This is a genomic window from Corynebacterium freneyi (assembly GCF_030408835.1).
GTDB classification, from domain to species: domain Bacteria; phylum Actinomycetota; class Actinomycetes; order Mycobacteriales; family Mycobacteriaceae; genus Corynebacterium; species Corynebacterium freneyi.
The window spans coordinates 1,430,694-1,661,379 of the sequence record NZ_CP047357.1; the positions used below are offsets into that span (position 1 = coordinate 1,430,694).

Annotated in this window: 190 protein-coding genes, 1 tRNA gene, 3 pseudogenes and 1 riboswitch (2 of these 195 only partly in view); of the genes and pseudogenes, 138 read left to right on the forward strand and 56 right to left on the reverse strand. The window is 69.5% G+C overall.

Features of this window, described 5'->3' with window-relative positions:
* The 9 genes from pgsA to CFREN_RS06545 all read left to right on the forward strand — a co-directional run.
* Positions 1-87, forward strand: partial view of a phosphatidylinositol phosphate synthase gene (pgsA, locus tag CFREN_RS06505; RefSeq protein WP_070522050.1) — the final stretch only. It extends 570 nt beyond the left edge of the window; only the last 87 of its 657 coding nucleotides appear in the window; the start codon falls outside the window, past its left edge; the stop codon is at positions 85-87.
* A complete protein-coding gene (locus tag CFREN_RS06510) occupies positions 84-1,043 on the forward strand; it encodes a phosphatidylinositol mannoside acyltransferase (protein WP_209653033.1) in 960 nt (319 codons plus the stop codon). Before pgsA ends, CFREN_RS06510 begins: the two co-directional genes overlap by 4 nt.
* A 3-nt stretch (positions 1,044-1,046) precedes the next feature.
* Positions 1,047-2,186: a glycosyltransferase family 4 protein gene (locus CFREN_RS06515; protein ID WP_209653031.1), complete on the forward strand. Its 1,140-nt coding sequence runs from the start codon at positions 1,047-1,049 to the stop codon at positions 2,184-2,186.
* The gene (locus CFREN_RS06520) at positions 2,183-2,686 is read left to right on the forward strand and encodes an NUDIX hydrolase (RefSeq protein WP_070522040.1); all 504 of its coding nucleotides are present in this window, start codon (positions 2,183-2,185) and stop codon (positions 2,684-2,686) included. Before CFREN_RS06515 ends, CFREN_RS06520 begins: the two co-directional genes overlap by 4 nt.
* 114 nt (positions 2,687-2,800) lie before the next feature.
* A complete protein-coding gene (gene pdxS, locus CFREN_RS06525) occupies positions 2,801-3,703 on the forward strand; it encodes a pyridoxal 5'-phosphate synthase lyase subunit PdxS (RefSeq protein WP_209653029.1) in 903 nt (300 codons plus the stop codon).
* Positions 3,704-3,729: 26 nt separating this feature from the next.
* The gene (locus tag CFREN_RS06530; RefSeq protein WP_209653027.1) at positions 3,730-5,778 is read left to right on the forward strand and encodes an acyltransferase family protein; all 2,049 of its coding nucleotides are present in this window, start codon (positions 3,730-3,732) and stop codon (positions 5,776-5,778) included.
* 27 nt (positions 5,779-5,805) lie between these two features.
* Positions 5,806-6,687, forward strand: a complete 882-nt coding sequence (locus CFREN_RS06535; protein WP_070522034.1) for an acyl-CoA thioesterase — start codon at positions 5,806-5,808, stop codon at positions 6,685-6,687.
* Positions 6,680-7,297, forward strand: coding sequence for a pyridoxal 5'-phosphate synthase glutaminase subunit PdxT (pdxT, locus tag CFREN_RS06540; protein ID WP_244979529.1), 618 nt, complete (start codon positions 6,680-6,682; stop codon positions 7,295-7,297). Before CFREN_RS06535 ends, pdxT begins: the two co-directional genes overlap by 8 nt.
* 134 nt (positions 7,298-7,431) lie before the next feature.
* Positions 7,432-8,193 (forward strand): YebC/PmpR family DNA-binding transcriptional regulator, encoded by a 762-nt coding sequence (locus CFREN_RS06545; protein WP_070522085.1) that lies wholly within the window; start codon positions 7,432-7,434, stop codon positions 8,191-8,193.
* A 7-nt stretch (positions 8,194-8,200) separates the two neighbouring features.
* Here the strand turns inward: CFREN_RS06545 and CFREN_RS06550 are convergent, their stop codons facing one another.
* Both CFREN_RS06550 and CFREN_RS06555 read right to left on the reverse strand, forming a co-directional pair.
* Entirely contained in the window at positions 8,201-9,118 is a 918-nt protein-coding gene (locus tag CFREN_RS06550; RefSeq protein ID WP_209653024.1) for a phosphotransferase family protein, read from the reverse strand.
* Between the two features lie 5 nt (positions 9,119-9,123).
* The gene (locus CFREN_RS06555) at positions 9,124-9,585 is read right to left on the reverse strand and encodes a DUF3817 domain-containing protein (protein ID WP_209653022.1); all 462 of its coding nucleotides are present in this window, start codon (positions 9,583-9,585) and stop codon (positions 9,124-9,126) included.
* A gap of 160 nt (positions 9,586-9,745) precedes the next feature.
* Here CFREN_RS06555 and ruvC point away from each other — a divergent pair, with 160 nt between their 5' ends.
* The 8 genes from ruvC (at position 9,746) to CFREN_RS06595 (ending at position 18,686) form a co-directional block, all read left to right on the forward strand.
* Entirely contained in the window at positions 9,746-10,306 is a 561-nt protein-coding gene (gene ruvC, locus CFREN_RS06560; RefSeq protein WP_209654667.1) for a crossover junction endodeoxyribonuclease RuvC, read from the forward strand.
* A 47-nt stretch (positions 10,307-10,353) separates the two neighbouring features.
* Positions 10,354-10,989 carry a Holliday junction branch migration protein RuvA gene (gene ruvA, locus CFREN_RS06565; protein WP_209653019.1) on the forward strand — a complete coding sequence of 212 codons (636 nt, stop codon included), beginning with the start codon at positions 10,354-10,356 and terminating at the stop codon, positions 10,987-10,989.
* Positions 10,990-11,025: 36 nt separating this feature from the next.
* Positions 11,026-12,075, forward strand: coding sequence for a Holliday junction branch migration DNA helicase RuvB (gene ruvB / locus CFREN_RS06570; protein ID WP_035123945.1), 1,050 nt, complete (start codon positions 11,026-11,028; stop codon positions 12,073-12,075).
* Between the two features lie 91 nt (positions 12,076-12,166).
* Positions 12,167-12,508 carry a preprotein translocase subunit YajC gene (gene yajC, locus CFREN_RS06575; RefSeq protein ID WP_209653017.1) on the forward strand — a complete coding sequence of 114 codons (342 nt, stop codon included), beginning with the start codon at positions 12,167-12,169 and terminating at the stop codon, positions 12,506-12,508.
* A 50-nt stretch (positions 12,509-12,558) separates the two neighbouring features.
* On the forward strand, positions 12,559-14,439 hold the full coding sequence (gene secD / locus CFREN_RS06580) for a protein translocase subunit SecD (protein ID WP_244979528.1): 1,881 nt from the start codon (positions 12,559-12,561) through the stop codon (positions 14,437-14,439).
* Between the two features lie 2 nt (positions 14,440-14,441).
* Positions 14,442-15,686 (forward strand): protein translocase subunit SecF, encoded by a 1,245-nt coding sequence (gene secF / locus CFREN_RS06585; RefSeq protein WP_209653015.1) that lies wholly within the window; start codon positions 14,442-14,444, stop codon positions 15,684-15,686.
* Between the two features lie 167 nt (positions 15,687-15,853).
* Positions 15,854-16,432, forward strand: coding sequence for an adenine phosphoribosyltransferase (locus CFREN_RS06590; protein ID WP_209653013.1), 579 nt, complete (start codon positions 15,854-15,856; stop codon positions 16,430-16,432).
* Positions 16,425-18,686: a RelA/SpoT family protein gene (locus CFREN_RS06595; protein WP_070522016.1), complete on the forward strand. Its 2,262-nt coding sequence runs from the start codon at positions 16,425-16,427 to the stop codon at positions 18,684-18,686. Before CFREN_RS06590 ends, CFREN_RS06595 begins: the two co-directional genes overlap by 8 nt.
* A 112-nt stretch (positions 18,687-18,798) precedes the next feature.
* Here CFREN_RS06595 and CFREN_RS06600 read toward each other — a convergent pair whose 3' ends face one another.
* Positions 18,799-19,638 (reverse strand): peptidylprolyl isomerase, encoded by an 840-nt coding sequence (locus tag CFREN_RS06600; protein WP_209653011.1) that lies wholly within the window; start codon positions 19,636-19,638, stop codon positions 18,799-18,801.
* A gap of 292 nt (positions 19,639-19,930) precedes the next feature.
* Here CFREN_RS06600 and CFREN_RS06605 point away from each other — a divergent pair, with 292 nt between their 5' ends.
* Together CFREN_RS06605 and hisS are read left to right on the forward strand one after the other, a co-directional pair.
* The gene (locus tag CFREN_RS06605) at positions 19,931-20,614 is read left to right on the forward strand and encodes an MBL fold metallo-hydrolase (RefSeq protein WP_209653009.1); all 684 of its coding nucleotides are present in this window, start codon (positions 19,931-19,933) and stop codon (positions 20,612-20,614) included.
* 10 nt (positions 20,615-20,624) lie between these two features.
* A complete protein-coding gene (gene hisS / locus CFREN_RS06610) occupies positions 20,625-21,914 on the forward strand; it encodes a histidine--tRNA ligase (RefSeq protein ID WP_209653007.1) in 1,290 nt (429 codons plus the stop codon).
* 42 nt (positions 21,915-21,956) lie between these two features.
* Here the strand turns inward: hisS and CFREN_RS06615 are convergent, their stop codons facing one another.
* The 5 genes from CFREN_RS06615 to CFREN_RS06635 form a co-directional block, all read right to left on the reverse strand.
* Positions 21,957-22,316 carry a hypothetical protein gene (locus CFREN_RS06615; RefSeq protein ID WP_209653005.1) on the reverse strand — a complete coding sequence of 120 codons (360 nt, stop codon included), beginning with the start codon at positions 22,314-22,316 and terminating at the stop codon, positions 21,957-21,959.
* A gap of 4 nt (positions 22,317-22,320) precedes the next feature.
* Positions 22,321-23,820: an L-serine ammonia-lyase gene (locus tag CFREN_RS06620; protein WP_209653002.1), complete on the reverse strand. Its 1,500-nt coding sequence runs from the start codon at positions 23,818-23,820 to the stop codon at positions 22,321-22,323.
* Between the two features lie 80 nt (positions 23,821-23,900).
* Entirely contained in the window at positions 23,901-24,476 is a 576-nt protein-coding gene (locus CFREN_RS06625) for a VOC family protein (protein WP_244979527.1), read from the reverse strand.
* A gap of 231 nt (positions 24,477-24,707) precedes the next feature.
* Entirely contained in the window at positions 24,708-25,274 is a 567-nt protein-coding gene (locus CFREN_RS06630) for a CE1759 family FMN reductase (protein WP_246580194.1), read from the reverse strand.
* Positions 25,275-25,285: 11 nt separating this feature from the next.
* Positions 25,286-26,404 carry a CE1758 family FMN-dependent luciferase-like monooxygenase gene (locus CFREN_RS06635; RefSeq protein WP_209652998.1) on the reverse strand — a complete coding sequence of 373 codons (1,119 nt, stop codon included), beginning with the start codon at positions 26,402-26,404 and terminating at the stop codon, positions 25,286-25,288.
* Positions 26,405-26,854: 450 nt separating this feature from the next.
* On the opposite strand from CFREN_RS06635, the gene CFREN_RS06640 reads away from it, so the two are divergent.
* A complete protein-coding gene (locus CFREN_RS06640; RefSeq protein WP_209652996.1) occupies positions 26,855-28,366 on the forward strand; it encodes an HNH endonuclease signature motif containing protein in 1,512 nt (503 codons plus the stop codon).
* A 144-nt stretch (positions 28,367-28,510) separates the two neighbouring features.
* On the opposite strand, the gene CFREN_RS06645 is transcribed toward CFREN_RS06640, so the two are convergent.
* Complete coding sequence (locus CFREN_RS06645) at positions 28,511-29,263, reverse strand: CBS domain-containing protein (protein WP_209652994.1); 753 nt, start codon at positions 29,261-29,263, stop codon at positions 28,511-28,513.
* An 86-nt stretch (positions 29,264-29,349) separates the two neighbouring features.
* Between CFREN_RS06645 and CFREN_RS06650 the strand changes: the two genes are divergently transcribed.
* Positions 29,350-29,862: a DUF4112 domain-containing protein gene (locus CFREN_RS06650; RefSeq protein WP_209654663.1), complete on the forward strand. Its 513-nt coding sequence runs from the start codon at positions 29,350-29,352 to the stop codon at positions 29,860-29,862.
* 30 nt (positions 29,863-29,892) lie between these two features.
* On the opposite strand, the gene ypfJ is transcribed toward CFREN_RS06650, so the two are convergent.
* Positions 29,893-30,771 carry a KPN_02809 family neutral zinc metallopeptidase gene (ypfJ, locus tag CFREN_RS06655; RefSeq protein WP_209652992.1) on the reverse strand — a complete coding sequence of 293 codons (879 nt, stop codon included), beginning with the start codon at positions 30,769-30,771 and terminating at the stop codon, positions 29,893-29,895.
* Positions 30,772-30,974: 203 nt separating this feature from the next.
* On the opposite strand from ypfJ, the gene aspS reads away from it, so the two are divergent.
* The 47 genes and pseudogenes from aspS (at position 30,975) to secG (ending at position 83,038) form a co-directional block, all read left to right on the forward strand.
* Positions 30,975-32,816: an aspartate--tRNA ligase gene (gene aspS / locus CFREN_RS06660; RefSeq protein WP_209652990.1), complete on the forward strand. Its 1,842-nt coding sequence runs from the start codon at positions 30,975-30,977 to the stop codon at positions 32,814-32,816.
* An 82-nt stretch (positions 32,817-32,898) separates the two neighbouring features.
* Positions 32,899-34,104, forward strand: a complete 1,206-nt coding sequence (locus CFREN_RS06665) for a phosphotransferase family protein (RefSeq protein WP_209652988.1) — start codon at positions 32,899-32,901, stop codon at positions 34,102-34,104.
* Positions 34,105-34,122: 18 nt separating this feature from the next.
* Positions 34,123-35,532 carry a replication-associated recombination protein A gene (locus CFREN_RS06670; RefSeq protein ID WP_209652986.1) on the forward strand — a complete coding sequence of 470 codons (1,410 nt, stop codon included), beginning with the start codon at positions 34,123-34,125 and terminating at the stop codon, positions 35,530-35,532.
* 84 nt (positions 35,533-35,616) lie between these two features.
* Positions 35,617-38,277, forward strand: coding sequence for an alanine--tRNA ligase (gene alaS / locus CFREN_RS06675; protein ID WP_209652984.1), 2,661 nt, complete (start codon positions 35,617-35,619; stop codon positions 38,275-38,277).
* A gap of 3 nt (positions 38,278-38,280) precedes the next feature.
* Complete coding sequence (ruvX, locus tag CFREN_RS06680) at positions 38,281-38,784, forward strand: Holliday junction resolvase RuvX (RefSeq protein ID WP_209652983.1); 504 nt, start codon at positions 38,281-38,283, stop codon at positions 38,782-38,784.
* 92 nt (positions 38,785-38,876) lie between these two features.
* On the forward strand, positions 38,877-40,082 hold the full coding sequence (gene mltG, locus CFREN_RS06685; protein ID WP_209652981.1) for an endolytic transglycosylase MltG: 1,206 nt from the start codon (positions 38,877-38,879) through the stop codon (positions 40,080-40,082).
* A complete protein-coding gene (locus CFREN_RS06690; protein WP_209652979.1) occupies positions 40,079-40,894 on the forward strand; it encodes a shikimate dehydrogenase in 816 nt (271 codons plus the stop codon). Before mltG ends, CFREN_RS06690 begins: the two co-directional genes overlap by 4 nt.
* A gap of 9 nt (positions 40,895-40,903) precedes the next feature.
* Positions 40,904-41,353, forward strand: coding sequence for a prepilin peptidase (locus CFREN_RS06695; RefSeq protein WP_239251274.1), 450 nt, complete (start codon positions 40,904-40,906; stop codon positions 41,351-41,353).
* 30 nt (positions 41,354-41,383) lie between these two features.
* Complete coding sequence (aroC, locus tag CFREN_RS06700; protein ID WP_209652976.1) at positions 41,384-42,577, forward strand: chorismate synthase; 1,194 nt, start codon at positions 41,384-41,386, stop codon at positions 42,575-42,577.
* Positions 42,578-42,589: 12 nt separating this feature from the next.
* Positions 42,590-43,117, forward strand: a complete 528-nt coding sequence (locus tag CFREN_RS06705) for a shikimate kinase (protein WP_035123978.1) — start codon at positions 42,590-42,592, stop codon at positions 43,115-43,117.
* A 28-nt stretch (positions 43,118-43,145) separates the two neighbouring features.
* Entirely contained in the window at positions 43,146-44,243 is a 1,098-nt protein-coding gene (gene aroB, locus CFREN_RS06710) for a 3-dehydroquinate synthase (RefSeq protein ID WP_246580195.1), read from the forward strand.
* The gene (gene aroQ, locus CFREN_RS06715) at positions 44,240-44,692 is read left to right on the forward strand and encodes a type II 3-dehydroquinate dehydratase (protein ID WP_070521963.1); all 453 of its coding nucleotides are present in this window, start codon (positions 44,240-44,242) and stop codon (positions 44,690-44,692) included. The genes aroB and aroQ overlap by 4 nt, the downstream gene beginning before the upstream one ends.
* Before the next feature lie 45 nt (positions 44,693-44,737).
* Positions 44,738-45,838 (forward strand): M24 family metallopeptidase, encoded by a 1,101-nt coding sequence (locus CFREN_RS06720; protein WP_209652972.1) that lies wholly within the window; start codon positions 44,738-44,740, stop codon positions 45,836-45,838.
* 92 nt (positions 45,839-45,930) lie between these two features.
* Positions 45,931-46,494 carry an elongation factor P gene (gene efp / locus CFREN_RS06725; protein ID WP_035123986.1) on the forward strand — a complete coding sequence of 188 codons (564 nt, stop codon included), beginning with the start codon at positions 45,931-45,933 and terminating at the stop codon, positions 46,492-46,494.
* 11 nt (positions 46,495-46,505) lie between these two features.
* Positions 46,506-47,066 (forward strand): annotated as a pseudogene (nusB, locus tag CFREN_RS06730) (transcription antitermination factor NusB); the annotation flags it as partial.
* A 108-nt stretch (positions 47,067-47,174) separates the two neighbouring features.
* Complete coding sequence (locus CFREN_RS06735) at positions 47,175-48,056, forward strand: PPK2 family polyphosphate kinase (RefSeq protein WP_209652970.1); 882 nt, start codon at positions 47,175-47,177, stop codon at positions 48,054-48,056.
* Positions 48,057-48,309: 253 nt separating this feature from the next.
* A complete protein-coding gene (locus CFREN_RS06740) occupies positions 48,310-48,519 on the forward strand; it encodes a hypothetical protein (protein ID WP_209652968.1) in 210 nt (69 codons plus the stop codon).
* Positions 48,520-48,640: 121 nt separating this feature from the next.
* Positions 48,641-49,240 carry a bifunctional pyr operon transcriptional regulator/uracil phosphoribosyltransferase PyrR gene (gene pyrR / locus CFREN_RS06745; RefSeq protein WP_070521952.1) on the forward strand — a complete coding sequence of 200 codons (600 nt, stop codon included), beginning with the start codon at positions 48,641-48,643 and terminating at the stop codon, positions 49,238-49,240.
* Positions 49,237-50,193 (forward strand): aspartate carbamoyltransferase catalytic subunit, encoded by a 957-nt coding sequence (locus tag CFREN_RS06750; protein WP_035123990.1) that lies wholly within the window; start codon positions 49,237-49,239, stop codon positions 50,191-50,193. Before pyrR ends, CFREN_RS06750 begins: the two co-directional genes overlap by 4 nt.
* Positions 50,190-51,572 (forward strand): dihydroorotase, encoded by a 1,383-nt coding sequence (locus tag CFREN_RS06755; protein WP_425321487.1) that lies wholly within the window; start codon positions 50,190-50,192, stop codon positions 51,570-51,572. Before CFREN_RS06750 ends, CFREN_RS06755 begins: the two co-directional genes overlap by 4 nt.
* 59 nt (positions 51,573-51,631) lie before the next feature.
* Positions 51,632-52,804, forward strand: coding sequence for a glutamine-hydrolyzing carbamoyl-phosphate synthase small subunit (gene carA / locus CFREN_RS06760; RefSeq protein WP_246580196.1), 1,173 nt, complete (start codon positions 51,632-51,634; stop codon positions 52,802-52,804).
* Positions 52,805-52,807: 3 nt separating this feature from the next.
* Positions 52,808-56,149: a carbamoyl-phosphate synthase large subunit gene (gene carB / locus CFREN_RS06765; RefSeq protein WP_209652966.1), complete on the forward strand. Its 3,342-nt coding sequence runs from the start codon at positions 52,808-52,810 to the stop codon at positions 56,147-56,149.
* Positions 56,150-56,156: 7 nt separating this feature from the next.
* Positions 56,157-57,038: an orotidine-5'-phosphate decarboxylase gene (gene pyrF / locus CFREN_RS06770; protein ID WP_209652964.1), complete on the forward strand. Its 882-nt coding sequence runs from the start codon at positions 56,157-56,159 to the stop codon at positions 57,036-57,038.
* Between the two features lie 354 nt (positions 57,039-57,392).
* Entirely contained in the window at positions 57,393-57,716 is a 324-nt protein-coding gene (gene mihF, locus CFREN_RS06775) for an integration host factor, actinobacterial type (protein ID WP_035123998.1), read from the forward strand.
* A 5-nt stretch (positions 57,717-57,721) separates the two neighbouring features.
* A complete protein-coding gene (gmk, locus tag CFREN_RS06780) occupies positions 57,722-58,291 on the forward strand; it encodes a guanylate kinase (protein ID WP_209652962.1) in 570 nt (189 codons plus the stop codon).
* 154 nt (positions 58,292-58,445) lie between these two features.
* The gene (gene rpoZ, locus CFREN_RS06785) at positions 58,446-58,727 is read left to right on the forward strand and encodes a DNA-directed RNA polymerase subunit omega (RefSeq protein ID WP_209652960.1); all 282 of its coding nucleotides are present in this window, start codon (positions 58,446-58,448) and stop codon (positions 58,725-58,727) included.
* A 12-nt stretch (positions 58,728-58,739) separates the two neighbouring features.
* Positions 58,740-59,993, forward strand: a complete 1,254-nt coding sequence (coaBC, locus tag CFREN_RS06790; RefSeq protein ID WP_209652958.1) for a bifunctional phosphopantothenoylcysteine decarboxylase/phosphopantothenate--cysteine ligase CoaBC — start codon at positions 58,740-58,742, stop codon at positions 59,991-59,993.
* 114 nt (positions 59,994-60,107) lie between these two features.
* The gene (gene metK / locus CFREN_RS06795; protein ID WP_209652955.1) at positions 60,108-61,346 is read left to right on the forward strand and encodes a methionine adenosyltransferase; all 1,239 of its coding nucleotides are present in this window, start codon (positions 60,108-60,110) and stop codon (positions 61,344-61,346) included.
* Between the two features lie 51 nt (positions 61,347-61,397).
* Complete coding sequence (locus CFREN_RS06800; protein ID WP_209652953.1) at positions 61,398-63,431, forward strand: primosomal protein N'; 2,034 nt, start codon at positions 61,398-61,400, stop codon at positions 63,429-63,431.
* A 100-nt stretch (positions 63,432-63,531) separates the two neighbouring features.
* On the forward strand, positions 63,532-64,035 hold the full coding sequence (gene def / locus CFREN_RS06805; protein ID WP_070522404.1) for a peptide deformylase: 504 nt from the start codon (positions 63,532-63,534) through the stop codon (positions 64,033-64,035).
* 5 nt (positions 64,036-64,040) lie between these two features.
* On the forward strand, positions 64,041-64,970 hold the full coding sequence (gene fmt, locus CFREN_RS06810; protein WP_209652951.1) for a methionyl-tRNA formyltransferase: 930 nt from the start codon (positions 64,041-64,043) through the stop codon (positions 64,968-64,970).
* Complete coding sequence (locus CFREN_RS06815) at positions 64,971-66,443, forward strand: RsmB/NOP family class I SAM-dependent RNA methyltransferase (protein WP_209652949.1); 1,473 nt, start codon at positions 64,971-64,973, stop codon at positions 66,441-66,443.
* Between the two features lie 32 nt (positions 66,444-66,475).
* Positions 66,476-67,156 carry a ribulose-phosphate 3-epimerase gene (rpe, locus tag CFREN_RS06820; RefSeq protein WP_070522395.1) on the forward strand — a complete coding sequence of 227 codons (681 nt, stop codon included), beginning with the start codon at positions 66,476-66,478 and terminating at the stop codon, positions 67,154-67,156.
* A 46-nt stretch (positions 67,157-67,202) separates the two neighbouring features.
* A complete protein-coding gene (gene ribD, locus CFREN_RS06825; RefSeq protein ID WP_070522392.1) occupies positions 67,203-68,288 on the forward strand; it encodes a bifunctional diaminohydroxyphosphoribosylaminopyrimidine deaminase/5-amino-6-(5-phosphoribosylamino)uracil reductase RibD in 1,086 nt (361 codons plus the stop codon).
* 150 nt (positions 68,289-68,438) lie between these two features.
* Positions 68,439-69,038, forward strand: coding sequence for a riboflavin synthase (locus CFREN_RS06830; RefSeq protein ID WP_070522388.1), 600 nt, complete (start codon positions 68,439-68,441; stop codon positions 69,036-69,038).
* Between the two features lie 10 nt (positions 69,039-69,048).
* Positions 69,049-70,308 carry a bifunctional 3,4-dihydroxy-2-butanone-4-phosphate synthase/GTP cyclohydrolase II gene (locus CFREN_RS06835; protein ID WP_396022093.1) on the forward strand — a complete coding sequence of 420 codons (1,260 nt, stop codon included), beginning with the start codon at positions 69,049-69,051 and terminating at the stop codon, positions 70,306-70,308.
* Complete coding sequence (gene ribH / locus CFREN_RS06840) at positions 70,305-70,778, forward strand: 6,7-dimethyl-8-ribityllumazine synthase (RefSeq protein WP_070522382.1); 474 nt, start codon at positions 70,305-70,307, stop codon at positions 70,776-70,778. The genes CFREN_RS06835 and ribH overlap by 4 nt, the downstream gene beginning before the upstream one ends.
* A gap of 5 nt (positions 70,779-70,783) precedes the next feature.
* Positions 70,784-71,269 carry a PH domain-containing protein gene (locus tag CFREN_RS06845; RefSeq protein ID WP_246580197.1) on the forward strand — a complete coding sequence of 162 codons (486 nt, stop codon included), beginning with the start codon at positions 70,784-70,786 and terminating at the stop codon, positions 71,267-71,269.
* On the forward strand, positions 71,269-73,302 hold the full coding sequence (gene uvrC / locus CFREN_RS06850) for an excinuclease ABC subunit UvrC (protein WP_070522379.1): 2,034 nt from the start codon (positions 71,269-71,271) through the stop codon (positions 73,300-73,302). Before CFREN_RS06845 ends, uvrC begins: the two co-directional genes overlap by 1 nt.
* A gap of 9 nt (positions 73,303-73,311) precedes the next feature.
* On the forward strand, positions 73,312-74,205 hold the full coding sequence (rapZ, locus tag CFREN_RS06855) for an RNase adapter RapZ (protein WP_070522376.1): 894 nt from the start codon (positions 73,312-73,314) through the stop codon (positions 74,203-74,205).
* A gap of 62 nt (positions 74,206-74,267) precedes the next feature.
* Positions 74,268-75,221, forward strand: a complete 954-nt coding sequence (locus tag CFREN_RS06860) for a gluconeogenesis factor YvcK family protein (RefSeq protein ID WP_070522373.1) — start codon at positions 74,268-74,270, stop codon at positions 75,219-75,221.
* Positions 75,222-75,281: 60 nt separating this feature from the next.
* Entirely contained in the window at positions 75,282-76,265 is a 984-nt protein-coding gene (gene whiA, locus CFREN_RS06865) for a DNA-binding protein WhiA (RefSeq protein ID WP_209652944.1), read from the forward strand.
* A 276-nt stretch (positions 76,266-76,541) separates the two neighbouring features.
* Positions 76,542-77,549 carry a type I glyceraldehyde-3-phosphate dehydrogenase gene (gap, locus tag CFREN_RS06870; RefSeq protein WP_209652941.1) on the forward strand — a complete coding sequence of 336 codons (1,008 nt, stop codon included), beginning with the start codon at positions 76,542-76,544 and terminating at the stop codon, positions 77,547-77,549.
* Between the two features lie 91 nt (positions 77,550-77,640).
* The gene (locus CFREN_RS06875) at positions 77,641-78,852 is read left to right on the forward strand and encodes a phosphoglycerate kinase (RefSeq protein ID WP_035124035.1); all 1,212 of its coding nucleotides are present in this window, start codon (positions 77,641-77,643) and stop codon (positions 78,850-78,852) included.
* Between the two features lie 94 nt (positions 78,853-78,946).
* Complete coding sequence (gene tpiA / locus CFREN_RS06880; protein WP_070522367.1) at positions 78,947-79,729, forward strand: triose-phosphate isomerase; 783 nt, start codon at positions 78,947-78,949, stop codon at positions 79,727-79,729.
* Between the two features lie 135 nt (positions 79,730-79,864).
* Entirely contained in the window at positions 79,865-82,642 is a 2,778-nt protein-coding gene (ppc, locus tag CFREN_RS06885; RefSeq protein ID WP_209652939.1) for a phosphoenolpyruvate carboxylase, read from the forward strand.
* A gap of 159 nt (positions 82,643-82,801) precedes the next feature.
* Positions 82,802-83,038, forward strand: coding sequence for a preprotein translocase subunit SecG (gene secG / locus CFREN_RS06890; RefSeq protein ID WP_035124041.1), 237 nt, complete (start codon positions 82,802-82,804; stop codon positions 83,036-83,038).
* Between the two features lie 132 nt (positions 83,039-83,170).
* On the opposite strand, the gene pgl is transcribed toward secG, so the two are convergent.
* From pgl to tkt, 5 genes are all read right to left on the reverse strand, one after another.
* Positions 83,171-83,908, reverse strand: a complete 738-nt coding sequence (gene pgl, locus CFREN_RS06895; protein ID WP_209652937.1) for a 6-phosphogluconolactonase — start codon at positions 83,906-83,908, stop codon at positions 83,171-83,173.
* Positions 83,905-84,981: a glucose-6-phosphate dehydrogenase assembly protein OpcA gene (locus CFREN_RS06900; protein WP_209652935.1), complete on the reverse strand. Its 1,077-nt coding sequence runs from the start codon at positions 84,979-84,981 to the stop codon at positions 83,905-83,907. Before CFREN_RS06900 ends, pgl begins: the two co-directional genes overlap by 4 nt.
* Positions 84,982-85,028: 47 nt before the next feature.
* A complete protein-coding gene (gene zwf, locus CFREN_RS06905) occupies positions 85,029-86,582 on the reverse strand; it encodes a glucose-6-phosphate dehydrogenase (RefSeq protein ID WP_052054502.1) in 1,554 nt (517 codons plus the stop codon).
* Between the two features lie 33 nt (positions 86,583-86,615).
* Positions 86,616-87,734, reverse strand: coding sequence for a transaldolase (gene tal, locus CFREN_RS06910; RefSeq protein ID WP_209652933.1), 1,119 nt, complete (start codon positions 87,732-87,734; stop codon positions 86,616-86,618).
* Between the two features lie 212 nt (positions 87,735-87,946).
* Positions 87,947-90,046 (reverse strand): transketolase, encoded by a 2,100-nt coding sequence (tkt, locus tag CFREN_RS06915; protein ID WP_070522347.1) that lies wholly within the window; start codon positions 90,044-90,046, stop codon positions 87,947-87,949.
* Between the two features lie 296 nt (positions 90,047-90,342).
* On the opposite strand from tkt, the gene CFREN_RS06920 reads away from it, so the two are divergent.
* Positions 90,343-91,281, forward strand: coding sequence for a heme o synthase (locus CFREN_RS06920; protein ID WP_256388241.1), 939 nt, complete (start codon positions 90,343-90,345; stop codon positions 91,279-91,281).
* Positions 91,282-91,364: 83 nt separating this feature from the next.
* On the opposite strand, the gene CFREN_RS06925 is transcribed toward CFREN_RS06920, so the two are convergent.
* The 5 genes from CFREN_RS06925 to mptB form a co-directional block, all read right to left on the reverse strand.
* Positions 91,365-92,351 (reverse strand): quinone oxidoreductase family protein, encoded by a 987-nt coding sequence (locus CFREN_RS06925; RefSeq protein ID WP_070522344.1) that lies wholly within the window; start codon positions 92,349-92,351, stop codon positions 91,365-91,367.
* 26 nt (positions 92,352-92,377) lie between these two features.
* Complete coding sequence (locus tag CFREN_RS06930; RefSeq protein ID WP_209652931.1) at positions 92,378-93,379, reverse strand: COX15/CtaA family protein; 1,002 nt, start codon at positions 93,377-93,379, stop codon at positions 92,378-92,380.
* A 28-nt stretch (positions 93,380-93,407) separates the two neighbouring features.
* On the reverse strand, positions 93,408-94,196 hold the full coding sequence (locus tag CFREN_RS06935) for an ABC transporter permease (RefSeq protein WP_209652929.1): 789 nt from the start codon (positions 94,194-94,196) through the stop codon (positions 93,408-93,410).
* Between the two features lies 1 nt (position 94,197).
* Complete coding sequence (locus tag CFREN_RS06940) at positions 94,198-95,154, reverse strand: ABC transporter ATP-binding protein (RefSeq protein ID WP_209652927.1); 957 nt, start codon at positions 95,152-95,154, stop codon at positions 94,198-94,200.
* Between the two features lie 101 nt (positions 95,155-95,255).
* Positions 95,256-96,938, reverse strand: coding sequence for a polyprenol phosphomannose-dependent alpha 1,6 mannosyltransferase MptB (mptB, locus tag CFREN_RS06945; protein WP_246580198.1), 1,683 nt, complete (start codon positions 96,936-96,938; stop codon positions 95,256-95,258).
* A 276-nt stretch (positions 96,939-97,214) separates the two neighbouring features.
* On the opposite strand from mptB, the gene CFREN_RS06950 reads away from it, so the two are divergent.
* The 7 genes from CFREN_RS06950 (at position 97,215) to CFREN_RS06980 (ending at position 103,622) form a co-directional block, all read left to right on the forward strand.
* Positions 97,215-97,907 (forward strand): helix-turn-helix transcriptional regulator, encoded by a 693-nt coding sequence (locus CFREN_RS06950; RefSeq protein ID WP_209652923.1) that lies wholly within the window; start codon positions 97,215-97,217, stop codon positions 97,905-97,907.
* On the forward strand, positions 97,904-99,352 hold the full coding sequence (sufB, locus tag CFREN_RS06955) for a Fe-S cluster assembly protein SufB (protein ID WP_209652921.1): 1,449 nt from the start codon (positions 97,904-97,906) through the stop codon (positions 99,350-99,352). The genes CFREN_RS06950 and sufB overlap by 4 nt, the downstream gene beginning before the upstream one ends.
* A 4-nt stretch (positions 99,353-99,356) precedes the next feature.
* Positions 99,357-100,547 (forward strand): Fe-S cluster assembly protein SufD, encoded by a 1,191-nt coding sequence (gene sufD / locus CFREN_RS06960; RefSeq protein ID WP_209652918.1) that lies wholly within the window; start codon positions 99,357-99,359, stop codon positions 100,545-100,547.
* A gap of 78 nt (positions 100,548-100,625) precedes the next feature.
* Complete coding sequence (gene sufC, locus CFREN_RS06965) at positions 100,626-101,387, forward strand: Fe-S cluster assembly ATPase SufC (protein WP_209652916.1); 762 nt, start codon at positions 100,626-100,628, stop codon at positions 101,385-101,387.
* The gene (locus CFREN_RS06970) at positions 101,380-102,612 is read left to right on the forward strand and encodes a cysteine desulfurase (protein ID WP_209652914.1); all 1,233 of its coding nucleotides are present in this window, start codon (positions 101,380-101,382) and stop codon (positions 102,610-102,612) included. Before sufC ends, CFREN_RS06970 begins: the two co-directional genes overlap by 8 nt.
* 72 nt (positions 102,613-102,684) lie before the next feature.
* A complete protein-coding gene (gene sufU / locus CFREN_RS06975) occupies positions 102,685-103,182 on the forward strand; it encodes a Fe-S cluster assembly sulfur transfer protein SufU (RefSeq protein ID WP_209652912.1) in 498 nt (165 codons plus the stop codon).
* Entirely contained in the window at positions 103,179-103,622 is a 444-nt protein-coding gene (locus CFREN_RS06980; protein WP_070522316.1) for a metal-sulfur cluster assembly factor, read from the forward strand. The genes sufU and CFREN_RS06980 overlap by 4 nt, the downstream gene beginning before the upstream one ends.
* A 113-nt stretch (positions 103,623-103,735) precedes the next feature.
* Here the strand turns inward: CFREN_RS06980 and CFREN_RS06985 are convergent, their stop codons facing one another.
* Both CFREN_RS06985 and CFREN_RS06990 read right to left on the reverse strand, forming a co-directional pair.
* The gene (locus CFREN_RS06985) at positions 103,736-105,202 is read right to left on the reverse strand and encodes an amino acid permease (RefSeq protein WP_070522313.1); all 1,467 of its coding nucleotides are present in this window, start codon (positions 105,200-105,202) and stop codon (positions 103,736-103,738) included.
* Between the two features lie 88 nt (positions 105,203-105,290).
* Entirely contained in the window at positions 105,291-106,811 is a 1,521-nt protein-coding gene (locus CFREN_RS06990; RefSeq protein ID WP_209652910.1) for a lycopene cyclase family protein, read from the reverse strand.
* A 79-nt stretch (positions 106,812-106,890) separates the two neighbouring features.
* Between CFREN_RS06990 and CFREN_RS06995 the strand changes: the two genes are divergently transcribed.
* The gene (locus CFREN_RS06995) at positions 106,891-108,522 is read left to right on the forward strand and encodes an ABC-F family ATP-binding cassette domain-containing protein (RefSeq protein ID WP_070522307.1); all 1,632 of its coding nucleotides are present in this window, start codon (positions 106,891-106,893) and stop codon (positions 108,520-108,522) included.
* 16 nt (positions 108,523-108,538) lie between these two features.
* On the opposite strand, the gene CFREN_RS07000 is transcribed toward CFREN_RS06995, so the two are convergent.
* Complete coding sequence (locus tag CFREN_RS07000; protein ID WP_244979525.1) at positions 108,539-112,177, reverse strand: indolepyruvate ferredoxin oxidoreductase family protein; 3,639 nt, start codon at positions 112,175-112,177, stop codon at positions 108,539-108,541.
* A 270-nt stretch (positions 112,178-112,447) separates the two neighbouring features.
* Here CFREN_RS07000 and CFREN_RS07005 point away from each other — a divergent pair, with 270 nt between their 5' ends.
* Entirely contained in the window at positions 112,448-112,933 is a 486-nt protein-coding gene (locus CFREN_RS07005) for an Lrp/AsnC family transcriptional regulator (protein ID WP_209652908.1), read from the forward strand.
* 9 nt (positions 112,934-112,942) lie between these two features.
* Here CFREN_RS07005 and CFREN_RS07010 read toward each other — a convergent pair whose 3' ends face one another.
* From CFREN_RS07010 to acnA, 4 genes are all read right to left on the reverse strand, one after another.
* On the reverse strand, positions 112,943-113,695 hold the full coding sequence (locus CFREN_RS07010) for a glutamine amidotransferase (RefSeq protein WP_209652906.1): 753 nt from the start codon (positions 113,693-113,695) through the stop codon (positions 112,943-112,945).
* A 9-nt stretch (positions 113,696-113,704) separates the two neighbouring features.
* The gene (locus tag CFREN_RS07015; RefSeq protein WP_209652904.1) at positions 113,705-114,448 is read right to left on the reverse strand and encodes a glutamine amidotransferase; all 744 of its coding nucleotides are present in this window, start codon (positions 114,446-114,448) and stop codon (positions 113,705-113,707) included.
* A gap of 175 nt (positions 114,449-114,623) precedes the next feature.
* The gene (locus CFREN_RS07020) at positions 114,624-115,190 is read right to left on the reverse strand and encodes a TetR/AcrR family transcriptional regulator (RefSeq protein WP_209652902.1); all 567 of its coding nucleotides are present in this window, start codon (positions 115,188-115,190) and stop codon (positions 114,624-114,626) included.
* Between the two features lie 119 nt (positions 115,191-115,309).
* Complete coding sequence (acnA, locus tag CFREN_RS07025) at positions 115,310-118,102, reverse strand: aconitate hydratase AcnA (protein WP_209652899.1); 2,793 nt, start codon at positions 118,100-118,102, stop codon at positions 115,310-115,312.
* Between the two features lie 290 nt (positions 118,103-118,392).
* Here acnA and CFREN_RS07030 point away from each other — a divergent pair, with 290 nt between their 5' ends.
* The 6 genes from CFREN_RS07030 (at position 118,393) to CFREN_RS07055 (ending at position 125,064) form a co-directional block, all read left to right on the forward strand.
* Complete coding sequence (locus CFREN_RS07030) at positions 118,393-118,896, forward strand: Rv1476 family membrane protein (protein ID WP_141743044.1); 504 nt, start codon at positions 118,393-118,395, stop codon at positions 118,894-118,896.
* Positions 118,897-119,427: 531 nt separating this feature from the next.
* A complete protein-coding gene (locus CFREN_RS07035) occupies positions 119,428-121,020 on the forward strand; it encodes an NlpC/P60 family protein (RefSeq protein ID WP_246580199.1) in 1,593 nt (530 codons plus the stop codon).
* Between the two features lie 96 nt (positions 121,021-121,116).
* Positions 121,117-122,046, forward strand: a complete 930-nt coding sequence (locus CFREN_RS07040) for an AAA family ATPase (protein WP_052054018.1) — start codon at positions 121,117-121,119, stop codon at positions 122,044-122,046.
* Entirely contained in the window at positions 122,043-122,915 is an 873-nt protein-coding gene (locus tag CFREN_RS07045) for a DUF58 domain-containing protein (RefSeq protein ID WP_209652897.1), read from the forward strand. Before CFREN_RS07040 ends, CFREN_RS07045 begins: the two co-directional genes overlap by 4 nt.
* Positions 122,912-123,889, forward strand: a complete 978-nt coding sequence (locus CFREN_RS07050) for a VWA domain-containing protein (RefSeq protein ID WP_209652894.1) — start codon at positions 122,912-122,914, stop codon at positions 123,887-123,889. The genes CFREN_RS07045 and CFREN_RS07050 overlap by 4 nt, the downstream gene beginning before the upstream one ends.
* Positions 123,890-123,966: 77 nt before the next feature.
* A complete protein-coding gene (locus tag CFREN_RS07055; protein WP_209652892.1) occupies positions 123,967-125,064 on the forward strand; it encodes a ferrochelatase in 1,098 nt (365 codons plus the stop codon).
* An 18-nt stretch (positions 125,065-125,082) separates the two neighbouring features.
* Here the strand turns inward: CFREN_RS07055 and CFREN_RS07060 are convergent, their stop codons facing one another.
* Positions 125,083-125,943: an Rv1486c family protein gene (locus CFREN_RS07060; protein ID WP_244979524.1), complete on the reverse strand. Its 861-nt coding sequence runs from the start codon at positions 125,941-125,943 to the stop codon at positions 125,083-125,085.
* A 106-nt stretch (positions 125,944-126,049) separates the two neighbouring features.
* Between CFREN_RS07060 and CFREN_RS07065 the strand changes: the two genes are divergently transcribed.
* From CFREN_RS07065 to CFREN_RS07085, 5 genes and pseudogenes are all read left to right on the forward strand, one after another.
* Positions 126,050-126,898: a DUF3097 domain-containing protein gene (locus CFREN_RS07065; protein ID WP_209652890.1), complete on the forward strand. Its 849-nt coding sequence runs from the start codon at positions 126,050-126,052 to the stop codon at positions 126,896-126,898.
* Positions 126,899-127,012: 114 nt separating this feature from the next.
* Positions 127,013-127,450: an NfeD family protein gene (locus CFREN_RS07070; protein ID WP_035120731.1), complete on the forward strand. Its 438-nt coding sequence runs from the start codon at positions 127,013-127,015 to the stop codon at positions 127,448-127,450.
* A gap of 4 nt (positions 127,451-127,454) precedes the next feature.
* Positions 127,455-128,612, forward strand: a pseudogene (locus CFREN_RS07075) (SPFH domain-containing protein); the annotation flags it as partial.
* Between the two features lie 885 nt (positions 128,613-129,497).
* Positions 129,498-130,493 carry a hypothetical protein gene (locus CFREN_RS07080; protein ID WP_217124656.1) on the forward strand — a complete coding sequence of 332 codons (996 nt, stop codon included), beginning with the start codon at positions 129,498-129,500 and terminating at the stop codon, positions 130,491-130,493.
* Positions 130,494-130,880: 387 nt separating this feature from the next.
* Positions 130,881-131,819 (forward strand): glutathione S-transferase family protein, encoded by a 939-nt coding sequence (locus tag CFREN_RS07085; protein WP_244979731.1) that lies wholly within the window; start codon positions 130,881-130,883, stop codon positions 131,817-131,819.
* A 27-nt stretch (positions 131,820-131,846) separates the two neighbouring features.
* Here the strand turns inward: CFREN_RS07085 and CFREN_RS07090 are convergent, their stop codons facing one another.
* Both CFREN_RS07090 and CFREN_RS07095 read right to left on the reverse strand, forming a co-directional pair.
* Entirely contained in the window at positions 131,847-132,419 is a 573-nt protein-coding gene (locus CFREN_RS07090; protein ID WP_070522271.1) for a DNA-binding protein, read from the reverse strand.
* A 9-nt stretch (positions 132,420-132,428) separates the two neighbouring features.
* Positions 132,429-133,112: a TVP38/TMEM64 family protein gene (locus CFREN_RS07095; RefSeq protein ID WP_209652883.1), complete on the reverse strand. Its 684-nt coding sequence runs from the start codon at positions 133,110-133,112 to the stop codon at positions 132,429-132,431.
* A gap of 374 nt (positions 133,113-133,486) precedes the next feature.
* Between CFREN_RS07095 and CFREN_RS07100 the strand changes: the two genes are divergently transcribed.
* The 4 genes from CFREN_RS07100 to CFREN_RS07115 all read left to right on the forward strand — a co-directional run bounded on the left by CFREN_RS07100 (position 133,487) and on the right by CFREN_RS07115 (position 141,348).
* Complete coding sequence (locus tag CFREN_RS07100; protein ID WP_209652881.1) at positions 133,487-135,370, forward strand: methylmalonyl-CoA mutase family protein; 1,884 nt, start codon at positions 133,487-133,489, stop codon at positions 135,368-135,370.
* An 8-nt stretch (positions 135,371-135,378) separates the two neighbouring features.
* Entirely contained in the window at positions 135,379-137,637 is a 2,259-nt protein-coding gene (scpA, locus tag CFREN_RS07105) for a methylmalonyl-CoA mutase (RefSeq protein WP_035119750.1), read from the forward strand.
* Between the two features lie 155 nt (positions 137,638-137,792).
* Positions 137,793-138,914, forward strand: coding sequence for a methylmalonyl Co-A mutase-associated GTPase MeaB (gene meaB, locus CFREN_RS07110; protein ID WP_209652878.1), 1,122 nt, complete (start codon positions 137,793-137,795; stop codon positions 138,912-138,914).
* Between the two features lie 4 nt (positions 138,915-138,918).
* A complete protein-coding gene (locus tag CFREN_RS07115; RefSeq protein WP_209652876.1) occupies positions 138,919-141,348 on the forward strand; it encodes an RCC1 domain-containing protein in 2,430 nt (809 codons plus the stop codon).
* Between the two features lie 74 nt (positions 141,349-141,422).
* On the opposite strand, the gene CFREN_RS07120 is transcribed toward CFREN_RS07115, so the two are convergent.
* Positions 141,423-143,105: an SDR family NAD(P)-dependent oxidoreductase gene (locus tag CFREN_RS07120; RefSeq protein WP_209652874.1), complete on the reverse strand. Its 1,683-nt coding sequence runs from the start codon at positions 143,103-143,105 to the stop codon at positions 141,423-141,425.
* Between the two features lie 102 nt (positions 143,106-143,207).
* On the opposite strand from CFREN_RS07120, the gene cls reads away from it, so the two are divergent.
* Positions 143,208-144,689, forward strand: a complete 1,482-nt coding sequence (cls, locus tag CFREN_RS07125; protein WP_224369604.1) for a cardiolipin synthase — start codon at positions 143,208-143,210, stop codon at positions 144,687-144,689.
* A 93-nt stretch (positions 144,690-144,782) separates the two neighbouring features.
* On the opposite strand, the gene CFREN_RS07130 is transcribed toward cls, so the two are convergent.
* Positions 144,783-144,871: transfer RNA gene (locus CFREN_RS07130), tRNA-Leu, on the reverse strand.
* Between the two features lie 270 nt (positions 144,872-145,141).
* Here CFREN_RS07130 and CFREN_RS07135 point away from each other — a divergent pair.
* Positions 145,142-145,681, forward strand: a complete 540-nt coding sequence (locus tag CFREN_RS07135) for a YbhB/YbcL family Raf kinase inhibitor-like protein (protein WP_209652872.1) — start codon at positions 145,142-145,144, stop codon at positions 145,679-145,681.
* 15 nt (positions 145,682-145,696) lie between these two features.
* Here CFREN_RS07135 and CFREN_RS07140 read toward each other — a convergent pair whose 3' ends face one another.
* The 3 genes from CFREN_RS07140 to CFREN_RS07150 all read right to left on the reverse strand — a co-directional run bounded on the left by CFREN_RS07140 (position 145,697) and on the right by CFREN_RS07150 (position 149,137).
* Complete coding sequence (locus tag CFREN_RS07140; protein WP_224369605.1) at positions 145,697-146,809, reverse strand: quinone-dependent dihydroorotate dehydrogenase; 1,113 nt, start codon at positions 146,807-146,809, stop codon at positions 145,697-145,699.
* A 129-nt stretch (positions 146,810-146,938) separates the two neighbouring features.
* Positions 146,939-148,063: a PQQ-binding-like beta-propeller repeat protein gene (locus tag CFREN_RS07145; protein WP_209652870.1), complete on the reverse strand. Its 1,125-nt coding sequence runs from the start codon at positions 148,061-148,063 to the stop codon at positions 146,939-146,941.
* Positions 148,064-148,201: 138 nt separating this feature from the next.
* A complete protein-coding gene (locus CFREN_RS07150; RefSeq protein ID WP_209652868.1) occupies positions 148,202-149,137 on the reverse strand; it encodes an aldo/keto reductase in 936 nt (311 codons plus the stop codon).
* Positions 149,138-149,347: 210 nt separating this feature from the next.
* Here CFREN_RS07150 and CFREN_RS07155 point away from each other — a divergent pair, with 210 nt between their 5' ends.
* The 4 genes from CFREN_RS07155 to CFREN_RS07170 all read left to right on the forward strand — a co-directional run bounded on the left by CFREN_RS07155 (position 149,348) and on the right by CFREN_RS07170 (position 157,431).
* Positions 149,348-150,175, forward strand: coding sequence for an undecaprenyl-diphosphate phosphatase (locus CFREN_RS07155; protein ID WP_209654648.1), 828 nt, complete (start codon positions 149,348-149,350; stop codon positions 150,173-150,175).
* Positions 150,176-150,185: 10 nt separating this feature from the next.
* On the forward strand, positions 150,186-151,475 hold the full coding sequence (gene mshC / locus CFREN_RS07160) for a cysteine--1-D-myo-inosityl 2-amino-2-deoxy-alpha-D-glucopyranoside ligase (RefSeq protein ID WP_209652866.1): 1,290 nt from the start codon (positions 150,186-150,188) through the stop codon (positions 151,473-151,475).
* A 153-nt stretch (positions 151,476-151,628) separates the two neighbouring features.
* Complete coding sequence (metH, locus tag CFREN_RS07165) at positions 151,629-155,273, forward strand: methionine synthase (protein ID WP_209652864.1); 3,645 nt, start codon at positions 151,629-151,631, stop codon at positions 155,271-155,273.
* Between the two features lie 154 nt (positions 155,274-155,427).
* The gene (locus tag CFREN_RS07170; protein ID WP_425321486.1) at positions 155,428-157,431 is read left to right on the forward strand and encodes a heavy metal translocating P-type ATPase; all 2,004 of its coding nucleotides are present in this window, start codon (positions 155,428-155,430) and stop codon (positions 157,429-157,431) included.
* A gap of 821 nt (positions 157,432-158,252) precedes the next feature.
* On the opposite strand, the gene CFREN_RS07175 is transcribed toward CFREN_RS07170, so the two are convergent.
* On the reverse strand, positions 158,253-159,296 hold the full coding sequence (locus CFREN_RS07175) for an App1 family protein phosphatidate phosphatase (RefSeq protein WP_070522239.1): 1,044 nt from the start codon (positions 159,294-159,296) through the stop codon (positions 158,253-158,255).
* Between the two features lie 21 nt (positions 159,297-159,317).
* Positions 159,318-160,334 carry a thioesterase family protein gene (locus tag CFREN_RS07180; protein WP_244979523.1) on the reverse strand — a complete coding sequence of 339 codons (1,017 nt, stop codon included), beginning with the start codon at positions 160,332-160,334 and terminating at the stop codon, positions 159,318-159,320.
* Between the two features lie 235 nt (positions 160,335-160,569).
* Between CFREN_RS07180 and CFREN_RS07185 the strand changes: the two genes are divergently transcribed.
* The 4 genes from CFREN_RS07185 to aspA all read left to right on the forward strand — a co-directional run bounded on the left by CFREN_RS07185 (position 160,570) and on the right by aspA (position 164,124).
* Positions 160,570-161,259, forward strand: a complete 690-nt coding sequence (locus CFREN_RS07185) for an HAD family hydrolase (RefSeq protein ID WP_209652859.1) — start codon at positions 160,570-160,572, stop codon at positions 161,257-161,259.
* Between the two features lie 89 nt (positions 161,260-161,348).
* Positions 161,349-161,612 carry a phosphoribosyl-ATP diphosphatase gene (locus CFREN_RS07190; RefSeq protein WP_035120671.1) on the forward strand — a complete coding sequence of 88 codons (264 nt, stop codon included), beginning with the start codon at positions 161,349-161,351 and terminating at the stop codon, positions 161,610-161,612.
* A gap of 91 nt (positions 161,613-161,703) precedes the next feature.
* Positions 161,704-162,546, forward strand: a complete 843-nt coding sequence (gene hisG / locus CFREN_RS07195) for an ATP phosphoribosyltransferase (protein WP_070522432.1) — start codon at positions 161,704-161,706, stop codon at positions 162,544-162,546.
* 54 nt (positions 162,547-162,600) lie between these two features.
* Positions 162,601-164,124 carry an aspartate ammonia-lyase gene (aspA, locus tag CFREN_RS07200; RefSeq protein ID WP_070522232.1) on the forward strand — a complete coding sequence of 508 codons (1,524 nt, stop codon included), beginning with the start codon at positions 162,601-162,603 and terminating at the stop codon, positions 164,122-164,124.
* A 19-nt stretch (positions 164,125-164,143) separates the two neighbouring features.
* Here the strand turns inward: aspA and CFREN_RS07205 are convergent, their stop codons facing one another.
* The 3 genes from CFREN_RS07205 to CFREN_RS07215 form a co-directional block, all read right to left on the reverse strand.
* Complete coding sequence (locus tag CFREN_RS07205) at positions 164,144-164,734, reverse strand: TetR/AcrR family transcriptional regulator (protein WP_209652857.1); 591 nt, start codon at positions 164,732-164,734, stop codon at positions 164,144-164,146.
* Positions 164,735-164,810: 76 nt separating this feature from the next.
* Entirely contained in the window at positions 164,811-167,198 is a 2,388-nt protein-coding gene (locus CFREN_RS07210; RefSeq protein ID WP_209652855.1) for an MMPL family transporter, read from the reverse strand.
* A 221-nt stretch (positions 167,199-167,419) separates the two neighbouring features.
* Positions 167,420-168,370 carry a RecB family exonuclease gene (locus tag CFREN_RS07215; RefSeq protein ID WP_209652852.1) on the reverse strand — a complete coding sequence of 317 codons (951 nt, stop codon included), beginning with the start codon at positions 168,368-168,370 and terminating at the stop codon, positions 167,420-167,422.
* 81 nt (positions 168,371-168,451) lie between these two features.
* Between CFREN_RS07215 and CFREN_RS07220 the strand changes: the two genes are divergently transcribed.
* From CFREN_RS07220 to CFREN_RS07270, 11 genes are all read left to right on the forward strand, one after another.
* Positions 168,452-169,288, forward strand: coding sequence for a tRNA (adenine-N1)-methyltransferase (locus CFREN_RS07220; RefSeq protein WP_035120661.1), 837 nt, complete (start codon positions 168,452-168,454; stop codon positions 169,286-169,288).
* Positions 169,289-169,326: 38 nt separating this feature from the next.
* The gene (gene arc, locus CFREN_RS07225) at positions 169,327-171,057 is read left to right on the forward strand and encodes a proteasome ATPase (RefSeq protein WP_083291520.1); all 1,731 of its coding nucleotides are present in this window, start codon (positions 169,327-169,329) and stop codon (positions 171,055-171,057) included.
* Positions 171,058-171,066: 9 nt separating this feature from the next.
* Positions 171,067-172,662 carry a depupylase/deamidase Dop gene (dop, locus tag CFREN_RS07230; protein WP_209652850.1) on the forward strand — a complete coding sequence of 532 codons (1,596 nt, stop codon included), beginning with the start codon at positions 171,067-171,069 and terminating at the stop codon, positions 172,660-172,662.
* Between the two features lie 89 nt (positions 172,663-172,751).
* A complete protein-coding gene (locus tag CFREN_RS07235) occupies positions 172,752-172,949 on the forward strand; it encodes a ubiquitin-like protein Pup (protein ID WP_070522218.1) in 198 nt (65 codons plus the stop codon).
* A 21-nt stretch (positions 172,950-172,970) separates the two neighbouring features.
* Positions 172,971-174,470, forward strand: a complete 1,500-nt coding sequence (pafA, locus tag CFREN_RS07240) for a Pup--protein ligase (RefSeq protein ID WP_209654644.1) — start codon at positions 172,971-172,973, stop codon at positions 174,468-174,470.
* Positions 174,467-175,564 (forward strand): helix-turn-helix transcriptional regulator, encoded by a 1,098-nt coding sequence (locus tag CFREN_RS07245; protein ID WP_209652848.1) that lies wholly within the window; start codon positions 174,467-174,469, stop codon positions 175,562-175,564. The genes pafA and CFREN_RS07245 overlap by 4 nt, the downstream gene beginning before the upstream one ends.
* Positions 175,561-176,613: a WYL domain-containing protein gene (locus CFREN_RS07250; RefSeq protein ID WP_209652845.1), complete on the forward strand. Its 1,053-nt coding sequence runs from the start codon at positions 175,561-175,563 to the stop codon at positions 176,611-176,613. Before CFREN_RS07245 ends, CFREN_RS07250 begins: the two co-directional genes overlap by 4 nt.
* 74 nt (positions 176,614-176,687) lie before the next feature.
* Positions 176,688-177,002, forward strand: a complete 315-nt coding sequence (gene tatA, locus CFREN_RS07255) for a Sec-independent protein translocase subunit TatA (protein WP_209652843.1) — start codon at positions 176,688-176,690, stop codon at positions 177,000-177,002.
* 69 nt (positions 177,003-177,071) lie between these two features.
* On the forward strand, positions 177,072-178,235 hold the full coding sequence (gene tatC, locus CFREN_RS07260) for a twin-arginine translocase subunit TatC (protein ID WP_209654641.1): 1,164 nt from the start codon (positions 177,072-177,074) through the stop codon (positions 178,233-178,235).
* A gap of 1,462 nt (positions 178,236-179,697) precedes the next feature.
* A complete protein-coding gene (locus CFREN_RS07265; protein WP_209652841.1) occupies positions 179,698-182,754 on the forward strand; it encodes a DEAD/DEAH box helicase in 3,057 nt (1,018 codons plus the stop codon).
* Positions 182,755-183,020: 266 nt separating this feature from the next.
* Positions 183,021-183,665, forward strand: a complete 645-nt coding sequence (locus CFREN_RS07270) for a carboxymuconolactone decarboxylase family protein (protein WP_209652839.1) — start codon at positions 183,021-183,023, stop codon at positions 183,663-183,665.
* Between the two features lie 162 nt (positions 183,666-183,827).
* Here the strand turns inward: CFREN_RS07270 and CFREN_RS07275 are convergent, their stop codons facing one another.
* Both CFREN_RS07275 and CFREN_RS07280 read right to left on the reverse strand, forming a co-directional pair.
* Positions 183,828-184,739 carry an SDR family oxidoreductase gene (locus CFREN_RS07275; protein WP_224369647.1) on the reverse strand — a complete coding sequence of 304 codons (912 nt, stop codon included), beginning with the start codon at positions 184,737-184,739 and terminating at the stop codon, positions 183,828-183,830.
* Positions 184,740-184,878: 139 nt separating this feature from the next.
* Positions 184,879-186,012 carry an alpha/beta hydrolase gene (locus CFREN_RS07280; RefSeq protein ID WP_209652837.1) on the reverse strand — a complete coding sequence of 378 codons (1,134 nt, stop codon included), beginning with the start codon at positions 186,010-186,012 and terminating at the stop codon, positions 184,879-184,881.
* Positions 186,013-186,051: 39 nt separating this feature from the next.
* Between CFREN_RS07280 and CFREN_RS07285 the strand changes: the two genes are divergently transcribed.
* Genes CFREN_RS07285 through CFREN_RS07305 form a run of 5 tightly spaced genes read left to right on the forward strand, consistent with a single transcriptional unit; the run spans position 186,052 to position 190,877 of the window.
* Positions 186,052-187,245, forward strand: a complete 1,194-nt coding sequence (locus tag CFREN_RS07285; RefSeq protein ID WP_070522196.1) for a M24 family metallopeptidase — start codon at positions 186,052-186,054, stop codon at positions 187,243-187,245.
* Positions 187,246-187,247: 2 nt separating this feature from the next.
* Entirely contained in the window at positions 187,248-188,012 is a 765-nt protein-coding gene (locus tag CFREN_RS07290) for an SDR family NAD(P)-dependent oxidoreductase (protein ID WP_209652835.1), read from the forward strand.
* Entirely contained in the window at positions 188,009-189,376 is a 1,368-nt protein-coding gene (gene cbiT / locus CFREN_RS07295; protein ID WP_209652833.1) for a precorrin-6Y C5,15-methyltransferase (decarboxylating) subunit CbiT, read from the forward strand. Before CFREN_RS07290 ends, cbiT begins: the two co-directional genes overlap by 4 nt.
* The gene (gene cobM / locus CFREN_RS07300; protein WP_209652832.1) at positions 189,373-190,146 is read left to right on the forward strand and encodes a precorrin-4 C(11)-methyltransferase; all 774 of its coding nucleotides are present in this window, start codon (positions 189,373-189,375) and stop codon (positions 190,144-190,146) included. Before cbiT ends, cobM begins: the two co-directional genes overlap by 4 nt.
* On the forward strand, positions 190,134-190,877 hold the full coding sequence (locus CFREN_RS07305) for a cobalt-precorrin-6A reductase (RefSeq protein ID WP_209652829.1): 744 nt from the start codon (positions 190,134-190,136) through the stop codon (positions 190,875-190,877). Before cobM ends, CFREN_RS07305 begins: the two co-directional genes overlap by 13 nt.
* Before the next feature lie 235 nt (positions 190,878-191,112).
* Here the strand turns inward: CFREN_RS07305 and cobJ are convergent, their stop codons facing one another.
* The 3 genes from cobJ to cobG form a co-directional block, all read right to left on the reverse strand.
* A complete protein-coding gene (gene cobJ, locus CFREN_RS07310) occupies positions 191,113-192,726 on the reverse strand; it encodes a precorrin-3B C(17)-methyltransferase (RefSeq protein ID WP_209652827.1) in 1,614 nt (537 codons plus the stop codon).
* Positions 192,723-193,376 carry a precorrin-8X methylmutase gene (locus CFREN_RS07315; protein WP_209652825.1) on the reverse strand — a complete coding sequence of 218 codons (654 nt, stop codon included), beginning with the start codon at positions 193,374-193,376 and terminating at the stop codon, positions 192,723-192,725. Before CFREN_RS07315 ends, cobJ begins: the two co-directional genes overlap by 4 nt.
* A 142-nt stretch (positions 193,377-193,518) precedes the next feature.
* Positions 193,519-194,706 (reverse strand): precorrin-3B synthase, encoded by a 1,188-nt coding sequence (gene cobG / locus CFREN_RS07320; RefSeq protein ID WP_244979521.1) that lies wholly within the window; start codon positions 194,704-194,706, stop codon positions 193,519-193,521.
* A gap of 155 nt (positions 194,707-194,861) precedes the next feature.
* A riboswitch (adenosylcobalamin-variant (AdoCbl-variant) riboswitch) is annotated at positions 194,862-194,934 on the forward strand.
* A 47-nt stretch (positions 194,935-194,981) separates the two neighbouring features.
* Here cobG and cobN point away from each other — a divergent pair.
* From cobN to CFREN_RS07340, 4 genes are all read left to right on the forward strand, one after another.
* Complete coding sequence (gene cobN, locus CFREN_RS07325) at positions 194,982-198,737, forward strand: cobaltochelatase subunit CobN (RefSeq protein ID WP_209652823.1); 3,756 nt, start codon at positions 194,982-194,984, stop codon at positions 198,735-198,737.
* A 574-nt stretch (positions 198,738-199,311) separates the two neighbouring features.
* On the forward strand, positions 199,312-200,151 hold the full coding sequence (locus CFREN_RS07330) for an FxsA family protein (protein WP_209652821.1): 840 nt from the start codon (positions 199,312-199,314) through the stop codon (positions 200,149-200,151).
* Positions 200,148-201,701 carry an apolipoprotein N-acyltransferase gene (gene lnt / locus CFREN_RS07335; RefSeq protein ID WP_209652819.1) on the forward strand — a complete coding sequence of 518 codons (1,554 nt, stop codon included), beginning with the start codon at positions 200,148-200,150 and terminating at the stop codon, positions 201,699-201,701. The genes CFREN_RS07330 and lnt overlap by 4 nt, the downstream gene beginning before the upstream one ends.
* Positions 201,701-202,492: a polyprenol monophosphomannose synthase gene (locus CFREN_RS07340; protein WP_209652817.1), complete on the forward strand. Its 792-nt coding sequence runs from the start codon at positions 201,701-201,703 to the stop codon at positions 202,490-202,492. The genes lnt and CFREN_RS07340 overlap by 1 nt, the downstream gene beginning before the upstream one ends.
* Positions 202,493-202,642: 150 nt before the next feature.
* Here the strand turns inward: CFREN_RS07340 and CFREN_RS07345 are convergent, their stop codons facing one another.
* Entirely contained in the window at positions 202,643-203,032 is a 390-nt protein-coding gene (locus CFREN_RS07345) for an RNA polymerase-binding protein RbpA (RefSeq protein WP_070522162.1), read from the reverse strand.
* A 90-nt stretch (positions 203,033-203,122) separates the two neighbouring features.
* Between CFREN_RS07345 and CFREN_RS07350 the strand changes: the two genes are divergently transcribed.
* From CFREN_RS07350 to CFREN_RS07375, 6 genes are all read left to right on the forward strand, one after another.
* Positions 203,123-203,473 (forward strand): hypothetical protein, encoded by a 351-nt coding sequence (locus tag CFREN_RS07350; protein WP_209652814.1) that lies wholly within the window; start codon positions 203,123-203,125, stop codon positions 203,471-203,473.
* A 137-nt stretch (positions 203,474-203,610) separates the two neighbouring features.
* Positions 203,611-204,315, forward strand: a complete 705-nt coding sequence (locus tag CFREN_RS07355) for a YceI family protein (RefSeq protein WP_035123710.1) — start codon at positions 203,611-203,613, stop codon at positions 204,313-204,315.
* A 179-nt stretch (positions 204,316-204,494) separates the two neighbouring features.
* Positions 204,495-204,743: a hypothetical protein gene (locus CFREN_RS07360; protein WP_209652813.1), complete on the forward strand. Its 249-nt coding sequence runs from the start codon at positions 204,495-204,497 to the stop codon at positions 204,741-204,743.
* A 314-nt stretch (positions 204,744-205,057) separates the two neighbouring features.
* On the forward strand, positions 205,058-206,038 hold the full coding sequence (locus CFREN_RS07365) for a PhzF family phenazine biosynthesis protein (RefSeq protein WP_244979520.1): 981 nt from the start codon (positions 205,058-205,060) through the stop codon (positions 206,036-206,038).
* Between the two features lie 311 nt (positions 206,039-206,349).
* A complete protein-coding gene (locus tag CFREN_RS07370; RefSeq protein WP_209652810.1) occupies positions 206,350-207,708 on the forward strand; it encodes a hemolysin family protein in 1,359 nt (452 codons plus the stop codon).
* Positions 207,709-208,860: a hemolysin family protein gene (locus CFREN_RS07375; protein ID WP_083291513.1), complete on the forward strand. Its 1,152-nt coding sequence runs from the start codon at positions 207,709-207,711 to the stop codon at positions 208,858-208,860.
* Between the two features lie 86 nt (positions 208,861-208,946).
* Here the strand turns inward: CFREN_RS07375 and CFREN_RS07380 are convergent, their stop codons facing one another.
* The 4 genes from CFREN_RS07380 to CFREN_RS07395 all read right to left on the reverse strand — a co-directional run bounded on the left by CFREN_RS07380 (position 208,947) and on the right by CFREN_RS07395 (position 212,328).
* On the reverse strand, positions 208,947-210,428 hold the full coding sequence (locus CFREN_RS07380) for a sodium/glutamate symporter (protein ID WP_070522147.1): 1,482 nt from the start codon (positions 210,426-210,428) through the stop codon (positions 208,947-208,949).
* Positions 210,429-210,665: 237 nt separating this feature from the next.
* Positions 210,666-211,163, reverse strand: coding sequence for a thiol peroxidase (tpx, locus tag CFREN_RS07385; RefSeq protein ID WP_070522144.1), 498 nt, complete (start codon positions 211,161-211,163; stop codon positions 210,666-210,668).
* A gap of 38 nt (positions 211,164-211,201) precedes the next feature.
* Entirely contained in the window at positions 211,202-211,513 is a 312-nt protein-coding gene (locus CFREN_RS07390) for an AzlD domain-containing protein (RefSeq protein WP_209652808.1), read from the reverse strand.
* The gene (locus CFREN_RS07395) at positions 211,510-212,328 is read right to left on the reverse strand and encodes an AzlC family ABC transporter permease (protein WP_209652806.1); all 819 of its coding nucleotides are present in this window, start codon (positions 212,326-212,328) and stop codon (positions 211,510-211,512) included. Before CFREN_RS07395 ends, CFREN_RS07390 begins: the two co-directional genes overlap by 4 nt.
* A gap of 89 nt (positions 212,329-212,417) precedes the next feature.
* On the opposite strand from CFREN_RS07395, the gene CFREN_RS07400 reads away from it, so the two are divergent.
* Positions 212,418-212,702, forward strand: a complete 285-nt coding sequence (locus CFREN_RS07400) for an Lrp/AsnC family transcriptional regulator (protein ID WP_035123702.1) — start codon at positions 212,418-212,420, stop codon at positions 212,700-212,702.
* A 61-nt stretch (positions 212,703-212,763) separates the two neighbouring features.
* Here CFREN_RS07400 and CFREN_RS07405 read toward each other — a convergent pair whose 3' ends face one another.
* Together CFREN_RS07405 and CFREN_RS07410 are read right to left on the reverse strand one after the other, a co-directional pair.
* On the reverse strand, positions 212,764-214,656 hold the full coding sequence (locus CFREN_RS07405; protein WP_209652804.1) for an FAD-binding dehydrogenase: 1,893 nt from the start codon (positions 214,654-214,656) through the stop codon (positions 212,764-212,766).
* A 204-nt stretch (positions 214,657-214,860) separates the two neighbouring features.
* Positions 214,861-216,222 (reverse strand): class I SAM-dependent methyltransferase, encoded by a 1,362-nt coding sequence (locus CFREN_RS07410; protein ID WP_244979519.1) that lies wholly within the window; start codon positions 216,220-216,222, stop codon positions 214,861-214,863.
* 107 nt (positions 216,223-216,329) lie between these two features.
* On the opposite strand from CFREN_RS07410, the gene CFREN_RS07415 reads away from it, so the two are divergent.
* Entirely contained in the window at positions 216,330-217,745 is a 1,416-nt protein-coding gene (locus tag CFREN_RS07415) for an NAD(P)/FAD-dependent oxidoreductase (protein ID WP_070522135.1), read from the forward strand.
* Between the two features lie 72 nt (positions 217,746-217,817).
* Positions 217,818-219,656, forward strand: coding sequence for an ABC transporter ATP-binding protein (locus CFREN_RS07420; RefSeq protein WP_070522131.1), 1,839 nt, complete (start codon positions 217,818-217,820; stop codon positions 219,654-219,656).
* Positions 219,657-219,699: 43 nt separating this feature from the next.
* Here the strand turns inward: CFREN_RS07420 and CFREN_RS07425 are convergent, their stop codons facing one another.
* Positions 219,700-220,212 carry a PaaI family thioesterase gene (locus CFREN_RS07425; protein ID WP_070522128.1) on the reverse strand — a complete coding sequence of 171 codons (513 nt, stop codon included), beginning with the start codon at positions 220,210-220,212 and terminating at the stop codon, positions 219,700-219,702.
* 156 nt (positions 220,213-220,368) lie between these two features.
* Here CFREN_RS07425 and gnd point away from each other — a divergent pair, with 156 nt between their 5' ends.
* The 6 genes and pseudogenes from gnd (at position 220,369) to CFREN_RS07455 (ending at position 228,519) form a co-directional block, all read left to right on the forward strand.
* Complete coding sequence (gnd, locus tag CFREN_RS07430) at positions 220,369-221,811, forward strand: NADP-dependent phosphogluconate dehydrogenase (RefSeq protein ID WP_209652802.1); 1,443 nt, start codon at positions 220,369-220,371, stop codon at positions 221,809-221,811.
* A 65-nt stretch (positions 221,812-221,876) separates the two neighbouring features.
* Positions 221,877-223,130, forward strand: coding sequence for a DEAD/DEAH box helicase (locus CFREN_RS07435; RefSeq protein ID WP_209652800.1), 1,254 nt, complete (start codon positions 221,877-221,879; stop codon positions 223,128-223,130).
* Between the two features lie 90 nt (positions 223,131-223,220).
* Entirely contained in the window at positions 223,221-224,606 is a 1,386-nt protein-coding gene (locus CFREN_RS07440; protein WP_209652798.1) for a hemolysin family protein, read from the forward strand.
* Positions 224,603-225,649, forward strand: a pseudogene (locus tag CFREN_RS07445) (hemolysin family protein); the annotation flags it as partial. The gene CFREN_RS07440 and the pseudogene CFREN_RS07445, both read left to right, overlap by 4 nt.
* 176 nt (positions 225,650-225,825) lie before the next feature.
* Complete coding sequence (locus tag CFREN_RS07450) at positions 225,826-226,740, forward strand: 3-methyladenine DNA glycosylase (RefSeq protein ID WP_141743041.1); 915 nt, start codon at positions 225,826-225,828, stop codon at positions 226,738-226,740.
* Positions 226,741-226,833: 93 nt separating this feature from the next.
* Entirely contained in the window at positions 226,834-228,519 is a 1,686-nt protein-coding gene (locus CFREN_RS07455; protein WP_209652796.1) for a hypothetical protein, read from the forward strand.
* A gap of 174 nt (positions 228,520-228,693) precedes the next feature.
* Here CFREN_RS07455 and CFREN_RS07460 read toward each other — a convergent pair whose 3' ends face one another.
* The 3 genes from CFREN_RS07460 to ftsR all read right to left on the reverse strand — a co-directional run.
* Positions 228,694-229,191, reverse strand: coding sequence for a MerR family transcriptional regulator (locus tag CFREN_RS07460; RefSeq protein WP_224372129.1), 498 nt, complete (start codon positions 229,189-229,191; stop codon positions 228,694-228,696).
* Between the two features lie 490 nt (positions 229,192-229,681).
* Complete coding sequence (locus tag CFREN_RS07465) at positions 229,682-230,221, reverse strand: bifunctional nuclease family protein (RefSeq protein WP_209652793.1); 540 nt, start codon at positions 230,219-230,221, stop codon at positions 229,682-229,684.
* A 17-nt stretch (positions 230,222-230,238) separates the two neighbouring features.
* Positions 230,239-230,686, reverse strand: the 3' portion of a protein-coding gene (gene ftsR / locus CFREN_RS07470; protein WP_035123683.1) for a transcriptional regulator FtsR. The gene runs 302 nt beyond the window's last position; only the last 448 of its 750 coding nucleotides appear in the window; the start codon falls outside the window, past its right edge — the gene reads right to left on this strand; it ends in the stop codon at positions 230,239-230,241.

Genomic DNA, 230,686 nt, shown 5'->3' on the forward strand with positions numbered 1-230,686 from the left:
CGCCTGGTCATGGTCGCCCGCGGCCCCGGGGCCGGGGAGCCCATCGCCCCGCCGGTTGGGACGTCCGATGCGGGGGAGCGGCGATGAGGTTTCCCCGAAACCGGGAGGACCTGGCGGCGCTGGGGTACCTCGCCGGCTGGAAGATCGTGGGCAAGCTGCCCGAGCGTCCCGTCATGTGGGCGGCGATGAAGGCCGCCGACCGTTTTTCCGACGACGGCCGCGGCCCCGAGCAGCTGCGCCGGAATCTCGCGCGCGTCACGGGTCTGCCCGCCGACGACGTTCCCGACGCGCTGGTCAAGGCGTCGATGCGCAGCTACCTGCGGTACTGGGTGGAGGCGTTCCGGCTGCCGACGATGGCCGGCGCGGAATTGTACGAGCGCATCGCCGGCATGATCCGCGGCCGCGAGATACTCGAGGCCACCGCGGCCCAGGACCGGGGCATCATCCTGCTGGTCACCCATTCCGGCAACTGGGACATGGCCGGCATGTGGGCGGCCCGGCGGTTCGGCGGCTTCACCTCGGTGGCCGAACGCCTGCGCCCCGAGGAGCTGTACGACGCCTTCCTGGAGTACCGGGAAAGCCTGGGCTTCACCATTTTGCCGCTCACCGGCGGTGAGCCGCCGATGGTGGGTCTGCGGCAGCGGCTGGAGGACGGCGGCGTGATCGCGCTCGTCGGCGAACGGGACTTCGGCGGCAGGGGAGCGGAAGTCGAATTCTTCGGCGAGAAGACCATCATGCCCGTCGGCGCGGCGCAGCTGGCCCGGGAAACCGGCGCGGCGCTCCACGTCGCTGGACTGTGGTTCGACGGCGACGATTGGGGTTTCCGGGTCCATCCCGAAGTGCCCGCCGCCGGCCGCGAGCTCGACGACATCGTCCAGGACTGCGCGTGGCTCATGGAATCCGACATCGCGGCCCACCCCGCCGACTGGCACATGCTTCAGCCGTTGTGGACGGCGGACCGGCGAGCACGTCGCCGTCGTAAAGCCGAAAACGGCGAGGCGGGTGCCGACGCGCCCGATGCAGCCGACCGGGCGGGGAGCTGAACCATGCGCATCGGAATGGTCTGCCCGTACTCCTTCGACGTGCCCGGCGGCGTCCAGGCGCACGCGATCGACTTGTGCCGGGAGTTCCGGGCGCGCGGCCACGAGGTCAGCCTCATCGGACCCGCCGGACCGACAGCGGAGGTGCCGGACTTCGTCGAACGCGGCGGACGCGCGATCCCGATCCCGTACAACGGGTCCGTGGCGCGGCTATCGTTCGGACCGGTGACGCAGCGGAAGGTGCGCCGGTGGATCGACGCCGGCGACTTCGACGTCCTGCACATCCACGAACCGAACTCGCCCAGCTACTCGATGCTGGCCACCCGCGCCGCCATTGGCCCCATCGTGGCCACGTACCACTCCGCCGCCACGCAATCGCTGGCGCTGAAGCTGGCCACGCCGTTCCTGCGGCCGATGCTCGAACGCATCCGCGGCGGCATAGCCGTCTCCGAGGTCGCCCGGCGCTGGCAGGTCGAGCAGCTCGGCGGAGACCCGGTGCTCATCCCCAACGGCGTCCGCGTGGGCGAATACGACGCCGCCCCCGACGCCGCCGACGTGCCCGAGATCGGTGCGCCGCCGCCGGGAACGAAACGCCTGGTGTTCCTCGGCCGCTTCGACGAACCCCGCAAGGGTCTGCCCGTCCTCCTCGACGCCGTGCCCGCCATCCGGCGGGTGTTCCCGGAATTGGAGATCCTCGTCATCGGCGACGGCGACCGGGCCCAGGCGGTGCGGCGGGCCGGTGAACACGCCGACGTGCTGCGCTTCACCGGCCGCGTCTCCGTGGAAGCCAAGGCCGCGGCGCTGAAGTCGGCCGACGCCTACATCGCCCCGCAGCTGGGCGGGGAAAGCTTCGGCATCGTGCTGGTCGAGGCGATGGCCGCAGGCGCCGCCGTGATCTCGTCGGACCTCGACGCCTTCCGGCTCGTCCTCGACGACGGCCGCTACGGCGATCATTTCCGCAACGGCGACTCCGCCGACCTCGCCCGCACCACCATCGCATTGCTTTCCGACGACGCCCGACGTGCCGGACTCGTGGCCGCGGGGCATGATCGTGCGTGGGAATTCGACTGGTCGACGATCGCCGACAAGGTCCTGCAGGTCTACGACACCGTCCGCATGGACGGGGAGAAGGTGGTGGTCTCGTGATCCTCGTGCCGTGGTGGGCCGTCGTGCTCGCCGTCGTGGCCGTGATCGCGCTGGTCGCGGCGCTGCTCGCGTCGGCGACCGCCACTCGGCTCAACCGGATGCACGTGCGCACCGATCTCGCCCGGGCATCGCTGGAGGCCGCGCTGGGCAGGCGCGGAGCCGTCGCACGGGCGGCGTACCCGGAGCTCGGCGCGGACGTCGCCCGCGCCGAGTCTCGTCGCCTCACCGCCGCCGACGCCCACGCCCGCGCCGACGCGGAGAATACCCTCAACGCCAAACTCGCCGAGGCGATGCAGGCCAACCCGCCGGAGCCGGCGCTGGCCATCGAGCTCCACGACGCCACAACCCGCGTCGAGCTCGCCCGCCGGTTCTACAACGACGCCGTCACCGACACCCGGATGTTGCGCACCCGACCGCTGGTCCGCGGACTGCGCCTGGCCGGCACCGCGCCGATCCCCGAGTACTTCGACGTGTCCGTCGGCACCCCGCAGAGCCCTTGAACCCACCGCGGGGCCTATAGACGGCACTGTCTACCGGCGGGTCTATAGTTGGCAGACGCCGGGCCCCGCCGCCCGGATAGAACACCGGAAAGAACCTCCAGAAAGCAGGTTTCGTTGACCACCTCCGACAACAACACCAGCCACGGCACCGCTCGCGTCAAGCGCGGCCTGGCCGAGATGCTGAAGGGCGGCGTCATCATGGACGTCGTCACCCCGGAGCAGGCGAAGATCGCCGAGGACGCCGGCGCCACCGCCGTCATGGCGCTCGAGCGCGTTCCCGCCGACATCCGCGCCGAGGGCGGCGTGTCCCGCATGTCGGATCCGGACATGATCGAGGGCATCATCGAGGCCGTGTCCATCCCCGTCATGGCGAAGGCCCGCATCGGCCACTTCGTCGAGGCGCAGGTGCTCCAGTCCCTGGGCGTCGACTTCATCGACGAGTCGGAGGTTCTCACCCCCGCCGATTACACCAACCACATCGACAAGTTCGACTTCACCGTGCCGTTCGTCTGCGGCGCCACGAACCTGGGCGAGGCCCTGCGCCGCATCAACGAGGGCGCGGCCATGATCCGCTCCAAGGGCGAGGCCGGCACCGGCGACGTGTCCAACGCGGTGACCCACATGCGCACCATCCGCGCCGAGATCAACCGCCTGAAGTCGATGGCCCCCGACGAGCTGTACGTCGCGGCCAAGGAGCTGCAGGCCCCGTACGAGCTCGTCCGCGAGGTCGCCGAGACCGGCAAGCTGCCGGTCGTCCTGTTCACCGCCGGCGGCATCGCCACCCCGGCCGACGCCGCGATGATGATGCAGCTCGGCGCCGAGGGCGTGTTCGTCGGTTCCGGCATCTTCAAGTCCGGCAACCCGGCCGACCGCGCCAAGGCGATCGTCCAGGCCACCCAGCACTACGACGACCCGAAGGTCATCGCCGACGTCTCGCGTGGACTCGGCGAGGCCATGGTGGGCATCAACGTCGACGAGATCCCCCAGCCGCACCGCCTCGCCGAGCGCGGCTGGTAACACCGACCACGGGCACGGAGGGCGAGATGGTGAACGGGGGAGCGCCGGCCGCGCGCCGCAGTGACCTGGATGGTGTGCGCGGTCTCGCCATCGCGCTCGTGGTCGTCTTCCACGTCTTCGTCGGCCGGGTGTCCGGCGGCGTGGACGTGTTCCTCATGCTGGCCGGGTATTTCTTCCTCGGCTCGCAGATCCGCTACGCGGGCCGCCCGGGGGCGTTGGCCAACCCGCTGTGGCCCCTGTTGCGGACCATCCGCCGCCTCGTGCCGTCGCTGGTGACGGCGATGGCCGGTTCGGCGCTGATCCTGGTCATGTTCGCCCCCGAGTGGATGTCGGAGCTGTTGACCCGGCAGGTGCGGGCGGCGCTGACCTACGTGCTCAACTGGGAGCTCATCGACCAGGAGGCGCCGTACGCCGCGGCGTCGACGGCGCCTAGTCCGTTGCAGCACCTGTGGTCGATGTCGGTGCAGGGCCAGTTCTACCTCATGGCCATCCTGGTCGGGTCGCTGTGCGTCGCGTGGCCCTTCTTCCGCCGCCGGCTCGTCGGACCGTTGCTCGTCGTCGTCACGATCGCCTCTTTTGCGTGGGCGTCGCGCGGCGGACTGTACGGCGGGATGGACGACTACTACTCGACGTGGACGCGGTTGTGGCAGATGACCCTCGGCGGCGTACTCGCCGTCTACGGCCACAAGCTGCGCGTGCCGGCGTCACTGTGCGGGGCCGCCTCCTTCGTCGGCGTCGCCATGATGGTGGCCACCGGATTCGTCATCCGCGACACCACCGCGTTTCCCGGGCCGCTGTCGCTGCTGCCCATCGGCGGTGCCGCGCTGATCATCCTGTCCGACGGATCGGGCCGCACCGGCGACGTCCTGCGGTCTGCGCCCATGCAGTGGCTGGGCCGCGTCGCCTATCCGCTCTACCTGTGGCACTGGCCGTTGCTGATCCTCATCGCCCATGCAACCGGCAATTGGGACGTGCCGGTCTGGTTGGGCCTCGTGGTCATCGGCCTGTCGCTCCTGCTGGCCGATGCGACCCACAACTACGTCGAAAAGCCCCTCCAGGAGCAGGGGCCGCGCCGCACCGCCGACACCCCCGAAATCCCGGAACCGACGCCGCGCCGCGGACCGAAAGTCGCCGCAACGGCCGTCATCGGCGCACTCGTCGTGGCGGGACTGTTCGCCAACACGGCGTGGATCGCCCACCTCGACCGCATCGACTCCCGCGAGTTGGATCCGGCCGTCTACCCCGGGGCAATGGCCGCCGACGGCAGCATCGAAGTGCCCGCGGCGGAGCCGTACCCGGAACTGCCCGAGCACATCGGCACCCGCTCCTGGCGGGACGGGTGCCTGGTGAAGATGGACGCGCCGACCGACGAGTACCCCGACTGCGTTTACGGCGACGTCGACGCGGAGATGACGGTGGCCATCGTCGGCCATTCCCACGCCGACACCTACGTCGAACCGCTGCACATGCTCGGCCTGGAACGGGGCTTCCGCGTGGTGACGATGCTGCGCGAGGCGTGCCCGCTGACCCTGCGGACGTCCTGGTTCGTCAAGCGCGACTGCGTGACGTGGTCGCGCGGCGCGATCGACCGACTCATCGAGCTCGATCCGGACCTCGTCGTCTCCGTGAGCACCACCTCGTCACGCGGGCGACGCGACGAAGTCGAACAGGTCGTCGTCGGCGCCGACGACTTCTGGGCCGAGTTGGCCGACCACGGCATCCCGTTCCTCGGGCTGCGCGACAACCCCCGCCTCGTCGACGAGAACGGCAAGCCGTTCTACCCCAACCGGTGCATGCGCAAGCAGGACGACTGGGCCAACTGCGCCGTGCCCCGGTCGCGGATGTACGAGCCGGAAAACCCCGCCGACCGGGTTCTTTCGCAATGGCCGACGGCCTGGTCCGCGGACACCGCCGACTGGTTCTGCCCGTTCGAATGGTGTTCGCCGGTCATCGGCAACATCGTCGTCTACCGCGACCGAGACCACATGACCAACGCCTACGCCCGATCGCTCGCCCCGCTGCTGGGCGAGGAAATCGACGCCGCGCTGGCCCAGGCGGGGGCCGCTGCGCGCTGACGGGGCCGATCGGGGATACTGGACACCATGCCTGACATCCGCGAAGTACTCGACCTCGAGCGCATCGACCGCGATATCTTCCGCGGTCCCGTCATCGAATCGGTTCTCCAGCGCACCTTCGGCGGCCAGGTCGCCGGGCAGGCGCTGGCCGCGGCGACGCGGACGGTGGACTCCGAGTTCGCCGTCCATTCGCTGCACGCCTACTTCGTGGGCCCCGGCCGCCCGCACATTCCGACGACGTACCTCGTCGACCGCATCCGCGACGGCCGTTCCTTCGTCCACCGCCACGTGCGCGCGGTCCAGGACGGGCGGACGATCTTCATGATGCAGGCCAGCTTCCACCGTCGCGGCGACACGGGCATCGAGCACTCCGACACCATGCGCGACGTGCCGGCGCCCGAGGACGTCGTGGTGGACACGTCGAATATGTCGCGGGCCCGGCGCCTGCTGTTCGCCGAGTGGTCGGACTGGGACATCCGCGTCATCCCGCAGGACCAGTACACGTGCAACCCGTACACGCCGTCGCAGCAGGTGGTGTGGTTCCGGTCGAAGGAGCGCCTGCCCGATGACGAGACGTTCCACGTGTCCACGCTGGCGTACATGTCGGACATGACGTTGCTGTCTTCGGCGAAGGTGCCGCACCCGGACGTGAAGCTGCAGGAGGCCAGTCTGGACCACGCGATGTGGTTCCTGCGTCCGTTCCGGGCCGACGAGTGGTTGCTCTACGACCAGATTTCCCCGTCGGCGCACGCCGGCCGCGCGTTGACGCATGGGCGGATCTTCAACCGCGCCGGGGATCTCGTCGCGGTGGTCACGCAGGAGGGCCTGACGCGCCACCTGCCTCCGGGTGTGGAGCCGGTGCCGTTCACGCCGGCGTCTCAGACGAAGCTGGGCGAAAACATTGACTGAGGCGGGACGGCCCGTCGTCGGCGTGCTCGCGTTGCAGGGCGGCGTCGTCGAGCATGAGCGGGTACTGGACGATCTTGGCGTCGCCCACCGCAAGGTGCGCCTTCCCGAGCATCTCGACGGGCTGTCGGCGATCATCCTGCCGGGCGGCGAGTCGACGACGATGTCGAAGCTCATGCGGTTCAACGGCCTGCTCGAGCCGCTTTCCGACGCCTTGTGCGGGGGCCTTCCGGCGTTCGGCACCTGCGCCGGCATGATCCTGCTGGCGTCGACGGTGCTGGACACGCGCGACGATGCGGTGCGCCTCGGCGCCCTCGACGTGACCGTGCGCCGCAACGCCTTCGGCCGCCAGGTCGATTCCTTCGAGACGGATCTGGCGTTCGCGGGCATCGACGGGCCGGTTCCGGCGACGTTCATCCGCGCCCCCTGGGTGGAGTCCGTCGGCGCGGGCGTCGAGGTGCTGGCGACGGTGCCGGAGGGCCCGGCGGTCGGCGCGATCGTCGCGGTGCGCGATGGTGCCGTGATGGCCACGAGTTTCCATCCGGAGGTCGACGGCGACGTGCGGGTGCACCGTCTTTTCCTGAGGGAGTGCGCGGGCCTGGACGTGGCGTAGCCCGGCACGTCACCGCCCGGGGCCGTCGTTGCCGTATAATCGCCACGACCGCCGGAATGGGTCCGGCGGACCGGTCGTTCCCGGTCGAGGGGCGATCGGCATCCTCGAGACAAAAAGGGAGTTTGGACCAGCAGATGGCGGGCCATTCCAAGTGGGCGACCACCAAGCACAAGAAGGCGGCCAACGATGCCAAGCGAGGCAAGGAATTTGCCAAGCTGGTCAAGAACATCGAGGTCGCGGCGCGCACCGGCGGTGGTGACCCCTCGGCGAACCCGACGCTGGACGACATGATCCGCAAGGCCAAGAAGGCCTCGGTTCCCAACGACAACATCGAGCGTGCCCGCAAGCGCGGCTCCGGCGAGGAAGCCGGCGGCGCGGACTGGGAGACCATCGTCTACGAGGGCTACGCCCCGGGTGGCGTGGCCGTCATCGTCGAGTGCCTGACGGACAACCGCAACCGTGCGGCGTCGGACGTCCGCTCGACGTTCAACAAGCAGAACGGCAACATGGGCGACTCGGGTTCGGTGTCGTACCTGTTCGAGCGCAAGGGCGTCATCGTCGTGCCCAAGGGCGAAGGGGATGAGCTGACCGAGGATGACCTGCTCCTGGCGGTTCTCGACGCGGGCGCTGAGGAGGTCAACGACCTCGGCGAGAACTTCGAGGTGGTCAGCGCCTTCACCGACCTGATGTCGGTGCGCACCGCTTTGGTCGATGCCGGCATCGAGTACGACACGGCGGAGCAGGATTACCGCGCGGCCACCGAGGTCGCCCTGGACGTCGAGGGTGCGCGGAAGTTCCTGCGCCTCGTCGACGCCCTGGAGGATTCCGACGACGTGCAGAACGTCTACTCCAACGCGGACATCTCCGACGAGGTTCTGGCTCAGCTCGACGACTGATCCCGGCTCACCTGCCCCGCATCGACTCCAGCGCGCGTCCGAACAAGGCGCGCGCCGTCGTTTCCGGGGTGCGTCCGGTGGTGAGGTGGTCGATGAGGAGGAACACCGCGTCCCAGCGGGAGTAGGCGGCGGCGCGGCGTTCCAGGTCGCGGTCGGCGGCTGCCAGGTCGGAGAGGACCCGTGCGTGGAAATCGGGGGAGATGCCCGCCAGGTGGGCGACGTCGATGGCGGGGTCGGCGAGCGTCATGTCGGAGAAATCGATGACGCCCAGGCGGCCGTCGGCCCACCGCAGGTGGGTTTCGTGCAGGTCGCCGTGAATGAGCCGCGGGGCGACGGGATCGTCGATGAACGTCGTCTCCGCCTCGGCGAGGATGGCGCGCGTCGTGTCCGCGTCGGGGCGGTCGAGGATCGGCAGCAGATGCTTGACGACGGCCCGCGTCAACTTGGAGTGCTTGACCGGAAACCAGGAAGCCCTGACGTCGGAGAGCTCGGGATCATTGACGTCACGGCCGTGGAGCGCGTCGAGCGTGCCCGCGAGGTGGGCCGCTGCAACCGTGCGGGCGGCGTCGTCAAGCTCCGCCCAGACCGTATCGGTCAGCGGCTCGCCGGGAACGTGCCTCGCCAGGGTCAGGCTGTCGCCGTCGGTTGCCAGTGAACGCGGCACTGCAGCCGGGGCGCGTCGGTCGACGTCGGCGAGCACCCGGGCCTCGACGTCGGCGCGGCCAACGACGCCCGGGGCGATGGCCAGGCGGGCGACGACCGCGGGAAGGGGCGAATCCTCGCCCGGAACGCCGGAAACCCCGGACAAGACCGCGACGTGATGGTCGAGGCCCTGTTCGGGGAAATCGGCGTGCTGCCACGACAACTCGGGGAATGCGGTGCGGGCCGCGTCGAGGACGTCCGGCCCAGAGGCGGGGAGATTCACGTGGGTCAGTTGAACCATTCGGTCGGCGGGCCCGCGTTGAGCAGGAGGGCGAAGACGACGGCCACGGCGACGATGATCGCCACGGCGGCCGCGGCCGGGTGACGCACGACGGGGGCGAGGACCTTCTCGGGCAGGGTGGCCGGGGTCTCGTCGGTGTCGCGGAATCGCCACGGGCCGTCGAGCTTGCCGGCGCGCTCGGTGGAGGTTTCGAACGGCACGGTCATGTAGGGGATAATCGCCGAGGCCAGGCCGAGCACGCCGCGACCGAAGGACCAGCGCTGGTTGGCCCACACCAGAATTGTCACCGCCGCGTAGGACAGGAACACGAAGCCGTGGATCGAGCCGCCGATGGTGGTGGCCAGCGGCATGTCGGCGAAGTTCTTCAGGAGGATGCCGACGATGAGGATGGTCCAGGTGACCATCTCCGCCAACGCGAGCTTGCGGTACAGGGATTTGGGCGTGTTCATGGTGGAAAAAGTTACGTGCTCGCCCCCGGTCGTGACCAATGACGTTGCGCCGCTCCCACTTTCGATTGCCCCCTGCGCGCGTCGGCGCATGCTTGACGACGATTGCCGCAAGGCGAACGCACACTTGTTCGGATGGTGTGGTATGAATGGGGCGAATCAAATGGTCGGTGCGTGCGGTGTCGGGGCACTGGCGGATATCGAGGAGGGTGCGGTGACCATTCGCGTGATGGGAGTCGATCCGGGGTTGACCCGGTGCGGTTTGTCGGTCGCCGACGGTGGGCGTGGTCGCGCGGTGACGCCCATCGCCGTGGGCGTGGCCCGCACGCCGTCGGACATCGAGCTGCCGGATCGCCTGCTGCGGCTGTCGAACGCCGCGGAAGAGTGGATGGACCGCTACGAACCCGACGTCGTGGCCATCGAGCGGATCTTCGAGCGCGGCAACGTGTCGACGGTCATGCAGACCGCGCATGCGGTGGGCGTGCTCATGCTCGCCGCCGCCCGTCGCGGGCTGCCGGTGCACATGTACACGCCGTCGGAGGTCAAGAAGGCGCTGACCGGCAACGGTCGCGCCGACAAGGCGCAGATGACCACCATGGTCACCAGGATTCTCGGGCTGTCCGAACCTCCGAAGCCGGCCGATGCCGCCGACGCCCTGGCGTTGGCCATCTGCCATTGTTGGCGTGCGCCGCTGCTGGCGCGGGCGAAGGAGGCTGTGCGGTAGTGGAGACGATGCAGTGACGGAGACAAGACAGTGATGGAGGCAATGCAGTGATCGCATCGGTGCGCGGCACCGTCATCGACATGGGCGCGGCCCACGTCGTCATCGAGTGCGGGGGAGTCGGCCATCTGGTCACGGTCACGGCCCGGACCGGGGCGACGTTGACGCGCGGCGAGGAGGGTTTCCTGCTCACCACGCTGGTGGTGCGCGAGGACGCGATGACGCTGTACGGTTTCGCCTCGTCGCAGGAACGCGAGATGTTCGAGCTGCTGCAGACGGTGTCGGGCCTTGGGCCCCGCCTTGCAATGGCGGTGCTGCAGGTGCTCGACCCCACCGACGTTGCGGCGGCCGTGGCCGCCGGAGACTCCAAGCGCCTCCAGGCGGCCAACGGAGTGGGCAAGCGGATGGCCGAGCGCATGCTCGTCGAATTGAAGGACAAGGTCGCGCCGTTCGCCGCTCCCGCCGGGACCGGTGCGCCGACCGAGGATGCAGCTGCGGCGGGCACCCGGCCCGGCGCCAACGCGAAGGCACCGGCCGCGGACGCCGACCAGGTCGTCGGCGCGCTCACCGGTCTGGGCTTCCGGGAGCAGGAAGCGTCCGCTGCGGTGGCGGACGTGCTCGCCGCGGATCCGACGTTGGACACGTCGGCCGCACTGCGGGCGGCGCTGAAGGAATTGGGCGGCTGAGCCGGGGACCATCGCCGGGGAATAGGATGACTGAACATGTCTGATGTGGAGCGCACCGAGTTCAACCTCACGGGACCGCGCGACGTCGACGCGCGCGCCCAATCGGCGGAAGTCGACGCCGAGGTCAGCCTGCGCCCCAAGTCGCTCGACGAGTTCATCGGCCAGCCGAAGGTCCGCAGCCAGCTCGAGCTCGTCCTCGGCGGCGCCCGGGGCCGCGGAGTGACGCCCGACCACATCCTCCTGTCGGGTCCGCCCGGCTTGGGCAAGACGACGATGGCGATGATCATCGCCCAGGAGCTCGGCACCTCGCTGCGCATGACCTCGGGCCCGGCGCTCGAGCGCGCCGGCGACCTGGCGGCGATGCTGTCGAACCTCATGGAGGGCGACGTCTTGTTCATCGACGAGATCCACCGCATCGCGCGGCCCGCCGAGGAAATGCTCTACATGGCGATGGAGGACTTCCGCATCGACGTCATCGTCGGCAAGGGCCCCGGCGCCACGTCCATTCCGCTGGAGATCCCGCCGTTCACGCTCGTCGCTGCGACGACCCGGTCGGGGATGCTCACCGGTCCGCTGCGCGACCGCTTCGGCTTCACGGCGCAGATGGAGTTCTACGACGTCCCGGATCTGACGCAGGTGGTCACCCGAGCCGCGGGCATCCTCGGCGTGGAGATCAGCCCGGAGGCCGCCGTCGAGATCGCCTCCCGGTCGCGCGGGACGCCGCGCATCGCCAACCGGCTGCTGCGCCGGGTCCGCGACTTCGCCGACGTCCACGCCGGGGGAGTCATCGACATCGGGGCCGCGCGCGCCGCCCTGCTCGTCTTCGATGTCGATGAACTCGGCCTCGACCGGCTCGACCGGGCGGTGCTCGATGCGTTGGTGCGGGGACATGGCGGCGGCCCGGTCGGCGTCAACTCCCTGGCCCTGGCCGTCGGCGAAGAACCCGGCACCGTGGAAGAAGTCTGCGAACCCTACCTGGTCCGCGCCGGCATGATCGCCCGCACCTCCCGTGGTCGGGTGGCCACCACGACGGCGTGGCGCCACCTCGGCCTGGAGCCGCCGGAGAGCGCGATCGGCCTGCGCTGAGGACTCGGACGGCCGTATCGGAACGTGAGCCGCGTCTCACCGGGCCCGGGGTTCGCTGCGGTGCAGGGGCCAACCGTTAGACTCTCCGCTCATGGACCCGATTCTTCTCATCATTCTCATGGTCATCCTGCTGGCTCTGCCGGTGTGGTCGACCTTCCGCCAGAACAAGCAGCTCCGCCAGATCCGCGAAATGCAGGCGCGTCTCGCCCCGGGTGCGGAGGTGCTCACCGGTTCCGGCCAGCACGGCATCGTCGTCGCCGTGGATGAGACGACCGTCGACCTCGAAATCGCCAACGGCGTCGTGACCCGCTGGGAGCGCGCCGCCATCGTCCGCAACGTCAACGAGGAAGAGGCCAAGCAGGCCGCCGACGCCACGTCCGCCGATTCCGCCGATTCGGGCAAGCCCGCCGACGTCGACGGCGACGACGCCTAAGGCGCACCGCGCCCGCGCCCCAAGACACCGCATCAACCCAGGAGTTCCCCTTGGCAAGCTCATCCCGCGGCGCCAACCGCAGCTTCCGCGCGAAATGGCCGCAGTGGTCGCTGCTGCTGTTCGTCGCCTTGCTCGTGCTGACCTACGTCCTGGTGTTCTTCACCGGAAACCGTGAGGCAACGCCGAAGCTCGGCATCGACCTGCAGGGCGGCACCCGCGTCACCCTGGTCCCGCAGGGCGAAAAGCCCACGCAGGACCAGCTCGCCCAGGCCCGCCGCATCCTCGAAAACCGCGTCAACGGCATGGGCGTCACCGGCGCCCAGGTCGTCACCGACGGCGACACGCTCGTCATCACCGTGCCCGGCGAGGACTCGCAGGAGGCCCGCGCACTCGGCCAGACGTCCCAGCTGTTCTTCCGGCCGGTCGCCCAGATGCAGGCGCCCGACCCGGCCGCGCTGACCGACACCACCCTCGAGATGGCCAACGACTGGGTCTCCGTCGGCCTGCTCACCCCCGAGGAAGCCAACGACGCGCTGGCCGAGCTGCACGAATCGCTCAGCGCCGACCTCGAGCGAACCAAGGAGATGTTCGAGGAGCAGAACCCCGACGAGCCGCTGCCCGAAGAGCTGCAGTTCGAAGTCGGCGAGCCCGGAAAGGTCACCGCCCCGGCCGCCGAGGAACCGGCCAACTCCATCGAGGCCGCCGAGCGCCGCGAGCAGGTCCGGGACGTGCTGCTGGCCTCGCGCCAGTCGTCCGACCCGACGGAGCTTTTCGCCGCCCAGGGCCTCATGCGTTGCGACGATCCCGACGCCGCCGACCCCCTGTCCGGCGCGGACGATCCCGCCAAGCCGCTGCTGACGTGCGACCCGGACAACCCGGGAGCCGTGATCTACCTCGACCAGGTGCCGCTGCTGATCGGCGAAACCGACGAGGAGAACGGCAAGCGCCTGTCCGGCGACGACATCGACACCGACGCCCCGATCAACGGCGGCTACGACCAGCAGTCCGGCGAGGTCCAGGTGTCCTTCAGCTTCAAGTCCGGTCGCGACGACGCCGGCGCCCGCACCTGGACCCAGTTGACCACGGACTACCTGCAGCAGCGGGTGGCCATCGTGCTCGACTCCGAGGTCATCTCCGCCCCCGTGATCCGCGACGCCACGCCGGTCGGCCAGGCCACCCGCATCACCGGCGACTTCACCATCGACGAAGCCCAGACGCTGGCCAACAACCTGCGCTACGGCGCCCTGCCGCTGAGCTTCGCCGGCGAGGACGGTGAACCGGGCGGCACCGCCACCACCATCCCGGCGACGATGGGTTCGGCGTCGCTGACCGCCGGCGTCATCGCCGGCCTGGTCGGCATCGGCCTCATCGTGGTCTACGCCCTGGCGCTGTACCGGGGCCTCGGCGTGATCTCGCTGGTGTCGATGGCCGCTTCCGGCGCGATGATCTACGGCGTCCTCGTGCTGCTGGGCCGGTGGATCGGCTACTCGCTGGATCTGGCCGGCATCGCGGGCATCATCATCTCCATCGGCACCACGGCCGACTCGTTCATCGTTTTCTTCGAGCGCATCAAGGACGAGCTGCGCACCGGCCGGACGTTCCGCTCCTCGGTGCCGCATGCGTGGCGCAGCGCCAGGGGAACGATCCTGGCGGGCAACTTCGTCTCGGTCATCGCGGCGGTCGTGCTCTACATCCTCGCCGTCGGCGACGTCCGCGGCTTCGCGTTCACGCTGGGCCTGTCCACGATCTTCGACATCATCACCGCCTTCCTGGTCACCGCGCCGCTGGTGATTCTGGCGACGCGGAAGTTCCCGTCGCTGGCGAAGCCGTCGATGAACGGGTTCGGCTCCGTGATGAAGCTGGCCTCGGACCGTGGCGTCAATCGTCGTAACGCGGGCACCGCCCGCACCGAGCCGCAGGAGGCGAAGTGATCATGTCGGACAACCGCGACACCGCACGCACCGATTCCACCGTCGCCGTCGACGAGCTCGACCGGGCCGTCGCCGAGCGCGGGTTCTTCACGCGCCTGTACACGGGTTCGGGCGGCATCGACATCGTCGGCAAGCGCCGCACCTGGTACGGCATCACCGCCGTGGTCCTTCTGGTGTGCATTGCCGCGATGGCCATCCGCGGGTTCGCCCTCGGCATCGATTTCGAGGGCGGCACCCGCATGACCATGCCGCCGGCCAACGTCACCGAGGAACAGGCGACGGAGGTCTTCGAGGACGCCACCGGCGTCGAGCCGAAGCTGGTGCAGATCATCGGCGCCGGCGACGCCCGCGTGTTGGAGATCACCTCCGAGCGTCTCGGCGAGGACGCCATCAACGACGCCCGCTTGGCGCTGTACGAGGAGTTCCATCCGGTCGACGCCAACGGCGAGGCCACGCCCGACGCCATCGGCGATTCGACCGTCTCGGAATCCTGGGGCGGTTCCGTCACCGAGCGCATGATCCTGGCGATGGCGGTCTTCCTGGCCCTGGTGTTCGCCTACATCGCCATCCGCTTCGAACGGGACATGGCCATCGCCGCGATCGGCGCCCTCGTCGTCGACGGCATCGTCATCTCCGGCATTTACGCGCTGGTCGGTTTCGAGGTCACCCCGGCCACCGTCATCGGCCTGCTGACGGTGCTGTCGTTCTCGCTGTACGACACCGTCGTCGTGTTCGACAAGGTCCGCGAGAACACCGCCGGTTTCCGGCAGAGCACCCGCCGCACGTACGCGGAGCAGGTGAACCTGGCGGTGAACCAGACGATCATGCGCTCGATCAACACCACGGTGTCGTCGCTGCTGCCGCTGCTCGCGCTCATGGTCATCGCGGTGGGGTTGCTGGGCGTGGGCACGCTGAAGGACCTGGCGGTGGTGCAGGTCATCGGCATCGTCCAGGGCACGTTCTCGTCGATCTTCCTGGCCGCGCCGTTCCTGGTGTCGCTCAAGCGCCGGCAGAAGAAGTTCGCCGAGCATGACGCCAAGGTCGCCGAGGCGCGCGCCGCGGGCACGGCTCCGGCGGTGCGTGACGACGAGTCGTCGGACGCCGCTCCGGCGCGCAGGTCGGTGGCCACCCCGACGGTGACGAAGTCGGCGACGGCGCCGCGTTCTTCCGAGATCTCCGAGATCGACGGGGGAGACGATGACGGGGGAGACGCCCCCCGCCCGGCGACGTGGCGCCCGGGGCGCTGACATCCCCGGCAGCATGAGGCCCGTCCGGTGAGCGATCGCTCACCGGACGGGCCAATGCGTTGGAGCCGCACATCGCGTGGAAAGATGGGGGTAACGTTGTCGCGACAACGCCCCAAGGTTTCCCGTGGTCGCGTCACGCGTCCGTTCACCCGAAAGCGAGGATCCCCGTGGCCTATGAAAACGCGCGGGCCGCACTGGCCGACCTGATTCGTCTGGTGCCCGATTTCCCTTCCGACGGCGTCCTTTTCGAGGACCTGAGTCCGGTGCTCGCGGATCCCGAGGGGTTCCGCCTCATCGTCGATGAGGTGGCGGAGGCGTGCAGGGGATTCGGCGCCGACGTGATCGGCGGTCTCGACGCCCGCGGTTTCCTCATCGGCTCGGCGGTGGCGTACAGCATGGACCTCGGCGTGTTGGCGGTGCGCAAGAAGGGCAAGCTGCCGCCGCCGGTGCACACCGAGTCCTATGACCTGGAGTACGGGTCGGCGGCGCTGGAGGTCCCGGCCTCGGGTCTGGACCTCGAAGGCAAGCGCGTCGTACTCGTCGACGATGTGCTGGCCACCGGCGGCACCATGGCCGCGGCGCGGTCGCTGCTGGAGAAGTGCGGCGCCGAAGTGACGGGTCTGTGCGCCGTCCTCGAGGTCCAGGGTCTCGGCGGTCGCGACAGGCTGTCCGACCTGCCCCTGTACGTGGTGAACAACCCGCCGGCCGGTGGCGTCGAGGCGCGGAGCGGGGCGGAGGATGGCTGATCGTTCGCCGCGCCGCTACGGCGCACGTCTCGCCCGGAGCCTGACGGGCGCGCGCACGAAGGTCAATCCCGTCCTCGACCCGCTCGTGGCCATCCACCGGGAGGTCCATCCCCGCGCGGACCTGTCGCAGCTGCAGAAGGCCTACGACACGGCTGAACGGCTGCACGCGGGCGTCAAACGCAAGTCGGGGGAGCCGTACATCACGCACCCGCTGGCGGTGGCCACCATCGCGGCGGAGATCGGCATGGACACCACCACGCTGGTCGCGGCGCTGCTCCACGACACGGTGGAGGACACCGACTATTCCCTCGAAGAGCTCACCGACGATTTCGGCCCCGAGGTCGCGCGCCTGGTCGACGGCGTCACGAAGCTGGACAAGGTCGCGTTGGGTTCGGCCGCCGAGGGCGAGACCGTGCGCAAGATGGTCGTGGCCATGAGCCAGGATCCGCGGGTGCTGGTGATCAAGGTCTGCGACCGGCTGCACAACATGCGCACCATGCGTTTCCTGCCGCCGGAGAAACAGGAGAAGAAGGCCCGCGAGACTCTCGAGGTCATCGCCCCGCTGGCGCACCGCCTGGGCATGGCGAGCGTGAAGTGGGAGCTGGAGGACCTGTCCTTCGCCATCTTGTACCCGAAGAAGTACGACGAGATCGTGCGCCTGGTCGCCGACCGCGCGCCGCAGCGCGACCAGTATCTGAAGCAGGTCTCCGACGAGATCACCGCGGACCTGCGCGCCGCCCACATCGACGCCACGGTGATGGGCCGCCCGAAGCACTACTGGTCGATCTATCAGAAGATGATCGTCCGGGGCCACGACTTCGACGAGATCTTCGACTTGGTGGGCATCCGCGTGCTCGTGGATACGACCAAGGACTGCTATGCCGCGATGGGCGCGGTCCACTCGCTGTACCAGCCGATGCCGGGCCGCTTCAAGGACTACATCTCGGCCCCCCGCTTCGGCGTGTACCAGTCGTTGCACACGACGGTGATCGGCCCGGGCGGCAACGCCCTGGAGGTGCAGATCCGCACCCACGAGATGCACTACAACGCCGAGTACGGCATCGCCGCCCACTGGCGGTACAAGGAGACGAAGGGGTCGCACAAGGGCGACGCCGCCGAGGTCGACCAGATGGCGTGGATGCGCCAGCTGCTCGACTGGCAGCGCGAGGCCGCCGACCCCAACGAGTTCCTCGATTCGCTGCGCTACGACCTGGCCTCCAACGAGATCTTCGTGTTCACGCCCAAGGGCGACGTCATGACGCTGCCGATGGACGCCACACCCGTGGACTTCGCCTACGCGGTGCACACGGAGATCGGACACCGCTGCATCGGCGCGAAGGTCAACGGCAAGCTGGTGGCGCTGGAGTCGACGCTGAAGACGGGCGACCGCGTCGAGGTCTTCACGTCGAAGGACCAGCATTCGGGCCCGTCGAAGGATTGGGCGTCGTTCGTGAAGTCGCCGCGGGCCAAGGCGAAGATCCGCCAGTGGTTCGCGAAGGAACGCCGCGAGGAGGCGCTGGAGGCCGGCCGCGACGCGTTGGCCGCCGAGGTCCAGCGCGGCGGTCTGCCGATGCACCGCCTGTTCACGCCGCAGTCGATGAAGCAGATCGCCACGGAGCTCAACTACGCCGACGTCGACGCGCTCTACACGGCCATCGGCGAGGGCGCGATCGGCGCCAAGCACGTCACCAACCGCCTCATGGCGCAGTTTTCCAGCAAGGACGACGCCGAGGACCAGTTGGCGGCGCGTACCCCGCTGTCGAAGCTGCAGGCCCCGCAGAAGCGTCGCCGCGCCGACGGTGCGGGCGTCCTCGTGGCGGGGTCGGCGGACATGATGGCGAAGCTGGCCAAGTGCTGCACCCCGGTGCCGGGCGACGAGATCTTCGGTTTCGTCACCCGCGGCGGCGGCGTCAGCGTCCACCGCACGGACTGCACGAACGCCGCGAAGCTGAAGGAGGAGCCGGAGCGCCTCATCGACGTCGAGTGGGCGAGCGATTCCACGGGCGCGGTGTTCACGGTCACGGTGCAGATCGAGGCGCTCGACCGTCATGGCCTGCTCACCGAGATCACGCGGTCCATCAGCGACCAGAAGGTGCCCATCATCGCGACGTCGTCGCATACGGCGGAGGACCGCGTCGCCGTCATGCGCTTCACGTTCGAGGTGTCTGACATCAAGCAGCTCGGCTACATCATCTCGCTGCTGCGCGGGGTGGAGGGCGTGTTCGACGTCTTCCGCGTCACCAGCGGCGGCTAGTTGCTTGACCGGCTAGTGCTTGACGACGAAAACCGGCCCCGCACAGTGGTGTGCGGGGCCGGTGGCCGTCGTCAAGCCGAAGCGGCGGGGGCCTGCGGGGTCCTGCGAGATCCTAGGAGACCGTCGCGGACTCGATGCGGACTTCCTCGGCCGGCTTACCGTCGAGCTGGCCGCCCTCGATGCCCTTCTCCGAGATGCCCTTGACCACGTCGAGGCCCTCGGGGGTCATGGCGCCCAGAACCGAGTAAGACGGCTGGAGCTGACCGTCGGCGTAGTTGAGGAAGAACTGCGAACCGTTGGTGTCCGGGCCGGAGTTGGCCATCGCGATGGAGCCCTCCGGGTAGATGACGCCGTCGGACGCGGCGCCGGCCTCGTCGACCGGGTACTCGTCGGCGAAGGTGAAGCCCGGGCCGCCGGCGCCGGAGCCCGACGGGTCGCCGCACTGCAGGACGTTGAGTCCGCCGGAGGTCATGCGGTGGCAGACCGTGTCGTCGTAGTAGCCCTCCTTGGCCAGGTGCTCGATGGCGTTGACGGCGCAGGGGGACAGGGAACGGTCGAGCTGCATGGGAATGTCGCCGTGATTCGTCTTCAGCGTCACGGTGACGGTGCCGGTGGCGGGAACGTCATCGGTCTTCGGCGTGGAGACCTCCTTCGCCGCCTCGCCGCCCCCGGCCGGGTACTCGCAGGTGACGGTGTCGGGCAGCGCCTCGGCGCGGGCCATCGCCAACGGCTCCAGCTCCGGGGTCGACGTCTCCGTCTCTTCGGCCGTGACGTCGGTATCGTCGCCGTCCATCGTCGTGAGGAACCAAATGCCGCCGACCAGGACGAGCAGGATGGCCAGGGTGGCGACCACGACGCCCAGCGGCTTGGCCTTCTCCGCGCGGTCGCGGCGGCCGAGCTCTCGCTCGAGGTGCTTCATCGCCTCGCGGCGTCGTTGTTCATTGCCCTGCACGGTTACCTCTTTCGATCGTGGACGGGTCTGGCGTGGCATCCCGCATATCCGGCGCGACGTCCAGCACAACATTATGCCCTGCGGCGGATTCGCGGCGTCGGAGCCGGGGCGGCGATTCGGGGGCGGGGCGTGGAACGGGAGTGGTACGGACGTGGAACGGGCGCGGCGATGAAGCCGCGTCCGGGCAAAGTAGTATGTTCGACGAAACACCCCGCGACTCCGCGCGACACCGTGCGACACCGTGCGCGGTCGGCGCATGCCCCGCCGCCGATTCCCCTCAGATTGGAGCCCCATGGAGATCATCGGTTTCCCCTCCGGACCGCTCGAGACCAACTGCTACGTCGCCACCGGCCACTCGATGGACGGCGACGCCGCCGACGGCCCGACCCCCGTGGTCATCATCGACCCGGGCATGGACGCACTGGGTCGGCTGAAGAAGGAGTGCGAGGAGCGCAACCTCAAGCCGGAGGCGGTGCTGCTGACCCACGGCCACATCGACCACACCCGCGATGTCGGCGACGTGGCCCGAGAGTGGGGGATCCCGGTGTACATCAACCGGCACGACCGCTTCATGCTGGACAACCCGCTCATCGGCGCGGGCCTGAGCCTGGGCAAGATGTTCAACGTCGCCGAGATGGTCCCGCCGACCGACATCCACGACCTCGACGACGGCGACGAGGTCAAGTTCGCCGGCCTGGCCTTCGAGGTCATCCACGCCCCCGGCCACTCGCCGGGATGCGTCATGCTGCGCGCCTTCGACGGCGGCGACGAGATCGTGTTCTCCGGCGACGTGCTGTTCGCCGGGTCGATCGGCCGCACGGACCTGCCGGGCGCCGACCCGCAGGACATGATGGATTCCCTGAAGAACCGCGTCCTGCCGCTCGACGACCACCTGACCATCCTGCCGGGCCACGGACCGACGTCGACGATCGGCCAGGAGAAGGCCCACAATCCGTTCCTCGCGCAGGTGAAGTAAGGTTGCCCGGGTGACCGAGCAGCAGAAGAAGACCAAGTTCCGTCCCTTCACCGCGCCGAAGGGCGTGCCGGACTACGTTCCGCCGCAGTCCCGTGCGTTCGAGGCCGTGCGGGGATACCTTCAGCACCGTGCCCGCCTGGCCGGGTACGAGCACATCGAGCTGCCCGTCTTCGAGGACACCGGCCTGTTCGCCCGCGGCGTGGGCGAGTCCACCGACGTGGTGTCGAAGGAGATGTACACCTTCGCCGACCGCGGCGAGCGTTCGGTGACCCTGCGCCCGGAGGGCACCGCCGGCGTCATGCGCGCCGTCATCGAACACAACCTGGATCGCGGCCAGCTTCCGGTGAAGCTGTCGTACGCCGGGCCGTTCTTCCGCTACGAGCGCCCCCAGGCCGGCCGTTACCGTCAGCTGCAGCAGGTCGGCGTCGAGGCCATCGGCGTCGACGATCCGGCCCTGGACGCCGAGGTCGTGGCGCTGGCCGACGCTTCCTTCCGGGGCATTGGCCTGACCGGCCACCGTCTTGAGCTGACCTCGCTGGGCGATTCGTCCTGCCGCCCGGAGTACCGCCGCAAGCTCCAGGACTTCCTGTTCGGCCTGCCGCTGGACGAGGAGACCCGTCGCCGCGCCGAGATCAACCCGCTGCGCGTGCTGGACGACAAGCGCCCGGAGGTCAAGGAGATGACCGCCGACGCGCCGCTGATGCTCGACCACCTGTCGGCGGAGTGCCGCACCCACTTCGAGACGGTCACCGGCCTGCTCGACGACATGGGCGTCGAGTACGTGATCAACCCGCGCATGGTCCGCGGCCTGGACTACTACACCAAGACCTGCTTCGAGTTCGTCCACGATGGCCTCGGCGCACAGTCGGGCATCGGCGGCGGCGGCCGCTACGACGGCTTGATGGCCCAGCTCGGAGGCCAGGAGCTGTCCGGCATCGGTTTCGGCCTCGGCGTCGACCGCGCGTTGCTGGCCCTGGAGACCGAGGGCAAGATCTTCGGCGACGAACGCCGCGTCGACGTCTACGGCGTGCCCCTCGGCGAGGAGGCGTCTCGTGCGATGGCGGTGCTCGTCGGCAAGCTTCGTGCCGCGGAGATCAGCGCCGACATGTCCTACGGCGGCCGCGGTTTGAAGGGTGCGATGAAGGGCGCCGACCGGGCCGGCGCGCGTTTCGCCCTGGTGCTCGGCGAGTCCGAGCTCGCGGCGGGCGAAGTCCAGCTCAAGGACTTGTCCGCGCACGAACAGCATGCGGTTGCGCTTGACGACGTCGTCGCCCAGCTGCAGGCGCGCCTGAATCAGTAGGAACGCGGGCCAAGCCGCGCGCTCACCTTCGCGCTCACCGGTCTAGTCGGTGTGCCGCAGTTCCATCGCCGAGGCGACGGCAATTGCCGCGCACACCGGCGCCCAGAGCCGTTCCTTCGGGGACGGCGAGGCAAGGTTCGGGATCACGGCGACGCCCATGATGCCGGCGATGGCGCCGAGCAAGGCCCGCGGCGCCGCTCCCTTTCCGACGACTCCGGCTGCGGTGAGATAGACGGGCGCGGCGACGGCGCTGGTCGCCCGCAACCGGTCCGGAAGCGTGCCGCGATGGGCGCCGCCGTACGAGGCTTCGCCCCACGGAATGCCCGCCGCGAGGCCCGTCTGGAACAAGCCGAGGGCGGCCAGACCGGAAGCGGCGATGATTCGGGGGATCGGGACCGGCATCTGATCAGCACTCCGTCCTGTTCACGGGCATCTGCAGTGCCACGGCGAGGCCGCCCGTGGACGTCTCCTTGTACTTGGTCATCATATCACGGCCGGTGGCCGCCATCGTCTCCACCACTTCATCGAGGGTGACGGCATGGTCGCCGTCGCCCAGCCTGGCCAACCTCGCGGCGTTGATCGCCTGCACGGCCGCCACGGCGTTGCGCTCGATGCAGGGAATCTGGACGAGACCGCCCACGGGATCGCACGTCAGGCCCAGGTTGTGTTCGAGGGCGATCTCCGCGGCGTTTTCCACCTGGCGGGGATCGCCGCCCAAAACCTCGCACAATCCGGCGGCGGCCATCGCGGCCGCCGAGCCGACTTCGCCCTGGCACCCGACTTCGGCGCCGGAGATCGACGCGTTCTCCTTCACCACGATCCCGATCGCGCCGGCCGCGAGGAGGAAGCGGTGAGCCGCCTGGGGAGTGAACCCGGTGACGTACTCGTGCGCGTAGCGCATGACCGCCGGCACGATGCCCGCGGCACCATTCGTCGGGGCGGTCACGACGCGCCCGCCGGCGGCGTTCTCCTCGTTGACCGCAACCGCCCACAGGTTCACCCATTCCATGGCGGCCAGCGGATCCGGCTTTTCATCGGACCGCGGGCCCATGAGCTGCCGGTGCAGTTCGGGAGCCCGTCGCCGCACGCCGAGTCCGCCAGGAAGGATGCCGCCATTGGCGTCCTGGACGTCGACGCCGGCGCCCGCGTCGATGCACGAGCGCATGGTCGACCACACCGCGTCCAAGTGCTTTTCGACGATTTCGTAGTCGCCGTGAAGCGCGGCTTCATTGGCGGCCATGACGTCCGAGACATCGAGGCCCCCGCGTTCGCAGTGTTCGAGCAGCTCGTCGCCCGTGGTGAAGGGGTGGGGGATCGTTCCGCTCCGCCCGGTCGTCGACGCGCCCGCGCCCAACCCGGCCGGGCCATTGCCGCGGGCCGCGATTTCCTCGCCGGACAAGACGAAACCGCCGCCCACCGAGAACCATTCTTGGGTGAACTCCTCATCGCCGCGGCGGGCGGTGAAGACCATGCCGTTGGGGTGGCCCTCGATTTCCTCCGCGTCGAATGTCACCCGGTAGGAAAAGTGTCGGCCACCGTCCGCCGTCTTCTCGACCGTGCCTTCCTCCGGCACCCTCGCACCGGGCGGGGGTTCCGCGTCCGGCGGGATCGTCTCCGGGTCGTGTCCGGCCAGTCCCAGCAGCACGGCGCGATCCGTGCCGTGGCCCCTGCCCGTCGCGGCGAGCGATCCGCGCAACTCGACGTCGACGGTGAACCGCGGGGATCCGGTGGTGAAGGTGGGCGCCGGGCCGTCGTCACGCGAACCGGCCGGGGAGTCATGCGGCTCGCCGAGGAATGCCGGCGGCAGCCCGGAGATGAACTTCGACGCCGCCCGCATCGGGCCTACGGTGTGCGACGACGATGGCCCGATGCCGATGCTGAATAGGTCCACGACGCTGATGGTCATGTGGCCCACACTACAAATGAAGCGTTTCCGGGATGTTCCGCCGGCGTGACGGCACCGGTGCCGATCGACGATGACGCGGGTCAGTACCCGTCGGGATCGATTTTCTTCATCGACATCATCTTCTCGTAGGCGCCCGGACGCGTCATCAGCTCGTCCATCGTGTCGGGCACGACCTGCCAGGACAGGCCGTAGCGGTCCTTGCACCAGCCGCACTGCTCGGCGGCGGGATCCGACGACAGCGCGTCCCACACGCGGTCGAGCTGCTCGCCGGGCCGGCACTCGACGAGGAGCGAGATCCCCTCGTTAAATGCGGTGTCCTGCGGGACCGCGGAGTCCATCGCCGCAAACCACTCTCCGGCCAGACGGAAGTCGGTGAACATGACGGCGCCGTGGTCGTACTCGACGAGGGCGCCCCGGGCGGTGTCCTCCGCGCCCGCGTCCGACAAGACGCCGACCCAGAAGTCGGTCGCCTCACGCGCCTTGTCCTGGTTCTCGCCGCCGAACATGAACGACGGCGCGAGGAACGGCCGCGGCTCGCCCTCCGGATCGGTCAGCATCAGCTGCCAGGTCACGCCGTAGCGGTCGCGAATCCACGCGTAGCGGGGGCTGTGCGGATACTCGCCGAGCTCCATCATCGACTCGCCGCCGTCGATCAACGCGTCGTGGACCTCGTCCAGGTACTCCCGGGCCAGGTCCGTTCGCTTGGCGACGTCGTCTCCGTCATCGCCGAACGCCGCCGGGTCGAAGTTGAGCAGGAAGCTGATCGAATGATTCGGCCGCCTCGAGGGCCGTGCCGTCGCACCAGATGTTGGGGATGATCCGCATGCCCCGAGGGTAGAGGAGCATGCGGATCACGGGGGCGCGTCAGCCGGCCGGACGGACGGGCCTCAGCCCAAGTGGCCCTTGAGCAGGTCGCCGAAGGAGGGGCCGGACGGCGCCTTGATGCCCGAGCCCGAGCGGCGGGTGGCACCGGTGGCCAGACCGCCGACGCCCTGCGCCAGGACCAGATCGGCGAGCTCGCCGGCCGCGCGGGACACGCGCGAGGTCAGGGGAGCGGTGCCCTGATCGTCCCCGTCCTTGCCGTTGCCGCCACCGGTGAACGTCGCCGCCCCGAAGTCGTCCGTCGCCGCGAAGACGCCGGTCGGCGCGACCATGGCCCCCATGTAGGAAAACAGCGGACGCATGGCGTGGTCGACTGCCAGCGAATGTCGGGCGGTGCCGGCGGTCGCGCCGAGGACGGTGGGCACCGACCGCAGTGCGTCGTCGTCAAGCGAATCGATGAACATCTTGAACAGGCCCGAGTACGAGGCCTTGAACACCGGCGACACCGCGATCACGGCATCGGCTGCGGCGACCGTGCGGCGCGCCTCGTCCAGGGACTTGGACGACAGGCCGCCGACCGTGAATGCGTCGGCGAGATCGCGGGCGAGATCCCGGACCTCGATGACAGTCACGTCCGCCGGATTCACATGTCCTCGACGCGGCCCGGCTGCACCTTGTGGTGCGGGTGCTCGCGGTCGAGCTTGAGGGTGGCGTGGGTCGGCGGGTCCGAGGGCACGTGCTCGGGGCGGCGGGCCTCCATGCGACGGCGCAACTCCGGAACGACCTGCGTGCCCAGGATCTCGATCTGCTTCAGGACCACCTCCAGCGGCAGGCCGGCATGGTCGATGAGGAACAGCTGACGCTGATAGTCGCCCACCCAATCCGCGAACTCCATGGTGCGCTCGATGACCTGCTCGACGGTACCGACCGTCAGCGGCGTCATCTCCGTGAACTCCTCCAACGACGGCCCGTGGCCGTAGACCGGGGCGTCGTCGAAGTAGGGGCGGAAGAACTTCTTCGCCGCTTCTTCCGTGTCGCCGATGAAGACCTGCCCGCCCAGGCCGACGATGGCCTGATCCGCCCGGCCGTGGCCGTACTTTTCGTAGCGGCGGCGGTAGATGTCGACCATCTTCGCCGTGTGCTCCCTGTTCCAGAAGATGTTGTTGTGGAAGAAGCCGTCGCCGTAGAACGCCGCCTGCTCCGCGATCTGCACCGACCGGATGGACCCGTGCCACACGAATGGCGGCGTGTCGTCCAGCGGCCACGGCGTGGAGACGTAGCCCTGCAGCGGAGTGCGGAACTCGCCCGACCAGTTGACCGGACGTTCGCGCCACAGGCGGCGCAGCAGGTGGTAGTTCTCCACCGCCAGCGGGATGCCCTGCCGAATGTCCTTGCCGAACCACGGGTAGACCGGCGCGGTGTTGCCGCGGCCCATCATCAGGTCGACGCGGCCGCCGGAGAGATGCTGCAGGAAGGCGTAGTCCTCGCCGATCTTGACCGGGTCGTTGGTGGTGATCAGCGTCGTGGCCGTCGACAGCAGCAGCTTTTCGGTCTTCGCCGCGATGTAGCCGAGGTGCGTCGTCGGGGAGGAGGGCACGAACGGCGGATTATGGTGCTCTCCGGTCGCGAACACGTCGAGCCCGACTTCCTCCGCCTTCAGCGCGATCCGCGTCATCGCGTTGATGCGCTCATGCTCGGTGGGGGTCGTGCCGTCGGTCGGGTCGGTGGTGACGTCGCCGATGGTGAAGATGCCAAACTGCATCGCGTGCTCCTGTGGTCCGATTTTGTGCGGGGTGGGTGTGCGGGTGGGGGAGGAAGAAGGGGGCGGGTGCCGTCGGACGACCCTTCGGCGTCATCGCCCCGAAGTGCAGCCGGCTTCGAGCGTCGTCGACTCCGGGATGCTCTCGCTCTTCTCGCACCATCCTCGGTATATGACACGTCAACAATAGGTCGAAATGGTGTCGCCTGCAAGGGGTTTGAAAATACTGACCCCTTCGGGTCGCACGCGTGTGCGATTGAGGGTAATGTTGGAGGTGACGGCGGGGGAAGTTGGTTGCCGTCACCTCCCGCAATGTGGGGAATTGGGGGAGTTCGTCGACAAGCCCATTGGTTCACGTATGCGATTGCGGTGCTGATTCGCGTCGGCGCCTACGCCGATCAGCACACCCTGACACGTAAACCGCGATATGCCCACGACGATCTGGAACATGACATGGCGGACACCGCGCACACCGACCCGGCCCACCACGACGACGAGCATCGACCCGGCGACCAGCAGCACGCCAAACAAGAGGACGGCAAACAGCAGGACGGCACGCATCATGGCGACAAACATGACGAAGACGCGCCGTTCGAGTTTCCCGAGCTCCGCTACGCCCACGAGAACGCCGACGATCCGTTGTGCGCCGCCGGCCTCGACCGCAACGCACGTGATCTGATCATCGCCGCGGCCGCCTGCCCCGAGTCGTTGGCTGACGTCGAGCACCACCTGGCCACCCTCCATCCGCGATTGGGCGTCACCCGAACCGAGGGTTTCGCCTACTGCGACCTCGGCATCGCCCTGGAACGGCTCCCGCGGCTGGCGGAGTTGCTCGAGGAAAGGCCGTTTTTGCCGATGTCGCACATGAAGGCCATCGCCACGGCCGTGTATTGCCTCTCCGACGAGCATCTCGACGCGTTTTGCGACCGCCTACTGCGGTATCTCGCGCCGAAGCGGCCCAACCAGGCGTTGGTGGGCTGGCGCTCGCTGTCGAAACAGTTGTGCCACATCGTCGAGGTGCTCGAACCCGCTGTCCGGCCACCCGACCCGCCGGATGACTCCAAGCCTCCGGACCCGGCGGAGGACCCGGCGTTCAGCGTCGACGAGCGGTCGCCCACCCACACCAGTTTCAAGGTCACGTTGCGTGCCGACGAAGGCCGGGAAGTCCTCGACAGCCTCGACGCCGTCGCCCGGGCGCACCGATGTTCGCGCACCGACGCGCTGCTGCACCTGATCCGGTCGAAAACCCGGGTCGACGTGGTGTTCAACGTCTTCCGTGCGTTCGACGGCGATCGGGCATGGATGTCCGGCGTCGGGTGGCTGTCGGCGGTCGCCACCGAAGAATGGACGAAGCGGGCGACCCACCTGCGCCTGTCGTCCAACGGCTCGACCGACGGGTACGCGCCCACCGACGCCATGGACGCGTTCATCGAAGGCAGGGACGGCATCTGCCGGTTCCCGGGGTGCAGTTGCCCCGCGCACAAGGCCGACGACGACCACGTCATGCCCTACGACGCGGAGGATCCTGCGTCGGGAGGGCCGACGAACACCGCCAACCTGCACAAGCTTTGCCGACGCCACCACAACCTGAAGACCGCGAAACTGTGGGACGTCGACGCCCACCCGGACGGGACCGAGGTGTGGACCAGCCGCGACGGCAAGCACACGTTCACCACGATGCCGGAAGGACCGCTGGCCGGATTCGGCCGGCAGACCTTCGACGCCCGATTGACGCGCAAGACCGCCGTGCTGCGGGAATTCAACGAGCGCCGCATCGCTGCCGAAGAGGAGGCCCGACGGATCACCGAGGAAGCGTTGCGCGTGAGCGACGAGCGCCTGCGTGCCGACGAAGAGAAGTACCAGGAGCTCTACGGCCCCAACGCCACCCACCCCGACGCGCACCTGTCTCGCGAAGAAAAGCTGAGGAAGTACCCCGACGTCCCGCCCTTCGGATTTCTGGGATGATTCGGTTCGCTGGGATGATTCGGTTCGCGGGGGGTGAAGGGCAGAGGGGGTGAAGGGCAGAGGGCGATGGGGTGAAAATGGAGTCGTGGGGGGGGCCGGGGTGATCGATCTGCCGGCCAACACGACTCGGATAATGCGTCCCGCCTAATACGACCCGATCTGCACTTCGGCCCACAGGATCGGCAGGTCGGCGCCGCCCACGACGCGCAACGGCTTCTGGTCGGGTTTGCCGTGCTCGGTGATGATGAGCGCACGCGGAACGAGGCCGTCGTCGCCGGGGATGGTCAATGCGGTCACCGCGTCCTGGACGGTGGAGTTGCGGGGCATGAAGTACGGCATGTCCCGCGAACCGGCCCAACCGAGGACGTCGGCGACGGTCTTGGCCTCCAGTCGGCCGTCGTCGCCGTAATCGTGGGCGACCCAGATGGCGATGGCATCCGTCGTCAGCAACGACGTGCACGTGCCGCGGTCGACGCCGCCGTCGTACACGGGAAACTGCGAGTACGTCGACTCGGCCAAAACCTCGAACACCTTCTCCACCGAGTCCTCCGGCGTGACTGTCACGGGCCGGCGCTGGGGCAACACGTCGAGAACCAGCGGGGGATCGATGAGGTTGCGCGCCAGACGTTCCGCATCCGCCACCGTCTCCGGCAGCGGATCCGCGATGGGGCGGCCATCCCGGTACTCGCCGTGGCTGATCGCGTTGCGAAGGTCGGAAAAAGCCATGAGGGCGGAACGCTGTGCGTCGGAAAGCCGATGCTTCCGGTGGCTGAGGTTGACCATCCACTTGAACCCGTCCGACGGCTTTGCCCGCAGATCACGGCGCAGATGAGCCTCGATGTCGTTGAACGCGGCGAGAAACGCCGTGGCATTGCCACCCGGAGATGCATCGGTCATGGCGCCCAGGCTACCGACGCTCAGGTGGGGCGGGCATGGGACTCAGGCGGGAGGGCATGAACCTACGCTGACCTACGCTGGTGGGCATGAACGCGAATGAACCGGATCGGAACCGACGCGGCGGGGCGGAGCAGCCTCGGTCGCTCAATCGAACGTCGCGGTTGATCGCGCACGTCATGGACGACCTGTTCACGATCCCCGGAACCAATCGCCGCGTGGGGCTGGATCCGCTCGTGGGACTCGTCCCGGGGCTTGGCGACGCCGCCGGAGCCGTCGCGGCCACGGGGCTGGTCATCGACGGCATCCGCTATCGGGTGCCGTTCGTCGTCCTGCTGCGAATGGCGTTGAACCTGCTGCTCGACATGGTCATCGGTGCCATTCCCGTTGCAGGCGACGCGTTCGATTTCTTTTTCCGGGCCAACATCCGCAACGAGCGGCTGATGCTCAAAGCAATCGACGACCCCGCCGGGACGGCGAAGTCGTCGAAACGCTATCTGATCGGCGCGGCGATCCTGCTGGTCGTGCTCGTGGTGCTCATCGTCGCGCTCGCGATCGGCGCGGTCTGGGGCCTCATCGCGCTCATACAGGCGGGGTACTGATCCGGACTCGCAGCGCCATATGGCCGGCGACTACCTGTACACGCCCCGCTCGAGGGTGTCGCAGCGGGCCATCTTGCCGGTCTGGTAGCCGGTCATGAAAGCGTCGGCGCGCTGCTCGGAGGAACCGTGGGTCCACAAGTCGGGGCGGATCTCGCCGCCCTGGTGGCCCTGGATGGTGTCGTCGCCGATGGCGCGGGCGGTCTTCAGGGCGTCGGCGACCTGCTGCTCGGTGAGCGGCTCGAGGATCGCGTCGGGGCCCTTGTCGGCGTAGTGCGCCCAGATGCCGGCGTAGCAGTCGGCCTGCAGCTCGATCTTCACGGCGTCGGAATCCGGGCCGGGCTCGTTGTAGTTGGAGCGGCCGAGGGTGCCCTCGAGCTTCTGGATGTGGTGGGCGAACTCGTGCGCCACGACGTACTGCTGGGCCAGCGGCCCACCGCCGCCGCCCATGCGTTCGAGCTGGTCGAAGAAGGAGACGTCGTAGTAGGAGTATTCGTCGGCGGGGCAGTAGAACGGGCCGGTCGACGCCGACGCGTAGCCGCAGCCGGACCGGGTGGAGCCGGAGAAGATCTCGATGCCGGGCGCCTGGTACTCGATGCCGGCCTGGGCGGGCAGCTGTTCGGCCCACACGCGGTCGACGGAGATGCCGGTGAACTCGATGCGGCAGTCCAGGTGTTCGTTGGCGTCCGCGCCGGTCTGGCAGTGCTCGAATCCGCCCTGCGCGTTCTGCGATTGGCCGCCGCTCGGCTGGGAGGGCTGCTGCAGCTGCGAGGGGTCGCCGCCGAGGAGGAGGAAAAGGCCGACGAGGAGCAGGCCGCCGAGGCCGCCGCCGATGGCGATGCCGCCGCGGCCGCCGCCACCGCCGCGGCGAGCTCGGTCGCCGCTCTTCTGGAAATCGGAACGGAACGTCATGAACCGAGTATGCCAGCCGCGACGCCGACGCGAGCGACGAAGGTGCGGCATCTGTTCGGGACTCTTCGGGGTTCTTCGGGCTTTACGACGGCCCGGCCCCCGGACTCATCCGGTGCGGCGGGTAGACTGCCATCGACGCGCGCCCGGACGGGCGCACGATCTCGGTTAACTCTTACAGGCAAAGCTTTGGAAGGACCCCAATAGTGCTGCGTACGCATCTCGCCGGCGAGCTCCGCGCCGACCAGGCCGGACAGACCGTCACCCTCACGGGTTGGGTGGCCCGCCGCCGCGACCACGGTGGCGTCATCTTCATCGACCTGCGCGACCGTTCGGGTCTGGCCCAGGTCGTTTTCCGCGAAAGCGAGGTCGCCGAACGCGCCCATCACCTGCGCAGCGAGTACTGCGTGCGGGTGACGGGCGTCGTCGAGAAGCGGCCGGAGGGGTCGGAGAACCCGAACCTGGCGTCGGGTGACGTCGAGCTCAACGTCACCGAGCTGGAGATCCTCAACGAGTCGGCGGCCCTGCCGTTCCAGCTCGACGACGCGTCGAGCGCCAACGAGGTCGGCGAGGAAACCCGACTGAAGTACCGCTACCTGGACCTGCGTCGCGAGGGCCCGGCGAAGATCATGCGCCTGCGTGCCGCGATGAACCGCGCGGCCCGCAAGGTGCTGGACTCGCACGACTTCACCGAGATCGAAACTCCGACGCTGACGCGCTCCACCCCGGAGGGCGCCCGCGACTTCCTGGTTCCGGCCCGTCTGAAGCCGGGTTCGTTCTACGCCCTGCCGCAGTCGCCCCAGCTGTTCAAGCAGCTGCTGATGGTCGGCGGCATGGAGCGCTACTACCAGATCGCCCGCTGCTACCGCGACGAGGACTTCCGCGCCGACCGTCAGCCGGAGTTCACCCAGCTCGACGTCGAGATGAGCTTCGTCGAGCAGGACGACGTCATCGCCCTGGCCGAGGAGATCCTCACCGCCGTGTGGCGCGAGGGCGGCTACGAGATCACCACCCCGATCCCGCGGATGACCTACCGCGAGGCGATGGAGAAGTACGGCTCCGACAAGCCGGACCTGCGCTTCGACATCCAGCTGACCGACTGCACCGAGTTCTTCAAGGACACGACCTTCCGCGTGTTCAAGAACGAGTACGTCGGTGCCGTCGTGATGGACGGCGGGGCCTCCCAGCCGCGTCGTCAGCTCGACGCGTGGCAGGAGTGGGCCAAGCAGCGCGGCGCCAAGGGCCTGGCGTACATCCTCGTCGGCGAGGACGGGGAGCTGGCCGGCCCGGTGGCCAAGAACATCACCGACGCCGAGCGCGAGGGCATCGCCGCCCACGTCGGCGCGAAGCCGGGCGACTGCATCTTCTTCGCCGCCGGCGACACCAAGTCGGCGCGTGCGCTGTTGGGCGCGGCCCGCGGCGCCATCGCCGAGAAGCTGGGCCTGATCAAGGAAGGCGACTGGGCCTTCACCTGGGTCGTCGACGCCCCGATGTTCGAGCCCGCCGCCGACGCCGCCGCCTCCGGTGACGTCGCCCTGGGCCACTCCGCCTGGACCGCCGTGCACCACGCGTTCACGTCGCCGAAGCCGGAGCACCTGGCCACCTTCGACAAGAAGCCGGGCGAGGCGCTGGCCTACGCGTACGACATCGTGTGCAACGGCAACGAGATCGGCGGCGGCTCCATCCGCATCCACCGCCAGGACGTGCAGAAGCGCGTGTTCGAGGTCATGGGCATCTCCGACGAGGAGGCCCACGAGAAGTTCGGCTTCCTGCTCGACGCCTTCGCCTTCGGCGCCCCGCCGCACGGCGGCATCGCGTTCGGATGGGACCGCATCGTCTCGCTGCTGGCGGGCGTGGAGTCGATCCGCGAGACCATCGCCTTCCCGAAGTCCGGCGGCGGCGTCGACCCGCTGACCGACGCCCCGGCGCCGGTGACCGCCCAGCAGCGCAAGGAGTCCGGCATCGACTTCAAGCCGAAGGCGGACAAGAAGCAGGAGCAGGGCCAGAACCAGCAGGGCAAGAAGCAGCCGCAGGACACCAAGCAGTAGGCCCTCGGCGGAACCCGGCCACACGCGGGCCGGGGAACGCCGGAGCACATACGACGACGGCGGGCGCGAGCCCGAGGAGATCATGGAAGCCCACGACAATCAGAGCAACGAGCACGACGTCGCGGACATCATCGCGACGGCCGGTGAGCTGCTGGCGTCCCGTTTCGGCGGACGGCCGGAGCTGACCGACCCGGAAGACCTCGGCGGTTCGAGCCGGGCGATGGTCGTGCGGCTCCGCGTGTCTCCGAACCCGTTCCTGCCGGTGCGGTCGCTCGTCGTCAAGCGCATGCCGGAATCCTCCGCCGCCGGCGCCGACCCGGCGCTGCTGCGGGAGATCGTGGCGTACCAGTTCGCCACGTCGCTGCCCGAGGACGTCCGCCCCGGCCCCGAGTTGCTGGCGCATGACGTGGCGGAGCGGATCATCGTGCTGTCCGACGCCGGTGACGCGCCGACGTTGGCCGAAGTCCTCGAAACCGGCGACGCCGACACGCGTCCGCGGGCGCTGCGGTCGTTGGGTGCCGCGCTGGGGCGGATGCACGCGGGCACGGCGGAGCGCGAGGACGGCTTCAACACCCTGATGTCGCGCATGTGGTCGCGGCACCGGGGCGACGAGGACGTGTCCGGCGAGCGCGACCGCGGTATCGTCCGGGCCATCGGGGTCGGCATGGAGCGCCTCGAAAACGCGGGTCTGCCCGTCACCGACGGGGTACGTCGCCTGGCCGGAGACGCCGCCCGTCGGATCTCCTCGGGCCACCACCGCGCGTTCACGCCGTTCGACCTGGCGCCCGACAACATCCTCATGGCCAGTCGCGTGTCCTTCCTCGACTACGAGTGGGCGGGCTTCCGCGACGCCACCTTCGACGTCGCCAGCGTCATCGCAGGCTTCCCGCTGCACGTGTTCACCGAACCGCCGACGCCGGAGGAAACCGACGTCTTCGTCCGCTCCTGGGTCGAAGAAGTCCGCCTGCCGTGGCCGGAGGTGGTCGGCGAACAGCACCTGCGCACGCGCCTGATGACGGCGCTGCTCGGCTGGACGCTCATCACCGTCACCATCCTCCACTTCGGTTCGCCGCAGGCGGCGCTGACCGCCGGTGCGGAAACTCCGGAGGGCGAACGCGACGAGCCGTTGGCGGGACGGGGCGAGGCGTTGGGCGGCGGAGCGTTGGAACGCCGTGATCTGCTGGCCACGGCCCGCGCCCTGGAATCGTTCTCCGCCGGCTGCGAAGACCCGCGGGCCGGCGAGGTCGGCGACTTCGCGCGCGCGATCATCGAGTTCGTCGCGGAGTAAACGGGAAGGGAGGCCGGCATGGCGGGCGAGCCGGGGCTTTTCGACGACCCGGGGGCAGGCGGTTCAGCCGGTGCAGCTGGTTCAGCCGATGGAGTCAATGCCGACGATTACTTCCATCCCGGGGCGCATGCGCCGCTGGCGGTGCGGATGCGGCCGCGCACCCTCGATGAGGTGGTGGGGCAGAAGCACCTGCTCGGCGACGGGGCGCCGCTGCGCCGACTGGTCGAGGGCGGGGGAGACACCTCGGTCATCCTCTTCGGGCCGCCCGGCACCGGCAAGACGACGCTGGCGAGCCTCATCTCCGCGTCGACGGGCCGACGTTTCGAGGCGCTGTCGGCGCTCAATGCCGGCGTGAAGGAAGTTCGCGCCGTCATCGAACGGGCCCGCAAGCACCTCGTCCGCGAGGGCGTGCAGACGGTGCTGTTCATCGATGAGGTGCACCGATTCTCCAAGACCCAACAAGACGCTCTGCTGGGGGCGGTGGAAAACCGCACGGTGCTCCTCGTCGCCGCGACGACCGAAAACCCGAGCTTCTCCGTCGTGTCGCCGCTGCTCAGCCGGTCGCTGCTGCTGCAGTTGGAGCCCCTGACCGACGACGACGTCGCCGAAGTCATCCGCCGCGCCGCCGTCGACGAACGGGGCCTGGGCGGGCGCATCACCATCACCGACGACGCCCTGCACCAGCTGGTGGCGCTCGCCGGCGGCGACGCCCGCCGCTCCCTGACCTACCTCGAGGCCGCCGCCGAGGCCGTGCCCGACGGCGGTGAACTCGACGAGGAAACCGTGCGGGCCTCCGTCAACCGGGCGGTGGTGCGCTACGACCGCGACGGCGACCAGCACTACGACGTCACCAGCGCCTTCATCAAGTCCGTCCGCGGCTCCGACGTCGACGCCGCGCTGCACTACCTGGCCCGCATGATCGAAGGCGGGGAAGACCCCCGGTTCATCGCCCGGCGCATCATCATCCTGGCCAGCGAAGACATCGGCATGGCCGACCCGTCCTCCCTCCAAGTCGCCGTCGCCGCCGCCGAGGCCGTCCAGCTCATCGGCCTGCCCGAAGGCCGCCTGCCGCTGGCCCAGGCCGTCATCCACCTGGCCACCGCACCGAAGTCGAACTCGGTCATCTCCGCCATCGACGCCGCCCTCAAGGACGTCCGCGCCGGAAAATACGGCGCCGTTCCCCCGCACCTGCGCGACGGCCACTACAGCGGCGCCCGGGCATTGGGCAACGCCGTGGACTACCAATACCCGCACGACGACCCGAAAGGCGTCGTCAAGCAGCAATACCCGCCGGACCCGCTCGTCGACGCCGAATACTACCGGCCCGGCACCCACGGCCGGGAACGTGCGATGGGTGACCACCTCGCCACGCTGCGCGGCATCGTGCGAGGCAACAACCGGGGCACGACCCGGGGGAAGACGGAGTAACTCCGGGCGAGGGGGTATGCTGGCACGGCTATCGCCGCCACCCGGCGGCACCCACCATCGTCGTCACAGAGGAACCCGACTGCCGTGCAGACCCATGAGATCCGGAAGCGCTTCATCGACCACTTCGTGAACGCGGGGCACGCCGAGGTCCCCAGCGCCTCGCTGATCCTCGAGGACCCGGACCTTCTCTTCGTCAACGCCGGCATGGTGCCGTTCAAGCCCTACTTCCTCGGCGAACAGAACCCGCCGTTCCCCAACGGCACCGCGACGTCGATCCAGAAGTGCGTGCGCACCCTCGACATCGAGGAAGTGGGCATCACCACCCGCCACAACACCTTCTTCCAGATGGCCGGCAACTTCTCCTTCGGCCAGTACTTCAAGGAAGGCGCCATCAGCCATGCCTGGGCGCTGCTGACCAACCCGGTCGCCGACGGCGGCTACGGCCTCGACCCCGAGCGCCTGTGGGTCACCGTCTACCTCGACGACGACGAGGCCGCGGAAATCTGGGAGAAGAAGATCGGCGTGCCCGCCGAACGGATCCAGCGCCTCGGCATGGCCGACAACTACTGGTCCATGGGCGTGCCCGGCCCGTGCGGCCCCTGCTCCGAGATCTACTACGACCGCGGCCCCGAGCACGGCGCCGAGGGCGGACCCGCCGCCGACGACACCCGTTACCTGGAGATCTGGAACCTGGTCTTCATGGAGAAGGAGCGCGGCCAGGGCACCGGCAAGGACTCCTTCGAAATCCTCGGCGACCTGCCGAAGAAGAACATCGACACGGGCATGGGCGTCGAGCGCGTCGCCTGCCTGCTGCAGGGCGTCGACAACGTCTACGAAACCGACTTGCTGCGCCCCGTCATCGACGCCGCCGAGGAGATCACCGGCGCGAAGTACGAGGGCGGCGGCCAGGACGCCATCCGCTTCCGCGTCATCGCCGACCACTCCCGCACCGGCATGATGCTCATCCTCGACGGCGTCACCCCCTCCAACGAGGGCCGCGGCTACATCCTGCGCCGCCTGCTGCGCCGCATCATCCGTTCCGCCCGCCTGCTCGGCGCGACCGGCGAGACGATGGAGCGGTTCATGAACGTCATCATGGACACCATGACGCCGTCGTACCCGGAGATCGCCGAGGCCCGCGAGCGCATCATCCGCACCGCCGTCGCCGAGGAGCGCGCGTTCCTGAAGACCCTCGAGTCCGGCACCCACCGCTTCGACGAGGCCGCCGCCGCCCTCAAGCAGGAGGGGACGACGACGTTCTCCGGCCAGGAGGCGTTCACCCTCCACGACACCTACGGTTTCCCCATCGACCTGACGCTGGAGATGGCCGCCGAAGCCGGCCTGGAGGTCGACGTCGACGGGTTCGAAGCCGCCATGAGCGAGCAGCGCGCCCGCGCCAAGGCCGACAACCTGGCCAAGAAGCACGGCCACGCCGACGTGTCGGTCTACCGCGACTGGGTGGACAACAACCCCACCGAGTTCGTCGGCTTCACCGAGCTGACCGCCGACGCGACGATCCTCGGCCTGGTCATCGACGGCCAGTCGGTCACGCAGGCCCACGAGGGCGACGACGTCGAGGTCATCCTGGACGTGTCGCCGCTCTACGCGGAGGCCGGCGGCCAGACCGCCGACCGCGGTCGCCTGGTCGCCGGCGGCACGATCCTCGAGGTCGAGGACGTGCAGAAGATCGGCAAGAAGCTGTGGGTGCACAAGTCGAAGGTCACCGCCGGCGGCGTGGAGCTGGGCCAGACCATCCGCGCCGAGGTCGACGAGGCGTGGCGCCACGGTGCCCGCCAGGCGCACACGGCGACGCACCTCATCCACGCGGCCCTGCGCGAGGTGCTGGGTCCCACGGCCGTGCAGGCCGGTTCGCTCAACCGCCCGGGCTACCTGCGCTTCGACTTCAACTACACCGAGCAGCTGACGCCGGAGCAGCTGGCGGAGATCTCCACGATCACCAACGAGGCCGTCGACTCCGACTTCGCGGTCAACACCATCGAGACCACGCTCGACGAGGCCAAGAAGATGGGCGCGATGGCGCTGTTCGGCGAGAACTACGGCAACGAGGTCCGCGTCGTCGAGATCGGCGGCCCGTTCTCCATCGAGCTGTGCGGTGGCACGCACACCGAACACACATCGCAGATCGGCCCGGTGGCGGTGCTGGGCGAGTCGTCGGTCGGTTCGGGCGCGCGCCGCATCGAGGCCTACTCGGGCATGGATTCCTTCCGGTACCTGTCCACCGAGCGGATGCTGGCGGAGCGCCTGGCCGCGGAGTTCAAGGTTCCGTCGGCGGAGTTGCCGGATCGCATCGCCTCGCTGGTCGATCGTCTGAAGGCGGCGGAGAAGCAGGTCGCGGATCTGCAGGCGGCCCGTTTGCTTGCCGACGCGCAGTCGCATCTGGACAAGGCGCGGGTCATCGGCGACGTGACGTTCCTCGGTCTGCAGCTGCCGGCCGGAACGCAGGCCAAGGACATTCGCGTGCTGGCCAACGATCTGCGCGGCCGTCTCAACGACCGTGCGGCGATCATCGCCCTGGCCGCGGAGTGCGACGGCAAGGCGCCGTTCGCCGTCGCCGTCACCGATTCGGCCGTCCAGGACGGTCACAAGGCCGGTGATCTGGTGAAGCTGCTCGGCGAGCGAATCGGCGGCCGGGGCGGCGGCAAGCCGCAGCTGGCGCAGGGCTCCGGTTCCGAGCCCGCCGGCATCGAGTCCGGTCTGGCCGCCATCGCGGACTCGCTGGGCTAGATCGTGGCGAAGCTCGAGATCGACCGTCCGGGGGCCGATGACCCGGGCCGCGGACGGCGGCTCGGCATCGACGTCGGGGACGTGCGCGTTGGCGTGGCGATGTCCGATCCGGACGGTCTTCTGGCCACGCCCGTGGAGACCATCGCACGGGAGACCGGCCGGCGGGGCCCCGACGGGGCGGACATCGACCGCCTGGTGGAACTGGCCGAGGAGCTCGACGTGGTGGAGATCGTCATCGGCCTGCCCCTCATGCTCGACGGCACGCCCGGCACGTCCGCCCGCAAAGCGGGGGATGTCGCGTTCCGGCTGCGCCGCCGTTTGGGGGAGGGGGTCTGCATCCGGTTGGCTGATGAACGCATGACCACCGTGATGGCGCAATCCCGGCTTCACCAGGCCGGACGCGACGTCAAGGCCGGTCGTGGCGTCATCGACCAAGCGGCGGCGGTGGAGATTCTGCAGTCGTGGCTGGATCAGCGGCGTGATTTTTTGCGCGACACTCGTGACTGAAATGTGACAATCGTCGCCGATATGGGGGAGAATCAACAAGATTGCGCCGACCACCGCCTGCGGTCGGATCCCCGTCCCCCGAGGAGACCGAGATGAGCACTGGCCCGAAGTCGGCCACCCGGAACACGAAGGCACCGAAGCCCGCGCGGGGTCGGCGCCCCCGAGTTCGCCGTCGGCAGACGGCGGTGGCCATCAACGTCGTCTCGGTGTTGTTGAGCGTGATCATCCTCGCCGGCGTCGGCTTCCTGTGGATGCGCGGTGGGGTAGCGGGGGACTTCACCGGCGAGGGCAACGGCGAGACCGTGGTCGTCGAGGTCGCGCAGGGGTCGTCGCTGTCCGATTTGTCGTCGGAGCTGACCGAGATGGGCGTCGTCGCCACCGAGGGCGCGTTCATTTCCGCGGCGAACAACCACGACCGTTCGGGTGAGCTGCAGCCCGGGTTCTACCGCCTGGAGAAGAAGATGTCGGCGGCCGCCGCGGTCGACGCGTTGCTCGATCCGACCAACCAGGCCGGCACGGTGGACATCCCCACCGGCACGCGCCTGGCCGACACCCACATCGTCGCCTCGGATGACGTGCGCAAGGGCATCTTCACCCTCATTTCGGAGGCGTCGTGCATGGGCGACGACGAGTGCATCACGGTCGACGAGCTGAAGCAGGCGGCCGGCACGATGGACCTGGCGAAGCTGAGCGTTCCCGAGTGGGCCACGGCGGAGGTCGGCGCCCGTGGTGACGACCCGCGCCGCATCGAGGGCCTGATCACGCCGGGCGTGCACCAGTTCAACCCGCAGGCCTCCGCCGGCGAGGTGCTGTCGACGCTGGTGAAGGAGTCGGCGGCCCGTTACGAGCAGACCGGCCTGGAGGCGTCGGCGGCGCGGGTGGGCCTGTCGCCGTACGAGCTCATCACCGCCGCGTCGCTGATCCAGATGGAGGCGCCGGACGGCGACTTCGAGAAGGTCGCCCGGGTGATCCTCAACCGCCTGGACGAGCCGATGCGCATGCAGTTCGACTCGACGGTCAACTACGACCTGCCGGACCAGGAGGTCGCCACCACCGACGAGGACCGCGCCCGCGAGACGGCGTGGAACACCTACGCCAAGGATGGTCTGCCGGAGACGCCGATCGCGTCGCCGTCCATCGAGGCGATCACTGCGATGGAGAACCCGGCCGATGGCCCGTGGCTGTACTTCGTCACGGTGGACAAGGACGGCCGCACGGTGTTCACGACGACGTTCGAGGAGCACCAGGCGGCGATCCGGGAGTCCATCGACAACGGCGTCCTGGACTCGAACCGATGATCGCCCATCGCGCCGCCGTCCTGGGTGATCCGGTGGAGCATTCCCGGTCGCCGCTGATCCACAACGCCGGGTATGCGGCGCTGGGGCTGGACGACTGGGAATACGGCCGGTTCCGGTGCACGGCGGAGGACCTGCCGCGCGTCGTGGGGGAGGCCGACGAGTCCTACGCCGGTTTTTCTGTGACGATGCCGGGCAAGTTCGCGGCGCTGGAGTTCGCTAACGTGGCCACCGACCGCGCCCGCGCCATCGGTTCGGCCAACACGTTGGTGCGCACCGCCGACGGGTGGCGGGCGGACAACACCGACTGCGACGGCGTCACGGGCGCCCTGCGCGAGTTGGGGGCGACGGGTTTGTCGGACGGACGCGCGGTGCTCGTCGGCGCGGGCGGTACGGCCCGCCCGGCGTTGTGGGCTCTGGCGCAGGCCGGGGTCACGCACGTGTCGGCGGTGGCCCGCTCGGAGCGGGTTTACGCGCTCGAGCCGTTGGCCGCCCAACTCGGCGTCGGCTTCACGTGGGTGCCGTTCACGGCGCCGAATCTCGCCGACGTCGCCGGCGCGGCCGATGTGCTGGTCTCCACCGTCCCATCCGAGGCGTTGGAAAGCTACGCCGGACCCTTGGCGCGCGCGCCGCGCATTCTCGACGTCATCTACGATCCGTGGCCGACGCCGCTGGTGGAGGCCGCGGACCGCGCCGGTCACGTCGCCCTGGGCGGCCTGACCATGCTGCTGCATCAGGCGTTGGGCCAGTTCGAGCAGTTCACCGGCCGTCCGGCTCCGGAGGCCGCCATGCGCGAGGCCGCGTTTTCCGGTTAACTTCCCCGCATGGGGTGCATGGGGTGGGGGAACGTCGCGTGGCTGGCGTGCGCGTGCGCGTACGTGGTCTGGGCCGCGTGGTTGTCGTGGCATGACCTGTCGTCGCGTCGGCTGCCGGATCGGCTGACGCTTCCGGCGGTGCCCGTGGCGGCGCTTGCCTCGCTTTACGACGACTCATTCGCCTCATTCGCCGCGGGCGCCCTGATCTGGTCGGGCGGGTACGCGGCGGTGGGCGTCGTCAAGCCGGGGGTGATGGGCGGCGGCGACGTGAAACTGGCGCTCACGCTGGGCGGCCTCACCGGCTGGCTGGCCGGGATGCCGGGGACGCTGCTGGCCATGGTCGCCGCCGGTACGCTCACCGCGGCGGCGGGCGTCGCCACCCGGAGAACAGCCCTGCCACACGGCCCGTCGATGCTGATCGCCTGCGCGGGGGCCGCGCTCGGGGGACCAATGACGTGACGTCCGTTACGGACATGAGATGATGTGCGCATGCTTCGATGGACCACCGCAGGAGAATCGCACGGGCAGGCGCTCGTCGCCATGGTCGAGGGCGCCCCCGCCGACATCCCCGTCACCCGGGAGGAGATCTCCCGGCAGCTCGCGCGGCGACGCCTCGGCTACGGCCGCGGCGCCCGCATGAAGTTCGAGGCCGACGAGGTCACCCTGCTCGGCGGCGTCCGCCACGGCCGCACGCTCGGCTCGCCGGTGGCCATCATGATCGGCAACACCGAATGGCCCAAGTGGACCACCGTCATGAGCGCCGACCCGGTCGACCCCGCCGAGCTCGACACCGCCCGCGGCGCCACCCTGACCCGCCCGCGACCGGGCCACGCCGACTTCAACGGCATGCTCAAGTACGACCACACCGACGCCCGCAACATCCTCGAGCGGTCCTCGGCGCGTGAAACCGCCGCCCGCGTCGCCGCCGGCACCGTCGCCCGGTCGATCCTGCGCGAGGCGCTGGGCGTCGAGGTCGTCAGCCACGTCATCTCCATCGGCGCCTCCGAGCCGTACGAGGGCGAGCTGCCGACGATCGCCGACCGCGACGCCATCGACGCCTCTCCCGTGCGCGCCTTCTCGAAGGAGGCCGAGGAGTCGATGGTCGCCGAGATCGAGGCCGCGAAGAAGCAGGGCGACACTCTCGGCGGCATCGTCGAGGTCGTCGTCCACGGCCTGCCCATCGGGCTCGGCTCGCACGTGTCCGGTGACGCGCGCCTGGACGCGCAGCTGGCGTCGGCGCTGATGGGCATTCAGTCCGTCAAGGGCGTCGAAATCGGCGACGGCTTCGAGGAGGCGCGCCGCCGTGGCACGCAGGCCCACGACGAGTTGGTCCGCGTCGAGGGCGGCGCCGGCGTCGACCGCGTGACCAACCGCGCCGGCGGCCTGGAGGGTGGCATGACCAACGGCCAGCCGCTGGTGGTGCGCGCCGCCCTGAAGCCGATCTCCACCGTCCCGCGCGCCCTGAAGACCGTGGACATGGCCTCCGGCAAGGCCGCCACGGCGATCCACCAGCGCTCCGACGTGTGCGCGGTGCCCGCCGGCGGCGTCGTCGCCGAATCCATGGTCGCCCTGACCCTGGCGCGCGCGGTCACCGAGAAGTTCGGCGGCGACTCGCTGGTCGAGCTGCGCCGCAACGTCGACGGTTACCTCGCCCAGGTCGCGGACCGTCTGGACTGGGAGTAGGTTTCGGCAACGATGGCAACTCCCCGCTTAGTCCTCGTCGGCCCGCCCGGCGCCGGAAAATCGACGATCGGCCGCCGCCTGTCCCGGGCTCTGCACGAGCCGCTGACCGACACCGACCACCTCATCGAGGAACGGGAGGGCGACACCTGCGGCAACGTATTCACCAAGCTCGGCGAGCCGCGCTTCCGCGAGATCGAGGAGGAGGTCGTCGCCGAGGCGCTGCAGCGCCCGGGGATCGTCTCGCTCGGCGGCGGTGCGGTGTTGTCGGAGGCCACGCGCGACCGCCTGGCCGACCACGACGTCATCTACCTCGAGGTCAGCGTGGAGGAGGGCGTGCGCCGCACCTCCGGCGAAACCGGCCGCCCGGTGCTCGACGCCGACGATCCGGCGGAGCACTACCGCGCCCTGTACGAGTTCCGGCGCCCGCTGTACGAGGAGGTCGCCAGCTTCAAGGCGCGCTCCGATTCCAGTTCGCCGCAGCGCGTGGTCGCCGAGATCCTCGGCTACCTGGATGCCGCCGACGGCGACGAACGAGACTGACGCTTTCCCCGAAAGGACCCCGCGAACCGTGACCATCATCCCCGTCAACGGACCCGCCCCCTACGAAGTTCTGGTCGGCTCCGGCCTCACGGCGCAGATCGCCGACGCCGCGGGCCAGGCCGCCAACGTCTGCGTCATCCACCAGGGCAGCGTCGCCCCGGCCGCAAACCGCATCGTCGAGGCTCTGGCCGCCAAGGGGGTCTCCGCTTTCGCGTTGGAGATCGCCGACGCCGAAGCCGGCAAGACGCTGGAGTCCGCGGGCCGATGCTGGGACGTGCTCGGCGAGCGGGGACTCGGCCGGGCCGACGCCATCGTCGCCGTCGGTGGCGGTGCCGCCACGGATCTCGGCGGGTACGTCGCGGCGGCGTGGATGCGCGGCATCAAGGTCTACCAGGTGCCCACGACGCTGCTGGCCATGGTCGATGCGGCCGTGGGCGGCAAGACCGGCATCAACACCGCGGCGGGCAAGAACCTCGTCGGCGCGTTCCACGAACCGTCGGGCGTGTTCGTCGACCTCGATTTCCTGCGCACCCTGCCGAAGGCGGAGCTGGTGGCCGGCTCGGCGGAGATCATCAAGGCCGGCTTCATCTCGGACACCGCGATCCTCGACCTGTACGAGGCCGACCCGGCGGCGTGCCTGGACGTCGACGGCGCACTGCCGGAGCTCATCGAGCGGGCGATCCGCGTTAAAGCACATGTCGTGGGGGAGGACCTGAAGGAGTCCGGCCTGCGCGAGACGCTCAACTACGGCCACACCTTCGGCCACGCCATCGAGCGCTACGAGGACTACCGCTGGCGCCACGGCCACGCCGTCGCCGTGGGCATGGTCTACGTCGCCGAGCTCGCCCGCATCGCCGGCTTCATCGACGCCGAGCTGGTCGAGCGTCACCGCACGATCCTGGAGTCCATCGGCCTGCCGACCACGTACGAGGGCGACCGTTTCGTCGAGTTGTTCGCCGGCATGACCCGCGACAAGAAGAACCGCCGCGGCACGATCCGGTTCGTGGTGCTCACGGCGCCGGGACAGACCACGCGTTTGGAGGGGCCGTCGGAGGAGCAGCTGCGCGAGGCGTACGCGGCGTTGGTTGCGGCCGGCAAGCCCGCGGACGAGGAGTCGGCGCGATGACGTCCGCCCCGACCGTCCTGGTGCTCAACGGCCCGAACCTCAACCGCCTGGGCAAGCGTCAGCCTGAGGTGTACGGGTCGACGACTCTCGCCGACGTCGTCGCCGGCCTGGAGTCCCTGGCCGCCGAGCTCGGAGTCTCCGTCGATTGTCGCCAGTCCAATCACGAAGGCGAGCTCATCGACTGGGTGCACGAGGCCGCGGACAACGGCTGGCCGGTGATCATCAACCCGGGCGGCTTGACCCACACGTCGGTGGTGCTGCGCGACGCGCTCGCCGAGGTCGCCGACGGCGCGGGCTTCCACGAGGTCCACATCTCCAACGTCCACGCGCGCGAAGAATTCCGGCACACGTCGCTGCTGTCGCCCCTGGCCGCCGGAATCATCGTGGGCTGCGGCACGGACGGGTACGGTTTGGCTTTACGACGAATCGCGGCAACCGCCACCCCGTAGCCGCCATCACGTACCTGGCAGCAACCAACCATCAGGAGCCGTCCGATGACCGCCACCATCGATTACGCCGACCGCCGGGCCCGCCTGGCCGAGCAACTCGAGCACGTCGGCTGCGACGCCATCGTCGTCGACCATCCGCCGCACGTGCGCTGGCTGACGGGTTTCACCGGCTCCAACGGTGCGGTCCTGGTCCACGCCGACGGCTCGGCGATGGTGTCGACCGACGGCCGGTACACCACGCAGATCGGCATCGAGGCGCCGGATCTGGAGCTGCACCTGTCGCGCAATTGCGCCGTCGAGTTGGCCGGTCGGGCCGGTGCCGCGGGCGTCACCCGGCTCGGCTTCGAGGCGGCGCACGTGTCCGTCGCGTCGATGCACCGCATTGCCGCGGCACTCGATCCGGCCGCGGGAGCGGAGTTGACGGAGACCGTCGACCTCGTCGAAAAGCTCCGCGCCGTCAAGGACGACGCGGAGCTGGAGGCGCTGCGCGACGTCGCCGACATCGCCGTGCGGGCCTTCGAGGGGCTGGTGGAATCCGGCATCATCGCCGCCGGCACCACGGAGCGCGCCATCGCCGCCGACCTGGAGCACCGCATGCGCGTCGGCGGGGCGGACGGCATCGCGTTCGAGACCATCGTCGCGTCGGGACCGAACTCCGCGAAGCCGCACGCCGGAGCCGAGGACCGGGAGCTGTGCGACGGCGACCTGCTCACCATCGACTTCGGGGCGGCCAAGAACGGCTACCACTCGGACATGACGCGCACCCTCGTCGTGGGCGGCTCGGAGGCAGCGGAGGACTTCGCCATGGAGATCTACTCCACCGTGCTGCGCGCCCAACTCGCCGGCGTGGCCGCCGCGCGCCCGGGCACCCCGCTGGCCGACGTCGACCGGGCCTGCCGCGAGGTCATCGCCGCAGCCGGGCACGGCGAGTACTTCGTGCACTCCACCGGCCACGGCATCGGCCTCGACGTCCACGAAGCCCCGTTCGCGTCGACCCGGTCGAAGGAAACCCTGGCCGCCGGCATGACGCTCACCATCGAACCCGGCATCTACGTCCCCGGGTACGGCGGCGTGCGCATCGAGGACACGGTCATCGTCACCGACGGTGAACCGGAGATCATCACCCCGCTGCCCAAGACCGTGTGACCGAGTCGACCGGCGCGCCCCTTTAGCGTCCCGGCGGCGGCGGGGGTATCGTATATCGGTCAGACCCGTCGTCTACCCAACAGGAGCTATTCGTGGCAAACACCTCCGACTTCAAGAACGGCCTCGTGCTGAAGATCGACAACAAGCTGCAGCAGATCGTCGAGTTCCAGCACGTCAAGCCGGGCAAGGGCCCCGCGTTCGTGCGCACGAAGCTCAAGGACGTCGTGACCGGCAAGGTCACCGACAAGACCTTCAACGCCGGCGTCAAGGTCGACACCGCCACCGTCGACCGCCGCGACATGACCTTCCTGTACCGCGACGGCGAAGACTACGTCCTCATGGACGAGAAGACCTACGACCAGATCAACCTCGCCCCGCACCTGTTGGGCGACCCGGCCCGCTTCCTGCTGGAGAACACCACCGTGCAGGTCTCCTTCCACGAGGGCGAGCCGCTGTTCGCCGAGCTGCCGGTGTCCGTCGACCTCACCGTCGCCCAGACCGACCCGGGCCTGCAGGGCGACCGTTCCACCGGCGGCACCAAGCCCGCCACCCTGGAGACCGGCGCCGAGGTCCAGGTCCCGCTGTTCATCGAGACCGGCGACGTGCTGAAGATCGACACCCGCGACGGTTCCTACCTGTCGCGCGTGAACAACTGATCGCGGGATCGATGACCGACAACAATTCCGGAAAGACCCCCGCCAAGGATTCCGGCAAGGAAGTCAACTACAAGCGCCGCGGCGCGCGGTACCGTGCCCGCCGCCGCGCCGTGGATCTGCTGTTCGAGGCCGAGCAGCGGGGCGTCGACCCCGCCGCGCTCATCGACGAGCGTCTGGAGCTGGCCCGCGACGACGAGTCCGGCGTCGCCCCCATCGCCGAGTACGCCGAGGAGATCGTCCGCGGCGTGGCCCTGGAGATGGTCGGAATCGACTCCACCATCGCGTCGTACCTGGCGCCGGAGTGGCCCCTGCGCCGTCTGCCCGCCGTCGACCGCGCGATCCTGCGCGTGGGCACGTGGGAGCTGTTCCACAACCCCGAGGTGCCGCCGCGCGTGGCCGTCGTCGAGGGCGTGGAGTTGGCCAGCGAGTACTCCACCGACGTCGCGCCGCCGTACATCAACGCGGTGCTCGACGCCGAGGCCGACATCGCCGACCAGGCCCGCATGGCGGCCGCGGCGGTGCGGGTGACCTCCGCCCCCGCGGACGCCGCTCCGATCGTGCCGGGCACCCCGACCATGCCGGACCCCGGGGTCGAGGTCGTCGAGGCCGGCTCGTCGTCAAGCAAGCCCGCGGACACCGGGGACGACACCGCGGAGACGCAACCGAACTAGCATTGCCCCATGGGCAAAAAACGAAAGCACCGCCACTTCACCCTGGACGACGCGCACGCGCTGAAGGTCGGGGAGGGGTGGCGGCTTTCGCATGTCGACGCCGACTCCACCCCGGGTCTGCCGAACAACGGGAAGGGAAAGGAGATCGCCGCCGACCAGTTCGACGACCACGACGAGGAAATCGCCGACCTGCAGGAGCGGATGTACGCCGCGTCGCGGAGCGGGAACGGGACGGCGCCGACGATCATCATCGTGCTGCAGGGCATGGACACCTCCGGCAAGGGCGGCGTCGTCCGCCACGTGCTCAAGGGCGTCGATCCGCAGGGGGTCGAGGTGTTCTCGTTCGGGAGGCCGACCGAGGAGGAAAAGCGGCGCGACTTCCTCTACCGCTCGCGCATCCGCATGCCCAAGCCCGGGCGCATCGGCGTGTGGGATCGCTCGCACTACGAGGCCGTGCTGGTGGAAAAGGTCAAGGAACTCACCCCCGCCGACGACATCGAGGGGCGCTACGACCGGATCGTCGAGTTCGAAAACGAGCTCGCGGCGCAGGGCGTCCACTTGATCAAGGTCATGCTGCACATCGACCCCGACGAGCAGTACGAGCGCCTGATGGAGCGGCTCGAGCGCCCCGACAAGCACTGGAAGTTCGATGTCGGCGACATCGCCGACCGTGCCCTGTGGGACGACTACCAGGCCGCCTACGACGAGGCCCTGCGCCGCACGTCGACGGAGACCAACCCCTGGTACTGCGTGCCCGCCAACCGCAAGTGGTACTCCCGCCTGGTGGTCAAGGGCCTGTTGCTCGACACCCTGCGCGGGCTGGAGCTCGAGTGGCCGACCGCCGATTTCGACGTCGAGGACGCCAAGAAGAAGCTCGAGGCGACGAAGTAGTGCGCTCCTGACCGGGTGCAAAAGCGCCGAGACCACCCTTTGGCAGCTGAAGTCGATCGGGCCCGATATGCCCCAGGTGTGGGATGGTCGGGCAAAGTCGCCGCTGAGGCTATCTTGTTCTGGGCCACTCATAAGAGTTGTCAGTTAAGAGTTGCCAGTGGCACTGAATTGCAAAGCTGACGAGTCAGAAATGATGACTACTAAGTTCAAACCATCCGGAGATATACCAGTTTGGCTCGTAGTTTGCGTAGCCTTGTTGCTCGTCGCCTCCATCGTGGTGCAGACGGTCGGGAACATGGCCGACATGTTCGCCAACCCGTGGGCGTGGGCGCTCAACATCGCCGGCCTGGCCGGTGCGCTTTGGCTGCGCAAGACGTGGCTGATCGTGCTGGCCGCCGTGGCCATCCTGTGGCCCATCATCGTCATGGTGCCGCTCATGGCGTTTTCCTTCGGCGCGCCCTGACTCAGGGGCCGGGGGCTGGACGGTTTGGCCCGGGGCGGCTGGTAGGATCGCAGCCGTAACCGTGGGCAATCACGGGACATCCTTTAACGGACCGCACGGAGAGGCGGGGAAGGAGGTCACGATGAGCGACAACACGAACCCGGCGACCCCGGTGGACGGCACTTCCGCAGATACGACGGAACTGCTGAACGCCGACGAGGTCGGTCGGACCGTCGCGCGCATCGCGCACCAGATCATCGAAAAGACCGCGTTGGACGGATCGAGCGCGCCGAGGGTGGTGCTGCTGGGCATCCCGTCGGGCGGCGTGCCCCTGGCCGAACGGCTGGCCGAGCGCATCGAAGAGTACTCCGGGGTGAAGCCGGAGACCGGCTCCCTGGACATCACGCTGTTCCGCGACGATCTGCGGAACCGCCCGCACCGCGCGCTGCAGCCGACGCGGATCCCCGACGCCGGCATCGACGGCACCATCGTGGTGCTGGTCGACGACGTGCTTTTTTCAGGACGCACCATCCGGGCCGCACTCGACGCGCTCAACGACATCGGGCGCCCGGACATCATCCAGCTGGCCGTGCTGGTCGACCGCGGCCACCGCCAGCTGCCGATCCGCGCCGACTACGTGGGCAAGAACCTGCCGACCGCCCGCCACGAGGACGTCCGGGTCCTCGTCGAGGACATCGACGGCCGCGACGCGGTGATCCTGAGCAGGACGCGGGCGTCGTGAAGCATCTGCTGAGCATCGCCGATCTGTCCAAGGACGAGATCGTGGGTCTCATGGACGAGGCCGACCGTTTCCGGGAGGCCCTGGCGGGCCGCGAGATCAAGAAGCTGCCGACGCTGCGCGGCCGCACCATCTTCACCTGCTTCTACGAGAACTCGACCCGCACCCGCGCGTCGTTCGAAACCGCGGGCAAGTGGATGAGCGCCGACGTGATCAACATTTCGGCGTCGTCGTCGTCGGTGAAGAAGGGCGAAAGCCTCAAGGACACCGCGCTGACCCTCGACGCCATCGGCGCCGACGCCATCGTCGTGCGCCACCCGGCGTCGGGCGCGGCCAAGCTCATCGCCGACTGGACCGGCAAGCACGGTCAGCAGCCGGCGATCATCAACGCCGGCGACGGCAAGCACCAGCACCCGACGCAGGCGCTGCTCGACGCCGTGACGCTGCGCCAGCGACTCGGCGGCATCGAGGGCCGCAAGGTCGTCATCGTCGGCGACATCCTGCACTCGCGCGTCGCCCGGTCCAACGCGGACCTGCTGTCGGCGCTGGGTGCTGAGGTCGTCTTCGTCGCGCCGCCGACGTTGCTGCCCTTCGGCGTGGAGAACTGGCCGGTGCGCGTGGCCCACCGCATGGAGCCGGAACTGCCCGACGCCGACGCGGTGATGATGCTGCGCGTCCAGGCCGAGCGGATGGACGGCGGATTCTTCCCGTCGCACCGCGAGTACGCCACCCGGTACGGCCTGTCCCGCGACCGGGAGAAGCTGCTTCGCGACGACTGCGTCGTCATGCACCCGGGCCCCATGCTCCGAGGAATGGAAATCAACGACCACGTCGCCGACCTGCCGCGCACCGCGGTGCTGCAGCAGGTGTCCAACGGCGTACACGTCCGCATGGCGGTGCTGTTCACGCTGCTGACGGCCGAAACCTCGTTCTCCCCGGAAGGAGCGGCACAGTGACCGGAACGACGACCGGAACCACCACCGGGAACCACCACGACGATTCCGCGTTCCCGCCCGTCGGCCCCCTGGCCGCCGCCGCGCCCGGCGAGCTCCTGCTGACCGGCGTGCGCCCCTACGGCGAAGGCGAGGACGTCAAGGTCCTCATCCGCGACGGCGTCATCGCCGCCATCGGCGCCGACGTCGAGGCCGGCGAGGGCGCACGGGTGCTCGACTTCGATTCGCTGATCCTGCTGCCCGGGCTCGTGGACATCCACGTCCACCTGCGCGAGCCGGGCCGCGAGGACACCGAAACCCTGGCGACCGGTTCGGCCGCGGCCGCGCGCGGCGGCTTCACCGCCGTGTTCACCATGGCCAACACCGCGCCGGTCACCGACGACCCCGCCATCGCCGAGTCGGTGTGGCTCAAGGCCCAGGCCATCGGCCTGTGCGACGTCCACCCGGTCGGGTCCATCACCAAGGGACTCAAGGGCCAGGGCCTGACGGAGTTCGGCATGATGGCCGACTCGCAGGCCAAGGTCCGCATGTTCTCCGACGACGGCAAGTGCGTCGACGACCCGCAGATCATGCGCCGCGCCATCGAGTACGCCCGCGGCGAGGACGTCCTGCTGGCCCAGCACTGCGAGGATCCCCGCCTGACCAAGGGCGCCGTCGCCCACGAGGGGCCGACCGCCGCCCGCCTGGGGCTGGGCGGCTGGCCGCGTGTGGCCGAGGAGTCCATCGTCGCCCGCGACGCGATCATGGCCCGCGACTACGGCGGACGCATGCACATCTGCCACGCGTCGACCGAAGGCACCGTGGAACTGGTCAAGTGGGCGAAGGAACGCGACATCCCGCTGACGGCGGAAGTCACCCCGCATCACCTGATCCTCACCGACGCCCGCCTCGAGACCTTCGACGGCGTCAACCGCGTCAACCCGCCCCTGCGCGAGGACCGCGACGCGGCGGCGCTGCGCGAGGCGCTCATCGAGGGCGTCATCGACTGCGTGGCCACCGACCACGCGCCGCACGGCTCGGAAGAGAAGTGCTGCGAATTCGAGCACGCCAAGCCCGGCATGCTCGGCCTGGAGACCTCGCTGCCGATCATCGCGAAGGAGTTCGTCCTCGACGGGCCCTGCGACTGGCGCTGGCTGGCGAAGGTCATGAGCGAACGGCCGGCGGAGATCGTCCGCCTGCCCGGCCACGGACGCCCCATCGCCGTCGGCGAGCCCGCGAACCTCACGGTCGTCGACCCCGGCCGCCCCTGGACGGTCCGCGGCGCCGACCTGGCGTCGAAGGCCGAAAACACCCCCTACGAAGACATGGAGATGGCCGTCTCCGTCGCCGCCACCGTGTTGCGCGGCCGCGTCACGGCCCTCGACGGAAAGGCCGACGCCTGATGGGCAAGCACCACAAAGACGACATGCTCCATGCGGAGAACATCGAGAAAGGCAGCCACGTGAGCAACGCCCCCGCGGACAAGAACACCCCCGCGGTCCTGGTCCTCGCCGACGGCAAGGTCTTCCGCGGCCGAGGCTTCGGCGCCACCGGAACGACCCTCGGCGAGGCGGTCTTCACCACCGCCATGACCGGCTACCAGGAAACCCTGACCGACCCGTCGTACCACCGGCAGATCATCGTCGCCACGCCGCCGCAGAGCGGCAACACCGGCTGGAACGACGAGGACTCCGAGTCCCGCGACGGCCGCATCTGGGCCGCAGGCTACGTCATCCGCGACCTGTCCCGCGCGCCGTCGAACTGGCGCACCAAGCGGACGCTGGTCGACGAAATGGTCGCGCAGGGCCTCATCGGCATCCGCCAGATCGACACCCGCGCCCTCGTGCGCCACATCCGCGACCACGGCTCCATCGCAGCGGGCATCTTCTCCGGCGACGACGCCGCCAAGCCCGTCGACGAACTCGTCGAGATCGTCCGCGCGCAGCCGTCGATGGCCGGCGCGAACCTGTCCGAAGAGGTCACGGCGGGGGAGACCTACGTCATCGAACCCGAGGGCGAGCCGACGGCGACCGTCGTGGCCTACGACCTCGGCATCAAGGCCAACACCCCGCGGGAGCTGGCCAAGCGCGGCGCCAAGGTCGTCGTCGTGCCGGCGAACACCCCGTACCCGCAGATCAAGAAGGACCACGACCCGGACGGCGTGTTCATCTCCAACGGCCCAGGCGACCCGGCCACCGCCGACGCGATGGTCCAGGTGGCCAAGAACGCCCTGGACGACGGCATGCCGCTGTTCGGCATCTGCTTCGGCAACCAGATCCTCGGCCGCGCCCTGGGCCTGAACACCTACAAGATGCGCTTCGGCCACCGCGGCATCAACGTGCCGGTCAAGGACCACGTCACCGGCACCATCTACATCACCGCCCAGAACCACGGCTTCGCCCTCGAGGGCACCGCGGGCGAGAGCTTCGACACCCCGTGGGGCCCGGCCCGCGTCACCCACACCTGCCTCAACGACGACACCGTCGAGGGCGTCGCGCTCGAGTCGGGCATGGCCTTCTCCGTGCAGTACCACCCGGAGTCGGCGGCCGGCCCGCATGACGCCCACAACCTCTTCGACGACTTCATGGCGCTGATGGACCGCGCCGGCTCGAACAACCAGGAAGGCCAGAACTAGAACATGCCTCGCCGCAACGACATCAATCACGTCCTGGTCATCGGTTCCGGTCCGATCGTCATCGGCCAGGCCTGCGAGTTCGACTACTCCGGCACCCAGGCGTGCCGCGTCCTCCGCGAGGAGGGGCTGCGCGTCACGCTGATCAACTCCAACCCGGCGACGATCATGACGGACCCCGAGTTCGCCGACGCCACCTACATCGAGCCGATCCAGACGTCCTACATCGAGAAGATCTTCGCCAAGGAAGCCGCGGAAGGTCACCCGATCGACGCCGTGCTGGCCACCCTCGGCGGCCAGACCGCGCTCAACGCCGCCATCGCGCTGGACCGCGAGGGCATTCTGGAGAAGTACGGCGCCGAGCTGATCGGCGCGGACATCCCCGCCATCCAGCGTGGCGAGGACCGCCAGATGTTCAAGGACATCGTCGCCAAGATCGGCGGCGAGTCGGCCCGCTCCCGCGTGTGCCACAACATGGACGAGGTCCACGAGACCGTCAAGGAACTGGGCTTGCCCGTCGTCGTCCGTCCCTCCTTCACGATGGGCGGCCTGGGCTCCGGCCTGGCGTACACCGAGGAGGACCTGGAGCGCATCGCCGGCGGCGGCCTCGCCGCCTCGCCGGAGGCCAACGTCCTCATCGAGGAGTCGATCCTCGGCTGGAAGGAATTCGAGCTCGAGCTCATGCGCGACGGCGACGACAACGTCGTGGTCATCTGCTGCATCGAAAACGTCGACGCCCTGGGCGTCCACACCGGCGACTCGGTCACCGTGGCCCCGGGCCTGACGCTGACCGACCGCGAGTACCAGGTCATGCGCGACCAGGGCATCGCCATCCTCCGCGAGGTCGGCGTGGCCACCGGCGGCTGCAACATCCAGTTCGCCCTCAATCCGCGCGACGGCCGCCTCATCACCATCGAGATGAACCCGCGCGTGTCGCGTTCCTCGGCGTTGGCGTCGAAGGCCACCGGCTTCCCGATCGCCAAGATCGCCGCGAAGCTGGCCATCGGCTACACGCTCGACGAGATCACCAACGACATCACCGGCGAGACCCCGGCGGCCTTCGAGCCGGTGCAGGACTACGTCATCGTCAAGGCCCCGCGCTTCGCCTTCGAGAAGTTCCCGGGCGCCGACGACACCCTGACCACGACCATGAAGTCCGTGGGCGAGGCCATGGCCATCGGCCGCAACTACATCGGCGCCCTCGGCAAGGCCATGCGTTCGCTGGAGTCCAAGCCCGCCGGCTTCTGGACCCAGCCCGACGAGTACTTCGCCGGCGACCGCGCCACCGACGTCGACGCCGTGCTGGCGGACCTCAAGCGCCCGACCGAGGGCCGCATCTACGACGTGGAGCTGGCCCAGCGCCTCGGCGCCACCGTCGGCCAGATCCACGTGGCCTCCGGCCTGGATCCGTGGTTCATCACCGAGATGGAAAACCTGCAGGACATTCGCACCGCCCTGCTCGAGGCCTCCGTCGTCGACGAGGATCTGCTGCGCGAGGCGAAGTACTGGGGCCTGTCCGACGTCCAGATCGCCGCGCTGCGCCCGGAGCTCGCCGGCGAAGAGGGCGTGCGCCTGCTGCGCTGGCGCCTGGGCGTCCACCCGGTCTACAAGACCGTTGACACCTGCGCCGCCGAGTTCGAGGCAAAGACCCCGTACCACTACTCGGCCTACGAACTCGACCCGGCCGCCGAGTCCGAGGTCACGCCGCAGACCGAGAAGGAGAAGGTCATCATCCTCGGCTCCGGCCCGAACCGCATCGGCCAGGGCATCGAGTTCGACTACTCCTGCGTCCACGCCGCGCTCGAGCTGTCCCGCGTCGGCTACGAGACCGTCATGGTCAACTGCAACCCGGAGACCGTGTCCACGGACTACGACACCGCCGACCGCCTCTACTTCGAGCCGCTGACGTTCGAGGACGTCATGGAGGTCTACCACGCGGAGTCGCAGTCGGGCACCGTCGCCGGCGTCATCGTCCAGCTGGGCGGCCAGACGCCGCTGGGCCTGGCGCAGCGCCTCGAGGCGGCGGGCGTGCCCATCGTCGGCACCACCCCGGCCGCCATCGACCTGGCCGAGGACCGCGGCGAGTTCGGCAAGGTCCTCGCCGCCGCCGATCTGCCGGCCCCGAAGTTCGGCACCGCCACCTCCTTCGCGGAGGCGCGCGACATCGCCGACTCCGTCGGCTACCCGGTGCTGGTGCGCCCGTCCTACGTCCTGGGCGGCCGCGGCATGGAGATCGTCTACGACGAGGCCACGCTGGAGGACTACATCAACCGCGCCACGGAGCTTTCCGACGAGCACCCGGTGCTGGTCGACCGGTTCCTGGACAACGCCATCGAGATCGACGTCGACGCCCTGTGCGACGGCGACGAGGTCTACCTGGGCGGAGTCATGGAGCACATCGAGGAGGCCGGCATCCACTCGGGCGACTCCGCCTGTGCGCTGCCGCCGATGACGCTGGGCCAGGGCATCATCGACCTGGTCCGCGAGTCCACCCGCAAGCTGGCGCACGGCATCGGCGTCAAGGGCCTGATGAACGTCCAGTACGCCCTGCGCGACGACACCCTTTACGTCATCGAGGCGAACCCGCGCGCATCCCGCACGGTGCCGTTCGTGTCGAAGGCCACCTCGGTGCCGTTGGCGAAGGCCGCGTCCCGCGTCATGATGGGCGCCACCATCGCCGAGCTGCGCGAGGAGGGCATGCTGCCGCGCGACGTCGACGGCGGTTCGCTGCCGCCGGAGGCACCCATCGCGGTGAAGGAGGCCGTGCTTCCGTTCAACCGCTTCCGCAGCCCGGACGGCCGTGAGCTCGACAGCCTGCTCAGCCCCGAGATGAAGTCCACCGGCGAGGTCATGGGCCTGGCGGGCGACTTCGGTGCGGCGTACGCGAAGTCGCAGGCCGGAGCCTACTGCGAGCTGCCCACCGAAGGCACGGTGTTCGTCTCGCTGGCCAACCGCGACAAGCGCATGCTGGTCTTCCCGATCCAGCGCCTGGCCGGCCTCGGCTTCCGAATCCTGGCCACCCACGGCACGGCGGGCATGCTGCGCCGCAACGGCATCGAGTGCGAGGTCGTCAACAAGCTCACCGAGGATGGCCCGGAGGTCGCCGGCGAGAAGACGATCGTCGACGTCATCCGCGGCGGCGAGGTCGACCTGGTCATCAACACCCCGGTCGGTTCCGCCGACGTCCGCTCGGACGGCTACGAGATCCGCGCGGCGGCGGTGGCCATGAACATCCCGTGCGTCACCACGGTCCAGGGCGCCGTCGCGGCGGTCCAGGGCATTTCCGCGGTGCGCAACAACGAGATGGAGGTGCGGGCCCTCCAGGACCTGCACGTCCTCGGTCAGTAGGTGCGCGGTGCCGGATAACGCCACCTCCGCTTCTTCGGCCGACGCCGGGCGCGCGAGCTTCGGTTCGCGTCTCGTCGCCGCGACAAAGCAGCGTGGACGCCTGTGCGCGGGCATCGACCCGCACCCGTCGCTGCTGCGCGACTGGGGGTTGACGGTCGACGCCGCGGGCGTGGAGACCTTCACCCGCATCTGCGTCGAAGCCTTCGCGGGCACGGTCGCGCTGGTCAAGCCGCAGGTCGCCTTCTACGAGGCGTACGGATCGAAGGGTTTCGCGATCCTCGAGCGGGCGCTGGCGGACTTGGCCGACGGCGGCGCCCTGACGCTGGCCGACGCCAAACGCGGCGACATCGGATCGACCATGGCGGCCTACGCCGACGCATGGCTTTCCGACGGTTCCCCCTTGGCCGTCGACGCGGTGACGGTGTCGCCGTACCTGGGCTTCGGTTCCCTCGAACCGGCGCTGTCGCTGGCGGAGGACACCGGCCGCGGGGTGTTCGTGCTGGCGGCGACCTCCAATCCGGAGGGCCGGTCGGTGCAGGACGCGGTGATCGACCGTGACGGCGCGTCCGTGGCGTTGTCGCAGGACATCGTCGATCGCGCGGCCGGGCGCAACGCGCCGCACATCTCGGCGGGCGACGAGTGCGGCCCCGTCGGCGTCGTCGTCGGCGCCACCCTCGACCGTGCGCCGCGCCTCGACGAGTTGAACGGCCCCATCCTCATGCCGGGCGTCGGCGCCCAGGGCGCGGGCCCGGAGGACGTGGACAGGCTCGCCGGCGATTGCGCCCGGTTGGCGCTGCCGAACATCTCGCGGGGCATCCTGCGCCACGGGCCGAACCCCGAGGCGCTCGCACGCGCCGTCGCCGACGCGGCGGGGGAGTACCCCGCATAGCGCAGACGCCTCGACCCGTACGCCGCGAACCGCCGTTCCAGCCCAGCCACCAGCCGTTAGACGGAGGTTGAGCCGGGACGGCGGTTCTTGCGCTGCGGCAACCGGTGCTATGATTGCCGGAGTTGATCGGCCATCGCGCCGGTCGGCGGCCCACACGGCCGCGGAGGTTCCTCACCGGAGATTCCGCAGGTCGTCGCAAAGCAGCCGCCGGTCGCACGAAGGGCCGCGTGATGTCTCCCACCCGGACGACACGCGCGGCACATTGACACGAATTCGTGTTGGTGAGGTACGGTCACCTCCGGTCCAAATGACCGGACCATTCCGAAACGTCTAATTTTTTTAACGGAGGAACCCGTGGCCCTTCCGCAGTTGACCCCCGAGCAGCGTGCAGCCGCCCTCGAGAAGGCCGCCCAGGCCCGCAAGGTCCGCGCCGAGCTGAAGGACAAGCTCAAGCGCGGTGCGACCGATCTGCCCGAGGTCCTGAAGCTGGCCGACGAGGACGAGATCATCGGCAAGATGAAGGTCTCCGCTCTTCTCGAGGCTCTGCCGAAGGTCGGCAAGGTCAAGGCCCAGGAGATCATGACCGACCTGGAGATCGCCCAGACCCGCCGTCTGCGCGGCCTCGGCGACCGCCAGCGTCGCGCCCTGCTGGAGCGCTTCGGCTTCTCCGCCGAGTAATCGCCATGTCCGGGGACTCCGCTTCTCGCCTCGTGGTTCTTTCCGGACCCGCCGGCGTGGGCAAGTCGACCGTCGTCGACCGGCTCCGCGCCGAGGTCCCGGACCTCTACTTCAGCGTTTCCATGACCACGCGGGCCCCGCGCCCGGGCGAGGTCGACGGCCGGGACTACTTCTTCGTCGACCGCGAGGAATTCGACCGGCGCATCGGGGCCGGCGAGATGCTGGAATGGGCCGACATCCATGGCGGCCTGCAGCGTTCGGGAACCCCCCGACGCCCCGTGGAGGAGGCACTCGCCGCCGGCCGTCCGGTGCTCGTCGAGGTCGACCTCGCCGGAGCCCGGTCGATCCGGCAGTCCTCTCCGGACGCGCACCTGCTTTTCCTCGCCCCTCCCAGCTGGGAGGTTCTCGTGGAGCGGCTCACCGGCCGCGGCACGGAATCCGAGGAGCACATCAAGCGCAGGCTGGAAACGGCGCGCACCGAGATGGACGCGATGGGCGAGTTCGACCAGAGGGTCGTCAACGAGGACGTCGACCGGGCGGTCGCTGAAATCAGCGCGGCACTGCTCGGGAAATGACCCGCCGGCGGTCGGAGCCGGAATGGTTCGCCATTCCGACGCCGCCGCCGGTTTTTCACACGCCGGGGAACCGTCGCCGGGACCCGGCTCGCATGCCTTCGCCGCATGCGGTTCACATACAGGCTTTCACTACCAGGACAGGGAGATCGTCACAGTGACCCAGGACAGCACCGCCGCCCCCGAAGCCGTCTTCGACCCGCCGGTCGGCATCACCAACCCGCCGATCGACGAGCTGCTCAAGACCGCCTCGTCGAAGTACGCGCTGGCGATCTTCGCGGCCAAGCGCGCCCGGCAGATCAACGACTACTACCAGCAGATCGACGAGGGCATGCTCGAGTACGTCGGCCCGCTGGTGACCCCGGGCGTGGCCGAGAAGCCGCTGTCCATCGCGCTGCGCGAGATCAACGCCGGCCTGCTCGAGCACACCGAGGGCTAGGCGGGCTGGGACATGGCGGGTGATGGTCGGCTCAACGTCGTCGTCGGGGTGTCCGGGGGGATCGCCGCCTACAAGGCGTGCCACCTCGTGCGGGCCTTCACCGAACGCGGGCATTCCGTTCGCGTGGTGCCCACGCCTTCGGCCCTCAACTTCGTCGGCGCCGCCACCTTCGAGGCGCTGTCGGGCAACCCGGTGTCGACCCAGGTGTTCGACGCCGTCGACGAGGTCCGCCACGTGCGCGTCGGCCAGGAGGCCGATCTCGTCGTCGTGGCTCCGGCCACCGCCGACCTGATGTCGCGGGCGGCCCACGGCCGCGCCGACGACCTGCTCACCGCGACGTTGCTGGTGGCCACGTGCCCGGTCGTCTACGCGCCGGCCATGCACACCGAGATGTGGAACCATCCCGCCACCCGCGACAACGTCGCCACCCTGCGCCGCCACGGCGCCATCGTCCTCGATCCCGCGCACGGCCGGCTCACCGGCGTCGACACGGGCCCGGGGCGTCTGCCGGAGCCGGAGCAGATCGCCAAGTTCGCGCTGCTGGCCGTGGAGGAGCCCGCGGCGTTCACCCGCGATCTCGAGGGCAAGCGGGTCGTCATCACCGCCGGCGGCACCCGGGAGGCCATCGACCCGGTGCGCTTCATCGGCAACCATTCCTCCGGCCGCCAGGGATTCGCCCTGGCCGACGTCGCCGCCCAGCGCGGCGCCGACGTCACCCTCATCGCCGGCGCCGTCGACGCGCTGGACACCCCGCCCGGCGTGACGCTGCGGTCGATCACCTCGGCCCGCGATCTCGACGCCGCCGTGGCGCAGGAGGCGCAGGGGGCCGACGTGGTCATCATGGCCGCCGCGGTCGCCGATTTCCGTTCCGCCTCCGAGTCCGACGCCAAACTGAAGAAGGGCGCGTCCGACGACGCCCTGTCGCGCATCGACCTGGTGGAGAACCCCGACATCCTCGCCGCCACCGTCCGCCGTCGCGCCGACGGCGAGCTCGACGCCGACACGATCATCGTCGGCTTCGCGGCGGAGACCGGCGACGCGACCGCCACGCCGCTGGAGCATGCCACCGCGAAGCTCGCCCGCAAGGGCTGCGATCTGCTCATGTGCAACGACGTCTCCGGCGGCGCCACCTTCGGCGCCGAAGACAACGTCGGATGGATCCTCTCCGCCGACGGCTCGGTCGACGAGGTGCCGCGCGGTTCCAAGCACGCCGTGGCGTCGCGCATCCTCGACGCCGTGTCCCGCACTGCGGCCGCTCGGGCTTGACGACGGGCGTCGTCACGCGACACGCCCCGTCACCGGCACCCCCTGCGGTACCGAATGAACCGCTTGGTCTATGATTCGGCGGGTACCCAGACAACGAACCCGGCGCGGCGGGAAATGACCGCGCGGTTAGGAAGGCTTTCCGTGGCTCACGACCTTCGCCTGTTCTCCAGCGAATCCGTCACCGAGGGGCATCCGGACAAGATCTGCGACTCGATCTCCGATGCGATCCTCGACGCCCTGCTCGAGGTCGACCCGGACAGCCGCGTCGCCGTCGAAACCGTCGTGACCACCGGCCTGGTCCACGTCGTCGGCGAGGTGTCCACCACCGGTTACGTCGAGATCCCGCGCATCGTCCGCCGTCGCCTCATGGAGATCGGCTTCGACTCGTCGGAGAAGGGCTTCGACGGCACCACCTGCGGCGTGTCGGTGTCCATCGGCGAGCAGTCCCCGGAGATCGCCGACGGCGTCACCGAGTCGCTGGAGTCCCGCAGCTCCGGCGGCGAGATCGAGGCCGACGACCGCGCCGGCGCCGGCGACCAGGGCCTCATGTTCGGCTACGCCGTGCGCGAGACTCCCGAGCTGATGCCCCTGCCGATTGCGCTGGCGCACCGTCTGGCCCGCCGCCTGACGGAGGTGCGCAAGGACGGCACCCTCGACTACCTGCGGCCGGACGGCAAGACCCAGGTCACCGTCGGCTACGACGACAACGACGTGCCGGTCGCGCTGGATACCGTGGTCATTTCCACCCAGCACAACCCGGGCGTCACCCATGCCCGGCTGGAGGAGGACCTGCGCCGCGAGGTCATCGACCCGGTGCTCGGCGCCGAGGGCCTGCCGGACCTCGACGTGTCGGAACTGACGCTGCTGATCAACCCGTCGGGTTCGTTCGTCGTCGGCGGCCCGATGGGCGACGCCGGCCTGACCGGCCGCAAGATCATCGTCGACACCTACGGCGGCATGGCCCGCCACGGCGGCGGCGCGTTCTCGGGCAAGGACCCGTCGAAGGTCGACCGTTCCGCCGCGTACGCCATGCGCTGGGTGGCCAAGAACGTCGTCGCCGCCGGCCTCGCCGACCGCGTGGAGGTGCAGGTGGCCTACGCCATCGGCCGCGCGAATCCGGTGGGCCTGTACGTGGAAACCTTCGGCACGGGCACCGTGGACCGCCGCACCATCGAGGACGCGATCCGCAAGGTGTTCGACCTGCGTCCGGCGGCGATCATCCGGGAGCTGGAGCTCAAGCGCCCGATTTACGCGCAGACCGCGGCCTACGGTCACTTCGGCCGGTCCGACGTGGACCTGCCGTGGGAGCGGGTCAACCGTGTGACGGAGCTGCGTGCGGCGGCGGGCGTGTAGCGCCTCCGTCGATGGGGCATTCGCGGCGGCCCGTCTCTAAGATGGGTTGCCATGACGACGACCCGGGACACCATGGCCGACCGGCCGGTGGCCCGGGTTTTGCCGTTGCTGGGGTTGCCGCAGCTGGACCGGCTTTTCGACTATTCGGTGCCGGAGACGTTGTCGGCGCAGGCGCTGCCGGGCACGCGGGTGCGCATCCGGTTCGCGGGGCAGCTGGTCAACGGCATCGTGTTGGAGCGGGCGGCGTCGGCGGAGCATGAGGGGGCGCTGACGCCGATCAAGGACGTCGTGTCGCCGGAGGTGGTGTATCCGCCGCAGTTGGCGGCGCTGGTCGATTCGCTGGCGGAGCTGTACGCGGGCGTGCGGTCGGACATCATCCGTTCGGCGGTTCCGTCGCGGCATGCGCGGGCGGAGAAGGCGCGTGGCGCGGGTCCGGGGCCGTCGTGGGAGGAGTTGGGGCGGCTGGAGCTTGACGACGTCGACCTGTCGGCATGGAACGCCTACGCCTTCGGAGGGTCTTTTGTGCGGGCGGTGCGCTCCGGGGCCCACGCCAGGGCGGCGTGGCATCCGGCACCGGGGGAGGACGTGGCCGCGCGGTTGGCCGAGTTGGCCGTGACGGTCGCCCGCGACGGCGGTGGGGTGCTCGTCGTCGTGCCGGATCAGCGGGCGCTAGACGCGGTCGAGGCGGCTCTGCGGGAGTTGGTCAGCCCCCGGCAGATCACGACGCTCGCCGCCGGCCTCGGCCCCGAATCGCGGTATCGGCGTTACCTGGACATCCTGCACGGGCAGGGGCGCCTGGTGGTGGGCACTCGGTCGGCGGCGTATGCGCCGGTGCGTAATCTGCGGTTGGCGGTCATCCTCGACGACGGCGACGACAATCTCGTCGATCCCCGCGCCCCGTACATCCACGCCCGCGACGTGCTGGTCACCCGCTCGGCGTTGGAGGGGTGCGCGCTGATCCTCGCGTCGGCGACGCGCACGGCCGAGGTGGAGTTGCTCGTCGAGTCCGGGTGGGCCCACGGACTGGTGCCCACGGTGGAGACGTTGACCGCCCGCATGCCCGACATCGTCGCCACCGCCGACACCGGGGCCGATCCCGAGGACGTCTCCCGCGGCAGGTTGCCCGCCGCGGCATTCCGCATCGCCGCCGCGGCGCTGCGCGACGATCTGCCGGTGCTGGTCCAGGTGCCCCGCAAGGGATACGTGCCCACGTTGGCGTGCGCGCGGTGCGGGACGCCCGCACGGTGCCGGCACTGCAATGGGCCGTTGGAGATTCCGCATGGCCCGTCGCCCGACATGGCCGGCGACGCCGCACCGCCGACGTGCCGTTGGTGCGGCCGAGTCGACGTGCGGCACCGATGCCACTCCTGCGGCGGCACGAGGATCCGCCCGGTGATCATCGGCTCCGACCGCACCGCCGAGGAACTGGGGCGCACGTTCCGGCCGCATCCGGTGATCTCGTCGTCGGGGGAGCGGATCCTCGACGAAGTCAAGGGCGGGGCGCGGATCGTCGTGGCCACTCCCGGCGCCGAGCCGAAGGTGCCCGGCGGTTACGGTGCGGCGCTGATCCTGGACACGTGGGCGACGATGAACCGCCAGGACCTGCGGGCACAGGAGGAGGCGATGGCCACGTGGGCGCGGGCGGTGCATCTGGTGCGGCCGGCGGCTGCGGGCGGACACGTGGTCATCGACGCCGACGCCGCCGTGCCGGTGGTGGGCGACCTGCTCACGTGGGACGTCACCGGCGCCGCCGCCCGGGAACTCGCCGACCGCGACGCCGCCGGACTGCCTCCGGCGACGAGGATGGCGGCGATCGACGGCACCGCCGAGGGCGTGGAGCGCTTCATGGCAGATTTCGAGCCGCCGGAGGGCGCGGAAATCCTCGGCCCGGTCGACATGCCGCCCGGGGGACGGCCGCCGGCGGGCATCGAACCCGGCACGCCGGTGCGTCGGCTGCTCGTGCGAGTGGAGCGCTCGCGGGCCCGGGAGCTCGGCCGGGCGCTGCGGGCCGCCCGGGGCGTGCGCGCCGCCCGCAGGGATCCGGCGCCGGTGCGCGTCATCGTCGACCCGGCGCGCTTCGGGTAGCGGGCGAAACCCGCCGGTGGGGTAGCATCGTGCTTCGATTCCGGGCGCAATCGCCGACCGCCCGGCCCACACCGATCATCCGCAGGAGCTGATGCGAAGCATGTCCGTCCGAGAAATCCGCTTGTTCGGGGACCCCGTCCTGGTGTCCCGCGCCGACGAGGTCACGGCCTTCGACGCGAAGCTGGCCCACCTCGCCGACGACATGCTCGAGACGATGGATTCCGCCGGCGGCGTCGGCCTGGCCGCCAATCAGGTCGGCGTGCTGCAGCGCATTTTCGTCTACGACTGCGACGATCGCCGCGGCGAGCTGGTCAACCCGGTGTGGGAGCCGATCGGAGAGGAGACCGAGGTCTCCGACGAGGGGTGCCTGTCCATCCCGGGCATCGACGCCCCGACCGAGCGGTACCTGCGCGTCCGAGCCACCGGCCAGGATCGCACGGGCACCCCGGTGACCATCGAGGCGGAGGGCCTGCTGGCGCGGTGCATCCAGCACGAGACCGATCACCTCGACGGCGTGCTCTTCCTCAAGCGCCTGACCCCCGACGTACGCAAGGCGGCGATGCGGGAGCTGCGCTCCACCGACTGGTTCCTGGCCGGGAAGTAGGGGACATGCGCCTGATTTTCGCCGGTACCCCGGAGCCCGCCGTTGCCGCGCTGCGTGCGCTCATCGAGCATCCCGGCCACGAGGTCGTCGCCGTGCTCACCCGTCCCGACGCCCGCGTCGGGCGGGGCCGTTCCCTCAAGCCGTCGCCGGTCAAGGCCGTTGCGGTGGAGCACGGCATCGAGGTCATCGAGCCGACGTCGCTTGCCGACGACGACGCGCGGGCCCGTTTGGCCGAACTCGCCCCGGACTGCATTCCCGTGGTGGCGTACGGAAACCTCGTGCCGAAGGATCTGCTGGACCTGCCCCGCCACGGCTGGGTGAACCTGCACTTCTCGGTGTTGCCCGCGTGGCGTGGCGCCGCGCCGGTGCAGGCGGCCATCGCCGCCGGCGACGAGATCACGGGGGCCTCGACGTTCCTGATCGAGGAGGGCCTGGACACCGGGCCGGTGTTCGGCACGGTCACGGAGACGATCAAGCCCACCGACACCGCCGATGATCTGCTCACCCGTCTCGCCGATTCCGGCGCGACGCTGTTGGCGGCCACGATGGACGGCCTGGAGGCCGGTCGCCTGCGCCCCGAGCCGCAGTCCGACGACGGGGTCAGCCACGCGTCGAAGATCACGCCGGACGATGCCCGCATCGACTGGTCGAGGCCGGCGCACCTCATCGATCGCCGCATCCGCGCCCACACCCCGGCGCCGGGTGCGTGGACGATGCTCGGCGACGACCGCATCAAGGTCGGGCCGGTCACCCCGCTCGACGCCGACGCTGAACTCGGCGAAGGCCGCATCCGCGTGGAGAAGAAGCGCGTCCTCGTCGGCGCGGGCGGCGGCACCGCCGTGGCGTTGGGCCAGGTGCAGCCCCCGGGCAAGCGGATGATGAACGCGGTGGACTGGGCGCGCGGCGCCCGACCGGACGAGGGGACGATGGTCTAAATGCCCGAACGGCGCTCGAAGAACACCCGCCGCCGCAACGCCGCCGGACAGCGACGCGGACAGCGCGGACGGGACCAACGGGGCAACCAGAGCAACCATGGGAATCAGGGCGGCCAGCGTCGCAAGGCCAGCGCCATCGACGCCCCGCGCCAGGTCGCGCTCGACGTCCTCGGAGCCGTCCGAACCGACGGCGCCTACGCCAACCTCACGCTGCCGAAGGAACTGCGCGCCCGGAACATCACCGGCCGGGACGCGGCCTTCGCCACGGAACTGACCTACGGCACCCTGCGCGCGCAGGGCCTGCTCGACGCCGTGCTGGCGGAGGCGTCGACGCGTCCGCTCGACCAGATCGACCCCGAGGTCCTCGACGTGCTGCGCCTCGGCGCTTACCAGCTGCTACGCACCCGCGTCGGCGCCCACGCCGCCGTCGACACGTCGGTGCGCGCGGTCATCGGCGCGGGCAAGGTCGGGGCGAAGGGCTTCGTCAACGCCATCCTGCGCACGGTCTCCCGCAAGACCGAGGAGGAATGGGCGGCCGAGGTCGCCCCCGACGCCGGCCGCGATCCGGTGGGGCACCTGGCGCTCAAGCACGGACATCCCCGCTGGATCGCCGACGCCTTCGCCCAGGCGCTGGGATCCCGCGCCGGAGAACTCGCAGACGCCTTGGCGGCCGATGATGCACGACCGATCGTCCATCTCGTCGCAAAGCCCGGAGAGATCTCCGCGGAAGAGCTGGCCCTCATCACCGGCGGCGAAGAAGGCCCGTGGTCCCCGTACTGCGTGCGCCTGGAATCCGGCGACCCCGGCGACCTGGCGCCCGTCAAGGAGCGGCTGGCCGCCGTGCAGGACGAGGGCTCGCAGCTCATCGCCCGTGCCGTCACCATGGCCCCCCTGGACGGCGACGACGGCGGCCGCTGGCTCGACCTGTGCGCGGGCCCCGGCGGCAAGGCGGCCTTCCTCGGCGGCATCGCCGCAATCGAAGGCGCGACCGTCGACGCCGTCGAACCGGTGAAGAAGCGCGCCGGCCTCGTCGAAAACTCCGTGCGGGGACTGCCCGTCACCGTGCACGTCACCGACGGGCGCGACCCCGGACTCGAACCCGGATACGACCGCATCCTCGTCGACGCGCCGTGCTCCGGCCTCGGATCGCTGCGCCGACGCCCCGAGGCGCGCTGGCGCAAATCCACCGACGATCTGCCCGCCCTGACGAAACTTCAGGGCGAGCTGCTGGAATCGGCGGCGAAACTCGCCCGCCCGGGCGGCATCATCGTCTACTCGACGTGCTCGCCGCACCTGCGCGAAACCCGCGGCGCCATCGACCGGGCCGTCCGCCGACTGGGACTGGAGGAACTCGACGGCCGCGCGCTCGTCGAACCGATGGGCGACGTCGGCGACGGCCCGTCGGTGCAGATGTGGCCGCACCGCCACGGCACCGACGCGATGTTCTTCGCCGTGCTGCGCAAGCCCGCGTAGCCCGGTTCGGGGGCGCGGTAGGCTGTGGGGGTATGAGCACCCCGATCATCGCGCCCTCGATCCTCGCCGCCGACTTCGCCCGACTCGACCGGGAAATCGACGCGGTCTCCGACGCCGACTGGATCCACATCGACGTCATGGACGGCCACTTCGTGCCCAACCTCTCCTTCGGCGTGCCCGTCATGGCCGCCGTGGCGAAGGTGACCGACAAGCCCCTCGACGTGCATCTCATGATCGAGGAGCCCGAAAAGTGGGTCGACGGCTACGTCGACGCCGGCGCCGCCGGGGTGACCTTCCACGTCGAAGCCTCGCCCGACCCCGTCGCCCTGGCCCGCAAATTGCGCGAGGCCGGCGTCCGCGCGGGCATTTCCGTCCGCCCCGGCACGCCGATCGAGCCGTGGCTGGAGCACCTCAACGAATTCGACCTGGTGCTGGTCATGAGCGTCGAGCCCGGCTTCGGCGGGCAATCGTTCATGCCGGAGCAGCTCGAGAAGGTCCGCATCCTGCGCAACCAGATCGACCTTCGCGGGCTGGGCACCATCATCGAAATCGACGGCGGCATCGGCGCCGGGACCATCGCCGACGCGGCCGAGGCCGGTTGCGACGCCTTCGTCGCGGGCTCCGCCGTCTACGGCGCGGAGGTGCCCAACGACGCCGTCAACGAACTTCGCGCGCTGGCCGTCGAGGGCCGCCAGCGCGACGGCGACAACTAGCCGGGATCGCCGCCCGGAAACGTCAACCAGGAAAGTCGAGGCCGCCATGCCCCTGTTCACCGACCTCGTCGCCGCGTCGGCGCTGTCGCCGGACCAGGCGATGCGCACCGCCATCGCCGCAGCCGAGCGCGTGCGCGGCACCACGTCGCCGAACCCGCCCGTCGGTTGCGTCATCCTCGACGCCTCCGGCATTCCGGTCGCCGTCGCCGGCACCGATCCGGTCGGCGGACCCCACGCCGAGGCCCAGGCCCTGGAAGCGGCCGGGGAGCGGGCCCGGGGAGGCACGGCCGTCGTCACGCTCGAGCCCTGCCACCACCACGGGCGCACCGGCCCGTGCACCGGGGAACTGCTCGACGCCGGAGTGGCGAAGGTCATCTACGGCGTCGCGGATCCCAACCCCGTCGCCGCCGGCGGGGCGGACTGGCTCGACGCCAGGGGAGTCACCGTCATCGGCGGGACCCTGCGCGGCGAGATCGCCGACGGCGTCCTGCGCCCGTGGCTGCACTGGCAGGCCACCCGCCGCCCGCACATCACCTTGAAGACCGCCGGCACCGTCGACGGACTCGCCGCCGCCACGGACGGCTCCTCGCAGTGGATCACCGGTGAAGCGGCCCGGGCGCGAGTCCACGTCGACCGTTCGCGCCGCGACGCCATCATCGTCGGCACCGGCACCGTCCTCGCCGACGACCCGCGACTGACCGCCCGCGACCCGCAGGGAGTTCCGTACCCCAACCAGCCGCTGCGCGTGGCAGTGGGCCGCAAGGAAATCCCGGAGGACGCCGCCATCCGCGGGGGGTTCCTGCCGGGCGAGCGCGTCGATCCGGCGATCGCGTCGACCGACATGTTCCGGCACATCCAAACCCGCGACATGTCCCAGGTCGTCGACGTCCTCGCCGACCTCGGCATGATCGACGTCCTCGTCGAGGGCGGCCCCCGACTGGCCGGCGCGTTCCTGGAGGCCGGCCTGGTCGACGCCGTCGAGTCCTACATCGCGCCGGGGCTGCTCGGGGCGGGCACCGCGGTGGTGGACACCGGAGCGGCGACGACCGTCGACGACATCGTCCGGTTCCGCACCGTCGGCGTCGAACTGCTCGGCGACGACGTGCTCGTCAGGTCCGTGCGCCGCAATTGATCGTCGAGGCTCGGCCGATCGCCGCATGACCCCGCGTGCCGGACGGGCCCGAGCCGAACCGATCAATACCGTTCACAACCGAACACACACCAATCGAAGAAACCCACGCCGGAGACGCCGGCACCGAACACCAGAGAGGAACGACCACCCGTGTTCACCGGAATCGTCGAGGAGCTCGGCCGCGTGGCCGCGATCGAGGACCAGGGCGACGCCATTCGCCTCACCATCGGCTGCACGACCGCGGTCTCCGACGCCAAGCTCGGCGACTCCATCGCAGTCAACGGAGTGTGCTTGACCGTCGCCGAGTTCGACGAGACCGGCTTCACCGCCGACGTCATGCAGGAATCCCTGGACCGCACCAGCCTGGGCGGTCTCGCCGTGGGCTCGCCCGTCAACCTCGAACGCGCCGTCGCCGCCGGCGCACGCCTCGGCGGCCACATCGTCCAGGGCCACGTCGACGGCACCGGCGCGATCGTGTCGCGCACGCCCGGCGAGCACTGGGAGGTCGTTCGCATCTCGCTTCCCGACGACCTCGACCGCTACGTCGTCGAAAAGGGATCGATCGCCGTGGACGGCACGTCGCTGACCGTCTCGGCCCTCGGCGGCGACGCCGGTGCGCGGTGGTTCGAGGTCAGCCTCATCCCGACGACGCTGGCCGACACCGTCCTGGGCACGCTCGACGCCGGCGCGACGGTGAATCTGGAGGTCGACGCGGTGGCCAAGTACATCGAGAAATTGCTGCCCCGATAAGCTCATGGCCGTGATTGAACTGGACAGCGTGGAACGGGCCATCGCCGACATCGCCGCCGGCAAGGCCGTGGTGGTCGTCGACGACGAGCACCGCGAAAACGAAGGCGACATCATCTTCGCCGCCGAGAAGGCGACGCCGGAGCTGGTCGCCTTCACGGTGCGGTACTCCTCGGGATACATTTGCGCGCCCCTGACCGGCGCGGATTGCGACCGGTTGGGGCTGCCGCCCATGGTGGCCCGCAACGAGGACGTCCGCGGCACCGCGTACACGGTCACCGTCGACGCGGCGACCGGGTCGACCGGCATTTCGGCCGCCGACCGCGCGTACACCATCCAACGGCTCGCCGCCGCAAACTCGACGGCGACGGAGTTCACGCGCCCCGGCCACGTCGTGCCGCTGCGCGCGAAGGAGGGCGGCGTGCTCACCCGGGCCGGCCACACCGAAGCCGCGGTGGACCTGGCTCGCCTCGCGGGTCTGCGCCCGGCCGGCGTGCTGTGCGAGGTCGTGTCCGAAGAGAATCCGACCGGCATGGCCCGCACTCCGGAGCTGCGCAGGTTCTGCGACGAGCATGGTCTGGCGTTGATCTCCATCGAGCAGCTCATCGAGTACCGCCGCCGCCACGAGCACTTGGTGGAGCGGGTCGTGGAGACCCGGATGCCCACCGAGTTCGGGGAGTTCCGGGCGGTGGGCTACCGCAGTCTCGTCGACGGCGTGGAGCACGTCGCCCTGGTCGTCGGCGATCCCGCCTCCGACGAGGGCTCGGATGTCCTGGTGCGCGTGCATTCCGAGTGCCTGACCGGCGACGTCTTCGGTTCGCGGCGCTGCGACTGCGGCCAGCAGCTGCACAAGTCGATGGAGATCGTCCAGGCCGCGGGCCGGGGCGTCATCCTGTACATGCGGGGCCACGAGGGCCGGGGCATCGGTCTCATGCACAAACTCGAGGCGTACCACCTGCAGGACGAGGGCGCCGACACCGTCGACGCCAACCTGAAGCTGGGCCTGCCCGCCGACGCCCGCGAGTACGGCACGGGCGCGCAGATCCTCCGGGATCTCGGCGTGCGGTCGATGGCGCTGCTGACCAACAACCCGACCAAGCGGGCGGGCCTGGGCGGCTACGGCCTGGAGATGAGCCGCCGCGTGCCGGTGCCCGTGGAGGTCAACGCGGACAACGTGCGGTACCTGACCACCAAGCAGCAGCGGATGGGGCATGACCTGCCGTGGCTGTCCGACTACATTGGTGGCGAAGGCGATCAGGAGGAGAAGAAGTGAGCGGAGCCGGACTGCCCGACATCGAGATTCCCGACGCGGAGGGGATGAGCGTCGCCATCGTCACCGCCCACTGGAACGCCGACATCACGGGCCAGCTTCGGGCCAACGCGATCGAGGCGGCATCCGGGGCCGGCGCGCTGGTCCACGACTACACGGTCGTCGGCGCCCTGGAGCTTCCGGTGGTCGTTCAGGCGCTTGCCGACGATCACGACGCGGTGGTCGCGCTGGGATGCGTCATCCGCGGTGGCACGCCCCACTTCGATTACGTCTGCGATTCGGTGACCGAGGGCTTGACGCGGGTTTCGCTCGACCATCGCACGCCCGTCGGCAACGGCGTGCTGACCTGCGACACGCACGAGCAGGCGGTGGCCCGGTCGGGTGCGCCGGGTTCGGTCGAGGACAAGGGCCGAGAGGCCACCATCGCCGCGCTGCACACCGCGGCATTGCTGCGCGCCCTGGGCGAGGAGTGAACGACGTGAGCGACAACAAGAGCGACAACAAGACGGCCGACCGCACGGATTCGGGCTGGGAGCTGGAGGTCACCTCCAGGACCATGAAGCTGTGGGCCTGGGGCTCGGTGGCGGTGGTCATGGCGGTGCACATCTTCATGGGCTTCGTCGTCGACGTCGGCGACACCGGCGCCCAGGTCACGCCGATCGACGTGCTGGCGTTTCCGATTCTGGGCCTGGTCATCTCCGCCGCATGCCTGCTGATGCTGCGTCCCCGCGTGCGCGTCAACTCCCGCGGCGTCGAGGTCCGCAACTTCCTGGGCGCCCGGTTCTACCCGTGGGACGTCGTCCACGGCCTGAGCTTCCCGGCCGATTCCCGGTGGGCCCGCCTGGAGCTGCCCGAGTTCGAGTTCGTGCCCATGTGGGCGCTGCAGGCCCGCGACGGCGCCGCAGTCGTGGAGGCCGTGCGCCGCTTCCGCGAACTCGAGGACCGCTACATGCCGGAAGACTGATGGCGGATCCCTCCACGTACCGCCCGGCGCCGGGGACCATCCCGGTTGAGCCGGGCGTTTACCGTTTCCTCGACGACGGCGGCCGCGTCCTCTACGTCGGCAAGGCGAAGAACCTGCGCGCCCGGCTGTCGAACTATTTCCAGGACGTCGCGAATCTGCACCCGCGCACGCGGCAAATGGTGCTGTCGGCGTCGAAGGTGATCTGGACCGTCGTGCGCACCGAGGTCGAGGCTCTCCAACTGGAGTACACCTGGATCAAGCGCTACGACCCGCGGTTCAACGTCATGTACCGCGACGACAAGAGCTACCCGATGCTGGCCGTCAGCGTCGGCGAGCAGTTCCCGAGGATGTTCCTCTACCGCGGCCCGCGCCGCAAGGGCGTCCGGTACTTCGGCCCTTATTCCCACGCCTGGGCCATCCGGGAAACGCTCGACCTGCTCATCCGGGTGTTCCCGGCCCGCACGTGTTCGAAGGGCGTCTTCAACCGTCATCAGCAGCTGGGCCGGCCCTGCCTGCTCGGGTACATCGACAAGTGCTCGGCGCCCTGCGTCGGTCGGGTGTCGGCCGCGGAGCACCGCGAGATCGTCGACGGCTTCATCTCCTTCATGGCCGGCAACACCGGGCCGCTGACCGCGCAGCTGCGCCGGGACATGAACGCCGCCGCCGAGGAGCTCGACTTCGAAAAGGCCGCGAAGATCCGCGACGATCTCGCCGCGGTGGAGAAGGTCATGGAAAAGCAGGCCGTCGTCCTCGGCGACGCCACCGACGCGGACTTCATCGCCTTCGCCACCGACGAGTTGGAGGCGGCGGTGCAGATCTTCCACGTCCGCCGGGGCCGCATCCACGGCCAGCGCGGCTGGGTCGTCGAAAAGTCCGGCGACTCGGAGACCGGTCCGTTGCCGGACGACGCGCCGGATCCCGCGTTGCCGAAGTTGCTGTCCACGTTCCTCACGCAGTTCTACGGCGACGCCGCCGAGCACGCGAAGGTCGACGGAGACGACTCCAACGGAGCCGCCGACGCCGTGCCGCGGCAGATTCTCGTCCAGGTCTCGCCGGAAAACGCGGATGAGGTCGAAAGCTTCCTGCGCGACATCCGCGGCACCGCCGTCGACGTCCACGTTCCCCAACGCGGCGACAAGAAGGCCCTGTTGGAGACCGTCCACCGAAACGCGGTCGAGGCCCTGGCCCAGCACAAGATCAAGCGCAGCGGCGACCTCACCGCCCGCTCCCAGGCATTGGAGGGCATTCGCGACGCGCTGTTCATGGACGAGGCCCCGCTGCGCATCGAATGCACGGACATCTCGCACATCCAGGGCACAGACGTCGTGGCCTCACTCGTCGTCTTCGAAGACGGTCTGCCCCGCAAGGTCGACTACCGCCGCTACCGCATCAAGGACGCCGCCGGCGATGGCCGCTCCGACGACGTCGCCTCCATCGCGGAGGTCGTTCGCCGCCGCTTCCGCCGCCACGCCGAAGACAAGCTCGCCGTGCCCGACGACGAATCGGTCATGTTCGAGGAAGAGGCTGCGGGAGAGTCCGACGGGTCGTCGCAAAGCGTCGTGGAGGAGTCGGTCAGCGGGCGCAAGTTCGCCTACCCGCCGAACCTGTTCATCGTCGACGGCGGTGCGCCCCAAGTCGCCGCCGCGCAGGAGGTCCTCGACGACCTCGGCGTCACCGACGTCACCCTCGTCGGACTGGCCAAGCGACTCGAGGAAATCTGGGTGCCCGGCGACGACGAACCGGTGATCCTGCCGCGCAACTCCGAGGCGATGTACCTCATGCAGCGCATCCGCGACGAAGCCCACCGCTTCGCCATCGGCTACCACCGGCAGCAGCGGTCCAAGCGCATGCGGGCCTCGGTCCTCGACGACATCAAGGGCCTGGGGCCGCAGCGCAGGTCGGAACTGGTCAAGCACTTCGGCTCGGTGGCCAAGCTCAAGCGCGCCACCGTCGACGAGATCCGCGAAGTGCCCGGATTCGGCCCCGCCCTGGCGCAGTCCGTGCACGAAGCGCTGCACGGCGATCGCACGTAGGGTGGACGCATGACCACAGTCAACGCCGGTGCAGCAGAACCCGACACGTCACTGGTCCTCATCACGGGCATGTCCGGGTCCGGCCGCAACACCGCCGCAGCCGTCCTCGAGGAAATGGGCTGGTACGTCGCCGACAACCTGCCGCCCGAGTTGATCATGCGCATGGTGGAGCTCTCCTTCGAGGCGGATTCGCCCGTGGAGCGCCTCGCCATCGTCACCGACGTGCGGTCCCGCGCCTTCGCCGGTTCGCTCGGCGACGTCCTGGACCGGCTGCACGAAAGCGGCCGCCGGCCGATGGTGATCTTCCTCGACGCCGACGACGACACGCTCATCGCCCGCTACGACTCGGTCCGCCGCACGCACCCGCTGCAGGAATCCGGGACGCTGACCCAGGGCATCGAGCGGGAGCGGCAGATGCTCGCCGGCATCAAGGCCATGTCGGACCTTGTGCTGGACACGTCGCGGATGTCCGTCCACGACCTGCGCCGCGCGCTGGAGGTCCACTTCTCGGATCCGGCGTCGCGCGGACAGCGGGTGACCATCCAATCCTTCGGTTTCAAGCACGGCGCCCCGCGCGACGCCGACCTGCTGCTCGACGTCCGTTTCCTGCCCAACCCGTACTGGGTGCCGGGCCTGCGGTCGGGTCGCGGCACGGACCGGGAGGTGGCCGCCTACGTGCTCGAGCAGGAGGACGCCCCGCGCTGGCTGGACACCGTCGAGCAGCTCGTTTCGGTGATCCTGCCCGGGTACCGCCGCGAGGGAAAGAACCACATGTCCATCGCCATCGGCTGCACCGGCGGCCACCACCGCAGCGTTGCCATGTCGGAGGCGCTGGGCCGCAGGCTCGGCGAGTTCAACGGCATCGACGTCAACGTCATCCACCGCGACATCGAGCGGGGTTGACCGGGAGCGCCGTTTTCGCCGCCGGATCCCGATTCGACTCGACCCCAGAGGAGCCTTACCCCATGACCGCCATCACGAGCCTCGGCGGAGGCCACGGGCTGTTCGCGACGCTGCGCGCCGTCCGCCGCATCGCCGAGGACGTCACCGCCGTGGTCACGGTCGCCGACGACGGCGGCTCGTCCGGACGCCTGCGTCGCGAGCTGGGCCAGATCCCGCCGGGCGATCTGCGCATGGCGTTGGCGGCGCTGTCTGCGGAGGACGAGCGCGGGAAGCTGTGGGAGGAGGTCCTGCAGCACCGGTTCGGCGGCACGGGCGCGCTGGCCGGGCATGCGGTGGGCAATCTCATCATCGCGGGGTTGACCAGCGTGCTCGGCAGCGAGGTCGCCGCGCTCGACGAGGTCGGTTCTCTGTTGGGCATCTACGGCCGGGTGCTGCCGATGTCGCCGCTGCCGTTGGACATCGAGGCGGAGGTCGTGGGCCTGGAGGACGACGCCCGCGTGGTGCGCCCCGTGCGCGGTCAGGTCGCCGTCGCCACGACGCCGGGTCAGGTGCGGCGCATCCGGTTGATCCCGGAGCAGCCGCCGGCCACGCCGGACGCGGTGGACGCGATCCTCGCCGCGGACATGGTCACGCTCGGCCCGGGTTCGTGGTTCACGTCGGTGCTGCCGCATCTGCAGGTGCCGGAGTTGGTGCAGGCGTTGCGGGACACGACGGCGCATCGGGTGGTCGTTCTCAACCTGTCGTCGGAGCCGGGGGAGACCGCGGGCTTTTCGTCGGAACGTCACCTGCACATGCTGGCCCAGCATGCGCCGGATCTGACGCTGGACACCATCCTCGTCGACGAGTCGACGATGGGCGGCCGGTCCGAGCGCGGGTACCTGGAGCGGGCGGCGGCGACGCTGTCGGCGGAGGTGGTGTACGCCGACGTGCGCGAGCTTGACGACGACGGCGGGTGGACGGAGCGGCACGACCCCGTGAAGGTCGCCTCCGCACTGGGGGAATTGCTGGCCCGGTAGGCGGGGTCGCTAGACTGCGCTGCACGGCGAACGGGTCGCCGACGTGAGGAGAGTGCCCACATGGCGTTGACGCCGAAGGTGAAGGATGAGCTGGCGCGCGTGCCGGTCAACCAGGACAACGCGAAGTCGGCCGAGGTCGCCGCGCTGCTGCGGTTCGCCGGCGGGCTCCACCTGGTCGCCGGGCGCATCGTCATCGAGGCCGAGGTCGACTCGGGCGCAGTGGCGCGTCGGCTGCGCGGCATGATCGATTCGCTGTTCGGCATAGAGCCGGAGCTTCAGGTGCTCAGCCCGGGCGGGCTGCGCAAAACCGCGCGCTACATCGTGCGCGTGTCGGAGGGCGGGGAGGAGCTCGCCCGCCGCACCGGCCTGATCGACCGCGCGGGTCGGCCCGTGCGCGGTCTGCCGCCGAAGGTCATCGGCGGCACCGTCCTCGACGCCGAGGCGGCGTGGCGCGGTGCCTTCCTCGCCCACGGTTCGCTCACCGAGCCGGGGCGGTCCTCGGCGCTGGAGGTCACGTGCCCGTGCCCGGAAGCGGCGCTGGCCCTGGTGGGGTGTGCGCGTCGTCTGGGCATCGCCGCGAAGAGCAAGGAGACGCGCGGGGGAGACCGCGTGGTCATCCGCGACGGAGAGGCCATCGGCGCCCTGCTCACCCGCATGGGGGCGCAGACCACCCGCCTGGAGTGGGAGGAGCAACGCATGCGCCGCGAGGTGCGGGCGACGGCCAATCGCCTGGCGAACTTCGACGACGCGAACCTGCGCCGGTCGGCCCGTGCGGCCGTCGTGGCCGCCGCCCGGGTGGAGCGTGCGCTGGAGATCCTCGGCGACGACGTCCCGGAGCATCTGGTCACCGCCGGCGAGCTGCGCGTGGCGCACCGGCAGGCGTCGTTGGAGGAGCTCGGCCAGCTGGCCAATCCGCCGATGACGAAGGACGCCGTGGCCGGCCGCATCCGCCGTCTGCTGTCGATGGCGGATCGTCGCGCCGCGGAAACGGGCGTGCCGGACACGAATTCCGTGGTCACCGACGAGCTTTTCGACGAAGACTGATCCGGGAGATCACCCCCGTCGACCTCCTCTCCGCCCCTTCTTCACGCCTTTTCCACGCCGTGGCGGTGGGCTCCAAAAGCATCGTCGTAAAGCACATTCGAGCCGAACGGGCATGCACCCCGCGCCGGATGTCCGTTGGTGAGGCGTCTCACTGGAATGCGGGCATTCCACCCCTGCGCATCGGCGGAACCCCACGTACAATTCGAAATTGAACCAGTTGGCCCGGTTCCCGGGCCGTTGGGCAATTCTTAGCCGATTCCTTTGGAGGAGATCATCGTGACGGTTCGTGTAGGCATCAACGGCTTCGGTCGCATCGGACGCAACTTCTTCCGCGCCGTGATCGCGCAGGGCGCCGACCTGGAGATCGTGGCGGTCAATGACCTGACCGACAACAAGACCCTGGCCCACCTGCTCAAGTACGACTCGATCATGGGCAAGCTCGACGCCGAGGTCACCTACGACGACGAGTCCATCACCGTCGACGGCAAGCGCATCATCGCCTGGGCCGAGCGCGACCCGAAGAACCTCCCGTGGGGCGAGCACAACGTCGACATCGTCATCGAGTCGACCGGCTTCTTCACCGACGCCGAGGCCGCCAAGGCCCACATCGACGGCGGCGCCAAGAAGGTCATCATCTCCGCCCCGGCGAAGAACGAGGACGCCACCTTCGTCGTCGGCGTGAACCACACCGACTACGACGCCGAGAAGCACAACATCATCTCGAACGCCTCCTGCACCACCAACTGCCTGGCCCCGATGGCCAAGGTGCTGGACGAGGAGTTCGGCATCGAGCGTGGTCTGATGACCACCATCCACGCCTACACCGGCGACCAGCGCCTGCACGACGCCCCGCACAAGGACCTGCGCCGCGCCCGCGCCGCCGCCCTGAACATCGTCCCGACCTCCACCGGCGCCGCCAAGGCCGTCGCCCTGGTCCTGCCGCAGCTCAAGGGCGTGCTGGACGGCTACGCGCTGCGCGTGCCCACCCCGACCGGCTCCGTCACCGACCTGACCTTCACCGCCAAGAAGGAGGTCTCCGTCGAGGCCGTCAACGCCGCCGTGAAGAAGGCCGCCGAGTCCGACGAGCTCAAGGGCATCCTCGGCTACAACGAGGAGCCGATCGTGTCCAAGGACATCGAGGGCGACCCGCGTTCCTCCATCTTCGACGCGCCGCTGACCAAGGTCATCGGCGACCAGGTCAAGGTCGTCTCCTGGTACGACAACGAGTGGGGCTACTCCTGCCGCCTCGTCGACCTCTCCGTCTACGTCGGCGAGCGCCTCTAAGCTCACCGTTTCACCCACGACCCCAGGGCCGGGGTGTGCCCGCGGGCGCACCCCGGCCCTGGGGTTTCCCACAACGAAGGAAGAAACAGACATGACCGTCAAGACCCTGCAGGATCTTCTCGACGAAGGCGTCGAAGGCCGCTACGTGCTGGTCCGCTCGGACCTCAACGTCCCGCTCAAGGACGGCTCCATCACCGACCCGGGCCGCATCGACGCGTCCGTGCCGACCCTGAAGGCCCTGTCCGACGCCGGCGCCAAGGTCGTCGTCACCGCCCACCTGGGCCGCCCGAAGGGCGAGGTCAACCCCGAGCTGTCCCTCGCCCCGGTCGCCGAGGCGCTGTCCGAGCGCCTGGACCGCTACGTGGCCGTCGCCGGCGACGTCACCGGCGAGGACGCCCACGAGCGCGCCAACGGCCTCACCGACGGTGACGTGCTGCTGCTGGAGAACATCCGCTTCGACGCGCGCGAGACCTCCAAGGACGAGTCCGAGCGCGAGGCCTTCGCCGCCGAGCTCGCCGCCCTGGTGCCGGAGGGCGCCTTCGTGTCCGACGGTTTCGGCGTGGTCCACCGCGCCCAGGCCTCGGTGTACGACGTGGCCAAGAAGCTGCCGCACTACGCCGGCGGCCTGGTCCAGTCCGAGCTGGAGGTGCTGCGCAAGGTCGCCGAGACCCCCGAGAAGCCCTACGCCGTGGTGCTGGGCGGATCGAAGGTCTCCGACAAGCTGGGCGTCATCGAGGCCCTGGCCCCGAAGGTCGACTACCTGATCATCGGCGGCGGCATGTGCTTCACCTTCCTCGCCGCGCAGGGCCACTCCGTGGGCGGCTCGCTGCTGCAGGAGGAGATGATCGACACCTGCAAGGAGCTGATGGAGAAGTACGGCGACCAGCTGGTGCTGCCGACCGACGTCGTCGCCGCCTCCGCGTTCGCCGCCGACGCCGACCACAAGGTCGTCGCCGCCGACGCCATCCCGGAGGGTTGGATGGGCCTGGACATCGGGCCGGAATCCGCGAAGACCTTCGCCGAGAAGCTGGCCGGCACCAAGACCGTGTTCTGGAACGGCCCGATGGGCGTGTTCGAGATGGACGCGTTCGCCAACGGCACCCGCTTCGTCGCCCAGGCGATCATCGACGCGACCCGCGACAACGGCTGCTTCTCCGTCGTCGGCGGCGGCGACTCGGCCGCGGCCGTGCGCACCCTCGGCCTGGACGAGGACGGCTTCAGCCACATCTCCACCGGCGGCGGCGCCTCCCTCGAGTACCTCGAGGGCAAGGACCTCCCCGGCGTCCAGGTGCTCGAGTCCTAGCACCGCCCCTCGTTTTTAAGCGGGTGGCGCGCGCGTCACCGCCGCGCCGCCCGCACCCCATGTTTTTCGACCACCTCAGGAAGTGACACCCACAATGGCTCGCAAGCCCCTCATCGCCGGCAACTGGAAGATGAACCTCAACCACCTGGAGGCCATCGGCGTCGTGCAGAAGCTCGCCTTCGCCCTGCCGAAGGAGTACTACGACAAGGTCGACGTCGCGGTCATCCCGCCGTTCACCGACATCCGTTCCGTGCAGACCCTGGTGGAGGGCGACAAGCTGGCCGTGACCTACGGCGCGCAGGACGTCTCCGTCCACGAGTCGGGCGCCTACACCGGCGAGATTTCCGCGTCGATGCTGGCCAAGCTCGGCTGCCGCTGGGTCGTCGTCGGCCACTCCGAGCGCCGCGAGATGCACGACGAGGACAATGAGCTCGTCGCCAAGAAGGCGAAGGCCGCGCTGAAGGCGTCGATGTCTCCGATCGTCTGCGTCGGCGAGCCGCTGGAGGTCCGCGAGGAGCAGAAGCACGTCGAGTACGTCGTCGAGCAGGTCAAGGGCTCCCTGGAAGGCCTGACCGAGGCGGATCTGGCGAAGGTCGTCATCGCCTACGAGCCGGTGTGGGCCATCGGCACCGGCAAGGTCGCCTCGTCGGCGGATGCGCAGGAGGTCTGCAAGGCCATCCGCGAGACCGTCGCCGAGCTGGGCGGCGAGCAGCTGGCCAAGGAGATGCGCATCCTCTACGGCGGTTCGGTGAAGGCGGAGAACGTCGCGGACATCGTCGGACAGCCCGACGTCGACGGTGGCCTGGTCGGCGGTGCGTCGCTGGACGGCGAGGCCTTCGCCAAGCTGTCCGCCCTCGCCGCCGACGCGGTCAAGTAGTTTCATCGGCCCCGTGCCGTCGTCGTCACGCCCCGGCAACGTTTTCGCGTTGATCCGGGGCGTTTCGCGCGGCGCGTGGCTTTACGACGGTCCGGCCGCGCCGGACGTGCACCCGACATGACAGGAGAAGCCAGCATGCAGGATCAGAGCACGGGGAAGACCAGCGACGAAACGTTGCACGACGACATCCGCCATCTGGGGCGGATCCTCGGCGAGGTGATCCGCGAGCAGGAGGGCGACGACGTCTTCGATCTCGTGGAGAACGCGCGTCGCACCGCGTTCCGCCTTCACCGGGGAGAGGCGGAGATCGGGGAACTGACCGGGTTGTTCCGGGACATCGACCCGGAGGAGGCGACGCCGATCATCCGGGCGTTCACTCACTTCGCCCTGTTGGCGAATCTGGCGGAGGATCTCCACGAGGAGCGTCTGCTGGAAGAGCAGCTCGACGCCGGCGAGGCGCCGCGCGATTCGACCCTCGACGCGACGTGGGAAAAACTGCGCGAGGCGCGGGTGCCGGGTTCCGAGCTGGCGGCGATGATGAACGTCGCGCAGGTCGTGCCGGTGCTCACCGCGCACCCGACGGAGACGCGACGCCGCACGGTGTTCGACGTGCAGAAGCACATCGGCGCCGCGATGCGGGCCCGCCACCAGGTCGAAAACGCCCCGCGCACCGCCCGCACGGACGCGAAGATCGCGGCGCTGGACCTGGAGATCCGCCGGCGCATCATGACGCTGTGGCAGACCGCGCTGATCCGCATGAATCGCCCGGACATCCGCGACGAGGTCGAGGTCGGCCTGCGCTACTACCAGTTGTCGCTGCTGGAGACGGTGCCCGGGCTCAACCGCGACGTCGTGGAGGCCATGCGCGAGATCGGCGGTCCGGACGTGCCGGAGACCCCGGTGGTGCGGATGGGTTCGTGGATCGGCGGCGACCATGACGGCAACCCGTACGTGACGGAGGAGGTCGTCCGCTACGCCACCGACCGCGCCGCGGCGACGATCCTGCGCCACTACGTCAAGCAGCTGCATGCCCTGGAACGTGAGCTGAGCTTCTCCGACCGCCTCACCCAGGTTTCCGTCGACCTGGTGGAATTGGCCAACCGGGGCCAGAACGACGTGCCCAACCGGATCGACGAGCCGTACCGCCGCGCCGTCCACGGAATCCGGGGTCGCGTCGCCGCCACCGCCGTGTCCCGCCTCGGCCACTCGGTCGTGGAGGGGGACTGGTCGGCCCACGAGCCGTATGCGGATGTCGCGGAGATGCGCGCCGACCTCGACGTCGTCGAAGCGTCGCTGCGCCGCAGCAACGATGACCTCATCGCCGATCACCGTCTCGCCGACATCCAGGCCGCCACCGACGTCTTCGGTTTCCACCTGTACTCGCTGGATCTGAGGCAGAACTCCGAGAGCCACGAGGACATCCTCACCGAGTTGTTCCGCCTGGCCGGCGTCGCGGAGGATTACCGGTCGCTGCCGGAGCGCCGCCGCGTCGAGATCCTCACGAAGGAGCTCGCCTCGGCCCGCCCGCTGGTCCCGCGCGGCGTGACGTTGTCGGAGGCCACCGAGCGGGAACTGGGCATCATGCGCGCGGCGGCCGACGCCGTGGCCGCCTACGGGCCGGAGGTCGTGCCGCAGTGCATCATCTCGATGTGCGCGTCGGTGTCCGACCTGCTGGAGCCGATGATCCTGCTCAAGGAGGTCGGGTTGATCTCCGTCGACGACGGCGTGCTCGGCGGCACCGTCGACGTCGTGCCGCTGTTCGAGACCATCGAGGACCTGCAGGCCGGCGCGTCGGTGCTGCGGGCGGCGTGGGACGTTCCGCTGTACCGCCGCTACGTCGCCTCCCGCGGCGACGTGCAGGAGGTCATGCTCGGCTACTCCGACTCGAACAAGGACGGCGGCTACTTCGCCGCGAACTGGGCGCTGTACGACGCGGAGACCGCGATCGCGAAGGTGTCGCGCGACGAGGGCATCCGGCTACGCCTGTTCCACGGTCGCGGCGGCACCGTCGGTCGCGGCGGCGGCCCGTCCTACGACGCGATCCTGGCCCAGCCGAAGGGTGCGGTGCAGGGTTCGGTGCGCATCACCGAGCAGGGCGAGATCATCTCGGCGAAGTACGGCCACCCGGTGGCGGCCCGCCGCAACCTGGCGGCCCTGGTGTCGGCGACCATCGAGTCGACGCTGCTCGACCTGGAGGACCTCAACGACCAGGAGCGGGCCTACCAGGTGATGTCGGAGATCTCGGAGCGTTCCCGCGACGCCTACGCGGCGCTCATGCACGACGACCCGGGCTTCATCGAGTTCTTCGAAACCTCCACGCCCGTCGGCGAGATCGGCAGCCTGAACATCGGTTCGCGTCCGTCGTCGCGCAAGCAGACGACGTCGATCTCCGATTTGCGCGCCATCCCGTGGGTGCTGGCGTGGTCGCAGCAGCGGTCGATGGTGCCGGGCTGGTTCGGCGTCGGCACGGCCCTGCGGGAGTGGATCGGCGACGACGAGGACGGTTCCCGCCTGGAGGAGCTGCGCGAGCTCAAGCGTTCGTGGCCCTTCTTCGATTCGGTGCTGTCGAACATGGCGCAGGTCATGTCGAAGTCGGATCTGGAGCTGGCCAGGCTGTACGCGGATCTGGTGTCCGACCGCGAGGTCGCCGACCGCATCTTCAACCGCATCCGCGAGGAGTACGAGCTGACCCTCGAGATGTTCATGAAGGTCACCGGCTACTCGTCGCTGTTGGAGGACAACCCGCTGCTGGCGCGTTCGGTGGACATGCGGTTCCCGTACCTCATGCCGCTCAACGCGATTCAGCTGGAGATGCTGCGCCGCTACCGTGCCGGCGACGCCCGTGACAAGGTCCGGGCGGGCATCCAGCTGACCATGAACGGTTTGGCCACGGCGCTGCGCAACTCGGGTTAGTCGGCGACTTCCGCCGCCGCGCGCCGACGCGCCGCACCCGCGAACTGCGCGGCGCGGCGCCGGTGCGGTACCCTGGTCAGTTGATCGCGGATCCGGTCGCACCGGGTCCGCCGCCGACAAACGGCACCATGATTCGTCGACAACCGTAGGGAAGTGCGCGTGTACCTCGCCATCCAGATCGTCCTGGTCATCACCTCCGTGCTGATGTCCCTGTTCGTCCTGCTCCACAAGGGCAAGGGCGGCGGCCTGTCCAGCCTGTTCGGCGGCGGCATGCAGTCGAACCTGTCGGGTTCGACGGTGGTGGAGAAGAACCTCGACTACATCACCATCATCACGGCCATCCTGTGGCTGGCGTCGATCGTGCTCCTCGGCCTGTTCCAGGCCTTCGGTTGGTAGGCGACGCCGTCGGCCGCGCGTGGTTGCGCGGCCTTGCGTGACGACGAGGGGCCCGGGCGAATCATCGCCCGGGCCCCTTTTTTCGCGCTTTCTCCGCCCGCCGGCGAGAAAACGGCGGGAGGGTCGTCCCCGCTACAGCATGGACGCGGCGGCGTCGTCGACGAACACGATCGTCTCCTGCGTGCCGTGGACTCCGGCGGCGGGCCAATCGGCCGGGTCCGCGCCGTCGGCGATGGCCTTGACCGCCTCGGCCTTGGCTTCGCCGGAGACCAGCAGCCACACCCGTCGGCTGGCGTTGACCGCCGGCAGGGTCAGGGACACGCGGGTCGGCGGCGGCTTCGGGCAATCGCGGACCTCGACGACGGTGCGCTCGGTCTCGGCGATCGCCGGGGTGTGCGGGAACAACGAGTTGACGTGACCCTCCGGACCCATGCCCAGCAGGTGCAGGTCGAATCCGTCGGGGGCGTGCATGGCCAGGATGTCGGCGTAGGCGTCGGCCGCGCACACCGGGTCGTTCAGGTAGGCGCCGCCGGACGGGGCGATGGGGAACACGTGCGACTCGGGGATGCCCACGTGATCGAACAGGGCCTCGCGGGCCTGGCCGACGTTGCGGTCCGGGGACTCCTCGGGCACGAAACGCTCGTCGCCGAAGAAGATCATGATCCGCCCCCAGTCGATGTCGCCGAAATCGGCGGCCAGGGCGGCCAACAGGCCGATGCCGGCGCCGCCACCGGTCACGGCGACGCGGGCCATGCCGTCGTCGGCCTGCGCGGCGGTGACGACGTCGACGAAACGGGCACGGGCGGCCTCCACCAGGGCGTCCTGATCGGCGTGGCGGGAAAACTCGGGCGCGGTGACGTTGTCGGTCATCGGGAAGACTCCTCGGGGTCGTGGGCGAAAGCGGAAACGGACGGGGAACCGGATGCGGACGAACCGTCGTCAAGCGAACCGTCCTCCGCCTCCCGGGCCTGCTCCGCCGTGAGGCGACGAATGCGGCCCAAACCGCGCAAGGCGCGCGCGTAGGCGGTGTCGGGATCGAGGTGGCGCAGTTCCTCGGCCAGGCAATCGACGGTGGTTCGACGCGACAGGGCCACCTTGAACGGCGGGCTGCCCATGATGGTCACGCACGCCGTCGTCGCGTTTTCCACCTCGACGATGACGTCGGTCGGCGTGCCGTCCTCACCGGGGCGCGACAACGTCACCTTCGTCACCGGCGGCTTCGCCACGCCATCGGCGTCGACGGGAACCTCCGGCTCATCGGTGACCACCCGCAGCACCGGCACGGCCAGACGGTCGGCCAGCCAGCCTGCGGCGACGTCGACCGACGGATCCTCGCCCGGGCCCTCGATCCGCGCCGCGGTGATCGGGCCATGCGGCGGGGAATCCAGCGCCGAGGCCAGCACCCCACGCCACGCAGTCAAACGCGACCACGCCAAATCCGAATCGCCCGGCGTGTACCCCGTGCGACGGGTGTACACCGCGTTGGCGTCGGGGTCCGCCAGCGAATCGGTGATGCGACGCTGCGCGATTTGACCGATCGGCGTCGCCGCCGGCACCTGCGGCGGCGTCGACGGCCACCACGCCACCACCGGCGTGTCCGGCAGCAGCAGGGGAGTGACGATCGCCTCCGGGTGCGCCCCGACCTCGCCTTCCATGTGCATGACGACGACCTCCGCGGCACCCGCGTCACCGCCCAGGCGCAATTCCGCGTCGAGGCGGCTCGCCCCCCGCGGCTCGCCGGCGACGAGCACCAGCACGCGGGCCGGGTGCTCCCGGGAGACGCTGTTGACCGTCTTGATGATGGTCTCCAGGTCATCGTCTCCCTGCGCCAGCACGATGAGCGTGAGCACGCGACCGGTGGTGACGATGCCGCCCGTCTCGCGCAGCGTCACCAGCTGGCGGGCGATGACGCGGGTGTCGGTGTCGGGCAAATTGATGATCATTGGCACGGTAATCCTTTCCCAAGTACCTGTTTCGCCTGTCCCGCCCGTCAGGGACGGCGCCAGGTGCGGCCTTCACGCTCGAGCATCCGATCGGCCGACGCCGGCCCCCACGTGCCCGCGGGATACTCGTCCGGCTGGCCCCGCTTGCCCCAGTACTCGATAACCGGATCGAGGATCTTCCAGGACAACTCGACCTCCTCGTTGGTGGGGAAGAGGCTGGCCTCGTCGAGAAGCGCATCGAGGATGAGACGCTCGTACGCCTCCGGCGACTGCTCCGTGAACGACTCCGAGTAGGAGAAGTCCATGTTGACGTCGCGGACCTCCATCGTCGAGCCCGGGACCTTGGAACCGAAGCGCATGAGCACGCCCTCGTCCGGCTGCACGCGGATGACCATGGCGTTCTGGCCGAGGGCCGTGGTCATGGTGTCCGCGAAGGGCAGGTGCGGGGCGGACTTGAACACCAACGCGATCTCCGTGACGCGCCGGCCCAGACGCTTGCCCGAGCGCAGGTAGAACGGCACGCCCGCCCAGCGACGGGAATTGATCTGCAGCGTGCACGCCGCATACGTCTCCGTCGTCGACTCCGGGTCGAAGCCCTCCTCCTCGCGCAGCCCCTTGACGTAGTGGCTGCCCTGCCACCCCGCCGAGTACTGGCCGCGCGCCGTCGTCCTCGACAGCGGACGCACCGGCTCGGTCGCGCGCAGCACCTTGATCTTCTCCGCCTGCAGCTCCTCCGGCGTGAACGCCACCGGCTCCTCCATGGCCACCAGGGCCAGCAGCTGCAGCAGGTGATTCTGGATCACGTCGCGGGCGGCGCCGATGCCGTCGTAGTAGCCGGCGCGGCCGCCCAAGCCGATGTCCTCGGCCATGGTGATCTGCACGTGGTCGACGTAGTGCGAGTTCCACAGCGGATCGAACAGCTGGTTGGCAAACCGCATGGCCAGGATGTTCTGCACCGTCTCCTTGCCCAGGTAGTGGTCGATGCGGAACACCGACGTCTCCGGGAATACGGAGTTGACGATCCGGTTGAGCTCCTGGGCCGATTCGAGGTCGTGGCCGAAGGGCTTCTCGATGATCACGCGCCGCCAGTTCTCCTCGCCGGCCTGCGCCAGGCCCGCACGATCGAGCTGATGGCACACGTCCGGGAAATTGTCCGGCGGGATGGACAGGTAGTACGCCCAGTTGCCCGCGGTGCCACGGGAGTCGTCGAGCTCGGCGAGCTTGGCGGCCAGCCGGTCGAACGCCTCGTCGTCGACGAATGTGCCCTGCACGAAGTGGATGCCCTCGGCCAGGCGCCGCCACACGTTTTCACGGAACGGCGTGCGGGCCCCGGCCTCGACGGCCTCGCGGACGTAGTTTTCGAAGTACTCCTTCGACCACTCGCGACGGCCGTAGCCGACGAGGGCGAAGGACGCGGGCAGCAGACCGCGGTTGGCCAGGTCGTAGATGGCCGGGAGGAGCTTCTTGCGGGCCAGGTCGCCCGTAACGCCGAAGATGACCATGCCGCCCGGCCCCGCGATGCGGGGAAGGCGCTTGTCCTGCGGGTCACGCAGGGGATTGGTCCAATCGTCGGCGATCGTGCCGGAGATGTCAGAGGTCACGGAAGGTTCTTTCGGAAAAGAGGGGAGGATGGGCTAGCCGCGGATCTCGCGCAGACGGCCGTCGATGGAGTCGAGCAGCTCCTGCCACGAATCGACGAACTTCTCCACGCCCTCGCGCTCGAGGACGGCGAAAACGTCGTCGAGGTCGACTCCGGCGGCGGCGATGGCGGCCATGGTCTCGCGCGCCTGCTCGCCGCGACCGGTCAGGGTGTCGGAGATGCCGTCGAGGTCGGCGTCGGCGGTGGCGCGCAGGGTCTTCTCCGGCATGGTGTTGACGGTGTGCGGGCCGGCCAGCTCGGTGACGTACAGGGTGTCGGGGTACTCCGGGTTCTTCACGCCGGTCGACGCCCACAGGGGACGCTGGACGTGGGCGCCGGCCTCGGCCAGCGGGGCCCACCGCTCCGAGTCGGCCGCGAAGGCGTGCTCGAACTCGGCGTAGGCCAGCCGCGCGTTGGCCACGCCGGCCTTGCCGCGCAGCTCCAGCGCGTCGCCGCCGATGGCCTCCAGGCGCTTGTCGACCTCGGTGTCGACGCGCGAGACGAAGAAGGACGCCACCGAGTGGATGGTGGACAGGTCGAGGCCGTTGTCGCGGGCGCGCTCGATGCCGGCGATGAACGCGTCGACGACCTGGCGGTAGCGCTCCACCGAGAAGATGAGGGTGACGTTGACGCTGATGCCCTCGGCCAACGCATCCGACACCGCCGGCAGGGACGCGTCGGTGGCGGGGATCTTGATCATCGCGTTGGCCTTGCCCACGCGCTCCCACAGGCGGCGGGCCTGGGCGATGGTCGCGTCGTAATCGTCGGCGTACCGCGGGTCCACCTCGATGGACACCCGCCCGTCGGCGCCGCCGGTGCGGGCGGAGACGTCGGCGAGCTCGTCGCAGGCGCGGCGGACGTCGTCGATGGCCATGGTGAAGACGGTCTCGGCGGCGTCGGCGCCGGAGCCGGCGAGCTCACGCAGCTGCCCGTCGTAGGCGTCGCCGGTGGTCATCGCCGAGGAGAAGATGGCCGGGTTGGTGGTCACGCCCACCACGGCGTACTCGTCGACGAGCGCCGTCAGCTCTCCTCCCTCGAGTCGCTGACGGGAAAGATCGTCGAGCCAGGCCGACGTGCCGGCGGTGGCGAGTGCGGCGAGATTGGGGTTGGTCATCGGTGCCCTTCCTGGAGTGCTGGTCTTCTGTCTCGTTCGCTTCAATTGTCGCGTTCGGTAAGGCGCGCGCATCGGCATCCGGCTGATCCCGAATGCGACGGCCCATGCGGATCCCACGTTAGCGTCGACAAGCGTGCGCCGCCCCGGTTCGCGAAGGACGACCGGGGCGGCGGGGACGTGCTGCCGGGGATTGTTCCGCGGCGTCGGCGGCTCTACTCGGCGGCGGCCAGCGACTCGCGGGCGGCGGCGACGACGGCCTCGGTGGTGATGCCGAACTCGTCGAACAGGCGCTGGTACGGAGCCGAGGCACCGAAGTGCTCGATGGACACCGCACGGCCGGCGTCGCCGAGGTACTTGTGCCACGGCATCGCGATGCCGGCCTCGACCGACACGCGGGCGCGGACGGACGCCGGCAGCACCGACTCGCGGTACTCGTCGTCCTGCCGATCGAACCAGTCCAGCGAGGGAGCCGACACGACGCGGGCCTTGACGCCCTCGCCGGCCAGCACGCCGGCGGCCTCGACGGCGATCTGAACCTCGGAACCGGTGGCCATCAGGACGATGTCCGGCTCGCCGCCCTCGGCCTCGACCAGGACGTAAGCGCCGCGGCGCACGCCTTCGGCGGCCTTCTCCTTCGTGCCCTCCAGCACCGGCACGTTCTGGCGGGTCAGGGCCAGCGCCTTCGGGCCGGACGGACCCTCGAGCGCGGCGACCCACGCGGCGGCGGTCTCGTTGGCGTCGGCCGGACGAAGGGTCGTCATGCCCGGCATGGCGCGCAGGGTGGCCAGCTGCTCGATCGGCTGGTGCGTCGGACCGTCCTCGCCCAGACCGATGGAGTCGTGCGTCCACACGTACAGCGGGGAGATGTCCATCAGCGCCGCCAGGCGGACCGCCGGGCGCATGTAATCGGAGAAGATGAGGAACGTGCCGCCATACGGCCGGGTGCCGCCGTGCAGGGCGATGCCGTTGAGGATCGCGCCCATGGCGTGCTCGCGGATGCCGAAGTGCAGGTTGCGGCCGTACGGGTGGGTCGTCCACGTATCGGTGGTGATCTCCTTCGGGCCGAACGACGGCTCGCCCTTGATCACGGTGTTGTTCGAGCCGGCCAAGTCGGCGGAGCCTCCCCACAGCTCCGGCAGGGTCTTGCCCAGCGCCTGCAACGCGGCTTCGGAGGCCTTGCGGGTGGCCACGCCGGCGGCGTCGGGCTCCCACGACGGCACCTCGTCGGCGAAGCCCTCGGGCAACTCGCCGGCCTCGAGACGGTCGAACAGGGCCTTGCGCTCCGGGTTGGCGGCGGCCCACTCGTCGAACGACTTCTGCCACTCGGCGCGGGCGTCGCCCGAACGCTTGGCGACGGCGCGGGTGTGCTCGATGACCTCGTCGGAGACCTCGAAGGTCTGCTCCGGGTCGAAGCCGAGCTCCTTCTTGATCAGCGCGACTTCGTCGTCGCCGAGCGCGGCGCCGTGGGAGGCGCCGGTGTTCATGGCGTTGGGGGCCGGGTACGCGATGACGGTGCGCACGCGGATGAAGGTCGGACGCTGCGTGTCGGCCTTGGCCTCCTCGACGGCGCGCTCGATGGCCTCGACGTCCTCGCCGCCGTCGACCTCGATGACCTGCCAGCCGTAGGAGCGGTAGCGGTCGGCGACGTTTTCGGTGAAGGCGATGGTGGTGTCGTCTTCGATGGAGATGCCGTTGTCGTCCCAGAAGACGATGAGGTTGCCCAGCTGCTGGGTGCCGGCGATGGACCCCGCCTCGGCGGTGACGCCCTCCTGGACGTCACCGTCGGAGGCGATGACGTAGATGTAATGGTCGAACGGCGACTGGCCGGCGGGGGCGTCCGGGTCGAACAGGCCGCGCTCGCGGCGGGCGGCCATCGCCATGCCGACGGCGGAGGCGAGGCCCTGGCCGAGGGGGCCGGTGGTGATCTCCACGCCGTCGGTGTGGCCGTACTCCGGGTGGCCCGGAGTCAGGGAGTCCCAGGTGCGCAGGGCCTTGAGGTCGTCGAGCTCCAGCCCGAAGCCCGCCATGTACAGCTGGATGTACTGCGTCAGCGAGGAGTGGCCGCAGGAGAGGATGAAGCGGTCGCGGCCGACCCACTTCGGGTCCTTCGGGTCGAGGCGCATGACGCGCTGGTACAGGGAGTACGCCAGCGGGGCGAGGCTCATGGCGGTGCCGGGGTGGCCGGACCCGCAATTCTGCACGGCGTCGGCGGCCAGAACTCGGACGGTGTCGACGGCCCGGGTGTCCAGGTCGGTCCAGTCCGAGGGGTAATTCCGCACGACGCGGGCCTGCAGCTCGGGGGAGAGGGTCACTGTGAATGCTCCTGGTTCTCGCTCGCGAATGAGTTCGGCGCCCATTGTAGGCGCAAACAACGCGGTTTCCGGGGCCACTCGCGGGGGAACCGTCGGCATTCGGCGCGGGTGACGTGGCGCACTTCCCCCGGCGGCACGCCGCCCCGGTGCCCACCGGGGCATCCGGCAGGCGCTACCATGGCCGGGTCCGGTTCGTCGGCGCCCGCGCCCGTCCCGGTCATTTCCGTGCCGTCGCTGAAGGATCGGGAACTTTTCGCCCGCTCCGCCCGACCGTTTGAGTTGGAGCGTCAACTCATGTGAGAGGAAACCCTTTGCTGGACACCGTCAAGGCGTATGTGGCGCTGACCAAGCCGCGCGTCATCGAGCTGCTTCTCGTCGCCGCGATCCCGGCGATGCTGCAGGCCGACCGGGGCAACGTTCACGTCGGTCTGATCCTTCTCACGCTGGTGGGCGGTTGGATGGGCGCCGCGGCCGCGAACACGTTCAACATGGTCGCGGATTCGGACATCGACAAGGTCATGAACCGCACGCGCAAGCGTCCGCTGGCCCGGCAGTCGGTGAGCAATCGCAACGCGATGATCTTCGGTTCCGTGCTGACGGTGGCGAGTTTCCTGTGGCTGTGGTTGCTGTGCGATTCGCTGCTCGCGGCGGTGTTCATTCTGCTGACCATCGCGTTTTACGTGTTCGTCTACACGCTGTGGCTCAAGCGCCGCACGGACCAGAACGTGGTGTGGGGCGGCGCCGCCGGGTGCATGCCGGTGCTCGTCGGCTGGGCGGTGATCACGGACAACGCTCCGGAGGTCACCGGCTGGTTGCACTGGTGGCAGGCGATCGTCCTGTTCCTGGTCATCTTCTTCTGGACGCCGCCGCACACGTGGGCGCTGGGCCTGAAGTACCGCGAGGATTACGAGGCCGCGGGCGTGCCGATGATGCCGGTGGTCCGTCCGCCGCTGTACGTCACGGTGCGCATCATCGCCTACACGCTGGCGACGGTGGCTACCACGTTCCTGCTCATCCCGGCGGCCGGTTGGGTGTACCTGGTGGTGTCCGTGGTGGCCGGCGCGTGGTTCACGTGGGGTGCCGTCGCCCTGCACAAGTCGGTGAAGGCCGGCGGCGAGATCAAGCCGATGAAGCTGTTCCTGCTGTCGAACAACTACCTGGCGCTGGTGTGCGTCGGTCTGTCGGTCGATGCGGTGCTGGGGCTGCGCACCGTCGCGGAGATGGTCGGTTTCTAGCGACCCCGCACGGTCGCACCCTCCCGGACCTTTCCGGTCGCGGGAGGGTTTTCCCGTCTGCGGCGTCGGTTGCGTGACGACGCCTACGGGATGAGGACCACCGACCCGGTCGTGGACCGCGCCTGGAGCGCACGGTGTGCCTCGGCGGCGTCGGAAAGCGGGAAACGGTCGCCGACGCGCACGCTCAGGGTGCCGTCCTCGATCGCCGACATGACGTCGTCGGCGCGGGCGGCGAGCTCGGCATGGCCGCGGATGAAGTGGCGCAGGTGCGGGCGGGTGAGGAAGAGGGAGCCGTGGTCGTTGAGCTTCTGCGGATCCATCGGCGGCACCGCGCCCGACGCCGCCCCGAACAGCGCCACCAGGCCCCGGACGCGGGCGCACCGCAGCGACGTGTCGAACGTCGCCCGGCCCACGCCGTCGAAGACCACGTCGACGCCGACGCCTCCGGTCCATTCGGCGACTCGAGCCGGCACGTCGTCGTCGTAACGCAGCACCAGGTCGGCGCCCGCCTCGCGCGACAGGACTTCCTTGGCGTCGGTGGACACGATGGTGGCCACGCGCGCACCTGCGGCGACGGCCAACTGGGTCAGCAACAGCCCCACCCCGCCGGCACCGGCGGTGAGCAGCACCGTGTAGTCGGCCGACAAGCGCCCGACGTCGTGGACGAGGAAATGGGCCGTCAGGCCCTGCAGGAGAATCGAGGCGGCCACGTCATCGTCGATGCCGTCGGGCACCGCGACGAGGGAGTCGACCGGAACCGCGACGAGCTCCGCGTAGGAATCCGGGGCGTTGCACCACGCGACCCGGTCGCCGACGCGCCAACCGCCGTCACCGGAACCATCCGCGACCCCGGGGCCGAGCGCGACGATGCGGCCGACGCCCTCCGCCCCCGGAGTAAACGGCAGGGGCCGGGGATAGATGCCCTCCCGCTGGTACACGTCGGTGAAATTGACGCCGACCGCATCAACGGACACGAGGACCTCCCCGTCGCCCGGGACGGGGTCGGGGAGGTCCTCGCGAAAGAGCAGATGGTCGGGGCCGCCGAAGGATTCGATGAGGATTCCGCGCATGCGGCCAGCCTACCGATCCGCGAAAACTAGGCGGCCACCTTCGCGGTGGCGGAATTGTGCTCGGCGTCGCCGGCGGGGGAGCCGGTCGCCGTGGCGGTGCCGCCGGCGTGGCGCCACCCCAACTGCCACACGATGGCGGTGACGGCGGTCAGGGCACCGGAACCGGCGACGTGGACCGGCACGAGGGCCTCGGGCACCCCGGCCCAGTACTGGACCATGCCGACGGCGGCCTGCGCGACGATGAGTCCCACCAGCCACCAGCCGAGCTTGCGCAGCGCCGGCTCGGCGTTGAGCGCGATGAGCCCGAAGACCAGGCCGATGGCCAGGCCGAGGTACAGGTACATGAAACCGGCGTGGACGTGCGACAGCTCGATGATGGGCAGCTGCAGGCGATCCTCCGGCAGCACGTCGGCGTCGCCCGCGTGCGGACCCGCACCGGTGACCATGGTGCCGGTGACCAGCGTGCCGGCCAGGGCGATGCCGGTGCCCGCGGCGAGCATGCGCAGCGGCTTGGCGTAGGTGCGCACCTCATGGCCGTCGTCGGGTTCCTGGATCTTGACGTAGACCATGCCCGCCAGCCACACCAGCAGCATCGAGGGCAGGAAGTGCAGCGCGACGGCGTACCACTTCAGGTCGACTTTCACCGAAATGCCGCCGATGATCGCCTGAACGATGACGCCCAAACCATTGAGGAACGCCAGCACGACGATCGCCTTGCGCCGGCCGGCGCGAACCACCGCGAGGAACAGCGCCAGCGTCAGCGCGACGAGAACGAAGCTCAGCAGTCGGTTGCCGAACTCGATCGCCTGGTGCAGGGCGGGCGCCGCCCCCGGAACCGGGGTGAAGCTGCCCGGGTGGCACTGCGGCCACGAATCGCAGCCGAGGCCCGAACCGGTCACGCGGACCACGGAACCGGTGACCGCGATGCCGGCTTGGGCGATGACCACCAGCAGGGCGATGATCCGCTGCTGGGCGATCGTCGGCAAAGGCAGGAAGGACAAGGGGAGATTACGGTCGGCGTCGCTCACGCCTTCCAAGCCTACCTCCCGGGGTTTCTCAATCCCCCTTCGCCTCGAACCTGAACAAGCGTGTCGCGGCGATGGCGCACACGGCTCCCCACAGGATCAGGACGGCCAGCGGGTACCAGGCCAAACGCCCGTCGAACGCGGCGATGAGCGACTCCGTCAGAGCAACCGAGGGCAGCACGGTCAAGGCCGCGCGGGCGCCGTCGCCGAGCTCGGGGCCCACGGCCACGAACGTCGCCGCACCGAGGAGGATGAACCAAATCAGGTTGGCCAAGCCGAGGATGAGTTCGGCGCCGAGCGTGCCGCCCATGAGCAGGCCCATCGCGGTGAAGGCGGTGGTGCCCACCATGGTCACCACGTAGGCGAGCAGGAACGCCGCCGCAGGCGCCCGGTAGCCCAGCGCCACGGCCACGGCGGAGAAGATGACGAACTGCGCGGTGACCATGATCGCCACCGCACCGGCCTTGCCGGCGATGATGCCCCACTTCGGCAACGCCGAGGCGCCGATGCGCTTCAGGGCCCCGTACCGGCGGTCGAAGCCGACGGCGATGGCCTGGCCGGTGAACCCGGCGGACATCGTGGCCACGGCCAGCACCATGGGGAAGACGGTGACGATGGGGTCCTCGCGATCGAGGACCGGAACGAGGGTGAAGCCGATGAGCATCGCCAGCGGGATGATCATGGTCAGCAGCATCTGCTCGCCGTGGCGCCAGATCAGCGTCGATTCCAGCTTCGTCTGCGCCGCCAGCACGCGGCCCATCGGCGCGCGCTTCGGGGCGGGGGCGAAGGTGCCCTCCGGGAAACGGGTCGTGGGCTCCATGTCAGCTCCTCATTTCTCGGCCGGTGATGTCGAGGAAGACGTCCTCCAGGCTCCGTCGCGCCACGCGCAGCTCGGAGACGAGGACGTCGTGGTCGGCGCACCAGGCCGTCATGGCGGCGATGCCGCGCGGGGTCGCCGCACCGGTGATGCGGTAGCGGTTGGGGCCGGTGGCTTCGACGGTGACGTCGCCGGCCGCGTCGGCGCCGACGGTGCCGAGATGCCGGGCGAGGGAGTCGACGTCGATGGCGCGGTCGACTTCCAGCACCGCGGCCTGCGTAGACGTGCCGGCGGTGATGTCGGCGGTGGTGCCCGACGCCACGGCGCGGCCCCGGTCGATGATGAGCACGTCGTCGGCCAGCGCCTCGGCCTCGTCCATGAGGTGGGTGGTCAGCACGACGGTGACGCCGTCGCGACGCAGCGAGGACACCAGATCCCACACCGCCAACCGCGACTGGGCGTCCAGGCCGGCCGTCGGCTCGTCCAGGAACACGAGCTCCGGTCGGCCGACAAGGGCGCAGGCCAGAGACAGTCGCTGCTGCTGCCCCCCGGACAGCCTGCGGTAGGACGTCCGGCGGTGGCGGGACAGCCCGACGACCTCCAGGAGCCAATCCACGTCGAGAGGATCTGCCGAGTAGGACGCCACGAGTTCGAGCATCTCGCCGACGCGGACGCCGGGGTAGGCGCCGCCGCCCTGCAGCATGATGCCGATGCGCGAGCGCAGTTCGTCGGTGTCGTCCATCGGGTCGAGGCCGAGGACGCGGACCTCGCCGCCGTCGGGGCGCACGAAGCCCTCGCACATCTCGACGGTGGTGGTCTTGCCGGCCCCGTTCGGGCCCAGCAGGGCGAGGACGCGGCCGCAGGCGAGGGTGAGATCCAACCCGTCGACGGCCGTCACGTCGCCGAAACGCTTGGTCACGCCGGTCAATCGCAAAGCCGGGGAGTCGGTGTTCCTGGTCACGACAGGACATCCTAGGCCAGCGGTGGTGGCCCGGGCCCGGTCGGGTGCGTGACGACGGCCACCCGGGATCCCGACCGCCCGATGGCCGGGGACGGGCGGCGTCAGCGCAGCCGGAACACCTTCGTGCGACGCGACACCTCGACTATGAGGGCCATCACGATGACGAAGGCGGCGATGGAGCCGAGGTAGATCTGCAGCACCGTGCCGGGCGGCAGACCGAGTCCGCGCGGCAGCACCGTGAGGCTGAAGATCGCGGAGTACGCCACGACGGCCCAGCGGAACTGCGGGCGGTTGGCCCAGCCCGACAGGGGAACCAGCGCCCACAGCAGATACCAGGGGTGGACCACCGGGAAGAGCAGCACGAGGGCGAACATCGACAACCCGTATCCGCCCAACGGGTGGATGCGGCCGCGGAACGTCGCCCACAACATGCGCAGCAGCCACGCGGCGGCCAGCAGAATGCCCAGGCCCCGCGTCAGTTCGAGCGCCGCATCGGACACGTCGCCGATGCCCAGCACCCGGCCGGCGAAACCGGAGGTGATGCCCAACAGCGTCGACAACGACATCCACGATCGCACCGTCGCGGCACCGCCCTGGCTGGTGATCCACCCGAAACCGAGCCCCGACCCCGCCGACACCGCCACGACCGTCGCCCCCGCCATGACCGCGGTCGCGACCCCTGCGCGCACGACGGACATCGTCGTAAAGCCGAACCTGCGCGCCAGGGCCATGCCGACGAAGCCGAGCGCGACGAAGCCCGTCACCTTGACCATGCCCGCCAACGAGATCAGGGCGACGCCGCCCGCGAACAGCAGCCAACCGCGGCGGGACAATGCCGGGGACCCCGGCTCCACCGCCGCATCCGGAACACCGGGCACCGGCTTGCCGTGCAACGCGACCAGACACACCTCCATGCCCCCGAGCAACAACGCGAGCAGCAGGGCCTCGTTGTGCACGCCGCCGACGAGATGAAGCAGCGTCAACGGATTGAGCACGCCCAGCCACAACGCGAACTGGGGGCTGACGCCGCAGCGCAACGCCAGGCGAACCAACGCCCACGCCACCACGTACAGCGACGCCACCGCCACGGCCCGATGCAGGAACACCGACGGCAACACCGCATCCGACGTGAGCGCGGAAATGCCCCACGCGACCACCATCGCCGTCGGCCCATAGGGGCTCGGCGAATTCGACCAGATCAACGGCACCGAACGGGCCAGCGGATCCTCCGCGCCGAGCAACTCGACCGGACCGGCCGCATACGGGTCCATGCCCCGATCGACCACCGCCCCCTGCGCCAAATAGGAATAAATGTCCTGCGTGAACAACGGCGCGGTGAAGATGAGGGGGAGCACCCAGCCCGCGAACGTGCGCACCAACATGCCCGTATCCACCGACGACACCCGCGTGCGGGCACCCGAGGCCACGAACGCGCCGACGCCCAACCACGCCGTGATGAGCATCCCGATGCCCGTGAACGTCACGATCGTCGTGGAAATGAGCATCCGGCCCAGCATCGAGCCGATCGGGGTCTCCCAGAGCACGTTGCCCACCACCGGCGTCGCACCCGCGCCGACGCCGCCGACGAGAATGAGAAGGGCGCCGAGCGTGCCGAGCCACCGCAGCCACGTGAAACGACGCAACTCCCGGTGATCGACCCGGAACGCCAGGGGAGACTCGACGCCATGGTGCAGCGACGCCGACCGCGAACCGGCGCGGCCGATGCGCGGCAACGCGTCGATGATCCAGTGGGCGGCGCCGCCGCGTCGTTGAGTTTCGGACACGGATCGAGTGTAACCGGCGGCGCGGATGGCACGGAGCACCGCGACGACACGACCTCGCGCCGACGCCGAAACGACCGAGTCGAACGTTATTTCGCCGATCGCCTCGGGCATCGCCGCAGGCACGCGACACGCCGCGGCGCGACGTTGGACATCTCACACCATTTACGGAACACTCGTGTTGTCTAATACCCGGCAGCCACCGGGTGCGGACCCAATGAAGGGGACCGGCGACCAACCACCGTCGGCCCCGCGAACCACGGGAGGTGAACCAGCGGCATGGCCAACGCCGAAACGCCCGGCAAGGGCGGCGACGGGGACACGCGCCGCAGGATCCTGCTCGCATTGCTCGAACACAATCCGGCCACGGCGGGAACCATCGCCGAGGAACTCGGACTCTCGGCGGCCGGGGTGCGAAGGCACCTCGACATCCTCGTCGACGAGGGCCTCGCCGAAACGGCCCCCGCCCCGTCCACCGGCCCCCGCGGCCGCGGACGCCCGGCGAAGTCCTTCCGTCTCACCGACGACGGACGAGCCACGTTCGGGCACGCCTACGACTCCCTCGCCGCCGCCGCGCTCGACGCGCTGCGCGACGCCGGGGGAGACGCCGCGGTCACCGCGTTCGCGCGGCACCGCGTCAACGAGATCCTCGCCGGCATCGAGCCGGTCGGCGGAGCAACCGACCTCGACGACGTCGTCGAGTCGGTCGTCACGGCTTTCCGGCGCCACGGCTACGCGGCGACGGTCAACGCGACCACCGGAAGCGTGCAGATCTGCCACCACCATTGCCCGATCAGCCATGTCGCGCAGGACTTCCCCCAGCTGTGCGCCGCCGAACATGAGGCGGTCAGTAACCTGCTGGGGCAGCACACCGTTCCGTTGGCCACCATCGCCGACGGAAACGGGATCTGCACGACGAACATCCCCCTGACCCCAGTAACTCACGCACCAGCAGAAAGGAGCGGACAATGACCCTCGCCCAGGACGATTCCGCGAAGGTGCGCACGCCGCAGACCGACGAGGAGATCATCGACTCGATCGGCGCCTACCAGTACGGTTGGCACGACTCCGATGCCGCCGGCGCCGCCGCCGAGCGCGGACTGTCGGAGGCCGTCGTCCGCGACATCTCCGCGAAGAAGAACGAAGACGAGTGGATGCTCGAGAACCGCCTGAAGGCCCTCGACATCTTCTACAAGAAGCCCATGCCCACGTGGGGCGCGGACCTGTCGACCATCGACTTCGACAACATCAAGTACTTCGTCCGCTCCACCGAACAGCAGGCGCAGACGTGGGAGGACCTCCCGCAGGACATCAAGGACACCTACGACAAGCTGGGCATCCCCGAGGCCGAGAAGCAGCGCCTCGTCGCCGGCGTCGCCGCCCAGTACGAGTCCGAGGTCGTCTACCACCAGATCCGCGAGGACCTGGAGGCACAGGGCGTCATCTTCCTGGACACCGACACCGCGCTCAAGGAGCACCCGGAGCTCTTCCACGAGTACTTCGGGTCCGTCATCCCGGCCGGCGACAACAAGTTCTCCGCCCTCAACACGGCCGTGTGGTCCGGCGGTTCGTTCATCTACGTGCCCAAGGGCGTCCACGTGGACATCCCGCTGCAGGCCTACTTCCGCATCAACACGGAGAACATGGGCCAGTTCGAGCGCACGCTGATCATCGTCGACGAGGACGCCTACGTCCACTACGTCGAGGGCTGCACCGCCCCGATCTACAAGTCGGACTCGCTGCACTCGGCCGTCGTCGAGATCATCGTGAAGAAGGGCGGCCGCTGCCGCTACACGACCATCCAGAACTGGTCGAACAACGTCTACAACCTGGTCACCAAGCGCGCGAAGGCCGAAGAGGGCGCGACCATGGAGTGGATCGACGGCAACATCGGCTCGAAGGTCACCATGAAGTACCCGGCCGTGTGGATGACCGGCCCCCACGCCCGCGGCGAGGTGCTGTCCGTCGCCATGGCCGGCGAGGGCCAGTTCCAGGACACCGGCGCGAAGATGGTGCACATGGCGCCGCACACGTCGTCGAACATCGTGTCCAAGTCCGTCGCCCGCGGCGGCGGCCGCGCCGCCTACCGAGGCCTGGTGCAGGTCAACAAGGGCGCCAAGCACTCCCACTCCAACGTCGAGTGCGACGCCCTGCTCGTCGACACGATCTCCCGCTCCGACACGTACCCGTACGTCGACGTCCGCGAGGACGACGTCACCCTCGGCCACGAGGCCACCGTCTCCAAGGTCTCCGATGACCAGCTCTTCTACCTGATGAGCCGCGGCATCGAGGAAGAGGAGGCCATGGCCATGGTCGTCCGCGGGTTCGTCGAGCCCATCGCCAAGGAGCTCCCGATGGAATACGCCCTCGAGCTCAACCGCCTCATTGAACTGCAGATGGAAGGGTCGGTCGGTTAATCACATGACCAGCGTTATCACCAACGAGGGCCAGTCCGAGCACAAGCGCCGGGTGCTGGCCAACAAGGGAGACGTCTTCGCCTCCTTCGACGTCGACGACTTCGACGTGCCCAAGGGCCGCGACGAGGAGTGGCGCTTCACGCCGCTGCGCCGCCTCAAGGGCCTCCACGACGGCACCGCCGGCGACCCGGTCGCCGCGACCGTCACCGTGGAGGGCGCCGACGCCGAGGGCATCACCGTCGAGTCCGTGGCCCGCGGCGACGAGCGCCTCGGCCGGGCCGGCACGCCCACCGACCGAGTCGCCGCGCAGGCGTTCTCGTCCTTCGACGAGGCCACCGTCGTCACCTTCGGCAAGGGCGTCGTCGCCGACGCCCCGGTCACCGTCACCGTCGACGGCCCGGGCGCGGACAAGGTCGCCTACGGCCACATCGTCATCGACGTCCGCGAGCAGGCCGAAGCCGTGGTCATCCTCGATCACCGGGGCACCGGCGCCTACGCCGACAACGTCGAGTTCATCGTCGGCGACGCCGCCCGCCTGGCCGTCGTCAGCCTGACGAACTGGGACGAGGGCGCCGTGCACCTGTCCGGGCACCACGCCTCGCTGGGCCGCGACTCCGTGCTGCGCCACTCGGTGGCCACGTTCGGCGGCGACGTCGTCCGCGTCGTGCCGCGCGTGAAGTTCACCGCCCCGGGCGGCGACGCCGAGCTGCTGGGCGTCTACTTCGCCGACGCCGGCCAGTACTTCGAGCAGCGTCTGCTCGTCGACCACGGCGTGCCCAACTGCCGCTCCAACGTCATGTACAAGGGCGCGCTGCAGGGCGAGCCGGGCTCCGGCAAGCCCGACGCCCGCACCGCCTGGGTGGGCGACGTGCTCATCCGCGCCGAGGCTACGGGCACGGACACCTACGAGCTCAACCGCAACCTTCTCCTCACCGAGGGCGCCCGCGCCGACGCGGTGCCCAACCTGGAGATCGAAACCGGCGAGATCGCCGGCGCCGGCCACGCCGCCACGGTGGGCCGTTTCGACGATGACCAGCTGTTCTACCTGCTGTCGCGGGGCATCCCGGAGGACGTGGCGCGCCGCCTCGTGGTCCGCGGATTCTTCAACGAGGTCATCAACCTGATTCCGGTGGAGTCGATCCGCGAGCGACTGACCTCGCTCATCGACCACGAACTCGAAATCGGCGGTTTTTAGCCGCCGGGGGCTCCCCGGAAGCCACCAACCACGAACGCGAACAGCGATCACGACGACACGAAAAGGACAGCCCATCCAATGAGCACCCTGGAAATCCGCAATCTCCACGCGCAGGTTCTGCCGAACGACGAGGCCGGCGAGCCGAAGCAGATCCTGAAGGGCGTGGACCTGACCATCAAGTCGGGCGAGACCCACGCCGTCATGGGCCCGAACGGCTCCGGCAAGTCGACCCTGAGCTACACCATCGCGGGCCACCCGCGCTACGAGGTCACCGAGGGGGAGATCCTCCTGGACGGAGAGAACGTCCTGGAGATGAGCGTCGACGAGCGCGCCCGCGCCGGCCTGTTCCTGGCCATGCAGTACCCGACCGAGGTCACCGGCGTGTCCATGTCGAACTTCCTGCGCACCGCCGCCACCGCCGTGCGCGGCGAGGCCCCGAAGCTGCGTCACTGGGTCAAGGAGGTCCGCGAGGCGATGACGGACCTGGAGATCGACCCGTCGTTCTCGGAGCGCTCCGTCAACGAGGGCTTCTCGGGCGGCGAGAAGAAGCGCCACGAGATCCTGCAGCTGGACCTGCTGAAGCCGAAGTTCGCCGTCCTCGACGAGACCGACTCCGGCCTGGACGTCGACGCCCTGCGCGTGGTGTCCGACGGCATCAACCGCTACCAGGACGAAAACGACGGTGGCATCCTCATCATCACCCACTACAAGCGCATCCTGAACTACGTGCGTCCGGACTACGTGCACGTCTTCGCCGACGGCCGCATCGTGCAGTCCGGTGGCCCGGAGCTGGCCGACGAACTGGAGGAGCACGGCTACGAGCGGTTCGTCAATGCTTGATCGGTCATTGCGCGGCGATTTCCCGATCCTGTCGCGCACGGTGCGCGAAGGGCGCCGTCTGGTGTACCTGGATTCCGGTGCGACGTCGCAGCGCCCGCGCCAGGTCATCGAGGCCGAGGTCGACTTCATCACCAAGCGCAACGCGCCCGTGCACCGCGGCGCGTACCAGCTGGCGGAGGAGGCCACCGACGCCTACGAGGATGCGCGTGAGGCGATCGCGTCGTTCATCGGCGCCGGCTACGACGAGTTGGTGTTCACCAAGAACGCCACGGAGGCGTTGAATCTCGTCGCGTTTTCGCTTGGCGACGAGCGCGCGGGCGTCCACCGCGTCGGCGAGGGCGACGTCATCGTCGTCACGGAGCTGGAGCACCACGCGAACCTCGTGCCGTGGCAGGAGCTGGCGCGGCGCACGGGCGCCACGTTGAAGTGGTACGGGGTGACGCCGGACGGTCGGATCGACCTCGATTCCCTCGAGCTCGACGACTCCGTCAAGGTCGTGGCCTTCACCCACCAGTCGAACGTGACTGGTGCGGTGGCCGACGTCGCCGAGATCGTCCGCCGCGCCAAGGCGGTCGGCGCCCTCACCGTGCTCGACGCGTGCCAGTCGGTGCCGCACATGCCCATCGACGTCACGGAGCTCGGCGTGGATTTCCTCGCCTTCTCCGGCCACAAGATGCTCGGCCCCACCGGGGTCGGCGCCCTGTGGGGCCGTCCCGAGCTGCTCGAGGCGCTGCCGCCGTTCTTGACCGGCGGGTCGATGATCGAGGTCGTGACCATGGAGGACACGACTTTCGCGGCGCCGCCACAGCGGTTCGAGGCCGGCACGATGATGACCAGCCAGGTCGTCGGTCTCGGTGCGGCGGTGAAGTACCTGTCGAACATCGGCATGGACGCCGTCGCCGCCCACGAGCACGAGTTGACGGCCGCCGCGTTGGAGGCGCTGAAGTCGATCGACGGCGTCACCATCATCGGTCCGGAGTCCGCCGAGGACCGCGGTGCGGCGATCTCGTTCCAGGTCGACGGCATCCACCCGCATGATCTGGGCCAGGTCCTCGACGACCGCGGCGTGTGCATCCGCGTGGGGCATCATTGCGCATGGCCGGTGCACCGGGCCATGGGCGTGCAGTCCACCGCACGCGCATCGTTCTACCTGTACAACACCTTGGATGAAGTCGACGCCCTCGCCGACGCCATCCGCGACGCGAAGACGTTCTTCGGCGCCTGATCGCCGAAGAATGACGCGCCGCACAGCACGAAGGGCCGGGCGCCGCTCGGCCGCAAAGGAAAGGAACCGGGAGTGAAGCTGGAGTCGATGTACCAGGAAGTGATCCTGGACCACTACAAGCACCCCCAGCACAGCGGTCTGCGCGACCCGTTCGACGCCGAAGTCCATCACGTCAACCCGTCGTGCGGCGACGAGCTGACCCTGCGCGTCCGACTTTCCGACGACGGAACCACCGTCGACGACGTGTCCTACGACGCCGCCGGCTGCTCGATTTCCCAGGCCTCGACGTCGGTCATGGCCGAGGAAATCATCGGCAGGCCCGTCGAGGAGGCCATGGCGAAACTCGCCGAGTTCGAGCGCATGATCACCTCTCGCGGCAGGGAAGAGGGCGACGAGGATCTCATCGGGGACGGCATCGCCTTCTCCGGCGTGTCCAAGTACCCCGCCCGCGTCAAGTGCGCCCTGCTGGGCTGGAAGGCGTTCCAGGCGGCCACCGCCGACGCCCTGTCCGACGAGGGCTCCGACGGCACCGGATCCGACAACACCGGAGACAAGGAAGTGAACCCATGACCGAGCCGAACACCACCGGCACCCCGGAGAACCCTGAGGCGCCCGCCACCGGCGACAGCCCCGCACCGGGCCTGGACGGCGGCACCTACGAGGTCCCGCCGCGTCCCGAGCAGACCCCCGAGCAGGAGAAGCTCGCCATCGAGGTCGAGGACCGCATGTACGACGTCGTCGACCCGGAACTCGGCGTCAACGTCGTCGACCTGGGCCTGGTCTACGACATCTGGATCGAGGGCGACTCGAAGGCCGTCATCAACATGACGTTGACGTCGCCGGCCTGCCCGCTGACCGACATGCTCTACGACCAGGCCGAGGCGCTCGTCCTGGATCATCCGCAGGTCACCGAGATGCAGCTCAACTGGGTGTGGTCCCCGCCGTGGGGGCCGCACATGATCACCGAGGACGGCCGCGAGCAGATGCGCGCCCTCGGGTTCTCGGTGTAACCGCCGAACCCGCGCCGGGGCGGTTGCCCCGGACCATCGGTGAACACCCCGAATGATTCGACCCACCCGTGTACCGCGGGTGGGTCGAAGCATTCGGGGTCTTCGCGCGTGCGTCAGTCGCGCGACAGGTCGGCGGTTTCCGGAGTGACCGCCTCCGAACCGGTGACGCGCTTGTGGATGTACCACAGGGCCAGGAACACCGGGATACCCAGGTAGGGCGAGAGGATGGCGAACAGGTCCTCGCCGGTGGTGATGGGCCCGTAGGCCTGGCCGAGCACGACGCCGAAGCACATGACCAGGGCGACGACCGCGCCGGCGGGGAAGAACGGCGCCTTGTAGGGCAGCGCCGACAGCGGCACTCCCTGGGCCTTGAGGGCCTTGCGGAAGTGGTAGTGGCTGTAGGAGATGCCGATCCACGTCAGGAACCCGGCGAGCGCGGACAGGGTCAGCAGGAAGGTGTAGGCGGCGCCGTCGCCGACGATGGACGTCAGGAAGCCGAACATGCCGATCGAGGCGGTGGCCACCAGCGCCCGCATGGGCACGTCGTGGTCGGACAGCTTGCCGAAGAACCGCGGCGCCTGGCCCATGCGCGCCAGCGAGTACAGCATGCGGGTGGAGGCGTAGAGGCCGGAGTTGCCGGCGGAGAGCACCGAGGTGAGGATGACGGCGTTCATCAGGCCTGCGGCGATGGCGATGCCGGCGCGGTCGAAAACGAGGGTGAACGGCGACACGGCGATGTTGTCCTCGGCCGAGTTGAGCAGGTTCGGGTCGGTGTAGGGGATGAGGAAGCCGATGACGGCGATGGCGCCGATGTAGAACAGCAGGATGCGCCAGAAGATGGTGCGGATCGCCTTGGGGATGGTCTTCTCCGGGTCTTCGGCCTCGCCCGCCGCGACGCCGACGAGTTCGGTGCCCTGAAAGGAGTATCCGGCGACGATGAACACCGCGAGGATGCCCATGCCGCCGCCGACGAAGGGCGCTTCGCCGGTGGTCCAGTTCTCCACGCCGGGGGAGGTGCCGCCCATGATGCCGAGGATCATGGCGACGCCGATAATGAGGAAGACGATGACGGTGATGACCTTGATCGCCGCGAACCAGAACTCGCCTTCGCCGAAAGCGCGGGCGGACAGTGCGTTGAGCAGGAACAGCAGCAGCAGGAAGCCGGCGGACCAGACGATGGCGGGTACGTCGGGGAACCAGTAGCGCATGACCAGGGCGGCGGCGACGAGTTCGGCGGCGACGGTGATGGCCCAGTTGAACCAGTAGTTCCAGCCGAGGGCGAAGCCGAAGCTGGGGGAGACGTAGCGGGTGCCGTATTCCTGGAAGGAGCCCGCGACCGGCAGGTAGGCGGCCATTTCGCCGAGGGATTGCATGACCAGCCAGACCATGAATCCGATGAGGGCGTAGGCCACGAGGGCGCCACCCGGCCCGGCTTCGGAGATGGTGGCGCCGGAGGCGACGAAGAGGCCGGTGCCGATGGCGCCGCCGATGGCGATCATGTTCAGGTGTCTGGCGCGCAGGCTGCGCTGCAGCCGTCCACTGGAGCCCAGGGGCCCCTTGGCGTCGAGGGAAGCGGTCATTACCCGATCATATGCCCCGGGTCGTGCCGCTCCGGCGCTTTGGGTTGGCTTTGCGACGGTGTCCCGGGTTGCGGGGTGGCGTGCCGGGTCAGGGCTCTGCCACGGGTTTGCCGTCGGCGAAGGTGAGCAGGAGCTTCGCCAGCATGGCGGGCGAGCGGCGGGCGAGGGGGATGAGCAGCCGCGCCATGACCGCGAGGGTTCTCGGGGCGGAGGTGCCGGTGAGGTATTCGCGGATGGCGGCGTCGGGCAGGGTGAAGAAGGCGTCGAAGAATTGCCTGGTCCGGACATCGTCGAAGGCGAGGAGGACGTGGAGACCGCGTCTGCGCAGCCAGGCCAGGGGGCGTCCGCCGGGCGGTGAGGCGTCGGAGCGGGACCCGACGCGGTCGAGGAACCGGTCGACGTCGGAGAGGACGGCGCCGACGGAATAACCGGTCGCGGGGTGCATCCACCCGCCCATCGCGCCGAAATGCCCGTAGCCGGGGACGCCGTCGCCGCCGAAGGGGCGGGTCAGGAAACTCAGGTCGAGGACCGATCCGCCGCGCCCCAGGGGGATGAACGTGAGCCGGTTGGCCAGGGCGACGCGGGGTCGGTTGTCGGGCAGTCGCCAGGGACCGAGCGGAAAATCGACGATTTCCACGGCGATCGCGGCGGCCGGATCGATGCCGAGGTCCGCCACGCGGGCGGCCTGGCGGCGGCGCACGTGCCGGTGGAGTTCCGCGCTGCGCGGATCCCCGGGGTCGGATGAGGCGCGGGCGGCGAGGATCGTCTCCTCGATCAGCCACGTTCCGTCGCCCAGCGGCAGCCGGTAGGAAAAGGTGGCGGGCGCCCCGGTCGAGGCGTCGTCGGCCAGTTCGTCGGCCATTTCGTCGCCGGCGCCGCCGGGTACCCGGAAGTCCATCAGCACCGGCACGCGGTGACGCTCCGGGATGTCCTCCTCGCGGAACACGTGTCCGCGGGCGATCTGCCGGGCGTCCAACACCGCGCTGAACGGGGTCGCCCCGATGGCGTCGATGAACACGTCGGGGGCGGTCCACTCGTCGAAGTCGCCGTCGGGGCCGTTGGGGTCGACGAAATCGGCGGGGACGTCATCATCGTCGGCGTCGTAGTACTCGTGGTGCACCGTCGCACCCGGCCCCTCGGCAGGATCGGGACGCAGCAGCTCCCGGGCGCGCACCAACGCCGAGGTGACCCGTTCCCCGATTCGAGCGAACCGGGCGACGGCACCGCCGGCGGCGTGACCGTCGCCAGCGCCTTCTTCGTCATCACCCGTCCAGGTAAACCGCCAGGTCGAACCACCGTTGCCCGGTTCCTCCCGGACCGCGAAACCGCCGAGTCCCGACAACACGGCCGTGTCCAACACCACGTAATCGTCGTCAAGCAACCGCCGCCGACCCCCGGACGTGATCACCGTCGGCCGGAACCGCGACGCGACGGCGTCGTCGGGCAACCAGTCGGGCAACTGATGCGCCCACGCGCCGACCGTCGTCGGCATCGACCCGCCGGCGGGATCGAGGGCGACGACGTCCCACCCGCGGGCCGCCGCCCGGTGCGCCGCGATGCGACCGGCCGGCCCCGCACCGAGGACCACCACCCGGAAAGGCTCGTTCATGCGTCCACCATAACGCCCCCGCCGAGCCCGCCGCGGCTGATGCCGATTCGCGGCATAGCGGCTGGTAGGGTGGCGCGACGTGATCGTCACCCATGACCTCGAAGTCCGCGTCGGAGCCCGCACCCTCCTGGATGCCCCGGGCGAGATGCTGCGCGTCCAACCGGGCGACCGCATCGGCCTCGTCGGCCGCAACGGCGCCGGCAAGACCACCACGATGCGCATTCTCGCGGGCGAAGGCGAACCCTACGGCGGCAAGGTCACCCGCACCGGCGACATCGGCTACCTGCCGCAGGACAGCCGCGAAGGCAACATCGAGCAGACCGCCCGCGACCGCGTGCTGTCCGCCCGCGGGCTGGACTCCATCCGCCGCAACATGGAGCGCCAGCAGGAAATCATGGAGACCACCGACAACGACGGCAAGCGCGACGCCGCGATCCGGAAGTACTCGCGGCTGGAGGAGCGCTACCACGACCTCGGCGGCTACGAGGCCGATGCCGAAGCCGCCCGCATCTGCGACGCGCTGGGACTGGAGGAACGCATCCTCGACCAGCAGCTCAAGACCCTGTCCGGTGGCCAGCGCCGCCGCGTCGAACTGGCGCAGATCCTCTTCGCCGCCTCCGCCGGCGCCGGCAAGTCCGAGACGACCCTGCTCCTCGACGAGCCGACCAACCACCTCGACGCCGACTCCATCACCTGGCTGCGCGGCTTCCTGTCCAAGCACGAGGGCGGCCTGATCATGATCAGCCACGACGTCGAACTGCTCGACGACGTGTGCAACAAGGTCTGGTTCCTCGACGCCGTGCGCGCCGAGGCCGACGTGTACAACATGGGCTGGTCCAAGTACCTCGACGCCCGCGCCACCGACGAGGCCCGCCGCCGCCGCGAGCGCGCCAACGCGGAAAAGAAGGCCTCCCAGCTGCGCAAGCAGGCCGACAAGCTCGGCGCGAAGGCCACCAAGGCCCGCGCCGCCAAGCAGATGGTCGCCCGCGCGGAGCGGATGATGGGCAACCTCGACGAGGTCCGCGTCGCCGACAAGGTCGCCCACATTTCCTTCCCGGAGCCCGCGGCCTGCGGCAAGACCCCCATGCACGCCAAGGGCCTGACCAAGATGTACGGCTCGCTGGAGGTGTTCGCCGGCGTCGACCTGGCCATCGACAAGGGCTCCCGCGTGGTCGTCCTCGGTTTCAACGGCGCGGGCAAGACGACCCTGCTCAAGCTGTTGGCGGGGGTGGAGCGCACCGACGGCGAGGGCGGCATCGTCACCGGCCACGGACTGAAGGTGGGTTACTTCGCCCAGGAGCACGACACCATCGACCCGGACAAGTCCGTGTGGCAGAACACCGTCGACGCGTGTCCCGACGTCGACGAGCAGGAGTTGCGCGGCCTGCTCGGCGCGTTCATGTTCTCCGGCGAGCAGCTCGATCAGCCGGCGGGCACGCTGTCCGGCGGCGAGAAGACGCGCCTGGCGTTGGCGGCCCTGGTGTCCTCCCGTGCCAACGTCCTGCTTCTCGACGAGCCGACCAACAACCTCGACCCGCAGTCCCGCGAACAGGTGCTGGACGCCCTGCGCACCTACTCCGGCGCGGTCGTCCTGGTCACCCACGATCCGGGTGCCGTCGAGGCGTTGGAGCCCGAGCGGGTCATCGTGTTGCCCGACGGCACCGAGGATCTGTGGAACGACGACTACATGGAGATCGTCGAACTCGCCTGACCGGACGACGGGGCGTCTACGCCTCGTCGGTCATGCCCAGCGCCTCCAGGAGGGGTGCGGCGGACCGTTGCTTGACGTCCTCGTAGCCGCGCACCACATCGGCGAGGGAGGCCAGGGCGGTGGCGTCGGCGAGCAGCTTCTGCTTTGCGACGTCGTCGGTCTCCGCGGTCATCGCCCCGGCGAGCTCGAGCAACCTGGCGCGGTAGGCGTCGCGCAGATCGCGCTCGAACCTGCGGGCGGCGGTGCGCCCGAAGGGATCGAGCGCGGTGCCGCGCAGGCGCTTGGCCTTGGTCAGGGCCCGCAGGGCGGGGCGGGCCATCTTGCCCATCCTGATCTTGCGGTCCCAGCCCAGCGCGCGCAGGACGGGCGGGTGCAGCAGGAACTTCACGTCGGCGGTGTCGCCGTATTCGGCGGCGACGTCGTCGAGGAACCCGGTGTCCAGGGCGAGGCGGGCGACTTCGTACTCGTCCTTGTAGGCGGAGAGCTTGTGCAGGCCGAAGGAGGCGGCGCGCAGCAGGGCGGTGCTACGCGGGGCGACGGCGCGTTCGGCGCGGGCGAGCGTCGACAGGTCGGCGAGGTAGCTCCGGGAGTCGGAGTCGTCTCCCCACTCCCGCAATTCGGCGACCCGCAGGGCGATGGATTCGCGCAGGTCGGTCGGCAGTTCGACCGGCAGGCCGCCGTCGATCCGGGTGCCCAGCGCCTCGTCGACGGCGCGTCGGGCCCAGGCGGGAACCGCGGGCAAGGCCGTGGCGGAGGTGCGTCCGGTGGTCGCATCGGCGCCCTGCGGGCTGGACTTCGCCAGCGTCGCGGCGATGGCCTCGGGGGCGGCGATGAGCTGGCGGCCGCGGCGGAACGCCTGGATGTTGGCGTCGACGGCGATGCCGTTGGCGCGCAGCGCGTTCTCCACCGCCGCCGGCGAAATCGGCAGTGCACCGCCCTGGACGGCGGCGCCGAGCAGGAGGGTGGTCTGGACGGTCGCGTCGCCGAAGAGTCCGCGGGCGACGGCGGCGGCGTCGGTGGTGATGGCGCGGGCGGCGTTGCGGCCGATGGCGCCGGCCAGGGCCACCCCGTCGGGGCGTTCGGCGCGAACGTCGGTGCACATCACGCCGGTCGGGCTCGACGTCGACGACACCACCGCGATGGTGCGCGTCGCGTCGATGACGCCGAGGTTGGCGGGATCGGCCGTCGTCAGCCCGTCGAGGGCGAGCAGCAGGTCGGCGGAGCCGGCGGGCACCAGCCCCGACTGTTCCAGGGCGCCGTCGGTGATGCGCACGTCGGAGACCACCGCACCGCCCTTCTGGGCCAAACCGGTCATGTCGACGCCTCGGACGTGGCGGCCGTCTTCGCGCGCCGCAGCGGCGATGACGGCGGCGAGCATGACCACGCCGGTGCCGCCGACGCCGGTGACGCGGACGTTCCAGCCGCGGCCGGCACCCAGGTGCACGGCCGGGGGATCGGGCAGGTCGGCGTCGTCAAGCACCGGGGCCGGGGCACCCGCGACCGCCGCAGCCTCGGAGCGCGCGTCCGGGTCGACGTCGACCTCGGTGAACGCGGGGCAGTCGCCCTGGATGCAGGAGTAATCGAGGTTGCAGGTCGTCTGATCGATGCGGGTCTTGCGCCCGAACTCCGTGTCGACGGGCTGGACCGACAGGCAACCGGACTTCTCGCCGCAGTCGCCGCAGCCCTCGCAGATGCGCTCGTTGATGACGATGCGCTTCGTCGGCGTCGGCGCCTTTCCGCGCTTGCGGGCCCGGCGCAGCTCGGTGGCGCAGGACTGGTCGTGGACCAGCACCGTCACACCGGACTCGGCGGCGAGTTCGCGCTGCACGTCGGCCAGGTCGGCCCGGTCGCGGATCTCCACCGCACGACCGCCGACGCGGGTGCGCAGGCCACCGCCGAGCTCCTTGCGGGTGCGTGCGACGTCGTCGGTGGTCACGACGATGCGGCCGACGCCCTCGGCGCGCAGCAGGTCGAGGATCCCCGACAGCGGCATCTGGCCGACCGGATCCTGGCCGCCGGTCATGGCGACGGTGCCGTTGTGCAGCAGTTTCAGCGTCACGTCGACGCCGGAGGCCACCAAAGCCCGCACCGCCAGCGACCCGGAGTGGAAGAACGTGCCGTCGCCGAGATTCTGCACCAGGTGGCGCTCCCGGACGAAGGGGCTCATGCCGATCCAGTGCGCGCCCTCGCCGCCCATCTGCGTGGTGCCGGTGACGTCGCCGACGCGGGCTTCGTCCATGAGCAGCACCATCGCGTGGCAGCCGATGCCGGCGCCGACGAGGCTGTCGCCGGTCACGCGGGTCGACGCGTTGTGCGGGCAGCCCGAGCAGAAGTGGGGGGTGCGGGCCGGCACGGACAGGGGCAGTGCTTTACGACGGATCGGCGCGGGCGCCGGAGCGTCGTGGTCGATGCCGAGGCGGCGCAGGGCCGGAGACAGCGCGTTGGCGATGTCGCGCGCCGGTTCGAGGCGGGGGCGATGGTCGGAGTCGTAGAGCACCGCCTGCACCGATTCGAGCAGGAAGGTCCCCTTGTCCTCGACGACGATGATTTCGTCGAGCCCGTCGGCGAAGTCGCAGATCTGCTCGGGGTCCAGCGGCCACGTCATGCCCAGGCGCAGCACGCGCACGCCATCCGGGGAGCCGAGGTTGCGCAGGGTCTCCTCGACGGCCAGGGCCGACGCGCCGGCGCAGACGATGCCCAGCCGATCGGCGGCACCTTCGTGGAGGACGCGGTTGAGGCCGCGGTCGCGGGCGTAGGCCAGCGCGCGATCCAACCGGACGCCGACGCGGGAGGCCTCCAATTCGTGGAGGGTGGCACCGAGGGTGCGGGCGTTCGGGGTGTGCCCGTCGGTCGGCGGGGCCGGGGCGACGGGCGGGCCGTCGAGGGTGACGGTGGAGGAGCCGTCGGCGACCGCGGCGGTGACGCGCAGCGACGTCCACAGCCCGGACTCGCGGGACATCCACGCGGCGTGGATGCCGAGCTTGACCACCTCGGCGGAGTCGGCCGGCACGAGCACCGGCATGCCCATGTCCGCCAGCAGGCGCTCCGACGACGACGGGACCGTCGAGGACTTGGCGAAGGGGTCGTCGCCGACGATGGCGACCGCACCGCCGGTGGGCGAGGTGCCCGCCAGGTTGGCGTGGCGCAGGGCGTCGACGGACCGGTCGAGGCCCGGGGCCTTGCCGTACCAGTAGCCGACCACGCCGTCGACGCCGTCGCGCAACGTGCCCGCCCCGGCCGCGAGTTGGGAGCCCTGCACCGACGTGGCGCCGAGTTCCTCGTTGACCGCCGGCAGGTGCACGACGTCGAGGGGCTCCAGCAGGTCCTTGCGGCGGGCCAACTCGAGGTCGTAGCCGCCCAGCGGGGAGCCCTCGTAGCCGGAGATGAACGACGCGGTGTTCAGACCCCGGGCCCGGTCCGCCAGCGCGCGGTCGCGCACGGTGCGCACCAGCGCCTGGATGCCGGTCAGGTGCACGGTGCCGGTGTCGGCGGTGAGCCGCTCGCCGACGAGGTCGCTCGGGGCGCCGGACCGCTCGGGGGTGCGCTCGGCGGTGCGTTCGGCCGGCTGAGCCGGGGCGGGCGCGCCGTGTCGGCCGCCGTTCGGGTCGGCGTTCGGGTCGCCGGGACGGAACGGGGGAGGGAGCATCGTGGTCATGGGGATCACCTGTCGTCCTTCGCCCGCGTGGGTGGCGCGGGGTCGTCGTGCCCGCCGCGTGATGCCGGGGCGGGAGGGAACACCACTGGGGTTCGTGGTGCACATCACGCTAGGGTGTGACTCACGACATAGTCACGGGTGTCCACGTAAATCGGTACCAGGTGGGCAACCGGCGCATGAATGCCCGCTCAAACCAGAGCACTTGGCCCACTTTTTCCGCAATTGAACCGATATGCGGACATAAGGTCTCGACAACGAAAGGTCTTTTCCATGTCTGCGCGCACCAAGCCCCTGGACAAGCTCGACGTCGATCTGCTGCGCCTCGTCGTCACCGAACCCCGTGCGGGCGTGCGCGAATACGCCCGACGACTCGGAGTGGCGCGGGGGACCGCCCAGTCGCGGTTGGACAAGCTCATCGACGCCGGCGTCATCCCCGACTTCGCCCCGGCGCTCGACCCCGCGGAACTGGGATACCCGCTCAACGCCGACGTGCACCTCACCCTGCGTCAAGCGGACCTCGACGGCGTCGTCGCCCGCATCGCGGAGATCCCGTTCATCCTCCGAGCCGATTCCGTCGCGGGCACCGAAGACCTCGCCTGCCGCATCGCCGCCCGCGACCACGCGCACCTGGAGGAGATCTTCTCGTCGATCATCGCCATCGACGGGGTGGAGCGGATGCGGTCGGAAATCGTGCTGCGCCGCCGCATCCCGCACCGCATCCTGCCGCTGCTCGCCGATCTGCGCCGACGGGTGTGACCCGAGAACTCAGCCCCGGTGGCCGGAATGCAGCCGCGTGAAGTTGCGCAGCACCTGGGCCGAACGGGCGACGTCGAAACGCCGCGCATCCGCTACCGCGCGTACGCTTCCGCCCGGCTGGTAGTAGCCCTGGTCGGCGTAGATGCGCAGGCGCTGCTCGAACGTGTCGGCGTCGAGCTCCGGGTGGAACTGCGTGGCGTAGGCGTTGGGGCCCAGCCGGAACATCTGCACCGGGCACGCGACGCCGGTGGCCAGCAGCGTCGCCCCGGCCGGCAGTTCCTCGATGGCCTCCTTGTGCCCGACCATCGCGTGGAAACGCTCCGGCAACCCCGCCAGCACCGGGTCTTCGGCACCGTCGGCGGTGACGGAGATTTCGACGACGGCGGCCTCCTCGCCGTGCTTGCGCGACACCCGACCACGCCCGACGGTGCCCAACAGGCCGACGCCGTAGCATGCGCCGAAGAAGGGAAACCCGGTCTCGAGCACTTCGGCGAGGTGATCGGCGAACCACGCCTCCACCTCGAGCTGCACCGCCGACTTCGACTCATCGGACGCGTTGTACGGTCCACCGCCGACGATCACGCCGGCGTACCGCGACATGTCCAGCGCACGCGGCCGCTGTCGCTCCAGGCGGATCTGGTGCAGCATCGCCGGCGCCAGACCGGCGGCGCGGGCGAACGACAGCTGCTCGGCATGGGCGGCGGCGTCTTCCGAACGCGTCGACAACAGCAGGAAGGGCTTCGCGGCGGGGGAATCGGACATGATCCCAGATTATCGCCCTGACCGGGCCAAACAGTAATCGATGAACTCGTGGAGGATCTGCTCGGCCGGGCCGAGGTCCGTGGCCCGCACGATGCCCGAGATCACCTCGACCTCCTCCGGCTTGAAGTACCCGGCGTCCATGTAGAACCCCATGCGGCGGATGATGCCCTCGGCGTCCATCTCCGGGTGGAACTGGGTCACCCACGTCGAATCGTTGGCGCGGTAGGCCTGCACGGGGCACGTCGGGCCGGTGGCCAGCAGCACCGCCCCCTCCGGCAACTCCGCCACCGACTCCTTGTGGCCGGTCAGGCCCGTGAAAGTCTTCGCCAGCTTGCCGACGATCGGATCATCGGCCGCGGCGGCCGTCAGGTTCACTTCGCTGACGCCCACACGCTCGGGGTGCGAACGATCGACGCGGCCACCGCCTGCGAACGCCGCGAAACTGTTGCCGTAACACAGCATCAGCGTCGGAATGGGGGAGACCAGCAACTCGTAGAGCTGGTCGTGGACGTGCTTCTGGAGCTCGCAGTGCACCAGATCCGTCACGTTGAAGGGACTGCCGCCGACGAACACCCCGTCGAAGTCCGACAGGTCGGGCAGCACGTCAGCAGTCGACGTGATCGGGTGATGCACCAACCGATCCTTCGGCAGCCCGGTGCCCCGAAGAAAGTCGTCGTACTCCGCCACGGCCACATCATCACCGTCGCGCAGCGCCACCAACAGGAAGCGCCCATTTTCTCCCGCAGCGTTCATGAGTAGACAGCTTAGTTCAGTCTCGTTTGCGGAGGTTAATCGGGGCCCCGAGGCCGTTTCCGGCACCCCGGCGACGTCGTCAAGCACGCCCCCGGACACGCGAAAGCCCGCCCCCGCACGACGCGGGGACGGGCAACGCACGTAGAACCGAAGAGCGAAGCGCCCTACGACCGGGCTACCGCGGCCGGCGGACCGACTCCTCGATCAAATCGAGGGCCTCATCCATACCCTCGGTCGACCGGCCCGTGGCCACCCGCGCGATGATGCCGTCGAGCATGAGCTCCAACAGCAGCCGCAGGGCCTCGGGGGAATAATCGTCGCGCAGCGACCCGGACTTCGCGCTGTCCGCCAACCTCGACTGCAGCGCACCATCCAGATGCTCCTGATGGGCCAACCACTGACGCCGAAACTCGGCGTCCGTGCGCAACCGCCCGACGATCTCCAACCGGGTGCCCAACCACTTGTGCTGATCCGGATGCGCGACCACGTCACGCATCACCTCGACCAACCCGGAACTGGCGGTCACCTCGGCCATCCGGTCGGCATCCTCCTCCGCCAAAGCGAGGAAAAGGCCTTCCTTGGAACCGAAATGGTGGAAAATCGCGCCCCGGGACTTGCCCGTGGCGGCCTCCAACCGGGAAACGGTCGCCCCGTCATAACCGAACTTCGCGAAACACTCGCGCGCGCCCTCGAGGATTTCACTCCTACGCGACGCACGGGCCTCGTCACTGACTCTCGGCATCGGGGCCACCTGCAATCCTCTCCGACCAAACACCGGGGCCGGGCCGGACGGCGAACCGACCGGCCCGGCCCCGGTGCCCGATCACGGCGGGTCGCCCCTCCATGAAGGAGGGGAGCGGACTAGCCGTTGATCATGTTGCGGAGCACGAACTGCAGAATGCCGCCGTGGCGGTAGTACTCCGCCTCACCGGGGGTGTCGATGCGGACGACCGCGTCGAACTCGACGGCCTCGCCGCCCTCCTTGGTGGCGACGACCTTGACGGTCTTCGGCGTGGTGCCCTCGTTGAGCTCCTCGATGCCGGTGATGTCGAAGGTCTCCGTGCCGTCCAGGCCCAGCGACTTCCAGGACTCGCCCTCCGGGAACTGCAGCGGGATGACGCCCATGCCGATGAGGTTCGAGCGGTGGATGCGCTCGAAGGACTCGGCGATGACGGCCTTCACGCCCAGCAGCAGGGTGCCCTTGGCGGCCCAGTCACGCGAGGAACCGGTGCCGTACTCCTTGCCGCCCATGACCACCAGCGGGGTGCCGGCGGCCTTGTAGTTCTGCGCGGCGTCGTAGATGAACGACTGCGGGCCACCCTCCTGGGTGAAGTCGCGGGTGTAGCCGCCGGTCACGCCGTCGAGCAGCTGGTTCTGCAGACGGATGTTGGCGAAGGTGCCGCGGACCATGACCTCGTGGTTGCCGCGACGGGCGCCCAGCGAGTTGTAGTCCTTGCGCTCGACGCCCATGGAGTCGAGGTACTGCGCCGCCGGGGTGCCCGGCTTGATGGAGGACGCGGGGGAGATGTGGTCGGTGGTGACCGAGTCGCCCAGCGCCGCCAGGACGCGCGCGCCCTTGACGTCGGACACCGGCTGCGGCTCCATCTCCATGTCGTCGAAGTACGGCGCCTTGCGGATGTAGGAGGACTTGTCGTCCCACGCGAAGGTCTTGCCCTCGGGGGTCGGCAGGTTCTGCCAACGCGAGTCGCCGGCGAAGACGTCCTTGTAGTCCTCGTCGTACAGCTCGGAGGTGATGCACTCCTCGATGACGGACTCGATCTCCTCGGTGGAGGGCCAGATGTCCTTCAGGAAGACGTCGTTGCCGTCCTGATCCTTGCCCAGGGACTCGGTCTCGAAGTCGAAGTCCATGGTGCCGGCGATCGCGTAGGCGATGACCAGGATCGGGGACGCCAGGTAGTTCATCTTGACGTCCGGGTTGATGCGACCCTCGAAGTTGCGGTTACCCGACAGGACCGCGGTGGCGGCCAGGTCGGCCTCGTTGATCGCGTCGGAGATCTCCTGCGGCAGCGGGCCGGAGTTGCCGATGCAGGTGGTGCAGCCGTAGCCGACGAGGTAGAAGCCCATGGCCTCCAGGGCCGGCCACAGGCCCGCCTTCTCGTAGTAGCCGGTGACGACCTGCGAGCCCGGGGCCATCGAGGTCTTGACCCACGGAGCCGCCTTCAGGCCCTTGTCCGCGGCGTTGCGCGCAAGCAGGGCCGCGCCGACCATCACGGACGGGTTCGAGGTGTTGGTGCAGGAGGTGATCGAGGCGATGGAGACCATGCCGTGGTCGAGCACCATCTCCTTGCCGTTGTAGTTGACCTTGATCGGGTTGGACGGGCGGCCCGCCGCACCCAGGGCCAGGTTCGGCACGTTGGCGTCGTCGGAGAAGGACAGCTCGGCGCCGCCCTTGCCGGAGTTGCCGCCCTCGGCGACGTAGTCCTGCACGGACTCGTTGCCGGAGCCGTTGGTGTAGTTGTGCAGGTCCTTGCGGAACTGCTCCTTGGCGGAGGACAGCTCGATGCGGTCCTGCGGGCGCTTCGGGCCGGCGATCGACGGGACGACCGTCGACAGGTCCAGCTCGAGGTACTCGGAGTACTCGGCCTCCGGGGTGTTCTCGTCCAGCCACATGCCCTGGGCCTTGGCGTAGGCCTCGACGAGGGCGACGGACTCCTCGGAGCGGCCGGTCAGGCGCAGGTACTTGGTGGTCTCGTCGTCGATCGGGAAGATGGCCGCGGTGGAGCCGAACTCCGGGGACATGTTGCCGATGGTGGCGCGGTTGGCCAGCGGCAGCTTGGACACGCCGGCGCCGTAGAACTCGACGAACTTGCCGACGACGCCATGCTGGCGGAGCATGTCGGTGATCGTCAGGACGACGTCGGTCGCGGTGACGCCGGCCGGGGTGTCGCCGGTCAGCTTGAAGCCGACGACGCGCGGGATCAGCATGGAGATCGGCTGGCCCAGCATGGCGGCCTCGGCCTCGATGCCGCCGACGCCCCAGCCCAGGATGCCCAGGCCGTTCTGCATGGTGGTGTGGGAGTCGGTGCCGACGCAGGTGTCCGGGTAGGCCAGGCCGTTGTTGTCGAAGACGGTGCGGGCCAGGTACTCGATGTTGACCTGGTGGACGATGCCGGTTCCCGGGGGAACGACGCGGAAGTTCGAGAAGGCGCCGGTGCCCCAACGCAGGAAGCGGTAGCGCTCGTCGTTGCGCTGGTACTCGATCTCGACGTTCTTCTCGAGAGCGTCGGCGTTGCCGAAGGCCTCGATGATGACGGAGTGGTCGATGACCATCTCGGCCGGGTTGAGCGGGTTGACCTTGTCCGGGTCGCCGCCGAGGGTCTTCACGGCCTCGCGCATGGTGGCCAGGTCGACGACGCAGGCGACGCCGGTGAAGTCCTGCATGATCACGCGGGCCGGGGTGAACTGGATCTCGATGGACGGCTCAGCCGACGCATCCCAGTTCGCGACCGCGTTGATGTGCTCCTCGGTGATGTTCGCGCCGTCCTCGTTGCGCAGCAGGTTCTCGCCGAGAACCTTGAGGGCGTAAGGCAGCTTCTCCATGCCCGGCACGGCGTCGAGGCGGAAGTAGTCGTAGGACTTCCCGCCGACCTCGAGGGTGCTCTTGGCGTTGAAGGAGTTCTTGCTTTCAGTCACAGTCTGCTCCAAATCTTTGCTCGGTTGGGGCGCGCCTTCAGGCCCTGCACACGAGATGGGCCCTGGTGGCACTTGGCGCGAACGCGTCGCGAGGGGCACCTTCGGCGCATGTGGATCATGCGGTGCTCCGCGGTCCGGCTCGACCTCCCCCAAGAATAACAGTACGGGCGTTCTGTTGCACTCATCCGGACACGGCGCGCCGGGGCGCGCTACCCGACATCACCCCCGCGGGACGGCATGATGGTGGGGCACGAGGGGGACAAGGACGACCGGGAGAAGGCGACGCGACAATGAGCGAGGGCACATCGATGTACCTGGAGAACCTCGACGCGAAGACGGTGTCGGAGGCGTTGCAGCACGATCCGATCGTCACCGCGAACGAGGATCTGGAGGCCGCGCTGCGCCCCATCGTCGATTCCGCGCCGGCCCGCGGCATCGAGGACCTCAAGGTCGTCATCGTCGACAAGGACCCGATGGGCACCACCGATCTGCGCAACTTCGCCAACGAGGTCGTGGCCGAGGATGGCGGCACCGTCATCGTCCGTGCGCCGTTTTCGGTGTCGGCCGCCTCGGACGAGATTCCGCAGGCGGCGCTCGAGCAGGCCGGCTTCGCGATGATGGAGGATTACCCCGAGCGGTATCCGCAGGGCTTCGACGCGTTCATCGACATCGCGGGGGACTGGACGGTGCCGTGGGTCAACTACAGTCTCGCCGTCGGCGGGGGGATCGTCGTGGTGTTCGCCGCGCTCATCGCGTTCTGGTGGATCCGCTCGCATCGGGGCAACCGGGGCTGACCGGGGACGGCCGACACCGCGCGGGCCGACCGGACCGAACGGGACGGCCGACGCCGAGGAACGCCGCCGCAGCGGCATAACGATTCGATAAACGCATTGACGAATAGTTAAATTGACGAATAGTTAATGCGATATACCCATGCTTACCCACAGGCAAGAATCAAGTCACTTGGCTTGACCGGCGACAAGGTCAGGTACTTGCTTTGCGACGATTTCGCGTACCGACACGCGGCCCCGACCGCAATTTGTGACGAATATCACACTATTCGAACACATTGTGGAATTCGCAGACCATCACCCATAACGAAACGGTCACGAACAGCGGGACGCACGTTTCGCCTGTGACTCGTGTGCTCTTGGGGAACCTTGTGTCGTAGCGTGCTCATTGTTACCCCGGGTGCGCCTGTCGCTTCCCGGGGCACGCACCACCGGGTGCGACGCCGACAGCCGTCGGCAATCGATTCGGGCAATGGGGAAGTTGCCGTACGAGTCGAACGCCCCCGGTTCATTTCGCACAGCAAGGAGTCTCAGGTGGCAGTTATCCGGACGAACCGGACCCGCCGCGGGTGGGCCCGCCCCATTGCCGGAGCCATGATCGTCGGCCTGATGGCCACGCACGTCCCCACGGCCTCGGCGCAGCCGACCGGGGGTGACTCGCATGCGGAGTCGACCGCCGACGGCGTCCTGCAGAGCCTCGTCCGCGAGGTGACGGAACGCGAACGCACCGTCTCCGATCTCGAGCTGAAGATGGGCTCGCTGCGCGAGGACGTCAACCGCGCCAACGTGGACCTCGGCAACGCCCGCCGCGAGGCTCGCCGTGCGGGCGACGCGGCGGACGAGGCCAAGCGCACCCTCGGCGGGACGCGCGACGACCTCCGCGCCGCCCAGGGCACCTTCGACGACATGGCCCGCGCCGCGATGCGCCAGGGCTACTCGCTGCCGTCCGCGCTGGGCGGAGCGTCCGACGCCGCCGAGGTCCTCGACCGTTCCTCGACGCTGCGCCGCGAGGCCGACAAGCAGGGCCTCGTGGTCGACGAGCTCGACCGCGCCCGCACCGAGGCGGCCAACGCCGACTCCACCCTCCGGGAGATGCGTCGCAAGGCGGAGGAGGCCTCCACCGAGGCCGAGCGACTCCACGGCGAGGCCGAACGCGCCTTCAAGGAAGCCGAGCGCCTGCTCAACGACGAACGCATCAAGCATGCCGCCGCCGTCATCCAGCGCGACGCCGCCCGCGCCGCCCTCGACGCCGCCCGCATCGCCCTGGACGCCTACAACCGTTCCGGCGGTTCCAGCGACGGCCGTTCCGAAGACGAGGTCGTCCGCGAAGCCGCCGACGACGCCCGCGACGAGGTCACCGCCAACGGCGGCGCGACCGAGTCCGACGCGGCAGCCGACGCCGGCGACGCCCCGACCGTCACCCCGCGCCCGTCGCAGACCGACGAATCCGCCGCGGACACGGCCAACGGTTCGAGCGGCTCGGGCGACTCCGGCACCTCGGGCGAGTCCGGCACCTCCGGCACCTCGGGCACGGGCACCGACGATGACGAAGCCGGCACCTCCGACTCGGACGCCGACGCGTCGGAAAGCGACGCCGAAACCACCACGACCCCCGGCACCACGGACGGCACCGGAACCAACGGCACGGCGGTGCAGACCGCCACGCCCGCCAACCCGGAATCGCCGTCGCCGACCGCCGGAGACCGGTCCGCGAAGATCGAAACCGTCATCTCGCGCGCGATGTCGCAGATCGGCGTGCCCTACGCCTGGGGCGGCGGCAACGCCAACGGCCCCACCAAGGGCATCCGCGACGGCGGCGTCGCCGACGCCCACGGCGACTACAACAAGGTCGGCTTCGACTGCTCGGGACTGACGCTCTACGCCTACGCCGGCATCGGCATCAACCTGCCGCACTACACCGGCTACCAGTACCAGCGCGGCACGCATTACCCCGCGTCCCAGATGGAGCGCGGCGACCTCATCTTCTACGGCCCCAACGGCCACGGCCACGTCGCCATCTACCTGGGCAACGGCCAGATGATCGAGGCCCCGCAGTCGGGCTCGCACGTCCGCGTCACCGCCGTGCGATACAACGGGATGACCCCGAACGTCGTGCGCCTCGTCTAATCTGCGGGGAGCACCCCACCCGACCCCACAGGAGAAGACGACGTGACCGACGCCCCGGAAACGAACGCCCCGGATCTGCGCAGGGTCCTCTCCGAGATGAGCCGCGTCGTCGTCGGCCAGCAGCACCTGTGCCGGCAGCTGGTCGTGGCCATGCTCTCCGGCGGCCACGTGCTGCTGGAGGGCGTGCCGGGCGTGGCCAAGACGCTGGCGGTGTCGACGTTCGCCACCGTCATCGGCGGCAGCTTCTCCCGCATCCAGTTCACCCCGGACCTGGTGCCCTCCGACATCGTGGGCACCCGCGTGTTCCGGCAGGACACCGGCGAGTTCATCACCGAGCCCGGCCCTGTGATGGCCAACGTCGTGCTGGCCGACGAGATCAACCGCGCGCCCGCGAAGGTGCAGTCGGCGCTGCTGGAGGTCATGGCGGAGCACCAGGTGTCCATCGCCGGCGTGTCGCGTCCGGTGCCGGAGCCGTTTTTGGTGCTGGCGACGCAGAACCCCATCGAAAACCAGGGCGTGTACCCGCTGCCGGAGGCGCAGCGCGACCGTTTCCTGTTCAAGGTCATCGTCGATTATCCGACGCCGGCGGAGGAACGCGAGATCGTCTACCGGATGGGGTCGACGCCGCCGACGGCCGGCCGCGTCCTCGATCCGGACACCGTCCGGGCGCTGCAGAAGAAGACCCGCGAGGTGTTCGTCCACCATTCGCTCATCGACTACGTGGTGGCGGTCATCGAGCTGACCCGCAATCCGTCGCGGGCGAACCTGGATGACGTGGGCCGGTGGCTGGCGTACGGCGCGTCGCCGCGTGCGACGTTGGGCGCGATCACCGCGGCCCGGGCGACGGCGCTGCTCAAGGGCCGCGATTACGTCACCCCGGCCGATGTGGTGGAGGTCCTGCCCGACGTGCTCCGCCACCGGCTGGTCCTGTCCTACGAGGGGCTTGCCGACGAGGTGACCCCGGAGGCCATCATCGACCGGGTGCTGGCGCGGGTGCGTCTGCCCGAGGTGGGCGCCGGGCAATGAGCGACACCCCGGCCATCGACCGCGACCTGGACCGGGTTCTGCGGCACCTCGAGTTGACGGTGACCCGCCGGCTCGACGGTCTGCTGCGCGGCACGTTCGCGTCGGCGGCGACGGGGCCGGGCACCGATCCCGATTCGGCCCGCGAGTACGTCATCGGCGACGACGTCCGCCTGATGGATTGGTCGGTCACCGCGCGCACGGGCGTCGCCCACGTGCGCGACCCCGAGGCCGAGCGCGAATTGGAATCGTGGATCGTCGCGGAGTCGTCGCCCCGCTTGACGACGGGGTCCGGCCCCACGACGAAACGCCACCTGCTGGCAGCGGCCACGGCGGCCGTGACGCTGTTGGCGGACAACCCGGGGGACCGCACGGCGCTGGTCGCCGACGGCACCCTGATTCCGCCCGGTCAGGGCCGCGCCCATGCGATGCGGCTGATCGCCCATGCGGCGCGGCACGTGGGCGGTTCCGGTCTGGCCGCGGACCTGGGCACGTTGCCCTCGCGGGCGCCGAGGGCCGGTTTGGTCACCGTCATCTCCGACTTCCTCGGGCCGGTGGACTGGGCCGATGCGTTGCGCGTGGTGGGCACCCGCACCGACGTCCTGGCCATTCGGCTCATCGACCCCGCCGACGAGTCGCTGCCCGGCGCCGGTCCCGTCCGCCTGTCCGACCCGACGACCGGGGAGATCCTCGACGTCGACATCGACGACGCGACGAGGAGACGCTACGAAACGGCGGCGCGGGAGCATTCCGAGCGGGTCACCGCCGCGCTGCGGTCGGCCCGCGCCCGCATCGTCGAGCTGCGCACCGACCGGGACTGGGTGCTCGACTTCGCCCGTCAGATGGCCCCGGGGCGGGGAGGTGCCCGATGACCGGCTCCTTCGCCCACCCGTGGTGGTTGCTCGCGCTGCTGGTGCCCATCGCGGCGGCCGCCGCCTACGTCGTCGTCGACAAGCGCAAGCGCCGGAGGTCCATCGCGTTCGGCAACTTCACCGTCGTCGCCGACGTGACCGGCCCCGGGCACCCCTGGCTGCGGCACGTGCCCGTCGCGGCGCTGCTGGCCGCGCTGGCGGTGTTGGCGATCGCGATGGCCGGACCAATGGCGGAGACGAAGGTGGCGCGCAACAGGGCGACGATCATGCTCGCCGTCGACGTGTCGCTCTCGATGTCCGCAACCGACGTCGAGCCGGACAGGTTGACCACGGCGAAGCAGGCGGGCCGCGAGTTCATCGAATCGCTGCCCGACGACCTCAACGTCGGGCTGGTCACCTTCGCCGGCCGCGCGCAGACCCCCGTCATGCCGACCACCGACCACGACACCGTCGCCCGCGCCCTCGACGGGGCCACCCTCGACAGCGCCACCGCCACCGGCGACGCCATCGCCGCTGCGCAATCGGCGATCCTCCAGTTCGGCGAACAGGTCCAGGGTCCGGAAGGACCCCCGCCCGCCGCGATCGTCCTGCTGTCCGACGGCAAACAGACCATCCCCGCCGAACTCGACGACCCCCGCGGCGCGTACACCGCCGCCGACGAGGCCGCGAAAATCGGACTGCCCATCCACACCATCTCCTTCGGCACCCGCGACGGCGTGGTCAACATCGACGGCCAGGTCCTGGAGGTGCCCAACGACGACGAATCCCTCATGGAAATCGCCCGCCGCACCGAAGGCGAGTTCCATTCCGCGGCGAGCCTCGACGAACTGCGCGACGTCTACGGCGCACTGACCGACGAAATCGGCTACGAACTGCGTCGCAGCGAGAAGCCGCGTCCGTGGATGGCGGCGTCCTTCGTGCTGCTGGTCATCTCCGCCGGCTCCTCGTTGGTTCTCGGCCGCCGCGTGCCCTGAGACGGGCGTCGCCAAGCCCCAACCCACTTAGGGTCCCCTTGTTCGACGGGTGAAGCCGTCCCGTTAAGCTGTCCTGCATGACCGACGCCGCACCCGACCACCCCTTCGACGCCATCCTGGTCCTGTCCTTCGGCGGACCGGAAAAGGAAGAGGACGTCCGCCCCTTCCTGGAAAACGTCACCCGTGGCCGGGGCATCCCGCCCGAGCGTCTCGACGAGGTCGGGGAGCACTACCACCATTTCGGCGGCCGCTCGCCGCTCAACGACCTCAACCGCGAGATCATCGCCAACCTGGAGAAGAAACTCGCCGACGAGGGCATCGACCTGCCGGTGTACTTCGGCAACCGCAACTGGCACCCGATGATCGAGGACACCGTCGAGGACATGGCCCGCGACGGCGTGACCCGCGCGCTGGTGTTCGCCACCTCCGCCTGGGCCGGATACTCCGGCTGCCGCCAGTACCACGAGGACATCGCCCGCGCCCGGGAGCACCTCGCATCGAAGCCGGAGCTCGGCGCCATCGAGATGGAAAAGCTCCGCGGCTTCCACGACCACCCGCTGTTCATTGGCGAATACGCCCGCGCGGTGCGCGAATCCCGCGCGAAGCTGCCCGCCGACCGCCGCGACGGCGCGCGCCTGGTGTTCACCGCCCACTCCATCCCCAACGCCGCCGACGACGCCTCCGGGCCGGCGTCGCTGGGCGGGAACCTCTACTCGCGTCAGGTCAACGAAGCAGCCGGCCTCATCGCCGAGCAGGTCGGGGCCACCGAGTTCGACGTCGTGTGGCAGTCGCGGTCCGGCCCGCCGCAGGTGCCGTGGCTCGAACCCGACATCGTCGACCACATCGAGGCGATCTTCGCCGACGGGGAAAACGCCGCCGTCGTGTGCCCGGTCGGCTTCATCTCCGACCACATCGAAGTCGTGTGGGACCTCGATTCGGAGCTGCAGGACGAAATGAACGCCCACGACATCGTCATCGAACGCGTGGCCACGCCCGGCCCGTCCGAGGCATTCACCGAGATGGTCGTCGAGCTGATCCGCGAGCGCACCGACGGCGCCCCGGCCCGCCGCCTCGGCCTCGAACCGCTGCTCGGCTCCGCCTGCGACGGCAAGCCCTGCGCCGTGGACTGCTGCATCCCCGCCGCGCGGCCCTCCCATGCGGGGCGCCCCGACTGACGCACCCGCCGCGACCGCTCAGGCTCCGGCGTAGTCGGCCGCCCACTCGCGCACGGCGTGATCGACGGCGGCCACCCGCGCGGCACGGATGTCGCGCCACAGCGGAATCAGGTGGGGGTCATGCGCCGCACCCGCCCCGGGAGCCTCGCCGCGCCCGACGGCGAGAATCGCCGCCAGCCGGTCCGCCCGCGCGAGCAACCCGCCGGCACGCCGCGGCAGTTCGTCGGGGAGCTCGGCGAGATCGAAGTGATCCGTCAGCATGCCCACCATCAGCCGCGGATCCGGCGCCGCCGCACCCGGACGCGCCCCGGGCGACGCCGCCGCGATGTCCGCCGCCGCCCGGCGGGTGGCGTCGGCGAGCATCAAATCAGCCTCGCCGGGGGACAGGTGCGCCGGTTCCGGCAGATGCCCCTCCACGGTGAACCACAGCCACCGAACGCCGCCGCCGGCGGGCAAACGGTCGGGCACGAGCACGTGACGCCACCCCGGGGTCGCATCCGCCAACACGATGGCCGCACCGGCCCGGGCGGCGGCGTCGTAAAGCTCCGTTCCCGCGGGCAGCATCGGCGCCTCACCCGGCCCGGACAACACCAGCCGCACCGGCGGTTCGGCATCGCGGGCCCACGCGCCGCCATCGGTGACCGCGCGCACCAGACGAAGCAGCTCTGCGCGCCCCAGCGGCGCATCCACGTCGACGACCGCCGGCACAGTCGCATCGACGAGCTCCGCCGAATGCGGCCCGCCGACGGCGTCGAGCGCGTCGAGCAGGTGGTCGTACGAGACCTGCCCCGTAACCCACGCGCCCAACCACAGGGCCGTGTGCTGGACGGGGGTCCACACCTGATCGACGGCGACGCGATCCACCGGAGGTCGTTCCATGGCAGGACACGGTAGCCGACCGGGGCCGCGACCGAGGTGGCGACCCGGCACGGCGACCGTGACGCCTGCCCGGGACCTCCGCAGCCGTCGGCTACCCTCGATCGCCATGAGCTACCACGACCCCTATGCCTCCCAGGACATTTTCGGCGGCGCCCGCGGCCATGCGCGGCGCAAGGCGATGGTGGCCCCGGAAGTGCCGGCCGACGAGGGCCTCGTCGTGGAGTCGGCGGTCGACGGGTACGTCGGGGCGGTGGTCGGGTTCGAGAAACTGCAGGACGGCGATTGCGTCAAGCTGGAGGATCGCCGCGGGAAGGTACGGCTGTTCCGGATGACGCCGAGCGCGTTCCTCATCGACGGTCGCCGCGTCACCCTGACCCGCCCCGCGCCGAAGCAGGCCGACCCGCGCCTGAACCGTTCCGCGTCGGGTTCGCGCCGGGTGGCCGACGTGCAGGCGAAGGTCGCCCTGCCCAGCCGCATTTGGGTCGAGGGAATCCACGACGCCGCCATCGTCGAGCGGGTGTGGGGCCACGACCTGCGGGTCGAAGGCGTCGTCGTCGAGCACCTGGAGGGGCTGGACAACCTCGCCGAACGCCTCGCCGAGTTCGGACCGGGCCCCGACCGTCGCGTGGGGGTGCTCGCCGACCACCTCGTCGAAGGGTCGAAGGAGTCCCGCATGACGCAGCAGGTCGGCCCCCACGTCCTGGTCACGGGTCATCCGTACATCGACGTGTGGCAGGCCGTGAAGCCGTCGGCCGTGGGCATCCGCGCCTGGCCCGAGGTCCCCTACGGCGAGGATTGGAAAACCGGCGTGTGCGAACGCCTCGGTTGGGGCGACCCGACCGACGGCTGGCGGCGCGTCTACGGCGCCGTCGATTCCTTCCGCGACCTCGAACCCTCGCTCATCGGCGCCGTCGAACGGCTCGTCGACTTCGTCACGGAACCCCACCTCGGCTGATCCGGTTCAGGCCCGGCCGCACCCGCGTTTGTCGGCTTGACGACGACCACGTGGCCGTCGTCAAGCAAAAAGTCCCTCCGCCGCGGGATCCGGGACCTTTTGTAGGATGGCCCCGTGGCTTCGATCATTTGGTTTGGACTGAGCATCTTGCTCGTCTTCCTCGAGTTCGCCATCGGCGATCTGTCGATGCTGATGGTCGCGGGAGGCGCGCTCGCCGCAGCCGGAGTGTCGCTGGCGGACACCCCGCTGTGGGTCGACGTCGCGGTCTTCGCCGTCACCAGCATCGGCTTGATGGCCCTGGTGCGGCCCATGCTGCGACGCAAGATGTTCACCGGCGTCGACTCCGGGAAAGTCGAATCCAACCCCCGCCAACTCGTCGGCCGCACCGCCTCCGTGGAAGAGGCGATCGACGACCGAACCGGACTGATCGGCATAGCCGGCGAACTCTGGTCGGCGCGCGCATTGGTGCCCGGCGTGACATTCTCGCCGGGGGACCGGGTCACGGTCGTCAGCATCGACGGCAACACGGCCGTCGTGGACAAGGAGGTGTGAGCCCATGGCCACAGGAGTCGTATTCGCCCTAGTACTCGTCTTTCTCGTGCTGGTGGTGGTGAGCAAGGCGATCATTCTCGTCCCGCAGGGCGAGGCCGCCGTCATCGAACGGCTCGGCAGGTACACCCGGACGCTGTCCGGTGGCCTGGCGTTCATCATCCCGTTCATCGACAACGTCCGCGAGAAGGTCGACACCCGAGAGCGGATGGTCACGTTCCCCCCGCAGGCGGTGATCACCGAGGACAACCTGACCGTCGCCATCGACACCGTCGTGACCTTCCAGGTCAACGACCCCGCCCGCGCCATCTACGGCGTGGCCGACTACATCTTCGGCATCGAGCAGATCACCACCGCCACCCTGCGCGACGTCGTCGGCGGCCTGACGCTGGAGGAAACCCTCACGTCGCGCGACTACATCAACCGCCGACTGCGCGGCGAACTCGACGAGGCCACCGCGAAGTGGGGCCTGCGCATCGCCCGCGTCGAACTGAAGGCCATCGAGCCGCCGCCGTCCATCCAGCAGTCGATGGAAAAGCAGATGAAGGCCGACCGCGAAAAGCGCGCCATGATTCTGACCGCGGAGGGCACCCGCGAGGCGGACATCAAGACCGCCGAGGGCCGCAAGCAGGCGCAGATCCTCGCCGCCGAGGGCAACAAGCACGCCGCCATTCTCGCCGCGGAAGGTGAGCGGCAGGCGACCATCCTGCGCGCCGAAGGCACCCGCGCCGCCCGCTACCTCGAGGCCCAGGGTGAAGCGCGGGCGCTGCAGAAGGTCAACGCCGCCGTGAAGGCGTCGCAGCTGACCCCGGAAATGCTGGCCTGGCAGTACCTGGAGACCCTGCCCGAGCTGGCCAACAAGGACGGCAACACCGTCTGGATGGTTCCCTCCCAGTTCGGCGACTCGCTGGAGAGCTTCGCCCGCGCGTTCGGCAAGGCCGACGAGGACGGCGTGTTCCGCTACGAGCCGCCGGCCGTCACCGCCGAGGCCCGCGAGGAGGCCGAGCGCGACAAGGACGAGGACTGGTTCGACATGTCCTCCAACCCGGAGATCGCGCGTGCCGTGGCGGCGGCCAACGAGGTCGCCAACCGCCCCGTCGAGGATCCGACCGCCGTGGTGCAGTCGAAGCGCAAGTCCGCGGAGGATGCCGCCAAGGAGTCGCCCATCCCGGGTGAGGACGGCATCGGTCCCGAGGACGGGCGCGGTTCCGATCGCGGTGAGCGTGGTCTGCCCGCCGGCGATTCCCGCCCGGCCGGCGGCGGCGTCGGCCAGCAGCCGGGTATGCCGGCTCAGGCCGGTCAGCCGGGTATGTCGGGTCAGCCTGCCCAGTCGGCCGGGTTCGGTTCGGGCCAGCCGGGTCAGTCAGGTTCGGCGGGCCAGTCCGGCGGGTTTGGCTCCGGTCAGCCGGGTCAGCCGGGGCAGCCCGGAGGGTTCGGCTCCGGCCAGCCGGGTCGGTCGGATCAGCCCGGCGGGTTCGTCTCGGGCCAGCGTCCGTCGGATTTCCGTTCCGGACCCGGCAACGGCAATGCCGGCCGTCACTCCGGCCCCGGCGCTTCCGGCACCCCGGACGGCGCGCGGGGCGCGGGCGGCGCGGGCGGCGAGAAGGGCGGCAACCCCGGAGACACCTGGCGTCCCACCCAGTAACCCTCCGAGCGGTGGAGAGCCCCGGGGCTGTCCCACCGTCATTCCGCCACTGCCGGGATGACCCCCGACATGGATCCGAACATGGGCCGTCAACGTCACTGTGACGTTGGCGGCCCATTTCACGTTATCCACGGACGTATCGCCCAAAACGACTCACGAGACCGCCGCAAAACCCCAGGTCAAGGAGAGGCCGAGTGAGTCGTTTTGGGCGATTGGACGTCGTAAAGCATCAGCTGAGTGGCGGGCACGAGTTGAGTGGCGGGACGTCGTAAAGCACGAAACAACCGAGCCCGCCCCCGGCGGCACCCGACCCTTCGAACGCCGACCCGGCCGCGCCCACCCCCGAACGGAGGCCGCCGCCGAAACGGATGGAACCGAACGGGCCCCGGCGGCGTCCAAATGAGCGTGAAAACACTGAGGGGGACCACCAAAAATGAACGCCAAACACTCGCCCGTCGATGCACCGCCGGCGAACTCCACCGCCTGCACCCCAACATCTACGTACCCGCCGTCGACTGGGCGACGCTGACCGAGACCGACAAGCGGCGCCTCCGCCACCTCACCGCAGCCGACGGCCGACGCGACATGGTCATCGTCGGGCGCAGCGCCGCGCTCGTCCACGGCCTCGACATCATCGAACCGATGCCCGCCGACGGTCGCCCCGCACCGCAATGGCCGGTCCCGCCAGGCGACGACATCATCGAACTGGCCCACCCCACGAGGCGGAAGTTCGAAACGCGCGGCACCATCCACGAAAGCAAGCTGGTCTGGGGGCCGGATGAAGTGGTCGCGGTCGACGGCCGGGCGGTGACGTCACCGGGGGCGACGATCGCCGACATCACGCGGCGGCACGGGTTCGGGGCGGGGCTCGTCGCGGCGGATTCGGCGTTGCGGTTGGGGAATTCGGCCATCGACCTGATGCGGCCGGCCGCGCTGGGCCCGAACCCTGCGGCGGCGCTACGGACGGTGGCGTGCGCGTCGCAGTTTCCGGACAGTGCGCCGGAGTCGCTGCTGCGGGCGCAGATCATCGAGGCGGGGCTGCCCGCGCCGGAAGTGCAGTTGCGGGTGTTCACTGCCGACGGGATTTTCATCGGGCAGGTCGACCTCGGGTATTCGGAGTGGTTGCTGATGGTGGAGGTCCACGGCGAGGGCAAATTCAGCGGGCGGTACGGCGATGGGCAGGCCAGGTCGAAGTACGAGTGGCGGCGCGAGACGGAGATGTTGCAGAAAGGACTGGCGGTGCTGCGCGTGACGTATCCGCAGGTGGTGTCGGGGGAGGGCGTGCGGATGGTGGCCGAGGCGTTGGAGCGGCAGCGGCGGGCGGTCGCGGCGGGGGCGGTGTCGTCGGTGCGGTTCGTGCCCGCCGGGCGGCGGTGGCCGGAGGGGTTTCGTTTGCGGTGAAAGGGCCCCGCGCACTAGAACCCGGCGCATCGCTCCCACGCACTGGAACCCGGCGCATCGCCCAAAACGACTCACGACGTTGTTCCGTGACCTGGGGTTTTCCGGGCGGGGTCTGAGTCGTTTCGGGCGATCTACGCCGGATACGTGACGAAAGAGCCGGAAGCGACGGGTGGGGCGGGAGAGATGACCGAGCTACCACTACCGCAGGCGCCCGGGCCTCCATGCCGGGCGATCGACCCCTTGCCCATTGTTGATATGTCACATATGGTGGGGTTTGTGAGCGCATCCAGGACAAACGACGAAAACACCCGGCGCGACGACCGGGCCACGAACCCGCACGACACGCCGGGCGTCTACGTGGACAAGGGCAAGGACTTCAACCGCGACATGCGGTACATAACCTCGCGCATCACGGTCGACGGCGAAGACGGCTACCCGGTCGAACCGAACCGTTACCGCCTCATCGCGGCGCAGGCGTGCCCGTGGGCGAACCGGGCGATCATCGTGCGCCGGCTGCTGGGCTTGGAGGAAGTCATCTCGATGGGACTGGCCGGCCCCGTGCATGATCCGCGGTCGTGGACGTTCGATCTCGATCCCGGCGGCGTCGATCCGGTGCTGGGCATCGAGCGGCTGCAGGACGCGTACTTCGCGCGCGAGCCCGACTACCCGCGCGGCATCACGGTGCCGGCGATGGTCGACGAGCGCGACGGCGCGGTGGTGACAAACGACTTCGACCAGATCACGCGTGATTTCGCGTCGCAGTGGCAGAAGTTCCACCGCGACGGCGCCCCGAACTTGTGGCCGGAGGATGTGGTCGACGAGATGGAGGCGGTGATGAAGCGCGTCTTCACCGAGGTCAACAACGGCGTGTACCGCTGCGGTTTCGCGGGGTCCCAGGAGTCGTACGACGCGGCCTACGACCGGCTGTGGGCGGCGATGGATTGGCTGGAGGAGCGTCTGGCCGATCGCCGCTACCTGATGGGCGACACGATCACGGAGGCCGACATCCGCCTGTTCACCACGTTGGTGCGTTTCGACGCTGTCTACCACGGGCATTTCAAGGCGAACCGGCAGAAGCTGTCGGAGATGCCGGTGCTGTGGGCCTACGCGCGCGACTTGTACCAGACGCCGGGCTTCGGCGAGACGGTCGATTTCGACCAGATCAAGGCCCACTACTACGTGGTTCACAAGGACATCAATCCGACGCAGATCATTCCGAAGGGCCCGGCGGAGGATGTGTGGCTGACCCCGCATGGCCGGGAAAAGCTCGGCGGCCGTCCGTTCGGCGATGGCACGGCGCCGGATCCGCAGCGCCCCCTGAGGTAGGGCCGCCGCCGCCAACGCGGGGGACCGTCAGTCGCGTGCCGCGCGCTGGAGCAGGTGAACCGCCAGCGACCAGCCGGCTTCCTCCGCATGCCAACCGGCCGCCTGCAGGCGCTGGTTGATGGCCTGCTTGCTCACGCCGAGCTCCGCGGCCACCTCCACCTGCGTCCATCCGGCGCGCACGAGGTTCGTCGCCTCGCGGCCCTCGGGGGACCGTCGCGAGATCACGTGGTGAAGGAGGGTGAAGGCCGCGGCGATGTCGTCGGAAAGCTCCTTGCCCCCGGGATCGCCGGTGCGGATGCGCACCCGCACCGTTCCCGCGCGCCCGCCCTTGCCCAGCACACCCGCGGCCGCGACCGACGCTGCATCGGCGTCGCCGGCCGGAGAAACGCCGATGCCGATCGACCAATCGCCGGCGGCCAGCAACGCCAGCACCAACGTGGTCACCGCGACGGCGTCCCGGGGATGGGCCGACAGCTCCTCGACGCCGGAGGGCGCGACCTTGCCCACGCCGTCGAGCCTCGACAGCGCCGCGCCCGAGGCACGCACGTGGTCGGCGCGGCGGGTCGAGCGTCCCCGATAACGGGCATGTACGGCGAACATGCCTCGAGTCTACCCCGGTGACTTGACGGAATGGACGACCGGCATCCGCGCGTCGAGAACCAAACCGGCCACGCCCACGCACACCAGCAGCCCCGTGACCACCACGATCCGCCAATCCATGCCGACGATGAGCGCATTGCCGAACAGCACCGTGACGATCGTGCCGGGCGCGGAGCCGACGATGGTCGCCAGGAAAAACGGCAGCGGCCGGATCGACGACAGCGCGCACGCGTAATTCAGCGGCGCGAACGGCACCGCGGCGATCATGCGCAGCGACGCGACGGCCAACCAACCCCGATGCTCGAGCCTGTGGTCGAGGTCCATGACGCGGCGATGCCTCATCAGCACATCGCGCGCCCAATCCCGCGCGAAGTGCCTGACGACGACCAACGACACGATCGCCGACGCACCGGTGGCCGCCAGCGCCATCGCGATGCCCGGTACCGCACCGAACAGGATCCCCGCCGACAGGGTGAACACCGTGCGGGGGACCGGCAGCTGCGTGAACCCGACGTAGGCCAGGAAGAACACCACGGGAAACCAGGCGCCGGTGGCCTCCGCCCAACCGCGGATGGCGTCGACGGTGGGCACGTCGACGACGTACAGCACCGCGACGGCCACCAGCCCCAAAGCCAACAACACCAGCGGGCGGATCGCCCGCCGGCGGCGGTAAGGGGAGGGGCGCGTTGACATCGGATCGAGATTACCCCCGTTTGCGCCACGGAACCCCGCAGCACACCGGCCACGGCGGGAATCGGGCGTCGCAAAGCCCGAAAAGGGCGAACTCGGGCACGAACGTCCGGGCCCGATGCGCACATCGGGGGTGGGGGAGGATACCCGACCACGGCTCGTGCCGGAGCCTAATTAGTATTGGAAAGGTGACCGGCTCACAGTGGGTGAACGGTGTCGTCGAGCGCCGGGAATCCGGTTCGGCCGGTTTCGTTCAATTCAACAGCGGCGTCCGCGCCAGACCACTGCGGCCGCACCGAACGGCCTTTTCCACGGCCCATCGGCGCGGCCCAGTGGCCGGGCGTGGGGCGCACGACAAGCAAGGAAGAAGGTCCGCCGTGACTGACCGAACGGCCCCCAACTCCTCCGCGACCGCGCTTCCGCCAGACTTCGAGGAGCAGCAGGCCTCGTGGTTCAAGGCCGTCGCCGGGGTGTTCGCCCGGGTGCGGAAGCAGGACGTCGCCGACGTGCCGTTGGACGTCTGGAAGAAGCTCATCAAGACCACGTACGACGGCGTGGAGGTCCGGCCGCTGTACACCCGGGCCGATGATCTGGCGGAGGTCCCGGCCCCCGGCCAGTTCCCGTTCACCCGCGGCGCCCGCCTGCGCGACGCCGACAACGCCGGTTGGGGAGTGCGCGAGACGTTCGGCCGCGCGGGTTCCGGCCCGGCCGCGAAGGTCAACGAGGCGCTGCTCGACGCGCTGACCAACGGCACGTCCGCGGTGCGCGTGGATCTGCGCAACGGCCTGACTGCGGCGGATCTGCCCGCGCTGCTCAAGGGCGTGTACCTGGACCTGGCGCCGATTGCGATCGAGGCCGGCGAACGGGTCGCCGAGGCCGCCGACGCGTTGTTCGCGCTTGTCGACGACGCCGACCTGAAGGACCCCGAGGCCGTCGACATCGAGCTGTCGGTCGCCCCGCTGACCAGCAAGTACACCGGCGCCCCGGAGGTGTCGCTGGACGAGGCCGTGAAGATGGCCGTCGCCAACGCCAAGCGACCCGGCAGCGTCCGCACCCTGCTGGTCGACGGCGTGGCGTTCGCGAACATGGGCGCCACCGACTCCCAGGAGATCGGTTACGCCCTGGCCGTGGGCGTGGCGTACCTGCGCGCCCTGACCGAGGCCGGTCTGAGCGTCGAGGAGGCCCTGGACCAGATTTCCTTCCGCTACTCGGCCACCGACGACCAGTTCAACACGATCGCGAAGTTCCGCGCGGCCCGCACCCTGTGGGCCCGCGTCGCCCAGGTCGCCGGCGCCGCCGAGCACGGCTCCGCACCGAACCACGCCGTCACCGCCCCGGTGATGTTCTCGCAGCGTGACCCGTGGGTGAACATGCTGCGCGTCACCGTCGCCGCGTTCGCCGCCGGCGTCGGCGGGGCGACCACCGTCGAGGTGCTGCCGTTCGACAACGCCATCCACGGCGGCCAGCCGGGCGTGTCCCGCACGTTCGCGGCCCGCATCGCCCGCAACACCAACCTGCTGCTCCTGGAGGAGTCGCACCTGGGCTTCGTCGCCGACCCGGCCGGCGGTTCCTACTACGTGGAGGAACTCACCGACGAGATCGCCGACCGCGCGTGGAAGATCTTCACCGACGTCGAGTCCTACGGCGGCATCGACACCGCCTTCGATCACGTCCGCGAGAACATCGACGCCGCCCATGAGGCGCGTCGCGCGGACATCGCGCACCGCCGCACGAAGGTCACGGCGATCAACGAGTTCCCGAACCTGGCCGAGGCGCCGCTGCCGCCGGAGGCCCGTCCAGAGGGGGAGCGCATCCGCCGCTGGGCCGCCGACTTCGAGGCGCTGCGCAACCGTTCGGATGACTTCCTCGCCGAGCAGGGCCGCCGCCCGCAGATCGCGATGCTGCCGCTGGGCCCGCTGGCCAAGCACAACATCCGCACCGGCTTCACCGCCAACCTGATGGCCTCCGGCGGCATCGAGGCCCTCAACCCGGGCCAGGTCGTGCCGGGCGAGGCCGCCTTCGACGAGGCCGCCGCGTCCGCCCCGATCGTCGTGCTGTGCGGCGCCGACGGAGAGTACACCGCCTCCGGCGCCGAGGCCGTTGCCGCCGCCCGCGCCGCCGGCGCCTCCGAGGTGCTCGTCGCCGGGCCGGAGAAGCTGTTCGCCGATGCCGGGGGCGATGCCCGACCGGACGGTTACCTGACCATGAACATCGACGCCGTCGCGGAACTGTCGCGGCTGCTGGACTCCCTGGGAGCGTGAACGGACCAATGACCACCATCCCCAGTTTCGCGGACGTGCCGCGCACCGACGCCGACGCCGCCCCCGCCGCGGCAGACGCGACCGGCGCCGCCACCGAAACGTGGACGATTCCCGAGGGCATCGACGTCAAGCGCGTCTACGAACGCGCCGATCGCGAGGCCGCGGCCGCCGAGGGCCACCCGGTTGATTCGTTCCCGGGTCTGGCCCCGTTCATGCGCGGGCCGTACCCGACCATGTACACCAACCAGCCGTGGACGATCCGCCAGTACGCCGGTTTCTCCACCGCCGCCGAGTCCAACGCGTTCTACCGTCGCAACCTGGCCGCCGGCCAGAAGGGCCTGTCGGTCGCGTTCGACCTGGCCACGCACCGCGGCTACGACTCGGACAACCCGCGCGTCACCGGCGACGTCGGCATGGCCGGCGTGGCCATCGATTCGATCTACGACATGCGGCAGCTGTTCGACAGCATCGACCTGGGCGGCGTGTCGGTGTCGATGACCATGAACGGCGCGATCCTGCCGGTGATGGCGATGTACATCGTCGCCGCCGAGGAGCAGGGCGTGCCCACCGAGGAGCTGCGCGGCACCGTGCAGAACGACATCCTCAAGGAGTTCATGGTCCGCAACACGTACATCTACCCGCCGAAGCCGTCGATGCGGATCATCTCGTCCATCTTCGAGTACACCTCGCTGAAGATGCCGAAGTTCAACTCGATCTCCATTTCCGGCTACCACATTCAGGAGGCCGGTGCGACGGCCGACCTGGAGCTGGCCTACACCCTGGCCGACGGCGTCGAGTACATTCGCGCGGGTTTGGACGCCGGTCTGGACATCGACAAGTTCGCTCCGCGTCTGTCGTTCTTCTGGGGCATCTCCATGAACACGTTCACGGAGATCGCCAAGTTGCGCGCCGGCCGCATCCTGTGGGCCGAGCTGGTCAACAAGTTCGATCCGAAGAGCCCGAAGTCCCGTTCGCTGCGCACCCACTCGCAGACCTCCGGTTGGTCGCTGACCGCCCAGGACGTCTACAACAACGTGGCCCGCACGGCGATCGAGGCGATGGCCGCCACCCAGGGCCACACCCAGTCGCTGCACACCAATGCGCTGGATGAGGCGCTGGCCCTGCCGACGGACTTCTCGGCCCGCATCGCCCGCAACACCCAGCTGCTGTTGCAGCAGGAGTCGAACACGACCCGCCCGGTGGATCCGTGGGCCGGTTCGTACTACATCGAGTGGTTGACCAACGAGTTGGTCAAGCGGGCCCGGGGCCACATCGAGGAGGTCGAGGAGGCCGGCGGCATGGCCGAGGCCACCATCGAGGGCATTCCGAAGCTGCGCATCGAGGAGTCGGCTGCCCGCACCCAGGCGCGCATCGACTCCGGCCGCCAGGCCCTCATCGGCGTGAACAAGTACCAGGTCGACGAGGACGAGGAGATCGAGGTCCTCAAGGTCGAGAACTCCCGCGTGCGCCAGGAGCAGAACGAGAAGCTGCAGCGGCTGCGCGCCGAGCGCGACGAGGAGAAGACCCAGGCCGCGCTGCGGGCGCTGACCGAGGCGTGCCGCAACCCGGGCGAGCCGGGTGATCTGGACAAGAACCTGCTGAAGTTGGCCGTGGACTGTGCCCGCGCCATGGCCTCCATCGGCGAGATCTCCGACGCGATGGAGGAGGTCTTCGGCCGTCACCAGGCCGAGATCCGCACGCTGTCCGGCGTGTACAAGGACGAGGTGGGCAAGGAGGGCGCCGTGTCCAACGTGGCGAAGGCCATTGCGCTGGCCGAGGAGTTCGAGGCCGAGGAGGGTCGCCGCCCGCGCATCTTCCTGGCGAAGATGGGCCAGGACGGCCACGACCGCGGTCAGAAGGTCGTCGCGTCGGCCTACGCCGACCTGGGCATGGACGTCGACGTGGGGCCGCTGTTCCAGACGCCGGCGGAGGCCGCCAAGTCCGCGGTCGACGCCGACGTTCACGTCGTGGGCGTGTCGTCGCTGGCCGCCGGTCACCTCACCCTGGTGCCGGAGTTGCGCGCGGAGCTGGCCAAGCTGGGCCGGGAGGACATCATGGTCGTCGTCGGCGGCGTGATCCCCCCGGGTGATTTCCAGGAGCTTTACGACGCCGGCGCGGCGGCCATCTACCCGCCGGGCACGGTCATCGCCGACGCGGCGATCGACATGATCGGCAAGCTGGCCGCCGATCTCGGCCTGGAGCTGGAGTCGCTCTCCGACTCCGACTCCGACGCGGCCGACGACGCCGGCGCCGACGACTCCGAGTAGTCGGCGCCCGGCAACCGGCGCCCGGCAGCCGGGCCACCGGGGGATCCCGCCCGCAACCGGCGGGGTACCTTCGGTGGCCGATGTCGCGGGTGGATGACCCGCGCCCATCTCCGGTGGCGCGGCGCTTCGCACGGTTTTCGGTTTAAGAAGGGATCATGACGGGCTTTCTCGAAGACAACCTCGGCACTCTCCACACCACCGCCGGCACGGTGGTCGAGGGCCGTACCGCCGTGGCGCCGGAGGTGGTGCGCAAGGCGCGGCGCCGCATCGACGTCGACGATTTGTTCGAGGGCGTGCGGGCCGGCAATCGGACGAAGCTGGCCCGCGCGATCACTCTGCTGGAGTCGACGGCGCCGGCCCACCGGGTGTTGGCGCAGGATCTGCTGGTCAAGTTGCTGCCGTTTTCGGGCAACGCGATGCGCGTCGGTCTGACGGGTGTGCCGGGCGTGGGCAAGTCCACGACCATCGAGACGTTGGGCATGCATCTCATCGACGAGGGCCACAAGGTCGCGGTGCTGGCCATCGACCCGTCGTCGACGAGGACGGGCGGCTCCATCCTGGGCGACAAGACGCGGATGGCCAAGCTGTCGGCCACGGACGAGGCCTTCATCCGCCCGTCGCCGTCGGCGGGCACCCTCGGTGGCGTTGCCAAGGCGACGCGGGAATCGATGGTGGTGTTGGAGGCCGCGGGCTTCGACGTCGTCATCGTCGAAACCGTCGGCGTCGGCCAGTCCGAGGTCGCCGTGGCGCAGATGGTCGACTGCTTCGCGTTTCTGGCGTTGGCCGGTGCCGGCGATCAGCTGCAGGGCATCAAGAAGGGCGTGTTGGAGATGGCGGACGTCATCGCCATCAACAAGGCCGATGGGGCGAATCTGCGTCCGGCCAAGCGCGCGGCGCGCGATCTGGCGACGGCCATGAAGATGGTGCGCGCCAAGGACGCGGTCTGGACGCCGCCGGTGTTGACCATGTCGGCGTTGGAAAACGACGGCATCGAGAAGTTCTGGTCGGCCATCGAGGACCACCGCGACGCGATGCTGGAGGCGGGGCTGTTTTCGCGGAAACGCTCGGACCAGCAGGTCAATTGGATGTGGTCGATGGTCCACGAGACGCTGCTGCAGCGCCTGGCCGACGACGAGGCCGTGCGCGAGGCGCAGACCCTGGTCGAATCGCAGTTGCGCGACGGCCACATCACGCCGACACTCGGCGCGGAACGCATCATCGAGGCTTTCGACGGTTCCCGCGGGGCGACTTCGCGCGACGTCGAAGCCGGAAAGTAGCTACATGGCACACAGGCTTGCGCTGGACATCGGCGCCACGACGATCACGGCACGTCTCGGCGGCGCGGACGGGCGCAGGTCCACGGTGCTTTTCGACGGCTCGGCGTCCGTGCCCGCGGCCGTGTGCTTCGACGACTCTGGTGCCTGCGCCGGCGACGCCGCGATCGCCGCAGGGGCGGGGGACCCATCGGCGTTCGCGGGCTCCGCGCTGACCGCCGTGTTGTCCGGGCAGTTGCGGTACGCCGACGTCGACCGGGATCCGGCGGAGTTGCTCATGCCGGTGCTGTCGATGGTGCTCGGCCATGCGCAGGACATCGACGCCGATCCTCCGGAGCAGATCGCGTGCATCGTGCCGGTGGGGACGGCCCCCCGGCTGCGCGAACCGATGGCTGCGGCGGCGCAGTCGTTGGGGCTGCCGGAGCCGTCGCTGATCCCCGAGCCGGTCGCCGCGGTGCTGCATGCGACGGGCGGACAGGGCCTGCAGCCGGGCTCCACCGGCGTGGTCATCGACGCCGGCGGCAGCTCCATGGAAGTCACCGTGTTGCGGGGAACGGTCACGGGCGCGCCATCCATCGTCGTGGACCGGTCGGACCGGTCGCTCGGCGGAGACGACGTCGACAAGCGGATCATGGCCTGGTTGGGCCACTTCCTGGAACGGGACAACCCGCCGTTGGCCGCCGCCCTGCGCGCGGAGACCAACCGCACGCTCCTGGCGTCCCTGCGCGGCGAGGTGCGTCGCGCCAAGGAGGACCTGGCGCGGGTGCCGGAAACCGACATCGGCGTCGCCACGCAGCTCGGACACGGAAACGTCCGCATCACCCGCGGCCATCTCGATCGCATCCTCGCCGACTGGTCCCACCGGGCCCGGGGACTGGTCGCCACGACGCTTGCCGACGCCGGTCTTCCCGCCGATGGTTCGGTGGGGTGCTTCGTCATCGGCGGAGGGGCCTCGCTGCCGACTTTGCGCGCGGCACTCGCCCCCGTCGCACGGCTTACCGTGGCCCACGAACCGCTCACGGCCGCAGCCGACGGGGCGTTGCTGGCCGGTGACCACGTCATCGCCGCCATCGCCACGATGGACGACACCCCCACGGGGGCCGTCGACAAGCAAGGGCCGCGGACCCCGGACCAGCCGTCGACGTCGTCCATGCCGCGCATGCCGAAACTGCCGGAGAAGCTGACGGAGCAGATTTCCCCGTTCCTGGCGCGGACCAAACCGGTGACTCCCCACACGCCGCCGCCGACGACGCTGCCCGCGGAGTTCCGCAGGATCTGGCCGGGCGGCACCCACATCGTCGCCGAAAGCACCGACGACGCCGTGTGGCAGTGGGGCGACCTGCCGTTGATGTCGCTGGTGACCAAACCGCTGGCGCCCCACCGGGTGCCCGGGGTGCGCGGGCCGGTCCGGGCGGCGTCATCGGGCGATTCCTTCTCCGTGCTCATCGACGCCCATGGCGGCACCGTGGCCTGGGGCACCAACGACTTCGAGCAGATCGGCGTCACGGACACCCCGACGCCGAAGAACGCGACCGTGCACCCCGAGGTCGGCGAGCCGCTCATCGACGTCAGCTGCGGCACCTCCCACACCCTGGCGATCACCGCCGACGGCCACGTCCTGTCCTGGGGCGCCGCCCTCGGGGGCAGGCTGGGCAATGCCGCACCGATGGACATCACGCCACAGCTGCCGACTCCCGTGTCGGACAACGTGTGCGACATCGTCTCCGTCGCCGCCGGCCGAAACCACTCGCTGGCGCTCGACGAATCCGGACGACTGTGGGGCTGGGGGCGCGACAACCGCGGCCAGCTCACCGGCAAGTCCGGCAAGGGATCGCCGTACCCCATGCGCCTGCCCACCGCCGTGCCGTTCACCAACATCGCCGCGGGCAAGGACGTCACGCTGGCGCTCGATTCCGAAGGCACGGTGTGGTCGTGGGGCCGCAACGACCGCGGCCAGCTGGGGCTCGGCGGCCCGCCGACGCGCAATGGCGCCGGCCGGGTGCAGCTGCCGGCTCCCGCCGTGCGAATTTTCGTCACCCACACGCATGCCGGGGCGATCCTCATGGACGGCACCCTGTTCGTGTGGGGCGGCAACACCCATGGTCAGCTCGGTCGTCCGGGCGACCCGCGGGGAGCCGCCGCAGATCTGCGGTCGAACCTGCCGCGCGGGGCGAAGTTCCTGTTCGGCGGGGGCGACCAGGTCGCGGCCGGGTCGGCGGTCGACGGGCAGGGATTCTCCTCCCGGCCGCTGCCGGTGCAGCTGCCGGGCAGGGCGACGGCGGCCGACGCGGGCGGCGGCGACGCGTACACGGTGTGCCTGACCGACGACGGGAAGATCTACACCTGGGGCTACGGCCACCACGGCGTCGACGGCACGACGCGACGCGGCACCAGCACCCACGTCCCGACGCTGCTGGCCGGACAACCGGGGGACTGACTCCCGGCGTCACAGGCTGGAACCGTCACCGTATCGGCGAAGGTACCGCCGGTGGCGTCACGGGCCCGCCGGAGTCACCAGTTCGACGGTTCGTAATCCTTGAGGAAAACGCCCGAGTACTCCGGCCCGCCGGTCTCGCCGGCGACGATCGGGTGGTAGACCCGCGCCGCCCCGTCGATGAGGTCGAGCGGCGCGTGGAAACCTTCCTTGGCCAGCCGTTCCTTGGTCACGTGCGGGCGCTCGTCGGTGATCCACCCGGTGTCCACGGCGGTCATTAGGATGCCGTGCTCGCGCAACTCGCCCGCCGACGTCCTGGTGAGCATGTTGAGCGCGGCCTTCGCCATGTTCGTGTGCGGATGACCGGGGCCCTTGTAACCGCGGCCGAACACGCCTTCCATCGCGGAGACGTTGACCACGTACTTGCGGGCGAACGTCGAGGCTTCCATGGCGGGACGCAGCCTGTTGACCAGGATGAACGGCGCCACCGAGTTGCACAGCTGCACTTCGAGCAGTTCGACGGGATCGACCTGGCCGACGGTGGCGACCCAGGAGTTGTGGGCGACGAGGTCGGGGATGAGGCCGCCCGCGTCGACGGCGGTGCCCTCGACGACTCGCTCCAGAGACGCCGAACCGCCGGTCAATGCGGCCGACACGAGAGCATCGGCGGCCGCGGAATCGGTGTGGATGGCGTGGCCCGCGTCGGCGGGGGAAACCGCCCCACCGCTCTCGGCCGCAGTGCCCTCGACCGGGGGGCCTTCGACCGCCCCGTCGGCACGGCCGGAAATCGCCTCGCCCGCGGCTCCCGTTAGCTGACCGGGGTGGATGGCCGTGGTCGTGCCCAGGCTCACCCAATCGACGGCCTCGCCCACGGTGGGATCCAGCGGTGCGGACTCGCCGTCGACGAGACCCGAGTACGCGCCCGCCGAGCGCCGGACCGTCTGCGCCGCGTTGTTGATGAGGATGTCCAACGGACCGGCCGCGGCGACCTCGTCGGCCAAGCGCACCACCTGGGCGGGATCGCGCAGGTCGATGCCGATGACCCGCAGCCGGTGCAGCCACTCGGCCGAATCCTCCTGGGCCGCGAAGCGCCGCACGGCGTCCTTGGGGAAACGGGTGGTGATGGTGAGGTGGGCGCCGTCGCGAAGCAAACGCAAAGCGATGTGCATGCCGATCTTGGCCCGCCCACCCGTGAGCAACGCCCGGCGGCCCGTGAGATCGCACCGGGCATCCCGCCACTTGCGGTTTTCATCCGCGCACTCCGGGCACAACTGATGGTGGAAACGATCGACGAGGGTGAACGGCTTCTTGCAGATGTAACAGTTCTGGGAGCGGATCAACCGGCCGGCGAAGCGATCGGGATCGACCGGACGGCCGTCGACGGACTCCGGCAGGGATCCCGCGGGCAGCTCACGGGCCGGTTTGAGGTCCAGTCCCAGCGTCTCGTCGTCGATGCGGTCGGGGCTGCCGGTGGCCGTGGCCTCGATGACCGCGCGATCGGCGGCCAACCGCCTGTCGCGGGCGGCGCGGCGACGATTGCGCTTGACCTCCTTGAACAGGCGGCCCACGGCGCGCTGCAGCGTCACCGCGTCGGGGTGCTCCGGATCCAGCCGACCGCCGGCCTCGAGAACGCGCAGGCACGTCGCCAGGTCCTCGCGGGAAATGCCCGCGCCCGCCGCACCCGCCGCACCCGCCGCACCCGCCGCATCCCGGGCGTCCGCCGCCCCGGGGACGTCCCGGCCGTCCGCACGCTGATCCATTCCACGCCTCCCTGCGGTGATGGTTGCCGAAGAGGCAATCGTAGCCGTCGCCGGGCGGGTTGCCGAAAAGTACGATCCGGGGCTGCACGTACACTTTCGTTCATGGATTGGATGATGAACTTCTTCACCGACGTGTCGTGGTGGCAGGCGTCCATCCTGATCGTCGACTACGTGATCAAGTTCATCGCCATCGGCGTCATCCCGGAAAACCGCAACCCGTCGTCGTCGACGGCGTGGCTGCTGGTGATCATGCTGCTGCCCGTCATCGGCCTGCCGCTGTTCCTGCTGCTCGGGTCGCAGACCATCACCGGGCGGCGGAACCGCATCCAGGCGATGGCCAACGAACTGATACTCGAACGCACGAAGGGCCAGCCGGACGTGCCCCGCGACGTCGATCTCGACGCGCAATCGGCGACGACGATCCGGCTTTCGCGCAATCTCACCGGCATCCCGTCGGTCACCGCCGTCGAAAACGGCATCTACACCGACTACGACGCCACCATCGACCGGATGATCGAGCTCATCGACCAGGCCGAACGCACCGTCCACGTGCAGATGTACATCTTCGCCCTCGACTCGACCACCGAGCGCTTCGTCGCCTCCCTGGAACGCGCGCACGATCGGGGAGTGGAGGTCAAGGTGCTCGTCGACCCCATCGGCTCGTACAAGTACCCGGGCTACCGGAAGCTGAAGAAACGACTCGACCGCTCCGGCATCCCGTGGCACCCGATGCTTCCGGTCAGCGTCGTCAAGCTGACGTTCCGCCGACTGGACCTGCGCAATCACCGCAAGATCGTCACCATCGACGGCCAGGTCGGGTTCATGGGTTCGATGAACCTCATCGAGCCGGAGTACCAGCGCAAGAAGAACCATCAGACGGGCCGACAGTGGGTGGACACGATGATCGAGGTGTCCGGCCAGGTCGCGCTGCACCTCGACGCCATCTTCGCCATCGACTGGACCAGCGAGGAGTTCGCCCCGCCGGAGGAGCAGCCCGTCGTCGAACGCGCCCCGTACAGTTCGTCGGAACGCGGCAACGTGGTGCAGGTGCTGCCCTCCGGGCCGGGCTATACGACGATGCCCAACCTCCGGGTGTTCAACGACATGATCTATTCGGCGTCGAGGCGGCTCATCGTGGTCAGCCCCTACTTCGTGCCCGACGAGTCGATGCTGGTGGCCATCACGTCGGCGGCGTACGCCGGGGTGCGGGTGGAGCTCTACGTCAACGAGCAGTCGGACCAGTTCATGGTCGGCCATGCGCAGCAGTCGTATTACCAGGCGCTTCTCGACGCCGGCGTGATCATCTACCGCTATCCGGCGCCGAAGATCCTGCATTCGAAGTTCATGGTCGTCGACGACGAAATCGCCGTGTTCGGGTCGTCGAACATGGACATGCGGTCCTTCGGCCTGAACTACGAGATCTCCATGATCGCCACCGGCGGCTCCATCGTGCCGCGGCTGGTGGCCATCGCCGACGACTACCGCGAGCTGTCGTCCGTTTTGACGTCCGAGCAGTGGGAGAAGCGCCCCTGGGGCCAGCGGTACCTCGACAGCGTGTTCCGCCTGGCGTCGGCGCTGGTGTAGGGCCGGCGCCGCCGCGCTCCGGCCCGGTGCAACACCGCCGATCCCCGAAAGACGAAGCGGGCCCCGACCTTTTCGGTCGGGGCCCGCTTCACGTGGTGTCCGGAGGGGGACTTGAACCCCCACGCCCGTTAATAGGGCACTAGCACCTCAAGCTAGCGCGTCTGCCATTCCGCCACCCGGACTAGGTGGTGTTCACGCGGTCTCCCGCGCTGACCCCCGCTAATTTACCCCACGCCCCGGGGGCCGCCAAATCCGCAGGTAGGACGCGAATTGCAGGCGTGTAAGAAACGATGCCGAAGCCTGCAGTCGGGGCGCCATCCGGTCGTCGGTCCGGCCACCGTCACCGGCACCGCGCCACGTCCCCGCGGCCGGAGGGGAAGGAGGTGGGCGTCGTAAAGCCATGGAATCCGAAGTCGTGGCGAGGCCCAGTGACTTTCGGCACACTGGATGCCATGAGCACTCCGACGAATTTCCCCGGACCCGACCCGTACGCCCCGCTGAAGGACCTGCCGACGTTCGACCTGACGTCGCCGGACATCACCGACGGCCAGCCCCTCGACGAGAAGTTCCGCGCACCGCAGTCCGCCTCGCCCGAACTGAACTGGTCCGGCCTGCCCGAAGGCACCAAATCCATCGCCGTGACCTGCTACGACCCCGACGCCCCGACGGCCGCCGGCTTCTGGCACTGGGCCGCGTTCAACATCCCCGCCGACGTCGACGGCCTGAAGCAGGGCGCCAGCACCGAGGACGCCTCCGACCTGCCGGAGGGCACCATCCAGCTGCGCAACGACTCCGGCCAGCGCGCCCACTTCGGTGCCGCGCCGCCGGCGAACCACGCCCCGCACCGCTACATGTACGCCGTGCACGCCGTCGACGTGGAGAAGCTCGACGTGCCCGAGGACGCCACGCCGACCGTGCTCGGCTTCAACCTGTACTTCCACTCCATCGGGCGGGCGATCATCACGCCCTGGTGGGAGAACACGGGGGAGTAGCGCCCAAAGGGCCCCTTACGCGCCGGAGGCCTCCCGCCACGGCAGGCCCGAACCCACGGCGTCGGCGATCGAGTCGAGGCCGTGGAGACGGATCTGCATGGCGATGCCCTTGTGGATGTCGCGGATCCAATCCGGCCCGCCGTAAATCAGCGGCGTGTACCCCTGCAGCAGCGTCGCGCCGGCGGTGATCCGCTCCCACGCCTGCTGCGGGGTTTCGATGCCGCCGACGCTGATCAGCGTCAGTTCGTCGCCGACGTGCGCGTGCAGCAGCCGCAGCACCTCGAGGGCGCGGGCGGCGACGGGCGCGCCGGAGATGCCGCCGGCGCCCATCTTCTTCACGATCGACGCGGGGGTCTTCAGGCCCTCGCGCGAAATGGTCGTGTTCGTGGCGACGATGCCGGCCAGCCCCAACTCCACGGCGAGGTCGGCGACGGCGATGACGTCGTCGTCGGACAGGTCCGGGGCGATCTTCACCAGGACCGGGGACATCGTCTCCTCCTGGACTGCGGCGAGGATCGGCCGCAGCGTCTCCACCGCCTGCAGGTCGCGCAGGCCCGGGGTGTTGGGGGAGGAGACGTTGACGACGACGTAGTCGGCCAGATCCCCGAGGGTGCGGGCGGATCGGCGGTAATCGTCGACGGCGCCGTCGAGGGGCACCACCTTGGTCTTGCCCAGGTTCACGCCGATGACGCCGTCGCCGCGGCGGTCGCGCAGGTTCGCGGCGACCTGGTCGGCGCCGGGGTTGTTGAAGCCCATGCGGTTGAGGATCGCCCGATCCTCCTTCAACCGGAACAGGCGCGGCGTCGGGTTGCCGGGCTGCGCCTGCGCGGTGACGGTGCCCAGTTCGGCGTAGCCGAAGCCGATGTCGGCCCAGCAATCGGCGGCGGTGGCGGCCTTGTCGAAGCCGGCGGCCAGGCCGAGGGGGCGGGGGAAGTCGACGCCGAAGACGGTCTGGCGCAGCACCGGGTCGTCGACGACGAGCAGTCGCGCGATCGCCCGTCGCGCCTTGGGGGTGCGCTGCAGGCGGGCGAGCCAGTCGTTCATCATCACGTGGATGCGTTCGGGCGGCAGCTGGAACATCGCCTTCAGGGAAGCCTGGTACACGGCGGTGCGGATGGGGTGGGACACGGGTGCTCCTCGGCTGTTTTTGCTTGGCGACGGTCGGCGTCGTTGCTGGGGCGGCGGGTGCGACCGCAGGCGGTGGTCGCACGCCGGGGCGGATCACCGCCCATGGGGGCAGATTATCCGCCGGGCGGATTACTCGCCTTCGCCGGCGCCGGAGGGCAGACGGTCCTTCGGTTCGCGGGGCTGCATGAGACCGCGCTCGGCGTCCAGCTCGGCCTTGCCGTCCTCGAGCGCCTTTTCGACGTCGTCGGTGCTCAGACGCTGGGCGCCGGCGCCGGAGGCGGAGTAGGCGACCAGGCCGCCGTCGGCGGTGACCACCAGGGCCTGCGCGTCGGCGATGAGCGGCACCTGCGCGGCCTTGAGCGCCGTGCCGGTGGAGACGTCGTAGGCGGTGAGCACGCCGTCGACGGTGGAGGTCACCCAGACCAGTCCGCGGGCGGAGTCGACGGCCACGGCCCACGGGCCCTCGGGCACCGGGGTGGAGTTGTGCAGGCGCACGACGTCGTCGGCGGTGTAGATCAACAGCTGGCCGCCCTTGGTGTCCACGGCGGCGACGGTGCCGTCTTCGCCCACGTCGGCCGGGCCGACGCCGATGCCGGCGCGCAGACCCGAACCCGAGCGGGACTCGTCGAGGATGATTTCGTGAATCGACGTCTCCGGTCGGTTGACCTCCAGCAGCACCGCCGACTCCCGCGTCGACGGCACGGACAGCAGCTGCGACCCGTGGCGCGACACCGTGAAATCATCGGCGTGCTCGCCATCGGCGCCGAACACGTCGATGCGGTCCGAATCGCTCCTGTGCCCGACGATGCGTCCGTCGGAAAGCCCGACCGCCGCCGAGTACGACGTGCCGCGGCCGATGACCGCCGTGCCGGAACCGTCCTTCGCCAGCACGTGAATGCCGTCGGGGCAGGGCAGCACCGCGACGTTGCCGGCCGGGGCGAGATCGCCGCAGGCCTCGTCGACGTCGTTGGAGGTCATCTCCGGGTCGGTCGGAGTGCCGGACAGCACCTCGGAGCCGGAACGAAGCAGAATCCGGTCGCCGACGACGAGCGCGCCGGTGATGTTCTTGTCCAGGTCGACGACCGTACCGGCCGGGTCATCGGCGGGGGTTCCGGCGGCGGGCAGCGGCGTCGCGTTGCCCATGCCCGCGGCCACCTCGCCCTCGGCGTCGGAACCACACGCCGCCAGCGGGATGGCGAGGGCGGCGAGGCCTGCGATGGCGGCGGACAGTCGGATGCGGGAGTTGCTGCTCACGCTTGCCGACGGTACCACCCGGGGTTTCCGCACCGGCCCCCGACCCGGGGGCGTTTCGTGCCCCGCCACGCCGGAATCGGGGCTGGGGGACGGGTGACGGCGACCGGGGCCCCGCGGGTCTACGCCAACCCGGCGGTCCTACAGCGACACGTCGTCGAGCGCGTCGCAGATGGCGCCAGGCAGCACCAGGTCGTCGGCGGCGAGCAGCTCGCGCAGCTGACTGCGGGTGCGGGCGCCCATCAGCACCGACGTCACGCCCGGGCGATCGCGCGTCCACGCCAGGGCGGCTGCCGGGGGAGACACGCCCAACCCTTCGGCGGCCCTGCACAACGCGCCGACGACGGTGACGCCATGGGCATCGAGGTAGTCCTGCACCTCCGCGTCGGCGTGCTCCGATGCACCGCGGGAATCCTCGGGGATCGAATCGCGGTACTTGCCCGTCAGCACGCCCTGCGCCAGCGGTGCCCCGGCGATGAACCCGACGCCCAGATGCTCCGCGGCCGGCAGCAGCTCGTGCTCCGGGCCGCGCTGCAGCAGGCTGAACTCATGCTGGGCGACGACCGGCCGGATGCGCCCCGCCGCCGCATGCGTCACGGCCAACTGCCAGCCCGTGTAGCCCCGCACGCCCGCGTACCGGACGCGACCCGACCGCACGGCGAACTCCATCGCGTCGGCGACCTCCTCCGGGGGAGTCGACGCATCCCAGTAGCCGGCGGCCCAAATATCCACGTGGTCGACGCCCATCCGCGCCAGCAGCGCGTCGAGGTCCGCCTCCAGCGCCCGGCGCGAACAATCCACGCGGCGGCCCACCGGCTGAGACGGATCCACGCCGGACGCCGCCGACAGCACGACCTCCCCGCGCAGCCCCTTGCGGCGCAGCACCGACCCCAGCATGTCCTCCGGCGACCCCGACCCCGTCACCGGCGTGGCATCGACGAGCGTGCCGCCGGCATCGACGAAATCGACGAGGATCTTCGCCGCCTCATCGCGGTCGGTCCCCATGCCCCATGTCGCGGTGCCCAGGCCCAGGGTGGACACCCGCAGCCCGCTCGCTCCCAAAAGTCGTCGTCGCACGCCACCACTGTACGTGCCGGGCGCTCCCGCCCCCGCACGCCGAGCCGGGCGTCACATGGGCGTCGTCACGCGACAAGCGGGCACCGCCGCGACGCCGTGCCCCGCGAGCCCGCCGCCATACCCGCAAACCCGTGGCGGAGGGGTAGCCTGTCCGCCGTGACTTATCCCCCTTCGATCCTCTCCGCCGCAGACGCCGCCGGCGCCACCGACATGACGTGGGCGCAGACCATCGTCCTGTCGATCGTCCAGGGGCTCACCGAGTTCCTGCCGGTCAGCTCCTCCGGCCACCTGCGCATCGTCTCGGAACTGTTCTGGGGCGCCGACGCCGGCGCATCGTTCACCGCCGTCATCCAGCTGGGCACCGAAGCCGCGGTGCTGGTGTTCTTCGCCAAGGACATCTGGCGGATCCTCACCGCCTGGTTCCGCGGGCTGTTCAACGCCGAGGCCCGCGACTTCGACTACCGCATGGGCTGGATGGTCATCGTCGGCACCCTGCCGATCGCGGTCATCGGATACCTGGGCAAGGACGTCATCCGCGAGGGGCTGCGCAACCTGTGGATCACCGCCGCCGTGCTGGTGCTGTTCTCCTTCGTGTTCATCGCCGCGGAGAAGCTGTCCCGCCGCGACCGCAGCTTCGACCAGCTGACCATGCGCGACGCCATCATCATGGGTTTCGCGCAGTGCCTGGCCCTCATCCCCGGCGTGTCCCGCTCCGGCGGCACGATTTCGGCGGGTCTGTTCCTCAACCTCGACCGTGAGGTGGCCACCCGCTTCAGCTTCCTGCTGGCCATCCCGGCCGTCCTGGCGTCGGGCCTGTTCTCCCTGCCCGACGCGTTCGATCCCGCCGCCGGCCAGGCCGCCTCGGGCGCCCAGCTGCTGGTGGGCACGGCCATCGCGTTCGTCGTCGGTTACGCGGCCATCGCGTGGCTGCTGAAGTTCGTGGCCAACCATTCCTTCGCCTGGTTCGCCGCGTACCGCATCCCGGTGGGCATCCTGGTGATGGTCCTGCTGGGTGTCGGCCTGATGCAGCCGATGTAAGGTTTGCCGCATGCATTCGTGGCCCATCCCGACCGTTCCCTCCGTCGCCGGCGATTCCGTCCCGCTCCGTCTGCACGACACCGCCGATCAGGTGGTGTCGCCGGTGCGGCCCGGCCGGACGGCGACCATGTACGTCTGCGGCATCACGCCGTACGACGCCACGCACCTGGGGCATGCGGCCACGTACCTGACGTTCGACCTCATCCACCGGGTGCTCCTGGACAACGGGCACGAGGTGCATTACGTCCAGAACATCACCGACGTCGACGACCCGCTGTTCGAACGCGCCGAGCGCGACGGCGTGGATTGGCGTGAGCTGGGCACGTCGCAGATCGATCTGTTCCGCTCCGACATGGAGAACCTGTCGGTCATTCCGCCGCGCGATTACGTCGGCGCAATGGAAAGCGTCGATGAGGTCGTCGACATGGTCGGGGCGCTCCTGGAGTCGGGCGCCGCGTATCAGCTTGACGACGAGTACCCCGACATTTACTTCGACCGCAACGCCACGGCGACCTTCGGGTACGAGTCGAATTACGACGAGGCGACGATGGCGGAGCTGTTCGCCGAGCGCGGCGGGGATCCGGACCGCGCGGGCAAGCGCGACCCGTTGGATGCGCTGCTGTGGCGCGCCGAGCGGGAGGGGGAGCCGGCGTGGGATGCCCCGTTCGGTCGGGGGCGGCCGGGCTGGCACATCGAGTGCTCGGCCATCGCCGTCAACCGTCTCGGCACCGGGTTCGACATTCAGGGCGGCGGGAGCGATCTGGCGTTTCCGCACCACGAGTTTTCGGCCGCCCACGCGGAGGCCGCGACCGGCTGCGCCCGCATGGCCGGCCATTACGTCCACACCGGCATGATCGCGTTGGACGGGGTGAAGATGTCGAAGTCGCTGGGCAACCTGGTCTTCGTCTCCAAGCTCGTCGCCGGCGGCACCGATCCGTCGGCCATTCGCCTCGGCGTTTTCTCCGGGCATTACCGCTCGGACCGCGATTGGTCGGAGGACGTGCTCGCCGAGGCCAACGACCGGCTGTCGCGCTGGCGTCGGGCCGCGGTCGCCGCGTCGGGCGATTCCGGCGCCGAGACCGAACGGGCCACCGCGCAGCTCATCGCCGCGATCCGCGAGGCGCTGTCCGACGACCTCGACACCCCGCGCGCCCTGGCCGCGGTCGACGAGTGGGCCGAGGGCGTGCTCGGCGATTCCCCCGCACACGCCGAGCAGACCGACACCGAGTCCGCCGAGTTCTCCGGCGCCGGCGCCGATGCGGCCGCCGCCCTCGACGCCCTGCTCGGCGTCAAGCTGTAGCCGCGCCGAACGAACGATGGCCCGGTGAACCGTGGGTTCTAGTTCACGTTTCTTTTTGCCACCGCAATGTTTTGGCGCTGAGGTGGGCCGTCGTCGAGCATGACCGTGCCCCGAGGCCTGGTTGACGCACGCAACAGACTAAGGTGTCTACTCATGGTCGATCACGTGGATTCCCCCTTCCTCACCGCACTGCGCGAGCGCGTCCTCATCGGCGACGGCGCCATGGGCACGCAGCTGCAGTCGTTCGATCTCGACGTCGACGACGACTTCCTCGGCCTCGAGGGGTGCAACGAGATCCTCAACGACACCCGCCCCGACATCCTCGAGACGATTCACCGCCGCTACTTCGAAGCCGGCGCCGACCTCGTCGAAACCAACACCTTCGGCTGCAACCTGCCGAACCTGGCGGACTACGACATCGAGGACCGCATTCGCGAACTGGCGGAGAAGGGCACCGCCATCGCCCGCCGCGTCGCCGACGAGATGGGCCCCGGCCGCGACGGCATGCCCCGCTTCGTCGCCGGCTCCATCGGCCCCGGCACCAAGCTGCCGAGCCTCGGCCACGCCCCCTACGCCACCCTGCGCGACGCCTACGTCGAATGCGGCCTGGGCATGCTCGACGGCGGCGCCGACTGCTTCCTCATCGAAACCTGCCAGGACCTGCTGCAGACCCGCGCCGCCGTCAACGGCGTCAAGGAGGCCATGCGGCAGCTGGGCAAGCGCATCCCGATCATCGTCCACGTCACCGTGGAAACCACCGGAACCATGCTCATGGGTTCCGAAATCGGCGCGGCGCTGACCGCCCTGGAGCCGCTGGGCATCGACATGATCGGCCTCAACTGCGCCACCGGCCCCGACGAGATGAGCGAGCACCTGCGCTACCTGTCCAAGAACTCGTCGATTCCCGTGTCCGTCATGCCCAACGCGGGCCTGCCGGTGCTGGGCAAGAACGGCGCCACCTACCCGCTGACCGCCCCCGAACTGGCCACCGCGCTGCGCGGCTTCGTCGAGGACTACGGCCTGTCCATGGTCGGCGGCTGCTGCGGCACCACCCCCGAGCACGTCTCCGCCGTCCGCGACGCCATCGTCGGCGCCGGCGAATGGGCCGACCGCGGCGCCGCCATCCGAGCAGAGCGCGACCCCAACCGCACCGACGACGTCTCCTCCCTGTACTCGACCATGCCGCTGACGCAGGACACCGGCATCACCATGGTCGGCGAACGCACCAACGCCAACGGCTCCAAGGCCTTCCGCGAGGCGATGCTCGACGCCGACTGGGAGACGTGCCTGAACATCGCCCGCGGCCAGGTCACCGACGGCGCGCACATGATCGACCTGTGCGTCGACTACGTCGGCCGCGACGGTCGCGAGGACATGGCCACCCTCGCCTCGCAGGTCGCCACCTCCGTGACGCTGCCCGTCATGCTCGACTCCACCGAGCCCGACGTGCTGCGCGTCGGCCTGGAGAACCTCGGCGGCCGCAGCGCCCTGAACTCCGTCAACTTCGAAGACGGCGACGCGCCCGGTTCCCGCTACCACCGCATCATGGAGCTCGCCGTCGAGCACGGCGCCGCCGTCGTCGCCCTGGCCATCGACGAGGAGGGCCAGGCCCGCACCAAGGACAAGAAGGTCGAGATCGCCGAGCGGCTCATCGCCGACATCACCGGCACGTGGGGCCTGCGCGAGCAGGACATCATCGTCGACTGCCTGACCTTCCCGATCTCCACCGGCCAGGTGGAGACCCGCCGCGACGGCATCGAAACCATCGAGGCCATCCGCGAGCTGAAGAAGCGGCACCCCGAGGTGCACACGACGCTGGGCCTGTCGAACATCTCCTTCGGCCTGAACCCCGCCGCCCGCCAGGTGCTCAACTCGGTGTTCCTCAACGAGTGCATCGAGGCCGGCCTGGACTCGGCGATCGCGCACAGCTCGAAGATCCTGCCCATGAACCGCATCGACGAACGTCAGCGCGAGGTCGCGCTGGACATGGTCTACGACCGTCGCCGCGACGACGACCACCCGGACGGGCCGTACGACCCGCTGCAAACGTTCATGGAGCTGTTCGAGGGCGTTTCCGCCGCCGACGCGAAGGACGCCCGCGCCGAGAAGCTGGCCGCCATGCCGCTGTTCGATCGCCTGGCGCAGCGCATCATCGACGGCGAGCGCACCGGCATCGAGGCCGACCTGGACGAGGGCATGAAGGAAAAGGACCCGTTGGCGATCGTCAACGAGGATCTGCTGCGCGGCATGCAGACCGTCGGCGACCTGTTCGGGTCCGGTCAGATGCAGCTGCCGTTCGTGCTGCAGTCCGCCGAGACCATGAAGACGGCCGTGGCCTACCTCGAGGGCTTCATGGACGCCGAGGATTCCACGGGGTCGAAGGGCACGATGGTCATCGGCACGGTCAAGGGCGACGTCCACGACATCGGCAAGAACCTGGTCGAGATCATCTTGTCCAACAACGGCTACAACGTGGTCAACATCGGCATCAAGCAGCCGATCGCGAACTTCCTGTCGGCCGCCCAGGAGTCGGAGGCCGACGTGATCGGCATGTCCGGTCTGCTGGTGAAGTCGACGGTGGTGATGAAGGACAACCTCGAGGAGATGAACGCCTCGGGCGTGGCGGAACGTTTCCCGGTGCTTCTCGGCGGCGCGGCGCTGACGCGCACGTACGTGGAAAACGACCTCGACGAGATCTACCACGGCGACGTGCATTACGCTCGCGACGCGTTCGAGGGGCTGCGTCTGATGGACGAGATCATGGCGGTAAAGCGGGGCACCGGCCCGGATCCGGATTCCCCGGAGGCGATCGCCGCGGCGGAGGCGAAGGCCAAGCGCAAGGCGAGGCATGAGCGGTCCAAGCGCATCGCCGCCGAGCGGGCCGCGAAGGCCGCCGCAGAGGCGGTCGAGGTGCCGGAGCGGTCGGACGTGGCCGAAGACGTTCCCGTGGCCACGCCTCCGTTCTGGGGCACGCGCATCGTCAAGGGCGTGGCGCTGGACGAGTACCTGACCACCCTCGACGAGCGCGCCCTGTTCATGGGCCAGTGGGGGCTGCGCGGCACCCGCGGCGGGGACGGGCCGTCTTACGAGGAGCTCGTGGAGTCGGAGGGCCGTCCGCGTCTGCGCGCGTGGCTGCAGCGCCTGCGCGCGGAGCACATCCTGCAGCATGCGGCGGTCGTCTACGGCTATTTCCCGGCGGTGTCGGAGGGGGAGAAGGTGCACATCCTGCCCCTGCCGGCCGATGGCGAGGAGCCGGATCCGTCGGCCGAGCCGGTGGTGACGTTCGAGTTCCCGCGCCAGCAGCGCGGCCGGTACCTGTCCATCCCGGACTTCATCCGTTCCCGCGCGCGGGCGATCGAGGAGGGGCAGGTCGACGTCATGCCGTTCCAGCTGGTGACCATGGGTCAGCCGATCGCGGATTTCGCCAACGAAATCTACGCCGCCAACGAGTACCGCGATTACCTCGAGGTCCACGGCATCGGCGTGCAGTTGACGGAGGCGTTGGCGGAGTTCTGGCATCAGCGGATCCGTTCGGAGCTGGCGTTTTCCGACGGCACCACCGCAGCACGCGACGACTCCGACGACACCCGCGATTTCTTCGACCTGAAGTACCGGGGCGCCCGCTATTCCTTCGGCTACGGCTCGTGCCCGGATCTGGAGTCGCGGCGTGGGCTGGTGGAGTTGCTGCGGCCGGAGCGCATCGGCGTGGAGCTGTCGGAGGAGCTTCAGCTTCATCCGGAGCAGTCCACCGACGCGTTCGTGCTGTATCACCCGGAGGCGAAGTACTTCAACGTGTAGGCCGGTATCGGGGGCCAGGCGGTGGTCACCGCGGGCTTGCGCGGACCCGGGCATGCGGGGTCCACGCGACCACTTACTTGACGACGGGCCGTCGGCAAGCCTGAGGTGCCGACGACAGGTAAGCCACGGTTACCAACAACCGCCCAGCCCATACTTGCTGGTGAAGATGGGTTTTTCCGGCAACAATGGTGTCATGGGCACAAAAGATGGTGGCGTGAGCACCAAAACGGAAACGCGGTCACCGGCGAACACCGCTCCCGCCGGATCACCGACGGCGGGGCAGGCGTTGCGGGGATTCGCCTCCTCCCGCGACGGAATGTTGGCGCTGGTCACGTTGGCGGCCATCGCGATCCACCTGGTGCTGAAATTCGCCGTCGGCCTCGACGGTTGGGCGTCCGACTGGCCGCTGGTGGCCATGGTGGTCGTCGGCGGCATCCCGCTGACCATCGACGTGGTGAAGGGTGCCATCCAGGCGCGCGGCGGCGCCGACATGCTCGCCGCGGTCTCCATCATCTCCGCCGTGCTGCTGGGCGAATGGCTCGTCGCCGCGATCATCGTGCTCATGCTCTCCGGCGGCGAGGCGCTGGAGGAAGCGGCGTCGAAACGCGCGTCGGCCACCCTCGACGCCCTGGCAAAGCGCAGCCCGTCGGTGGCCCACCGCCTGCGCGGCGCGGACCTCACCGACGGAGTCGACGACATCCACGCCGACGAAGCACGGGTCGGCGACCTGCTGCTGGTTCTGCCGCATGAACTGTGCCCCGTCGACGGCGAGGTCGTCGACGGCGACGGCGCCATGGACGAGTCCTACCTGACCGGTGAGCCGTACGTGGTGAAGAAGTCGAAGGGCTCGTCGGTCATCTCCGGCGCGGTCAACGGCGAAACGGCCCTGACCGTGCGGGCGGAGAAGGTCGCGGGCGACTCCCGCTACGCCAAGATCGTCGGCGTGCTGCGCGACGCGGAGGACAACCGCCCGCCCATGCGCCGCATGGCCGACCGCCTCGGCGCCTGGTACACGCTGGTGGCCCTGGCGCTCGGCGTCATCGGCTGGGTGGCGTCGGGCGACCCGACGCGGTTCCTGGCGGTCGTCGTCATCGCGACGCCGTGCCCGCTGCTCATCGGCGTGCCGGTGGCCATCATCGGCGCGATCTCGCTGTCGGCCAAGCGCGGCATCATCATCAAAAACCCGGCGATGCTCGAAGACGTCGGACGCGTCGAAACCGTCATGTTCGACAAGACCGGCACCCTCACCTACGGCCGGCCCATCGTCACCGACGTGGCCACCGCGCCCGGCCTGGACCGCGACGAGGTGATGGCCGCGGCGGCGGCCGTCGAAAAGTACTCCAAGCACCCGCTGGCCACCGCCATCGTCGCCGACGCGGAGGAGCGCGGCCTGGACCTGCCGGCCGTGGAATCGGTGTCGGAGAAGCCGGGCCAGGGCCTCGTCGGCGTCGTCGGCGGCCGTGAGCTGCGCCTGACCAACCGCACCGGACTCGCCGACATCGACCACGAGTCCGTGCCGCTGCTGCCCGAGCGGGAAATGGGCATGGAGTCGGTGATCCTGCTCGACGACGCCTACGCCGCGACCGTCACCTTCCGCGACGAACCCCGCACCTCCGCATCGGATTTCGTGGCCCACCTGCCGAAGCACCACGGCGTCGAGCACATGATGATCATCTCCGGCGACCGCGAAGCCGAGGTGCGCCGACTGGCGGACAAGGTCGGCATCGACGAAGTCCGCGGCGGAGTCAGCCCCGAGGATAAGCTCGAGATCGTCCGTGAGCGCACCAAGCTGGGACCGACCCTGTTCCTCGGCGACGGCATCAACGATGCGCCGGCGATGACGGCCGCGTCGGCGGGCATCGCGTTCGGCGCGACCTCCGACGTCACCGCGGAGGCGGCCGACGCAGTGGTGCTGGATTCCTCCCTGGAACGCCTCGACGACCTCATCCACATCGGCGCCCGCATGCGCCGCATCGCCCTGCAGTCGGTCATCGGCGGCATGGGCCTGTCCACCATCGGCATGCTGCTGGCCGCGTTCGGCCTGCTCACGCCGATCATGGGCGCCATTGCCCAGGAGGTCATCGACATCGTCGCCATCGCCAATGCCGCCCGCGTGGCCATGGTGCGCGGGGAACTCAGCGATTTCGACGACGAGTAGGGGAGCACCGGCCCGGTGCGTGCCCGCCACCGCACGGTTAATCGCCACCGTGCGGTTGGCCGCAGCCGCACGGGTAATCGCCACCGCACGGTTGGCCGCAGCCGCACGGTTAATCGCCACCGCACGGTTGGCCGCGGCGGCACGGCTGCTCGCACCCGTGGGCCTGCACCCGCCCGGCCGCGCGTCGCAAAGCAACTCGAACCGGAACGGAATCGCCGACGCCCCCACGCAAACCGGCGCCGGGCCTCGTTGCCCAACGCCGGGCCCCGTTAGACGACAAATGCAGCCTCACCCCAAGTGAACGCAGGTAAATCCCCAGGACGGAAAATCGGGAGGCTGCATTCGTCGTACAACGCCGGCTACGGCCACCACGAACGCCGCCCGCGTCGCAATGGTGCGCGGGGAACTGAGCGACTTCGACGACGAATAGGAAGGGGGCGAGCCGAGGTCGCTCGCACCCGTGGGCGTGCGCGTGTTCGGCCGCGAGTCACACCCGTGCGGTTGCTCTCACCCCTGGGCCTACGCCTGCCCGGCCGCGCGTCGCAAAGCAACTCGAACCGGAACGGAATCGCCGACGCCCCCACGCAAACCGGCGCCGGGCCTCGTTGCCCAACGCCGGGCCCCGTTAGACGACAAATGCAGCCTCACCCCAAGTGAACGCAGGTAAATCCCCAGGACGGAAAACCGGGAGGCTGCATTTGTCGTACAAGGCGGCTCTGACCATCGCCAAACGGCCGCGCTTCCGGCCGACCCCGAACTGACGGCTTTCCGACGCTAGCGGCCGTCCGGCTCGACGGAACCCGCCCCGCCACGCAGCCGCGCTACTGGCCGTCCTGCTCCACGGACCCCGTCACCTGCGGGAAGGGCCGGGCGCGGAACCTCTCCAGCAGCTCGTGGCCGTCGGCACCCTGGATAACCGGGGCACCGTGACGGTCGTCGCCGTCGATCTTCTCCAACGCCGACGCCGTGCCGTGCGACAGAACGTGCTCGCCGGGGGAGAGCTGCCGGATGGCAACTCCGGCAACGCGGTCGGGGTGTTCGAAAACCGCATCGCTGTAGATCAGCGGGTCATGCTGGCCGTCGTCGCCGACCAGGATCCAGTTGATGTCCGGGAAGTCGATGAACAGGTTGCGCAGCTGGACCCGCTTGTGCTCCTGGCCGGAACGGAACAATCCGGTCGGGGTGGGGCCCCAATCGGTGAGCAGCATCGGGCCGTCGGGCAGCCCGTTGACGGCGAGGAAATTCTCGAGCGTCTCGAAGGTATTCCACGCGCCCGTGGACAGGTAGACCACCGGCGCACCCGGGTGATCCGCCAGGAGCTCGCGGTAAAACTCGGCCATCCCCGGCACCGGCTTGCGGGTGTTGGTGTGACGCACCCACGAATTCCAGGCGGCCAACACCGCGCGCGGCAGCCAGGTGACCATGACCGTGTCGTCGATGTCGGACACCAGGCCGATGCGTGCAGACGGCTCGACGATGAGGACGCGCGCCGTCACGGGACGGGCATCGCGCGCCTCGATGGTCACCTCGTTCCACCCCGGCTCCAGGCCGTGGTCGAGGACGAGGACGTCGATGTATCCGTTGGAGTCGGTCCGGGAGTGGACGACCTGGTCGCCGACGCGGACCGTGACGGGGTGATCGCCGACCTGCGTGGTGATGAACTGCCGCCACCCGCGCTGGATATCGGTCTGCGGTTCCGAATACGGGTCCTCCATGAGCACGCGGCCGAGGACGTGGACGCGATCGACCGACCCGTAACCGGAGAACCCGGTGATGGCGGGCCGCCAGCCCTTCGCCAACTTCCGCTGCCGCCCCACGCGGTTGATCATTCGTTCGGTTTTGCGCGCGACGTCGGAGAGGGCCATGCCGACGAGGTTACCGTCCCGCTACGTCGACTGCGGCCTAACCAGCAGGGTTTGCATGGAGCGGCCGACGGGGCCGTGGACGTCGTAGAGGTCGGCGGCGGTCATGCCGATGCCGTCGGGGCCGATGGAGGCCTTGGCGGAGATGCCGATCCATTCGCCGCGCGGCTCGCGGTGGAGGTGGACGACGAGGTCGGTGTTCATGAACATCCACTCGCGGGGGTCGAGGGATGCGCCGACGCCGTTGGCGACGTCGACCATGCTCATGAGGTATTCGACGCCGTCGGTGGTGTCGCCTGCGACGATGGGCTTGTCGGTGCGCACCCAGTGGATGCGGTGGTGGCCGTCGGGTTCGTCGGGGTCGGGCAGGCTGGTGATGTCGATGGAGTCGATGTAGCCGCAGTCCCAGTCGTCGTAAAGCGGCCCGCCGACGGTGGCCTGTTCGGGGCCGGGGATGGGGCGGGCGAAGGACTTTTCCACTTCGTCGGTTTCGAGGACGGCCATGCGCCAGGCGGCTGCGGAGGCGACGGCGCGCCAGTTGCCGTTGCGGTCTTCGGCGAGCAGTTCGGCTTCGACTTTGAGGATCTGCTTGCCGGGCCGGGTGATGCGCGCGCGGGTGCGCATTTCGGTGTAGGGCACGGCGCCGAGGATGTCGACGGCGACGCGGGTGGTGCGCATGCCGTCGGGCAGTCCGGGGCAGCGTTGCAGGGCGTGGGTGAGGATCGCCGCCGGGGGAGCGCCGTGTTGGAACGCGCCCCAGGGGCCCCAGGTGTGCAGGGTGGGGCGGTAGCGTTCGATGGTTTCGCCTTCGGGCAGGCCCATTTCCTCGGGGTCGGCTTGGCCGAGGTGTTCGAAGTACGCGTTGATTTCGGTGGCGGGGTCGAGCCCCATCTGCTTGATGCGGTCGTGTTTGGTGGGGTCGCCGAGGGCGTTGGGCTTCGGCGGGCGGGTGTCGGGCTTGCCTTGCTTGACGACGTCGGCGGGGAAGCGGTCGGCGGGGGAGCCGTCGGCGTCGTGGTCGTGTCCGATGCTGTTGTCCATGCCGTGACGCTATCAGTTAATCGCCACTAACGTGATATGGAACACACGTTTCTGGGGTCGAACCGTCGTGGGGTCGAACCGTCGTGACGTATCCACGCATCGTCGTGAAGCCCCCGCCGACCGGCGCGCGACAACCGCCGACCGTCGTTAAAGCACCTGCGAACCGCGGCCGATCGGGACACCCGGAAGCCCGCCCGTCCGGCGCTTTTCGTCCGCCCCGGCTACCGTGGCGGGGGTGCGAGCGATTCTCTGGGACATGGACGGCAGCCTCATCGACACCGAACCGTTGTGGGAGGTGGCGACCTACGACGTCTCCGAACGACTGGGCCGGCGACTGACCCCCGAACTGCGGGCGAAGTGCATCGGCAACACCCTGCCGGACACCATCGCGATCTGCGCCGAGCACGCCGAGGTGGAGGTCACCGACGAGGTCATCGCCCGCGAATCCGAGTTCATGGAGTCCCGCGTGGCGCAGCTCATCGCCGAACGCGGCATCCAGTGGCGCCCGGGCGTGCGCTCCATCATCGAAGAAGCGCACGACGCCGACATCCCGGTGGTGCTGGTGACCAACACCCGCCGCCGCGTCGCCGAATACTGCATCGAGGCGATGGGCCGCGACGCCTTCACCGACACCGTCTGCGGAGATGACGTCCCCGCCGGCAAGCCCGCCCCGGACCCGTACCTGCGCGGCGCGGAAATCGCCGGCGTCGACCCGGCCGACTGCCTGGCGCTGGAGGACTCCGTCACCGGCGTCCGCTCCGCCATCGCCGCCGGCTGCCGCGTCCTGTGGGCGCCCATGCCGCAGGCCGCCCCACCGGCCGAGGCGATCGCCGAATTCGCGCCTCCCGCTGAACATCTCGACGGCGACCTCGGCGACTGGAGCCTCGACGACCTCCGCGCCGTCCACGCCCGCCTGTCCCGGTAGCCGAGGCGCCGCCCCGCCCGGGGGTCGTCCGACGCCCACCGGCCACCCTCCCGTCGCGGCGCATGGGGGCGCGTGGAATGATGGTGCGCGTGAAAAACTTCGATGATCTCTTCGCGGAACTGAAGGACAAGGCGGCCAGCCGCCCCGAGGGGTCGGGCACCGTCAAGGCGCTCGACGCCGGCGTGCATTTCCAGGGCAAGAAGATCGTGGAAGAGGCCGCCGAAGTCTGGATGGCCGCGGAGTACCAGTCCGACGACGAGCTGGCCGAGGAAATCTCGCAGCTCATGTACTGGACCCAGGTCGTCATGGTGCAGCGCGGGCTGACGCCGGAAGACATCTACAAGTACCTGTAAACGCCGGCGCGCCCGGCCGCGGGAAGGCGGCCCGGGCCACCGCGGCAGCGTCCCGCCGCACCGAACAACGAGGAGCAACATCGTGACCACCCTGCGCGTCGCAGTGCCCAACAAGGGCTCCCTGTCCGAGGCCGCCCTGGAGATTCTGCAGGAGGCCGGGTACCCGGGCCGCGGCGAGTCGAAGAGCCTCTCCGTCGCCGACGAGGCCAACGACATCGAGTTCTACTTCCTGCGTCCCAAGGACATCCCGGTCTACGTGGGCAACGGACACCTGGACCTCGGCATCACCGGCCGCGACCTGGCCGCCGATTCGCTGGCCCCGGTCACCGAGGTGCTTTCCCTCGGCTTCGGCGCGTCGACGTTCCGCTACGCCGCACCGGCCAACGAAAACTGGACGGTGGAGGACCTGGCGGGCAAGCGCATCGCCACGTCGTACCCGAACCTGGTGCGCGAGGACCTGAAGAACCGCGGCATCGACGCCGAGGTCATCCGCCTCGACGGCGCGGTGGAGATCTCCATCCGCCTGGGCGTGGCCGACGCCATCGCCGACGTCGTCTCCACCGGACGGACGCTGCGCAAGCAGGGGCTGGCGGTCTTCGGCGATTCGCTGTGCGACTCCGAGGCCGTCGTCGTGGGCCGCCGGGACAACGAGGTCACCGAGGCGCAGCGCGTCTTCCTCGGTCGCCTCACCGGCATCCTGCACGCGAAGAACTACATGATGATCGACTACAACATCAGCACCGCCAACCTCGAGGCGGCGACCCGCGTCACCCCGGGCCTGTCCGGTCCGACCGTGTCGCCGTTGGCCAACGAGGACTGGGTCGCCGTGCGCGCCATGGTTCCCCGCGATCTCGCGAACCCGCTGATGGACCAGCTGGCCGGACTCGGCGCGGAGGCGATCCTGGCCTCGGACATCCGCATCGCCCGCATCTAGCGCAAAACGGGGCCCGACCAGCGTTTTTTGCGCCGCACACGTACAGTCGTAGGCATGGGCCCCGATACGAACACGCACCGAACGTCCGCCACTCGCACCGAAACCGATCTGCTCGGTCAGCGCGAAGTCCCCGCCGACGCCTACTACGGCATCCACACCTTGCGCGCCGTCGAGAACTTTCCCATCTCCGGCACGACCGTCAACGACGTCCCGGAGTTCATCCGGGGCATGGTGATGGTGAAGAAGGCCGCGGCGATCGCCAACCGCCGCGTCCACACCATTCCCACCGACGTCGCCGACGCGATCATCTGGGCGTGCGACCAGGTGCTGGTCAACCACCGCTGCATGGATCAGTTCCCGATCGACCTGTTCCAGGGCGGCGCCGGCACCAGCGTGAACATGAACACCAACGAGGTCATCGCCAACCTCGCCCTGGAGTACCTCGGCTTCCCGCGCGGCCGCTATGACGTGGTCAACCCCAACGACGACGTCAACCAGTGCCAGTCCACCAACGACGCCTACCCGACCGGGTTCCGGCTGGCGGTGCACATCGCCATGACCGGTCTGATGGCCGAGATGGACGAGCTCGAGTACGCGCTGCACGCCAAGGGCGACGAGTTCAACGACATCATCACGATGGGCCGCACGCAGCTGCAGGACGCCGTGCCCATGACGCTGGGGCAGGCGTTCCACGCGTTCGCCAACAACCTCGCCGAAGAGCACGCGGTCATCCAGGAGGCCGCCGACAATCTGCTGGAGGTCAATCTCGGGGCGACGGCGATCGGCACCGGCGTCAACGCCCCGTCCGGGTACCGCCAGGCGGTGGTGCAGGCGCTCGGCGAGGTCACCGGCCTGTCGGTGTCGTCGGCGAAGGACCTCATCGAGGCGACGTCGGACACCGGCGGCTACGTCAACGCCCATTCGGCGCTCAAGCGCGCGGCGATGAAGCTGTCGAAGATGTGCAACGACCTGCGTCTGCTGTCCTCCGGGCCGCGCGCGGGCCTCAACGAGATCAACCTGCCCGAGCGGCAGGCGGGGTCGTCGATCATGCCGGCGAAGGTCAACCCGGTCATTCCCGAGGTGGTCAACCAGGTGTGCTTCAAAGTCTTCGGCAACGATCTGACGTTGTCGATGGCCGCGGAGGCGGGGCAGCTGCAGCTCAACGTGATGGAGCCGGTCATCGCGCAGTGCCTGTTCGAGTCGATGTCCCTGCTGCGCCGCGCGTCGAAGACCCTGCGGACCCTGTGCATCGAGGGCATCACCGCCAACGCGGACGTGTGCCGGGCGTACGTGGACAATTCCATCGGCATCGTGACGTACCTGAACCCGGTCATCGGCCACCACGAGGGAGACATGATCGGCCGGGAGGCCGCCGCCGGCGGCAGGGGCGTGCGCGAGTTGGTGTTGGAGAAGGGGCTTCTCGACGAAGCCGAACTCGATCGCGTCCTGTCCACCGACAACCTCATGCACCCGGAGTACCGCGGCAAGCGCTATGTGGCGGGGGAGACCCGCCTGTCCGAGCTGGGGCTTGACGACGATGCCGGGCGCGATGCCGATGCCGGGGGCGCCGTCGACTGAACCGGTCTTCGGCCGTCTCTCAGTCGATGCCGGCGGAGATGAACGAGAAGGCGTCGTCAAGCATCTGCCGCGTGGTGCGGCCGGCGGCGAGTTCGCCGTCGCGCACCGCCTCGAACACCACGCTCGACGCCGACAGGCACATGTGGATGAGCGTCTGAGCCTCGAACGGGGACAGCCCGCCGCCCGACCGCTCGACGATCGCCCCGCGCAGCCCCCGGAAAATGCGGTGCGCGCGGTCACCGCCGTCCGGGCCGAGCCCCACGATGACGTGCTCGGCGACGGTGACCAGATTCGGCACCGACGCGATGTCCTCGACGGGCCGGTCGTACATCGCGACGATGATGCCGCGCAGCACCTCGAACGGCGACTGCTCCGCCGGGGCCGAGCGCATCGCCGCTTCCCACCCGTCGATCTTTTCCTCGATGAAGTGCAGGAAGGCGTCCTCGCGGGCGGCGAAATAATTGTGGAACGTGCGGGTGGACACCCCGGCGCGCGACGCGATGGCCGCGACCGTGGCACCCTCGTCGCCTTCGGCCACCAGCAGCGCCACCGCCGCCGTGGCCAGGCTGTTCTTGGTCTGCAGCTTCTTCTGCTCGCGCAGTCCGGACATGGCCCCGCACCCTTCCGTTCCTCGCCGTCGCCCGCGCGGAGGGCCCGCGCGATCGGGCGTGTTCCCGTTGAACGTATCAGGCCCCGGAATCGGCGGAATCGACCTTTTCCACCGGCGTGGCGGGCGGGGCGGCGACGTCGAGCGACTCGCCTTCGATGTCCGCCTTCGGCAGCACCTTGTCCAGCCATGCCGGGATCTTCCAGGCACGCTCGTCGAGCAGGAACATCGTCGCCGGAATGATGGTCATGCGGACGATGAACGCATCGAGCAGCACCGCCAGGGCCAGGGCGAAGCCCATGACCTTGATGAAAGGTTCGTCCATGAGCATGAACGCCGCGAACACCGAGATCATGATCAGCGCCGCCGCGGTGACCACGCGGGCGCCGTGCTTGAAGCCGTTGGCCGTCGCGTTGCCCGCGGTCTTGCCGTGCGCCCAGCCCTCGCGCATGCGGGTGACCAGGAATACCTGGTAGTCCATGGCCAGCCCGAACACGATGCCGATGAGCATGATCGGCAGGAAGCTGATCAGCGGCTGCGGGTCGGACACGATGCCCAGCCAGCCCTCCTGCCAAAGGGCGACGGTCAGGCCGATGGTCGCGGCGACCGACAGTCCGAAGCCAAGCGCCGCCAGCAGCGGCACCCACAGCGAACGGAACACGACCATGAGCAGCAGGAACGCCAGCACCATGATGATGGCGACGTACGGCACCAGAACGTCGGACAGGCGCTCGGAAATGTCCTCGTAGATGGGGGAGACGCCGGTGACGGAGTACGTGGCCGGGGTTTCCTCCTCGAAGGAGGCCTCGCCCGCGCGGATGTTCTCCAGCACCTCGGCGGCGCGCGGATCGGTGGCGCCGACCTCGGGGGTGATCAGGACCTGCGCGGCGGTACCGTCCTCGGAGATTCCGACGACCTGAGCGTTGACCACCCCGTCGATGCCCTGGATGTGGGCCGCCGCCTGGGCGTGGATCATGGGCAGCTGCGCGGGATCGACGTCGGCGGCGGAGGAGTCGCCGACCTCCACCAGCGCCACCATCGGCGCGTTGCGGCCGGGACCGAAGGCCTCGTCGATCGTCTCGTAGGCGATGCGGTTGGGGGTGCCCGGGGCCGCGGACCCGTCGGAGGGCATGGCCAGGCGCAGCTGGGTGGCCGGAATCGCGGCGAGCGCCAGCACGATGACGCCGCCGAGGAGGAACGCCACCGGGCGGGCGCGGATCATGCGGACCCACTTCAGGCCCATAGTCGGCTTCTCGTCCTCCGGGTCCGGCGCCTTGACGAACGGAGCACGGGCCGCGAAGACCTTCGTGCCCACCGCGCCGAGGATCGCCGGCAACAGCGTGACGGCCACGAGCACGGCGATGAAAACGGTCGCGGCGGCGGAAAACGCCATCGCGGTGAGGAAGTCGATGCCGATGATCGACAAGGCGACCAACGCGATGATGACGGTCATGCCCGCGAACACCACCGCCGTACCGGCCTTGCCGACGGCGAGCCCCGCCAAATGGGCCCGCTGGCGGAACGGGATTCCGCGCAGTTCGTCGGCAAGCTCCTTCGGCTCGAGGTCGTTGCCGCCGACGTGGAGCACCAGCTCATTGCGGAAACGGGACAGGATGAACAGGGCGTAGTCGATGCCCACCGCCAGGCCGATCATGACGGCCAGCGTGGGCGTCATCGACGCGATGGAATCGGTGACCGACGTCGCCGCGTACACGCCCGCGATGCCGATGCCGACGCCGATGACGCCGGTCAACAGGGGCAGCCCGGCGGCGACGAAGGAACCGAAGGTGATGATGAGCACCATCGCGGCCACGGCGATGCCGACCAGCTCGGAGACGAACGACAGCTCGTTGGTCTGGAAGACGTTGCCGGCGTAGGAGATGTCCAGTGCGCCGTCGTCATGGTCGTCGACGACGGCGGCGAACGCGTCCTTGGCGTCGCCGGTGACGCCCATCGCCCCCTCGGCGTCGAAGGTGACGGTGACCGTGCCGGTGGCCTTGTCCGCGGACAGCGGGGACACGGCGGCGATGTTGGCGTCGATCTGCTCCTGCGGCACGCCCTGGCCGGCGTACTGCTCGTTCATCTGCTGGGCGACGCCGCCGGCGGCGAGCACGGGGGAGACCAGCGCGTCGGTGTCGGCGAGCACGTCGAGCCCGCGCAGGTCGGCGACGAATGCGTCGACTTCGGCGGAGACGTCGGGGTCGGTGAGTGCGGCGCCGTCGCGGGCCTGGATGACCACGGTGCCGGTGGGCGCGTCGAGCGCGTTGCCCTCGCCGGGGAAGCGCTCCTGGATTCGTTCCTGGGTCTCCACCGACTCGAGGCCTTCGATGGTGAAGGTGTTGCTCATCGGTTGGGTCAGCGTCGCGGCGGCGGTGCCGGCGCCGAGAATCAGCAGCAGCCAGACGGCGATGAATCGCCATCGATGGAGGTAGGCCGACCGGCCCACCTTGTACAGGAATGTCGCCATGCGGGGCGGCCCCTCTTTCGTCGTCGTGTCGGCGGGGTTCGCGGACACGCCGCGTTCGGTGCTCGTCCAGTGCTTTACGCCGCTGCTTTACGACGTTCGCGTCCCCCTGTCAGCCACCTCAGAATATTGCAGTGCTCATGCAAGTCCCAAGGCGGGCGCCCCGCGGTGTGCGCATTCTCACGCACGGTCGACGACGGTGATGGGGCGACCGCCCGGCGCGCCTACTCGCCGTGGGCCCCCGGCCATCCGGGGTACTCGGGCGGGGTGCCGCCGAACGCCGGGCACAACTCCTGGAAAGAACACCAGCCGCACAACTTCGACTTCTTCGGACGGAAGTCGCCGAACTCGCCGTCGCGGACGATGGCGGCCCACAGGTCCGCGAGTTCCCCCTCGAAACGCTCGAGTTCCCCGGCGGTGGGCGAATGCGTCAGGTCGTCGGCGACCTTCAGGTACATCAGCCGCAGCTGCTCGGGGACGTGGCCGGTCAACCGCCACCACACCAGGGCGTAGAACCGCATCTGGAACAGCGCCTCGTCCTGGAAACGCGGGTGGGGCTTCTTTCCTGTCTTGTAGTCGACGATGCGCACCTGCCCGGTGGGGGCGACGTCGACGCGGTCGATGAAACCGCGCACCGGCACGCCCCCGCCTGCACCGGCATCGACGCCGAGCGTCATCTGCACGAACTTCTCGATCTCCGCCGCATCGAAGCCCGTCGGGTTCTCCATGATGAAGTACCCCTTGAGCAGACCACGGCATTCGACGAGGAAATCGAACAGCGACTCCTCGGGCACGAGCCGGGCGAGTTCGCCGTCGGCGTCGTCGTCAAGCATCCGCCGCCACGTGGGCTTGAGCTGCTTGACGGCCGCCGGGTACGAGCGTTCCTCCCGGGGCCGCGCATGCATGTCCTCGAGAACCGCATGAACCAGCGTGCCCTTGACCTGCGCGACGGTCGACGGCTCGGGCAACTTGTCGATGGCCCGGAACCGGTACTTCAGCGGACACTGCCGGTAATCGCCCGCCCGCGACGGCGACAGCGCAAGCCCCCGTCGAGCGTTCGGGGACGGCGACGCAGCCGGGGAAGACGACGCGGGGGCGGCGGCCTCATCCGGAGCAGACGCCGCCGAAGCGGACGCGGCGGTAGTCGAATCGGAGTGCAGGGGATTTTCGGGCATACTGGCCAGGTTAACCCGGGGCACGGATCCAACCGCCGCACCCCGCCACCGACCGCAGACGATGCAGCGAGGATCAGACACATGGCAGACAGCGGCCCGTTCCAGGAAGGCGATCGCGTCCAACTCACGGACTCGAAGAACCGGCACTTCACGGTGACGCTGGAAAAAGGCGGGCAGTTCTTCACCCACCGCGGCGCCATCGCCCACGACGACCTCATCGGCGCGCACGAGGGCACCACCGTCACCTCCGCCGAAGGCACCGTCTACCTGGCCATGCGCCACCTGCTGGTCGACTACATCCTGTCCATGCCCCGCGGCGCCGCCGTGATCTACCCGAAGGACGCCGCCCAGATCATCGTCGAAGGCGACATCTTCCCCGGCGCCCGCGTCCTGGAAGCCGGCGCAGGCTCCGGCGCCCTGAGCCTGAACCTGCTGCGGGCCATCGGCCCGGACGGCACCCTGTTCAGCTACGAAATCCGCGAAGACCACATCGAACACGCCGAACGCAACGTCGTCGAATTCCTCGGCGACAAGCCCGACAACTGGCACCTGCGCCTGGGCGACATGTCCGAGGTCACGCAGGAAGACCTCGGCGGCCCGGTCGACCGCATCATCCTGGACATGCTCGCCCCGTGGGAATGCCTCGACGCCGCATCGGCACTGCTGCAGCCCGGCGGCGTGCTCATGGTCTACGTCGCCACCGTGCCGCAGCTGATGAAGGTCATGGAGGGCATCCGCAACCAGAAGTGCTTCACCGAGCCGCGCGCCTGGGAATCGCTGGTGCGCGACTGGAACGTCAAGGAGCTGTCCGTCCGCCCCGCCCACCGCATGCAGGCGCACACCGCCTTCCTGGTGTGGGCCCGCCGCCTGGCCGACGGCACGGTGCCCCCGCGCCCGCAGCGCCGCAACCAGAGGTAGCGCCATATCCCGATCTTCGGGTGAGTAACCTGGGATTCATGACCACCCCCGCCGACACCATCCGCGATCTCCGGCAGAAGAACCGCACGTTGGGCGCGCGCAACGAAAAGCTCGTGGAGCTGCTGCGCGAGTCGCGCGACCAGCTGACGCTGTTGCGCCAGGACCTCGAGCAGATGACCAATCCGCCGAGCACGTACGGCATCTTCCTGGAACCCGCGAAGGGCAAGATCGACGACCCGAACGGCCCGATCGAGCAGACCGGCGGGTCGAGCCGGCCCGCGCAGGCGGCGGAGGTGTGGACGGGCAACCGCCGCATGCGGCTCAACGTCCTGCGCAGCCTCGACGTCGCCGACTTCAAGCCAGGCACGATGGTCCGCCTCACCGACGGCAATCTCGTCGTCGAGGACTGCGGCTACCCCGACCACGGCGACCTCGCGCTGGTGCGCGAAACGCTGCCCGACCGGAAGCGGGTGTTGGCGACGGACCACCATGGGGAGGAGTTCGTCGTAAAGCTCGCCGGCGACCTGCAGGCGAAGGTCGGCGACACGGTGCTCATCGACCGCAAGTCCGGCCACGCCTTCGAGGTGATCCCGAAGGCCGAGGTCGAAAACCTCGTGCTGGAGGAAATCCCCGACGTCGAATACTCCGACATCGGCGGCCTGAAGCGGCAGATCGCGCAGATCCACGACGCGGTGGAGATGCCGTTCCTGCACCCGGAGCTGTTCACCCGCTACCGGCTGCGGCCCCCGAAGGGCGTGCTGCTGTACGGCCCGCCCGGCAACGGCAAGACGCTCATCGCCAAGGCGGTGGCCAATTCTCTGGCCCGCAAGATCGCCCTGAACCAGGGCCACTCGGAGGAGGAGGCGCGCCGGGCGCAGTCGTACTTCCTCAACGTCAAGGGCCCGGAGCTGCTGAACAAGTTCGTCGGCGAGACGGAGCGGCAGATCCGCCTGATCTTCGACCGCGCCCGCGACATCGCCGAGGCCGGCCGCCCGGTCATCGTCTTCTTCGACGAGATGGACTCGATTTTCCGCACCCGCGGTTCGGGCGTCAGCTCGGACATGGAGAACACGGTGGTTCCGCAGCTGCTGGCGGAGCTCGACGGCGTGGAGGGGCTGGAAAACGTCATCGTCATCGGCGCGTCGAACCGCGAGGAGATGATCGACCCGGCGATCCTGCGCCCGGGCCGACTGGACGTGAAGATCCGCATCGAGCGCCCCGACGAGGAGGCGGCGAAGGACATCTTCACCAAGTACCTGACGCCGGACCTGCCGTATTCGGCTGCGGAGATCGAGCGCCACGGCGGCGTCGAGGAGCTGGTGGCCGCGTTGACGGATTCGGTGGTCGAGCGGATGTACCGGACGAGCCCGGAAAACGAGTACGTGCGCATCCGCTATGCCGACGGGTCCAGCGAGATGCTGTACTTCCGCGACTTCAATTCGGGCGCGATGATCGCCAACATCGTCGACCGCGCGAAGAAGCACGCCATCAAGGCGGTCATTTCCGGTGCCGGCGAGGGCATCACCGAGGAGCATCTGCTGCGTGCGGTGGGCGAGGAGTTCGCCGAGAACGAGGATCTGCCCAACACGTCGAATCCGGACGAGTGGGCCCGCATTTCGGGCCGGCCGACGGGTCGCGTCGTCGACGTGCAGGTCATCCAGCATCAGCACGTCCACGAGGACGCCGAGTTCGGGGTGCTCGGATCGGCGTCGGATTCGGGGCGGGGTTTTTCGCTTGACGACGGTCCGCGCGAGGGCGCGGGGGAGTAGGAGCGGCACATGGCGCGCGTAGTGGGCACCGAAATCGAATACGGCATCACGTCGCCGGGCAAGCCGGAGCTCAGCCCGATCCTGACGTCGACGAAGGCCGTGCTGGCGTATGCCGAGGAGCACTCGGGAGGGCTGGACCGCCGCACCCGGTGGGATTACGAACCGGAGTCGCCGTTGCGCGATTCCCGCGGCTTCGACCTGCGCCGTTACCGCATGGCACCGGTCGTCGACCCCAATGCGTTGGGCGCGGCGAACCTGATCCTGGTCAACGGGGCGCGGTTCTACGTCGACCACGCCCATCCGGAGTATTCGGCGCCGGAGACGACGTCGGCGTACGACGCGCTGGTGGCGGACCTCGCCGGGGACCGGATCATGTTCGAGGCGGCGCAGCTGGCCGGGCGCGGCGCGACGGCCGACGCGGCGGACGGCGAGGCGGGCGACGGATCGGGCGGTTCCGATGACGACGCCGAGCCGGTCGAGCTGAAGATCTATCGCAACAACGTCGACGGCAAGGGCGCCAGCTACGGGGCGCACGAGAACTACCGGTTCCGGCGGGACACCGACTTCGACGCGATCATCGCGGGCCTGACGCCGTTTTTCGTCACCCGGCAGGTGTTCACCGGTTCCGGGCGCGTCGGGCTGGGGCAGAAGGGCCAGGAGCCCGGGTTCCAGATCTCGCAGCGCGCCGACTACATCGAAACCGAGGTGTCGCTGGAGACGACGCTCAACCGCGGCATCATCAACACCCGCGACGAACCGCACGCCGACGCCGACCACTGGCGACGGCTGCACGTGATCATCGGCGACGCCAACCTGTCGCAGACGGCGACGCTGCTGAAGCTGGGCACCACGTCGCTGGTGCTCGACGCCATCGAGGACGGGGTCGACTTCTCGGACCTTGCGCTTCGCGATCCGGTCTCCGACGTCCAGCGCGTGTCCCGCGACCTGACGTGCACGGTGAAGCTGCAGCTCGACGACCACGTCACGCACCTGACGGCCATCGAGATCCAGCGCCGCTACCTCGAGCGCGTCGCCCCGTATGCGGCGAAGTCGGACGAGGCCACCGGCGCGACCGGCGTGAAGTCGGCGGCGCACGTCGTCAAGCTGTGGGGCGAGGTCCTCGACCTGCTCGAAGCGGATCCGCTGTCCACGGCCCACCTGCTGGACTGGACCGCGAAACTCAAGCTCATGGAGGGCCTGCGCGCCCGGGCCGGCATCGGCTGGGATCACCCGAAACTGGCGCTCATCGACATCCAGTACTCGGACATCGACCCGGCCCGGGGTCTGTACCACGCGCTCGTGCGCCGCGGCGCCATGCGCACCATCGTCGACGACGCCGAAGTCGAACGCGCCATCACCCACGCGCCCGAAACAACCCGCGCCTACCTGCGCGGCGGGCTGCTGCGCCGCTTCAGCGACGACGTCGCCGCGGCCAGCTGGGACAGCGCGATCGTCGACGTGGGCGATGAAATGGTCAAACTGTCGCTGAGCGACGTCTCCGGACTGGGGGCGGACACCGTCGGAAAGCTCCTGGAGGAGTCCCCCGACATCGCGAGCCTGGTTGCCGGTCTCCGGGAGCGCGGGCTGGCAGGATTGACCCGGTAGAGCCACGACGCGCGGGCGACGAACCGCGCGACGGCGAGAACAAGCAACGGCAATAGACAAACGACGGCAACGAACACGAGGAGAGCACCATGGCGGACATCAAGGGCGGCCAGATCCAGGGCGGCGGCGGTTCCGGCGGCGACGACGAGATCGACGAGATCTCCGGCGGCGGCCAGGCGCAGGCCCACATCGACTCCACCGACGATCTGCTCGACGAGATCGACGGCCTGCTGGAAAACAACGCGGAGGAGTTCGTCCGCTCCTACGTGCAGAAGGGCGGCGAGTAAACCGTGGCCGACGCGGTGGGCATGGACGGCGGTGGTGCCGCGGCGGCGTTGACCCGGCGCATCGCGGGCCTGGAGACGGAGTACGGCATCACGTGCACCCTCGACGGCGAACGCCGCCTGGGGCCCGACGAGATCGCCCGGTTCATGTTCCGGCCGGTCATCGAGGAATACGGTGCGACGAACATCTTCACCGGCAACGCCGGCCGCCTGTACCTCGACGTCGGCAGCCATCCCGAGTTCGCCACCGCCGAATGCGATTCGGTGTCGCAGCTGGTCGCCCATGATCGGGCGGGGGAGCGGCTTCTCGACGACCTGGCGGCGCAGGCCGAGGCCGGGCTCGTCGGCGAAGACATCGGCGGCAAGGTCTTCCTGTTCAAAAACAACGTCGACTCCGCCGGAAACTCCTACGGCTGCCACGAGAACTACCTGGTCGGCCGGTCGATGGGGCTCAAGGCCCTGTCGAAGCTGCTGCTGCCGTTCCTGGTGACCCGTCAGCTGCTGTGCGGCGCCGGCAAGATCGCGCGGCCCTACCCGGGCAGCCCCTACGAGGACGAGCCGGAGCAGTACTGCTTTTCGCAGCGAGCCGACCACGTGTGGGACGGCGTGTCCAGTGCGACGACGCGGTCGCGGCCGATCATCAACACCCGCGACGAACCGCACGCCGACTCGAATCGGTTCCGCCGCCTGCACGTCATCGTCGGCGATTCGAACATGTCGGAGACGACCACGGCGCTCAAGCTCGGTTCGACCCAGCTGGTGCTGGAGATGATCGAAGCCGGCGTGGACCTGCCCGACTTCGAGGTCGCCAACGAGATCAAGGCGATCCGCCTGGTCAGCCGCGACATGACGGGCACCGCGCCGATCCCGCTGCGTGTCGGCGCGTCGAAGTCGGAGGCGTCGGCGCTGGAGATCCAGCGGGCGTACCTCGCGGCGGCGACGTCGTGGCTGGAGCGTCGCGACGACTCCGGCGGCGGCACGCCCAACGCCGAGCTGGCGCGTCTGGTGGAGCTGTGGGGCCGCGTACTCGACGCGGTCGAGTCCGGCGATTGGTCGACCATCGACCGCGACATCGACTGGGCCATCAAGTGGTCGCTGCTGCGGCGCTTCATGGACCGGGGCCTGGACATCGCCGACCCGAAGTTGGCGCAGATCGACCTGGCCTACCACGACATCCGGCCCAGCCGCGGCATCTTCCGGTTGCTGGAGTCGCGGGGTTCGGTGTCCCGGTGGGTCACCGACGCCGACGTCGAGGAGGCCATGGTCCACCCGCCGGCCACGACGCGCGCGGTGATGCGGGGCCGGTTCCTCGCCGCCGCCCGCGCCGCCGGAGCCCAGACGGTGGTGGATTGGACGCATCTGAAGATTTCCGGAGAGGAGCCGCGGATGGTCGTCGTCGACGATCCCTTCGCCACCTCCGATCCGGCGGTCGACGAGCTGGTGGCGCACCTGGAGGCGCTCGCAGCTCCCGGGGACGGCGACGGCGACGCCACCGCCACCTCCGGCGAGGGGACGGGCGCATGACGCCGAATCCCCGCACCGGCGCGAAGGCCGACGAGCCGGCGAAGGAGCAGACGTTTTCCGCGGTGCGCACGCGTCTGGTCAGCCTTCTGCTCGCCTTGGCCGACAACCCGGAAGGTTTGCGCAAGGACTGGATCCTGCGCACGGTCCGCGGCTACAACACGGTCGCGGGCGACTCGGCGGACCGGTATCTGCGCGACGACGTTCCGGCACTGGCCCCAGGCGGAATCACGGTCACGTGGGACGACAACGACATCCTGCGGCTGGACCGCTCGACGTGGCGCGACGAGGATCCCGGTTTCACCGAGGAGGAGGCCGGGGTTCTGGCGATGGCGTCGCAGGTGGCGTTCAACGACGAGTCGCTCGGCGAGGTGACCCGCGACGCCTGGGCGAAGCTGGCGCCGGTGGCGCAGCGGTCGAATCTCGTCGACGGCCGCGGCACCATCATCTTCGGCGACCGCATCACGCTGGACCGGGAGCAGTTCGCGGCCCTGAACCGGGCGACGCAGCCGCCGCGCAAGCGCATCGAGTTCTTCTACGCCCCGCAGGTTTTCGGCGAGGAGGTCCAGCGGTCCATCGAGCCGTGGCAGATGGTCAACCTCAAGGGGCGCCTGTACGTGGTGGGCCACGACGTCGACCGCGATGCCGTGCGCGTGTTCCGCATCGCCCGCATGCGGGACATCACGGTCACCGACGTCGATGCGGCGCAACCATTTCCCGACGGCGACGTGCAGGCGATCGCCGAACGCGCGCTGAATCGCGGTTCCGCGCCGCTGCGCGCCGTCGTGAAGCTTGACGACGACTCGTCTCCCGAGTCCTGCGCCGACGTTCTCGCCAGCGCCCGGGAGCTCGGAGACGGCCGGTACGAGATCGGGCCACTGACGACCGCGGAGTTGATGGACATCGGTCTCGAGCACGCCGGGGACCTCATCGTGGAGGAACCCGCCGAGGTGCGCGACGACATCGTCGCCCGGCTGCGCGCGATCGTCGCCGCCGATGGCGGATCGCCCGACGCAGCATCGACGAACGCAACGTCAACCGACACAACGTCGACCAACACGGGGTCAACCAACACAACGGGGGAGGAGCACCGATGAGCCGGCGGGACAATGCAGCCGAACTGTCGTGGAGCCGGACGCTGGCGCTGGTGCCGTATTTCACCGAGGTACGGCAACTCACCGAGGCGTCGGCTGACCTGGGCATCGGCTACGGCCAGCTCAACGACGCGCTGAAGTTTCTGGCGCAACTCGAACTTCCCGGTGTGCCGGGCAAGGCCGCGTTCCGCGTGGAGCGCAAGGGCAACTCCGCCAAGGTCACTCCCGCCGTTGACCTGCTGACCGAGCCCGCGCACCTGACGCAGGAGGAACTGTCGGCGATGCTGCTGTCGTTGGAGACCCTCGAGTCGTCGCCAATGCAGCGCGACCCCGAGGTCGTCCGTTCGGCCGCCGCGAAACTGCGCGCCGGCGCGCCCGGGCGTGCCGCGGTGGCCGACACCACACCGCATGCCGCGGCCGACGTCGCCCACGCGGAAATCCTCGCCACCGTGCGTGCGGCGATCGCCGACGGCCACGTGCTGGAGATCGATTACCGCACCGCCTCCGGAAAACGGCGCGTTCGCAGAGTCGACCCGGTGTCGCTGGTCATGGTCGAAGACGATCCCTACCTCAAGGCCGTCGACCGCCACGACGAAGATCCCGGCGCTCATCCGGACGCGGAGCCGGAACCGGCGGGCGAAGGGGAGGCGGGCCCCGTCGTCAAGTCTTTCCGCATCGACCGCATGCTCGCCGCTGTCGACACCGGACAAACCGCCAATCGGCACGACATCCCCGAGTTCACGCCCGACGACCCGCACGGATTCCTCGCCGACGAGGGCCGGTGGGCGCAGGTCGAAGTCGACGCCGACGCCACGTGGGTCGCCGACTACGACCCGGTGGCGTGGATGTACGACCAAGGCGAAGACGGCTTCGTCGAAGGCGGCCCCCACCCCGCATGGGTGCCCGCCGCCAACGCCGAACGGACCATCGGATTCCTGCTGCGCCGCTGGCCGGGCGTGAAGGCCGTCGACCCGGTATCGTTGCCAGAGGCCGTGGCGGAACGCGCGCGCAGGGGTCTCCTTGCGTATGGTGAAAACCCGACCAACGGGTGACGCCGGACCGGCGAATTTTCCGATCCACGTACCCCGAAGCCCAAAAGATCCAACAGCCCCGAAAGGTGAAGCGGATGCCGAATCTCGGCCCCACCGAGCTCATCATCATCGCCGTCGTCTTGATCCTGCTCTTCGGCGCGAAGAAGCTTCCCGACGCCGCCCGTTCGCTGGGCCGCTCGATGCGCATCTTCAAGTCCGAGGTCAAGGAAATGCGCAACGACGACGAGCAGCCGGAGGTCCCGCAGCAGCAGGCCATTCAGCAGGCCCCGCAGGCGCAGCCGCAGCAGCCGTACACGCAGCCGTACCAGCAGCCGCAGGCCCCGCAGGCGCAGCCGCAGCAGTACCAGCAGTACCCGCCGCAGCAGCCGAACATCGACGATCAGCGCTAGTCCGCCGTGACCGCGCCCACGAAACGCCCCCGGGCCCGCAAGCGGAACAAGCGGAATCCCGAGGGCGTCATGTCGATCGTCGAGCACATCCAGGAACTGCGTTCCCGGTTGCTCAAGGCCCTCGCGGGCATTCTCGTCGGCACGATCGTCGGCTTCACGTGGTACCAGTTCTCCTTCACCCTGGGCCCGTGGAAGCTGCCCTTCGGTGACGCGACCTTCGGCCCCGCGCATTTCAAGTCGCTGGGCGAGCTCCTCAAGGAGCCCTACTGCCAGCTTCCCGCGGAACAGAGGTTCGGCGGTGCCGACAGCAGCGAATGCCGGCTCCTGGCGACGAGCCCGTTCGAGATGTTCCTGTTGCGCCTGAAGGTCGGCGCGATTGCGGGCCTGGTCATCTCCGCGCCGTTCTGGCTCTACCAGATCTGGGCGTACATCACCCCGGGCCTGGTGCGGAAGGAACGTCGCAACACGTTCGTCGCCGTCACCGCTGCCGCCCTGCTTTTCGTGGCCGGTGCCGTGCTGGCGTACTTCGTTGTGCATGTTGGCTTGGACTTCCTGCTCCAAGTGGGTGACAACGCGCAGATTCCCGCGCTGACCGGCGAACGGTACTTCAACTTCATACTTGGGCTGATCCTCGTGTTTGGCGTGAGCTTTGAACTGCCGCTGTTCATCGTGATGCTCAATGTTGTGGGCGTACTCAAGTACGAGACGATGAAGGAGAAGCGGCGCCTGATCATCCTGCTGCTGTTCATCTTCGCGGCCTTCATGACCCCGGGGCAGGAGCCGTACTCCATGGTCGCGATGGCAGTGTCGCTGTGCATCTTGATGGAGTTCGCCATCCAGTTCGCGCGCATCAACGACAAGCGCCGCGAGAACAACCGTCCGGAGTGGATGGATCTCGACGACGACGTGGCGTCGGGCCCGGTCACCTCGTCGGGCGGCATCGGGGATCCCGGCGGAATCGACGCCCCGTCCTCGGTGTCGGCGCCGGACTCGATCGATGGCACCACGCCCGTGGACGGCGTCGCCCCGATCGGCGGAGCATCGGCCATCGGCGGCACCGCACCCGTCGGGCCGACCGCCCCCGTCGGCGGTACGGTCGGTGTCACCCCGGCGCAGGGCCCGCGCACCCGCACCACCCGCAACTCGCGCCCGGCCACGCCGGCCGCCCCGCCCGCCGAGGTGACGCCGGACCTGTCCACCCGCTCGTCGTCGGACTTCGACGACGTTCTGTGAGGGCGCTGTCATCAGTTCTCGCCCCGGTAGGTTGCAGTAGCTGACTACCGGGGCACGCTTCACCCATACAGAGTCTGTTACTCGAAGACGCGCGAGCGATCCTTCGCGATCGATCCTTGATGAAGAGCCGACGTCGGCACCCCAAACACTATGCCGATGCGAACGTTGATCAAGAGCACACCAACTCACGCCAACGATTCTCTCGGATTCAGCACTCACCAAAAACGAATGTGTTATGGGAGCTGGTCCTCTCGCAGAACTTCAACGCTAGGTGGCGCCCCCACTACGAGCCACAAGGTCTCCAAACACGGTCTCGTCCTAAGAAATCACTGGCCCGCGACAGAATCCATGTCAAGGTCGACCAGGTTTTAGCCCTGCGCTACCCGGCGTCGCGGCCGTACTGCGTTCTCCCGCTCGCATTAAGCTCTTTCGCTAGATTTGCGGAGTGTTCTAACATCACTCGTTCCCAACTTGCAATAAGTTACTTCAATCACCGACTTAGAGTCACCCTAACTTCCATACGATCTTTTACGACAGCTAACAGCTTAAACCCTTGACGCTATCTATAGCGTCCTGTAGCCTTCGACCTGACCGTTGTTCGGACTACAAAACCAAAGGTCACAGATAATGAAACCTGACAAAAGGCTGCTCTCAACAGTCGCCGCAGTTGCTTTACTTACCGGCAGCACTCCCGCCCTAGCATCGGCCCAGTCTGCCCCCAGCCCGCGAGCTTCCGCCACAAGCACAGTCGCAGGTTTGCCGACCGCCGAAACGCTTCGGAAAGGCCCCAAGAAGCGCTCCGCCCCATTCGATGGATTCTGGAAGTGCATGGGTCATCGGACCATGTACTCGAACATGGGGTTTGGCGTTTCCCTCACCTGCTTCAAGGACGGCGGCAAGTGGTACTACCTTTGGTGGGAGCTGTAGGCTAAGCAGCTCCTGTCGGCATTCAGCCCGTTTGATCTAGCCGCCATCAGATACCAACCCCTAGCTAAGTCACACCTTGACATGGAGGACGACTGCCGTGGGAGTTGAACCAGCTCTACACGTTTTAAAGTGGATTGATCCGGCTAGGTCCAGCGAAGCGTCGTAGCTCTCATCTTGTACCGGCCAGGGCCCCTACATGTCGTGTCACCCCCAGCCGAGCTCTGCGGTCAGCTACACACTCCGAAACGCGAAGAGTCCGATTGCCACGTGGAGTAGACGCCGCCGAGTAACTGAACCGGACGGACTTTGTGGGCCGTGGCTGGCACGCTGGCCATGATTTGTGCCAGCGGTGGTTTTTCTCACGCACCTGTCCCACGACACCGCTTTCTGACCCGGCACGATGCCATTAGCTTCACCGGTCATTGTCATCGCGGAGGGGCACTCGACATTCGAGGTGGAACTGGGCGCCGACGCGCTGCCGCAGGCACTCGCCATCGCAGAGGCACTCGAGCCCGCGCTATGACACTCTGGAAGCATGACCCTTCTGGACGACTTCATCGCCGAGCTGGGCTTCGCCCCCGATGATTTCCAGCTCCGCGCCTGCCGCGCCATCGCGGCCGGGCGCGGAGTTCTGGTGTGTGCGCCCACCGGCGCCGGCAAAACCGTCGTCGGCGAGTTCGCCATCCGCGCCGCCCTCGACGACGGCGGCAAATGCTTCTACACGACGCCCATCAAGGCGCTGAGCAACCAGAAGTACAACGACCTCGTCGCCGTGTACGGCGAAGACAGGGTCGGCCTGCTCACCGGCGACGTCTCCCGCAACGGCGACGCCGACGTCGTCGTCATGACCACCGAAGTGCTGCGCAACATGCTCTACGCGCAGTCGCCGACGCTGAACCGGCTCAGCCACGTGGTCATGGACGAAATCCACTACCTCGCCGACCGCGAACGCGGCCCCGTGTGGGAGGAGGTCATCCTCAACCTCGACGAATCCGTCACGCTCGTCGGCCTGTCGGCGACGGTGTCCAACTCGGAGGAGTTCGGCGACTGGCTGTCCACCGTGCGCGGACGCACCGACGTCGTCGTCACCGACCGCAGGCCGGTTCCGCTGAGCCAGCACATGCTCGTCGGCAAGCGTCTCTACCCGCTGTTCGAGGCCGGCGGCACCGAAGTAAACCGCGACCTGCTCGACGCCGCCGCCCGCGCCGAATCCGGTTACGACGACGGTCGCGGCGGGGGAGGCCGCGGTGGACACGGCGGCGACCGCGGCTTCCGCGGTGGAGGCGGCCGCCGTAGCCGAGGCCCCCACTCCGGTTCCCACTCGGACTCCGGCTCTGGCGGCGGAAACTACCTTGGCGGCGGTAAGTTCGCCCGCCACCAGTGGACGCAACGCCAGGAAACCCAGAAATGGCGGCCCTCGCGCCGCAGCGACGTCGTCAAGCTGCTCGGCTCACGGTCGATGCTCCCCGCGATCGTGTTCATCTTCTCCCGCGCCGGCTGCGAAGGCGCCCTGCAACAGCTCGGCGCCTCGCGCATGGAACTGACCTCCATCGCCGAGCAGGAGGAAATCGCCGCCATCATCGACGCCGGCGTCGCCGACATCCCGGCCGAAGACCTCGAAGTGCTCGGGTTCCGCCGATGGCGTCGCACGGTGGTCCGCGGATTCGCCGCGCACCATGCCGGGATGTTGCCGGCGTTCCGGCACATCGTCGAAAAGCTCTTCAACCGTGGCCTGGTCAAGGTCGTGTTCGCGACGGAAACGCTGGCGTTGGGCATCAACATGCCCGCCCGCACCGTCGTGCTGGAAAAGCTGGTCAAATACAACGGCGAGGCGCACGTCGACCTGACGCCCGGCCAGTACACGCAGATGACCGGCCGGGCGGGCCGCCGCGGCATCGACACGCAGGGCAACGCCGTCGTGCAGTGGGCGCCGGCGATGGACCCGAAATGGGTCGCCGGCCTGGCATCGACGCGCACCTACCCGCTGGTGTCCACGTTCACGCCCGGCTACAACATGTCCATCAACCTGCTGCGCACCCTCGGCCACTCCGACGCGCGGAAGATGATGGAAAGGTCTTTCGCGCAGTTCCAGGCCGACGGCGACATCGTCGGCGACGTCGCCGAGCTGGAGCGCGCCCGCGCCCGCGTCGAACAGCTCACCGCCGAGCTGGGCGCCGCGGATGACGGGCCCGGCGGCGACGTCGAGGGGCTGCTGGCCTACCTGGAGCTGCGGTCGACGATTTCCGCGGAGGAGAAGGCCGCCAAACGCCGCAACATCGAGGACCGCCACACCGAAACCGTCACCGTGCTGCGGCGGCTGCGGCGTGGTGACGTCATCGCCATCCCCGTGGGCAAGAAGGCCCAGTTGGCGGCGGTGGTGCGCGAGGACTCGTCGCAGCATCGCCCGCGGCCGACCGTCGTCGGCGTCGGCGGTTTCACCGGGCGCATCGAGCCGGACGCGTTTCCCAGCGCGCCCGACGTGCTCGGCCGCGTGAAGGTGCCCTCCGACGCAGCGCGCCACCCCAGGCGGGCGGTGAACATTGTCCGTTCCGAGATCGACCGTCACGGCATCCGCGGCCCCAAGCGCCTGCGCCGCCGCACCTCGGTGACCTCGCCCGAGCTCAAGCGCCTGCGCCGCGAGCTGCGCGATCACCCGTTGCACGGCGATCCTGCGGTCGAGTCCGTGGCCCGGGATGCGGATGCTTTACGACGAGCCCAGAACACCGTGGCCACCCTCGAGCGGCGCGTGGCCGCGGCCTCCGATACTTTGGCGCGGACGTTCGACAGGGTCCTCGATCTTCTCGGCGAGTTGGATTACGTCGAGTGGCCCGACGGGGGCGAGGGCGAGGACGGTGAGCGCGGCGAGCCTTTCGTGTCCGAGGAGGGCGAGCGGCTCGCCCGGATCCACAACGGCTCCGATCTGCTCGCCGCCCAGTGTCTGCGCCGCGGCATCTGGGACGACCTCGACCCGGCGGAGTTGGCCGGCGCGGTGTCGACGTTGGTGTTCGAAAACCGAAAGGCCACGCAGGGGTCCGACGAGGTGCCCACCGAGCCGTTGGCCGCCGCGATTTCCGACACGTTCCGCATCTGGCAGGAGCTCGCGTCGGACGAGCAGCGCCACCGTCTGCCGATGACCCGCATGCCGGATCTCGCCTTCGCCACCGCGATTCACCAGTGGACCGCCGGTGCGCCGTTGGGGTACTGCCTGGCGGCGGCGAAGGACGCGGGGGCGGAGCTGACGCCGGGTGATTTCGTGCGTTGGTGCCGCCAGGTGGTGGATCTGTTGTCGCAGGTGCGTCAGACGGGGTACTCGGAGCGGATCCGCGACAACGCGTCGCAGGCGGTGCAGGCCATTCGCCGTGGCGTCGTGGCGTTGGGCAATTACGCTCCGGCTCCACACCCGCCCGCACCGGTGTCTGCCCTGCTACTGAACTCGCCCGCTCCGGCGCTCGCCGACTCGACGGGCGCTCGCGCCGGATCCCGTACTGCTACTGAACCCGCTCGGTCCTGCACTAGCCGGCTCGACAGCCGCCACTCCGCAACTCAATCGCCGACGCGCCCCAGCCAACCGCAGCCCAGACGACGCCATTAGACGACAAATGCAGCCTCCCATTTTCACGTCCTGGGCTTTTATCGCCGTTCACACGACGTGAGGCTGCATTTGTCGAATAACTCCGGCCGCCCCCATCGACTCCCACCACCGGCTGGTGCTCAAGTGACGCATGGGACGACCACGGGGCCGCGATAGAGCGTACGCGAGGAGCGCGGGGCGGCAACGGCACACGAGTTCCACACGAGGCGGCAGCCGGACTGGCGAATTCTCCTGCAGCGGCGGCCACTCCCACCTAACCTGGTTTCATGAACAATACTTCCCGCGCCCACACAGGTTCCACCCACGCAGGTCCCGACCACACAGGTCCCGACCACGCACCTTCCACCCCCACCGAGGACCGCCCGGCCAGCCCGCCGCTTCCCACCGGCCGCCCCGGCCCGGGCACACGCCGTCAGCTTGGCCTTGTCAACGGCGCGATCGAGGCCATCGGCGCCCGTGCCACCGGCCGCAAGCGCCTCGGGGTGTTCGCCACGATCGGCCGGGCGAAGCGCCTGTTCCGCGGTTGGCTGATCTACTCGGCGACGATGATGCCATTCGGCGAGTTGTCCCGGCAGGACACGGAGTTGGTCATCTTGCGCGTCGCCCACGGTCGCGGGGCGGACTATGAGCGGGATCATCACAGGGTGATCGGCAAGCGTGCGGGCTTGACCGACGTGGAGATCGCGGCCGTGGATCGTCGCGATCACGGTTTCACCGGCCGGCGCGGCGCGATGCTCGAGGTCGCCGACCAGCTCGTCGCCCGCCGCGACGTCGACGATGCCGCGTGGTCGGAGCTGACGCGCCATCTGTCGGATCGTGAATGCGTGGCCTTGGTGCAGTTGGTCACGCATTACGACGGCCTGGCCACCGCCCTCCACGTTCTGGGGACGCCTCCCGACGAAAAGCGGTGAGGCCACGGCCGCGCCCGGGGTGTCGAGCACGGCATCTCGGGCGCCCGCCGATAATGGACCGCCTCAGCATCGAAGGCGCCCGCCGCAGCCCCGCCCACGCGGTGATCGGCGACCGCGTCGGCGGTGTCGCGGAGTCGGCGGGGCGCGGTGTTCTACGCCGTTCTATGCCCCGCCGGCCCGGGCGGCGGGGTCGGTTTCGGCGCCCTCGGCGGCCCAGCGCAGGCCGCGGTTGAGCAGCTTCATGACGCCGCGGTAGGCCCACGGCATGTTGACCTGCGCCCACCGCCCGACGGGCACCTCGTTGGAGGTGGCGATGAGGTAGGTGCCGGCGTCGACCTCGTAGCGGATGATCGCGGCGGCTTCGGCGGGCGAGATCGCGTGCGACTGGAACAGTTTGGTGGCGTTGGCGACGCGCTTGGCGTTGCGGTCGATGCCGTTGATGTCGAGGGTGTGCACGAGCGGGGTGTCGACGGCGCCGGGGGCGACGGCGTGGACGGAGATGCCCTTCGGGGCGAGATCGAATCGCAGCACTTCGCACAGGCCGAGGACGCCGGCCTTCGATGCGGAGTAGGCGGCGTGCCAGGGCAGGCCGAGGATGCCGGCCGCCGACGACACGCACACGAGTTTGCCGCGTCCGGCGTCGGCCATGGCGGGGATGAACGCTTCGACGACGTGGACGGTGCCCATCAGGTTGATGTCGATGACGCCGCGCCATTTGGCGTGGGGCAGGGTCGTGGGGTCGCCCCACACGGAGATGCCGGCGGCGTTGTACACCTCCATCGGGGCGCCGTGCTTTGCGACGACGCGCTCACCCCATTCGGCCACTGCGTCGAAGTCGGCGATGTCCAATCCGGTGGAGTCGACGATCGGGTTTCGTCCGGGGCCGGATGCCCGGCGCGCCGCTTCGGCGGTGTCGTCGAGACCGGCGGCGTTGCGGTCGGCCATGGCGACCCGGTAGCCGTCGCCGGCGAGGGAGATCGCCAGGCCGCGGCCGATTCCCGAGGCCGCGCCGGTGACCACCGCCAGCGGGCGGGGGTCGTCGTGGGTGGAGGTGTTGTGGGGGGCGTCGGTCACTGTGCGGCCTTCCTGTGTTGGATCGGTGTTCCCGTTGTGGGTCGGTGTCTGGTCAGCGTCTGGTGGGTGTCTGGTCGGTTTGGCGTTGGGTCAGTGTCTGATGGGGGTCTGGTCGGTTCGGTGTCGGGTCGGTCGCCGGTCACTGTCTGACTTCGAGCGCCAGGCGAACGGCGCCGGCGAGTTCGTCGATCGCCCGGCGCGAGGTGCGCCACAGTCCGGGGGAGTTGATGAAGGGGTGGACCATGCCGCGGTGGATCTTCACCGTCACCGGCACTCCGGCGTCGGCGAGACGGGCGGCGTAGGCCTCGCCCTCGTCGCGCAGGGGGTCGAAACCGCCCAGCGCGACGAACGCCGGGGCCAGGCCCGAGAGGTCCTCGGCGAACAGAGGGGAGACCCGCGGGTCCTGCGCCAGCTGCGTCGACGCCGAGCCGGGGGCGCCGTCGCCGATGTAGAGATCCGCGTAGGCGGACATGTCGGCGGAGGTGAGAAAGTACCCGTCGGCGAACTCGCGGCCGCTGCCCGTCCAGCCGTCACGGTCGCCGACCCACGCGAGCATGTCGGTCACCGGGGCGAGCAGCCCCTGCAACGCCGGCTGGGGCAGGCCCCGGCGTTTGGCCTCCAGGCACACGACGGCGGCGAAGTTCGCGCCGGCCGAGTCGCCGATGACGGCCACGCGGCGGGAGGCGGCACGATCACCCGAGGGGGAGGCGGCACCGTCGGGTCCGGATGCCGCCCCGGGGCGCGGGCCCGTCAACTCCTCGTACACCGCCATGACGTCGTCGAGTCCGGCGGGGAAGGGATGCTCCGGCGCGAGCCGGTAATCGACGGAGATGACGTCGACGCCGGCGGCCTCCGCCAAACGCAGGCACGGCGCATCATGGGAATCCAGCGAACCGACCGCCCATCCACCGCCGTGGAGATACATCACGGCGGGGGCGGAAGCGTCGGCAAGCGGAAAACCGAAATACCTGCGCACCGCAACGCCGGCGATCCTCTCGTCGCGCGTGCGCACCTTCGGACGCGGCCCCGCGGCAAGGTACGCCTCCCGGTCGATCTCCCTGCGCGCCTCGGCGACGGACAACTCGCCGATGCCCTTGCCCGACCCGATGACCTTCAACAACGCCAGCGACATCGCCACGTCCGGGTCCAGCAAATATCCCCGCCCGTTGCGGCCCGGCCGGGCCACCAGACGCAGCAGCGGCGTCGGCGCGGACATGATCGCGCGGCCGGCTCGAGCGATGATCCTGGTCAACGGGTCGGGACGGTAGTTCATGCCGCCAAAATACCCGGGTCGGGGGTTATCGTGGTCGATATGACGGAATCACTCTTTCCATCGGACGTCTACTCCCGCCGCCTGACCCGCGCCGCCGAGCTCGCCGCCGACCGCGGCCTCGACGGGCTCGTCTTCGGAACCGGCCCCGACCTGGAATACCTCATCGGTTCGTCCGTGAGCTCCCATGAACGGTTGACGGCGCTGGTGGTGCCCGTCGCAAAGCCCGGAAGCGGCGCGCCCGCACGGCCCGTGCTGGTGCTGCCCGCCGTCGAACGCGGCGACCTGCCGGCGTCCGCGGTGCCGGACCTCGACGTCGACGTGGTGCTGTGGGCCGACGGCGAGAAGCCGCACCGCATCGTCGCCGACGCACTGGCGCCGGCCGCGCACGCCGACCGGCCCCGCATCGGCGTCGGCGCCTCCCTGACCGCCGACCACCTGCTGCCCATCCTCGAGCTGACCGGAGCCGAGGCGGTGCTGGCCGGCGAGACGCTGCGCGAGCTGTTCATGCGCAAGGACGACGCCGAAATCACCCAGCTGCGCGACGCCGCCGCGGCCATCGACCGGGTCCACGCCCGCGTCCCGGCAATGCTGCGCGCCGGGCGCACCGAGGCCGACGTCGCCGACGAGCTGTCCGCCGTGATCCTGGAGGAGGGTCACGACGCCGTCGACTTCGTCATCGTCGGCTCCGGGCCCAACGGCGCGAACCCGCACCACGACTTCTCCGACAGGGTGCTTTGCGACGGTGACGTCGTGGTCGTCGACATCGGCGGCACCTGGGGCGTGGGCTACCACTCCGACTGCACCCGCACCTACGTCATCGGCGACGCCCCGGACCGCGCCACCGAGGCCTGGGCGGTGCTGCGCGCGGCACAGGAAGCCGCCGTCGCCGCCGTGCGCCCGGGCGTGACCGCCGCGTCCATCGACGCCGCCGCCCGCGACGCCATCGCCGCCGCCGGACACGCGGACGTGTTCATCCACCGCACCGGCCACGGCATCGGCCTGAGCCTGCACGAGGAGCCCTTCATCATGGAGGGCAACGACCTGCCGCTGGAGCCGGGCATGGCGTTTTCCGTCGAGCCGGGCCTGTACTTCGAGGGCGACTTCGGCATGCGGCTGGAGGACATCGTCGTGGTCACCGAGGACGGGTGCGAGTCGCTGAACCGCGGGTCGCACGAGCTCGTCGTCGCGGGCGGTGCGCACGGCGCCGGCGCACCGGCGGAGGGGGAGAAGTAGCGATGGGGCACGTGCTCATCTTGGGCGGCACCAGCGAGATCGGCGGCGAGGTCGCCGCGCGGCTGGCCAACCACAACACGGTGACGTTGGCGGCGCGTCGGGTCGACGGGCTCGACGACATCGCCAAGCGGCTCACCGATTCCGGTGCGGTGGCCGTGCACCGGTTGTACTTCGATGCCGATGATCTGGAGTCGCACGCGCGCGTCCTCGACGAGGCGTGGTCGAAGGCGCCGGTGGACACGGCCGTCATCGCGTTCGGCATTCTCGGCGACCAGGCGGCGTGCGAGGCCTCTGGCGTCGAGGCGGCGCGCGTGATCCACACCGACTTCACCGCCCATGCGGCCATCGCCACGGAGCTGGTGGCGCGGATGGAGGCGGCGGCAGCGTCCGGCGAGTTGCCGGTGCGCGACGGGGCGGCCGGCCGCATTCTGGCGTTTTCGTCGATCGCCGGTGCCCGGGTTCGTCGCGCGAATTACGTCTACGGGTCCGCGAAGGCGGGGCTGGACGGGTTCCTGCAGGGCATGCAGGATCGGCTGCACGGCGGCCCGGTGCAGTTGACCATTTCGCGGCCGAGTTTCGTGGTCGGCCGCATGACCGAGGGGATGAAGCCGGCCCCGATGTCGTCGACGCCCGCGCAGGTCGCCGAGGCTTCGGTCACCGCGCTCGACGGCCGCAAGCTCGACGTGTGGATCCCGGCGCGTCTGGGCGTGCTGGCCCGCGCCACCCGGTTCACGCCGCGGTTCATCTGGAGGAAGATGCCGCGATGACGGGTCTTCCCGGTTCGCGGGGGCGTCTGCGGGTGGTGGGCATCGGCTGCGATGGTTTGGACGGGTTGAGCGTGCGGGCCCGGTCCGTGCTTGACGACGCCCACCGCATCATCGGAGCGGCCCGCCAGCTGGATCTGCTCGACGTCGGGTCGGCTGCAGGAGCCGACGGTGGGGGCGGCGGCATCACGGCGCGGCGCGTGACCTGGCCGGAGGGTTATTGGCGCCGGTGGGGCGAAGTCCTCGCCGACCTCGACCCGGCCACCGACGTGGTCCTGGCCAGTGGCGACCCGATGTTCCACGGCATCGGCACGACGCTGGTGCGCGAACTCGGCGCGGACGCCATCGAGGTCTTCGCCGCACCGTCGTCGGCGTCGCTGGCGTGTGCGCGCCTGGGGTGGGCGCTGGATCGCACTCCGGTGGTGTCGCTGGTGACAGGACTTGCCGGACGAGCCAGCGCCGGGGCGGTGGTGCCTTACGCCGACGCCGGGCGGCCGTTTCTGGTGCTGTGCCGCGACGCCGATTCCGTCGCCCACGTCGCCGAGGCCCTGGCCGACCGCCCCGACACCACGCTCACGGCGTTGACCAACGTCGGCGGCACCGCGGACGGCCCCTGCCCGGAGACCATCGTCCGCGGCACCGTCGCACGGCCCCCGAGGCCCGCCGGAAATCTCACCATCCTCGCCGTCGAACCCGCCGGCCCCGCCCGCGTCTGGCTTACCGATGACGACTTCGACTCCGACGGCCAACTGACCAAAAGCCCCGTTCGCGAACTCACCGTCGCAGCTCTCGGCCCGCGCCCCGGCGCACTGCTGTGGGACGTCGGCGGCGGCACCGGCTCCATCGCCATCGAATGGGCCCGCCACGGAGGCCGCGCCGTGTGCATCGAACGAGACGCCGCGCGCGCCGAACGCATCCGAGCCAACGTCGCGAACCTCTCCGGCGGAGTGGAGGTCATCCACGGCACCGCCCCGCAGGCCCTGCCTTCGCTCGACGGCGTCCCCGCCACCGCACCCCACGCCTCCGCACCCGACGCCATCTTCATCGGCGGCGGCCTCACCGCCGACGGCATGATCGACGCCTGCGTCGACGTACTCGCGCCGGGCGGGCGGCTCGTCGCCAACACCGTCACCGTCGAATCCGAAGCCGTGCTGTGGGCCGCCCGCGCCCGCCACGGCGGAACCGTCCACCGGATCGGCATCGAACGCGCCGGTAAGGTTGGGTCGTTCACGGCATGGCGACCGGCCCTGCCCGTGGTCCAATGGGTCGTCGACGGGCCGTCGCAAAGCAACACCCATACCGACACCACCGCAACCGACACAGCACGCACCGCCCGCCGCGGCGGAGAAGGGGAGCAGCACCAGTGACCGTGTACTTCATCGGGGCGGGACCCGGCGCGCCGGACCTGCTGACGCTGCGCGCCGACCGCCTGATCAGATCCTGCCCCGTGTGCCTCTACGCCGGATCGATCGTGCCGCCCGAAGTGCTGGCCAACTGCCCCGACGACGCCGACGTGATCAACACCGCGCGCATGCCGCTGGAAAACATCATCGACGTCATCGCCAAGGCCGACGCCGAAGGAAAGGACGTCGCCCGCCTCCAGTCCGGCGACCCGTCGGTGTGGTCCGCGCTGGCAGAGCAGGCGCGCAGGCTCACCGCCGCCGGCATCGACTACGAAATCGTGCCCGGCGTGGCGTCGTTCTCCGCGGCCGCGGCGGCGCTCGGCCACGAACTCACCGTGCCCACCGTCGGCCAATCGGTGATCCTCACCCGCGTCTCCGGCCGCGCGTCGGCCATGCCCGACGGCGAGACGCTCGACAATTTCGGCCGCACCGGCGCGACCCTGTGCATCCACCTCGCCGCCCACAACATCGACCGCGTCGTCGCCGAACTCGAACCGAACTACGGCGCCGACTGTCCCGCCGCCGTCGTCGCATTCGCGTCCCGACCCGAGGAGGTCATCCTGCGCGGCACGCTCGGCGACATCGCCGCACAGGTCAAGGAGGCGGGCGTGACCCGCACCGCCGTCATCGTCGTCGGCCGCGTGCTCGGCGCCGAAGGATTCCCGGACTCGTACCTGTACTCCGACGGACGCCCCCGCGACGCCGAAGGGAGGACGCTGACGTGCGGGCACTGATTCTCGGCGGCACCGCGGAGGCCCGCGCCCTGGCCGCGCGACTGGTCGACGCCGGCTGGCACGTCACGTCGTCGCTGGCCGGGCGGGTCTCCGAGCCGAGGCTGCCCGTCGGCCACGTGCGCATCGGCGGTTTCGGCGGGCCGGCCGGCCTGACCAGGTGGTTGCTCGCCGACGCCACCGAAGTCTTCATCGACGCCACCCACCCCTTCGCCGAACGCATCAGCGCCTCGGCGGCGGAGGCGGCGCGGGCAACCGGACTGCCGCTGGTCGCGCTGCACCGTCCGGCCTGGGAGCCGGTCCGCGGCGACGAATGGCTCGAGGTCGCCGACATGGCGGCCGCCGCGGAGTTGGCGCGGACGCGGTTCGCCACTCCGTTTCTGACCATCGGCCGCCAGCAGCTGTCGCACTTCGCCGCCGACGACGAGGGCCGGTACCTCATCCGCTGCGTCGAACAGCCCACGGGGCCGCTGCCGCGCAACCGCACGGTGCTGCTCACCCGCGGTCCCTTCGACGTGGCGGGGGAGCGCAAACTGATGCGCGACTACGCCGTCGATTGCCTGGTGACCAAGAACTCCGGCGGCGCCCAGACCTACGCTAAGATCGAGGCGGCCCGCGACCTGCGCAAACCGGTGATCATGGTCCAGCGCCCCGAGTTGCCCGGCAAGGGCATCGCGTACGTCGCCGACACCGTCGACCGGGCCTTCGACGCGGTCACCCGGGGGCGCGTGTAGCGGCACCACCCGCAGTGCGGTCGCTTCTGCGATGCGGCCGCTCCTGAAGCGCGGCCCCTTCTGCGATGCGGCTGCTCCTGCCGCGCGGTGAAGCGTCGCAAAGTACTGCCACCATTCGACAAAAGGCCAGGTCGGGTTTTTCCGGCCGCATAAAATGTCGACTTTCCGACGCGCGGCGCCGATCAACGCCCGCCGCCCGACCGCCGCACGACTGGCCAGTTCGGACGCCCGACCGCTAGCGATCCCCGCCGAGCGCCCCGGTCCCCGCGAATCCACCGCCGCCGTAATGCCGGGCGGTGAACACGCGCACGCCATCGACGCCGTCGTACGCCCGCGTCGACGACGCACCGACGATGAGCATGGTCCGCATGTCCACGACCTCCGGGTCGAATTCGGCGACGGTGGTGACGGTGACCTTCTCCTCCGGCGCCCCGACCGCGCGGGCGACGATGACGGGCGTTTCCGGATCGCGGTACTCGGCGAGAAGATCGCGCAGCGCCACAACCTGGGCCCGCCGCGTCTTCGACGCCGGGTTGTACACGGCGAACGCCATGTCGGCGTCGAGCACCGCGCGCAGTCGCTTTTCGACGGTCCGCCACGGCTTCAAACGGTCCGACAGCGAGAGCATGGCGAAGTCGTGACCGAGCGGGGCTCCGACGCGACTGGCGACGGCCTGGGCGGCGGTCATGCCGGGGACGATGCGCACGGGCACGTCGCGCCACGCCTCGTCGTCGGCGGTTTCCAACACGGCGGCGGCCATGGCGAACACGCCGGCGTCGCCGGAGCTGACCACCGCGACGCAGGCACCGGCCTTGGCCAGGTCCAGCGCCATCGCGGCGCGCTCGCCCTCGACCCGATTGTCGGACATGTGCTTGGTGCGGCCTGGCTTGTCCGGCACCCGGGAAACGTACGTGGCGTAGCCGACGACGTCGGTGGCGCGATCCAGCTCGGCGGCGGCCTCAGGCGTCATCCACCGGTCGGGGCCGGGGCCCAGGCCGATGACCACGACCTCGCCCAGGCCCGCCCCGGGGCCGCCGTGGCCCGCATCCGCGACGGCGTCGGGTGCGCCCACGCGTGAGGCGACGCGGACTCCGGTGTCGGGCCCGCCCGTCTGCTCGGCGCCGACGACCACCACGGCGAAGTAGGGCACGTCGTCGGCGGCGACGTCGGCCAGCGGAGCCGACCAGCCGTCGCCCATCGTGGCACGGACGACGACTCTCGCCCGGTCGAGTTTCCCGGCGTCGCGCAGAATGTCGCGGACGTCGTCGACGTGGCCGGCGAGTTTCATGATCACCAGGCAATCCGCCGCCGCCACCGCCGCCGCCAGTCGTGCGCGGCCTGCGGTGGCGGGCAGGATCGACAGGATGTCCGTTCCCTCGGCCAGCGGGTGGGCGAGCTCGCCCGCCGCGGCGGTGACGCTGGGCACGCCCGGGACGACGTGGGCGGGGAAGTCTCCCGCCAACGCGCGATGCAGGTGCTGGTAGGAGCTGTACAACATGGGGTCACCGAGCGAGAGCACGGCAACCGACCGCCCCGCGGAAAGATGATCCGCCAGACGCGCGGTCGCCTCCGCGTAGAAGGCGCCCATCGCCTCGGCGTAATCGTCGTCATCGCCGCCGCCCCTGGTGACGGGGTACACCAGCAGCTCTTCGATGGCCGGCGTGCTCCGGGCGTCGATGAGCTCCGACGCGATGCGCCGCGCCGTGGACCTGCCGTGCGGGCCGGCGTGGAAGGCGATGACGTCGGCCGACGCGATGACGTCCGCGCCGCGACGGGTGATCAGTCCCGGGTCGCCGGGGCCGAGACCGACGCCGTAGAGGTGGCCCGGCGCGACGGCGCGGTCGCTCACGGGAGGATCTCCCGCTTCGTGGCCAGCGCGTTGAGGGCTGCGCAGGTGATGGCCGAACCGCCGCGGCGGCCGGTGACGGTGATGTACTCCAGGCCGGGGATTTGCGGGGCGACGTCGATGGTGGACTGCTTCGATTCCGCCGCACCGACGAACCCGACCGGAATGGCCAGCACGGCGGCGGGCATGGGCAGCTCGCCGTCGCGGAGTCGGTCGAGCAGGTGGTACAACGCGGTGGGCGCGTTGCCGATGGCCACGACGGCACCGGCGAGCCGGTCACCCCACAAGTCGACGGCGGCGGCGGTGCGCGTGGTGCCCAATTCGGCGGCCAGTCCCGGGGTGCGCTCGTCGTGAAGCGTGCAGATGACCTCGTTGTCCGCGGGCAGGCGGCGGCGCGTGATGCCCGAGGCGATCATGGTCACGTCGGTGAAGATCGGCTTGCCCGCCTCCAGCGCGGCGCGGGCGGCGGCGACTGCGCCGGGGGAGAAGACGATGTCCTCCGCCAGGTCCGTCTGGCCGGCGGCGTGGATCATGCGGACGGCGACGACCTCCTCGTCGGGCGAAAAACGCCCGAGGTCGGACTCGGCGCGGATGATGGAGAATGACTCGCGGTAAATCGCCGCGCCGTCGGTGACGTAATCGAAGCCAAACATGCCAACAGCGTAAGTCAGACCGGCCGGTCGAACGCCGCCGACCCGTCCGCGGCGCGCCCCGACTCAGCGCCGACCACGCTCTGCGCCAACTCCGCGCGGCCCAGTGCCCCGACTCCGCCCCGGCTGGGCTGGGCTCCCGGGGTCAGTCGACCGAGGTGACCTCGTATTCGCCGTCGCCGGTGGCCAGGTAGTCGACGTATCCGCCCTTGGGTCGGCCGCAACGGCGCTCGCAGCCGGAGAAGTGCACGCGTCCCTCGGGCAGGCGGGCCTGGGCGATGGCGTGGGCGGCGTCGCCGCGGGTGTCGGCCAGCGACTTCGGGCAGCCGGGCCGGCCGGTGCAGGCGGAGACGTTGAGCCACGTCGACTTGCGGTCGAAGATCAGGCCGTTGGGCGCCAGGACGCGCACGACCTGCTCGGCGTCGGCTTCCTCCAGGTCGTGGAGGACCAGCGAGTACCAGGGCGTGACGTGGACGGGCACGCGGGTCTGGGCGATGGCGCGGGCCAGGCGGGAGGGCAGGACGCCGAACCGCAGCCCGGCGGCGAGGCTGACCAGGCCGTCGGGCTGGTCGATCCACCCGATCTGTTCGGTGCCGGGGTGGGCGAACGCGAAGGACTCGGCGGCCGACGGATCACCGACGGGCACGCCGATGGCTTCCGCGGTCATGGCGACGACCCGGTCGGCCCCGTCGGATTCGGCGATGCGCCAGGCCTCGCCGCGCACCTCCGCCCACGCGCGGGTCGCCGACAGCAGCATTTCCACCGCGCGGTCGCGGGGCACGGACACTCCGGCGGGTGCCCCGGCGACGACCAGTTCGAATTCGCCGCCGCCGAGGGCGACCAGGCCGAGGTCGGGTGCTTCGCCGAGGACGTCGCCGCGGCCGTCGTCAAGCGCGAACAGGGTGCGTCCCGGCAGCGCCGCAAGCGACTCGTCGGCGCACAAGGCGTCGTCGAACGCGTGCACCAGCTCGGAGACGTCGTCGAGTCCGCCGACGCGGCCGGTCATCGGGGACTGCAGGATGTTGCGCACGCGGTCGTGGTCGGGGTGGGGGAGCATGCCGGCTTCCTCGGCGGCGTCGGCGAACCCGGACACGTCGCGGATGCCGCGGATCTGCAGGTTGCCGCGGGAGGTGAAGTGGATGTAGCCGTCGCCGAAGTTGTCGGCCAGGTCCGCCAGCACCATGAAGCCCGGCGCGGGCAGGAATCCGCCGGGGAAACGCAGGCGGCCGATGGCGCCGTCGGCGGCGATGTGCACGCGGCGGGTGCCCGGGCAGGCGTCGGGGCGGTCGCGTTCGGGGCGGGGGGTTTCGGGCTGGTCGACCATGGGGTTCATGCCTCGATGATACGTGCGGCGCGTGGGGCGGGCGTTGCTTGACGACGGCCCGCCTGCCGCCCGTGCGCCCCGGGGACCGCGGGCGCCCGGGTGTCCCGACGACCCGGATCCGACGGGCGCTGTAGGCTACCCTTCGACAACGTTCAACCACCCGACCCGGGTGGTGGGGAAGCCGGTGAAAATCCGGACGGTCGCGCCACTGTGAAAGTCAGACCCCCACGCCCCGGGAAGCTTGGCCACGGGGCGCGACATTCCCCGGGAAAGGCGCAGACGCGATGATTCTGCTGCTGTCCACGTCCGACACCGACCTGCTGTCCGCCAGGGCCGCTGCGGCGAAGGAGGCGGACGTCGAGTACCGCTGGGCGAACCCCGCCCGCCTGCTCGACGACGATCTGCCGGGGCTTCTCGACGGCGCCGACATCGCGGTCATCCGCCTGCTCGGCGGCCGCAGGGCGTGGGAGGAGGGCATCGACGCCGTCATCGCCTCGGGCATCCCGACGGTGTTGGTCTCCGGCGAGCAGGCTCCCGACGCGGAACTGACCGAGTATTCGACGGTCCCCGCCAACGTCGCCACCACCGCCCACGCGTATCTGGCCGAGGGCGGACCCGACAACCTGGCGCAGCTGCACAACTTCTTGTCGGACACGCTGCTGTTCACCGGCCTGGGCTTCGCCGAGCCGAAGCGCCTGCCGGCGTGGGGCCACCTCGAGCGGAACTGGGGCTCCGCCCTGGACGAGTGCAACGACGATCGCACCGACGAAAAGGCCGGCGGCGACATTGACGCAGCTGCCTCCGCCGACGTCACCGGGACCGCACCGGTCATCGGCGTGATCTACTACCGGGCCCAGCATCTGGCCGGAAACACCGCCTACGTCTCCGCCCTGTGCAGCGCCATCGAAAAGCGGGGGGCCGTCGCAAAGCCCATCTACGCTGCCTCGCTGCGCACCGCCGGCGACGACCTGATCGCCGAGCTCGGCACCTGCGACGCGCTGATCACCACCGTCCTCGCCGCCGGCGGCAACCGACCCGCCCTGGCGCAGGCCGGCGGCGACGACGGCACGTGGGACGTCGCGGCCCTGGCGAAACTGGACATGCCCATCATCCAGGGCCTGGCCCTGACCTCGCCCCGCCAGGCCTGGGAGGACAACGACGAGGGCCTCACGCCCCTGGACGTGGCCACCCAGATCGCCGTGCCCGAATTCGACGGCCGCCTGATCTCCGTGCCGTTTTCGTTTAAGGAGATCGACTCCGACGACCTGATCACCTACGTCCCCGACTTCGAACGCTGCGACCGCCTCGCCGGCATCGCCGTGCGCCACGCCCGCCTGCGCCACGTCGACAACGCCGACAAGAAGATCGCCGTCATGCTGTCGGCCTACCCGACCAAGCACGCCCGCATCGGCAACGCCGTCGGCCTGGACACCCCGGCGTCGACGCTGAAGGTGCTCCACGCACTCGACGAGGCCGGCTACGACCTCGGCGACGTCACCGCCATCCCCGGTTTCACCGACTACGTCGCCGCCACCGCCGCCGGCGACGCCGAAGCCCGCACCGCCGCCGCCGACGCGTTCATGCACGCCATCATCGACGCCGGCGGCCAGGACCCGGACTGGCTGACCGAAGAGGTCATGGCCGCCAATGAACTGCGCTTGCCCGCCGACACGTACCTCGAGCACTTCGAGACCCTGCCGTGGCAGCTGCGCGAAACCATGGTCGACCACTGGGGCGAGGCCCCCGGTTCCCTGTACGTCCACCCGAAGACCCGCGACATCTACATCGCGGGACTGCGCTTCGGCAACGTCGTCGTCATGGTCCAGCCGCCCCGCGGCTTCGGCGACAACCCCGTCGGCATCTACCACGACCCCGACCTGCCGCCGACCCACCACTACCTGGCCTGCTACCACTGGCTGGCCCGCCCCGCCGACGACGGCGGCTTCGGCGCCGACGCCGTGGTCCACATGGGCAAGCACGGCAACATGGAATGGCTGCCCGGCAAAACCGCCGGCCTGTCCGCCGAATGCGGCCCCGACCAGGCCATCGGCGAACTGCCGCTGATCTACCCCTTCCTGGTCAACGACCCCGGCGAAGGCACCCAGGCCAAGCGCCGCGCCCACGCCACCCTCGTCGACCACATGATCCCGCCGATGGCCCGCGCCGAGTCCTACGGCGACATCACCCGCCTGGAGCAGCTCCTCGACGAGCACCAGAACATCTCCGCCATGGACCCGGCGAAGCTACCGGCGATCCGCCAGGAGATCTGGACGCTCATCTCCGCGGCGCAGATGGACCGCGACCTCGGCTGGGAGGAACGCCCCGACGAAGACGTCTTCGACGACATGCTCATGCACGTCGACGGCTGGCTGTGCGAAATCAAGGACGCCGCCATCCGCGGTGGCCTGCACATCCTCGGCGACGCCCCGGCGGGGGAGGACCTCTCCGGCACCGTCGCCACCATGCTGCGCGCCCGCCAATTGTGGGGCGGCGAATTCACCCTGCCCGGCCTGCGCGAATCGCTGGGCCTGTCCGAGGACGGCTCCGACGACCGCGTCACCGTCGACCGCATCGACGCCATCGCCACCACCCTGGTCACCGCGCTGATCGACGACCCGGCCGTCGACCTCGGCTCCCTGGCCGACGACGTCATCGGCGCCAACGGGCTGGACCAGTCGGCGGCGGGCACCGTCGTCAAGCTCCTGGAATTCACCCGGGACGAAATCCTGCCCCGCCTGGCCGAAACCTCCGGCGAAATCCCCCGCATCCTGCACGCCCTCGACGGCGGCTTCATCCCCGCGGGCCCGTCCGGCTCGCCGCTGCGCGGCCTGGTCAACGTCCTGCCCACCGGCCGCAACTTCTACTCGGTCGACCCGAAGGCCATCCCGTCGCGCCTGGCGTGGGAAACCGGCGTGCAGCTCGCCGACGGCCTCATCGAGCGCTTCCGCGCCGACCACGACGGCGAATATCCCAAGTCCGTCGGCCTGTCCGTGTGGGGCACCTCCGCCATGCGCACCTCCGGCGACGACATCGCCGAAGTTCTCGCGCTGCTCGGCGTGCACCCCGTGTGGGACGAGGCGTCGCGCCGCATCACCGGCCTCGAGGTCATCCCCGCCGAGGAGCTCGGCCGCCCCCGCATCGACGTCACCGTGCGCATCTCCGGATTCTTCCGCGACGCGTTCCCGCACGTCATCGACTTGCTTGACGACGCCGTCGCCCTCGTCGCCGGCCTCGACGAACCCGACGACGTCAACTACGTCCGGGCGCACGCGAAGGCCGACGCCGCGACCGGCGAAGCGCAGGACGGCCAGCCGCGCCCCCGCCGCATCTTCGGCTCCAAGCCCGGCACCTACGGCGCGGGGCTGCTGCAGCTCATCGACTCCGGGTCGTGGCGCGACGACGAAGACCTCGCCGCCGTGTACACCACCTGGGGCGGATACGCCTACGGCCGCGGCGTCGACGGAGCGCCCGCCGCCGACGAGATGCGCACCGCCTACCGCCGCATCCAGGTCGCCGCGAAGAACGCCGACACCCGCGAGCACGACATCGCCGACTCCGACGACTACTTCCAGTTCCACGGCGGCATGGTCGCCACGGTCCGCGCCCTGACCGGCAAGGACCCCGAGGCGTACATCGGCGACTCGACGCGGCCCGACGCCGTGCGCACCCGCACCCTCCACGAGGAGACCCGCCGCGTGTTCCGCGCCCGCGTGGTCAACCCGCGGTGGATGTCCGCCATGCGCGCCCACGGGTACAAGGGCGCGTTCGAGATGGCGGCGACCGTGGATTACCTGTTCGGCTACGACGCCACGACCGGCGTCATGGACGACTGGATGTACGAGACGCTTACCGACGAGTACGTCGCCAACCCGGAGAACCGCGAGTTCTTCGACAAGTCGAACCCGTGGGCGCTGCACGACATTTCGGAGCGCCTGCTCGAGGCCGCCGACCGGAAGATGTGGGAGAGCCCCGACGAGGAGCGGCTGGAGCTGCTGCGCCGGGCGTTCCTGGAGACGGAGGGCGAGCTCGAGGACCGGTAGCGGTCGGGGCGCCGGCGGGTCGGCGGGTCGGCGGTGCTCAGTCTCCTCCAGTCGTGTCTCCCCTCGGTCAGGGTTTCCGGGTCACTCCGGGAATTGGGGCACTTCTGGAGGGGGCCGAGCGCCGCCGACGCCGTTTCACCTCATCCGCGCATCTCGGGTCTCATCCATGCCCGCGCCCACCCCTCCATTTCGGACCTCGGCCCGCGCTTCTGGCCATCCGACAAAGCCGCGCCCCCATTTCGCGCCACACCAGCAACACCGGCCACGCCTGCCACCGGGGTCGTTGCTCCCTCAGCCGGGCCCGCAGACGGCGCCGCAGACCACTTCGGCGGGAATCACGCGCCCCCATTTCGCGCCACACCAGCAACACCGGCCACGTCTGCCACAGTTAGATCTTGATCTGCAATTAGTCGGCGGATTTGTTGCAAAACGCCCGTCAAATCGGGAAAGTTTCGCCCAAATCTGCAACAAATCCGCCGACTAAGTGCGTATCAAACCGGGGCACCGACGACGCCGGACAGACGAGCACGCCGGCACCCGGGCCGCGGGCACCTGGGCGGGTAGGCTGGGCCTCATGTCGAATGCGCTGTTCGTGCTGTATCTCATCGTCGAAATCGCCGCGTTCGTCGCGGTGGGGAAGTGGATCGGCTTCGGTTGGGCGATTCTGGCGCTCATCGGCCTTTTCGCCGTCGGCGTCGTCGCGGCGGCGTGGGAGATGCGCCGCCTGACCGCCCGCGCGATGGACGACGCGATCTCCGCGCGAGAGGCGATGGGCGGCGGCTCCACCGGAACCGCCGACGCCCGTGCCTCCCGCGCCTCGGCCAGCCCCGCCGACCGCGAGAAGCAGGCCCGCAAGGCCCTGGCGTCGGCGGGAACGCTGGTGGTGGATTCGGCGATGCTCATGGTGGGCTGCGTGTTGTTGGCGCTGCCGGGCTTCGTCACGGCGGTGCTGGGTTTGCTGCTGATTCTGCCGCCGACGAGGTGGCTGATCCGTTCGGTTGGCGGCGCGTCGTTGTCGTCGTGGTTCCAGCGGACGGGGTCGCGGAGCATGTTCGTGGTGCAGCAGTACGGGGTGTGCTTCGGCGATGATGGTGCGGAAGTCATCGACCACGATGACCCGTCGGCGCCGTCGGGTCCGGGGGCGCCGTTCGGTTCCCGCTTTACGACGGCCGATGACTCGGCGCCCCGCCGTCTTGACCGGGGCACTGGCGAGCGCGTCACGTTTGACGTGCCGGATGATCTCAGCGAGCTCGACGAGTGGGCGAGCGAGGACGAGGAGCTCAGGGGCCGCCCCGCGGGCGGTGTTTCCGATGACATGGTCATCGACGAGGAACCCGCCGCCGATGACGAGGAACCCGACGACGGCGACGACGCGGGCGACGATCGCGATGACCGCCGGGAGCCGCGCGGATGATCGATGTTTCGGAGCGCGGCCGGGCCATTCTCCGTCTCGCCGCCGCGGCGCTCGGCGGTGCCTTCGTGGCGTGGTCGTTTCAGCCGGTGGGCCTGTGGTGGCTGAGCTGGGTCGGTGTGGCGATGTTGTTCGTCGCGCTGCTCGGCCGGCCGTCGTGGCGCATCACCGTCGGCATGGCGGTGTTGTGGGGGTTCACGACGGCGATGATCGCGTTGCCGTGGATTTCCGAGTTCGTCGGCGCGATGCCGTATGTGGCGTTGTCGGTGACGCTGGGCCTGATGCAGATCCCGGGCATTTTGCTCGCGCGGTTCATTCTCGGCGCGGACCTGCCGTGGCCTGCCCGGGCGGTGGGCGCGGCGGCGGCGCTGTTGGCGGGCGAGGCGTTGTTGGCGCGGTGGCCGTTCGGCGGTTTCCCGTGGTTGCGGGTCGGTTGGGGGCAGATCGGTGGTCCGCTTGACGACGCCGCCGTCCTCGGTGGAGTGGCGTTCGTCGGTTTTTTGGCGGTGGTGGCCGCTGCGGGGGTCGCGTCGGTCGTCGTCAAGCAATGGGTGACGGGCGCCGTGCTGATCCTGGTGCCGCTGGCCATCGGCGTGGTGGCGCAGCCGGCGACGGGCGAGGACGTCGACACGGTGCGCATCGCGGCGGTGCAGGGCAACGTGCCGCGGCTGGGCATGGATTTCAATGCGCAGCGGCGGGCCGTGCTGGAAAACCACGCCAACGCGACGCGCGACCTGGCCGCACGGGTGCGCGACGGCGTCGAACCGCGGCCGGACCTGGTGGTGTGGCCGGAGAACTCGTCGGACGTCAGCCCGTTCACCGACGCGGAGGCGGCGCGGATCATCGACGCGGCGGCGAAGGACATCGACGCCCCGATCATCGTGGGCACCTTCACCTACGACGACGGCGTTCAGAACACGATGGTGCTGTGGGACCCCGACACCGGGCCCGTCGACGGCGGGCGCCACGAGAAGATCTACCTGCAGCCCTTCGGCGAAACGATGCCGTTTCGCGATCTGCTGCGGCACATCACGCCGCTGGTCGACCGCGCCGGCGACATGACGCCCGGCTCCGGCGACGGGGTCATCGAGATCGACTCGATCGGCCTGGGCATCGCCACCTGCTACGAGGTCGTGTTCGACCCGGCGTTCCGCGACGCGGTGAACAACGGCGCGACGATCCTGGCCACCCCGACGAACAACGCCACCTTCGGGTACACCGACATGACGTACCAGCAGCTGGCGATGAGCCGGATGCGGGCCATCGAGTTCGACCGCGCCGTCATCGTGGCCGCGACCAGCGGCGTCAGCGCCATCGTCGCCCCCGACGGGACGGTGGAGCAGGAGACGGGGATCTTCGAGCAGCAGGTGCTCACGGCCGACCTGCCGCTGCGGGATCATCTCACCCCGGCCGCCCGGTATGGTGGGACGATGGAGTGGGCCATCGTCGCCCTCGCCGCGTTCGCGCTGATCGCAGCCGTGCGTCGTGCCATGGGCGCGGCGTCCGCGGCCCGCGAGGCCGAGCACCAGCAGGATTCCCATAAGGAGCGATAGTGTCCAAGCCGAGTGACAGCACCCTCGTCATCATTCCGACGTTCAACGAGCGGGAGAACCTGCCGCTCATCGTCGGTCGTCTGCGTGCGGCGCAGCCGGACGTGCACGTCCTCGTCGTCGACGATTCCTCCCCGGACGGCACCGGCGACGTCGCCGACGAGCTCGCCGCCGAGGCGCCGGAGCACATCCACGTCCTGCATCGCGAGGGCAAGGGCGGCCTGTGGGGCGCGTATCGGGCCGGTTTCGCGTGGGGGCTGGAGCGGGATTACCAGGTGCTGTGCGAGATGGACGCCGATGGGTCGCATGCCCCGGAGCAGCTGCACCTGCTTCTCGACGAGATCGACGCGGGGGCGGATCTGGTGATCGGTTCGCGCTACGTGCCGGGTGGTTCGACGGTGAATTGGCCGGCGTCGCGGAAGATCTTGTCGCGTGGCGGCAACCTGTACATTTCGCTGCTGTTGGGTGCCGGCATCCGCGACATCACTGCAGGGTACCGCGCATTTCGCCGTGAGGTGTTGGAGACGTTGGATCTCGACTCCATCGGCAAGGAGGCGTACCTGTTCCAGACGGAGATCGGCTGGAAGACGGTGCGGGCCGGTTTCGACGTCCGCGAGGTGCCCATCACGTTCACCGAGCGCGTGTACGGCGAGTCGAAGTTGTCGGGCAGTTTCGTCACCGATTCGTTGACCGCGGTGACGTCGTGGGGTCTGGGGTACCGGGCGGGTCAGGTCCGCGACATCGCCGGCGAGATCGGGCGTCTGGCCCGGCACTCCATCAAGAAGCGGTTCTAGCGCGCCGTTGCCGCAGGGTGCGGCGGTGTCGCACCGGTTTTCGCTTGACGACGATTCGACCCGGAAGGCCATGTGGTCTTCCGGGTCGAATCGTCGTAAAGCACGTACGGCGTGCGCAAGGGGGTGCGGGCGCCCGCCGGGGCAGGTGGGTTACTTGCCCTGGGCCTCGGCGGCCTCCGCCTCCTGCTGCTGCTTGAGCAGGCGCGCGGCGTTGCGGCGGCGCTTGCGCAGCAGGTCGATGCGCTCGTCGAGCAGGACGTCGAGCTCCTCGAGGGAGCGACGCTCGCGGAGCATGTCCCAGTGGGTGCGCGGCGGCTTGACCGGCTTGGACTCGGTGCCCTCGCCCTCGACGAGCTTGCCCATCTGGCCGTTCTTGCACAGCCACTCGCCGGGGATCTCGGCATCCTCGGCGAAGGGGACCTCGAAAATGCCGTCTTCGGTCTCGTAGCGGACCATGCGGCGGGGGGCGAGGTCGTGGTCGCGGTCCGTCTCGTAGGAGACGGCGCCCATGCGGCTACCGCGGAGAACTCGATCTGCCATGTGTGGCGGCCCTTCTTCCAAATGCTCGGGAATGGGAATCGGTGACCCTCGATTATATCCCCTGGGTGCGGGACGTGCCATAATCCGGGCGTGACACTCAAAGACTCCGGCCATTGCGAATGGTGCGGCAGGGAGATCGCCCTGTCGCCCCGCGGTCGTCGCCGCAAATACTGCGACCAGACGTGCCGCCAGCGGGCCTACGAACACCGGCGTGCCGAAGCCGGAGCCGCAGTGGCGGGCGGCGGTGCCGCGGGGGCGGGGGAGCAGGGGACCGGACTGTCGGATGGGCGGCTGGCGGCGCTGCGTGACGGGTTGTTCGAGCTGCGTTGCGCCGCCGAGGACGTGGAGACGGCCGTGGGCGAGGGCGCCGATGCCTCGGAGGTGGCGGCCATGTGTCGCGAGCTGGTGGTCAAGGCCCGCGAGCTGGAGCATTTCCGCTGATCGCCGGACAGGGCATCTGATCGTGGAGTGATGCGGCCGCCGGATCCGCACTTTGATCGCATTGAATTCCGAGACAAACGTACTGCACTGCGGGGACGATGGCGCTTGCCGGGAACCGACGGGATACCATGTCCGGTATGAATTCGGGCATGAAGAAGTCGATCGTGACGTTGGTGGCGGTGGCGGTGGTCGCTCTGGCGATCGTCATCGTCGGCCCCGTGTTGTACCGGGTCATCACCTCGGAGGGCGTGCGCACCGGTGGCGTGGACACCGAAAACGTCCAGCCGGCCACGACGGACCGCAACGGCACGTGGGAAGTCGCGCGGTCGGGCGCCGGGACGAGCACGTCGGTGGGCTACACGTTCGACGAGTTGCTGCCGGGCAGCAGCCGCACGACGTCGGGCTCGACCCACGACGTGACCGGCACGTTCGAAATCGCCGACGACACGCTGCAGTCGGGTTCGATCGTCGTGGACATGGAGACGCTGAAGTCCGACGACATGAAGCGCGACAACAACGTCCGCGACACCATCTTCACCACGGAGGCGTACCCGGAGGCCAAGTTCGAGGTGGCCGAGGAGACGGACCTGTCGCACGTGCCGGATGATGGCACGGCCGTCACGGTCGAGGTGCCGGGCCGCATGACCATTCGCGGCGTGACCAATGACGTCGTCGTTCCGATGCTGGTGATGCGCCACGGCGATCACGTGCTCATGTCCGGCACGTACGAGTTCAACCGCCTGGACTACAACGTGCGCACGCCTGACTTCGTCGCGGCGTCGGTCGACGAAAACGGCGAGCTGAATCTGCGCATCGTCTTGCGCAAGGTCGAGGCCGAGTAGACGGCCGAGACGAAGTCGGACGGCCCGGAGAAAAGCCGTCGGAAGCCCTGGAGCGGATCCCGAATCCACTCCAGGGCTTTGACATTTCGTCACAGTGACGTTTTGCGGAGCGGCTCCGGTATAGTCTCCAAACGGCCCCATGGGGCGGAGTCAGCCGCTTTTCGACGAAAGAGAGTCACATGTACGAGAAGATGCTCCTCGCACGCCGGGTTCGCATGGCACTGCTGATCGTCTTCATTCTTTTCGTCGCCTGGAAGCAGATGTGGTTGCTCGTCGCGATCGGGGCGGGACTCATGGCGCTGACGGTGTGGCAGACGAAGCGACTGCGCGAGGAGATCGCCGTGCGCACCGCGGCGGACCACGCCGGCGTTCCGTACGGCGCGGCGGCCAACGTCGCAGACGAAGACACGGAAAGCCGCGCACGCTAGACGACGGACACGCGGGACGTCGCCGAGCGCTCGGGGCGACACGGGGTGGCACACGCACCGGACAGCGCGTTCACCGGACAACACGCGCCGGACAGCGCGTGCACCGGGAGCAGGAACCCACAGCAAGAACCCCCGCAGGCAAGCGCCCCTTTCGTCAGATGTCCGATAATATACATTATGACATTCCAGGCATTGGGGTTCTCCCCGCTCGCGGCGCCACGTCCGGCGCATCGGCAGCCGGCGCAGCCACACCTTGCACTCGCGGGATCGCCACCCACGCCCGTCGCATCCGAGTCCGTTGCTAGCCTCGTGCCATGACCGAATCGAAGGACCACGCACCGCGCCATCTGGACCTGGAGATCGCACAGGTCGACGCTTTCACGGACCGCGTCTTCGGCGGCAACCCGGCGGCGGTCGTGCACCTGTCGGAGTGGCCGTCGGATGCGACGTTGCAGGCCATTGCGGCGGAGAACAATCTTTCGGAGACCGCGTTTCTCGTCGGTCGCATTCCCGACGACGCGCCGTCGGCCCCGTCGGCTGCGCCCGCCCATCATCTGCGATGGTTCACGCCGTCCGTCGAGGTCGATCTGTGCGGCCACGCGACCCTGGCTTCGGCCGCCCACCTCTTCGCCGCCGCCGACGCCGGCTGCTGGCATGCCGGTGCCTGCGACGGCGATGATGCGCGTGACGACGACCCCGCCCCGTCCCCGGACCGTCTCGAGTTCTGGACCCTGTCGGGATGGCTCACCGTCACCCGCACCCGAGGCACGAACGGCGGCGACGACCTGTTCACGCTCGACTTCCCCGCCGACGTGCCCACTGTCCTCGACGACGGCCCCTCGCGCGACGCCATCGCGGGCGCCTTGGGCATCGACGCGACATCGATCGTCGACACCGGATCGGGGCGAACCAAACTGCTGGTGGTCGTCGACTCCCCCGAACTCATTCGACCGCTCTCCCCCGACTTCGCGGCGGTGGCCCGCATCGCCGACCACGGCATCATGGTCACCGCCGACGCCACGGCCATCACGGGCGGTCCCGACGCCGATCACGACGTCGTCAGCCGCTACTTCGCGCCGTCCATCGGCGTCGACGAGGACCCCGTGACGGGTTCCGCCCACTGCGTCCTCGGCCCGTACTGGTTCGACGCACTCGGCCGTGACCGGCTCACCGCCCACCAGGCCTCCGCCCGCGGCGGCGTCCTCCAGCTCGAATCGGACGGCGACCGCATCCGCATCTCCGGCCACGCCGCCCACTACCTGACGGGCACCATTCGCGTCCCCATCCTCGATTGACGTCCCCGATTGACCTGGGGGTTTTGCTCCATTCCCGTGCCTGACCGCCCCCATCCGCGTGCTTGACCGACCCGGGGGATTCGGCGTGTCCCCCGGGGATATCTCAGCTCGGCATCACCGGAAAAGTCTCCTTCACCGGTGTGCGCACCGTACGCAAACCTATAAAATCGACTCATGCCTTCAGTGCGTTCCGAAAAGAAGCATACGCCCGCGGAGTCCACGGACGACTCCTGCGCGGCCGAGCCATCCCGAAGTCCCGGCTCCGTCCACGCGACGGACTCCCCGATCGGCGCGGCAGGGGGTGAGCGCCGATGCTCTGGTCCGCGGTAATCCTCCTGATCGCACTCATCGCGCTGATCCTCGCCAACGCGTTGTTCGTCGCCGTCGAGTTCTCCTACCTCACCGTCAACCGCAATGACCTGCAGCGACGCATCGACGGCGGCGACAAGACCGCGGCGCTCGTCGACAAGGCGCTGACGAAGACTTCGACGAACCTGTCCGGCGCGCAGCTGGGCATCACCGTCTCCAGTCTCGTCGCCGGATTCCTCACCGGCCCGTCCGTCGGCGTGCTCCTCCGCGAGGGGTTCGGGTTGACCGGTCTCGGTGATGGCATGGTCACCGCCATATCCACGACGGGCGCGTTCATCCTGGTCACCTTCACGCAGATGGTGTTCGGCGAACTCGTTCCCAAGAACTGGGCCATCGCCCAGCCGATGCGCGTCGCCGACCTGGTCGTGCGCCCGCAGAACGTGTTCATGTTCCTGTTCGGCTGGCTGGTGAAGATCCTCAACGGTTCCGCCAACCGCATCCTGCGCTGGCTCGGTTTCACCCCCGAAGAGGAAGCCGCCTCCGCCCGCACCGCCGAGGAACTGCTTGCCGTGGTTTCGCGCTCCGGAGACGAGGGCACGCTGGTCGCCTCCACCGCGGAGCTCGTCGCACGCTCCATCGAGTTCGGTGACCGCACCGCGGCCGACGTCATGACCCCGCGCCCCCGCGTCCGCTTCATCGAAGACGAGACGGTGGCGCAGGCGCTCGACGCCGTCGCGGAAACCGGCCACGCCCGCTTCCCCATCTTCTCGGACAACGTCGACGACGTCACCGGCGTCATCCACTACAACCGTCTGCTCGGCGTCCCCTACGACGAGCGCGCCACCACCCCGGCAGCGTCCGTGGCGGAACCGGTGCACGTCGTCTCCGAGTCGATGACCCTCGACCCGCTCATGCGTGAACTGCGGGAAACCCCGACGCAGCTGGCCGTCGTCGTCGACGAGTACGGCGGCACCGCCGGCATCGTCACGTTGGAGGACCTCGTCGAGGAAATCGTCGGGGAGATCGACGACGAGCAGGACGGAGGGGTCCGCCTCCACCACCGGATCGACGACTCCACGATGCTCATCTCCGGTCTCATGCGCCCCGACGAGCTCGGCGACCTCATCGACCTCGACCTCCCGGAAGGCGAGGAATCCGACACCATCGGCGGCCTGATCACCGAAAAGCTCGACCGCATGGCGCATGTCGGCGACGTCGTCCGGGTCGACGCCCTCGACCACGTCAATCGGGACGAAGACGACCTGCCCACGACGGCGGAAGTCGAGCTGCGCGTGCAGAAAATGGCCCGCCGCCGCGTGGGCCGCGTCCGCGTCACCGTGACGAGGAAGGAGAACGCGTAAATGTCCACCACAATGGCAATCATCGTCCTCGTGGCCATGCTCGCCCTAAACGCCTTCTTCGTCGCGGCGGAGTTCGCCATGGTGTCGGCGCGCCGCGACCAGGTCGAGCCGATGGCGCTGGCCGGCCGCCCCGGGGCGAAGTATGCGCTGCGCGGCATCGAGAATGTCTCGGTGCAGCTCGCGGCGACGCAGCTGGGCATCACGGCGTGTTCGCTGATCATCGGTTCGGTCGGCGAACCGGCCATCGCGTCGCTGATCGAGGCGCCGTTCCGCAGCCTGGGCGTGCCCGAGAGTCTGGTACATCCGATCGCTCTGGTCATCGCGTTGCTCATCGTGACGTTCCTGCACATGGTGCTCGGCGAGATGGTGCCGAAGAACATCGCCATCGCCAAGCCCCCGACCACCGCGGCGGTCATCGCGGTGCCGTTGCACGTTTTCGTCGTGGTCATGCGCCCGTTCATCGCCTTGATGAACCACACGGCGAATTTTTCGGTCCGCACCCTGTTCAAGGCGACGCCGAAGGACGAGGTCGATTCGACCTTCACGTCGGCGCAGGTCCAGGACTTCGTCGCGGAGTCGGGGCGGCAGGGTTTGCTTGACGACGACGAGATCTCCCTGCTGCAGGGGGCGCTGACCTTCGAGAAGCTGACCGCCGCCGACGTGTTGCTCCCGCCGGATTCGCTGGTCACCGTGACCCGCGAGGTAACGCCCGCGGAGCTGGAGGCCCTGTGCGCCGAGACCGGTTTTTCCCGGTATCCGGTGATGGATGACGGCGAATGCGTGGGCTACGTCCACGTCAAGGACGCCATTCGCCTGCCGGCCGAGGTCCGCGACCTGCCGCTGCCGGACATGCTCATCCGCGTGCCCTCCCGCATTCGATCCGACGAGAAGCTGCAGAAGGTCATGCGCACCATGCAGCGCGATCAAGCGCACTTCGCCCTCGTCGAGCAGGCCGAGGTCCTCGGTCCCGTCGAACCCGGCAAGGCCCCTCCGACGGCCCGCCGATCCGGTGGCGCCGACGACGTCGACGACGCCCGAGCCGATGCAGACTCCCCTGTGGTCGGCGATGCGCACCGCTACGCCGGCATCATCGCCTTCGAGGACGTCATCGAGGAGCTCGTCGGCGAGGTCCGCGAGGCCACCGCCAAGTAGGCGCCCGCAACGGCGTCCACCACGCGAAAACCGGCCCGCACATCACATGATGTGCGGGCCGGTTCGTCGTCAAGCAACCGAAACGGTTACACCGGATCCGGCGACCCGTCGGACGCCTGCTCCTTCTCCTTGACCAGCTTGTCCACGTGCGGATCACTGTCCTTCTTGCCCCAGAACAGCAGACCCCACGCCAGGGACGCCACGAACAGCACCGCCATGGCGATCAGCAGCGGATACGGGCCGAACTGGAAGATGATCGGCACCGACAACGCGGTGATCAGGCCACCGCCGAAGAACGGCTCGAACACCAGCTGCTTGTAACCGAACGCCTCGAACGCCGGCGACTTGCCCTCCGGGTCGACGATGCGCATGAGGATCAGACCCGTGGCCGTAACACCCATCGACTGGCCGAAGTCGCCGATGCCGCGCTCCAGCCAGTAAGACGGAATGGTCTTCGGCACCATCCACAACAGCAGGAACACGTTGAGCACGATGCCCGCCACGCACAGCAGGACGAACGTCCACATGTTGTCCGCGATGGCCTCCAGCGAAATCGTCGCCAGCGCCGCCACGATCAGCAGATCCAGCGCCAGACCCTGGATGCGCAGCATGATGCCGGCGTCGATGAGGTGGCCGTAGCCGATCTTGTTCAGGCCCAGCTGCAGGATGATGCCGCCGATCATGGCCAGCGGGAACAGCGGAACGAACTTCAGCAGCTCGACGGTGTCCGCCCACAGCACCTGCTCGATCCACTGGATGCCCTCCAGCAGGACCACGCCGATGAGGATCGCCACCGCCACGAACGCGACGTGCAGCGACAGCGGCTCGATCGACGACGGGCGCGACGTCATCGTGCCCGCGGTGTACTGCTCGTCCCTGCGGAACAGGCCGCGCTGCTCGGCGATGGAGCGGTCCTTGACCTCGGTGACGACCTCCGTGCGGCCGGTGCGGATGGCCCAGTTGATCACGCCGACGCCGATGACGATGCCGCCGACCAAGCCGACCGTGGCGATGGCGAGCGCGAGGTCACCGCCCTCCGACCAGCCCAGCTCCTCGAAGACGGAGACCATGCCGGCCGCGGTGCCGTGGCCGCCCTCGAAGCCGATCTCGATGAGCGCGCCGGCCATCGGAGTCATGCCGAACAACGGCACCAGAACCGCGACGGCGAGCAGCAGGCCGACGACGTACTGGCCGGAGGCGAACGCCACGCCGACCGCCAGCTGCGGCCCGGCCAGGTTGTACACCGACTTCGGCCCGGGCAGCTTCTGCCCCAGGAACAGCGTCGCGAAGACGACGGAAATCATCAGGCCGGGCAGGGTCTTCCAGACGGCGAGAACGTCGGAACCGAACACGCCGCCTTCCTGAATGAATTCGCCGACGCCACCATCGATGGACCCTCCGAGCAGGCCGAAGACCTCGGGACCGAGCAGCAGGGCGAGGAAACCGCCCATGATCGAGGCGGGCAGGAACAGTTGCTGCGTCACCTTCATCCGGATGCGCATGACCTTGCCGATGAACAGCATCAGCGCCAGCAGCAGCAGAGCGAGTCCAACCACGTTCGCGGACATCCGCACCTCCTTTCGTCATGCGCCCCCGGGGTGCGGGCGGCGCGTCGTATGTGAATGTCTCTCAAGGTCGACCTTATCCAAGTGAAGGTTCGTGTCAGCGAACCAGTTCCGGTTTCGGTGCGAATATTCAGCTTCGGTGCTTGACGACGCCCATGTGGAGCGCGGTTCGCCGGACACGCGAAAACCGCCCACCACGGTGAACGCGAGGTGGACGGGGCGTCGTAAAGCGGAAGAACCCTACTTCAGGGCGGCCAGGGCGGCGTCGTAATCCGGCTCCTCGGTGATCTCGTCGACGAGCTGGGTGTACAGGACCGTGCCGTCGGCGTCGAGGACGACGACCGCGCGGGCGAGCAGACCCGACAGCGGACCATCCTGCTGCACGACGCCGTAGGACTCGCCGAAACCATGACGGAAGTCGGAGGCGGCCGAGACGTTCTCGATGCCCTCCGCACCGCAGAAACGGTCGAGCGCGAACGGAAGGTCACGAGAAACGTTGACGACGGTGGTGTCGCCCAGATCGGCGGCGAGCTCGTTGAAACGACGCACCGAGGCGGCGCACACGCCGGTGTCGACCGACGGGAAGATGTTGAGCACGACGCGCTTGCCGACCAGATCAGCGGAATTGACGTCCGCGAGGTCGGTGCCCACGACGGTGAAGGCCGGGGCCTTCTCGCCGACGGCGGGCAGATCGCCGGACAGGTGGACGGGGGTTCCCTTGAACGCGGTGTTAGCCATGTCACCGTTTCTACCCGCGAACGACGGAAAATGCAGACTCACAACAGCCCGGCCGCCATCTCCACGACCCACACCGTCGCCGCCGTCCCCATCGCCACCGGCATCAACGACATGCCCCGCCACGCGAGCAGCACCGCCGCCGCCATGCCCGCCGCCCCCGAATACCAATTCGCCGTGGCGTGGACGACCGCCGGCAACGTCATCGCCGTGAGCACCGCATACGGCGTGAACTCCAGGAACGTGCGCAACCGCCGATTGCGCAGCTCCCCGCGCACCAGCAACAACGGCAGCGCGCGCAACGCGTAGGTGACGACGAACATCACCGCCACCGCCAACCACGGATCGATCACGGCCGTATCCTCCCCTCGGTCGCGCCCGCCGAACCGGTCATGCCGGCGCCCGCTCCCCCGCGGCGGGAAGTCGACGACGGGCCGTCGTCAAGCCCCGTGCCGCGAGGAAACAGCCACGCCCCGCACGCCGACGCAACCACCGTCGCGATGATGATGCGCCAGCCCGCCTGCAGCTCCGACGTCATCGGCGCGTAAAACAGCACCGCGCTGGCAGCCGCCGCGATGACCGCGACGATCGCCACCGGACGCGACCGCTTCACCGCCGGCACCACCGTCGCCGTGAACATCGCATACAACAACACCCCCATCGGCCCCGCCAGCGACTCGGGCAACACCTCCCCCGCCAACGCGCCGACGACCGTGCCCGACGTCCACCCGAGAATCGGCAACGCCATCAAACCCGCCGCATACCGCGCCCGCACCACGCGATGGCCCAGCTCGACGGCGAAAATCTCGTCGGTGACCCCATAGGCGACGACCAACCGCCCCACCGTCGACGTCCCCGGCTCCAACCGCTGCGACAACGACATGCTCATCAGCACGTACCGCAGATTGACCAGCAGGGTCGTCAACGCCAACTCGATGATCGTGCCGCCGGCCACCACCGCCACGCCGGCGAACTGGCCCGACGATGACAGATTCGTCGCCGACATCAACGCCAACCCCACCGTGGGAAAACCAACCGCCGCGGCCGCCAACCCGAACGCGATGGACACGGTGAAATATCCCAACGCGATGGGAATGCCGTCGCTCAGGCCCGTCGCAAAGCCCGGAACACAGCGCGGGGCCCCGGCGTCCCCCTCGACCTTCTTCACGCCGGTCAGCATAACCACCCGCGTATCATCGACCGGGTACGGGGCGCGCCGGCGCACCGACCGCCATCCGAAGCACACGAGGAGATCACATGTCGCTGACCACCGCCATTGTCCACATCGACGTCGAGGCCGACCTGATCCCCGAGGCGGCGGAGGCCATCGTCAACATCGACGGCGTCACCGAGGTGTACTCCATCACCGGCGACTGGGACCTCATCGCGATGGTGCGCACCTCCGACCACGAAAAGCTCGCCGAGATCATCCCCGGCGGCATTTCGAAGGTCGACGGCGTCATCCGCACCGAAACCCAGCTGGCGTTCCGCGCCTACTCCCGCCACGACCTCGAGGCGGCGTTCTCCCTCGGCCTGGACTAGCCCGCCGCAAGAGCGTTAAAGGACGCGGGTAAGCGCCCCCGCACCCACCGGGACAGGCCACCTAGTCGGTCCAACCGGTGGCCCGGGCCATGCCACGGCCGGCGCGCATGCCGCTGAAGATGCAGCCGCCGAGGAACGTGCCCTCCAGCGCGTTGCTGCCGTGCATGCCGCCACCACCGAATCCGGATGCCTCGCCCGCGGCGAAGAGGCCCTCGATGGGCGTGCCGTCCTCCCGCAGGGCGCGGCCGTCGAGGTCGGTTTCGATGCCGCCGAGGGTCTTGCGCGTGAGCATGCGCAGCCGCACGGCGATGAGCGGCCCCTCGTTCGGGTCGAGGATCGGCTTCTGCGGCACGGAACGCACGATCTTGTCGCCGAGGAACTTCCGCGCGACATGGACGTAGTTGACCTGGTAGTCCTTCGAAAACGCGTTGGCGGTCTGCCGGTCGCGCGCCTCGATCTGGCGGCGGATGTGGTCGACGTCGAGGACCGGCACGGGGCTTGACGACGCCTCGGCGTCCTCCCCGGTTGCGTCGTCCGAGGTGGCATCGGCGTCCGGAGTTTCATCGGCGTCGGAGGAAGCTTCGGCGGCTTCGTCGGACGACTGGCCGTCGTCAAGCGAAGAACCTTGACCCGAATCGGTCTTGCCCTCGAGCACCTCCTCCGGGACGCCCGCGACGCGGTTCATTCCCGCCACCAGCTCCTCGAGCGTCTCGGCGATGACCCAGTCCTCGCCGTTGTCCATGAACTTGCGCACCGGCTCCGGAATACCCGAGGTGACCTTGCCCACCAGCTTCTTCACCTCCTTGTCCGTCAGGTCGGGGTTCTGCTCCGAACCCGAGAACAGGAACTCCTTGGCCACGATCGCTCCGTTGAGCACGAACCACGAGTACCCGTGGCCGGTGGCCAGGATGTGCTTCATGGTGGCGACGGTGTCCGCACCCGGAATCAGCGGCGCCGGCAGGCGGTTGCCCTCCGCGTCGAACCACAGCGACGACGGACCGGGGATGATGCGGATGCCGTGGCCGGGCCAGATCGGATCCCAGTTGGCCATGCCCTCGGTGTAGTGCCACATGCGGTCGCGGTTGATCAGGTGCGCGCCCGCCTCGCCGGCGATGTCGATGCCGCGGCCGTCGACGTGGGCGGGCACGCCGACCACCATGTCGTCCGGCATGGCGCCGAGGCGCTCCTCCGGCCAGCAGCGGCGCACCGCGTCGAGGTTGCCGCCGACGCCGCCGGTGGAGATGAGCACGGCGCCGCCGCGGATCTCGAAGGTCTCGCCGACCTCCTCGCGCGGGGAGGCGACGCCGCGGGGCAGGTCGTCGCACGGCACGAGGATGCGGCCGCGCACGCCCACGGCCCGGCCGTCCTCCATGATGATTTCGTCGACGCGGTGGCGGTGGTGGAATTCGACGCGGCCCTCGTCGGCGGCGGCCTTGAGCGGTTCGGCGAAGACGCGGACGATCTCCGGGCCGGTGCCCCACGTCAGGTGGAAGCGGGGCACGGAGTTGCCGTGGCCGTCGGCGGACCCGTCGCCGCGTTCGGCCCAGCCGACGATGGGCAGGAATTTCACGCCGAGGCTGCGCAGGTATTCGCGCTTTTCGCCGGCGGCGAAGTCGAGGTAGGCCTCGGCCCACTTGCCGGGCCAGTGGTCGTCGTCGCGGTCGAAGGCGGCGGAGCCGAACCAGTCGGATCGGGCCAGTTCGCGCGAGTCCTTGACCTTCAGGCGGCGCTGTTCGGGCGAGTCGATGAGGAAGATGCCGCCGAGGGACCAGAACGCCTGGCCGCCGAGGTTGGCCTCGTTTTCCTGGTCGACGATGATGACCTTCCGGCCGGTGCGCTGCGCCTCGTAGGCTGCGACGAGGCCGGCCAGGCCCGCGCCGACGACGATGAGGGGCTGTTGCTTCTTCGACGAGCTGGTCTGCGTCGTGGTGGTCTGCTCCGCGGTGGTTTCCATGCGGCGAGATTATCCCGATTGGCGCGACCAAGTTTGCTTTACGACGAAACTAGTTCGGCGTGGGCACCCGCGCGGTCGCGAGCGGCCCGAGCGGCCGGGACATCCGCGCAGGGGCGAGCGGCTCAAGCACCCGAGCACCCGAGAACCCGGGTCGACGCGATCAACGGTTGCGAATGGTGCGGACGGGTGGCTGCCCCGTGGGGATCAGCGGCGTTTGCGGGGCTTGGCCATGAGTTCGAGCTGCACCATGTCCGTGCGGCCGGAGGCGACGAGCGCCTGCTGCAGGGCCAGGTGGAAGTCCCACAGGCGCCGGTAGACGCGGTCGTAGCCGAGCCCGGCGGCCTCGCGGGAGTGGGCGGCGAAAAGCTCGCGCCACAGTTCGAGCGTGCGGTCGTAATGGGCGGGCAGGTGCGACTCGGAGAGGATGCGCAGCCCGGTGTCGCGGTCGACGATGCGCCGAAACTCGTCCAACGTCGGGTAGTACAGCGCGGGCCACACGTAGGAGCGCACCAGATCCAGCGCCGCTCCGGCGGAGTCGTCGAAGCGGTCGCCGGCCACCGCCATCTGCACCACGATGGTCCCCCGGTCGGCGAGAACCCGTTCGGCGCCGCGCAGCCAGCGGCGGATGCCGTCGAGGCCGAAGGTCTCCAACCGCTCGACGTTGAAGATGGCCTCGTAGTCGCCGTCGAAGTCGCGCGGCGAAGGAATCACCTCGTCCGCCCGCAACACGCGGACGGGACCGGCCAGGCCCGCCTCCGCGGCGCGCGTGCCGACGACGTTGGCGTGATCGTCGGAGATGGCCAGAACATCGGCCGAGGCGCCTCGGTCGGCCGCCCGAAGCGCCAGCTCACCGCCCGACGACGGCCACTCCAACACGCGATCTCCGGCGCGGACGCGGGCCAGGTCGAGCATTCGGTCGACGCGCCGGGCCTGCGCCTCCGGCAGATCCGCGCGGATGACGCCCTCGGGAGCGTCGATGCGGGTGACGTCGACCTTCCAGTGCGCCGGCGCTCCACCGCGGCCGGCCCCCTGCGCCTGATTGGGAATCTCCTCCAGCGACGTGGTCCGGGCACCCGAGGCGAACAGCGCCGAGCCGCCGGTCAACGCCGGGCCGGCGAACAATTCGATGAGCGACGCGGGCAATTCGCCGCCCGGCCCCGTCGCGCGCGGCGTGGGGCGGCGACCCGACAGCTTGCGCAGGCCCCTGCCGACCCGGCCCTCCGCACCGACGTCAAGGCCGGCGTCGAAAAGCGCCGCCAACGTCCGTGGCAACGTGTCCGATTCCCACTCGCCCGCCAGAAAAGACTCGCCCAAGCCGACCCAGTCCGCCTCGGCGATGCGGCGGAACATGGCATCCGAGTCCCGGATGCCGATCGTCGCCGAACCGGGCCCGTCGATCTCCACGCCGTACCGGGCGCAGGCACGGCGAAACGACATGCGCGCCAGGTCGGCGCGCTTGCCCAGCAGCGGACCATCGGGCACTCGCGCAACCCCCGGCCACCGCTCGGCGTCGACGGAGAAACGGTCCACGCTCATTGCGGCGCTCCTCCCCTCGTTTTCGGCCATGCGGGCCAGGCTACCGGCCGACGCGGCCAAATAGGCGGCGGCGCACCGCAAGCACTATCATGACCGCGTACCAACACCCATGTACGAATTTTCGAGGAGATTTTCTCATGACCGAGACGCCCTACCGTCCGCGTACCGGACGACCGCACGTCGTCATCGTCGGGGCGGGCTTCGGTGGCCTCTTCGCCGCCAAGAAGCTCAAGGATGAGAACGTCGACGTCACGCTCATCGACCGTACGAACCACCACCTCTTCCAGCCGCTGCTGTACCAGGTGGCCACGGGCATCCTCTCCTCCGGCGAGATCGCCCCGCCGACCCGCCAGATCTTCGACGGCGTGCAGAACGTCCGCGTGGTCAAGGGCGACGTCACCGACATCGACGTCGAGGCGCAGACCGTCACCTCCAAGCTGGGCGACCGCGTGCAGGACTGGGAGTACGACTACCTCCTCGTCGCCGCCGGCGCGGGCCAGGGCTACTTCGGCAACGACCACTTCGCCAAGTACGCCCCGGGCATGAAGACCATCGACGACGCCCTGGAGATCCGTTCCCGCATCATCGCGTCGTTCGAGCACGCCGAGGTCGCCACCGATCCGGCCGAGCGCGAGCGCCTGCTGACCTTCGTCGTCGTCGGCGCCGGCCCGACCGGCGTGGAGCTGGCCGGACAGCTCGCCGAGCTGGCCAACCGCACCCTGACGTCGTCGTACCGCAGCTACAACCCGCACGCCGCACGCGTCATCCTGCTCGACGGCGCCCCGCAGGTGCTGCCGCCGTTCGGCAAGCGACTGGGCCGCAACGCCCAGAAGCAGCTGGAGAAGCTCGGCGTCAACGTCAAGCTCAACGCGATGGTCACCGACGTCAACGAGCATGGAGTCACCTACAAGAACGCCAAGGACGGCACCGTCGAGACCATCCCGTCCTACTGCAAGATCTGGTCCGCCGGCGTCTCGGCGTCCCCGCTGGGCAAGATCATCGCCGACCAGTGCGGCGTCGAATGCGACCGCGCCGGCCGTGTTCCGGTCAACCCGGACCTGACCGTCGGCGAGCACAAGAACGTGTTCGTCGTCGGCGACATGATGGCCCTCGACGGTCTGCCGGGCGTGGCCCAGGTGGCCATTCAGGGCGGCGAGTACGCCGCCGAGCTCATCAAGGCCGAGACCGAGGACGGCGAGGTCGCCGAGAACCCGACCCGCGAGCCGTTCGATTACTTCGACAAGGGCTCCATGGCCACCGTGTCCCGCTTCGCCGCCGTGGTGAAGATGGGCAAGGTCGAGGTCACCGGCTTCCTGGGCTGGTTCCTGTGGCTGGCCGTGCACCTGATGTTCCTGGTCGGTTTCCGCAACCGCCTGGTCTCCGTCATCAGCTGGGGCCTCAACGTGCTCACCCGCGACCGCTACCAGCTGGTGTCGACCCGCCAGCAGATGTACGCGCGCACCGCCATCGACCGCCTCGTCGAGCTGACCGGCGACGACACCGGCATCCGCGACAAGAAGGACGCCGGCGAGATCGAGGGCGGCGACAAGTAGCCCCGCACGCCCCGGATTCCGGCGCAGCGTCCACGGATTTCCGATGACGACCGGACTGTAGGATCGGAGTCCATGACGAACTCCTCCCCCACGCCCCGCCTCACCCTGAGGCGGGGCGTCGGCATTCTGCGGGAACACGTGCGGCAATCCCGGGCCGCGTTGGTCGCGGTGGTGGCGCTGTCGGTGATCGGGGCCCTGGCTTCGCTGGTGCAGCCGCTGTTGGTCAACCGCATCATCGACTCGGTGGGCGCCGGTTCCGCGCTGGCGCCGTTCATCTTCGGCCTCGTCGCCGTGGTGCTGTTGACGTCGGTGGTCGGAGCGGCGCAGCAATATCTGCTCGGGCGCACCGCGGAGACCATGGTCCGTTCCCTGCGCCACTCGCTGCTCGACCGTCTGCTGCGACTGCCCGCCTCGGCGTACGGTCGCCATCGCACGGGTGATCTGGTCTCGCGCGTCGCGGCGGACACGGACTCGGTGCGGACGGCGCTTACCGGCGGCATCGTCGACGCCCTCGGCGGCGTCCTCATCATCGTCGGTTCGGCCGCGGCCATGATCTGGTACGACCCGGTCCTCTTCGCCGTCGCGCTGGCGGTCCTCACGGGAGCGGCGATCACCGTCGCCGCGGCCTCCGGAAAGATCCAGGAGCTGTCGCGCCGGGTCAGCGAGTCGACCGGCGCAATGTCGTCGGGGGTCGAACGCGCGTTGTCGGCGATCGTCGCCGTCCGCACGGCCGGCGCCACGGAGTCCGAGGCGGCGTCGCTGAAGGCCGACGCCGATCGCGCCTGGCGCGCGTCGCTGCGGTCGGTGCGGTTGGAGGCGTTCCTGTGGCCGATGAGCGGCCTGGCCATCCAGGTCGCGTTCCTCATGGTCCTGGGCCTGGGCGGCGCGCGGGTGGCCGCGGGGGAACTGTCGGTGGCAGACCTCATGGCCTTCCTGATGTTCCTGTTCATGCTGATGATGCCGATCGGCCAGCTTTTCGGCGCCATCACGTCGGTCGCCGCCGCCCTGGGTGCGCTGGCCCGCATCGACCAGGTCATGGCCGAACCCACCGAGGACGCCGCCGATTCCCCCGTCCCCGGCGCAGCACCCGACCTGTCCGGTGCCGTGCCCGCCGTCGAATTCGACGACGTCGTATTTTCCCACGACGACGAGCTGGATCCTGCCGGCCGCACACCGGGCCCAGGGAAACCCGGAACCCCCGACGAATCCGGAACCCCGCGCGGCCCCCGCGACCGCGTGCTCGACGGCGTCTCCTTCGCCGCAGACGCGGGCCGCACGACGGCGCTCGTCGGCCCGTCGGGCGCCGGAAAGTCGACGATTCTCGCGCTCATCGAGCGTCTGCACGATCCCCGCCACGGCGTGGTCCGGGTCGGCGGCGCGGACGTGCGTGACCTCGACCGCGCCGAACTCCGCAGCCACATCGCCTACGTCGAGCAGTCCGTCCCGATTCTGGCCGGCACCATCCGCTCGAATCTGACGCTCGGCCTCGGCGACGTCGTCGACGATAGGTGCCGCGACGCGCTGGCCGCGGTCAATCTCCTCGACCGCATCGACGCCCACGACGACGGCCTGGACGCCACGGTCGGCGATCGCGGCATCGGGCTGTCCGGCGGAGAGCGTCAGCGTCTGGCCATCGCGCGGGCGTTGCTGGCGGATCGGCCGATCCTGCTTCTCGACGAACCGACGGCCTCCCTCGATTCCCGCAACGAACGGGCGCTGCAGGAGGCCATCGGCACCGCCTCACGCCGTCGGACGGTGATCATCGTCGCCCACCGTTTGGCCACGGTCGCCGACGCCGACCAGATCGTCGTCGTGGACGCCGGTCGGGTCCGCGCCACGGGCACCCACGCGGAGCTGATGGAGTCGTCGGCGCTCTACCGTGACCTGGCCCGCGATCAGCTGCTGTCGTAACCGCTCGAGGCGGGCCGCCCGCTACCCGGATTGCGCGCCCGGGTTATTCGCCCGGGTTCTGGCCCGCCGGGAGCACCGCGAGCCGCAGGTTGGTGCGCGACAGCAGCTTGCCGTCGGCCTCGCGGACGTGCCGGATTTCCCACACCTGCGAGGTCCGGCCCAGGTGCACGGGCGTCGCGGTGGAGATCATCACGTCACCGGTCTTCGCCGAGCGGTAGAAATCCGTCGAATTGTTCACGCCGACGACGGGGCGGTCGGCGCCGGCGGCGATGAAACCGGCGACGGAACCGCAGGACTCGCCGACGGCCGCGTACACGCCGCCATGGCCGACGCCCCACGGTTGCAGGTGCTCGGGGCCGAATTCCAGGCGCATGCTCATCATGCGCGGGCCGACGGCGACGTAGGTGGTGCCCAGATGCGCATCGAGGCCGGCCGCCTCGACGTCGCCCTCGATCACGGTGTTGAGCTCGGCGATTTCCTCGTCGGTGAGCACCCGCTCGCCGGCGATCTTCATCAGCTTTCCGTACACGCGGAACTTCTCCGGGGGCATGACCATCGTCGGTACCTCTTTCCTTGTGGTGGGCGTCGTCAAGCAAACGTACTTTCCCGGAGGATACCGACGGCGACGGCGACCGTGGCGTTTTTCCCGCAACCCGAACAATCGCCGCCCGGACCGGCGTGCCGATCCGCTCGTGCGCTTACACTGACGGGCATGGACAACGAGAAGCAGCAAGCACAAATCGGCGTCGTCGGCCTGGCCGTCATGGGCTCCAACATCGCCCGCAACTTCGCCCGCAACGGCCACACCGTCGCGGTGTACAACCGCAGCCCCGAGAAGACCCGCGCCCTCATCGCCGAGCACGGCGACGAAGGGTCGTTCGTGCCGTCGGAGACCATCGAGGACTTCGTCGCCTCGTTGGAGCGCCCCCGCCGCGCCCTGATCATGGTGCAGGCCGGCCCCGCCACCGACGCCGTCATCGAGCAGCTCGCCGATGCGATGGAGGAAGGCGACATCATCATCGACGGCGGAAACTCGCTGTACACCGACACCATCCGCCGCGAGAAGGCCATCCGCGCCCGCGGTCTGCACTACGTCGGCGCCGGGATCTCCGGCGGCGAGGAGGGCGCCCTCAACGGCCCGTCGATCATGCCGGGCGGCCCCGCCGAGTCCTACGAGTCCCTCGGCCCGCTGCTGGAGTCCGTGTCCGCGCACGTCGACGGCGTGCCGTGCTGCACCCACATTTCCACCGACGGCGCCGGCCACTTCGTCAAGATGGTCCACAACGGCATCGAGTACGCCGACATGCAGGTCATCGGAGAGGCATACCAGCTGCTGCGCGACGCCGCGGGCATGTCCCCGGCCGAGATCGCCGACGTCTTCCGAGAGTGGAACGCCGGCGACCTGGACTCCTACCTGGTGGAGATCACCGCCGAGGTGCTTTCGCAGGTCGACGCGGAGACCGGCAAGCCGCTGGTCGACGTCATCGTCGACGCCGCCGGCCAGAAGGGCACCGGCCGCTGGACCGTCAAGGCCGCCCTGGATCTGGGCATCCCGACCACCGGCATCGGCGAGGCGGTCTTCGCCCGCGCCCTGTCGTCGTCGCTGGACCAGCGCGCCGCCGCCCGCGACCTGCCCTCCGGCACGGTCACCGGTGGCCCCGAGAATCGCGACGAGTTCATCGAGAAGGTCCGCCGGGCCCTCTACGCCTCGAAGATCGTGGCCTACTCGCAGGGCTTCGACGAGATCAACGCCGGCGCCGCGGAGTACGGCTGGGACATCGACCGCGGTGCGCTGGCCACCATCTGGCGCGGCGGCTGCATCATCCGCGCCCGCTTCCTCAACCGCATCAAGGAGGCCTACGACCGCAACCCGGAGCTGCCGGCCCTGCTGCTGGACCCGTACTTCCGCGACCAGGTTTCCGAGTGCCTGGACGCGTGGCGCGACGTGGTGGTCACCGCCACCCGCATGGGTCTGCCGACCCCGGTGTTCTCGTCGTCGTTGGCGTACTACGACGCCCTGCGCGCCGAGCGTCTGCCCGCCGCCCTGATCCAGGGCCAGCGCGATTACTTCGGCGCGCACACCTACCGCCGCGTGGACAAGGAGGGCTCGTTCCACACCCTGTGGTCCGGTGACCGTTCCGAGGTGGAGGCCTAGCCATCTCCTCCCCTTCTTTCCCGGATCTCGGGGTTTCGGAGGCCGTGGTGCGCACGCTGCGGTCGATGCGCGTCACCGAGCCGACGCCGATTCAGGCGGCGGTGCTGCCCGACGCGTTGACCGGGCGCGACGTCCTCGGCCGCGCCCCGACGGGTTCCGGCAAGACGCTGGCCTTCGGCATTCCGTTGGTCCAGTCGTTGGCGGGGGCGGCGTCGAAGCCGGGGCGCCCGCGTGGGCTGGTCATCGCCCCGACCCGTGAGCTCGCAGACCAGATCGCCGACGTCCTCGGCGATCTCGGCGCCGCGGCGGGGCTGCGCGTGCGTGCCTTCGTCGGCGGGGAGAACATCAACCGGCAGAAGCTCACGCTCGCCGCGCCCGTCGACGTCGCGGTGGTTACGCCGGGTCGTGCGCACGATCTGCGCAAGCAGAAGCGGCTTTCGCTTGACGACGTCTCGGCCGTGGTCATCGACGAGGCGGACGAGCTGGCTGCGCTGGGATTTTTGCCCGATGTCCTGGGCCTGGTCCGGGCCACCTCGGCGGGTGCGACGCGGATGCTGTTTTCGGCGACCCTCGACGAGGCCGCCGAGGTGCTCATGGAGGGCCGCGCTCCCGTGCGCCACGAAGTCGCCGACGCCGTGGTGTCCGTCGACACGATGAAGCACCTGGTTTTCCGGGTGCCCGACAACGACGCCGCCGATGCCGTCACCGCGTGGATCGCCGCCCGCGAAGGCCGCGTGGTCTTGTTCTGCAACACCCGGAACCGGGTCACGTCCCTGGCCGGGTACTTGGCCGACCAGGGCATTCGCGTCGAGGCGCTCCACGGCGACCGGGGACAGACCGCCCGACGCGCGGCGCTGGCCGGTTTCGCCTCCGGCGAGGTGCCGGTGCTCGTGGCCACCGACGTCGCGGCCCGCGGCATCGACGTCGACTCGCTCGACCTCGTCGTCCACGTCGACCCGCCGCCGGAAGCCGCGACATACGTCCACCGCTCGGGCCGCACCGCCCGCGGCGGAGCCACCGGCACCGTGGTCACCATCGTCCGCGATCGACAGGCCGAGGAGACCGAGGAGATGCTCCGCGCCGCCGGCGTCACCCCCGAGGTCATGGACGTCTCCCCCGGGTCGAAGGCCCTGAGGAAGTGGACCGGCGCCCGCAAACCCCCGGGCCCCTCGCGCGGGGCACGCGGCTCGGGCGGACACGCGGGCCGTCGTCACGCGGGAACCGGAACCCGGCACCGCACCGGAGCCGGACGGGGACGCCGCGGCACGGCAGCCGCCTCGCGCCCGCACCGGCCCAAGAAAAAGCGCGGCAAAAAGTAGTGCGGAAGAAGTAGTGCGAACCCCGGAAAGGGAAAGACGCCGGGCCAACGGGCCTGCCGCGACGCGCCGGAGTAGGATCTTTCCCTAATCATGGACATATTCCTCAACATCGTCGCGGTGCTCGGCTTCATCGCCCTCACTGCGGGCACGGGTTTGTTCGTCGCCTTCGAGTTCGCGTTGACCGGCCTGGAACGCTCGGCGATCGACAATGACGTGAAAAAACGCGGCGACGGCCCGGCGCACTCGGTGAGCAAGGCCCACAACCGCCTGTCGTTCCACCTCTCCGGCGCGCAGCTCGGCATCACCCTGACGACGCTGGCCACCGGTTTCCTGGCGGAGCCGGTCCTGGCCCGCTACTTCACCCCGATGCTCGAATGGGCCGGCCTGTCCGAATCCGCGACCCGGCCGACGGCGCTGGTCCTGGCGCTGATCGTGGCCACGGGCCTGTCGATGATCTACGGCGAGTTGGTGCCGAAGAACGTCGCCATCACCGAGCCCCTCGGCGTCGCGCGCGTCACCGCCCGACCGGTCATGTGGTTCAACTGGGTGTTCTACGTGTTCATCCAGTCGATGAACCTCACCGCGAACTGGATGGTGCGCAAGCTGGGCATCGAGCCCGCCGACGAACTCGCGTCGGCGCGTTCGCCCCAGGAGCTCGGCGCGCTGGTGAAGAACTCGGCACAGCACGGCGCACTGGACAAGCAGAAGGCGCAGATGCTGGAGAGTTCGCTGAAGTTCGGCGAGACCACCGCCGAGGACCTGATGACCCCGCGCTCGACGATCATCTCCCTCGACGTCGCCGACACGGTGGAGGATCTGCTGGCCATCGCCCTGGAGTCCGGGCGGTCGCGCTTCCCCGTCACCGACGGAGACCTCGACGCCACCATCGGCGTCGTCCACGTCAAGGACGCCTTCACCGTCGCCGCCGCCCGCCGCAAGTCCACCCGCGTGGCTGAGCTGGCCCGCCCGGTGCCCGTGCTGCCGCAGTCCCTCGACGGCGACGCCGTGCTCGAGGCCGTGCGGTCGGCGGGTTCCCAGGTCGCCCTGGTCGCCGACGAGTACGGCGGCACGGCGGGCATCGTCACCATCGAAGACGTCGTGGAGGAGATCCTCGGCGAGGTCTACGACGAGTACGACGACGCCGAAGCCGAGCAGGAGGTCCGCCACGTCACCGAAGGCTGGGACTGCTCGGGCCTGGTGCGCGTCGACGACCTGCCGCAGAAGGTCGGCTACTTCGCCCCCGACGGCGACCATGAAACGCTCGGCGGCGTGATCATGATGGCCCTGGGCCGCATCCCGGCCGAGGGCGACGTGGTGCTGTTGCCGGAAACCGACCGCGACATCCTCGACGAGTTCGAGTCGGGGCTGCCGGGCCGCTGGTACGCCCGCATCCTCGCGATGGACGGGCGGCGGGTCGACCGGGCCCTGCTGATCCCCATCACCAACGAGCGTGCGAAGGAGATGTTCGAGCGATGAGCGACTGGTTCGGCATTTCCCTCACTTTCCTGTTGTTGGCGTTCAACGCCTTCTTCGTCGGCGCGGAGTTCGCGTTGATCGCCGCGCGCCGTGATCGCCTGGAGGCGCTGATCGCGCAGGGCAAGAAGCGGGCGAAGACCGTGTTGGGCGCCACGGAGCATCTGTCGATGATGCTCGCCGCCGCCCAGTTGGGCATCACCATTTGTTCGCTGCTGTTGGGCAAGGTGTCGGAGCCTGCGATCGCGCACCTGTTGGAGGAGCCGTTCGCCGCCCTCGGGGTGCCGGAGTCGCTGCTGCATCCGATCAGTTTCGCCATTGCGTTGATGCTGGTGTCGATCCTGCACATTCTGCTCGGCGAGATGGTGCCCAAGAACATCGCGTTGGCCGGCCCGGAGACGATGGCGATGTGGCTGACGCCGGTGCACCTGGCGTTCTACAAGGTGACCAAGCCGCTGCTGCTGTTCTTCAACTGGGTCGCCCGCCAAACCCTGGCGTGGTTCGGCATCACGCAGAAGGATGAGCTCGATTCGACGGTCAACACCGATGAGCTGGCGTCGATGATCGCGGAGTCGCGGCAGGAGGGTTTGCTTGACGACGAAGAGCATTCCCGCCTCAACCGCGCCCTGTCCTCGGAGAATCGCTCCATTCGCGAGGTGCTCATCGTTCCGTCGAAGACCCGCACCGTTCCGGCGTCGCCGACGGTCGGGGACCTGGAGGTGGCGGTGACGGAGACCGGGTTCTCCCGCTTCCCCGTCGCCGACGCCGATGGCCGCTACCGCGGTTACGTTCACGTCAAGGACGTCCTGGACCGCGTGCTCGATCCGGCGTCCGGCCCGGACACCCCGATTCCGGACGAGGAGATCCGCGAATTGATCGTGGTCGACGCCGATGGGGCGATCGACCGGACCATGCGCGAGATGCGTCGTCGGTCGGCGCACATGGCCATGGCCGTCGAGGACGGTGCGTTGGTGGGCATCGTGACGCTGGAGGATCTCATCGAGGAGCACATCGGCGTCGTGCGCGACTGGACCCACGAAACCAACCAGGCCATCGCGGCTCGCCCCGGCCGCGCCACCGCGCAGGGCACGGCAGTCAAGGCCGCCCAGGTCAAGACCGCCGCCGTCCGTGCCGCCGCGAAGGCCGGCGCCAAGGCTCCCGCAAAGAACACGGCAAAGACCACGGCCAAGAATCCGCCGCAGCCCGGCGGCCCGCGCGGCGCATGACCGCCGCGGATCCGGTGACCGGCGGCACCGGCGAGCCGCACGAAACGGTTCTCCCCCTCGAGCGGTGGCTGGCGCGCGCCGACGCCCATGCCCGCCGCGCCGACGCCCTGTGCGCCGACCATCTCGACCGCCGGGCCCGGGGGCGCAAGCACCCGGTGTGGGACTTCCTCTTCGAGTACTACCCGGTGCGTCCGGGCACCCTGCGCCGATGGCAACCGGGCCTCGGGGTGGCCTTGGCCGGGTCGGATGATCCCCGCGCCGCCGAGCACGTGTCGCACCTGCGCGATTTCGTCGTCGGCGACGATGGCATCGCCCGGCTGGACCACTCGGCCCATGCCCGGCGCCGTGGCGAAGCGATCTCCTACATCGCCGACCTGCTGGCCGGCACCATGGCCAACGACGCCCATTTCGACTGCTTCGGCCTTCACGAATGGGCCATGGTCTACCGCGCCGACGACACTCGCCACGCGGTGCCCCTGCGACTCGGGCAAGCGGGAACCGACGAGGTCGTCGTCACGCACAGGGTGCGGTGCACGCATTACGACGCCTACCGGTTCTTCACGCCCGAGGCCGTGCCGCTCAACGAGAACCGGCCGACGCGCGCGACCCAACCGGCGTGCGAACAGGCCGGGTGCCTGCACGCGAACATGGACCTGTACAAGTGGGCCACCAAGCTCGGCCCGCTCGTCCCCGGTGAGCTGTGGCTCGACGCGTTCGAACTCGCCCGCGACGTCCGGCGGCTCGACATGGAGGCCTCGCCCTACGATCTGGCGGACTTCGGATTCGAACCGGTGCGCATCGAAACCGCCGAAGGCAAGGCCGAGTACGTTTCCCGCCAGCGGGAACTGGCCGAGCGCGCCGCGCCGATCCGCGCGGAGTTGCTCCGTTTGGCGAGGTCGTTTCACGGCTAGGGTGGGATGCAAGTGCAGCAGCGCCGCACCGCAGCATCGCCGTACTGCGGCATTGCAGCATCGCAGTCACCATCCGGGAGGAGCTGAGCGTCCGTGGGCAGGCATTCCGACGGCAAGCCGAACTACCGCGTGGCCAAGGGGCCGTTGATTTCGCTGCTGGCGGCGATTCTCGTGGGGGCGATGATCTTCGCGTGGGTGACGCTGCGGACTTCCGACGGCGACGATCCCGGGATCTCGGCCGACTGTTCCAAGGGGGATCTGACCCTCGTGGTCGCCGCCGATCCCGCGGTGGTCGGCGTGGTCCGCGAGCAGGTCGACGCCTGGGCCGCGACCGACCCGGTGGTCCGCGAGTACTGCGTGCGCCCGCAGGTCACCGCCAACGGTTCGCAGCAGATCCTCGACGTCATCCGGGAGCACGGCGACGACGGAGCCGACGGAGACGCGGATGGCACCGGCGGTGCGACGGGCGGCGTCAAGCCCGTGCTGCCCGCCGTGTGGGTGCCCGCCGACGATTCCTTCGTCGACGCGGCCCGCGACTCCGGGGGCGTGGGCGTCGACGGCGAAACCGCCCGCTTCTCCCCCCAGCCCGTCGGCCTGGCCGTGGCCTCCGACCGTGCCGCGGACGTCAAGGGGCGATCGTGGGACGACATCGCGGGCATCGAGGATTTGGTCATCGCGACCCCCGGCGGGCCCGACGCCGTGGTGTCCTCGGTGGTCAACGCCCGCCTGACGCCGGATACGCGGGGTCGGGAACTTCTCGACGCCTCCGAGGAGCGCCTCGCCGCCGGTGGCCGATTCACGTCGGAGGCGCTGCTGGGCCAGTTGGCCAAGGACACCGCCGAGGGCTACGACGCCGTCGCCGCGACGCAGTCGATGGTCGACGCGTCGACGCAGACCGGGTCCGAGGGCCTGAGCTTCACCTCCCCGGATGGTTCGCCGGCCCTGTCCGCGCCCATGGTGGCCTTCACCTCCGGTGGTCCGATCAACGAGGTCAACGCCCGTGCCGCGGCGGAGTTCGTCAAGTACGCCCGCAAGAACGGCGTCGACGCCGACGCGCCGGGCGACGGGGACGACGAGACCGCCGCCGGTGCCCTCGACGGTGCGGCGGGTGAGATTCTGCCCGACGTCGCCGCCCGCGACACCGACCCGTTTGCCGGCATCGACGCCGAGGACCACGGTTCCGACGGCGCGGGCGACGATTCCGACGGCGATGCGGCCACCACCGAGCCCGCCGGGTCGACGCTGGTGCTGTTGGACACCTCCGACGGCATGGACCTCGAGGCGGTGCGCACGGCGCTGACGCCGCTGATGGACCGTGCGATCGACGGCGAGGGACGCCGCGTCGCCCTGTGGAACTACTCCTCCCCGCTGTCGGCCGGCGTGACCACCCCGGTTCGCCAGAACGTCCATTTCGGCGCCGGTGCCAAGGACCGGTCGGTCGAGGTGCTCGGCCAGCTGAGCACGGGCGGCGAACCGTGGCTGTGGCGTTCCGTCGGGCCGGCGGTCGACTACGTCGCCGAGGCATGGTCGCCGGGAGTGGCCAACCGCGTGGTCCTGGTGACCACCGGCTCCGACGCCGCCGACGATGACGCGGCCGCGGCCATCGAGCGGATCACCGCCGCCGCCACGACCGACCGGCCGGTCCGCGTCGACGTGGTCGTCGTCGGCGAGGACTCCACCGATGGCGCGCTGCGCGAGCTGGCCTCGGCCACCGGCGGATCCGTCCAGGTGGCCGGCACCGACCCGACTGCGGCGCTGGTGAAGGCGATGGGGCTGTAGCCGGGTACCGCTCGGCCACCGCTCGCCCATCGCTTTCCCGCTGCTGAGCCACCATTCACCCACTACTTGGCAGCTGCTCTCCGGCCGCCCGGCCACACGCGTGGTGCCCAAAGACGCGAAAACGCCCCGCGGGGAGGTGCGGGGCGTCGTCGTTTCAGTGGCTTGGTCGGACTCCTAGCCGATGCGGCGTCGGCGGCGGGCGGCGAGCTCGTCGACCGGGGCGGCGACCGGGGTGCCGTCCACGCGCTCGGACGGGAAGCTGGCGATGGAGCCTGCGAGTTCCTTCATGATTCCCGGCACCGCGATGCCGAACACGCCCTGACCGCCGTTGAGCAGGTCGATGACCTCCTCGTTGGAGCGGCACTGGTACACGGTGCGGCCGTCGGACACGAGGGTGATGGTGGCCAGGTCATCGACGCCGAGGTCGCGGAGCTTGTCCACGGCCAGGCGGATGTTCTGGAGGGAGATGCCGGTGTCGAGCAGGCCGCGGACGATCTTCAGCACGAGGATGTCGCGGAAGGAGTACAGGCGCTGCGAGCCGGAGCCGTGGGCGTTGCGGATGGACGGTTCGACGAGTCCGGTGCGCGCCCAGTAGTCGAGCTGGCGGTAGGTGATGCCGGCGGCCTGGCAGGCGATGGGCACGCGGTAACCGACTTGCTCGTCCGGGCCCATGTCGAACAGCGACTCCTGCACGCCGGCGTCGGTGGCGTCGTCGAGCTTGGAGTCCTGGCGATCAGCTGCGCGATCGTCGACCATGTTCGTGTTCTCCCCTGGTAGTTCCACTGTTGTCGTTTATCTTTCGCCAAGGTTAAGGCACTGTCAACAGGATTTCGGCCGACACGCCGCGTGTCTAAACCTAAAGTTCAGGTTCAGACTTCGTGTTTCACGTATTCGCAGGTCAAAGCACCCTCATTCATCGCGACATGGGAGTTTGCGACTCAAGTCAAGGATCAGACTTCGGGGGTAATCGGGGGTGCCACTCCATGCACTCCAGTCATCATGAGTCACATCAGTAACACGTTTGGGCGCGCGGCATCGCCTCGAAAAAGGAGAAAAAGCTTTGCGACGCCCGCCGCAGCATGAGTGCGCGGGCGTCGCAATCAACCGGTGCCGCAAGCAGCCGGCACACGTTCAGCTGGCTGCGAAAGGAGCCGGCGCCCGATCAGCGGTCGTCGCCGGATCCGTCCCCGTCGCCGGGCTCCCCCAGGAAATCGGCGGCGTCGATCTCGTCGAGGAATCGGGCGAACTCCTCCACCGACTCCTCTTCCTCCTCTTCGGCCAACTCGGGGTCGTCGAAAAGCGAGCCCGCCGGAACGGACACCGACTCGAGGATCTCCCTCGCGAAGACCAGAGGGGCCTCCGCGATCTCGCACACCGCAATCGCATCCGAGACCCGGCAATCCACGCGGCCGCCGTCGGAAAGCACCAGGGACGCGATGAACACGCCCTCATGGAAGCCCGTGACCTCCGCCCGCTCGATCGAATTGCCCGTGGACTCCGCCATCTCGACGATGACGTCCTGGGCGCAGGGCCGGTTCTGCGTCATGCCCGCTTCCCGGGCCGCCAGATACGCGGCCTCGGCGGCGCCGATCCACACGGGGACGACGCGACCGCTACCCGGCGGCGACAACAGAAGAACGGGGTGGTCCTCCGGCTCGTGGACCAAAATGCCGCGCGATTCGACCTCTACGAAATCATCCATGCCACACGACCGGCCCATCAACGACCGAGGTCGTCGTTGACCTGACGCTTCAGCAGCGTTCCGTGCAGGGTGACCAGCAACGCGGTCATCTCCCGCGCCATCTCCTCCGCCTTCTGGCGGGCGCCGTCGGCCTTCGACCGCGCCATCGGGGCGGTCGCCTGGCCGATGAGGTCGGCTTCGCGCGACGCCGCGGTGCGGATGGTCTTCATGTGCCGGGCGTCCAGGCCGAACTCGCGCAGCTTGCCGGCGGTGGTGGCCAACGCCAGGTCATCGCCGTCGAAGCAGTCCATCGCATCCGGGGACAGCAGCCGGGCACGCACCAGGCTGCCCACGAACTCCTCGTCGACGCCCGCCCGCTCCGCCAACTCCGCGCGAGTGAGATGGACCACCGCGGAATCGCGGAACTGATCCGGCGTCACCAGCGGCGTCACCGACGCCAGGCCCTCACCCACTGCGGCGACGTTT

Excerpts from the sequence above, each read along its gene's own strand:
- CFREN_RS06900 (WP_209652935.1), bottom strand. The coding sequence starts at position 84,981 with ATGATCATCAATTTGCCCGACACCGACACCCGCGTCATCGCCCGCCAG.
- CFREN_RS07120 (WP_209652874.1), bottom strand. The coding sequence starts at position 143,105 with ATGGATCAGCGTGCGGACGGCCGGGACGTCCCCGGGGCGGCGGACGCC.
- CFREN_RS07400 (WP_035123702.1), top strand. The coding sequence starts at position 212,418 with ATGTCGCTGACCACCGCCATTGTCCACATCGACGTCGAGGCCGACCTG.
- CFREN_RS07220 (WP_035120661.1), top strand. The coding sequence starts at position 168,452 with ATGGCAGACAGCGGCCCGTTCCAGGAAGGCGATCGCGTCCAACTCACG.
- CFREN_RS07375 (WP_083291513.1), top strand. The coding sequence starts at position 207,709 with ATGTCCACCACAATGGCAATCATCGTCCTCGTGGCCATGCTCGCCCTA.
- secF (WP_209653015.1), top strand. The coding sequence starts at position 14,442 with ATGTCGGACAACCGCGACACCGCACGCACCGATTCCACCGTCGCCGTC.
- meaB (WP_209652878.1), top strand. The coding sequence starts at position 137,793 with ATGACGGGCTTTCTCGAAGACAACCTCGGCACTCTCCACACCACCGCC.
- scpA (WP_035119750.1), top strand. The coding sequence starts at position 135,379 with ATGACCACCATCCCCAGTTTCGCGGACGTGCCGCGCACCGACGCCGAC.
- sufD (WP_209652918.1), top strand. The coding sequence starts at position 99,357 with ATGACCAGCGTTATCACCAACGAGGGCCAGTCCGAGCACAAGCGCCGG.
- CFREN_RS07065 (WP_209652890.1), top strand. The coding sequence starts at position 126,050 with ATGAGCTACCACGACCCCTATGCCTCCCAGGACATTTTCGGCGGCGCC.
- gmk (WP_209652962.1), top strand. The coding sequence starts at position 57,722 with ATGTCCGGGGACTCCGCTTCTCGCCTCGTGGTTCTTTCCGGACCCGCC.
- ppc (WP_209652939.1), top strand. The coding sequence starts at position 79,865 with ATGCAGGATCAGAGCACGGGGAAGACCAGCGACGAAACGTTGCACGAC.
- CFREN_RS07055 (WP_209652892.1), top strand. The coding sequence starts at position 123,967 with ATGACCGACGCCGCACCCGACCACCCCTTCGACGCCATCCTGGTCCTG.
- CFREN_RS06645 (WP_209652994.1), bottom strand. The coding sequence starts at position 29,263 with ATGACCGATGCATCTCCGGGTGGCAATGCCACGGCGTTTCTCGCCGCG.
- ypfJ (WP_209652992.1), bottom strand. The coding sequence starts at position 30,771 with ATGACGTTCCGTTCCGATTTCCAGAAGAGCGGCGACCGAGCTCGCCGC.
- coaBC (WP_209652958.1), top strand. The coding sequence starts at position 58,740 with ATGGCGGGTGATGGTCGGCTCAACGTCGTCGTCGGGGTGTCCGGGGGG.
- CFREN_RS07205 (WP_209652857.1), bottom strand. The coding sequence starts at position 164,734 with ATGTCCGGACTGCGCGAGCAGAAGAAGCTGCAGACCAAGAACAGCCTG.
- metK (WP_209652955.1), top strand. The coding sequence starts at position 60,108 with ATGACCGCGCGGTTAGGAAGGCTTTCCGTGGCTCACGACCTTCGCCTG.
- CFREN_RS07005 (WP_209652908.1), top strand. The coding sequence starts at position 112,448 with ATGTCTGCGCGCACCAAGCCCCTGGACAAGCTCGACGTCGATCTGCTG.
- lnt (WP_209652819.1), top strand. The coding sequence starts at position 200,148 with ATGATCGATGTTTCGGAGCGCGGCCGGGCCATTCTCCGTCTCGCCGCC.
- CFREN_RS07235 (WP_070522218.1), top strand. The coding sequence starts at position 172,752 with ATGGCGGACATCAAGGGCGGCCAGATCCAGGGCGGCGGCGGTTCCGGC.
- CFREN_RS07095 (WP_209652883.1), bottom strand. The coding sequence starts at position 133,112 with ATGTCAACGCGCCCCTCCCCTTACCGCCGCCGGCGGGCGATCCGCCCG.
- CFREN_RS07450 (WP_141743041.1), top strand. The coding sequence starts at position 225,826 with ATGACCGCCGCGGATCCGGTGACCGGCGGCACCGGCGAGCCGCACGAA.
- CFREN_RS06695 (WP_239251274.1), top strand. The coding sequence starts at position 40,904 with ATGGGGTGCATGGGGTGGGGGAACGTCGCGTGGCTGGCGTGCGCGTGC.
- sufB (WP_209652921.1), top strand. The coding sequence starts at position 97,904 with ATGACCCTCGCCCAGGACGATTCCGCGAAGGTGCGCACGCCGCAGACC.
- CFREN_RS06530 (WP_209653027.1), top strand. The coding sequence starts at position 3,730 with ATGGTGAACGGGGGAGCGCCGGCCGCGCGCCGCAGTGACCTGGATGGT.
- fmt (WP_209652951.1), top strand. The coding sequence starts at position 64,041 with ATGCGCCTGATTTTCGCCGGTACCCCGGAGCCCGCCGTTGCCGCGCTG.
- aroQ (WP_070521963.1), top strand. The coding sequence starts at position 44,240 with ATGACGTCCGCCCCGACCGTCCTGGTGCTCAACGGCCCGAACCTCAAC.
- CFREN_RS07415 (WP_070522135.1), top strand. The coding sequence starts at position 216,330 with ATGACCGAGACGCCCTACCGTCCGCGTACCGGACGACCGCACGTCGTC.
- CFREN_RS07425 (WP_070522128.1), bottom strand. The coding sequence starts at position 220,212 with ATGGTCATGCCCCCGGAGAAGTTCCGCGTGTACGGAAAGCTGATGAAG.
- CFREN_RS07290 (WP_209652835.1), top strand. The coding sequence starts at position 187,248 with ATGGGGCACGTGCTCATCTTGGGCGGCACCAGCGAGATCGGCGGCGAG.
- carB (WP_209652966.1), top strand. The coding sequence starts at position 52,808 with ATGCCTCGCCGCAACGACATCAATCACGTCCTGGTCATCGGTTCCGGT.
- CFREN_RS07015 (WP_209652904.1), bottom strand. The coding sequence starts at position 114,448 with ATGAACGCTGCGGGAGAAAATGGGCGCTTCCTGTTGGTGGCGCTGCGC.
- CFREN_RS06705 (WP_035123978.1), top strand. The coding sequence starts at position 42,590 with ATGGCAACTCCCCGCTTAGTCCTCGTCGGCCCGCCCGGCGCCGGAAAA.
- CFREN_RS07175 (WP_070522239.1), bottom strand. The coding sequence starts at position 159,296 with ATGGCCCTCTCCGACGTCGCGCGCAAAACCGAACGAATGATCAACCGC.
- CFREN_RS07355 (WP_035123710.1), top strand. The coding sequence starts at position 203,611 with ATGAATTCGGGCATGAAGAAGTCGATCGTGACGTTGGTGGCGGTGGCG.
- CFREN_RS07250 (WP_209652845.1), top strand. The coding sequence starts at position 175,561 with ATGAGCCGGCGGGACAATGCAGCCGAACTGTCGTGGAGCCGGACGCTG.
- CFREN_RS06515 (WP_209653031.1), top strand. The coding sequence starts at position 1,047 with ATGCGCATCGGAATGGTCTGCCCGTACTCCTTCGACGTGCCCGGCGGC.
- sufC (WP_209652916.1), top strand. The coding sequence starts at position 100,626 with ATGAGCACCCTGGAAATCCGCAATCTCCACGCGCAGGTTCTGCCGAAC.
- CFREN_RS07265 (WP_209652841.1), top strand. The coding sequence starts at position 179,698 with ATGACCCTTCTGGACGACTTCATCGCCGAGCTGGGCTTCGCCCCCGAT.
- def (WP_070522404.1), top strand. The coding sequence starts at position 63,532 with ATGTCCGTCCGAGAAATCCGCTTGTTCGGGGACCCCGTCCTGGTGTCC.
- CFREN_RS07030 (WP_141743044.1), top strand. The coding sequence starts at position 118,393 with ATGAGCGAGGGCACATCGATGTACCTGGAGAACCTCGACGCGAAGACG.
- pgl (WP_209652937.1), bottom strand. The coding sequence starts at position 83,908 with ATGACCGACAACGTCACCGCGCCCGAGTTTTCCCGCCACGCCGATCAG.
- CFREN_RS07180 (WP_244979523.1), bottom strand. The coding sequence starts at position 160,334 with ATGGACAACAGCATCGGACACGACCACGACGCCGACGGCTCCCCCGCC.
- CFREN_RS06860 (WP_070522373.1), top strand. The coding sequence starts at position 74,268 with ATGACCGCCATCACGAGCCTCGGCGGAGGCCACGGGCTGTTCGCGACG.
- tpiA (WP_070522367.1), top strand. The coding sequence starts at position 78,947 with ATGGCTCGCAAGCCCCTCATCGCCGGCAACTGGAAGATGAACCTCAAC.
- CFREN_RS06985 (WP_070522313.1), bottom strand. The coding sequence starts at position 105,202 with ATGACCGCTTCCCTCGACGCCAAGGGGCCCCTGGGCTCCAGTGGACGG.
- cls (WP_224369604.1), top strand. The coding sequence starts at position 143,208 with ATGGATTGGATGATGAACTTCTTCACCGACGTGTCGTGGTGGCAGGCG.
- CFREN_RS07440 (WP_209652798.1), top strand. The coding sequence starts at position 223,221 with ATGGACATATTCCTCAACATCGTCGCGGTGCTCGGCTTCATCGCCCTC.
- CFREN_RS07420 (WP_070522131.1), top strand. The coding sequence starts at position 217,818 with ATGACGAACTCCTCCCCCACGCCCCGCCTCACCCTGAGGCGGGGCGTC.
- CFREN_RS06665 (WP_209652988.1), top strand. The coding sequence starts at position 32,899 with ATGGAAGCCCACGACAATCAGAGCAACGAGCACGACGTCGCGGACATC.
- CFREN_RS06720 (WP_209652972.1), top strand. The coding sequence starts at position 44,738 with ATGACCGCCACCATCGATTACGCCGACCGCCGGGCCCGCCTGGCCGAG.
- CFREN_RS07045 (WP_209652897.1), top strand. The coding sequence starts at position 122,043 with ATGAGCGACACCCCGGCCATCGACCGCGACCTGGACCGGGTTCTGCGG.
- CFREN_RS06635 (WP_209652998.1), bottom strand. The coding sequence starts at position 26,404 with ATGCAGTTTGGCATCTTCACCATCGGCGACGTCACCACCGACCCGACC.
- aspA (WP_070522232.1), top strand. The coding sequence starts at position 162,601 with ATGGGCCCCGATACGAACACGCACCGAACGTCCGCCACTCGCACCGAA.
- CFREN_RS06800 (WP_209652953.1), top strand. The coding sequence starts at position 61,398 with ATGACGACGACCCGGGACACCATGGCCGACCGGCCGGTGGCCCGGGTT.
- CFREN_RS07270 (WP_209652839.1), top strand. The coding sequence starts at position 183,021 with ATGAACAATACTTCCCGCGCCCACACAGGTTCCACCCACGCAGGTCCC.
- CFREN_RS07085 (WP_244979731.1), top strand. The coding sequence starts at position 130,881 with ATGCGGTACATAACCTCGCGCATCACGGTCGACGGCGAAGACGGCTAC.
- CFREN_RS07365 (WP_244979520.1), top strand. The coding sequence starts at position 205,058 with ATGACCGAATCGAAGGACCACGCACCGCGCCATCTGGACCTGGAGATC.
- CFREN_RS06615 (WP_209653005.1), bottom strand. The coding sequence starts at position 22,316 with ATGCCGGTCCCGATCCCCCGAATCATCGCCGCTTCCGGTCTGGCCGCC.
- CFREN_RS06980 (WP_070522316.1), top strand. The coding sequence starts at position 103,179 with ATGACCGAGCCGAACACCACCGGCACCCCGGAGAACCCTGAGGCGCCC.
- ruvB (WP_035123945.1), top strand. The coding sequence starts at position 11,026 with ATGTCTGATGTGGAGCGCACCGAGTTCAACCTCACGGGACCGCGCGAC.
- tpx (WP_070522144.1), bottom strand. The coding sequence starts at position 211,163 with ATGGCTAACACCGCGTTCAAGGGAACCCCCGTCCACCTGTCCGGCGAT.
- metH (WP_209652864.1), top strand. The coding sequence starts at position 151,629 with ATGGTCGATCACGTGGATTCCCCCTTCCTCACCGCACTGCGCGAGCGC.
- dop (WP_209652850.1), top strand. The coding sequence starts at position 171,067 with ATGGCGCGCGTAGTGGGCACCGAAATCGAATACGGCATCACGTCGCCG.
- ribD (WP_070522392.1), top strand. The coding sequence starts at position 67,203 with ATGCCCCTGTTCACCGACCTCGTCGCCGCGTCGGCGCTGTCGCCGGAC.
- CFREN_RS06950 (WP_209652923.1), top strand. The coding sequence starts at position 97,215 with ATGGCCAACGCCGAAACGCCCGGCAAGGGCGGCGACGGGGACACGCGC.
- CFREN_RS07435 (WP_209652800.1), top strand. The coding sequence starts at position 221,877 with ATGCGCGTCACCGAGCCGACGCCGATTCAGGCGGCGGTGCTGCCCGAC.
- CFREN_RS07155 (WP_209654648.1), top strand. The coding sequence starts at position 149,348 with ATGACGTGGGCGCAGACCATCGTCCTGTCGATCGTCCAGGGGCTCACC.
- CFREN_RS07405 (WP_209652804.1), bottom strand. The coding sequence starts at position 214,656 with ATGGAAACCACCGCGGAGCAGACCACCACGACGCAGACCAGCTCGTCG.
- CFREN_RS06605 (WP_209653009.1), top strand. The coding sequence starts at position 19,931 with ATGGAGATCATCGGTTTCCCCTCCGGACCGCTCGAGACCAACTGCTAC.
- uvrC (WP_070522379.1), top strand. The coding sequence starts at position 71,269 with ATGGCGGATCCCTCCACGTACCGCCCGGCGCCGGGGACCATCCCGGTT.
- CFREN_RS07330 (WP_209652821.1), top strand. The coding sequence starts at position 199,312 with ATGTCGAATGCGCTGTTCGTGCTGTATCTCATCGTCGAAATCGCCGCG.
- CFREN_RS06970 (WP_209652914.1), top strand. The coding sequence starts at position 101,380 with ATGCTTGATCGGTCATTGCGCGGCGATTTCCCGATCCTGTCGCGCACG.
- CFREN_RS06815 (WP_209652949.1), top strand. The coding sequence starts at position 64,971 with ATGCCCGAACGGCGCTCGAAGAACACCCGCCGCCGCAACGCCGCCGGA.
- CFREN_RS06650 (WP_209654663.1), top strand. The coding sequence starts at position 29,350 with ATGAACGCGAATGAACCGGATCGGAACCGACGCGGCGGGGCGGAGCAG.
- CFREN_RS07345 (WP_070522162.1), bottom strand. The coding sequence starts at position 203,032 with ATGGCAGATCGAGTTCTCCGCGGTAGCCGCATGGGCGCCGTCTCCTAC.
- CFREN_RS07040 (WP_052054018.1), top strand. The coding sequence starts at position 121,117 with ATGAGCCGCGTCGTCGTCGGCCAGCAGCACCTGTGCCGGCAGCTGGTC.
- CFREN_RS06690 (WP_209652979.1), top strand. The coding sequence starts at position 40,079 with ATGATCGCCCATCGCGCCGCCGTCCTGGGTGATCCGGTGGAGCATTCC.
- CFREN_RS06620 (WP_209653002.1), bottom strand. The coding sequence starts at position 23,820 with ATGACCATCAGCGTCGTGGACCTATTCAGCATCGGCATCGGGCCATCG.
- tatA (WP_209652843.1), top strand. The coding sequence starts at position 176,688 with ATGCCGAATCTCGGCCCCACCGAGCTCATCATCATCGCCGTCGTCTTG.
- CFREN_RS06875 (WP_035124035.1), top strand. The coding sequence starts at position 77,641 with ATGACCGTCAAGACCCTGCAGGATCTTCTCGACGAAGGCGTCGAAGGC.
- cobN (WP_209652823.1), top strand. The coding sequence starts at position 194,982 with ATGATTCTGCTGCTGTCCACGTCCGACACCGACCTGCTGTCCGCCAGG.
- mshC (WP_209652866.1), top strand. The coding sequence starts at position 150,186 with ATGCATTCGTGGCCCATCCCGACCGTTCCCTCCGTCGCCGGCGATTCC.
- CFREN_RS07315 (WP_209652825.1), bottom strand. The coding sequence starts at position 193,376 with ATGTTTGGCTTCGATTACGTCACCGACGGCGCGGCGATTTACCGCGAG.
- gnd (WP_209652802.1), top strand. The coding sequence starts at position 220,369 with ATGGACAACGAGAAGCAGCAAGCACAAATCGGCGTCGTCGGCCTGGCC.
- CFREN_RS06935 (WP_209652929.1), bottom strand. The coding sequence starts at position 94,196 with ATGGAGCCCACGACCCGTTTCCCGGAGGGCACCTTCGCCCCCGCCCCG.
- arc (WP_083291520.1), top strand. The coding sequence starts at position 169,327 with ATGACCACCCCCGCCGACACCATCCGCGATCTCCGGCAGAAGAACCGC.
- aroC (WP_209652976.1), top strand. The coding sequence starts at position 41,384 with ATGCTTCGATGGACCACCGCAGGAGAATCGCACGGGCAGGCGCTCGTC.
- CFREN_RS07090 (WP_070522271.1), bottom strand. The coding sequence starts at position 132,419 with ATGTTCGCCGTACATGCCCGTTATCGGGGACGCTCGACCCGCCGCGCC.
- CFREN_RS07460 (WP_224372129.1), bottom strand. The coding sequence starts at position 229,191 with ATGGGCCCGGACGAGCAAGTCGGTTACCGCGTGCCCATCGCCTGCCAG.
- CFREN_RS07210 (WP_209652855.1), bottom strand. The coding sequence starts at position 167,198 with ATGGCGACATTCCTGTACAAGGTGGGCCGGTCGGCCTACCTCCATCGA.
- CFREN_RS07020 (WP_209652902.1), bottom strand. The coding sequence starts at position 115,190 with ATGCCGAGAGTCAGTGACGAGGCCCGTGCGTCGCGTAGGAGTGAAATC.
- CFREN_RS07380 (WP_070522147.1), bottom strand. The coding sequence starts at position 210,428 with ATGTCCGCGAACGTGGTTGGACTCGCTCTGCTGCTGCTGGCGCTGATG.
- CFREN_RS06555 (WP_209653022.1), bottom strand. The coding sequence starts at position 9,585 with ATGAACACGCCCAAATCCCTGTACCGCAAGCTCGCGTTGGCGGAGATG.
- CFREN_RS07215 (WP_209652852.1), bottom strand. The coding sequence starts at position 168,370 with ATGCCCGAAAATCCCCTGCACTCCGATTCGACTACCGCCGCGTCCGCT.
- CFREN_RS07050 (WP_209652894.1), top strand. The coding sequence starts at position 122,912 with ATGACCGGCTCCTTCGCCCACCCGTGGTGGTTGCTCGCGCTGCTGGTG.
- tal (WP_209652933.1), bottom strand. The coding sequence starts at position 87,734 with ATGACCAACCCCAATCTCGCCGCACTCGCCACCGCCGGCACGTCGGCC.
- CFREN_RS07465 (WP_209652793.1), bottom strand. The coding sequence starts at position 230,221 with ATGGATGATTTCGTAGAGGTCGAATCGCGCGGCATTTTGGTCCACGAG.
- CFREN_RS06545 (WP_070522085.1), top strand. The coding sequence starts at position 7,432 with ATGGCGGGCCATTCCAAGTGGGCGACCACCAAGCACAAGAAGGCGGCC.
- CFREN_RS06735 (WP_209652970.1), top strand. The coding sequence starts at position 47,175 with ATGGGCAAAAAACGAAAGCACCGCCACTTCACCCTGGACGACGCGCAC.
- CFREN_RS07285 (WP_070522196.1), top strand. The coding sequence starts at position 186,052 with ATGACGGAATCACTCTTTCCATCGGACGTCTACTCCCGCCGCCTGACC.
- CFREN_RS07060 (WP_244979524.1), bottom strand. The coding sequence starts at position 125,943 with ATGGAACGACCTCCGGTGGATCGCGTCGCCGTCGATCAGGTGTGGACC.
- CFREN_RS07000 (WP_244979525.1), bottom strand. The coding sequence starts at position 112,177 with ATGACCACGATGCTCCCTCCCCCGTTCCGTCCCGGCGACCCGAACGCC.
- rpe (WP_070522395.1), top strand. The coding sequence starts at position 66,476 with ATGAGCACCCCGATCATCGCGCCCTCGATCCTCGCCGCCGACTTCGCC.
- CFREN_RS07245 (WP_209652848.1), top strand. The coding sequence starts at position 174,467 with ATGACGCCGAATCCCCGCACCGGCGCGAAGGCCGACGAGCCGGCGAAG.
- CFREN_RS07115 (WP_209652876.1), top strand. The coding sequence starts at position 138,919 with ATGGCACACAGGCTTGCGCTGGACATCGGCGCCACGACGATCACGGCA.
- pafA (WP_209654644.1), top strand. The coding sequence starts at position 172,971 with ATGGACGGCGGTGGTGCCGCGGCGGCGTTGACCCGGCGCATCGCGGGC.
- tatC (WP_209654641.1), top strand. The coding sequence starts at position 177,072 with ATGTCGATCGTCGAGCACATCCAGGAACTGCGTTCCCGGTTGCTCAAG.
- CFREN_RS07360 (WP_209652813.1), top strand. The coding sequence starts at position 204,495 with ATGTACGAGAAGATGCTCCTCGCACGCCGGGTTCGCATGGCACTGCTG.
- mltG (WP_209652981.1), top strand. The coding sequence starts at position 38,877 with ATGAGCACTGGCCCGAAGTCGGCCACCCGGAACACGAAGGCACCGAAG.
- CFREN_RS06535 (WP_070522034.1), top strand. The coding sequence starts at position 5,806 with ATGCCTGACATCCGCGAAGTACTCGACCTCGAGCGCATCGACCGCGAT.
- ruvC (WP_209654667.1), top strand. The coding sequence starts at position 9,746 with ATGGTCGGTGCGTGCGGTGTCGGGGCACTGGCGGATATCGAGGAGGGT.
- CFREN_RS07010 (WP_209652906.1), bottom strand. The coding sequence starts at position 113,695 with ATGTCCGATTCCCCCGCCGCGAAGCCCTTCCTGCTGTTGTCGACGCGT.
- cbiT (WP_209652833.1), top strand. The coding sequence starts at position 188,009 with ATGACGGGTCTTCCCGGTTCGCGGGGGCGTCTGCGGGTGGTGGGCATC.
- yajC (WP_209653017.1), top strand. The coding sequence starts at position 12,167 with ATGGACCCGATTCTTCTCATCATTCTCATGGTCATCCTGCTGGCTCTG.
- CFREN_RS06670 (WP_209652986.1), top strand. The coding sequence starts at position 34,123 with ATGGCGGGCGAGCCGGGGCTTTTCGACGACCCGGGGGCAGGCGGTTCA.
- CFREN_RS07280 (WP_209652837.1), bottom strand. The coding sequence starts at position 186,012 with ATGAACTACCGTCCCGACCCGTTGACCAGGATCATCGCTCGAGCCGGC.
- CFREN_RS07410 (WP_244979519.1), bottom strand. The coding sequence starts at position 216,222 with ATGGCCGAAAACGAGGGGAGGAGCGCCGCAATGAGCGTGGACCGTTTC.
- cobG (WP_244979521.1), bottom strand. The coding sequence starts at position 194,706 with ATGAACCCCATGGTCGACCAGCCCGAAACCCCCCGCCCCGAACGCGAC.
- CFREN_RS06990 (WP_209652910.1), bottom strand. The coding sequence starts at position 106,811 with ATGAACGAGCCTTTCCGGGTGGTGGTCCTCGGTGCGGGGCCGGCCGGT.
- CFREN_RS06925 (WP_070522344.1), bottom strand. The coding sequence starts at position 92,351 with ATGCGCGGAATCCTCATCGAATCCTTCGGCGGCCCCGACCATCTGCTC.
- rapZ (WP_070522376.1), top strand. The coding sequence starts at position 73,312 with ATGACCACAGTCAACGCCGGTGCAGCAGAACCCGACACGTCACTGGTC.
- CFREN_RS06510 (WP_209653033.1), top strand. The coding sequence starts at position 84 with ATGAGGTTTCCCCGAAACCGGGAGGACCTGGCGGCGCTGGGGTACCTC.
- CFREN_RS06640 (WP_209652996.1), top strand. The coding sequence starts at position 26,855 with ATGGCGGACACCGCGCACACCGACCCGGCCCACCACGACGACGAGCAT.
- CFREN_RS06595 (WP_070522016.1), top strand. The coding sequence starts at position 16,425 with ATGGCTGATCGTTCGCCGCGCCGCTACGGCGCACGTCTCGCCCGGAGC.
- whiA (WP_209652944.1), top strand. The coding sequence starts at position 75,282 with ATGGCGTTGACGCCGAAGGTGAAGGATGAGCTGGCGCGCGTGCCGGTC.
- CFREN_RS07135 (WP_209652872.1), top strand. The coding sequence starts at position 145,142 with ATGAGCACTCCGACGAATTTCCCCGGACCCGACCCGTACGCCCCGCTG.
- CFREN_RS07370 (WP_209652810.1), top strand. The coding sequence starts at position 206,350 with ATGCTCTGGTCCGCGGTAATCCTCCTGATCGCACTCATCGCGCTGATC.
- pyrR (WP_070521952.1), top strand. The coding sequence starts at position 48,641 with ATGAGCGACAACACGAACCCGGCGACCCCGGTGGACGGCACTTCCGCA.